Raw genomic sequence first — 230,686 nt, forward strand, 5'->3', positions numbered from 1 at the left:
GTTAAAAAAAGAATTGGTAAGCAGGATAACACTGTAAAAGCCTAGTGCTATGGCAGTTAGAGCTAAAATAAGTCCAATAATTAATACAGGGATATACCAAGGGTGATCTTGATTTTTGAAGGCTTGATAGATGACAACAGGACCTAAAAACATACAAATTACGGTGTATGCAAAGTATTTGAGGCTTTTGTAAAGTTGTTCTTTATTGGTTTTCATTATTAGTTATAAAATAAAGGCCTCTTTTAAAGAGGCCTTTTACAAATATTTTATGCGTTAATTATGCTATTTAATGTATTACTTGGACGCATTGCATTGCCGGCAAGAGTATCATCCGGTTGATAATAACCACCAATATTTACAGGTTGACCTTGAACTTGGTTAAGCTCATTAACAATAGCTGTTTCGTTATCTTTAAGTGCTTTGTAAGTTTTGGTAAACTCTTCTTTTAGCATAGTGTCTTTATCTTGGTTGGCTAATGCTTCTGCCCAATAAAGCGCTAAATAAAAATGACTACCACGGTTATCTAATTCTCCCACTTTTCTTAGTGGAGATTTTTTATTTTCTAGTAGTTTTTCGGTCGCTTGATCTAATGTTTCTGCTAATATTAGTGCTTTTGGATTGTTAAATTTAGAACCGTAATGCTCTAAAGAAACGGCAAGCGCTAAAAACTCTCCGAGAGAATCCCATCGTAGATGGTTTTCTTCTACAAATTGTTGTACGTGTTTAGGAGCTGAACCTCCGGCACCGGTTTCGAATAAACCACCACCATTCATTAGTGGTACAATTGAGAGCATTTTTGCACTAGTTCCTAACTCTAAAATAGGGAACAAGTCTGTTAAGTAATCTCTCAAAACATTACCGGTAACTGATATTGTGTCTTTACCATCTTTTATACGCTCTAAAGTATATTGCGTTGCTTCTACCGGTGATAAAATTTTAATTTCTAAACCGCTGGTATCGTGATTTGGTAAGTACGTATATACTTTTTTAATTAGTTCTGCGTCATGAGCTCTATTTTTATCTAACCAGAACACAGCAGGAGTATTTGTTGCTCTTGCTCTTGTTACTGCTAGTTTAATCCAATCTTGAATTGGGGCGTCTTTAACTTGACACATACGCCAAATATCTCCTTCCTCTACAGTATGCTCTATTAGAACAGTATTGTTTTGATCTACAACTCTAACAACGCCTGATTTTTGTATCTCGAAGGTTTTATCGTGAGAACCATATTCTTCTGCTTTTTGCGCCATTAGCCCCACGTTTGGAACTGTTCCCATTGTTCTTGGGTCAAAAGCACCGTACTTTTTGCAAAAATCTATGGTTGTTTGGTATATGCCTGCATAACTGCTATCCGGAATTACAGCTTTTGTGTCTTGTGGGTTACCTTTTGCGTTCCACATTTGCCCGGAGTTTCTAATCATTGCAGGCATAGAAGCATCTATAATAACATCGCTCGGTACGTGAAGGTTAGTTATTCCTTTATCAGAATTAACCATTGCTAAATCTGGTCCTTCATTGAAGGCTTGCTCTATATCTGCCTCAATTTCTTTACGCTTATCTTCAGGCAGCTCGCTTAATTTACTTAATAGATTACCAAGACCATTGTTTACATCAACACCAATTTCATTTAAAACATCACCATGTTTTTCGAAAACATTGCTGAAAAATACTTTTACAGCATGACCAAAAATAATAGGATCTGAAACTTTCATCATGGTTGCTTTCATGTGTAAAGAAAACAACACTCCTTTTTCTTTTGCATCTTTTACTTGCTCTTGTAAGAAGGCTAATAAAGCTTTTTTACGCATTACGGTAGCATCTATAATTTCGCCTTCTTGAATGGCAAAGAAATCTTTTAAGGTTGAAGTAGCGCCATTACTATCTACATGCTCAATTTTTACTTGGGTAGCTTGGTTTATTGTTAGAGATTTTTCGTTAGATCTGAAGTCGCCTTCACTCATAGACGCTACATGTGATTTAGAGTCTGGAGACCATTGCCCCATGCTATGCGGATTTTTTTTCGCATAATTTTTAACAGCTTTCGGCGCTCTCCTGTCTGAATTTCCTTCTCTTAAAACAGGGTTAACAGCACTACCTTTAATTTTATCGTATCTGGCTTTAATTTCTTTTTCTTTTTCTGTTATAGGCTCATCTGGATAATCCGGTAAGTTATAGCCTTTATCTTGTAATTCTTTAATTGCTGCCTTTAATTGAGGGATAGACGCGCTAATATTTGGAAGCTTTATAATGTTTGCTTCGGGTTTTTTAGCCAATTCACCTAATTCAGATAACGCATCCGGAATTTGTTGTTCTGAGGTTAAGTAGTCAGGGAAGTTAGCAATTATTCTTCCGGCTAGTGAGATATCTTTAGTTTCTAAAGCTATTCCTGAAGAAGCTGTAAATTTTTTTATGATTGGTAAAAGTGAATATGTTGCTAAGGCAGGAGCCTCATCTGTTTTAGTATAAATGATTTTAGGGTTAGTTGTCATTGTATGTGTTTTAGTTAATTGAAATTAGGCCTATTTACAAGATTCGCAAATATACATTAATATGCCTTTTTTAACAACGCTTATTTTACAGGGAAGATAAAAAAACAAAAGCCATATCAATGTAATTTCTTACTTTGACATGGCTTTCTTTGAAATAGTTTCCCGTGGCCTATTTAGTGTTGCCACTAACTTCGGTAATGTAGACCGCTCTACAGTACCTTTTCGGCTCAAGTTTCACTATTTCAATCGAACACTTTTCATTAAAAAAGAACAAAAGTTCTTTAAAACTACTTGGTGTTCTAAATTGTTTTTCTTGATGCCCTTAAAAGTAATCACTCGTTACTCACAAATAACTACTTTGTTGAGCATTGTTTCTAGTTGGTTGCTATCCCTTTCAGGAGAAACAACTTTTCGAAACTTTCAGTATGCTACGGTGAAACCTACTTGCGCATGTAACACTTTTGCATACGTCATGGTTTTTTAGTTTTTAATGCATACACATTTAAACTGCAAAACCTCGAAAAACAATTATTTTATAAAGAACGTTGCTTCATTCGAATTCGTAATACTAATAATAATTAGTTGATTACTTATTCTTTACCAAATGTAATATTTGATTTTTAATTTCCAAATAAAATAACTCTCTAAAAATCAACAAGATATCAACTTGTGTTATTAACAATTGTTAATAACGATATTTTAAATAGAGAAAAGAACATTACATAAAAAAAGCCTTCAATAAGAAGGCTTTTTTGTAGGTTAGTGTTTGGTATTTATGACCTAACTTCTTTAATTCTTGCTTTTTTACCGGTAAGACCTCTAAAGTAATAAATTCTAGAGCGTCTAACTTTACCACGCTTGTTAACTTCTATTTTTTGTAATGCAGGCATGTTAATTGGGAAGATACGCTCTACACCAACAGTACCTGACATTTTGCGAATGGTAAAAGTTTCGGTAGCACCACTACCTCTTCTTTGAATTACAGTTCCTCTAAAGAACTGAGTACGAGTTTTTTCGCCTTCTTTAATTTCGTAGTAAACAGTAATAGTGTCTCCAGCAGAGAATTCTGGAAAATCTTTTTTAGTTACAAATTCGTCTTGAACAAATTTTACTAAGTCCATTTTAATTTATGTTTAAAAATTGATTTAGAACAACATTCACGTCTCTCGCCAGAGGTTGGACTAAATTGACTGCAAAAATAATCAATTAATACGAATAAGCAACAGTTTTTATTTTTTATTTAAAAGGTCCGGTCTGCGCTCTTGTGTGCGTTTTAAGGCTTGTTCTTCTCGCCATTTTTCTATTTTAGGAAAGTTTCCGCTTAATAATATTTCGGGTACTTTTAATCCCTTATAATCTGCCGGACGTGTATACACGGGTGGAGCTAATAAATTGTCTTGAAAAGAATCGGTTAGGGCAGAAGTTTCATCATTTAAAACCCCTGGAATTAATCTAATTATAGCATCGCATAAAACAGCAGCACCAAGCTCTCCTCCGGATAATACATAATCTCCTATAGAAATTTCTTTAGTAATTAAGTGATCTCTCACTCTTTGATCAACTCCTTTATAGTGGCCACATAAAATAATTAGGTTTTGTTTTAATGATAGTGTATTGGCCATGGTTTGATTTAAGGTTTCGCCATCTGGAGTCATATAAATCACTTCGTCGTATTCTCTTTCTGCTTTTAGTGCTGTAATACATTTATCTATTGGCTCTATCATTAAAACCATTCCGGCGCCACCACCAAATTGGTAATCATCTACTGTTTTATAGTTATTTGTAGTATAGTCTCTTAGGTTATGTAACTTAACTTCTACTAAGCCTTTTTGTTGAGCTCTTTTTAAAATAGAAGCTTCAAAAGGACTTTTAATGAGTTCCGGAAGTACCGTTATTATATCTATACGCATACAATGGTTTTTTGCAAAGATATTGCTTTTGTTATATGCCAACAATCAATTTTATTGAGGCGCTTTCCAGAAATAATGAAGCATGGCACTGTCTTTTTCCCAGCCTAATTTTTCGTAAAGCTCTTGGGCAAAATTATCTGATGCAGTTTCTAAAGCAAGACCTTTATAGTTTTTATCTATACAATATTGTTTAGCATGATTTAATAGTGCTTTTGCTATACCGAGGTTTCTGTGTGATGCAACCACAAACAAATCATTTAAAATGTAAAAAGGCTGTAATGAAACCGATGAAAATGTTGGGTATAATTGTGTAAATGCTACAGCTTTATTTTGATAATAAGCTATAAAAATTACACTCTCATTATGATTAAGTCTATTTAACAAGAATTTGAGCTCTAATTTAGGAGCTGCTTCTTGTTTGTAAAAAACTCTGTAAGCGCTAAAGAGTGGGGCTAAATCTTTTAAATCTTCTATGGTTGCTTGTTTTATGTGTAGCATAATAAATAAAAAAACTCCCCAATTTTAAGGGAGTTTGTATGTTAACTTTTTTTTCCGGCTTTTTGTTTATTTATTTCGTCTTGTAGTTGTCTTCTAACTTTTTGTTCACGCTCTAAAGCTCTTCGTCTGTGTTCTTCGTATTCTGCTTCAAGTTCTGCTAAGCTGTTTCTGGCTTCTTGCGTAATAATATTGCTATTCCTGAATTTGTAAATAAAGAATAACAACAATATGGTTAATATAGCAATAATGCTCCACATTAACGATTTATATGCAGCTTTACTCCATAACGAACCAAAGAACGATATACTGTCTTTTTCTTCGGTTACGGTATTTAAATTATCGGTTGTTGTTTTAAGTTGAGCTTGTAATGAAGCAATTTCTTTTTTTTGATTATTTATTGTGGCTTGTAAAGATTTGTTATTGGCATAAGCAGCATTCAAACTATCTATAACATTGTTTCTAAGTTTAATTAACCAGGTGCGCTTAACTACTTCGTACTCTTGGTAATTTCCTGATTTTTTAAAAACATATTCAAACTGATTTTCTATAGAGCCTTCATCTAAAGAAAGCTTAGGCTCTTCTTGCGCGTGTAATACAGCCACAAACAGGAAGGCTAAACCTGTAATAATTAATCTTACTTTTCTCATCATCTCTTTTATATAGTGTTGTTAGTGATAATATTATGCTAACGATACGACTTTTGCCATATTGTTACCAAAGATACTTTTTTTATAAAAAAAGCTCCAACATTGTGGAGCTTTCTAAAATTAAGTTGTTGTATTTTAATAATATGTGTAGCGTCTAACTTTTGCAATATATTTTGCTAATCTGATTACTTGGTGAGAGTAACCGTATTCATTATCATACCAAATGTATAATACTACGCTTTTACCGTCTCCGGATACTATGGTAGCTTTACTATCATAGATTGCAGGGGCCGATGTACCTACAATATCTGATGATACAAGCTCATTGCTTAACGAATATTTAATTTGTTCAACTAAATCGCCTTCAAGTGCATATTTTTTCACTATTTCGTTAATCTCTTCTTTGCTTGTTTGTTTGCCTACTTCTAAGTTAAGCACCACTAAAGATCCGTTAGGAACAGGAACTCTAATTGCGTTAGAAGTTAGTTTGCCCGTTAAAGAAGGTAAGGCTTTAGCAACGGCACTACCTGCACCGGTTTCTGTAATTACCATGTTTAAAGCTGCAGCTCTACCTCTACGGTACTTTTTGTGCATGTTATCTACCAAATTCTGGTCGTTAGTGTAAGCATGAATAGTTTCTAAATGCCCTTTAACAACACCTAAAGTATCTTCTACTACTTTTAAAATTGGTGTGATAGCATTGGTAGTACAAGAAGCTGCAGAGAAAATATTTACTGTATCAGGATCGTAGTCTTTATGGTTTACACCATGAACAATGTTTGGGACACCTTTTCCGGGCGCTGTTAATAATACTTTAGCTACTCCTTTAGCTTTTAAATGGCGTCCTAATCCTTCTTCGTCTCTAAATGCTCCGGTATTATCTATAACTAAAGCATCATTAATACCATATTGTGTATAATCTATTTCTTCCGGTGCATTTGCCGTAATCATATGAACGGTTGTACCATTTATAATTAGGGCTTGGTTGTTAAAATCTGAAGCTACTGTACCGTGAAAATCACCATGAACAGAGTCGTTTCTGAGTAACGAAGCTCTTTTTTCTAAAATTTCCGGAGTAATAGTCCCTCTTGTTACAATTGCACGTAGGCGTAATTGACTGCCTTTTCCGGTTTTTGCCATTAACTCGCGTGCCAGTAGTCTACCAATTCTACCAAAACCGTATAAAACAACATCTTTTGGCTGAATTTCGTTGCTATTGTTAGCATCAGAAAGTTTGTCTATTACAAAATCAGTAGCAGAATCGTACTTATTATCTTCTAAATGGTATTCGTACGTAAGTTTACCAATATCTAATTTAGAAGGGGGTAAGTCTATGTTTTTTATAGCTTGAGCAATCTCTACTGAATCAAAAATAGAAATTGGCTTTTGTACAAACTCACCTGCATATTCGTGCAGGTTTATAATTTCGCTTACGTTTCTGTCTATAAGTTGATTTCTAAAAAGAACAAGCTCTATGGCTTTGTCGTACCACAGGTCATTAACTATTTTAATGAACTCAATAGAGGCTTTTCGTCTGTCTGCCTGAAAAGCTAACTCTTTCTCGTAAATTTCGTTAGAAAGCATTAGTATGAAAGTTTAAGTTGTGTTTTTATTTTGCCGCAAAAGTATAATTTTCAAACGTTTTCGTAAAGAAAAAAGTAAAAAATAAAGCCCTCTTAAGCAAGAGGGCTTTTCCGGTATTTAAGAGTAAGGTTGATTACTGAAAAATATAACGTTCTATTTCTCCTGAAGGGCTTACAACTATGAGCTTATACATGTTTTCTTTAGTTTGTAAAAACGCCTCAACATCATTTATGTTTGTTATTTTATAGTCGTTTATTTGAATTACCAAATAACCCTCTGTAATGCCCATTCTACTAAATTGTGGGTTACGGTTACCTGTAACTTTAACGCCCTCTTTTATTTTGTATTTAGCTTTATCAGCATTAGTTAAGTTTTTTAGCTGTAAACCGTACAGACTGGTAAAAGTTAGTACTTTTTTAGATAAAGTAACAGGTACAGTTTTGTATTTACCATTTCTTAAAATAGTTACCTGAACCACGTCGTTAGGACGTTTAGATTTTAGGTAACCCGCCATATCAGAAAATTTATTGATGGTTACATTGTCTATTTTCTTAATAATATCACCTTCTTTTAAACCTGCTTTTTCAGCACCAGAATTTTCTTCTACAGCGCCAATATAAAATCCTTGGGTTTCTTTTATTTTAAGAGCTTCTGCAACAACAGAGTTTAGACCATTACCGCTAACACCAAGCATCCCTTCTTGCACATCGCCATACTCCATTATGTCTTCTACAACTTTTCTGGCTATATTGCTTGGTACAGCAAAAGAGTACCCAATGTAAGAACCGGTTTGCGAAGTTATTGCAGTATTTATGCCAATTAGCTCGCCTCTAACATTAACAAGTGCACCGCCACTATTACCGGGGTTTACAGCAGCATCTGTTTGGATGAACGATTGGTTAATTCTATCGTTAGGATTTAAATCTCTTGATTTTGCGCTAACTATACCGGCAGTAACAGTAGATGTTAAATTAAACGGGTTACCTACAGCTAATACCCATTCTCCAATTTTAGTATTATCAGAATCTCCAAAAGTTATAAACGGAAAATCTTCGTTGGCATCTACTTTAAGAAGGGCTATATCTGTTTCGGGGTCTGTACCAACTAAACTTGCTTTAAACGTTTTATTATCGTTGGTTGTTATTTCTATTTCAGAAGCATTTTCAATTACATGGTTATTAGTAATAATATATCCGTCGGGAGAAATTATTACACCAGAACCAGTACCAATTCTGGCTTGTGGTCTTGTTCTACCATAGAAAAAATCCATAATAGTAACCGGAGCAGAAGCAATAGACACGTTTTTAACATGCACAACAGCATTAACAGTAGCCTCTGCTGCAGCTACAAAGTCAACATTTTCTGTAGCAGTTATATTGTTGTTTATAGGGTATGAAGTTGTTGTTTTTACAAAATTTGGTTGGTTGCTGGCTGCAACCACAGTTACAGGTTTTTCAAAAAACAATTTATAAGTACCTAAAGTTAGTGCTCCAGCTAAAACGGCTAATATTAAAAGGCTCCCAAATCTTTTCATAACAGTTGTTTTTGCTTTTGTGAAATTAACACCTAAAATTAGTCCATTATTGTGTTATATACATAACTTTAACGCCTGTTTAACATCGCATAATGCTAAGCATAATAGTATATTTGCACATATTAATTTTACAATGACCATTACCTTTTATAAATATCAAGGAACCGGTAACGACTTTATTATAATAGATAACAGGCAGTTAGTGTTTCCCAAAAATAATACCAAATTAATTGCAGACCTTTGTGACAGAAAATTTGGCATAGGAGCAGATGGTTTAATTTTATTGGAAAATGACGATTCGGCAGATTTTAAAATGATTTATTTTAACTCAGATGGTAATCAGAGTACCATGTGTGGTAATGGGGGTAGATGTATTGTTGCATTCGCAAAAAAATTAGGAATTATACAATCTAAAACACGTTTTACAGCCATAGATGGTATTCACGATGCTACAATAGATTTTAAAGATAATGTAGCCTTAAAAATGCAAGATGTTACAGAGGTTAAAACAATGAGCCCTACAGAAGTGTTTTTAGATACCGGATCGCCTCATCATATAGTTGTGTGTAAATCTTTAAACGATTTAGATGTTGTAAAACAAGGCGCTAATATTAGGTATAATGTTTATGGGGCAGCCGGATGCAATGTTAATTTTGTAGCGCAACAATCAGAAAACGTTTTTAAGGTTAGAACTTATGAGAGAGGAGTAGAAAACGAAACGCTTTCTTGTGGCACCGGAGTTACGGCTGTTGCCATAGCTATGCACCATTTAAATTATACAGATAAAAACAAAGTTCTGTTAACAACCTTAGGAGGAGATTTATCTGTTAGCTTTGTTGCAAACAACAAACAGTATAAAGAGGTTTTTTTAACTGGCCCGGCAACATTTGTGTTTAAAGGAGAGGTATCATGGTAACGCTTAAAGGAGAAATAATTTATTTAAGAGCTTTAGAGCCTAAAGATTTAGATTTTCTATACGAATTAGAGAACGATGAAAATATTTGGGAAATAAGCGAAACCGTAACTCCATACTCCAAGTTAGTTTTAAAAAACTATTTAAAAAACAGCCGACAAGATATTTACCAAGTAAAACAGCTTAGATTAGCAATTTGCAATAAGCAACATACAATAGTTGGGTTAATAGATTTGTTTGATTTTAATCCAACACACAAAAGAGCAGGGGTAGGTATTATAATTAAAGAAGAATCTAGTAGAAGTAAAGGTTATGGAACAGAAGCACTTAAATTACTAATAAATTATGCCTTTACCCATTTGCAATTACATCAAATATATGCCAATATTATGGCGCATAATACGCCTAGTATAAAGCTTTTTACAAAATTAGGTTTTAAAGAAGTTGGTGTAAAAAAAGAGTGGAGATTTGTAAACGGAACGTATAAAGACGAAATATTATATCAATTAATTAATCATGTACATTCGTAAAATTGTTATTGCTATACTTTTAATTGGGTTGGTAGTTGGTGCTGTAATTACATATTCTATTTACACAGCTATATTTTCGCCAAACACAGCTTTTAATAATGATAAAGCTTATGTGTATGTTAAAACAGGCAGTACTTTTAATAATGTAAAAGAAAACATTACTCCGCTTTTAAAAGATGTAGAAAGTTTTGAGCTTGTTGCCCAAAAAAAGGGATATGTTAACAATGTAAAGGCAGGTAGATTTGAGATTGTAAAAGGCATGAATAATAATGAGATTATAAATGCCTTACGTAGTAAAAATGTGCCTATCAGGATTTCGTTTAACAACCAAGAAACATTGCCCAAACTTGCAGCAAGAATAGCAAATCAAATAGAAGCAGATAGTGCCTCGTTAATGCAAACCTTTTTAGACTCCGCTTTCTTATCTGCCAATAAATTTACACCTAAAACTGCCCTGGCAATGTATGTGCCGAACACATACGAGTTTTTTTGGAATACCTCTGCCGAAGAGTTTAGAGATAGAATGCTAAAAGAATATAACAGGTTTTGGAATAAAAAAAGAATGGAAAAAGCTGCTGCAATTGGCTTAACACCATTACAAGTTATAACCTTAGCATCTATAGTGCATGAAGAAACTGTAAAAATAGATGAGCGACCCCGAGTAGCAGGAGTTTACTTGAACCGATTAAAAAGAGGAATGTTATTACAAGCAGATCCTACGGTTATATATGCATTAAAAGAGCAATTAAAAAATCACGATACAATTATAAAAAGAGTTTTATACAAAGATTTAGAGATTAACTCACCATACAATACCTATAAGTTTTCCGGATTGCCACCCGGTCCTATTGCAATGCCGGATATCTCTGCTATAGATGCTGTGTTAAACCCAGAAAAGCATAATTATTTGTATTTTGTTGCTGATGTAGAGCGACCGGGATATCATAAATTTGCTAAAACTTTGCGTGAACATAACATTAATAAGCAGGCTTACATACGCTGGATTAATCGCCAAAAAATTACTCGATAGCCTTAAAATACTATGGTTTTAACCCTTTTAACAGTAGTTTAACTCCTTAATTTTCAGAATTAAAAAAAAATCGTAAATTTGCAGGCTCAAATTTTAAGCTGCCTTTTTAAGGCGTAAGTCTTAAAGAAATTACATTATATGAGAAGAAGCATAATTATTTTATGCCCCCTAATCATTCTAGTACTATTACTGAGTTTAGGTTTTACCTCAACAAAAAAAACCGCAAACGTTCCTGAAAATCTTGTTGTAACAGAACCGGTAGTATTTACTGTTCCTGAAACTGATTCTATAGAAGACTCAGGTTTTGTAATTACTCCGTTTACCGGAAAAACCTTTGTTGGTTTTAAAGAGGCTTTAGGGTTTAAAGAATCTCAAGGAGATTATTTTGTAATAAACCAACTAGGTTACTTAGGTAAATACCAATTTGGGGCTTCTACTTTAGAGATGATAGGAGTGTATAACGTTAAAAAGTTTTTAAACTCTCCAAAGCTTCAAGAGAAAGCCTTTATAGCTAATACTGCCAGAAATAAGTGGATTTTACGTAAATACATTAAGCAGTATGTTGGTAAAAAAATAAACGGAATAAAAATTACAGAGTCTGGGATCTTAGCAGCAGCACATTTAGCTGGAGCCGGTAACGTAAAAAAATATTTGCGTTCCGGAGGTGCTTATAACTTTGAAGATGGTAATGGGGCTACTATTCAGTATTATATGAAGAAATTTTCAGGATACGATACCTCAAATATTAAACCAGACAGAAAAGCTAAAATTTAAGGACACATAAATTAGATTATTAGTTCAACAAAAAACCTCAAGAATTACTCTTGAGGTTTTTTTATTGTGCTTGTATAATAAATATTGTTGGGATTTTATGCAGATTAACAGTTGTTTTCTTCCAACCGGCAATAGGTTTAGTTTTTATAAATTCGTCTGGTGTTGTAATGTTGGCCGCTACACAAAGTTGTGTTTTGGGGTTAAGTGTAGCTAATAAATCGGCCAGTAATTTATCATTTCTGTAAGGGGTTTCAATAAATAATTGTGCTTGGTTGAGTTCTCTTGACCTTTTCTCGAGTGCTTTAATCTCTTTTCTTCGCTCGCTTTTATCAATAGGTAAATACCCGTTAAAAGCAAATTGTTGTCCGTTTAATCCGCTTGCCATAAGTGCTAATACAATAGAAGACGGACCAACCATTGGTACAACTTTTATGTTTTTTTGATGTGCAAGCTTAACCACATCGGCTCCGGGATCTGCAATACCGGGACAACCGGCTTCAGAGAGTAATCCTACATCATGCCCTTTAAGAATCGGCTCTATAAGTGATTGGATTTCTAACTCGCTGGTATATTTGTTAAGTGTTTCTATAATTAGATTTTTTTGAGGTTTGTTAGGAGTGATCTTTTTTATAAACCTCCGAGCCGTTTTCTCGTTCTCTACTATGTAATAATTAATGTGTTCTATTGCTTTTTTAATAGAGATGGGTAAAACCTCTAAAGGGGCAGTGTCTCCTAATGTGGTAGGAATTAAATATAAAGTTCCTGGCTTGTGCATACTTCTTTATAAAGAGCAGTAAAGCTACAAAAAAGTAAGGTTATGAAATTATTAGATTTAAGAAAAGCTTTTTTCTGTTAGGTTTTTGGCTATTTCATCGCAGGCTTTGTCTAATAATGAATACACATTTTCAAAACCTTGCTCGCCTCCATAATAAGGATCTGGAACTTCTAAATTTTTACCCGGAAAAACTTCTTCAAGTATAAGCTTTACCTTTTTTTTATGCTCAGGAGATTTAGCTAGTGCAATAACATTTTGGTAATTGCTTTTATCCATCACATAGATGTAGTCAAAGGTATCAAAATCAGTAACAGAAAACTTTCTTGCGCGCTGTTTAGTTAAGTCTATTCCATATTTTTTGGCAACTTTTATTGAGCGCTCATCCGGCAATTCGCCTACATGATAAGCAGCAGTACCGGCAGAGTCTACGGTAATAGTGTTATTATCTACCTTGCTTTCAAGTATGCCTTGCGCCAAGGGCGATCGGCATATGTTTCCTAAACACACCATTAATACTTTGGTCTGCATGCTTACTGTGAAAGTTTTTTATTTAAGTCTTCTATATATTTTCTAAACTGCTTATCGGTTTCTGCCAAATTATCAACTGTTTTACAAGCGTGTAGTACAGTTGCGTGATCTCTTTTACCTATTTGAGAACCTATACTTGCCAAAGAGGCCTTGGTATATTTTTTTGCAAAAAACATAGCTAGTTGTCTAGCTTGTACAATATGGCGCTTTCTGGTTTTAGATTGCAAAGTGGCTACATCCATCTCAAAATAATCTGAAACTACTTTTTGAATGTAGTCTATAGAAACCTCTTTTTTAGTACTCTTAACAAATTTCTCTACAATTTGCTTAGCTAAGTCTAATGTTACTTCTTTTTTATTGAATGAAGACTGAGCAATGAGTGAAATTATTGCACCTTCAAGCTCTCTAACATTACTTTTTATGTTTTTGGCTACATACTCAACAATATCATCAGGCATTTCTACACCATCTCTGTAGAGTTTGTTTTTTAAGATAGAGACGCGAGTTTCATAGTCTGGTTGTTGTAATTCTGCAGATAGTCCCCATTTAAATCTAGAGAGTAAGCGCTGCTCTATATCTTGCATATCAACAGGAGCTTTATCTGATGTCAGCACTACCTGTTTTCCGTTTTGATGCAAGTGATTAAAAATGTGGAAGAAAACATCTTGTGTACCAGATTTACCCGATAAAAACTGAACGTCATCTATAATAAGCACATCAATCAGCTGATAAAAATGAATAAAATCATTTCGGGTGTTCTTCTTAACAGAGTCTATGTATTGTTGTGTGAATTTTTCTGCCGAAATGTATAAAACGGTTTTCTCCGGGTATTTGGCCTTAATTTCTATGCCTATAGCATGTGCTAAATGTGTTTTTCCTAAACCAACGCCACCAAAAATTAATAAAGGATTAAACGATGTGCCTCCAGGCTTGTTAGCAACTGCTAATCCGGCAGAACGAGCCAAACGGTTAGAATCTCCTTCTAAAAAATTATCAAAATTGTAATTAGGGTTTAGTTGAGACTCTATTTTAATATTTCTAATTCCGGGAATTATAAACGGATTTTTTAATTCGGGATTTTTAGATTTTACAGGGACATCTAATTCTTGTGGTTCTACATTTATTTTGTTTGAGCTCGGTATTTTTTCTGTATATGGTTGCTTGTTGCCAAAAGTGTTTTCCATTTTAATTACATACACCAACTTGGCATTTTCGCCTAACTCTTTTGTTAAAGCAACTTTAAGTAACTTAATGTAGTGTTCTTCTAACCATTCGTAAAAAAATTTACTCGGGACTTGAATGCTTAGCGCTTTATCAGCCAGTTTAACGGGTTTAATAGGTTCAAACCATGTTTTGAATGCTTGAGGTTGGATGTTGTCTTTAATAAAATGCAGACAATTATCCCATACTGATTGCGCAGTTTTCTCCATTCCGTATAAGTTCTTTTTTAGTTATTGTTGGTTAGTAAGCGAGGATAATTGGGGTTATTTCGCTATTGATTTCGGTTGAACAAATATGTGAACAAAAAATTAAAAAAAAAAATGATTTAGGGGTTGAATATTTAGTTTTTTTTTTGCAAGTTGAAAAACAATTTGTTTACAATTAGTTAACAATTTTTTTAAATACTGCATGAGCCTAAAAACTGCCCAAACTACAGTTAGAGTTCGTTACGGTGAAACAGACCAAATGGGGGTTGTGTACCATGGAAACTACGTGCAATACCTGGAGATTGCAAGGGTTGAATGGTTACGAAATTTAGGTGTTTCTTACAAAGAAATGGAAACGAGCGGTATAATGCTTCCTGTAATTTCTTTGCATCTAAATTATAAAAAATCAGCGTATTATGACGACCTTTTAACGATTAAAACTTACTTAGTTAAAAAGCCGGGCGTAAAAATAGAGTTTGAGTACGAAATTTATAACGAACAAGGTGAGCTTTTATCTACAGCACATACAGTGTTGGCTTTCATGGATATAGCAACTAAAAAACCGATTTATTGCCCTGATTATATTTTAGAAAAATTGACTGCAGAAAAGTTTTAAGATGCAATTTTTTTTAATTTAACTTCATACAGGTTTTTTAAGCTGTTTTCAAATTGTTGTGCTTTTTGCTTTCTTATGCCTATTACTATTTTACAATTTAATTCTAACGATTGCGATATAATTTGAGCATTGTTTTCGTTAACAACGCGCATAACAGCACTCATATGTTTATAATCAAACTCAAGCTCATATTGCTGTTTTATGGTTTTAGTTATAACAGTAGCAGCTTCTAAGGCCATTTTTGCTGTAGTTTTATAAGCAGTTATAAGGCCACCAACACCAAGTTTTACTCCGCCAAAATACCTAACAACTACTACTAACACTTGGGTTACATTAAAGGCCTGTATTTGTCCGTATATAGGCATACCGGCACTATTATTTGGTTCACCATCATCATTTGCTCTGTAGTGTTTTTGTTCTGTTCCTAACTGCCATGCATAACACCAATGCCTTGCTGTATGATGTTGTTTTTTAATGCTCTCAAGTACATCTTTTATTTGCTGCTCACTACTAACCGGAAAAGCATATCCATAAAATTTACTGCCTTTTTCTTTAAACAATACTTCTTTGCTTGGTTCTTTAAGGGTTTGGTATGTGTCAGATTTACTACTCATTAAGCTGTTTTAAATATTCAGGTAACTGTATAACGTCTTCTTTAAGAGGGTTTATGTTCCATGTTTTTAACCCTAAACTCTTGGCTGCTTCTGTATTTTCTGTTGTATCATCTATAAAAAGAGTTTGAGCAGCATCAAGTTTATTTGTTGACAACACAAAATTATATACCTCTTGGTTTGGTTTTCTTAATCCAATTTCATGTGATAGGTAAAACTGCTCAAAACAATTTTTAAAACGGTTGTAACGCTCTTTACCAATGGTTTGTATTACATATTGTATGTGCAGATGATTGGTGTTGCTTAATAAAAACAATCGGTATTTTTTTAATTGACACAACTGTTCTAAAAATGCTAAACGGTACTCCGGAAAATCTAAAATAATGGCATTCCAAATAGCTATTAGTTGTTTAGAACTACAGCTTGGCAAAAGTTTTTTATAAAAAGCAATAAAGCTGTCGGTACTTATATCTCCGGTTTCGTAGGTCTCATTAATTTGTATCATGTTTGGGGTAACTTCTTTAATGCCCAGCGCTTGTAATTTGGACAAAGTAGCTTGTTTATTTAAATTGATAAATACATCACCAAAGTCAAAAATAATATTGTTAATCATTATTCTTAAAGTAGTTTAAAGTATCCGAGCCAATCATTTTTGATTTATAAGGCGTGAAGTTAAATATAGGAGCTTTAACTCCGGAACCAAAACTTGTTTTACCTGTAAAAATACGCGCCTCGTCCCATAAATTTTCGGTTATAAAGGTTTGAAGCGTTTTACTACCACCTTCAACAATAACACTTTGTATTTGGTGCTTATAAAGAACATTACAAATTTTATGCGCTAAGTTTTCAGTAAAATCAATTTGTTCAATCAAAACATTAGCAGGATATGAATTTACCGGTTTACTATTTTTACCGGTAATCACTATAACTTTACTCTGGCTATTAAAAATGGTATAGGTTGTATCTATTTTTAAATGCTGATCTAAAACAACACGAATAGGAGAGTTTCCACTCCATTGTCTTGTAGTTAATTTTGGGTTATCTTCTAAAACAGTTTTAGTACCTACTAAAATTGCGTGCTCTTGACTACGCCATAGGTGCACAAGTTGCCTAGAATATGTATTGGTAATCCAAACAGGCGCTTTTTGGTTTCTATCACTGCTTTTAGGAGCTAAATAACTATCAATTGTTTGCGCCCATTTTAAAATTATAAACGGCCTTTTTTTGGTATGATATGTTAAAAAACGTTTGTGTAACTCTCTGCATTCATCTTCTAAAACGCCAATGGTTACATTGCAGCCTCCTTCAATTAATTTTTTCACGCCTTTTCCGGCTACAAGAGTGTTGCTATCTAAAACACCAATTACAACATTTGGTATTTTATGTTTTACAATTAAATCAGCACAAGGAGGGGTTTTGCCATAATGAGCACAAGGTTCTAGAGTTACATAAAGGGTAGCTTCTTGTAAGAGCTTTTTATCACTTACTTGCTGTATAGCATTAACTTCTGCATGGGCACCACCATATTTGCTTGTGTAACCTTCTCCAATTACCGTATTATTGTGTACAATAACGCAACCCACATTAGGGTTTGGGTAAGTATTACCTAAGCCTTTTTTAGCAAGCTCTATGCATCTTTTTATGTATTTTTTGTGTGTACTCAAATACTTTTTATTATGTTCGTTTGCATTCACAAAAATAGCATTTAAAACACAACATGAGCACGGTAGTTATAAGGGAAATTAAATTAGAAGACAATTTAGTTGTTGCACAAATAATTAAAAAAGTGCTTGAAGATTTTGGAGTGCCAAAAGAAGGATCTGCGTATGCAGATGCATCGTTAAATAATATGTTTGAGGCTTATAACAATCCAAAATCTGTTTATTACGTGGTAGAAATTAATAACCGTATTGTAGGCGGTGCAGGGATTGCTCCATTAGATAATTTTGATGGTAATGTTTGCGAGTTGCAGAAAATGTATTTTTTAGAAGAGGTAAGAGGTAAAGGTATTGGAAGCAAAATGATTAAGCATTGTTTACAAGCAGCAAAAGAGCTTGGTTTTGGTAAATGCTATTTAGAAACAATGCCTTATATGAAAGCAGCTCAAAGCTTGTACCAAAAAAATGGGTTTAGTTATTTAAACAATCCTCTTGGAGATACCGGTCATCATGCCTGCACAGTCTGGATGATTAAAGATTTAACCTAATTATGACTTTAAAAGAAATACAAACGCTTTATTACAATACACTTAAAAAACGCTATGAAGAAGATGAGCGCAAAGCTATATTTTATAGGGTTATAGAACATTATTTAGGGTTACAATCATTTATGGTGGCGCTTCAACCAAATTATACAGTAACTAAAGCAGAAATCAATCAACTTTTAGAAGTACTTCACAGATTAGAGCAGGGAGAGCCGGTACAATATATTTTGGGGCATACAGAGTTTTATGGTCTTAGGTATAAAGTTAATAATCATGTTTTGATTCCGAGGCCGGAAACCGAAGAGCTAGTATCTTGGATTATTTCAGATCATAAAAACAACTCATCAATAACATTATTAGATATTGGCACCGGAAGCGGATGCATTGCAACATCGTTAGCACATAATTTAAAAAACAGTAAAGTTGTTGCGCTAGACGTTTCTGAAGAAGCTTTAAAAGTTGCTCAAGAAAATGCTAACAACAATCGGCAAAAAGTATGTTTTGTAACATCCAATATTTTAGATTATAATACGGCAGCACAAAAAATTTCAGACGCCTGTAATGTTGCCCAATTTAATGTGATAGTTTCTAACCCGCCTTATGTAACAAAAAGCGAACAAAAACAGATAAAAAAGAACGTTTTAGCCTATGAACCTCATTTGGCTTTGTTTGTAGAAGATACTAATCCGCTACTATTTTATGAGGCCATAGCACAGTTTGCTGTTAATAAATTATCTAAAGCCGGAGCGCTATATTTGGAAATCAATCAGTATCTTGGCATAGAAACCCAACTATTGCTTGAAAAATTTGACTTTAAAACCGAATTAAGAAAAGACCTGGCAGGCAATATGCGCATGATAAAAGCTACATTACATGAATAGTCTGGTTGTATTTTGCGGAAGTAACGAAGGGAATGATCAAACGGTTATTAATGAAGCCTATGCATTAGGGAAAACACTTGCCCAACAAAACATCACATTAATTTATGGCGGTGCCAAAGTTGGCATAATGGAAAAATTAGCGTCGGGCTGTTTAGAGTATGGCGGTAAAGTAATAGGCGTTATCCCCGAGTTTTTAAAGCAAAAAGAAGTAGCGCATTTCGGACTTTCAGAATTACATATAACCCAAACCATGCATGAACGTAAAATTAAAATGAACGATTTATGCGAAGGAATAATGGCATTACCTGGCGGTTATGGTACGCTCGAAGAGCTTTTCGAGATGATTACTTGGGCACAACTGGGACTACACAGTAAACCCATTGGAATTCTCAATACCAATGGTTTTTTTAATTATTTGCTAGCATTTTTAGAGCATATGGTTAAAAAAGGATTTCTTAAAATAGAGAATTATAATTTACTTTTGGTAGATGATGATTCTGATAGGTTGTTGCAAAAAATGAAGCAATTTAAACCTACATCAACACCAAAATGGATTAACAAAAATCAAGTTTAGTTTATGAATAATGTCTTAGAGAAAATTACCAAGCTCCGCAAAGAGCTTGAAGAGCATAACTATAGATATTATGTATTAGACCAACCCATAATTTCTGATTACGAGTTTGATGTAAAACTTAAAGAACTTCAAGAATTAGAAGCTCGGTATCCCGAGTATTTTGATCCGAGTTCTCCAACGGTAAGAGTTGGTGGAGCGGTAACTAAAAACTTCGAGACTGTTACCCACCAGTACAGAATGTATTCTTTAGATAATTCATATTCTAAAGAAGATTTACAAGATTGGGAAAAACGAATTCTTAAAATACTAGGCACTACCAATGTAGAATTTGTTTGCGAGTTAAAATACGATGGGGCATCAATAAGTTTAACTTACGAGAATGGTAAACTAGTAAAAGCAGTAACAAGAGGAGACGGTTTTCAGGGTGATGATGTTACTACAAATGTAAAAACCATAAAATCTGTTCCGCTACAATTAAAAGGAGATTACCCGGAAGTATTTCATATTAGAGGAGAGATTGTATTACCTATAGATGGTTTTACTAAAATGAATCAAGAGCGTATTGCTGCCGGAGAAGAGCCATACATGAATCCAAGAAACACAGCATCCGGAAGTTTAAAATTACAAGATAGTGCAGAGGTGGCTAAACGCCCGTTAGAATGTTTTTTATACAGTCTTGTGGGTGATAACTTACCTATTAAAACACAATTTGAAGGTTTAATTAAAGCAAGAGAATGGGGCTTTAAAGTGCCAAAAGAAGCTAAACTCTGTAAAACTACCGATGAGGTAATGGCTTTTGTTGAGTATTGGGAAAAAGAGCGCCATAATTTACCTTACGAAATAGACGGGGTGGTTGTAAAAGTAAATAACATTGCGCAACAAGAAGAGCTAGGTTATACGGCAAAAGCACCTAGATGGGCATTAGCTTATAAATTTAAAGCAGAACAGGTTGCAACCAAGCTAAACAGTATATCGTACCAAGTTGGCAGAACAGGTGCTATAACTCCCGTGGCTAATTTAGAGCCGGTACTTTTAGCAGGAACAACCGTTAAAAGAGCATCTTTGCACAATGCAGATCAGATAGAGAAATTAGATATTAGAATTAATGATGTTGTTTTTGTAGAAAAAGGTGGAGATATAATCCCAAAAATTGTTGGAGTAGATTTTAGTAAAAGGCAGGCCAATTCACAGCCAACAGTATATATAAATGAGTGTCCGGAGTGTGGTTCGGTTTTAATTAGAAAAGAAGGAGAGGCTCAACATTATTGTCCAAATACTTACGGATGTCCGCCACAAATTACGGGTAGAATACAACATTTTATTTCTAGAAAAGCAATGGATATAGATGGTTTGGGAGCAGAGACAGTAGAGCTTTTATTTAAAGAAGGATTAATACAAAACTATGCCGATTTATATGAGCTTAAAAAAGAACAAATAATTCCGTTAGAACGAATGGCAGAAAAATCGGCAGATAATTTAATTAACGGAATTGAAGCATCTAAAAAAGTCCCTTTTGAGCGCGTTCTATTTGCTTTAGGAATTAGATATGTAGGGGAAACCGTAGCTAAAAAATTAGCTAGAGAATACCAATCTATTGATGCATTAAAACAAGCTTCTTTTGAGGATTTAATTATGGTTGATGAGATTGGGGAGAAAATAGCTGAGAGTGTTGTAGAGTTTTTTGCTAATCCAACCAATATAGAAGTTATAGATCGTTTAAAAGACTATGGGCTGCAAATGCAACTCTCTAAAGAAGAGCTTGAAAATAAAACTGATACGCTTAAAGGATTAACTTTTGTGGTTTCCGGAGTTTTTGAGAAAGTATCGAGAAACGAACTCAAGAAACTAATAGAAGATAATGGCGGTAAAGTGGCATCTTCTATTTCATCTAAAACAAACTATGTGGTAGCCGGAGACAACATGGGGCCGAGCAAAAAAGAGAAAGCTCAAAAGCTTGGTGTTCCGATTATTACAGAAGACGATTTTTTAGCTATGTTAGATTAATAAATAGCTTATATAAAAAAGCCCGAAGTGGTTAAAGCTATTTCGGGCGTTTTTTAATGAATGATTATACTATAATACTTTTTCCGGTTGCATTAACTTCTGTATCGTCTAAGTAGAAATCTATTCTACCCAGATTAATTCCGTAAGCACCTACTTGGTTAACAAGCATGTTTTGTTCTTTACGGTTTTTAAACACCGTTGGCTTTTTTAGGAAAGTATGTGTGTGACCGCCAATAATTAAATCAATATTTTCGGTGTTAGAAGCTAACATTAAATCAGACGGAATTTGCTCATCTCTGTAGTGGTACCCTAAATGCGACAGGCAAATAATTAAATGGCAGCGCTCATCTTCTTTTAAAATTCTGCTCATATCCTGAGCAACTTCAACAGGATGAATCCATTTGGTTTCTTTATATAATCTTTTAGGAACTAACCCATCTAACTCTATACCAATACCAAATACACCAATTTTAACACCATCTATAGTAAAAATTTTATATGGTTTTACATGGCCATCCATAACGGTGTTGGTAAAATCGTAATTTGCTGAAAGTAAATCAAATTTTGCATTTGGGAGTTGCGCATAAAGCCCATCAATTCCGTTATCAAAATCATGATTTCCAATGGTGGCAGCATCGTATTGCATCATGCTCATTAATTTAAATTCCAGCTCACCACCGTAATAATTAAAATAAGGTGTTCCTTGAAAAATATCGCCGGCATCAAATAAAAGCGTATTGGGGTTTTCTTTTCTAATGCTTTCTATTAAGGCAGCTCGCCTTGCAGCACCACCTTGATTGGGGTTTCTGGAGTGATCTTTTGGAAATGGGTCTATATGGCTGTGCACATCGTTTGTGTGTAAAATTGTAATGTGCTTTTTGCTTGATAATGCGCAAGACTGTAAGCCTGTTAATCCGGCTAAAGAAACAAAAGTGCCGGTTGCAGCTGTATGTTTTATAAAATTTCTTCTATTCATGGGTTAGTTTAATAAATCGGTTATCAACTTTAGCCTTTAATGTATCTACTTCTTTAAAGTAGTCTATCATGGCATTTCTAACTAAATAATCTAACTCGTAAACTTCTTCTGCAGGTTTAAAAAAATGCATGTTGCTACCGCCATTAAATAAATAATCTGACGTTGCTACATAATAACTGTTGCCTTCTTGCAATGGTTTATTGTTAATGGTAACTTTTTTAACAGTATTGTCGTTGTTTAAAACCAGCTGCATTCCTGCAATAGGGTGAGCTCTTTGCGATTTTACTAAATAGGCAATAAGCTCTCTAATTTGATTATACGATAGTTTGGCAACAACAATTCTATTCTCAAAAGGCATTACTTGATAGGCTGTTCTGGCAGTAATGTTTCCTTTAGAAATAATTGCTCTAATGCCACCATGGTTTAATAACGCCATGTCTATATTTTTACCGGTACGCTTTGTAAAAACTTTGTTGCCATAAGTTAAAACTATGTCGGCCATTAGGTTACCAATAGATGAGTTTAATATACCATCGTTTTTTGTTAAATCGTAAGGAGCGTAAGCTATTATACTGTCTAATTGTTTGTTTATGTGTTCTCTGTATGGTTTAACAAAAGACTCTATTTCTTCTTTAGCAGCAAATGTGCTATCTATGTTAATTTGCTTACCTTCTATTTTATGGGTAGATAAATTAGCTTCTTTACAAGAAACCGAGAAGAAAAACAGTGTTATAATTGTAACAAAAAGTTTTATTTTCATTTGTAAAGTTTGTTAAATAACAAATTAAATTTTCAATCAATACGCTAACTTTGCATAAAATGTAAAATAAATGATTTTAAAGCGAATTAAAGAGCGCTCAGCACGTAAAGTTCTTAACAAATTACTTAAACAACATACACCAGAAGTTAAAAAAGCAGATTCTAAAGAGAGTTTAACTATTGGTTGTATTGTAGATGTTGAGGTAATGCCAGATGTTACTAATATGTACCAATTGGCAAAGGCATTTAATTTAAGAGATAATCAAATAAAAATAATAGGATACCAAGATAAATTAGATAGCGTATCACCTTTTGCAGTACCAATGTTTTCTGAAGCAGATTTAGGGTGGAACGGAACTATAAAAAGTGGTTACGTAACCGAGTTTTTAAATCAAGAATTTGATGTTTTAATTAATTATTATACCTCTCAAAAATTGCCATTACTATTGCTTACTGCTAAAACAAAAGCGCAATTAAAAGTTGGGTTTCCGGTAATTAATCAAGAACTGAACAATTTAATAATAAATGTAGCACCTACTAATTTTGAGGCATTTGTAACCGAATTAAAAAAATATACAACCATACTAAAAGCACTATAATGAAACAATTAATAGGAACCGGTGTAGCATTGGTTACACCCTTTAAGCAAGACTATTCTGTAGATGTTCAAGCCCTTGAGCGCATAGTTAATTATGTAATAGACGGGGGAGTAGATTATCTAGTTGTTTTAGGTACTACTGCAGAAACAGCAACATTGTCTAAAGATGAAAAAGAACTGGTAAAAGAAACCGTTACTAAGGCAAATGCAGGTAGAGTACCAATGGTTTTAGGAATTGGCGGAAACAATACACAAGAAATTGTACAGCAAATAAAACAAACAGATTTAAGCAATTATGATGCTGTATTATCGGTTTCACCTTATTACAATAAACCCACACAAGAAGGAATTTACCAGCATTTTAAAGCAGTTGCAGAGGCAACTTCAAAACCAATTATACTATATAACGTTCCGGGAAGAACAGCGTCTAATATGTTGCCTGAAACAGTTTTGCGATTAGCAAAAGATTGCAAAAATATAGTTGCAATTAAAGAAGCCTCAGGAGATATTGTACAGGCAATGAAAATTATAAAAAACAAGCCGGACGATTTTTTAGTTATTTCGGGAGACGATATGATTACGCTTCCAATGGTATTAGCAGGAGGAGCAGGAGTAATATCTGTAATAGGAGAGGGATTACCTAAAGAGTTTTCTAAAATGGTTCGTTTAGGGCTTGAGGGGAACGCAAAAGAAGCCTATAAGATACATTATAAAGTTCAGGAAAGCATAGATTTAATTTTTGAAGAAGGTAATCCGGCAGGTATAAAAGCAATGTTTCAACAACTAGGGCTGTGTAATGATACTGTAAGACTACCATTGGTCCCTGCAACCAACGAATTAAAAAATAAAATCAAACATTTTTTAGATACTATACGTTAAATTTAACTAAAACAAGTTTGGTATAGCATGTTATGTGGTATATTACACCGCATAAAAAATGTTTTTGTAATACTTATAAATTAGCTAATTTTGCCCGATGTTTATAAAAATGAGAAACTATTTAAGCATAGCACTTGTAACGTTGGTTTTAACCACTTCGTGTAGCGAGTATCAAAAAGCGCTTAAAAGCGAAGAAACCAGTGCAAAATATGCCTTAGCCGAAAAGCTTTACAAAGAAGGTGATTACAGAAGAGCTATTAGGCTTTTTGATCAAATTGTTCCCGAATTTGTTGGTAAGCCTCAAGGAGAGCGTGTAATATTTTTCTATGCAGACACCTATTATAATTTAAAAGATTACTATTTGGCTGCCTACCAATTTGAACGATTTGCAAAATCATACCCAAAAAGTGATAAAGCGCAAGAGGCTGCATTTTTAGGTGCCAAGTGTTACTATCATGTTTCGCCAAAATATTCTATAGATCAAACAGATACGCATAAGGCCATAGAGAAATTGCAGATTTTTATAAACACGTATCCTAACTCAGAGTATGTAGCAGAAGCCAATACAATGGTAAAGGAGCTTACTACTAAGTTAGAGAAAAAAGAATTTGAAATTGGCAAGCTTTATTTTAACTTGTCAGACTATAAAGCTGCTATAGCTTCTTTAAACAACTTTATATCAGATCATCCGGGATCTGTATTCAGAGAAGAAGCTATGTATTACAGGTTCTCGGCAGCTTATGAGCTTGGTGTAAACAGTGTACTAAGCAAAATGGAAGAGCGTTTACGTAGTGCAGAAGATTATTACAAAGCATTTAAACGTTACTTTCCAAACTCTAAATACATGAAAGAGGTAGACCAAATGGCTATCACTGTACAAGAAGAATTAAAGAAATTTTCTAAATAGTTAACTATTTTACAATGAGTGATTTAAAAAAAACTAATGCGCCGGTTACAACAGTAACTATTAACAGAAATGAGTTTGATGCGCCTACAAACAACATTTATGAGGCTATAGCAATTACTGCTAAAAGAGCGGTGCAAATTAATGCAGAACTTAAAAAAGAACTTATAGAAAAGCTCGAAGAGTTTGCTACGTATAACGATAGCTTAGAAGAAATTTTCGAAAACAAAGAGCAAATAGAAGTTTCTAAGTTCTACGAGAAATTACCTAAACCACATGCTATTGCTGTACAAGAGTGGTTAGAAGGAAAAATTTACTGGCGTAATACAGAAAAAGATAAAGAAGAACAAGACAAACTATAATGTCTATTCTTAGCGGCAAAAATATTCTCTTAGGCGTTACCGGAGGTATAGCCGCATACAAAAGCACTTACTTAGTGCGATTGTTTATAAAAGCTGGCGCTCAGGTTAAAGTTATTATGACCGAGAGCGCCAAAGATTTTGTAACGCCTTTAACACTTTCTACACTTTCTAAAAATCCGGTGTTATCTTCTTTTACACACGAAGAAGATGAAAACGCCCTGTGGAACAACCATGTTGAGCTTGGTTTGTGGGCAGATTATATGGTTATTGCTCCCGCTACAGCCAACACCCTTTCTAAAATGGCTAATGGTGTTTGCGATAACTTATTATTGGCTACATATCTTTCGGCTAAATGCCCGGTTTATTTTGCTCCGGCAATGGATTTAGATATGTACAAACACCAAAGCACCTTAAGAAGTTTTGATATTTTAAAAACGTTCGGAAACATTATGATTCCGGCTGCTTCCGGTGAGCTAGCAAGTGGTTTAGTTGGTGAAGGCAGAATGGCAGAACCAGAAGATATTGTTGCTTTTATAGAAGCCGATATTTTAAAAAAACTTCCACTTAAAAATAAAAAAGTACTTATAACAGCAGGCCCTACTTATGAGCCCATAGACCCAGTTAGGTTTATTGGTAATCACGCATCAGGCTTAATGGGTTTTGAACTTGCAAAAGAGGCTTTACAGTTAGGAGCCGAGGTTGTACTTATTACCGGCCCTACACATTTATCAACTCCAAACGGAAACATTACAAGAATAAATGTGCAGACTGCAGCCCAAATGCATAAACAAGCACTAGAGCATTTTAGCACTACAGATATTGCTATTTGTGCAGCAGCTGTAGCAGATTATAAGCCAAAAAATGTTGCAGAACAAAAACTTAAGAAAACCAGCAATGAATTAACAATTGCGCTAGAAAAAACGGTTGATGTTCTTGCCGATTTAGGAAAACACAAAAAACAACAGTTTTTAGTTGGTTTTGCTTTAGAGACAGAAAACGAGCTGGAAAATGCTAAAGCAAAGATCACCAAGAAAAATTTAGATGCCATTGTACTTAACTCGTTATCTGATGAAGGAGCAGGTTTTAAGACTTCTACAAATAAAATTACCTTTATAGATAAGAATTTTAAAGTAAAACCGTTTCAATTAAAAACAAAAGCAGCAGTTGCTAAAGATATTTTTAATGAGATTCTCTCGTACATTTAAAAAAGCGGTTTTTTCACTGTTTTTACTAACAGTAGGTAATGGCTTTGCACAAGAGCTAAACTGCTTGGTTAGTGTAAACTCAGACTTGGTAGACCAAACCAATCAGCAAGTATTTAAAACATTAGAGCGTTCACTTAATGATTATGTAAACAAAACTAAGTGGACAAACAAGGTTTTTGCTCCACACGAACGCATTAACTGTAGCATGTTAATTACGGTTAACAGTTATGAGTCTAACAAGTTTTCGGCTACAATCCAAATACAATCTAACAGGCCGGTTTATAATTCAGACTATCAAACTCCTGTTTTTAACTACAACGATCGGCAATTTGATTTTACCTATATAGAGTTTCAACCACTATATTTTAATCCAAACGTTTTTGAGTCTAACTTAGTAGCTGTTGTTACCTATTATGTATATGTTATTTTAGGGTTAGATGCAGATACTTTTGAGCTAGAAGGAGGCACACCTTATTTTAAGAAAGCACAAGAGATTGTTAATCTTGCTCAAGGTAGTGGCTATGCCGGTTGGCAACAAACAGACGGTAACAGAACCCGTTGGGAGCTAATAGATAATTTGCTTTCTAATACGTTTAGAGAATACAGAATTGCGTTATATAACTACCACCGTAAAGGACTAGATTTAATGGTAGATAACAATATGGCTGCCAAGCAAACCATTGCAGGTTGTATGCGACTTTTTGATGCTTTAATTAAACGTAGGCCCAATGCTTTTTTAATTCAAACTTTTTTTGATGCTAAAGCAGAAGAAATTAAAGAGGTTTTTTCTGGTGGACCAAAAATGAGCATTGTAAATTTAATAGACCTACTTAACAGAGTAGCACCTTTTTATGCCGGTACTTGGAAAGAAATAAAATATTAACACCGGTTTTTTAGCACATAAATACTACCTATATTTGATGCGATTGTTTAAACCATACAACCGTGCTAACATCGTTATCAATAAAAAATTACGCGCTCATAAACAATCTTCAAGTAGATTTTAATAATGGCCTTACTATTATTACCGGAGAAACCGGTGCCGGGAAGTCTATTTTGTTAGGTGGTTTGTCGCTTGTTTTAGGAAAACGAGCCGATTTAAGCGTACTTAAAAATCAAGATAGCAAATGTGTTATAGAGGCAGAATTTAATATAGAAAAATACAACCTTAAGTCTTTTTTTAAAGAAGAAGATTTAGATTACGAAGCCATAACTATTATTAGAAGGGAGATTGCCCCCAGCGGTAAATCGAGAGCATTTGTAAACGATACACCTGTTACGTTAGATGTGGTTTCCAGGTTAGGTGGTAAACTCATAGATATTCATTCGCAGCACCAAACCTTAAAATTAACAGAAACAGCTTTCCAATTTGAAGTATTAGATGCTGTTGCCAATAATAAGCAAACTTTAGAGAACTACAGGCAAGTACTTAGCCAATATAATAGTACCAAGAAAGAGTTAGAAGAGCTTTTAAACTATCAAAAAGAAGCCGCAAAAGAACTCGACTACAACTCATTTTTATTACAAGAATTACAACAGGCTAACTTGCAAGAAGGCATGTTAGAAGCGCTAGAAGCTACATTCGAGAAGTTAAACAATGTAGAAGAAATTAAAGAGAAGTTAGCAGAAGCTTACCAAATTTTAGATGCAGAACCTGTTGGTATTTTACATACTATTAGAGCATTGCAGCTCACATTACAGAAGTTAGCATTGTTAAATACAGAGTTTACTGCATTGCACGAAAGAGTGCAGTCTGTTACTATAGAGCTTGAAGATATTTTTTCTGAAATTAAAGATGCCGAAGAAGCCACAGAAGCCGATCCGCATCAATTAGAAGAAGTTAATAACAAATTACAGCTGTTGTATAGTCTTCAAAAAAAGCATAACGCACTTACCGTATCAGAATTAATTAAAATACAAGAAGACTTAGCACAAAAAGTTGCTGTAACCGAAAATTTAGACGAGACAATTCAAGAAAAAAATAAAGTGCTAACTAACTTAGAAAATCAATTAAAGTCCTTAACTAATCAATTAACAAAAAACAGAAAGAAAGCCATACCTGAGTTAGAAGAGTATTTAAAAAAATCGTTAGCTCCGTTAGGAATGCCCAATGCTTCGTTTAAACTAAACCTTACCGAAGCTGCACAGTATAATACTTACGGCAAAAATGAGTTAACATTTTTATTTTCAGCAAATAAAGGGTTGCCTCATGGGCCTTTAAAAAAGGTAGCCTCAGGTGGAGAATTATCACGTATAATGCTTTGTATTAAAGCGCTTTTAGCTAAGCACATACAATTACCTACCATTATGTTTGATGAGATAGATACAGGTGTATCTGGAGAGATTGCAAATAAAATGGGAGAAATTATGCAGCAAATGGGAGAATATATGCAGGTATTTGCAATTACACATTTACCACAAATTGCAGCTAAAGGACATCATCATTTTAAAGTATTCAAACAAGATGATAATGCCGTTACAGAAACCCAAATGAAACCGCTTTCTCATAATGAGCGTATAGTAGAGATTGCACAAATGTTAGATGGTAAAAATGCAAGTGATGCAGCATTAGCACATGCAAAAGGATTGTTAACAGCTTCGTAAAAAAACGTTACGGGTGCTTTCTTGTTAAATAAATTGATATTTTTGACAAAAATTACACAATACTAACATAAACTTTTAAGAATGGCATACAATCTATTAAAAGGGAAAAGAGGAATTATTTTTGGCGCCTTAGACGAAAATTCTATTGCTTGGAAAACTGCCGAGCGCGTTTTTGAAGAAGGCGGAACCTTTGTGCTAACCAATGCGCCTATTGCAATGAGAATGGGTAAAATTAAAGAGTTAGCCGAAAAAACTAATGCAGAAATTATTCCTGCTGATGCCACAAACCTGGAAGATTTAGAGAATCTTGTAAATAAAGCAGTAGAAGTACTTGGAGGAAAACTAGACTTTGTACTTCACTCAATCGGTATGTCTGTAAACGTTAGAAAAGGACGTGCTTACACCGATCAGAACTATGATTTTACTGCAAAAGGATGGGATGTTTCGGCATTGTCATTTCATAAGGTATGTCAAACACTACACAAGTTAGACGCTATGAATGAGTGGGGTAGCATTGTAGCGCTTACCTACATGGCTGCACAAAGAACATTCCCTGACTATAATGATATGGCAGATAACAAGGCCTATTTAGAGTCTGTTGCCAGAAGTTTTGGTTACTTCTTTGGCAAAGAGAAAAAGGTAAGAGTTAACACAATTTCTCAGTCGCCAACTCCAACTACAGCCGGACAAGGTGTTAAAGGTTTTGATGGCTTTATTGCCTATGCAGAAATGATGTCTCCGTTAGGTAATGCAACAGCACAAGATTGTGCTGATTACACTGTATCGTTGTTTTCAGACCTAACACGCAAAGTAACCATGCAAAACTTATTTCATGATGGAGGCTTCTCTAACACCGGAGTTAGTAATGAAGTGATGGAAAAATTCATGAAAGAGTAAGTAAAATATATAACTTATTTAAGCCACCGTCTTGGTGGCTTTTTTTATTTTTGAGAACATTATTTAAGCTATGCAGTTATCGTATTCTTTTGTAATCCCAGTTTTTAATAGACCGGATGAAATTGATGAGCTTTTACAAAGTTTAACACTACAAGACTACACATCAGATTTTGAGGTGGTTATTGTAGAAGATGGCTCTACATTGCCTTCAGACACTGTTGTTAGTAAGTATAAAAACAAGTTAAACATTACGTATTTATCTAAAGAAAATACCGGTCCCGGAGATTCCAGAAACTACGGGATGAAACATGCAAAAGGCAACTACTTTATAATTTTAGATTCTGATTGTATTCTGCCAAAACATTATTTAACGGCTGTAAACAATTCGTTAACAAAAGAATATGTTGATTGTTTTGGAGGTCCGGATACCGACCACCCTTCGTTTACTAAAGTTCAAAAAGCAATAAATTATGTGATGACCTCTTTTTTAACCACCGGAGGTATAAGAGGAGGGAAGCATGCTTTAAATAAATTTCAGCCAAGAAGTTTTAACATGGGAATCTCTAAAAAAGCTTTCCAAGCAACAGGAGGTTTTGGTACAATACATCCCGGCGAAGACCCGGATTTAACTATTAGAATCTGGAAAGCCGGTTTTAAAACCAAGCTTATACCGAACGCATACGTGCATCATAAACGCAGAATTAACTGGTCTAAATTCTACAAACAAGTAAATAAATTTGGTTTAGCAAGACCAATTTTAAACTCTTGGCATCCGGAAACTGCAAAACTAACTTATTGGCTACCTTCTGTGTTTATCTTAGGCTTTACAGTGTCTTTAATAGCAGCATTATTTTCTTTTTACATTCCTTTTATGGTGTACGGCAGCTACATTTTAGTATTATTCATGCATGCTTTGTTTACTACAAAAAGCTTAACAATAGCAGTATTAAGCATATTTGCAATGTTTATTATGTTTTTTGGATACGGATGGGGATTTTTAAAAGCAACAGTGTTAGTTGGTTTGTTAAATAAAAATCCTAAACAAGCTTTACCGAATATGTTTTTTTAATATCTTTTAAGTACTATGAAACAGTTGGTTTACAAAAAACATAAAATAAACATGTTTTTATTTTTCTTAGCGTGTGCAGCTGTTTTATGGTTTTTGGTAAAACTGTCTGAGACGTATACCAGCACAGTTGATTTTAAAGTGGTTTATAAAGATGTTCCTGCCGATAAAATTTTACACGAACTACCTGCAGAAACTATAAATGTTAGAATTAAAGCAACCGGATTTAGATTGCTTTATCACTATATTTTTGGGCATAAAGTAACAATTAGCTTAACCAATGTAAAAGAAGAAAACAACACCTATTATTTAGATAAGGTTACATTACTTTCTATTTTAGAAAAACAATTATCTAAAAATACTGTAGAGAACATATATCCGGATACGCTTTACTTTAATTTAGAAACCAAACAAGAAAAGCAAGTACCGGTAAAAACTAATTTAGAACTCTCTCTAGCAGAAAATCATAAAATATTTAACGATATAGAGGTTACTCCTAAAACAGTAACTATAAACGGACCTAACTCTGTGTTAGATACAATAGATGCTTTGTACACACAGCTTTACAAAGTAGAAAATGTTAGAGAAGATATTAATATTTTGCTACCCATTATAGTGCCAAACATAGAACATATAAGCGTTTCGCCAAAGCAAGTTACTGTTAAAGCTTCAATTAAGTTGTTTTCAGAGAAAACCATTACCGTGCCTGTACAAGTTGTAAATGCTCCGGATAGTATTTTAGTAAAAACCTATCCTTCAGAGGTTAAAGTGCTTTGCAAAGCTCCTTTAAAAGAGTTAAAAGAACTATCTCCTGCAGATTTTACATTGGTTGCAGATTATTCAGACTCTATTGCAAAAACCAGCAACTATATACCTTTACGATTGTTAAAAAAGCCTAAAACCGTAAGCGATATTAAGCTGTTACAAGAACAAGTACAATATATTGTAAAACGATTATGATAGTAGGATTAACAGGGGGCATAGGTAGCGGAAAATCTACAGTGGCTACTATGTTTAAAGATTTAGGTGTTCCTATTTACGTTGCCGACGATGAGGCAAAAAAACTCATGCAGCATTCAGAAGCAATACGTAAAGATATTATAGGGTTATTAGGCAATGCTGCATACCACAATAGTGTTCCCAACAGAGAGTTCATAGCATCCAAGGTTTTTAAAAATCCAAAATTGCTTCAACAATTAAATAATATTATTCATCCGGCTGTTAGGGTACACTTTTTGCAGTGGTATAAAGAGCAGAAAGCGCCCTATGTTATAAAAGAAGCAGCTATTTTATTTGAGAGTGGTGGATATAAAAATTGTGATATTATAATTTTGGTAACAGCACCGGTAGATGTAAGAATTAGTAGGGTATTGCAACGTGACAAAACAACAGAAGAAGAGGTGTTAAATAGAATTAATAATCAATGGCCTGACGATAAAAAAATTCCATTAGCAGATTTTATAATCAATAACATTTCTTTAAAAAAAACTAAAGAACAGGTTGAAACAATTCATAAAAAAATTCTTATTAAATCTGCTAACCGCTCTAAATTTTAACATTTTTGTTAAGGTTAGGTTAAATGCTTAACAGACTCCATATTAATCCTTTAATTTTGAGGAAATGAACCAACGATTATTTGTTGTACTGGTTGTTTTAATGAGTTTGTCTCTTGTAGGAATTATTTTCGTACAAGGATATTGGATTAAAACATCTATTGATGACAAAGAAGAGCAATTTACTTACAATGTTAACCAGGCTTTACAGGCTGTTGCAGAAAAAGTAAAAAAGAGAGAGATAAACGATTATTTTGACAGGCTTATTCTGTACCAAGATAGTTTAGGGCCTGCTAAAAACAGACAATACAACGAAATCTTTTTTAAAGATTATAATGATAATAAGGATGAGATTTTTATTTACCGACATGGTATTTTAGAAGAAAACTTTGAAATCTCATCTACGTTCTTTGAAAATGCAAACTTAGATACAGATACAGCAAGCGTTACTAAATTAACCAGTAAGCGTACTACAGAAATTTTAAAACGCGATTTAGAAAACAATAAGTTTACGCCGGTAAAAAAAATAGAAGCCATTAATGCTATAAGTGATATAGAGCAGTTAGCTTTTGAAGATGCATTTACACAAATGGCTAAGAGAATACCGGTACACAAACGTGTTTCTACATCAGAGTTAGACTTATTGTTGCAACGAGAGCTGCAAGACAGAGGGATAGATGCCGATTTTGAGTATGGTATTTACAGCAAAGGGCTGCCAACCAAAGTTAGAACCAGAAACTTTGGGTTTACCAAAGGTACGCGCTATCACGCGCCCATACTTACAGATATAGAGGGTAAAAGTGATTACGAGTTGTTGGTTACTTTCCCAAACAAAAAACGGTTTTTAATATCGTCTATTTTAGGGATGGCTCTCTTGTCGGCTATTTTTACGTTAATTATTATAGTGGCATACTCAAGTGCGCTTTATCAACTTATAAAGCAAAAGCAAATATCAGAGATTAAGTCAGATTTTATTAATAACATGACACATGAGTTTAAAACGCCCATAGCTACCATTAATTTAGCGTTAGACTCATTAAAAAATCCAAAGCTCTTTGAAGACAAAGATAAAGTAAAGCGCTACTTGCAAATGATACGCGATGAAAATAAACGTATGCATGCTCAAGTAGAAAATGTGCTCAGAATTTCTAAACTAGAAAAAAACCAATTAGATATTAGTAAAGATAGGGTAGAAATTCACGACCTAATAAACGATGCAATAACACATGTCTCTTTACTGGTAGAGAATAGAGGAGGATATATAAAAACCCATTTTGAAGCCGATAGAGATGAGGTGCTTGCAAACAATTTTCATTTTACTAACGTAATGGTTAATATATTAGATAACGCAATTAAATACTCTCCTGATGCTCCTAAAATTGATGTGTTCACAGAAAATGTGAAAGAATCAATTATAGTAAAAGTACAAGACCAAGGGGCAGGAATGAGTAAAGCTGTAGCTAAGCGCGTTTTCGAGAAATTTTATAGAGAACACACCGGAAATATACATAATGTAAAAGGTCATGGTTTAGGATTGGCATATGTAAAAATGATTGTAGAAGACCACCATGGCGAAGTATATGTAGAAAGCGAAAAAGATAAAGGGAGTACCTTTTTTATAAAGTTACCTTTAATATAAATACAGATTATGGAAACAGTAAATAAAAAAATTTTATTGGTAGAAGACGATCCGAATTTTGGGATTGTTTTAAAAGACTACCTGGCCATGAACGATTTTGATGTGGTTTTGGCAAAAAACGGAATGGAAGGCTACGAAAAGTTTAAGAAGGATAATTTTGATTTGTGTATTCTAGATGTAATGATGCCTTATAAAGATGGATTTACATTGGCTAAAGAAATACGTGAAAAAGATGAAAACATACCAATCATCTTTTTAACAGCCAAAACCATGAAAGAAGATGTGTTAAAAGGGTATAAGGTAGGAGCAGACGATTACCTTAACAAACCTTTTGACTCTGAGGTGTTACTCATGAAAATTAAGGCTATAATGCAACGCAAGGCTACAAATTCTGTTGCAGATAGTAAACAGTTTGAGTTTCAAATAGGAAATTTCTTTTTAAACTCAAAACTTCGTTTTTTAACTTATAAAGACGAAGAGCCAATAAAATTATCACCCAAAGAAAACGAATTATTACGTTTATTAGCGCTTCATGAAAATGATTTAATGCCTAGAGAACTTGCACTTACTAAAATTTGGAGAGACGATAATTACTTTACATCTAGAAGTATGGATGTTTATATTGCCAAGCTTAGAAAATACCTTAAAAAAGATGAAGACGTTGAGATTTTAAACATTCATGGAGAAGGTTTTAGGCTTGTTGTAAAAAGTAAGGCAGAACAAAAATAAGAGGCAAGCAAAAAAATCCGGCTGTTTTTAGTCGGATTTTTTTGTTTTGGCATGTTCAATTTTTTGTATAACCTCGTTAAGGTTATATTTCCAGTTTATCCAAATTACATCTTCTTTTTTACGTAACCATGTAAGCTGTCTTTTTGCAAATCTTCGAGTGTTTTTTTTAATTTCTTCAATAGCTTCTTCTAGAGAACAGTTTTCATTAAAATAACTAAACAACTCTTGGTAACCAACGGTTTGTAATGCGTTTACATCTTTATGTTCATACAACTTTTTAGCTTCATCAAGTAAGCCGGTAGCAATCATTTTATCTACCCTTTTATTGATTCTGTTGTAAATAAGTTCTCGCTCTGCAGTTAGAGCAACAGAAATAGCGGTAAATGGCCTTGGAGGTTTAGGTTTATTTAAAAACGATGAAAACGGAGCACCTGAGGCTCTATATACCTCTATGGCTCGCATTAGCCGTTGCGGATTATTACGATCTACTTTCTGATAGTATTCGGGATCTATTTTTTTTAGTTCTGTTTGCAAAAAGGGTAAGCCGTTAGTTTTAAACTCTGTATTAAGTGTTTGCCTAATATGTTCAGGAACCTCAGGAAAACTGTCTAAACCTTGTGTAACAGCATCTACATATAGTCCGCTTCCACCTACTAAAACAGCTACGTTATTTTTTAAAAATAGTTGCTGTAAAATTGTAATTGCTTCCTTTTCAAAATCACCTACAGTATATTGCTCATGGATACTTTTATGCTGAATACAATGATGTTTTACAGCTTTTAGCTCATTTTTGGAAGGAACAGCTGTACCAATACTCATTTCTTTATAAAACTGTCTGGAATCTGCAGAAATTATCTCGGTATTATAATATTGCGCAAGTTTAATGGCTAGCTCTGTTTTTCCGATAGCAGTAGGTCCTTGTACTGTAATTAAAATGGGTTTAGCCATGTTTAATAATCACTTAAATTTTGACCACATTTTCTACAATAAGCAGCATCAGACCTATAGATTTCTGTACTGCAGTTGGGGCAAGCTCTACCATCTAATCCATCTTTTGATTGTTTTTTAGCAGATGTGTATTCGGCAGAAACTATACCTGTAGGTACAGCAATTACACCATAACCAATAATCATAATAACAGTCGCTATAAATTGGCCAAGAGGAGTTTGAGGAGAGATGTCTCCGTATCCAACGGTAGTTAAGGTAACTATTGTCCAATATACACTATGAGGTATGCTGTTAAAGCCATTTTCAGGACCTTCTATCAAATACATTACAGTGCCTAATAAAACCGACACGATTATTATAAAAAAAACAAATACAAAAATTTTATTTCTGCTGGCCCGTAGTGCGCGTACAAGGTTGTTAGACTCTCCTACAAATCTAACTAGTTTTAATATCCTAAAAACTCTTAAAAGACGTAATGCTCTGAAAGCTGCTAAATATTGAGAACCTACTAAGAAAAAGGATAGATATTTGGGTATTGTTGAGAGTAAATCTACTATACCAAAAAAACTAAAAATATACTTAGTAGGCTTTTTTATACATATTATTCTAAGTATATATTCTATTGTAAAAAGAATGGTAACAACCCACTCAGAAAGGTTTAAAAAATCATGATACTGTGCGTCTAAAGTTGGCACACTTTCTATCATTACAATAATTATACTGTAAACAATAACAATAAGTAAAATAATATCAAACCACCTACCTGCTGGCGTATGTGTACCGTAAATTATTTCGTGTAGCTTAGCCCTCCAGCTTTTGTGATGTTCTTGAGAACTCATAGGTTTAATAGTATTAATTTTTAAAGTTACATTATTTTAAACGGTAATGATATTTATTAATTAGTTTTTTAATTTTTACTAAACCTTTAATTTGTTTGTAATGGTGTTTAAAAAGTTACAATTTTCGGATTCTTTTTTCTTCTTAAGTATGATTGTATGATGTGTTGTGTGTCTCGATTGTTTTTCATGGGAGTAATGACTGAGCGTAACACATCAATATTATTAATTTGATAATTTAGGTTATAATACCCAAACCCTTTGTACTGTCCGTTTTCAATTAAAACAACACTCTTTTCATCAATACTTCTACCTTTATCAATTATAAGCATATGCTGGTTTGGGTAGCTGCATTGTTGTAACACTTCTGTTACTCTTTTGTTGTATTCTTCAGGGGGTTCTTCTAAATTACAAGCACCATTACAGCAATCTATATGGTACTGAAAGCAGTAACTATTACTTTGGTATAAACCATTTACTTTTTGACATAGTTTATACTTTTCTGTAATAGTAAATAACATTTTTTTTCCCTCTTCAAAATTAGAAAAAGTAGTAACCGTTTTTTTACGCCCATCTGCCTTATCTAACTTTAATGCTATATAGCCTTCTTGGGTTTTTTCTGTATATAAAGCATACTGAAAAAAGGTTCTACGTTGAGCTCTGTTGTAAATAGGTTTGTTGATTTTAATTTCTTCAGACTCTTTCAGTAAAGCAATTAGCTCACTACCGGTCTCTTCGTATGTTACGGCAACTACTTCGCGCTGAATTTTTTTAGATTTTCTTGAGGTTGATGTAAAATGTTGATTTACTCTCTTTTTAATGTTTTTGCTTTTACCGATGTAAATAATAGTTCCGTCTTCTCGATGCATATAATATACTCCTACTGCATTGGGAAGTTGCTCTACAATGTCTTGAAGCCTTGGGTTTAGCTGACCAACGTTTTCTGCTTTAACAGCTTTTGTAATGATAGATTTAGACGTGTCTTTGGTGAGTAATAATTTAAATAGTTTTACTGTAGCAAGGGCATCGCCGTTTGCTCTGTGTCTATCACTTACAGGAATACCTAAAGAACGGACCAATTTACCTAAACTATACGAAGGTTGGTTAGGAATTAGTTTTTTTGATAGTTCTATAGTGCATAACGTTTTGCGTTTAAATGTAAAGCCTAGGCGCCTAAATTCTGTTCGTAAAATTCTATAATCAAATTGTGCATTGTGTGCTACAAGTATACAACCGTCGGTAATTTCTACAATACGCTTGGCAACTTCGTAAAATTTTGGTGCATTACGAAGCATGTTATTGTTTATACCGGTAAGGTTTGCAACAAAGGGCTGAATGGCTCTTTCAGGATTTATTAGGCTTATAAATTTGTCGGTTATCTGATGGCCATCAAACTTATATATGGCAATTTCTGTAATGCCCTCTTCGTTGTATTGGCCACCAGTGGTTTCTATGTCTAAAATTGCGTACAAACTCTATTATACAGATTTTTTAAGGAATGATTAGGTTATAAATTTTAAAAATTAAGTTAAGAAAATCAAGTTAAAATAAGTAACCGCTTATTATTTATTATAATTTCTAGCTCCAAATATACTACTACCTATTCTAACCATATTACTACCACATTGCAACGCAATTTTATAGTCTGAGCTCATACCCATAGATAAAATTGAAGGTGCTAATTTTTGACTGGGATTGTATTGCTGTAGTTTTTTAAATAGAGTTTGCAACAATGTAAACTCTTGCGTTATTTGCCGGGTGTTATCTGTAAAAGTTGCCATTCCCATTAATCCTTTAACTCTAATATTGTTAAGGCTGGCAAACTCATCACTTTCTATTAAAGAAAATAATTCGCTTTCATTCATTCCAAACTTAGTGTCTTCTTGAGCAATATGAATTTGAAGCAAACAGTCTATAACCCTGTTGTTTTTTTGTGCTTGTTTATTAATTTCCTTGAGCAGTTTAAGGCTATCAACACCATGAATTAAAGATACAAACGGAGCCATGTATTTAACTTTATTACGTTGTACGTGCCCTATCATGTGCCAATTTATATCTTTTGGAAGCTGCTCCCATTTTTGCGTCATTTCTTGAATTTTATTTTCGCCAAAATCTCTATGACCGGCATTGTACGCTTCCATGATTTCATTGATAGTTTTGGTTTTGCTAACAGCAACTAAAGTAACGTGCTCCGGAAGAGATTTTTTTATGTTGATTAAGTTTTCTGCAATGCTCATAACTAATCAATGTAATTTTTAGAATTCGTAAATGGTTAAACCGCTTCTAAGTTTTGGCTCTATATACGTGCTTTTAGGAGGCATAACTAAACCGGCATCTGCAATGGCTTTCATTTCTGATATGGTTACCGGAACTAAACCAAAACCTACTGCAAATTTACCTTGGTCTATTAAATCTTTCATTTTAATAATATTATGCTCCCCGTAGCAGTAATCTATGCGTTTGTTGTTACGAAGATTTTTAATTCCTAAAATAGGATCTAAAATAGTTTTATATAAAATTTGAGTGTCTAGCTTACTTAGTGCATCTGTAAATTTATATACTGTTTTTCTAAGATATAGCGAGTAAAACTCACCATCTAAATACATACTAAAATGGTGTTTTTTGGTGGGCTTATATAATTCTTGACCTCTGTTTTCTATTCTAAACCACTTATCTAATTTTATTAAAAAAGTTTCTTTACTTAAACCATTCAAATCGGTTATTAATCTGTTAAACTCATGAATTTTTAAATTAGACTCCGGTATTAAGTAGCTCATAAAAAAATTGTAGGGCTCTTTACCGGTGTGGTTTTTGTTTTCTTTTGCTAATTCTTTTGCAAGCAGGTAAGAAGATGCAGAACGATGATGCCCATCTGCTATATAAAGTTCGTTTATTGATGCGAATGCGTTACAAATAGCCTTAATTTTATCAGAATCTGTAATGCGCCAAACATAATGTGTAACCTTATCTTCTGTGGTAAACTCGTAGAGTGGTTGTGTAAGTGTGGTTTTTTTAACAATATCGTTTATAGTGGGATTGTCTTTGTAGGTAAGTAAAACCGGCTCTGCATTAAATCCTACGGTTTTTAAATACTCTTTAAATAGCAGCTCTCTATACTCTATAGTATCTTCGTGCTTTTTTATAACATTATTTTTATAATCTTCAGTACTTGCTCCTGCAAAAATACCGCAAAACACTCGCCCTCTTTTTTTTAGCTTATATATATAAAGTGAAGGTGTTGTGTCTTTTAAAAAAACAGCATCTTCTTTAAATTCTAAGTATCGGTTTTTAACGAGCTCAAAACGCTCAGAACCGGTAACTTGTTTTTGAAATTTATATCCGGGGTTTATAATATGTAAAAAAGAGTAGGGGTTAAAGCTAAGTTGTGCTTTACGCTCTTTTTTACTGTAATCTTCGTAACTTCTTGAGGCAACAAGAGTTACTTTATCTTTGGTAGGCCTAACTGCTTTAAATGGAATAATTTTAGCCATTGTTATATATATCGGGCACAATTTATTGTGCCCGATAATTTTATTTTAAAAACTGAGAAGATACTTTTTCTGCTTTATTACTTTCGGAATAATCATAAAACCCTTCTCCAGATTTTACCCCTAATTTGCCGGCAGTAACCATATTAACTAAAAGCGGACAAGGAGCGTATTTTGGGTTTTTAAAGCCATCATATAATACGTTTAAAATAGATAGGCATACGTCTAATCCAATGAAATCGGCTAATTGAAGCGGACCCATTGGGTGTGCCATACCTAATTTCATAACCGTATCAATCTCTTGAACTCCGGCAACCCCATTATAAAGTGTTTCTATAGCCTCATTAATCATTGGCATTAAAATTCGGTTAGAAACAAACCCTGGGTAATCATTTACCTCTACCGGAATTTTATTTAATTTTTTTGATAGCTCCATAATGGTTTCTGTAACTTCATCAGAGGTATTATAGCCTCTAATTACTTCAACTAATTTCATTATAGGAACCGGATTCATAAAATGCATGCCTATAACCATTTCGGGCCTTTTAGTTACCGATGCTATTTTGGTTATAGAGATAGAAGAGGTGTTACTTGCCAGAATAGTATCTTCCGGGCAAAGCTCATCTAATTCTCTAAATATATTAAGCTTCAAATCTACATTTTCTGTAGCAGCCTCTACTACTAAACTTGCGTATTCAACACCTTCTTTTAATGAGGTATAGGTTGTAATGTTATTTAGAGTAGCGGCTTTGTCTTCTTCAGAAATTTTTTCTCTGGCAACCATTCTGTCTAAGTTTTTACTTATAGTTGCCATTCCTTTTTGTAATGCTTTTTCAGAGATATCTATTAATTGAACTTTGTAACCAAATTGAGCAAATGTGTGTGCTATTCCATTGCCCATTGTTCCTGCTCCAATTACAGCTATATTTTTCATAAATATTAATTTTTATTAAAACAATTTATTATTTGTGTGGCTACTTCTAAGGCACGTGTGCCATCGGCTAAAGGAACCACTGGTGTTGTATTAGTTTGTATGGCTTCTGCAAATGTTTCTAACTCTTCTAAAATTGCATTGTTTGGTTCTATTTTAGGGTTTTCAAAATATATTTGCTTTTTAACACCTTCGGCATTTTGTAAGATTAAAGCAAAATCGTCTGGTTGTTTTGGGGCGTCTTTCATTTTAACAACTTCAACTTTTTTCTCTAGAAAATCTACAGAGATATAAGCATCTCGCTGAAAAAACCTTGATTTTCGCATGTTTTTCAACGAAATTCTGCTGGCAGTTAAATTAGCTACACACCCGTTTTCAAACTCTATTCTGGCATTTGCAATATCTGGCGAGTTGCTTATTACCGATACTCCACTTGCAGTTATATTTTTTACTTCAGATTGTACAACGCTTAAAATAATATCAATATCATGAATCATTAAATCTAATACCACCGGAACATCTGTACCTCTCGGATTAAACTCAGCCAGCCTATGTGCCTCAATAAACATTGGGTTGTTAATTTTGTCTTTTACCGCTTTAAATGCCGGATTAAAACGCTCTACATGGCCCACTTGACCGCGTACTCCGTATTCTTTTGCTAAATTTCTTATTTCTTGAGCTTCTGCAACGGTATTGGCTATTGGCTTTTCAACAAAAATGTGTTTTCCTTTTTGTATGGCTTTTTTTGCGCAATCAAAATGCGAAAGGGTAGGAGTAACAATATCTACAACATCTACAGCATCTATTAACTCATCTACACTATTAAAAGCAGTATAGCCAAATTCTTGCGCTACTTTTTGTGAGTTTTCTTTATTAGGATCATAAAATCCAACTAAATTGTATTTGTTAGATTGATTTAGTAATCGGAGGTGTATTTTACCCAGGTGCCCTGCACCCAGCACGCCTATTTTAAGCATAAAATTTAGTTTTGAACAAAAATACTATTCTTGGTTGATTTTTCATGACAAAAATCCGTTTTAACTTTGTAGCATATTACTTAAAAAGGGTTTTGTAAACGTTATACATTAACTACCTTTAAACCAATAACATTTAAAATATAAGTAGCTTGAAAGATACTTTAAAACATCAGGGAATGCGCAATAAACTTGTGCAAACGGTTGCTGCTAAAGGTATTACCGATGAGCGCGTATTAGCAGCTATTAAAAAAATTCCGAGGCATTTGTTTATGGATAGCAGTTTTGAAGACCACGCATATCAGGACAAAGCGTTTCCTATTGCGGCCGATCAAACAATATCGCAACCCTTTACAGTAGCTTTTCAAACTCAATTATTAGAAATTAAAAAAGGCGATAAAATTTTAGAAATTGGCACCGGGAGCGGTTATCAAGCTGCAGTTTTGTTAGAGTTAGGTGCTAAAGTTTACTCTATAGAACGACAAAATGAGTTGTTTAAAAAAACCAAACTGTTCTTACAGAAATTAGGCTACAGACCAAAAAAATTAGTTTTTGGCGATGGCTATAAAGGATTGCCCGAAGAGGCTCCTTTTGATGGTATTATTGTTACTGCAGGAGCTCCTTTTGTTCCTAAAGCACTGTTGGCGCAATTAAAAATTGGTGGAAAATTAGTTATTCCGGTTGGTAAGCATCAACAAATAATGACACGCTATGTTAGAACCGGAGAAAAAAAGTTTGAGAAAAAAGAATACGGAGAGTTTAGGTTTGTACCAATGTTAGAAGATAAAAACTAATTATACGATTTTTTAATCCTGTCTAAATCTCGCTTAACATCACGTTTTTTAATAGTTTCACGTTTATCGTATAGTTTTTTACCTTTTGCAAGTGCAATTTCTAGCTTTGCAAAGCCCCTTTCATTTATAAATAATCTAAGCGGAACAATGGTGATTCCGGTATTTTTAACTTCTTTATGTAGTTTTTTTAACTCTCTTTTATTTAAAAGTAACTTTCGTTCTGCTCTGGGTTTGTGGTTGTAATGCGAGCCGTGCGAATATTCGTCTATATACATATTTATTACAAAAAGCTCTCCACGCTCATTAAACTCACAAAAGCTCTCTGCAATAGAAGCTTTACTTTGCCTAATAGATTTTATTTCGGTGCCTGTAAGCACAATCCCGGCAATATAAGTATCTAAAATCTCGTACTCAAAACGAGCTCTTTTGTTTTTTATATTTATGTTTTTCTGACTCATTGTTTTAATTAGCCCAGCAAAAGTAACAACAAATTATCAAATGTCAATTTTATGTTTTAATTACGACTCTTTGTGATAAGAAGTTTTAATTTTATGCCACTTTAAAAAAAAGAATATATGAAACGAGTATTTGTGTTTGCGATTTTTTTTGTTGCAATAAGCTGTAAAGAACCAAAAAAAGAAGCTCAACAAAAAACATTATTAACAGCTCAAGAAATAATAGATAAAACTATAGAAACAGCAGGAGGAGAGCGCTATTTACACAATAAAATTCAATTTGCATTTAGAGGAAAGCAATACGAGTCTGAACGAAACAAATGGCAATTTTCATATAAGAGAATTACAGCAGATTCTTTAGGCAATAAGACGGTTGATGAGCTTACAAACAAAGGGTTTAATCGTACTTTAAATGATGTTGCAGTGCAATTACCGGACTCATTACAAACTAAGTATGGAAATTCTGTTAACTCTGTTCATTATTTTGCGTATTTGCCATACGGATTAAATGATAAAGCAGTTAATAAACGCTTATTGGGCACTACAACCATTAAAAATGAGCCATATTATAAAATAGAAGTATCGTTTAATGAAGAAGGAGGAGGAGAAGATTTTGAAGATGTTTATGTGTATTGGATTCACAAAGAAAATTTTACAGCCGATTATTTAGCTTATAAATTTCATGTGAATGGAGGCGGACTCAGATTTAGAGAAGCTTTTAACCCAAGAGTGGTAAACGGAATTAGGTTTGTAGATTATAATAATTATAAACCTAAAGAAAAAAATGTGACGGTTTATGAGTTAGATTCTTTATTTGAAGCCGGAGCGTTAGAACTTTTATCTAAAATACTATTAGAAAACGTTCAGGTATCGTTAAAAAATACTAACTAATCTATTTTTAAAACTAAGTCGGTTACAGTATTATTTTTTATGGTAACAATGTAAAGATTTGCATTGTTGTGGTCATCTATTTGCTCGTATTTTTCTTTACCAATTAATTTGTTAACCATAGCAGGAGTGGTATTACTATGACCAACAATAAGCACTTTTTTGCCTTTAGTAGATGCCTTAAAATCATCTATATTAAGTGTTCTCGGATTATATAAAACAACTTCTAACCCTTGTTTTATAGCGGTTGGCTTAGCGGTTTGTTTGGTTCTGTTGTAGTTGGTAGAATACACGGCATCTAACTTAATAGTAGAGAGCACTTCGGCCCATTTTAAAGCTCTAGCCATACCGTCTTGGGTTAAGTTCGGATTTTTTTCGTTGGGGTTAGAGCGATCTTTTTCTGCATGCCTAATTAAAAAATATACGGTAGTATTTTCATCTTCTTGTGCAGTTAACGGAATAAAAGTAAGGGCTGCTAACAAGAAGGTAAGTAAATATTTCATGACAATTTAATTTTGTGCTATAGTGTATAACGTTGGTATAAGAGTTTTAATATAATTGCTATACAACAATTTCTAATGCTAATTCAACCATATCTTTAAAACTAGATTCTCTTTCTTTAGCGCTGGTGTTTAAATTTGGGTTTACCAAACTGTCTGAAATTGTTAAAATAGATAAAGCATTTACATTAAATTTTGCAGCAAGAGTGTATAAAGCAGCCGTTTCCATTTCTACACAAAGCACACCGTATTTTGCCCATTTTTTGTAATAATCTTTATTATCTTGATAAAAAACATCACTTGTAAGCACATTTCCTGCTTTAATAGGTATATTTTTTTGTTGAGCAACCTGCAAGGCTTTAGCAAAAAGCTCAAAACTTGCTGTTGGAGCATATTGTTCTCCACTAAAAGCCTGAAAATTAATGCTACTATTAGTAGATGCAGCCATGGCTAAAACGGTATCTCTAATACCAATATGCTCTTGGTAAGAGCCGGCCGTACCTACGCGTATTAAGTTTTTTACTCCATACTGGTTTATAAGCTCGTTCACATAAATACTAATTGAGGGAACTCCCATTCCTGTGCCTTGTACAGAAACTTTTTTACCATTATAATACCCCGTGTAGCCATACATTGCCCTTATAGTATTATAACAAGTCACATCTTCTAAAAATGTCTCAGCAATCCATTTAGCTCTAAGTGGATCTCCGGGCAATAATATAGATTCGGCAATATCTCCGGGTTTAGCTTCAATATGTAAACTCATAATTTTTTTTTTGCACAGCAAAGCCAAATCTATGCATTTTTAATTAAGTTTTAAAAATTGTTTAGCATCTCCGTTAATACTAGAGAGCACCAAAGCAGTAACAGCACGTTTATTAAGTTTAAAAACTATTCTGTATTGTTCCGGAGAAGCAGTATCAAAAACGGTACGGCTTAAAGGAATTAATTCTATTGATATAGAAGAATTATTATTTTTTAAAAACAGCTTATTATTGCTTAGCACTACCGAAAAAGCATCACCATAGTTGCCAGCATATTTTTTTAAAGGTAAAGGCTTTTTATTCTCATTTTTTTTAGCATTGAGAGCTTGTAAAACCCAATATTCTCTAGAGGCTAATAAATTATTGTTTACAGTAGTGTCTTTTTTTAAGGTAATGTAATGGTTTAAAGCTTTTTGGTACTGTTTTTTCACGGCAAAAGCATCTGCTAAATACAATTTAAGTTTGTAGTTATTTTTATAGTAATTGCGGGCATTTTTTATAAAAGAAATAGCTTTTTCAGGTTCTTTATTGGTTATTAATAAAAGAGCTGTTTGTTCTACAATGTTTTTAAAATTATGTTTGGTTTCGGTGTTTTTTAGCAGCTCTTTTAACACAGTTTGAGCTTTATCTGCCGGTTCATTTAAGTAAGCTTTTTGAAGTTTAATTTTGGCTTGATGTAAGCTATCAGAAAAATGCGTGTAATCTATCCAGTTAACTGCTTTTAAATCTTTGTTTTTAAAGAATAAAGATAAAACCTCTTTAGTTATAGATAAGCCGTTCTCGCTATTACAAAAATAAACTAACCCTTCTTGTGTTTTAGGCATCACATACATAAAAGCTTTAAAAGTACCATTGTCTCCCCAATGCCAGAAGTTAGTACTGTTTTGTTGATGTTCAAGCCCAACTCCTAACCCCCAAGTTATATATGGAGCAGTAGCAAAAGATGTTTCAGGGGTTTGTGCAGAACCAAATGGAGTAAGCATAAGCTGATGCGATTGTTTAGAGAGCCCTGTACCATTTAAAACAGCTTTTAAGAAAGTGGCGTAATCTTTTGCATTTGTAAGCAAACTTGCTGCAGCATTGGGTTTATTGGGTTTCCAAGAAGTAAAAGGTTGCTCTAACTCAGAATGCCCATCTGCTATTAAATTTTCAAACTCACTTTTCCATACAAAACTTGTTGAATTCATTTTTAGTGGTGAAAAAACAAGTTCTTGCGCCAGTTTTTCAAAAGGAGTTTTAGTTATATTTTCTAAAACTTTAGCCAAATAAACATAACCTTCTCCGGAATACCTCCAACCCAAGCCCGGTTTAAAATGCATAGTTAAAAATTTACTTCCCCAATTAGGTAAACCGGATGTATGACTTAAAATATGTTTTGCTGTTATTAAATTGCCAAACTCTGTACTATCTAATCTATTGTAAGGCAAATAACTTTGTAAAGGCTTATTAATGTTCAATACCCCTTTATCTGCAAGTTTTAGTGCTATATAAGCTGTAATTGGTTTGCTAAGTGAAGCTGCCTGAAATATTGTGCTATGTGTTACAGTATCTATTTTAGATTTACTAGTAGCACCAATGGCAACAGAATAATCGTCTTTTTCGTTAAAATAAGAAAGTTGTATGCCTGGTATATGAGCTTGTTTTAGTAATAGCGCTAGGGTGTCTTTTTTTGTTTGACAGTTAGCAGAAAAAAAAGTTAAAAAGAATAGAATTAATATAATACATCGCATGTGGTATGCTTTTAACAAAAAAGACGTGAAATAAGCCTGTGTGTTACAATTAGTGCTCCAGAGCTTCACTTATTATTTTAACCCCGCTAGAGGTGCCAATTCTACTAACACCTAAAGCAATATACTCTAAAGCAGTTGCATATGATTTTATGCCACCCGAAGCTTTAATTTGAATATTATTTTTTACAACGTTTTTCATCAGTTTTACATCGTCTAATGTAGCTCCATGTGTACCAAATCCGGTTGATGTTTTAACAAAATCTGCTCCAGAATCAACTACTAATTTGCAAGCGTCTTCTTTTTCTTTATCTGTAAGATAACAAGTTTCTATTATAACTTTTAAAATGCGTTTACCAACTACGTCTTTTACAAAAGCTAATTCTTGTAAAGCCTTGTTATACTCTCCGGCTTTGAGCCACCCTAAATTTATTACCACATCAAATTCTTGCGCACCATCTTTTAAAGCCTGCTCTGCTTCGAGAACTTTTGCTTTTCCGCTCATAGCTCCTAAAGGAAAACCTATTACGGTACAGACCTTAACATTAGAATCAGCTACAATATCTGCTGCTTGTTTTACGTAACATCCGTTAACGCAAACACTAAAAAAAGAATGTGCGAGTGCTTCTTCGCATAGTGTGTTAATGTCTGAAGGCAGAGCAGTAGGGCTTAGTAGGGTATGATCTATGTAAGAATTTATTTTCATGATAAAACATTAATTTTCAATAGGTTTTAGTTCTTCAAAATGCATTTCATCGAAAAATTAAAAAAAATGCACAAAGTGTTGTTCGTCGATGAGATGCTAATTTTATCGGATATTCAACACTGTTAATGTATTTTATCGATAAAAAATTTCAGTTTGTCGATTTTGACAGTTTCAAAATATTCTTTAGTTTTCGGTAAAATTACAATTAAATAACAAATAAATGTGCCTATGATATAAGTTTACTTTCTACACTTTTTTTCGGTTTTTTTAAACAAAGTGGGATTTTAAAACCCCATAATGTTTAACCCCCAAATCACATACTATGAAACGCCTACTAACAACAATACAGTTGTTTTGCTGTTGTTGTGCATCAATATGGAACACGCAATCGCAAAACCTACACGCACCAGAACTATCATTTACCTACGCCTGCGCAAAGGATGGACATAACCTTTTTGAAGCAATTGTTGCTTTCGACGAGCAACCCTTTAACACTAACAACACATTTTATATTGAATTATCTGATGCGCAGGGTAGTTTTGATGCTCCTACCGTTTTAAAAACCGTTACCGATCAAAATTTTTCATTTGGTTTTGAAACTTCTTTTCAATTACCAACAACTGTTAGAGGCGACAATTACAAAATAAGAGTGCGTGCAACTTCTCCTGCGATGGTTAGTCCAAGCAGCCAATCATTTAACGCATATTACATTCCGAGTGTTCAGTTAGTTTTAAATAATTATCAAGATGTTGCTGTTTGTGGGGGTAATAGCGCAACTATAAGCTTAAACCATGACATTGCAGATGAGTATATTTGGTATAAAGACGGACAGTATTATGCCAATGGTGGTGCAACATTAGAGGTTACAGAATCCGGTGAATATTATGTAGAACCTTACTTTGGTGATTGCACCGGAACACTATATTCTAACATTGTAATTGTTAGTTTTGGCGAAGATTTAGAGGCCCGTATAACCGGAGATAGTATGATAGAAGCTTGCCCCGGCGTTTATCACACTTTTTCGGCAAATACCACAAATGAAGCCTACACTTATAAATGGTATAAAAATGGTGAACATTTAAGTAACTTACCTCCTTATATGCCTCATTTACGTGTAAACGTTTCTGAGGACAGCTATGGCGATTATCAACTAAAAATCATTAATGAAGGCGGATGCGAAGCTGCTTCTAATACGGTAACCCTTACACGCCCCGAAAATGGGTTTACTGTAGAAGCTGTTTCTGCAACCGAAACACTTTTGTTTAATGACGATTTTACCACGCTAAGTATTTCAACCAATGCCCCAAACCCTACCATAGCGTGGTATAAAAATGGTGAAATCATTCAAGAAAATGGTAACACCTCATTGCACGTAAATGAGCCCGGTACCTACTGGGCTCAAGTTACGGCGCAAGGCTCTTGTGCTGGTTCTGTAAAATCACCTGAGTTTTCTGTTTTTGTGCCTCAGGCTTTAAGTGTTGAAATTACTGCAGACCAACTATATAACCCATGCGAAAGCAGTACAGCCGAACTTGAGATTGCATCTTTTTCTGCTGTTGTTAATAGCAGTACAATTGAAATACCTGCATCTGAGTGGCAAAAGTTTACATTTAGTTGGATTAAAAACAACGAATCTTTATCGGTAAATAGAACCAGTTTACCAATTAGTTCTTACCATGATAATGGTACATATACACTTGCAGTAAATTATAACAACACAGTTTATGAATCCAATTCAAAAGAAATAAGATTAAGAATACCAACTCCAGAGCTTCAAGCTAGTAAAAATGTAGTTTGTGATGGTGAGCAATCTACACTAACAGCTACTACTATAGAAAATGCAGTTTATAATTGGTATAAAAATGATGTGCTTATAGAAAGCACTTTAGAAGCCAATTATGTTGTATCTGAACCAGGAGAGTATTATACTGAAATTCAGCTTAATGGTTGTTCGCAACAATCAGAAATTATTACAATAAGCCCGCTTTCAGATGATGTAGTTTCATTATCTCATAGCGGTATAGTATATATATCTCCAGAAGGGTCAGAGACTGTAACTGCATCTGGAGCAGATAGGTATATTTGGACAGACAGTACTGGGATAACGCTATCTACAACCGATAGTTTACAAGTATCTGAAGAAGGCACGTACACATTAACGGCCTATGTTGGTGGTTGTAAGGTTATTAAAACCATTACAGTAGCAATATCTGAATCTTTTGTGGTGCCAAACATTATAACACCCAATCAAGATAATATAAATGATAAGTGGGTTTTACCGGCAAAAATTGTTAACGATCCTGATATTGAGGTTGTTATATGCGATACGTATGGAAGGCCTATTTTAAAGACTAAACAATACCAAAACAATTGGCCTGAACCTACCACAATAACTAATACTAAATCTACGATATACTATTACTTTATAAATAAAAACGGAAAAGCATTAAAGAAAGGATCTATAACAGTTGTTGGACTTTGATGTAGAAAATTAATGATATGATAAAGCATTACGTTGGCTTTATTTTGTTACTGATGCTAGCGCCCAAGCTTCAAGCACAAAATGAAACCAGCAGTAACCCGTTGGTAGATTGGCGACAGCACAACGTAATAAAATACAACAGACATATTTTTAATCCTACTTTCTCTCTTGTTAGACAGGAGGGAAGAGATTTGAGTATTTGGAGTAGAATACAATGGATTGGCATTGAAGATTCTCCAAAAACATATCTAATAAATTATTCTGGAAAAGTAGCCGAAAAAACAGGAGCTGGTTTAGCACTTTTTCAGCAAAATTTAGGATTGTATACAGATTCAGGGTTGTTAGTAAACTATGCTAAGGGCATACAATTGTCTAGGTTTACTTGGTTAACATTTGGTTTAAATACAACAGTTTTTAGGCGAGGTTTAGATAAAAACGCTTTTGTTACACCACAACCTGATCCGTTTTTACTAGACACACAAGATGATTTTATTTTAGTGTTTATGCCAGGGATTAACTTAACTATAAGTAATATAGACATAGGCTTTACAGCCGAGAATTTATATGATTATAATTTAACCGAGTCTAATTCTGTAACAACATTTTCTGAAAAAATATTTTCCGGCCATATAGGTTATACACATTCTTTTACACAAAAAAACACTTTTATGACAGATGGTAGTGTTAGAAGCTTAGTATACGCAAAACATTTGCCGGAACAAGATTTACAATACGGAGCATCGGTGCTAATAGACGCTCCCAAACACGGATGGATACAAGTAGGTTATAATAGCGTGTATGGTATATCTGGCGGTATAGGAGCAAAAATAGGTAACAGTTTTGGGGTTGGTTTTCTTGTAGAAACCGGAACTCAGCAGTCTAACAGAGCTTTTGGGGCAACCTATGAGGTGACTGCCACTATAGAGCTTGGCAAATCGTACAATGATAAGCCAATTACTTTTAAAGAAGGTCCGGTTTCAACCACAAAAAAGAAAGAGAAAGTTGCAGATGAAATTAGTAAAACCAACACTAAAGTTACCAAACCGGAAAGTACTGTTAAACAACCGGAGCAAATAGCAACACCCAGCGATAAACAAAAATCAACATCTAAACAAACTAATGCTACAAAACAACTAGAACAAGCAGCAATTGCAAAAGATACCAGTACAATACAAGAAACTAATTTAACAGATAAATCTATACAAACTATGAGCATTGAGTCTTTAGATTCTTTAGGGATTGATAAAGACTCTGATCAAGAATTGTTAAAAGATCTATTTAATGAAAAAGCACCAAATAAACGCTACCAAGTAGAAGATAGAATAGAAGGTGTAGAATACGGTTTTTATTTGGTAGTTAATGTATTCTCTCAGAAAAAGTATTTTGATTTGTTTATGAAGTTCTTAACCCAGAGGGGATTGTCTCCAAAGTATTTTTATAATAATGAAAACAAATATTATTATGTGTATCTAAAAAAGTACGATAAATTATCTGAGATAGAAAACGCAAGACGTACAAGATACAATGGGCGCTACTTTGGCGAGACATGGATCCTCTGGGTAAAAAACAACTAACTCGTTTGTGGTTAGCGTTAGGTTTTCAATAATCTGCATTGTTACGAGCAATGCAGTTTTTTTAATATTTAAGCTCGTTAATTATAATGGTGTCAACCATATTCATCATATCTTTTAAGTACTTACTGTTATTCATAATATACGAAGTGAAAACAGCGCCTTTTATCATACTAAAAATTCGTTTTGCATAGGCAGTACTGTCTACCATTGGTTTTATTTCTCCTTTACTTTTACCTTGGTCTATTATGTTTTTTATACTGTTCTGGATTCTTAAAATAGCACTTCTAACATTATTTAAAAGCTCTTCGTTTACATGGTTTGCATCTATTGCAGTATTTAAAATGGGACAACCTCCAAATTCGTGAATAGCATCATCATAGTGCCTGTAAAAGGCAGAGATAATAAACAATTTTTCTATGGCAGACTCAGTATTATCTACGCGCTCCTGTACTTTTTCTAAAAGCTTTTTTAAATTGTATTTAAATGCCTGTATAGCGAGGTCTTCTTTACTTTTAAAATTACCATATATAGCACCTTTAGTAAGCCCAGTAGCTTTTGTAATATCGCTCATGCTGGTGCCTGCATATCCAAATTTATTAAACATGGGGGCAACGGTTTCTATTATAAATTGGGTGGTGCGTTCTGCTTTGGTTGGCATATATAAGTTGTTTTAGCTAATATAATAAAAATACTGATAGGTATATTTTGTTTATTCAAAATAAAAAAAGCGCCTTTTGTGGCGCTTTTTTAAGGCTATATCTTTTAGTTAAGATTGTTTGTCTACCAAATCGGATTGGTTTCTAAATACTAACTCATCATTAAAAGCATCAATTAAAATAATACTATCATTGGTAACATTACCACTTAATATTTCTTTAGAAAGCTTGTTTAGCACATCGCGTTGTATTACACGTTTTACAGGTCTTGCCCCATATTGCGGATCAAATCCTTTTTGTGCTAAATATGCAATTGCATCTTCAGTAGCATCTAAAGTTATACCTTGCTTGCTAACCATTTTAATAACATTCTTTAGTTGTAATCTTACAATGTCTTTAATGTTTTTCTCGGTTAGCGGAGTAAACATCACTATATCGTCTATACGGTTTAAAAACTCCGGACGAATAGTTTTTTTAAGCAATCCAAGCACCTCTGCTTTAGCAGCTTCTGCTGCAGCATGCATATCTGGGTTGTTTTCGTAGGTTTCTTGAATAATGTGGCTACCCATATTGCTTGTCATTATAATAATGGTATTTTTAAAATCTGCCACTCTACCTTTATTATCGGTCAGTCTACCTTCATCTAACACCTGTAACAGAATGTTAAAGGTGTCTGGGTGTGCCTTTTCTATTTCGTCTAATAACACAACAGAGTAGGGTCTACGTCTTACAGCTTCTGTTAGCTGCCCTCCTTCATCATAACCAACATATCCCGGAGGCGCACCAACCAGACGGCTAACAGCATGACGCTCTTGGTATTCGCTCATGTCTATTCGGGTCATGGCGTTTTCATCATCAAATAAATACTCTGCAAGCGCTTTTGCTAATTCTGTTTTACCAACACCGGTTGTACCCAAAAACAGGAACGAACCAATTGGGCGTTTTGCATCTTGTAAGCCAGCACGGCTTCTTCTGATTGCATCAGAAACAGCCTGAATAGCTTCATCTTGGCCAACTACTCTTTTATGAAGTTCTTCTTCTAGTTTAAGTAGTTTCTCGCGCTCACTCTGCAGCATTTTTGTTACAGGAATACCGGTCCATTTTGCAACAACTTCTGCTATATCTTCGGTTGTTACTTCTTCTTTTATTAACGAGTTTTCTTGTTGCTCTTCTAACTGTTTTTGTAAGTTATTAAGCTTTTCTTGTGCTTCTTTTATTTTACCATATCTAAGCTCTGCAACTTTACCATAGTTACCTTCACGTTCTGCACGCTCGGCTTCTAATTTATATTGCTCTATGGCTTCTTTTGTAGTTTGTATTTTGTCTATTATCTCTTTCTCACTTTGCCATTTAGCAAAAATTTCGTTTCGTTCTTCTTTTAAATTTGCTAAGTCTGCATTAAGAGCTTTTAGTTTTACTTCGTCTTTTTCGCGCTTAATAGCCTCAATTTCTATTTCTAACTGCATTATTTTTCTATCTAATGCATCTAACTCTTCTGGCTTAGAGTTAATTTCCATTCTAAGTTTAGAAGCAGCTTCATCCATTAAATCTATAGCTTTGTCTGGTAAAAACCTGTCTGTAATATAACGCTGTGAAAGCTCTACAGCAGCAATTATAGCTTCATCTTTAATACGCACCTTATGGTGAGTTTCGTATTTTTCTTTAATACCCCTTAAAATAGAAATTGCACTTTCTGTATCTGGCTCATCGACCATTATTTTTTGAAAACGACGCTCTAAAGCTTTATCTTTTTCAAAATATTTTTGATACTCATCTAACGTTGTTGCGCCAATAGCTCTAAGTTCTCCTCTTGCTAAGGCAGGTTTTAGAATGTTTGCTGCATCCATAGCTCCTTGTCCACCACCGGCGCCAACAAGCGTATGAATTTCATCAATAAATAAAACAATATTACCGTCTGATGAAGTTACCTCTTTTATAACTGCTTTTAAACGTTCTTCGAACTCTCCTTTGTACTTTGCTCCGGCAATTAGCGCACCCATATCTAAAGAAAAAATTTGTTTATCTTTTAAGTTCTCGGGTACGTCTCCTTGAACAATCCTGTGTGCTAAACCTTCTGCTATTGCAGTTTTACCCACGCCGGGCTCACCAACTAGCATCGGGTTATTTTTGGTTCTGCGTGAAAGAATTTGAAGCACACGTCTTATCTCTTCGTCACGCCCAATAATTGGGTCTAACTTTCCGCTATTGGCTCTTTCATTTAGGTTTATTGCGTATTTATTAAGGGCATTATACGTTTCTTCTGCACTTGCAGAAGTTACATTGCTTCCTTTTCTGAGTTCGCTTATAGCAGCTTTTAGTTTTTTTTCGGTTACACCTTGATCTTTTAAAATTTGAGCAATTTTACTTTTAGATTTAAAGATTGCTAAAATTAAATGCTCAATAGAAACAAACTCATCATTCATTTTTTTAGCAACAATACTAGCTTCATTTAAAGTAGCAGCAGCATCTCTAGACAACATTATATCTGCACCGCTTACTTTAGGAAAACTTTGTAAAGTGCTATCTAACAATTGCTTAAGTAATGTAACATTAACTTGAAGCTTTTTTAATAGAAAAGGCAAAACATTTTCGTCTACTTCGAAAATGCTTTTAACAATGTGCTCGTTTTCTATTTGTTGATGGCCATATTCTTGTGCAATACGTTGTGCACCTTGTATGGCTTCTTGCGATTTTATAGTGAAATTATTAAAATTCATATCGTATTTTTATTTTTTAATATTAGTATTTATTGTTAGTCAATAGTTATTCCAAGTTGTAATAACTGACTATTTGACTTGTTTTTTGTTGTTTTTAGAGACATTTTGACGGATTATTTTTGTAAATATTAAATAGCTTTCTATGGGATTTTTAGCTAAACTTTTTTTATCATCAGGAAAAGAAACAAAACAAAAATCTTTGTTAACTAATTGAAATACAGTATATAATGAAAATCAGATTAAACAAATAATTAAAGAGTCTTACACTCAACCTCAATTGTTGTTTAAACACTCTACACGTTGTGGAATTAGTAGAATGGCGCTAACTAATTTTGAGCGAGATTTTAATTGGGACAACCAAGAAATTAAAATGCACTTTCTAGATGTTTTGCTCTACAGAGATTTGTCTAATGCAGTTGCAGAGATTTTGAGTGTAAAACATGAAAGTCCTCAAGTTATACTTGTTAAAGATGGAAAAGCGGTTTACAATGCTTCTCACGGAAGCATTAGTGCTAAAGCAATAGAGGAATATTTATAAAAAAACTCGCCCGGAGGCGAGTTTTTAATTAAAATCGTTGTTTTCTAAGTATTGCTTTAAGTTTTTGTTTTAAATCTTCTGCTGCATTAAAAATCATTTCTTCATGGGTAGGAAAAGGAACTTGCTTTATTTTTATTAACGAAAGCATAGCATCGTCTAAAGCTCTTTTATCGCCATCGTAAGTTGCAAAAACATGGTTAAACTCAAAACCACTGGCTAAAGGATATGAGTTTATGGGTTGGTTGTTTTGCAAATCGGTAAATGTTACCTGCCCAACAACATCAACTGCTTTATATTGATTAAACTCGTAAAAAGTGCATCTAATAGTTTTAAACTTATCTACCATAATGTAGTTGCCTAAACTATCTTTTAGTTTGTTGCCGTTTTCATCTAAAGCAGGAGTTTCGCCATCTTTTATTTGCTTTTCTTTAATTATTTGTCGCTCTTTTATTTGCTCCGGCGAAATATTAATAGCAGTGAAAGCTACATCCATGCTATAATCATAAGAGACATCTTGAAGCGGATTTACATGGTATTCTGTCCAAAAATCATTAATACCAAAGCTGTTAAAACTTAGTAAATCGGCTTCTAAAGCTTCAGGGATAACCATATTAGAGTCATTGTACATACTTACAATGACATAATTTGTGCCTTTATTATGAGCAATGTTTAACTTGGTTTCTACATCTTTATAATTAGGGTTTATTTTTTGTAAGTATGCAAAATCATCGTATGCTTTCCTGAAATCTAACTTTGTGACCCCGTTTTCTAATAATTCTGAAGCTTTGTTGTATAAATATTCTGATGTTTTGTTTTTATAGTTTATTATTTGATTGGTATAATCCTTAAAAGTAAACTTAGCATTTCTGTTTTTATTTACAATATATAATGGTAACAAAGGTTTAATGCGCTCTTGCCTGTTTCTTAAGCCTAAATACGTTTCGTAAATAGCCTCAAAATTCTCTGGGTTACCATCTTTTTCTAAAAACTTTATATGGTTTAGATCTCTTGAAACAGCCTTAATAAAGGCTTCTTCGAGCATAACAATATACTCTTGGTTGCCTTTTTTTGTTTTGTTATCTCTAAGCTTGTTTAAAGCAATATTTATGGCACCATCGTAGTTACCTGAGTTGATGGCTTTTTGTGTTTTTTTAGCAGTGTTACAAGCTCCTAGAGCAATTGTAATGCAAATAAGTAGTATAAATTTTTTCATGGCAGTTAAGTTTGATTTGTTTATGATTAGGGCCTTTCAAGGATAATGCCAAACATGTAAACCCGCATTATATACGGGTTTACTGATTTATAATAACGATAAAACTAATTATTTGTTTTTAGTAGCAGTGAATGGAGGCAATATTTTAGTGCTAACTTCTCCAAAACCTATTCTAATATTTTCATTTTTGCAGTACCCTCTCATGGTAACAGTATCTCCATCATTTATAAACTTACGTTCGGTACCATCTTTCATTTTTATAGGTTTTTCGCCTCTCCAGGTTAGTTCTAACATAGAGCCGTACGAATCTGGAGTAGGACCGGATATTGTACCACTTGCCATCATGTCTCCGCTATTAATTTTACAACCGTTCACTGTATGGTGTGCCAATTGTTGAGACATGTTCCAGTACATGTATTTAAAATTAGATTTTGTTACGGTTACAGGTTCTCCCCCTTCCGGAGTAATAGCTACCTCTAAGTTAATATCAAAGCTTTTTTTGCCGGTACTTCTTAAATAGGGTAGTGGCTCCGGATCTTGTTTAGGCGATGCTACTCTAAAAGGCTCTAAAGCATCTAAAGTTACTATCCACGGAGAGATTGATGATGCAAAGTTTTTGCCTAAAAAAGGACCAAGAGGCACATATTCCCATTTTTGTATATCGCGTGCACTCCAGTCATTAAATAATACCATACCAAAAATATATTCTTCTGCTTCATCTACCGGGATAGGTTCTCCGAGAACGTTTGCATCAGTGGTTATAAAAGCCATTTCCAGTTCAAAATCTAATAATTTCGACGGACCAAAAACAGGCTTATCGGCTCCGGCAGGCATGGTTTGTCCAACCGGTCTGTGAATAGGAATTCCCGAAGGAATTATGGTAGAGCTCCTACCGTGATAACCAACCGGTATATGCAACCAGTTAGGTAGTAGTGCATTTTCCGGATCTCTAAACATTTTACCTACGTTGGTAGCATGCTCTTTACTTGAGTAGAAATCTGTGTAATCGCCAACTTGCACCGGCAATTGCATTTCTATCTCATCTAGAGAAAATAATACAATTTTTTTGTGTTCTTCGTTATCTCTTAATTTTGGATTATTTATATCGAATATTTCAGAAATTCTGTTTCTAACGAGCCTCCAGGTTTTCTTTCCGTCAGATATGAAATCGTTTAACGTGTCTTGAAGAAAAATATCGTCTGTAAGAGGTATTCCTTCAAAATATCCAAGCTGATGCAAAGCACCTAAATCTATAGCTGTATCTCCAATTCTGGTTCCAATTGTAATAATATCGTCTCTGGTTAAAAAAACACCAAAAGGAATATTCTGAATTGGGAAATCTGAATTTTCGGGAACCGGAATCCAAGATTTTTTATTAGGGTCGTTTGTTTTATGTGGCATAGTAAACTAAAGTTGGTTTAGTGTGTTAAAAAAAGTTTTGTCAAATATATTATTTTCCGCTTATTTGAGCATCGGAATTACTATTTTTGATGATTATTTAACGAATAGAGAATTATGCAACGCGACGAACAGATTTTTGAGCTCATAGAAGCCGAAAGAGAACGCCAAATAGAAGGCTTAGAACTTATTGCTTCAGAAAATTTTGTGAGTGAACAAGTAATGCAGGCAGCCGGCTCTGTATTAACCAATAAATATGCAGAAGGATATCCCGGCAAGCGTTATTACGGAGGATGTGAAATTGTAGACGAAGTAGAAAATTTAGCCATAGAACGAGCCAAAGCACTTTTTGGAGCAGAATGGGTTAATGTTCAACCTCATAGTGGTTCGCAAGCAAATACAGCTGTTTTTGCAGCTTGCTTAAAACCTGGCGATACTATTTTAGGATTTGATTTATCGCATGGTGGGCACCTTACTCATGGCTCACCGGTAAATTTTTCAGGGAAATTGTATAATCCGGTATTTTATGGTGTAGATAACGATACTGGCTATATAGATTACGAGCATGTTGCTAAAATGGCCGATGAGCATAAACCTAAACTTATAATTGCAGGAGCGTCTGCTTATTCTAGGGATATAGATTTTAAACGATTTAGAGAAATTGCAGATTCTGTTGGGGCTATTTTAATGGCCGATATATCTCATCCGGCTGGACTAATAGCGAAAGGAATATTAAATGACCCGCTACCGCACTGTCATGTTGTAACTACAACAACACATAAAACATTAAGAGGACCACGTGGAGGAATGATTATGATAGGGAAAGATTTTGAAAATCCGTTCGGAATTACGTTAAAAAATGGGTCGCTCAGAAAAATGTCATCTTTATTAGATAGTGCTGTTTTTCCCGGCAATCAAGGTGGTCCGTTAGAGCATATTATTGCTGCTAAAGCAGTTGCCTTTGGTGAAGCATTATCTGATAACTTTTTACACTATATAATTCAGGTACAAAAAAATGCTAAAGCAATGGCAGAAGCCTTTGTAGATAGGGGTTATAATATTATTTCTGGTGGTACAGACAACCATATGATGCTTATAGATTTAAGAAATAAAAATATTACAGGAAAGCAAGCAGAAGAAGCATTAGGAAAAGCAGAGATAACTGTTAATAAAAATATGGTTCCGTTTGATGATAAAAGCCCATTTGTTACCAGCGGAATTAGAGTAGGTACTCCTGCCATTACAACCAGAGGTTTAAAAGAAAAAGATATGGAAGCAGTAGTAGCTTATATAGATGAAGTGATTACCAATCATGATAATGAAAAGGTGTTAGAAGGAGTTGCTAATAAAGTGTATGAAATGATGGCAAACAGACCTTTGTTTGTTTGGTAATATTAAAATATGCTTACTATAAAATCCTCAAGTTTTTGGCTTGGGGATTTTTTTATGCCTTTTTGTTTAAAACTCGAAAAATCTTATTTTTATTGATGATAAGTTTTACTAGAAAAGTAATATGGATTTTTACGATAAATTATTGTTAAAGAAAGCAGATAAAAAGCTTGGGTACAGGGAGTTAGGCAAGATAATTGGAATGAAAGAGCAAGCTATACATAAGGCTGTGCACAGAAAATCATTATCTGAACTACAAAAAAGAGAGTTGTCTGAAGTATTGGGCTTAGAAAAAGAAAATCAAGATATTAACAATAACATAAATACCACAAAAAAAAGTAGTTCATTATCAGACGAAGAGTTAATAACTGAGCTAAAATTAAGACAACAAAGACTTTCAAAAAACCCGCTATATAAATTATATATAGAGAATGAAATATTAAAAATGTTATTATCTATAGAAAAAGTAAAAAATAAAAAAAATAATTTAGTAGCCCTATTAAGCGAATATTTTAAGTAGTTTTTTATGGTTTGTGGGTAATTAACAAAACAGCATTTAATAATTTAAAAATCTTCATCTTTGTGCTGGTAAGCTCCAATATCTGGAGCTGAAGTTCTGTTGTTACCCAAAATATCTTCAGGAACTTGTTGAGCTGCTTCTAAAAGCGCTTTGTTTATTGCTGCAGAACTATTACCAATAATAAAATTATTTTCTTGAGGGTTTTTAAAACCTGGTAATTCATTAAAAATATTATTACTGTAGTTTGAAAGGGTGAAATCTAATAAACTATTATTTGTATCCCCGTTTTGTTCAAACTTAATTAAGTTATTGGTAAAGCTAAAATTAAAAGATTGCTCCGGGATAGCATCTAAATAAAATTCTTGAGAATTGTTGCCGTATATAATACAATTTGTAAAAGCAGCATTAAGATCACCTGTTATAACGCTATTGTCGCTTAGTGTTAAATAGTTTGTTACTAATAAGGCGGGCGTGTCTCTAAAACCATTTTGCCAGTAATTTGCTATGGTACAATGTGTAAACTCATAGTTACCTCCGGCACTACAATAAACATTTACTTGTCCGCTATTTCCAATTACTGTATTTTGGGCTGTAATTGTGGCTGCTTTACTCCAAATACCTGCAATTGCACTATTGTAAATTTGCGAATTGGTAATCGTAAGATTTTGCATATTGCTAACTACACTGCTTTCAACTAACAAACCTACTGTTGCGTTTTTTATTGTTGTGTAGTTAATAGTATTGTTTTTACTTTCTGGAGAGAGCCAAATGGTTCCCCACTGACCGGGAATAGAGGTAAAACCGGGCTCTAATCTATCTCCTTCAAAAATAACTTCGTTTTCAAGGGTATTTAAATCTGTACTTAAAGCACCATTAACCTGTAAAGATGCATCTTTACCAACCAATATGCCCGAGTTTTCATGAAAATGAATTCTTGCACCGGCTTCAATAGTTAATGTTTTACCTTCCGGTACTGCAGCATAACCGTAAATTACATAGGGCTTAGAATTTGTAAAAGTAAGCTCGCTATCTGTTAAATAAAAGCCGTTAATAACTTCTGATTGGCTTCCGGCAGTTAAAGTGATGGTTTCTGTTGTGCCATCCGAAAATTTTTCCGGATATAAAAAAACAGCATCTTTTACTAATGTAATTAGTGGTATTGTTTGCTGTAATGATGTATGATTAAATTGTAGTGCATCGGTATATAAAAATTGAGTTTCAGTAGAGGTTAGTTGAGCTATATCTATGGTAGTTTCAATAAAAATATACAAACTGTCTTTAGCTAATAATTCTACATTGGAGAACGATTTGCCGGTTAGGCCATCTACATTAAGCCTGTAATAAGATTGCTCTCCATTTTGGAGTGTAATAGATGGTATATAAATATCTTTAGACGTGTTGTTGTATACTTTTAGTGTATAAGTGCTTGAGCCAATATTTGTAAAAACGGTATCTAAATACACAGTATCTTTAGAGAAGGAGAGAGGCTGAGTACTTACTGTAAATGTAAGCTCGTTATTGCATGATGCAAGCATTAAAAAGAAACCACTTAACACAAAAAAAAGCAGCTGTTTAACCATAGCATAAATGTATGTAAAATTTTAAGGTTGTGTTATTTATTAATGAAACAAAGTGATTATTTCTTCAGGGATTCGCGCCGGCTTTTTTGTGTTTTTGTTAAGTAAACACCATATGGTTTTAGCAGTAACAAGTATTACTTTTGTTTTTGTATTATACATATTCACTACTCTTACAGAGGTAACCCCTTTACTTTCTTGCACGTAGGTTTCAATTAAAACTTCATCATTTAAAAATGCTTGGTTTTTGTAGTTAATATTATGATTTAACACTACCCAGAAATATTGTTCTTGTAAATTAGGTGTAGCAAGTTGTTGCCAGTGTTCTTTAGCAACATCTTGAACCCATTGCACAGATTGAACATTATTAACGTGATTAAGTTCATCTAAATGCGTTTGGGTTACCAATATTATTTTTTGGTGTTTTTTCATTGTTTAGGGACTATAGTTACTTCAAAAAGTTTATCCCAGTTTTTGCCGGTTACAAAAAAGGTATTGGTTTTACTATTGTAAGCTACACCATTTAAAACATCTAAATTGTCATGTTGCGTAACTTTATTTCTTAACCCGGAAAAATTAACAACACCCTCTATAGCACCAGTTTTGGCATCTATAATCATCATGCTTTCTTTCTGATACACGTTGGCATAAATTTTACCATTAACGTATTCTAACTCATTAGCTCTGTTAAAAACAGAAGAGTTGGTAACCGTTTGTATGTAATCTTCTTCTTGAAGTGTTTCAGGATTTAAAATCCAAATTTTCTCTGTTCCATCACTTTTGTAAAGTACCTTTCCATCATTACATAAACCCCAACCCTCTTTACTTTTATTATAGTTAAAAGTGTCTATTTGTTTAAAGGTGCTCACATCGTAAATAAAGCCTATTTTTTTGAGCCAGGTAAGCTGATAAATTTTGTTGTTTAAAATAGTTATTCCTTCACCAAAGTAAGCCCTGTCTAAATCTATTTTCTTAAGCACTTTCCCGGTTTTATAATCTACTTTTCGTAAGCTAGAGAAACCATTCCTACCGGTACTTTCGTAAAGTGTGTCGTTGTAAAACTCAAGCCCTTGGGTATAAGCATTCATATCATGCGGATACTCGTTAACAATTATATAGGTGTAAATAACAGGAGCTTTGTTGGCTAAAACCGTAATTTTTTTTGTGGTAACTTCAGATGTTCTGTTGTGATAAACAGTAGCTTTTAAAACCTGATGTCCAAGCTTAACGCCTTCTAATTGTATTTGATTGTTTTTGTATGATAAAGATTTGTTGTTAATAGAAAAAACAACAGAATCTATAACTACACTTTTAGAGTTTTGTATGCTTACTGAAACAGTTTCTCCGTATTTAAATTTACTCTTTTTATTAGCTGTAACAATAGAAAACTTAGAAACAGAACTTTTTTTTGTTCCGTTGCAAGCACCTAAAAGAATCAATAAAAAACTGAATATTAGGATGTTATTTTTTATCATGCTTTAAGTAATTAGGTTTACCAAGGTATTTAATAAATTTAAGATAGTAAAACAATTGCAAAAAGTTAAAAATATGGTATCTTTGCACCCGGCAAGTCCTACACGACCAGCTCCTGCAGAATCCCCCAGGGCGGGAACGCAGCAAGGGTATGTGGTTGTAGCGGTGCGATGTAGGTAGCTTGCCTTTTTTTATGCCTTCTTTTTACCTAAATTTCTGCACTTTTTTATGTTTATTTGTATCAACTCGCAATCAAAAATAGTATGCAAAAAGTTGTTTTAGTGACCGGAGGTTCGTCAGGCATTGGTAAAACTATATGCGAATACCTTTCAAGTAAAAATTTTATAGTTTACGGAACAAGCAGAGACCCAAGGAAGGTACAAGGAAAAGTATCTTTTAATTTATTGGAATTAGATGTTACTAAGCCGGAAACTATAGAGAAAGCTGTTGCTAAAGTAGTAGCAGAGCAAGGCAGAGTAGATGTTTTGGTTAATAATGCAGGAGTGGGTATTACCGGCCCGATAGAAGAAACCCCGATAGAAGAAGTAGAGAAAGCTTTTAAAACTAATTTATACGGGCCAATAAACTTAATTAAAGCGGTTTTACCTGTAATGCGTAAGCAGAACAACGGACTTATAATTAATATTTCATCAATAGCCGGGTACATGGGATTGCCGTACCGAGGAATTTATTCTGCCACAAAAGGGGCTTTAGAGTTGGTAACAGAAGCGTTGAGTATAGAAACTAAAGATTTTAATGTTAAAGTAACCAATGTTGCTCCGGGAGATTTTGCCACTAATATAGCTGCAGGCAGGTATCATACTCCGGTTTATGAGCACTCTGCTTATAAAAAACCGTATGCAAACACGTTAAAACTTATAGATGCAGATGTTACTAAAGGAGCAAATCCAATTTTAGTAGCCAAAAAAGTGCATAAAATAATCAATACGACCAACCCCAAATTGCACTACAAAGTAGGGGCTTTTATGGAAAAGTTTTCTGTTGTATTAAAAGCTATTTTACCTGATAAAGTTTACGAAAAGCTCTTAATAAATCATTATAAATTGTAGTTTTGCTGCAAATTTTAAACACAACTAAATTATAAGTACCAAACAATGAAATTTTTTATAGACACAGCCAATTTAGAGCAAATAAAAGAGGCTCAATCCTTAGGTGTTTTAGATGGTGTAACCACAAACCCATCACTAATGGCAAAAGAGGGCATTACCGGCAAAAACAATATTTTAAAGCACTATGTAGATATTTGCAATATTGTAGATGGTGATGTTTCTGCAGAGGTTATCGCTACAGATTTCGAAGGAATTATTAAAGAAGGTGAAGAACTGGCGGATTTGCACGAGCAAATTGTTGTTAAAGTTCCTATGATTAAAGATGGCGTAAAGGCAATTAAATACTTTAGCGATAAAGGAATTAAAACTAATTGCACGTTGGTTTTTTCTGTAGGTCAGGCATTACTTGCTGCCAAGGCAGGAGCAACTTATGTATCTCCTTTTATTGGTAGATTAGATGATATTTCTACAGACGGACTTAATTTAATTGCAGATATTCGTCAGGTTTACGACAATTATGCTTTTGATACTCAAATTTTAGCTGCTTCTGTTAGGCATACAATGCACGTGATTGAGTGTGCAAGAATTGGTGCTGATGTAATGACCGGACCTTTATCGTCTATAATGGGCTTATTAAAGCATCCGTTAACAGATATAGGTTTAGAGAAGTTTTTAGCCGATTATAAAAAAGGAAACAACTAAAATTTCTATAAACAGAAATCAAAAAATCCGCAAGAATTATTAACTCTTGCGGATTTTTTATTTAGGCAAAATTATGTAGGTTACTCTCTTACTCATCTTCGTCTTCGTCATCTTCTTTTACAGTAGAAGCTAACCCGTCGTATTTTTTAGTAATAGTGAACTCAATATCCATAGCAACGCCTTGCTCAGCCATACCTTCTAAAAAGAAAGCTTTGTAGTAGTTAAAGTTGTTTTCTGCTACTAATAGCTGCTTTAAGTTTTTAAATTGGTTAATATGCTCAGGGATATCGCCAGAGAAATTGTTATCAAAAACATTTAACACCGTAAGCTTGCTTAACTGTGTAAGTTCTTCAGGCAGACTTCCGGTAAGCTTGTTGCTGCTTAAGTGTAATTCTTTTAAGTTTTTAAGTTCAGTAATAGTAGCCGGAAGCTCACCTTCTAAGTTATTAGCGTTAAACGATAATACACGTAATTGTTTAAGGTTACCAATTTCTGCAGGAATAGTACCTTGTAATTGGTTAAAAGAAAGTTCTAATCTTCTTAAATGAGTTAAGTTACCAATAGAAGCCGGTAAAGACCCTTGTAAGTTGTTAAACATTAATTTAATGCTAACTACTTTGTTTTGATGAACAGTAACCCCATGCCACTTAGCAACATCTTCGTCAAGATTCCAAGAATTTCTCCACTGGTCACCATTGGTAGCTTTATATAAATCTATAAGAGCTTGCTTTTCTTGCTCAGAAACTTGAGCCGAAAGGGAGAAAGTAAGAAAGAAAGCGACGAAAATGTAGGTTAACTTGTTCATAACTAAAGGTTTTTACTCGATTTGGTATACCAAAGGTGCGAATAAAAGGGATAAAGGGCAAATTTTTTCGACGAAATGCACGTTGAATTGTAACTTAACATCGATGAACTGGACACTAAAAAAGTGTATTTAATCGATGGTATGAGAAAAACAAAGGCGTAAGAGTGATTGTAAGTAAAATATTTAAAACGTAGTCTAAAAACTAAAAAATCATGAAATTTTATCTAAAACTACTTTTTGGGGTTAAGTTTTTCTGGTAAATATTTAGAATGAAAATCGGCAAAGGCATCTACAATTGTTCCGTTTTCATCTAAAATAATAGCCTGGTTTAGCTTATGGAAAACCAGTGCTTTCCTAATAGAATCTACACCTCTTAAGTGATAATCCGGGTTTTGATTAAATTCTTTAAGTGTTTGCACCCATCTGTCGTGAGCATCGGTAAAGTTAATTCCAACAAAACGATACTCCGGAAATTGTTTTTGCATTTTAGCAGCCTTTTTAAACATTTTTTTCATATGATTTTTTTGGCTTACAGACCAGAAATAGTACACCGTTTTGTTGTTATGAATATTGTTTATTGTAGTTGTTTGGCTATCTGCAGTAAACAAAGGTAAATCCGGAAGCCTTTTTCCGGGTTGTAAATTTTGTATGTCTTTGTAAAGAACATAAACCTCTTTGTTATGCCTTTTATCTTTAGAAAGCGTTTTAAAGGTATTTATAAAACGTTTGTTGTTTTCTGGCTCATGATCATCAAACAAGTAGCTATATGCTGCATTTCTAAACAAAATATAACGTAAGGTTTGATTTGTAACAAGACTATCTATTAAATGTAGCTTGTGTTCATGAAAATGTAGTGAACGCAACTTTTTTGGAACATCGCGCTTACAACGCTTTTTGCAATCTGTATACGATAGGTTGTTAAAATATAGTATAGAGTATTTAAAGTAAGGCGTAAAATAACTTAGGTTTTCGTTATTTAAAGAGATGTTTTCTCTGTGAGCAAAAAAATCTTCCGGAATAGTATTATAGTCAAAGTCTTTTACCCATTTTTTGTGCATGTAAGGATATGTTTCTCTGTGGTAATAAGAAACATAATCTATGCTGGCTCTTGCAATTTCTTCGGCTTTATTACTTAATTCTACCATACCTAAGAGCTCGTTAAGCTGCTCTTGTTTCATGGCTTTTAAAGAATCTATTTTTAGGCTAAATATATTGGGCTCTAATTTATAATAGTCGTAAACCAAGCGTTCTTCATCTTCATTAACCAAGAACATTTCAATTAAAAAATTATTAATCTCAGCACCTCTTCCGGAGAAAATTAAAGACTCATCAAATTCAAGAGTATTTAAGCGCATCAGAAGGCTGTCTCCTTTTTCTAAATAAACATATTGCTCTTCTGGTTTATGCGTAAAATAGTAAAGCCCTTCTTCCGGGTTATCTAAAACAATTAAAAACCTGTTATTTTCATCGAGTTTAGCAGAATCAACAACGGTTTCTTCTTTGTAAAGTACAACATAGTTATCATTAGGGTTAATAATTTCCCCTCCAAAATATGTTTTAGAAGTATCTGAGGATTTTGTCTGGCAACCAATAAAAAGTAAAGCAAAAACTATTAAAATATGCTTCATATAATCTTGTTAAAAATAAAAAACACCAAAGCGTTTTTAACAAAACTAACAAAGCCCCATGTTTTATAGTGTTAATAGGGCGTTAAAAATAGTTTTTAAAACGTTAAGTGAGTGCTGCTAATTAGCGGTTAATTTGTTACTTTTGCGCACAATTATAAAGATTTAATTTTAAAAAGCATGCTATCAGTTTCTAATTTATCGGTACAATTTGGTAAAAGAGTATTGTTTGATGAGGTAAATGTTACCTTTACGCAAGGTAATTGCTATGGTATTATTGGAGCCAACGGTGCCGGAAAATCTACATTTTTAAAGGTTTTAGCCGGAGAGATAGAGCCTACATCTGGTCATGTTCATTTAGAGCCCGGCAAACGCATGTCGGTTTTAGAGCAAGATCACTTTAAATATGATGATTACACTGTATTAGAAACTGTTATTATGGGGAATAAACCCCTGTATAAAATTAAGCAAGAGATAGATGCGTTATATGCAGATTACACTGATGAAAATGCTGAGAAAATAGGAGAGCTGCAGGTTAAATTTGAAGAAATGAATGGTTGGAATGCTGAGAGTGATGCAGCAGCTTTACTTTCTAATTTAGGTATTGCTGAAGATTTGCATTACACGCAAATGGCAGATTTAGATGGTAAGCTTAAAGTAAGAGTTCTATTAGCACAAGCGTTATTTGGAAATCCTGATGTGCTTATAATGGATGAGCCTACTAACGATCTTGACTTTGATACAATTGCGTGGCTTGAAAACTTTTTGGCCAATTATGAAAATACGGTAATTGTAGTTTCGCACGACCGTCACTTTTTAGATGCTGTTTGTACGCATATATCTGACATAGATTTTGGTAAAATAACGCATTACACCGGTAACTATACTTTCTGGTATGAGAGCAGCCAGCTTGCAGCAAGACAGCGAGCTCAACAAAATAAAAAGGCCGAAGAAAAAGCTAAAGAACTCCAAGAGTTTATTCAGCGTTTTAGTGCAAATGTTGCAAAATCTAAACAGGCAACCTCAAGAAAGAAAATGCTAGAAAAGCTTAAGGTAGAAGACATTAAGCCATCTAGCCGTCGTTATCCTGCTATTATTTTTGAGCAAGAACGCGAAGCGGGCGATCAAATATTAAACATAGATAACTTGTCGGCTTCTTTAGAAGGTGAAGTTTTATTTAAAAACGTAAATTTAAACTTAGCAAAAGGAGATAAGGTTGCAGTTTTATCTAGAGACTCCAGAGCAACTACTGCATTTTACGAAATTATTAATGGCAACCAAAAGCCAGATACCGGAAACTACCAGTGGGGTGTTACAACCATACAATCATATTTACCGGTAGATAATTCTGCATTTTTTGAAAGTGACCTTTCTTTAGTTGATTGGCTTCGTCAATGGGCAAAAACAGACGAAGAGCGTGAAGAAGTTTATATACGTGGATTTTTAGGAAAAATGCTTTTTAGTGGAGAAGAGGCACTAAAAAAATGCAACGTGCTTTCTGGAGGTGAAAAAGTACGTTGTATGCTAAGTAGAATGATGATGCTTAGAGCCAATGTGTTAATGTTAGATGAACCTACAAACCACTTAGACTTAGAGAGTATTACTGCTTTTAACAACTCTCTTAAAAACTTTAAAGGTACGGTGCTATTTACAACACACGATCATGAATTTGCTCAGACTGTTGCAAACAGAATTGTAGAGCTAACACCTAACGGATTAATAGACAGGTATTTGACTTTTGATGATTACATGAGCGATCCGGCTATTAAAGAGTTACGTAACAAGATGTACGCTGTAACAGTTTAGTTAATTTTTAGAGAAACGGCTGTTCCATACTACATTGTTAAAGTTTTTACCAAAAGCGGCTCCGTAAAAAACAAATAGACTTATTATCATCTTAAACTTAAATAAGAATAAGATGATATAATTGCTAAATTCTACAGATTTAGTAAACAATTTCATTGGAAAAACATAGGTAAGTAGTGCACTGAGTAAAAGGGTAAAAACCAACAAGTGTACAGGAGTTTTTACGGGTAATACGAGCCACTTTCTAAACCAATGCAAATCATTACCCCATTTGTCTATAAAGTAATAATAATCATTACCTAACGAGGCAAACAAAACAGGATCGTCCGGATCTTCTAATTGTAGCATTTTTGCAGGTGCTACAATTTTATAATTGGTTATCTTGGTGTGGTGTAGTTGCTCTAACGCTTTAATTTTTAATTGTGTTTTTTGGGGAATTGGAGCTTTAAAGTAACGCGCATCTAAAAACCTGAGCCTAAAATCTATACATATTTTTTTAATATCGTTTATATGATAAATGTTTTCAGGGGCTAATTTATTTATATCTAAATTATTGTCTAGAGTTAGGGTGGTTTTTGGACTTTGCATAGCTATACCACAAGAACTTAATACAGTTGCTAAGCTATACAAACCGCCTCTTTTTTTATTTAGCTGATGTTTAATATTTGTAGCTTGATTCCACATTTTGCCTATTTAAATAATACCCTTTATAAAATTAATAAATTACTATTTAATTAACTATAATAAAAAAGCTGCCCAATGGCAGCTTTTTTATGTATTGTATGTAAATAAAGGTTATCGTAAGGTAGCATTAAACTCTGCCGTAAAGTTATCTACAAGCTTTTTCATTATTTTATCAACCTGCTTATCTGTTAAGGTTTTCTTTTCATCTAAAAAAGTAAAACTAACGGCATAACTTTTTTTACCCTCCGGCAAGTTTTCTCCTTGGTAAACATCAAATAGGTTAACATTAGTTAGGAGTTTCTTTTCGGTTTTAAATGCCAGATTATAAATAGTTTCAAATGTTACAGAATCATCAACAAGTAAAGCCAAATCTCTTCTAACTTCAGGAAATTTAGGCAACTCTTTAAATGAAATAGTATTTAAGTTTTTATATGCTAAAACAGCATCCCAATTAATATCAGCATAAAGCACTTGCTGTTTAATATCGAATGGCTTTAGTAAAGCTTTTTTAACCACTCCAAACGAAGCAAAAACGGTATTATTAAATGTTAGCGATATACCTTCAGAAAACATATCATTAGATAACGGTACCGTTTTAAAATTACTAATACCTAAACGCTCAAAAATTGCAGTTAAAATACCTTTAACATAAAAGAAATCGCTTGTTTTAGGCTTATTTAACCAATTTTCTTCGGCTTTATTTCCGGTTACAAAAAGCGCAAGATGTTTACTTTCTTGGTAAGCATTATCACTTGTTTGATAGGTTTTGCCAAATTCGTATAATTTTAAATTACTACGCTTTCTGTTAATATTATGTGCAATAGCTTCTAAACCATTAAAAAGCATTGTTTGGCGCATAACCGCTAAATCATTACTTAACGGATTAAGTACTGCAACGGTATTGCTGCTGTTTATGGTTTGTGTAAGCTCTGTGTATGATGATGTAGTTAAACTATTGCTCATGATTTCAAAAAATCCTTGAGCTGTAAGTTGGTTTCCAATAATATTTTGAAGTTTGTAATCTTCTACAGCAGATGTTTGTGCAATAGAGGCATTGAGTTTACTGGTTACTTGAATTTTATTATAACCATACACGCGTAAAATTTCTTCAATAACATCAGCTTCGCGTTGTACATCTACACGGTATGACGGTATTGTTAGTCCGATACCACTTTCTGTAACGTTGTTAATTTTAATTTCCAGCGAGGTTAAAATAGATTTTATGGTTTCTCTCGGAATTTCTTGCCCGATAAGTTTGTTAACCTTATCGAAGGTTAAAAACACCTGAAAATCATCAAACTTTTTTGGATAAACGTCTATTAACTCGCTGGTAATTTTACCTCCGGCTACCTCTTTTATTAGCAAGGCTGCACGCTGTAATGCGTATTCTACTTTGGTAATATCTATACCTCTTTCAAATCTAAATGATGCGTCTGTACTTAATCCGTGTCGTTTAGCTGTTTTCCTAACAGAAACCGGATCAAAATAGGCGCTTTCTAAGAAAATAGCTGTTGTGTTTTCTGTAACCCCAGAGTTTACACCACCAAATACACCGGCAATACAAAGTGGTTTTTCTTGGTCACAAATCATTAAATCTTCTTCATGGAGTGTTCTTTCTACCTCATCTAATGTTGTAAACTTAGTGCCGGCCGGTAATGTTTTTACAACTATTTTATTGCCACTAATTTTATGGGCATCAAAAGCGTGTAAAGGCTGCCCAAGCTCGTGCATTACATAATTTGTAATATCTACCACATTATTTTTTGGGGTTAGCCCAATAGCTTTTAACCTGTTTTGAAGCCAAGCTGGAGAAGGAGCTACTTTAACACCAGATATAGTTAAACCACAATATCTGGGGGCTAAATTATTGTTAACAACATCTACATCTATACGTAACGTGCGCTCATCAACTAAAAAGTTGCTAACAGAAGGAGTTATAAGCTCTAAGTTTATTTCTTGCTGTAAAAGTCCGGCTCTTAAATCTCTTGCCACACCAAAGTGGCTCATAGCATCTGCTCTGTTAGGAGTAAGTCCTATTTCAAAAACCGTATCGTTTTCTATTTTAAATACTTCAGAGCATGGAGTACCAGGAATCAAGCTGTCGTCTAACACCATTATTCCGTCATGACTTTCGCCCAAACCAAGTTCGTCTTCGGCACATATCATACCATGACTTTCTTCACCTCTAATTTTCCCTTTTTTAATTTTAAACGATTTACCCTCTGCATCGTATAAAGTAGTTCCAATAGTGGCTACAGGCACTTTTTGTCCTTTTGCAACATTTGGAGCTCCACAAACTATTTGTACAACAGTACCATTGCCAATATCTACCTTAGTAAGCTTTAATTTATCGGCATTTGGGTGTTGCTCGCATTCTAAAACATGTCCAACTACTACACCTTCTAAACCACCTTTAACCGATTGGAATGATTCTATTCCTTCTACCTCTAAACCTAAGTCTGTTAATAATGCAGCTGTTTTTTGTGCCTCCCAATCTAACTTTAAAAACTGTTTAAGCCAGTTGTATGATATTTTCATAAAAAGATGAAATTTTTACAAGGTGCAAAGATAGCGTAAAGCTACATGCTTACAAATATTAGTAGTATTAATGTTTATTTTATTAAGGCAAGAAAGCGCTATTATTAGCTTGTTTTATGTTTTTTATGATTAATATGCTGAATATCAGCTGTTATTTAACATAAAGGAGCATAAAATTAACACAGCTGTAACACCACCTCTTTTTATTTGCCATTACCTTGTAAAAGTACTAACAATCTAATTCAGAATATTATGAGACATTTTTTCTCTAAAGCCGTAATGGGCTTATGTGTAGGTTCTTTTTTTATAGGAACCTTTATTATGAGCGCTCAATTAAACTTGCCAAGAGGTAGCCAAATGGCTAAAGTATCACAGCGAGTAGGTATAACAGACATTACCATTGTTTATTCTAGACCTAAAGTTAATAACAGAGAAATATGGGGTAAGCTTGTACCCTACGGAATGAATAATTTAGGCTTTGGTACAGCTAAAGAATCTCCATGGCGTGCCGGAGCTAACGAAAACACAACAATTACATTTAGTCATGATGTAACTTTAGGAGGTAAGAAGGTAAAAGCCGGAACTTATGGTTTACATTTATTAGTTCATGATTCAGAAAAGGCAACATTAATTTTATCTGAAGACGCAAAATCATGGGGGAGTTACTTTTATAACCCTGAGCAAGATGTAGCTCGGGTAGCTATTAAAACAAAAGCAATACCACACAAAGAAATGCTTACATTTGAATTTACTGATGTAACACCCACAACTGCAACTGCTGCTTTAGAGTGGGAAAAAATGGCATTTCCTTTTACAGTAGAAGTTCCTGTAACCAATATTGTTTTACAAGATATTAGAGCCAAATTGAAGGATTCTCCGGGCTTTACAAGGCAAAACTGGGAACAAGCAGCACAATACTCTCTAGCTAACGGAGGAGATTTAGATGAGGCATTAGCTTGGGTTGATGCAGCTATTGCCGGGCAGTTTTTTAGCCAAAAAACATTTGCCAACTTACAACTAAAAGCCCAAATTATGAATGCAATGAATAAGCCCGAAGCAGCAGAGGCTATTATGACAGAGGCGGTAGATATTGCTACAGTTTTTGAGGCGCACCAATACGGAAGACAGCTAATTGCATCGGGTAAAAAAGAAAAAGCAATGCAAGTTTTTAAAGACAATGCCAACAAGTATAAAAACACATGGCCGGTAGATTACGGATTGGCAAGAGGATACTCGGCTAAAGGAGACTATAAAAAAGCTTTAAAACATTTAAAAATAGCTCACAAAAGAGCACCAGATAAGCTAAATCAAGATGCTATAGTGGCTAACTTAGCCAAATTAGAAAAAGGAATTGATATAAATTAAATGACAACGCCCGATTTTTTTCGGGCTTTTTTTTAGCTAATATAGTTCCACATGTTTTTGTGTTTGGTTAGCTGCTGGTAAGCTTTTTTAATGGTTAAATTCTCAGCACTTTTAAGTAAAGGATCTGTTTTTAAGATTCTAATAGCATGATGTCTTGCTAATTGTAAAATTTTATTGTCTTTAACAATATCGGCTATTTTTAAATTTAAAATACCGCTTTGTTGTGTTCCCATCAAATCGCCTGGACCTCTAAGTTTTAAATCTACTTCGGCAATTTCAAAACCATCATTAGTTTTAACCATGGTTTCTAAGCGTGTTTTTGCTTCGTTGGTGAGTTTATGGCTGGTCATTAAAATACAATAGCTTTGTTCTGCTCCTCTACCAACACGACCTCTTAATTGGTGTAGTTGTGAGAGCCCAAATCGTTCTGCACTTTCAATTACCATTACACTGGCGTTAGGCACATTAACACCAACTTCTATTACAGTTGTGGCGACCATAATTTGTGTCTCTCCTCTGGCAAATCGTTCCATTTCATAATCTTTATCTGCAGCTTTCATTTTGCCATGTACAATAGAAATTTGATACTGTGGTTTAGGGAACTCTCTTTCTATACTTTCATAGCCATCCATTAAATCTTTATAATCTAATGCAGATGATTCCTGAATTAATGGGTAAACAACGTAAACTTGTCTTCCTTTAGCAATTTCGTCTTTTAAAAACTTAAATACTTTAAGCCTATTGGTGTCGTACCTATGCACCGTTTTTACAGGTTTTCTACCGGGAGGCAGCTCATCTATTACAGACACATCTAAATCTCCGTATAAGCTCATGGCTAAGGTTCTGGGAATAGGGGTGGCAGTCATAACCAGCACGTGCGGAGGGATGGTGTTTTTTTTCCACAATTTTGCTCGTTGGGCTACGCCAAATCTGTGTTGCTCATCAATAATTGCGAGTCCGAGATTTTTAAACTGTACAGTATCTTCAATTAAAGCGTGAGTGCCTATTAAAATATGCAACTCACCACTTAATAATTGTTCGTGTATTATTTTACGTTCTGATGTAGGGGTAGAGCCTGTAAGTAATGCTACATTTATTGGCAGTTTAGTTATTAGCTCTTTAATACTATTGTAATGTTGTGTGGCTAAAATTTCGGTAGGAGCCATTATACATGCTTGAAAATTATTATCTAAAGCAAGCAACATACTCATTAATGCTACAATAGTTTTCCCACTACCAACATCACCCTGTAAGAGTCTGTTCATTTGAGCTTTACTACCAACATCTTTTCTGATTTCTTTTAAAACTCTTTTTTGTGCATTGGTTAGTTTAAAAGGCAAATGGTTATTGTAAAACTCGTTAAAAAGGGCGCCCACTTTTTCAAAAGGTAACCCTTTAATTTTCTTTTTCCTGATGATGTTTTTAGAAACAAGCTGAAGCTGTATGTAAAAGAGTTCTTCAAATTTTAATCTAAATTGTGCTTTTGCCAACAATTCTGCACTTTCCGGAAAGTGAATATTAAAAACGGCTTTCTTTTTAGAAATAAGCTGAAGCTCTTTTATTAGTGATGGCGATAAGGTCTCAGAGAAATTTGCTTTGGTTTCTAAAAATAATTGCTGTATTAGCTTACTAATAACCCTATTTGTAATATTATTACTTGATAGTTTTTCTGTAGAGGGGTAAACAGGTTGCATGGCTGTTCTGAGGCTTTTTTTATGCTCTTCTAACAGCTCCATTTCGGGGTGTGGCATAGAAAAAGTAGCTCCGTACAAATTGCATTTTCCAAAAATAACGTAAGGCTGGTTTAATTTAAGGTTTTCTTTAATCCATTTATGCCCTCTAAACCAAACCAACTCCATTTGCCCGGTTTCATCTACAAAAGTAGCAACCAAACGTTTGCCTCTTTTTTGTTCTACTGTTTTAATATGTATGATTTTGCCAATAATTTGTACATCGGCATTGTTAGGCTGTAACTGATTTATTTTATAGTAACGGGTTTTATCTATATACCGGTTCGGGAATAAGTTTAATAAGTCTTGATAGGTTTCTATGCCCAACTCTGAACGAAGTAATTTAGCTCGGTTAGGACCAACACCTTTTAGGTATTCTATTGGTGTTTGTAAAATAGCATCGTTCATAACAGCGAATATAAGTTACCTTAGTAAATCTTACAAAGTAAATTAAGTTACTAAATATTGTATTTTAGAAGTTAAAAAGGGAAGGGATGGTTAAAAATGAACAAGAAAAAGTAGTGCAAAACCACTTTATATTGTTAAAAGAAGAAACGGAGTTTAATAAAGAAACCATAAACAGCGGAATACTTTTTCTGGAACAAAACTTAAAAAAGGTTGATTCTTTAATAAGTTTACTTGAGCAAGAAACAAATGCAGATAAAGTAAATAGTTTAGTTTTTAACTTGCTTAAGGGTACGGTGCAAGATAATAATGTATATTTCTCTAAACGATTTAAAAATATAATTAACACCTATCGTTATTCTGTAAATAACAGGCTTAAAAAGTATAAAGACTGCAGCTATATAATGGATGAGTACTTATCTCTTTTACAATAAATTAAGCATGAGCAGGCTACGTTTTTTTACACTACTTTTTTGTTTGCTTTTTAATAGCATTGTTGCGCAACAATCTGATATTGTAGATTTTAAATCAATCACTTCTCATTTAACAATTAATCCTTATCAAGAAAAAGTTTCAGGAAAAGTAACGGTAAGTTTTTATATGCTAAAGGCATCAGATTCTGTTTTTTTAGATGCCAAAGCAATGAAAGTAAAACCTTTAAATGAAAAAGATTCGCAAATTTTAATATCAGCAACAAACTCTAAAATATGGTTTGTACACGCTTTTAAACCAAATAAGGAGTATTCTGTCTCTTTTTTTTACGAAGCGTACCCCAAAAAAGCTATGTATTTTATAGGTTGGAATGAACCCTCATACGTACAACAAGTTTTTACACAAGGGCAAGGAAAATATACAAGCAATTGGTTGCCCAGTATTGATAATATGAACGATAAAATAATATTTAATACCAGTATTACATTTAAAAAAGGGTTTGAAGTAATTTCTAATGGACAGTTAAGTAATGCATCAACTACAGATAGTACAAAAACATGGCACTATACCATGAAACATCCAATGAGCAGTTATTTAGTTGCCTTAGCTATTGGCAAGTATAAAAAAAAGGTAAAAAAAACTAAATCAGGAGTGCCTATTTTGCTTTATTATTATCCAAAAGATTCATTAAAAGCAGATTATACTTATAAATACACTACACAAATTTTTGATTTTTTAGAGCAAGAAACAGGAATTGCTTACCCTTGGAGTAATTATAAACAAATACCGGTAAAAGATTTTTTATATGCCGGAATGGAAAACACAACAGCTACTATTTTTTCTGATAGCTATATGGTAGATTCTATTGGTTTTAACGATAAAAGCTACTTAAATGTAAATGCACACGAATTAGCCCACCAATGGTTTGGCAATTTAATTACAGAGGTAAGTGCAGAGCATCATTGGCTTCATGAAGGCTTTGCAACCTATTATGCATTACTTGCAGAGCGAGAGATTTTTGGCGAAGATTATTACTATACTACATTGTTGCAATATGCTAACAACCTTTTAGATTTTGAGCAGCAACAAGCACCAGAAAGTCTTTTAAACCCAAAGGCAAGTAGTTTAACATTTTATCAAAAAGGAGCTTTAGCTTTTCATGTATTGCGTGAGTTAGTAGGAGATGAGGGTTTTAAAAAAGCAGTAAGTTCTTTTTTAAAGGAGTATGCTTTCAAAAATGTTACAGTTGCTAACTTTTTACAGCATGTACAGAAAGTAACACACGTTAATTTACAAGCATTTAGAACAAGTTGGTTACAGCAAACTAAACTGCCTAAAGAAGAACTGTTTAAAAGTTTACAAAAGAATAAAGTTGTAGCTAATATTTTATTGCTAAATAAAATAGGAGTTACTGATTTTTGGAATAATTTAAATCAACTTGCAAAAAAAGAGTTGTTTAGTAATGAGAGCTATGTACCACTATTGCAAACTATTGCAGCAAGATTAGATAGTTTGCCAAAACAAATTCAAACACAAATCATTAAAAAGGGGCTAGAAAGCAACACGTTAAAAACCAGGCAAACTATAGCAGTAGCAGCAAACACATTTTTTAAAGAACACAAACCTTTAATAGAGGCGCTTTTAACCGATGCAAGTTATGTAACACAAGAAAACGCTCTTTTTAATTTATGGTATTTTTTTCCTGAAGATAGAGTTATATACTTAAACCAAACACAACACACTATTGGCCTTCCTAATAAAAATGTACGTTTATTGTGGCTAACATTGGCATTAATAACACCAGATTATAACACAGATAAAAAGCAAACATATTTTAAAGAACTCTCTGAGTATACCTCAAGTTATTATCATTTTGAAGTAAGAGAGCTTGCCTTTAATTATCTTTACAAGTTAAACGCGTTTACAGATACTAATCTAAAAGATTTGTTACAGGCTTGTGAACATTGGGTTTGGCAATTTTCTAAATCGTCAAAACAAATGTTAACTACGCTTTTACAAGATGAAGAATATTTGAACAGATATAAAAATATTTTTTCCGAACTTAGTGTATCTCAACAAAACATCTTAAAGCAATACTTTAACTAATTATGCGGGCATTAGTAATTTCTGGGGGTGGCAGCAAAGGCGCTTTTGCAGGTGGCGTTGCACAGTACTTAATAGAAAACCTTAACAGAGATTACGACTTGTTTTTAGGAACCTCTACAGGAAGCTTATTAATTTCTCACTTAGCATTACAAAAAATCAACAAAATAAAAGAGGTTTACACTTCTGTAAATCAGCACAGTATATTTAGTAATTGTCCGTTTGTAATTAAAAAAAAATATGGAGTAGAAAACATTGGTATTAATCATTTAAACGTACTAAAAAACTTTTTAAGAGGAAGCAAAACGTTTGGAGAGAGCCATAACCTAAAATTATTAATTAAAAAAACATTTACCGAGCAAGAATTCTTCACATTAAAAGATAGCCCTAAAGAAATTGTTGTTACCGTATCTAATTTAAGTTTAAATCAAATAGAATATAAATCATTAAAAGATTATACGTACGAGGAGTTTATAGATTGGATATGGATTTCTTGCAATTACATACCTTTTATGACCTTAGTTAGAAAAAATGGATGCGAATATGCAGACGGAGGGTTAGGCACTATGGTACCTATAGAAGAAGCTATTAAACGTGGTGCAACAGAGGTAGATGCCATTATTTTACAAACAGAGGTTACCCACATAAACAGAATGCCTTCTAAAAATGCATTTTCGTTACTAACTAACATGTTTAATTTTATGTTAGACAGGATTGAGCATCAAAACATTAGAATTGGAAAATTTGTTGCTACACATCATAATGCAATTATTAATTTTTACTACACACCTACGGTACTTACAACAAATTCGCTTATCTTTAATAAAGAGAAAATGACCCAGTGGTGGGAAACAGGTTTCGCCTACGCTCAAAACAAAAGCGAAGAACTCAATGAAATTAATGTAGAAAATTAACATCTACACTCTTAAAACTAACGCTATGAAGGCACTGGTAATTAGTGGTGGAGGCAGCAAAGGTGCCTTTGCCGGAGGTGTTGCTCAATACTTAATAGAGCATCAAAAAAGAGACTATCAATTGTATTTAGGCACGTCTACGGGAAGCTTATTAATACCTCATTTAGCCAACAACCAAATAAAAAAAGTGTATAATATTTACACTACTGTAAGTCAGCGAAAAATATTTAGCAACAATCCATTTATTGTAAGAAGAAAGGGAGATAGAGAATATGTTGCCATGAATCATTTAAATGTTATTTGGCAGCTTATAAAAGGAAAAAGAACTTTTGGAGAAAGCAAAAACCTCAGAAAAAACATAAATAAACAATTCACTAAAGAAGAATTTGAGAGCATTAAACAAAAAAATAAAGAAGTAATAGTAACGGTATCTAATCTATCTAAAAATAGGGTAGAGTATAAATCAATAAATGATTTTACACATGATGAATTTTGCGATTGGATATGGATTTCTTGCAATTATGTGCCTTTTATGTCTTTAGCTAAAGTAAACGGTTATGAATATGCAGATGGAGGATTAGGATGTGTTGTGCCTATAAGAGAGGCTATAAGGCTCGGCGCAACAGAGGTAGATGCCATTATTTTAGAAGCAGAAAACATGGAGTATGATAAGGTTTTGGGAAGAAACCCATTTTCTTTAATGGTTAATTTATTTGGTTTTTTGCTAGACCAAGTAGAGCGTCATGATATTATTGCCGGAAAATTAGCTGCAATAAACAAAAATGTAAAGCTAAACCTATTTTATACACCAACTAAACTAACCGAAAACTCATTAGTATTTAATAAAAAACAAATGGCTAGCTGGTGGGAGCAGGGCTATGAATATGCTGCCAAAAAAATAGCAGCCGATAATGCGGCTGCTAAAAAAATAAATAAAGCAGTATAAGTTTTACCACAACTCGCTAACTTCTTTTTTTACAAAAGAAAGTGCAGCTGCAGAAGGAGCTTGTTTATCTAACATATCATTTAAAATAGTTTCTCTAAGTTTATCGGCAGAATCTACTTTATTGCTCATAGCAGCTTTACGAATAAGCTGAATACTTGCATTTTTTGCAGCTTTAATAATATTCCAACACTCATCACTCATATAAATTTGTTGTGATACGTTGTGTTCAAACTCATTTTCTATAGTTTTAATTAGTAGAGTCTCGTACTGTACCACATCTGATGAGGTTGGGCTAACGCGTATTAATAAATTAGAAGGCACTATGCGCTCTAAAAAAAGCGCCATTCTTTCGTAAGCCTGTAACCTAATTGGCATGGCATGTTTTTGAGCATCTTTTTGTAATAAAAAACGTCTTCTACCATCTTCGTTTTTGGTATGTAATCTAAAAAAGTAATAAGCAATCATACCGGCTACAACAGCCGGTAATAAAAAAAGAAAATACTCAAGTACGCGATCTCCGGTCATGGTTAATGTTTTTGTTAGTTAGTTTAAGTTGTATTGCATTAATGCCAGAACTCTAATTTTATTGTATTGAATGTTAATTAAATTTTTAAGTACCTAAATAATCAAAAACAATTTGTGTAAAAGTTTTTACCCCCAATAACAACCCACTTTCATCAATATAAAAATCAGGAGTATGGTGTGGTGCAGATTCTTCAACAGGAACATTTAACGGTTTTCCTCCTAAAAAGAAATAAAATCCCGGGACTTGTTGCTGAAAAAACGAAAAATCTTCGGCACCGGTAATAGCATCAGTTAAAATAACATTTTCTTCGCCTGCAACTTTTTGCAAAGTTGGAACAATAGCAGCTGTTAAATCAGGGTCGTTATAGGTTATGGGGTAACCTTTAGCAATTTTAATGGTTGCTTGGGCTCTGTAGGCTTTAGCAATGGCAGGAACCATTTCTTTCATACGTTTATTTATAAACGCTTGCATGTTGTAATCTAACGTTCTAAGTGTACCAACTATATGAGCTTCTTCCGGTATAATGTTGCTTCTAACACCACTACTAATTTTCCCGATAGAAAGTACGGCTGCCTCTTTGGTAAGTTGAGCCTCTCTGCTAATAATAGTTTGCAGTCCGTCTATAATTTTAACAGCAGCCATAATAGGATCAATGCTGGTCCAGGGGGTTGAGCCATGACTTTGTTTGCCTTTTACATGAATTTCAAAACTTTGTGAGGCAGCCATAATACCCCCGGGTTTGTATAAAATTTTTCCAACATCGGTTTGTGCAGAAATGTGTAAACCAAAAATAGCATCTACATCAGGGTTTTTTAATACCCCTTCTTTAACCATTAGCTCTGCACCGCCCTCTTCTCCGGGAGGAGCTCCTTCTTCGGCCGGTTGAAAGATAAATTTTACGGTTCCGGCAAAATCATTATTTTTTGCTAACACCTCTGCAACCCCCATTAATATTGCTATATGAGTATCGTGCCCACAGGCATGCATAACACCGGTTTCTACACCTCTAAAAGTGGTTTTTACGGTAGATTTAAAAGGCACATTGGTACGTTCAGTAACCGGTAGCGCATCTATATCTGCTCTTAAAGCAATTACTTTTCCCGGTTTTTTTCCTTTTAAAATTCCTACTACTCCGGTTTTAGCCACTCCTGTTGTAACTTCAATCCCTAAACTTTGTAAGTGTTCTGCAATTTTTTTGGCAGTATTAAACTCTCTGTTTGAGAGCTCAGGATTTTCGTGAAAATAACGTCGCCATGTTATAACCTTATCTTCTATGGCAGCAATATCTTTATCAATATTGTTTTGTGATACAGCCAGAAAGCTTGTAAACAAAGCAAAAATTCCAATTAATTTTTTTGAATGTAACATAGTAAACATAATTTTAGCTAAATATATTTATAATTGCATCAAAAAGCATGTATGGCTTGTTATAATTATTCACAACTTGTTTTTAAATTACGCCTTATATCAGCTAAATTTACCCTTTGTAAAAACCCTTAAAAATACAGTTGTTTGGAAACGTTTTTAGATGAACTGAATGAAGCTCAAAGAGCCCCCGTATTGCATAAAGACGGACCGTTAATGGTTATTGCCGGGGCAGGTTCTGGTAAAACAAGAGTGCTTACATATAGGATTGCCCATTTAATGCAACAAGGTGTAGATCCGTTTAATATTCTTGCATTAACTTTTACCAATAAGGCTGCTCGCGAAATGAAAAACAGAATTGCCCAGATTGTTGGCAGTAATGAAGCTAAGAATCTTTGGATGGGTACTTTTCACTCTGTTTTTGCAAAAATATTACGAATTGAAGCCGATAAATTAGGTTACCCAAGCAATTTTACTATTTACGATACGCAAGATTCACAAAGTTTAATTAGAGCCATAATTAAAGAAAAAGGGTTAGACAAAGACGTTTATAAATACAAACAAATTCAAAACAGGATATCATCTTTTAAAAATAGCCTTATTACCGTAAAAGCATATTATAATAATCCTGAGCTGGTTGAGGCAGATGAAATAGCAAAGCGGCCACGAATGGGAGAAATTTACGAGGAATACGTAAACAGATGCTTTAAGGCCGGTGCTATGGATTTTGATGACTTGCTTTTAAAAACCAATGAGCTTTTAAACGTATATCCTGATGTTTTAAAAAAATACCAGCAACGGTTTAAGTATATTTTAGTAGACGAGTATCAAGACACCAATCACTCGCAGTATTTAATAGTAAAAGCACTATCAGATTTTCATCAAAATATATGCGTGGTTGGTGATGATGCCCAAAGTATTTATGCGTTTAGAGGGGCTAACATTAACAACATATTAAATTTTCAGCGAGATTACGAAAACGTAGCCGTTTACAGGTTAGAACAAAACTACAGGTCTACCAAAAACATTGTTAATGCAGCCAACTCGGTTATAGAAAAAAATAAAAACCGATTAGAGAAAGTTGTTTGGACAGCCAACGAAGATGGCAATAAAATAAAAGTTCATAAACTCCTTACCGATGCAGAAGAGGGGAGATTTGTAGCAAGCTCTATTTTTGAAAACAAAATGCAGCATCAATTAAACAATAATGATTTTGCTGTATTATATAGAACAAATGCACAATCTAGAGCAATAGAAGACGCCCTAAGAAAACGCGATATTCCGTATAGAATTTACGGTGGTATATCATTCTATCAACGTAAAGAAATTAAAGATGTTTTGGCGTATTTACGATTAGTTTTAAACCCCAAAGACGAAGAATCGCTAAAACGAATTATAAACTTCCCGGCAAGAGGAATTGGGGCTACTACAATAGATAAGCTCACGGTGGCGGCAAACCACTACAAGCGCTCTGTTTTTGAAATAATGGAGCATTTAGATAAAATAGACTTAAAAATAAATGCCGGCACAAAAAGAAAGCTTGAAGACTTTGTAACCATGATTAAAAGTTTTCAAGTTTTAAACCAAAATGCAGACGCTTTTACCATTGCAGAGCACGTAGCCAAAAAAACCGGACTTTTATTAGAGTTTAAAAAAGATGGCACTCCCGAAGGAATTGCCAAAATGGAAAATATAGAAGAGTTATTAAACGGTATAAAAGATTTTGTTGAAGGACAAAAAGAATTGGCAGATAGCACCGGATCTTTAGCAGAATTTTTAGAAGACGTTGCCTTAGCTACAGATTTTGATAATGATACCGGAGATGATGATAGAGTGGCATTAATGACTATCCATTTAGCAAAGGGGTTAGAGTTTCCGTACGTTTATATTGTAGGGTTAGAAGAAGATTTATTTCCGTCTGCATTAAGTTTAAATACCAGAACTGAGTTAGAAGAAGAGCGAAGACTTTTTTACGTAGCCTTAACCAGAGCAGAAAAACAAGCTTATTTAACCTACACAGAAAGTCGTTACAGATGGGGAAAACTTATAGATGCAGAACCAAGTAGGTTTATAGAAGAGATAGATGATAAATATTTAGAGCTAAACGTTCCAATTAGCTCATACAGGTACAAACCTTTAGTAGATACCGATATTTTTGGTGATGTTGATAAAAGTAAACTTCGTTTAAAGAAACCAACAAATAGCGAGCCTCCTCGCATAAAAAAACCAACATCAGAGCAGCTTAGAAAACTTAGAAAATTAAAACCCGGATTAGATACTCCAAGTAGTACAAATGATGCAGTAAAACTTGAAGTTGGCAATAAAGTTTCGCATACCAGATTTGGAAGGGGAGAGGTGCTTAAAATTGAGGGGGTTGGAAGCGATAAAAAAGCCGAAATTAAGTTTGAAAACGGTGAGGTTAAAAGACTGCTACTACGTTTTGCAAAACTAGAAGTAATCAACTAATTTTAAACAAGTATTACAAAACAAGAAAACAAAGTGGCAGAGTTAATTAAAATATACGAAGAAAACCCAAATCCAAGAGAAATAGCCAAGGTTGTAAAAGTACTAAAGCAAGGAGGTTTGGTAATTTATCCAACAGACACGGTTTATGGTTTAGGGTGCGACATCACTAATACAAAAGCTTTAGAGCGTATAGCCAGAATAAAAGGTGTGAAGTTAGAGAAAGCTAATTTCTCTTTTATTTGTGCAGATTTAAGCAATTTATCAGACTACGTTAAACAAATAGATACAGCTACTTTTAAAATTCTAAAAAGAGGTTTGCCCGGGCCATACACTTTTATTTTACCCGGAGGAAACAACTTACCAAAAGAGTTTAAAAAGAAAAAAACAGTTGGTATAAGAGTTCCCGACAATAATATAGCGCGTACTCTGGTACAAGAGTTGGGCAACCCAATTGTATCTACATCTATTTACGATGAAGATGAGGTTATAGAATATACTACAGACCCGGAGCTAATTTATGAGAAATGGAGTAATATTGTAGATGTTGTAATTGATGGAGGGTACGGAGGTAATGTGGCCTCTACAGTAATAGATTTATCAGAATTTGAGCCTAAAGTAATTAGAGAAGGAAAAGGAGATATTGATATTATTTTATAAATAAACTAAAACAAAAAAGCCACGCTATTGCGTGGCTTTTTATATTTTAAGCGTAGCTTAATTAATATTAGGATCTTTCATGCCTTCTTCTATCATACTATAGAACTGGTCTAACTTAGGTAAAACAACAATTCTTGTTCTACGGTTTTTAGCTCTATTCTCTTTACTAGTGTTGTCTGCAACAGGAACATACTCGCTACGTCCGGCAGCAGTCATACGAGCTGGCGATACACCAAAATCATTTTGTAAAATTCTAACAACAGAGGTAGCTCTTAAAACACTTAAATCCCAGTTGTCTTTTATACATGAAGTGCTAATTGGCACATTATCTGTATGACCTTCTACCATAAACTCAAAATCAGGCTTGTTTTTAACCACAGTAGCTACTTTACCTAACACTTGTTTAGCTCTATCGGTAACTTTATGGCTTCCGCTAGCAAATAAAAGTTTATCTGAGATAGATACATAAACCACACCTTTTTCTACATTAATTTCAATGTCTTCATCATCTAAGTTACCCAAAGCTCCTTTTAAGCTCTGAACTAAAGCTAAGTTAACAGAGTCTCTTCTGGTAACAGCATCACGAAGCTTTCTAATGGTTAAATCTTTCTCTTTTAAGCTCTCAAGAGATTTTTCTAAGTTTTCTGCACCTTTTTTAGTAAGATCGGTAAAGTTCCCGATTTGTTTAATTAACTCACCATTGGTAGCATTTAATGAAGCTACTTGGCTTTCTAAAGATTGATTTTTTGCAGTTAAAGCTGCTTTTTCTTCTAAACAGCTATTTAATTTTACAGTTGCTGAGTTAAGTAAATCTTGGGTTTCTTTATGTTTAGCCTCTAATTCGGCATACTTTTTTTGAGAAACACACGAACCCAGCAATAAAACAGTTCCTAGACTTAATAAGGCAATTTTTTTCATAATCAATATTCAATGTTTAGGTTATTTTTTAACAATTCAAATTTATACAAAAAGCTAATTAGAGTATATGCATTTTAGTTAATGTTTTATTAAATGCATAAAGCTTTTTTTATTACTTACGAAATATTCGTACACAATGGATTTTATAAAGTAATATTTCTTAAAAGTTATAGGTTTTTTTCGTTTTTTCAGGTTGTTTTTGAGGTTTTTATAAAATAATACGTGTGATTTTAAAATTGCCCACATATGCGCAAACTTTAGTTGTATTACAAATCTGAGAGCCGCAACACCGTCTAAAACAAGCCTTGTAAAAAGTACAGTAAGCAACTTATTTTTTGGAAGATTTTTTGTTAAGCAATACAAAGAGTTTCTAAAATTTAAGTAAGTTTTCTGAGGGCTTGTGTTGTTTAACGTTCCACCTCCTAAATGATATACAGTGCTGTTACCAACATACCAAACCTCAAAACCTTCTTGTTGAGCTCTCCAACATAAATCTATTTCCTCAAAATGGGCAAAAAAGTCTTCATCAAAACCTCTTAAAGCAGTAAACACATCTTTTCTAACAAAAAGGCAAGCGCCACTAGCCCAAAAAATACGGCAAGTATTGTTGTATTGCCCGGTGTCTTTTTCTAATGTATCAAAAATACGTCCTCTACAAAACGGAAAACCATACTTATCTATAAAACCACCTCCGGCACCTGCATACTCAAAGGTATCTTTTTGTTTATACGAGCATATTTTGGGTTGCACAATACTAGCATTTTGGTTTTCGGAGAAAAGAGTAATTATTGGCTTAAGCCAGTTTTTTGTTACTTCTACATCAGAGTTTAACAAACAAAACACATCGGCATTAACGTGTTGTAAAGCATCGTTATAACCCTTAGCATAACCTCCGTTAGTTTTATTTTTTATGATAGTTATTTGCGGATATGTTTTTTCTATAAAAGCAATAGAATCATCTGTTGATGCATTATCGGCCACATACAAATCGGCTTCTTCAGAATACGCTACAACAGATGGTAAAAACTGTTCTAAAAGTTTTTTTCCGTTCCAATTAAGTATAACTATGGCTAATTTCATTAGTGATTAGGTTGTTGTAAGTATTGCGGAATGCTTTTTAAGAATAAGTATTGTTGTTTTTGATATTGTAGCTGACAATAATAGTGATGTAGCCCATTTGTAACCATTAAATATTGTGCTTTTAGGGTTAAATTATACCGAGCAATTTGGTCAAAACTATCTTGAGTTATTGTAACAGATGGGCGTTTACATTCTACCAACAAAAAAATACTTCCGTTAGGATTGTACACAACAACATCGTATCGTTTTAGTTGGTTATTTACACGCAACATTTTTTCTACATTAATAAGACTTTTTGGATATTTTTTTTCTTGAAGTAAAAATTTAATAACATGCTGTCTAACCCATTCTTCGGGTTGTAAAACCACAAATTTTTTACGAATTTCATCAAAAATATAGTGTTTATTTTCGCTATTTTTGATGCGAAACGTGTATGGCTTAAAGTTTAGCTGTTGCATGTTTTCAAAATTAACAAATTACACCAAACAAACCTCAAAACTTTTACTATAAGCACTACATGGAGCAAGCAAAACAACTAATTTCTGATATTACAAACAACAATATAAAGCCTGTTTATTTTTTAGCCGGAGAAGAACCTTACTATATAGATAAGATTACAGATTTTATTGCCGAAAATGTTTTACCGGAACACGAAAGAGAATTTAATCAGTTAGTGCTTTATGGGCATGATGTATCGGTAGCCGAAATTATAAATCAGGCCAAACGCTTTCCGATGATGGCAGAGCGCCAAGTGGTAATTGTAAAAGAAGCGCAAGCCTTAGTTAAAACAATAGAGCAGTTAGCTCCGTATGTTAACAACCCTCAGCCTACTACTGTTTTAGTTATTTGCTACAAGTATAAAAAAATTGATGGGCGTAAGGCACTATACAAAGCAGTAAAAGAGAAAGGAGTTTATTTTGAAAGTAAAAAGCTTTACGATAACCAAATCCCGGATTGGATTAAACGCTATGTGGCTAATAAAAAATACCGTATTAGTGATAAATCGTGTATGATGCTTGCCGAGTTTTTAGGAAATGACCTTGGGAAAATAGAAAATGAGCTACAGAAATTAATGATGATTATTCCTCCCGAAGTAGAAATCACTCCAGAACTTATTGAAAAAAATATTGGTATAAGTAAAGACTTTAACAATTTTGAGCTTCAGAAAGCCATTGCGCAACGAGACTTTGCTAAAGCCACCAGAATTATTAATTATTTTGCACAAAACCCTAAAGACAACCCACTTGTTTTAACTGTTAGTGCGTTATATAGTTTTTTTACAAACTTATTACGTTACCACGGTTTACATGACCATTCTAAAAAAACGGTGAGTGCAGCTTTAAAAATAAGCCCGTGGTTTGTTATAGAATATCAAATTGCAGCTAAAAACTATCCTATGAGAAGGGTTAGCGAAATTTTAAGTTATTTAAGAGAAACAGATACAAAAGGAAAAGGGGTAGGCGCAAGCGCAACCCCTTCGGGAGAATTATTAAAAGAGTTAATAGTTAAAATTTTTAACTAACTATTTTTTACTTAAGTAATTATCTAAACTGTATTTGCCAGATCCAAGCAATAAAATTGCTGTAAATCCGATTGCGTAAAGTAACGGAAATTCTTTTCTGCCAAAAGGATCGTCTGCATGAATTACAAAAGCAGCAACAAGCATAGTTATAATTGTAGGGATTGCTGCCCAACGTGTTTTAAAGCCTATTAAAACTAAAACAGGAGCAACAAATTCTCCTATAACAGCTAAAATTAAAGAGATAGTAGGAGAGAGGCCAAAAACCTCTGGGAACTCAATGTTTCCGGCTAATAATTTTTGTAACTTCGGAATACCATGTGTTAGCATTAACCCTGCAAAACCAACGCGCAGTAATACTAATCCTAAATGAGTTTGGGAAGATTTCATATTGTTTTTTTTATGATTTAAGCTACCAAACTACAAAAAAATAATAGAAATTTAAGCAAAAGGCAATTTACTTAAATCTACATTTCCGCCAGATATAATTACTCCGATGCTCTTGTTTGCAAAGTGTTTTGATTGTTTTTTAATAGCTGCTAAAGCTACTGCGCTTGAAGGTTCTATAACAATTTTCATGCGTTCGTATATAAATCGCATGGCAGCTATAATTTCATCTTCAGAGACACAAATAATAGAAGAAACATATTGTTTAATAATAGGAAAGTTGTTAGAACCTAACTGAGTTTTAAGCCCATCGGCTATTGTATTAGTGTTTTTATTAGCAACAATTTTTCCTTTTTTTAAAGATAGGTAAGCATCGTTTACATTTTCGGGTTCTGCTCCGAGAACTATAGAATTAGGTTCAAAAAAATGAGCAGCTAAAGCAGTGCCGGCCAACAAACCACCACCACCAACGGGAGCTATTATAATATCAAGAGATTTAACAGCTGTTAAAAGCTCTAAAGCTGCTGTACTTTGACCTAAAATTACATTAGTGTCATTAGACGGATGAATAAAAGTAGCCCCGGTTTTGTGAACAATCTCTTGGGCAGTTTGTTCTCTATCGGTTAACGTTGGTTTACACAAGGTTACCTGTCCGCCGTATTGTTTAACAGCTTCAATTTTTACGCTTGGAGCATTTTCCGGCATTACTATATATGCAGGAACACCAATACTTTTAGCAGCTAAGGATAAAGCTTGTGCAAAATTTCCGGACGAATGTGTAACAACGCCTTTTTGCTGTGCTTTTTGCGATAAATTTAAAATGGCATTGGTTGCGCCTCTAATCTTAAAAGAGCCTGCCCGCTGAAAATTTTCACATTTAAAAAAAAGTTGAGCACCAACCCATTTATTCACCAAGTTAGAGGTTAAAACCGGAGTTGTATGAACATACGGTTTTATGGTATTGTAAACCTCTTTTAGTGTTGCTTTAGATACGTTGGTGCTCAAATACTATTATTTTAGTTTTGGATATTTAGCCGGATTAGCCTCATGCATAATATCGTAAATTTTCTCAAAAATATCTTCTGCATTGGGCTTAGAAAAATAGTCGCCATCTGTAGCATAAGCCGGTCTGTGAGCTTTAGCCGATAAAGTTTGTGGAGCGCTATCTAAATATTTATAAGCGCCTTGTTTTTCTATAATTTCTTGTAATAAATATGCTGACGCTCCACCCGGCACATCTTCATCTACAACTAACAATCTATTAGTTTTCTGAACACTTTTAACCACATCGTGATTAATATCAAAAGGTAATAAGCTTTGTGCATCTATAAGCTCTACATCTATATCTACTTGCATTAACTCTTTAGCTACTTGCTCTACAATTCTGAAAGTAGAACCGTATGATACCACAGTAATATCTTTACCTTCTTTAACGGTTTCTACAACACCAATTGGAGTTCTAAATTCTCCTAAGTTATTAGGCAATTTCTCTTTTAAGCGATATCCGTTTAAGCTTTCTATAATAAGGGCAGGTTCATCGCTAAGCATTAATGTATTGTAAAACCCGGCTGCTTTGGTCATGTTTCTTGGGGTTAGTACATACATTCCTCTAAGCAAATGAATTATACCACCCATTTGTGATCCGGAATGCCAAATACCTTCTAAACGATGCCCACGCGTTCTAACAATTACCGGGGCTTTTTGTTTACCAACAGTTCTGTAAAGCAAGGTTGCTAAATCATCACTCATTATTTGTAGTGCATAGAGAAGGTAATCTAAATACTGAATTTCGGCAATTGGTCGTAAACCTCTCATGGCAAGACCAATACCTTGGCCAAGTATAGTTGCCTCTCTAATACCGGTATCTGCAACCCTAATTTCTCCGTATTTTTCTTGTAACCCTTCAAGTCCTTGGTTTACATCTCCAATATTACCACTATCTTCTCCAAAAACAAGTGCTTGAGGATATTTACTAAATAAAACATCAAAATTATCACGTAAAACAATTCTGCCATCAACCTCTTCCGGATTAGATTCGTAGGTTGGCTCTACAGCAGTAATTGTTGTTGCATTGTTGGGTTGCTCACTATATAAATGCGAACTAAACTTAGGTTGATTATTTTTATAATAAGTGTCTATCCAGTTTATAAGGGCTTGCTTTTGTGCAGAGTTTTCACCTACTACGTATCTAAGCGCCTTTCTGGCAGTAGCAATAACATCTCTTTTAATAGGCTCTTTTATAGCAGCAAGTTCATCTTTTAACTTGTTAATAAACACACTATTAGTGCTATTTTGTGCCAAAGCATCTAATACTGTTACAAGCTCATTTTTATCAGATATAATAGGTTGTATAAACTCGCTCCAAGCTTCTTTTTTAGCTTCTCTGACTTCCTTTTTTATTTGTTTTTCTAAGTCGGTAAGTTCTTGGTCTGTTGCAATACCGTTAGCTATAATCCATTCGCGCATTTTAACATTGCAATCAAACTCTTTTTCCCAAGCCAAACGCTCCGGAGATTTGTAACGTTCATGCGAACCGGAAGTAGAGTGCCCTTGAGGTTGAGTTAATTCTTTAACGTGAATTAAAACCGGCACATGCTCGGTACGAGCAAGCTCACCTGCTTGTAAATACACTTCATTAAGTGCAGGATAATCCCATCCGTTTACTTCAAAAATTTCAAAACCTGCATTATTTTCATCACGCTGAAACCCTTTTAAGATTTCAGAAATATTTTCTTTGGTGGTTTGATATTTTGCAGGAACAGAGATACCATACATATCATCCCAAACACTAATAACCATTGGCACTTGAAGTACACCTGCTGCATTAAAAGTTTCAAAAAATAACCCTTCACTTGTACTTGCATTACCAATAGTTCCCCAAGCTACTTCGTTACCGTTAACCGAAAAACCGGTACTGTCTATTTCTTTTACATTTCTGTACACTTTAGAGGCTTGTGCCAAGCCCAATAATCTTGGCATTTGTCCTGCAGTAGGAGAGATATCTGCACTACTGTTTTTTTGTGCAGTTAAATCTTTCCAACTACCATCTTCGTTTAAGCTGTGTGTCATAAAATGACCACCCATTTGCCTTCCGGCACTCATTGGTTCTGCCTCTATGGATGTGTTTGCGTATAATCCTGCAAAAAATTGTTTTGGAGTAAGTTGGCCAATAGCCATCATAAAGGTTTGGTCACGATAGTAACCACTTCTAAAATCACCATTTTTAAAAGCTCTTGCCCAAGCTAATTGCGGTACTTCTTTACCATCACCAAAAATTCCGAATTTAGCTTTTCCGGTTAATACTTCTCTTCTTCCTAACAAGCTACATTCTCTGCTGGTAACCGCAATTTTATAATCGGTTAATACCTGTTCTTGAAAATCTTCAAACGAAATATCACTCTGTAATTTAGGTGTTTTCTGCATGGAAAAGGGAGTTTAGTGAACGCTCACAAAAATAGCTAAAAGAATTAATTTTAGCAATTTTAGAAATCTTAAAAAATTGAATATTTTTCAATCAAATAGAGTTTTTATTGATGATTATTTAAAATAATGTAAAATTTAACATTTTTGTTGGTAAATCATCAATTTAAAACATGCTTAAAACCATTTTCTAGTAAATAAACCAAGTAAAGCTCTGGGCTGTAGGGTTACAACAAATCTTATGCGTTGGTCGTAATTAGGTTGGGCTATTTCCCAGCCATTGTTAGAGTAAAGCGGGAAGTATAGTTCAAAATAATCGGTTACCAGATTTAAGCGTATTCCAGAATCGTAAACAAATTTTCCCGGGACATTTTTATTTTTTACAAACCCAACATCACCATAAAACTCAACCCATTTCCAAATATTAATACTGGCATTGGCTGTTGCAATCCAATCATTAGAAAAAGCAGGTTCTAGCTTAGACTTAAAACCTCCCTCAGCAATAATTAACTGTTGACTGAAAATTCCTGAAGCTTCAGAACGTCCTAAATAATCATAATCAAATAAATAATCGGTAGGTCTATCTAAAGCAAAACTAAAGAAATCACCATCATCCGTACCTGTATTATTCTTTATAAATTTTCCTATAAAGAACCTTAAATTTAATTGTGTATTATTTTCATAAAGTCTTCTAAACTCTGCATTAAAAGCAATTTTAGTGAATTTATCTGCAACTTGTAAATCGGTAAACCACGAGTAAAAATTTATTATATCATTATTGTAGTGGTTAAACCTTACGTTAAACACTCTGTAATCAGGATCGGTTTCTATATTTGGGTCTAAATCTCTAAATACATTTACATACCTTAGCATTAACATTTTACGCTCGTTAGAACGTAAATCTTCGTTTCTGAATCTAAACGAAATATGAGGTGTAAGTGTAGAGTAGCGCAAATCTGGCGCGTAGTGAAAACTAGAACCCAAAATACCGGTATCTATGCGATATAGACTTTGATTTTGAAAATATTTACGATAGTTTAAAATACCAGATCCTACGAGGGTTTTTTCTTTGGTTGCGTATGATGGACGAAGGTCAAAAATAAATGGGCGCTCTAATAATGTTTTATTATACAATCGCATGCCCGGAGTTACACCATCATAAAAGTTGTAGGTTAAAATAGGAACATAAAAAACTTGATTGTAATAAGGGTTCTCAGCATCTTTAAAGAATTGAAATTTTAGTTTTTTATTACTTGAGAAAAATCCGCCCAAGGTTTTCCAGTTATCTCGTTGATTAAATTCAGGAATAACTCTATCGTAATTTAACACTAAACGCTCTGCATTTTTTTTGGGGATTGTAACAGTTTTATAATCTACTACGCTATCTATCCAGGTTTTAAAAACAACAGAATCGTTAGCAATAGCATATAATGAAATAGGGGCGTGCGTACCTGTTTTGTTTTTTATGGTAACAATAGCAGAGTCTTTGGTTTTAACAATCTTGTCTATTTTAAAATCTATTCGTTTGTTTGTGCCTACGTATTCTGTAAAAAACCAGTCTATTTTTTTATTAGAATACTTTTGCAAGCTATTTTTAAAGCTTTCCGGAGAGGTAGTTGCAAGTTTATTGTTTTGGTAAAATTCTTTAATAGCATTTAAAACGGTTTGCTTACTAGTGTAATGATCTAAGTAAAGTAAGCCTAACCCTGCTTTATATTTATTGGCTATTTTTTGATTAAACTTTAAAAGAGAATCTTTAGGAGTGCTTAATGCCTGATCTATATTTTGACGCGCCATTAGCATGTGCAATAGTGCGTACTGATCGTTAAAGCTCATTTGTGCTAAATGAAAACTTCTAACCCCCCAGATTTTAGAAAACTTACCCAACAGCTTTACATCCGGATAAAAAGTATCTACATACAAAATCATTAAATACGTTTGAAGCGCATCTGTAAGCCAAGATTCTTCTCTTGGGTTAACGTGTATAGTATTTTGTAGAAATTGATTTAAGGTTGTTTTAAGCACCATAAGCTCGTAATGAAACTCTTCTGAGTAGGGTCTTAAAAAAGAAGGAAGCTGATTAATACCATACAATGGGTTTCTGTTATAAAGATTGGTGCTAACCAATAGCTTTTGGTGAGGGTACTCTCCTAAATACTTTGTTATAAAATTACCAATACGCTCTATAGATATACCTTTCTGAATTTCGGATATTTTGGTTTGGTTTAAATTGGTAACTAATGTTAAATTCTCTGTTTTGTAGGTATAAAAATCAGAATCTGCTTTTAAAATTATATTGCTTGATAGTCTTTTATCTCCCTCAAGCGTTACTTTTTTAGTTGTTGATAGAGCGGTTTCTTCTTTACTATTAAAATCAGTTACAAGTGTAAGCTTCTTTGGGTAGTTAAACTCTATGCTATAATCTGTTAGTGGCTGGTATAAATCGTTTAAGTTTTTGTTGTTGTAAAGCAACCACTCTCCATTATAAACGGCCGGAATTAAATGCCAATACAGTAAATTATAATCGCCATTGTCATAATAGCCGTATCCGGTAAATTTTGCATCGGGCAGCTTAATGGTATATGATAATGATATTGTTTGAGATTGGTTAGGATAAATAGGGTGTTTTAACTGAATTTTTATGGCATCATACTTATTTAACCGCTCCCAATGTAAAAATCTGTAAGTATCATCAGAAACTGTTATAATGTTTGTACCACCGCGTTCGTGTTTTTTTGCTAAATGCAACGATTTGTTAAACTCTTCTGCAAACCGTTTTGCCAGTGCTGTTTTTTTACTGGAATAAGAATGTTGCCAATCGTGTAAGTATAATTGATTAAGCGTGTCTGAAGTATTATTGTAATAAGTTATTTTTTGTTGAATTGATAACGTTTTAGTGCTATCGTGTAAGGTTGCAACAATATGTTGTTTGTGCTGGGCTTTACCGTAATAGCAGCCCAGCACAGTAATAATTGTTAAAATTAGTTTAGATACACGTATGTTTAATTTTGTAGCAAGTGCAATCAATACAACAAATCTTTTTCTTGTAGATTTCTAATTTAAAAATGTTTTATTAGAAGTTTGGACTTAAATTGAACTTTTTGTAGAAAGAGTTCAAAATCTCAATAACTTCATCTTCTGTATCTACAACATGAAAAAGATCTAAATCACTTGCGCTAATATTTTTAGCCTTATCTAAAAGTGTTTTTTTAATCCAATCTATTAAACCAGACCAAAACTCAGATCCAACTAAAATAATCGGGAATTTATCTATTTTCTTAGTTTGTATAAGCGTAATTGCTTCAAAAAGTTCATCGAGTGTACCAAAACCACCCGGCATAACAACAAACCCTTGAGAGTATTTTACAAACATTACTTTTCTAACAAAAAAGTAATCAAAATTCAGGTTTTTATCGTCATCAATATAAGGGTTATCATGTTGCTCAAATGGTAGCTCTATATTTAATCCTACCGATGTGCCTCCACCAAGGTAAGCTCCTTTATTACCCGCTTCCATAATACCCGGGCCACCTCCTGTAATTACACCATATCCTGCTTCTACAATTTTGTTAGCTATTTTTTCTGTGAGCTTATAGTATTTGTCTTCGGGTTTAGTTCTTGCCGATCCGAAAATAGAAACGCAAGGACCAATTTGACTCATTTTTTCGAAGCCGTTTACAAATTCGCCCATTATTTTAAAAATAGCCCACGAGTCATTCGTTTTAATCTCGTTCCAACCTCTATGGTGTTTTTCTTTCCTCATATGATTTTAATTTTTTTAAAATTCAAAACATGCTAAAGTAATTCTTTTTTTAAAAATTTAGCAGTGTAGCTTTTGGTATCTTTTGCAACTTCTTCCGGAGTTCCTACTGCAACAATTTGTCCGCCTCCTTTACCTCCTTCGTATCCAATATCTATAATGTAATCTCCCATTTTAATCACGTCCATGTTGTGTTCTATAATTAAAACGGTGTTGCCTTTATCTACAAGTTGGTTAAGTACCTCCATTAAAACTCTAATATCTTCAAAATGTAGTCCGGTGGTTGGTTCATCTAAAATATAAAAGGTATTCCCGGTATCTTTTTTTGAAAGTTCTGTTGCCAATTTAATACGCTGAGCTTCACCACCTGATAGTGTTGTAGAGGGCTGCCCCAGGGTTATATACCCAAGCCCAACATCTTGAATGGTTTTTAGTTTTCTGTAAATTTTAGGAATATGCTCAAAGAAATCTACAGCTTCATTTATGGTCATTGCCAGTACATCGGCAATAGATTTACCTTTGTATCTGATCTCTAGAGTTTCTCTGTTAAAGCGTTTTCCCTGGCAGGTTTCGCATTCTACATAAACGTCCGGTAAAAAGTTCATTTCTATAACTTTTACACCGCCACCTTCACACGTTTCGCATCGACCTCCTTTTACATTAAAGCTAAATCTGCCGGGTTTGTAGCCTCTTATCATAGCTTCGGGAGTTTTGGTAAATAAACTTCTTATTTCGCTAAAAACTCCCGTATATGTAGCCGGGTTTGAACGCGGTGTTCTACCAATTGGCGATTGGTTTATATCTATAACCTTATCTATATGTTCTAAACCTTCAATGCTTTTGTAAGGCATTGGTTTTTTTACGGCATTAAAAAAGTGCTTATTTAAAATAGGGTAGAGGGTTTCGTTTATTAAAGTTGATTTTCCGCTACCCGAAACACCGGTTACAATAATCATTTTACCCAATGGGAAAGAAACATCTACATTTTTAAGATTATTACCGGTACACCCTTTTAAAACTAATGCTTTGCCGTTACCTTCACGACGTTTTGTTGGTACTGCAATTTCTTTTGCACCGTTTAAATAAGCTGCAGTAAGAGTACTTTGTTGCATTATTTGTTTTGGTGTCCCCTGCGAAATTATTTTACCACCGTGCCTGCCGGCCATTGGCCCAATGTCTATAACATGATCGGCGCTTAAAATCATGTCTTTATCGTGCTCTACAACAATTACAGAGTTTCCTATATCTCTAAGTGATTGTAGTGACTTTATAAGACGCTCGTTGTCTCTTTGATGCAATCCAATACTTGGCTCATCTAAAATATAAAGTACTCCCACTAACTGAGAGCCAATTTGCGTAGCCAACCTAATACGTTGGGCTTCGCCACCTGAGAGCGATTTAGAGCTTCGGTTTAACGATAAATAATCTAAACCAACATCAAGTAAAAATTGAAGTCTGTTGTTGATTTCTTTTAAAATTTCTTCGGCAATTTTAAACTGCTTTTCGTTTAGTTTTTTGGGTAAATCTTTAAAAAACTTAGCCAAATCAACAATATCCATCATAGCTAATTCGGCTATGTTTTTATTGTTTATTTTAAAGTAAAGCGATTCTTTTTTTAACCTTGAGCCGTTACACTCCGGACAAACAATTTTGTCCATATACTCTTTTGCCCAACGCTTTATTGAGGTAGATTCACTGTTTTCAAATTGACTTTTTAAGAAATTAACAATCCCTTCGTATTCAATTTTGTATTCTCTGGTTATACCTAAAGTTTTGGAGGCCACAGAAAATTTTTCGTTGCCACCGTAAAGAATAATATCTAATGCCTCTTTAGGTACTTTTTTAATTGGGTCTGTTAATTTAAAATTATAGCGCTCTGCTATAACTTCTATCTGTTTAAAGGCCCAAGAGCGCTTATACTCACCAAGTGGAGCAATAGCACCGCCCTTTATTGTTATGTTATTATTTGGGATTATTTTAGCTTCGTTTACCTGATATATGGTTCCTAATCCGTTACACGAAGGGCACATGCCCTTTGGGGAGTTAAATGAAAAAGTGTTGGGTTCAGGGTTTGGATACGATATTCCGGTAGACGGGCACATTAAATTTCTGCTAAAGTAACGAGGTTTGTTGCTGTCTTGCTCAAGCACCATAATTACATCGTTACCGTGGTACATTGCTGTTTGTAGTGTTTCTGCTAATCTTTTTTGAAACGTTTCTGAGTCTGAAACTACAAGTCTGTCTACAACAATCTCTATATCGTGCGTTTTGTACCTGTCTAACTTCATTCCACGGGTAATGTCGGTTATTTCGCCATCTACTCTAACTTTTACATACCCTTGTTTTGCAATTTGCTCAAACAATTCTCTATAATGTCCTTTTCTAGACTGTACAACCGGAGCAAGAATATTTATTTTTTTGCCGTTAAACTGTTCTATAATTAGATTTTTTATTTGCTCATCGCTATAACTAACCATTTTTTCACCGGTGTTATAGCTGTAGGCTTCTCCGGCACGTGCAAAAAGAAGTCGTAAAAAATCGTATATCTCTGTAATGGTTCCTACGGTTGATCGGGGAGATTTAGAAGTTGTTTTTTGCTCTATGGCAATAACAGGAGATAAACCGTCTATTTTATCTACATCAGGACGCTCTAAACCACCTAAAAACTGTCTGGCATAGGCCGAGAAAGTTTCAATGTAACGTCGTTGTCCTTCGGCATAAATAGTATCAAAGGCTAAAGACGATTTTCCACTTCCTGAGAGTCCGGTTATTACTACTAACTTTTCTCTTGGAATGCTTACATCTATGTTTTTTAGATTATGAACTCGAGCACCGTTAACTTCTATATTTTCTTCGAATACAGCCATAATATCAGCAAAATTGCAAAGGTACGATTTTAATAAAAAAGATTAGACCATTAAACCTTATAAGAATAGTGCAATTACAGCTATTAATTAAAAGTTTAATTGTGGGTTTTAAAGTTAGTGATAGGAATAGATAGCGGTCCTAATTGATGGTTTAGTGAAAACATTGCACCACTTTTTGTAGTAATCCAACCAGACCAGGTTGCTTTAAGACCACCTATAGGTAAAATATCTACCCACATTCTGTAAGCATAGGGTTTTTTGTTGGCATCTAAAAGCCAAAGGTAACTATCTCCCGGTGTAGTACCACCTTTTGTGTAGGTTACAAGCAAGCCTTTTTCTCCGTTTTCTAAAGTAACCAGACTTCGTTTAGTGCCAGAATCAAAAACTTTGTACGGAGCTACCAACCAAAAAGAATCATTATTAAAATAATCTTGTGCTTTTTGTATTAGTTTTTTCTTTTTTGAGGCTTCCTTTACAAGTTCATTGTTTATATAAACACTACTTTTTTGCGGAGCAATTAAATTGAGCTCTACTTTTTTGTCTTTCCAGAAAACAGTAACAATACCTTTGTTTTTTTGCCATTGGTAATGGTGTCTGTTTTTAAATGTCCATTCTAAATAATTAATTTCTTTGTAAGCCTTGTAATTAAGCGTGTTTAGCATTTGTATTGCAACAGAATCTGCTTTTGCACTAGGAGAATAATCAGGTAAAGAAATGTTATATTTTAAATATAAAAAGCTAAAAAACAACAAACTGGGGAGTGTGAAAAATATAACAACTCCAACAATAATTTTTATGATCTTTCTAATTTTCATAAACAAGTTTTCTTATTTGTTTTGCTAAAATAGTTGCTGCTTCAGGGTTTTCTCTAAACCAAAGCTCAGGTTCTATTAGTTCTAATTCTGAAACTACTAAATTATTATTGTTATCTAACATGATATCTACTCTGGCATATACAGGCATTTCTATACAGGCATTTACAGCTTGTAATGCCAAATCAATTTCGTTTTTTGTTGGAGTATATGGATGAACGGTTCCGCCAAAATCATCTTGAACTCTAAAGTCGCCTGGTTTTGCCTTTTTTAATATTGCGTGTGTAACTGTTTGGTTAAAAACCATTAACGATATTTCTCCTTTATTGGTTACATTTTTTAGGTATGGCTGAAGCATCATAGCTTCATTTGAAACTAATGTTTCAAAAATATGCTCATGTTCTGAAATGTTTTCTTGATTAATTTTATAAGTATGTCTTGCTGCTCCAGAAACACAAGGTTTTAATATTACTTCTTGCCACCTTTTTTTATTGCATAATGCCTGTAAAGTGGTTGCTGCACCTTTCTCTATAAAAAGGGTAGGAGGTATGGGCACGCCTTTATTATGCAAATGTTGCAGGTAATGCTTATCTAAATTCCATTTAATTAACCGCTCTGAATTTATAAGTTTTGTTTGCTTACTAACATTTTCTAACCAAGCAGAAAACTCAGTAAACCTATCAAAATAATCCCAAGTTGTTCTAAAAAGAGCAAAACGTGTATTACTCCAATCAAAATCAGAATCATCCCAAGCAATACGCGTTACCTGTAACCCTTCTTTTTTAAGAGCATTAACAACAAGGGTATCTTCGGTAATTACATTTTGTACATAAGTACTTGTAATTTCCGGATTTACATAGCGCCTATCTGTAAGCACTACTACATCAAAAAAAGGTTTTTTCATATTGTTTAAAATCCAACTGCAGTATCGTCTCCTCTTTTATCTGCCCCGCCTTCTAAAGTACCGTCAGGATACACCAAAATAGCATCAACTTTACCAATTACAGGGGTTCTATCTTCGTTAATATTATACCCTTTTTCTTTTAAACTGTTTAAAAGGTTTTTAGAGAATGCATTGGGCTCAAATGTTATTACATCTGGTAGCCATTGGTGGTGAAACCTCGGAGCATTAACAGCTTCTTGCATGCTCATATTAAATTCATACACATTTAGAATTGTTTGTAAAACCGATGTGATAATGGTCGAACCACCGGGTGTACCAACTACCATAAATAATTTTCCGTCTTTTTCTACAATAGTTGGCGTCATAGAGCTAAGCATTCTTTTTTCTGGAGCAATACTGTTGGCTTCTGCACCAATTAGCCCAAACATATTGGGTTCTCCGGGCTTGGCACTAAAGTCATCCATTTCATTATTAAAAAAGAATCCGAGTTCATCTGAATACAATTTAGAGCCGTATGCTCCATTTATGGTTGTTGTAGCAGATACAGCATTCCCGTATTGATCTATTATTGAATAATGAGTTGTTTCTGAACTTTCTGAAATGGTTATGCTACCATGACTAATTTCTGATGAAGGGGTGGCTTTATTAAAACTAAACGAAGCCATTCTGTTTTTAAGGTAATCTTCATCTAACAGGGTTTGCAGAGGAATTTCAACAAAATCAGGATCTCCTAAAAAGTAGTTTCTATCTGCATATGCTCTTCGTTCTGCTTCGGTTATTAACTGTATACTTTTTAAGCTATTGTGCCCGTAATCTGAAATAGGATAGGGCTCAATCATTTTCATAATTTGAGCTAATGTAACACCACCACTACTTGGGGGGCTCATAGAAATTATTGTAAGGTCTTTATAGTTAAAAATAATAGGTTCACGCCATTTAGCTTCGTATCTAGCCAAATCTTCTTGGGTAATATAACCGCCTTTTTCTTGTATAAAAGTTGCTATTTTATGTGCAGTTTCACCCTTATAAAATTCGTCTCGGCCGTTTTGCATTATGCGTTCTAATGTATTGGCTAGAGCTAAATATTTAATGGTGTCTCCGGCTTTATAAGGATAAGCTAAAAGTGTGCTATCTCCGCTTACTTGTTTAATTAAAGGCCTATAGTTTTCTAATCTGGCTTCTTGTTTTTTAGTTACAACCACGCCTTTTTTAGCTAGTTCTATTACTGGTTTTATGAGCTCATTAAAAGGTAGCGATCCAAACTTTTCATGCACAGCAAACACACCGGCAACTGTACCCGGTACACCAACAGCAGTGGCTCCGAGTGTGCTTTTGCCCGGTACTACATTCCCCAGGCTATCTAAATACATGTCTTTATGCGCTGCAAGAGGAGCTTTTTCTCTATAATCTAAACCTCCTGTTGTACCATCTGCCATTCTGTAAACCATAAACCCACCGCCACCAAGATTGCCGGCATATGGGTAAGCCACAGCCAAAGCAAGCTCTGTAGCTACCATGGCATCAAAAGCGTTTCCGCCTTTTTTTAAAATTTCTACTCCAATTTTAGAAGCCTCTTCTCTTGCAGAGACTACCATTGCTTGTTTTGTAGTAAGCCCGGTAGGAGTTCTTTTGGGTTGAGTTTTACAAGCTATGATAAAAAGGGCAATAAAAACCGAAAAGAATAATTTTCTAATCATACAGATATTGATTTGTATTTATGGTTAGCATATGTTATAAGCTCATCAAAAAAAGCAGTAAATTCTTTTTCAAAATCATCATAATGTTCTTGGAGGTCTAAAATAGCAAAATTCATTTTAGACTTATTTTTGGTTCTTCTATTCATGCCATTTAGCACTTTGGCAATTCCTTTTAGTTTTCTGTAATTATACAGCCAATTATCTGCAATCATGTACGGCAGCATGCGTTGCGTTGCTTCGGGTAAAATAGAAAAGTGTTGCTCTAATAAATCGTAAAAATCATCAACATAATCTTTTAAAGGAATAGAGGCATAGTTTTCCCAATTTTTAGCTAAAAAATGGTCGTAAAAAATATCTACAATAACTCCGCTATAATGACCGTAATTTTCTTGAAGCCTATATTTACTTTGCCTAAAAACAGGATGACTATCAGTAAAAGTATCTATAGCTCTGTGCAGTAAGATGCCTTTTTGAATGTCTTTAGGGTAATGATCATATTTATTTCCCCTGATGGCATCGGCAATAAAATTACCTATTTTAACCAAGGGTTCTTCGTTAGATAAATATATGTGTGCTAAAAAATTCATGAGCTCGAATTTACAAATTCAAACTCAAGAAAAAAGGATTGAGATTGTATATTTGCACAAATTCAGAAAATACATCTACCATGACTTTAATAAAATCTATTTCCGGTATTCGAGGCACTATTGGAGGCAACGTTGGCGATAATTTAACCCCTATAGATGCTGTTACTTTTGCTGCAGCCTATGGCACTTGGGTTAAAGAACAACGCCAGAAAGACAACTACAGAGTAGTGGTTGGTAGAGACGCCAGAATATCTGGAAAAATGATTCAAGACTTGGTAATGCAAACACTCGTTGGGATGGGCATTCATGTTGTAGATTTGGGATTGTCTACAACTCCAACAGTAGAAGTTGCTGTACCCATGGAGCATGCAGATGGCGGAATTATTTTAACGGCAAGCCATAACCCAAAACAGTGGAATGCGCTTAAACTTTTAAATGCAAAAGGAGAGTTTTTAAATGCGAAAGAAGGAGAACGAATTTTAGAAATTGCTAAAAACGAAGACTTTGCATTTGCCGAAGTTGATAATTTGGGCAAAATAACTAAAAATGATGCTTATATAGATTTACACATTGATGAGATTTTAAAACTGCCTTTAGTTAATACTGAGGCCATTAAGAGTGCTAATTTTAAGGTGGTGGTTGATGGTGTAAATTCTACCGGAGGTATAGCTATACCATTACTTTTAGATCGTTTAGGGGTACATACCGTTAAGTTGTATTGTGAGCCAAACGGGCATTTTCCGCACAATCCTGAACCTTTAAAGGAGCATTTAACAGATTTGTCTGATAAAGTAGTAGATGAAAAAGCAGATTTAGGAATTGTTGTAGATCCGGATGTAGATAGATTAGCTTTTATTGATGAGAAAGGCGAGATGTTTGGTGAAGAATATACATTGGTTGCTTGCGCAGATTATGTGTTAAGCAAAACACCCGGAAATACGGTTTCTAACATGTCTTCTACTCGTGCGCTAAGTGATGTTACCAAGCAATACGGAGGCACATATAAAGCTTCTGCCGTGGGAGAGGTAAATGTTGTTGCCTTAATGAAACAAACAAACGCAATAATAGGAGGAGAAGGTAATGGCGGAATTATTTATCCGGAGTTGCATTACGGCCGAGATGCTTTAGTGGGAGTTGCATTATTTTTAAGCTTATTGGCAGAGAAAAAAGTTACTGTAAGCGAATTAAAGTCGGGGTATCCGGCGTATTTTATGAGTAAAAATAAAATTGCACTAACACCAGATTTAGATGTAGATGCCATTTTAAAAGCTATAGAGAAAAATTACGCAAACCATAAAGTATCTACTATAGATGGCGTGAAAATTGATTTTCCTGAAAGTTGGGTACACCTTAGAAAATCTAACACAGAACCAATTATTAGAATTTATACAGAAGCCAAATCACAACAAGAAGCAGATAACTTAGCTGCAACCATAATACAAGAAATTAAGGCAATAGCTAATCTTTAGGAGCTTTGTCTTTGTGTTTAAAGCGCTTGTGTGTCCATAAATAATATTCTGGCTTAGCTTTTATTTGTGCTTCTAAAAGCTCAGTAAAGGTATCGGTTATTTTATAGTCGGGTAATGCTTTTGGGTTATCTGTAATTACAGTAAATGTAGTTTGGTAATATCCACGCTTAATCTTCTGAATATCCATAAAAACCACCGGATAATCTAATTCTTTAGATAGCTTTTCTGCACCTAAAAAAACAGGAACTTTAACGCCCATAAATGTTCTCCAGTAGCGAGCTCTTTGAAGTTGAGGTGATTGGTCGCTTGCCAAACCATATAAAGCCAGAACATTGTCTTCTTTATGTTTTCTAATGGTTTTTGTTGCATCTTTTTTAGCAATTAAATAAGCTCCGTGTCGGGTTCTGATTTTTTTCACCAACCTATCAAAATACTTGTTAGCAATTGGCATATATACGCCATACCCTTTATGATTTATATGGTAGCCTAAAGACATCATCCATTCGTAACTTGCATAATGCCCACAAACTAAAATTACGTTACGTTTTTGTTTTTCGAAATTTTTTATAACCTCTAAGTTGGTAAAAGAAAAACGTTTAATCATTTCTGTTTTAGAGATAGTTAAAGATTTAATCATCTCTAAAAACAAATCACACATGTGCTTGTAGAACTTTTTTTCTATTTGCTTAATTTCTGATAGCGATTTCTCCGGAAAGGCTAATTGTAAGTTTCCTCTAACAACTTTTTTTCGGTATCCAATTATGTAATATAACAAGATGTAAATAGCATCTGATAATGCATAAAGCAATCTAAACGGTAAAATAGAAACCAGCCATAATAGCGGATATACAAGTATAAAAACCAATAACTGCATGAAGCAAATTTTTGGGCAAATATAGCTATATTTGATGCACACCTAAACAAACCCTAAATGAATTTAAGTATAGCCACGCTGGTTTTAATTATTGCTAATGCAGTAATTTCTTTTAAAGGTTTTAACGATTTTACTTTTTTTGAACGCTATAAGTTTCAGATAGGAGCTATTAAAAGAGGCGAACGATTTAGAATTTTCACTTCGGGGTTTTTACACGTAGATATTACACATTTATTGTTTAACATGATTACACTGTACTTTTTTGCTACAGTAGTAATTGCCTTTTTTGGTACAACTAAATTCTTGTTAATTTACTTTGTAAGTCTTATAGTTGGTAGTCTTTTTGCTTTGTTTTTTCATAAAGACGAATATCATTACAGTGCAGTAGGAGCAAGTGGCGCTGTAACCGGAATAATTTATGCTGCAATTTTACTTAGACCCGATATGAGTCTGTATTTTTTCTTCATCCCAATTCCTATTCCGGCCTATATTTTTGGTATTGGTTATTTGCTGTATTCTATTTACGGCATGAAAAGCAGAATAGGTAATATTGGTCATACGGCTCATTTTGGTGGTGCTGTTGGCGGGTATTTGTGTACACTACTGTTTATGCCCAGTCTTTTAGTAAACCATACATTAATGGTGGTCTTGTTAGCTATACCGATTATAATTTTGTTTGTTTTAGAAAAAATGGGCAAAATATCTTAAAATGGCATAACCCTTGTTTAGGGTAATTAAAATTAATCACATGAAAAAATTAGTTATAGTACTCTTTTGCATTAGTTTAGGTATTAATGCCCAGCAAAAAGAATTTTTATCTACCGTTTCTGTAACCGGAGAAAGCACATTGTTTGTAACCCCGGATTATGCTTTAATACGAGTAAGTGTAGAGCATAACGGTAACGACCCACAGTCTGTTAAAGCTAATAATGATGCAGTTATAAATACGGTATTTAAGATTATTAAAAAGCATAAAATAAAAGATAAAGATGTTTTTTCTGAACGTGTTAATTTGAATAAGAGATTTGATTACCAGAAAAAAAAGTATCATTATACGGCTTCCCAATCACTAAAAATCACGTTACGAGATTTAAGTAAATATGAAACATTAATGCAAGGATTATTAAATTCGGGTATTAACAGAATAGATGGAGTACAGTTTAAAGCATCTAATTTAGAAGAAGTAAAAAGCCAAGCTCGTATTAAGGCTATCCTCAACGCAAAAGAAAAAGCAGTAGCATATGCGCAAGCTTTAGGGCAACAAACAGGTAAAGCTATTACAATAAGCGAGAGTGGTTATAGTGCACCAATGCCTGTGCGTTCTTATGAAGTTAAAGCTATGGCTATGGATGCTGCAGAAGAAATACAAACAATTGCAGCCGGCGATATAGAAATTAAAGCTCGAGTTTATGTAGTATTTGAGCTGAAGTAGCAAAAAAAAAGAAAAAGAAAAAAGCCCTCAAAACTGAGGGCTTTTTGATGCTATTTCTTGATTATTAATTTAATAATTCGGCTATTTTCTCTTCAAGTGCATCACCACGGAGATCTTTTGCTACAATAACACCTTCTTCATTTAAAATAAATGTAGCAGGTATAGCATTAACATTATACATTCGGGCAACAGGCTCGTTCCAGTGTTTTAGGTTAGATACATGATGCCAAGGTAAGCCGTCATCTGCAATTGCTTTTTCCCAGTCTTCTTTCTTTTTATCTAAAGAAACACCAATAATTTCTAATCCTTTTTCGTGATATTTATTGTAAACTTTAACAACATTAGGATTTTCTGCTCTACAAGGTTTGCACCAAGCAGCCCAAAAATCAATTATTGTAACCTTTCCTTTAACATCATTTAAAGCAATGGTTTTACCTTCTGGGTTTGGTGCAGAAAAATTAGGAGCTTTACTACCAACTTCAACTTTTAAGGCATCGGTTAATAATTTGGCTACTTCTTTCCCTTCTTCTGAGTTTTTTAACGCTTCCGGTAAATTATCGTATAACTCTTTTACTTTGTTAGTGCTATGTGCTTTGTTTAAAAGGTATCTATGTATAAGCATCAATGTTACATAGCTATCAGGGTTGTTTTCGGCAAAATTTAGCTCGTAGTTTTTTCCTTCTTCTTGAATTTCAAAAAACTCGTCTCTTAATGAGCTCATAGTAGTAGTATCATTCTCTCGCTGTGCTTTAAATAAATCTTCTCTGAGCGATACCAACTTTTTGTTTATAGCTTTTGTTCCTTCTAAGAATTTGGTAAACGAATCATTAGAGGGTGTTCCTGAAATTTTAGATGCATTCAGGCTATCCTTGTAAAGCTCTAAAGTAATGTTTCCTTCTTCAAGTATTACAGGAACGTTTCCTTTAACGCCATCAATAAATATAAAATGCATTTGAGGCTCTGTACTTTCTCCCGTAAAAGTAAATGAACCATCTTGTACTTGAGTGGTATCTACTTCTTGAATTGGAGCACTAAATGATACTTTTTTTAAGTATACGTTTGTACCATTATTTACGCCATCTATTTTGGCAGTAACAATGTATTGGTTTTCTTTTGGTTTGTTACATGCAGTTGCTAGAAGTAAAATTGCAACGCATACGTTTAAAATTTTTTTCATGGTATATATTAAATCTTTAGTACACAAATGTAATAAACTCGGGCTAATAAAAAAGCCTCACAAAAGCGTGAGGCTTTTTTATTTTATTATTGATGTTTAGAATTGATATCTAAGCCCAAGAGCTATATCAAAATCTACATCATTGTTAAAATTGCTTAATCCTAATTCTGGTCTAAAATCTAACGAAATAAGCAACGGTATATCAAAATTATATTCAATACCAATATCTCCGGCTAATAGCGCAAACACACCATCATCATCATCGCCCGGAAAATCATTATCCCAACTCCAGTTACCAATACCGGCACCGGCACCAACATACCAATTAAAATTACCATCTAATGGCATAACCCATTGATGTAAACCTACTAGTTTGTATGCACTGTAATTTTTACCGTCTCTCCATCCTAAATCAAATTCCAATCTTGTATCTGAAGTCAAAGCGGTTTGGTACGATATTTCTGCACCAAAACCATCGCTATCTCCTAATCTAAGCCCTAATGCATTTTTAGAGATTTCTTGTGCGTTACTAAAACTAATAACACCAAGAATAAACAAAAATCCTATAAAATACTTTTTCATAAATCTCAATTTTTAAAGTTCTTTGTTATAATTTACTACCAAATGTACTGGTTAAGATGTTAATAAATTGTTAAATGATTGCTAAAGAAGATTTTTTAGAGCTTCAAAACACCCTTAAAGGTTCAATTTTTACAGATAGTTTACACAGAGCAATTTATGCTACAGATGCATCTGTTTACAGAAAAAAACCTTTGGCTGTTGCATATCCTAAAGATAAAACCGATTTAAAAGTTTTAATAGACTTTGCAACTAAACATAAAATAGGACTTATACCCAGAGCAGCCGGAACATCTTTAGCCGGACAATGTGTTGGTGATGGTATAGTGGTTGATGTCTCTAAACACTTTACTAAAATCTTGGATATAGATACTAAAAATAAAACGGTAACGGTACAACCCGGTGTAATAAGAGACGAACTTAATTTAGTTTTAAAACCATACGGCTTGTTTTTTGGTCCGAATACATCAACTTCTAACAGATGTATGATAGGAGGGATGGTTGGCAATAATTCTAGCGGAACTACCTCTATAAAATATGGTGTTACCCGAGATAAAGTAATTAGTTTAGAGGCTATTTTAAGTGATGGGAGTGAGGTTACTTTCTCTGAACTTTCTGCCGAGCAATTCTTGCAGAAAACTAAATTACAAACATTAGAAGGCAATATATACAACCATATTCATAAAACGTTACAGAATAAAACGGCACAAGAAGAAATTTTACGGGAGTTTCCAAAACCCTCTATTCACAGACGTAATACAGGCTACGCTTTAGATGAGCTTATAGCCATGGAGCCCTTTTTACATAAAAAGGCATTTAACATGAGCAAGTTATTGTGTGGTAGCGAGGGTACACTAGCTTTTATAACGGCTATAAAATTGCAACTAAATACGCTCCCGCCAGAGAATAGTGTTATGATTGCAGCACATTTTAAAAGTATAAATGATTGCTGTAAAGCTGTTATCCCTGTTATGAAACACAACTTATACAGTTGTGAAATGATGGATAAGGTTATACTAGATTGCACAAAAAACAACAGAGCTCAAGCTAAAAACAGGTTTTTTATTGAAGGTGATCCTAAAGCTATACTACTACTTGAGCTTAGAGCTGACGATAAAAAAACGTTAGAACAAAACAAAATAGCATTATTGCAAACACTAACTAAAGAAACAAATAGTTATGCACAACCCTGTTTATATGAAGATGATATTACAAAAGCTTTAGAATTACGAAAAGCCGGTTTAGGACTGTTAGGGAATATGGTTGGCGATAAAAAAGCGGTAGCTTGTATAGAAGATACGGCAGTTGCTTTAGAAGATTTGGCCAATTATATAGACGAGTTTTCTAAACTTATGCAAAACTACAAGCAACAAGCAGTTTATTATGCACATGCGGGAGCGGGAGAGCTTCATTTAAGGCCTGTTTTAAATTTAAAAAAGAAAGAAGATGTTACGCTTTTTAAAAAAATAACGTTTGATGTAGCTAAATTGGTCAAAAAATACAACGGATCTATGAGTGGCGAGCATGGTGATGGTATAGTTAGGTCTGGATGTATTGAGTATATGATTGGACCGAACAACTATAAACTAGTTACATCTATAAAACAAGTTTTTGATCCTAATTACATTTTTAATCCCGGTAAAATTGTAAACTTTTATCCTATTGATGAAAACTTGCGTTACCAACCAGACAGGAAAGAGCCTATAATAAATACTTTTCTTGATTTCTCTGATACTCAAGGTGTTCTTAGAGCTGTAGAACAATGCAACGGTAGTGGAGATTGCAGAAAAACACATAAAAGCAACGGCACTATGTGCCCAAGTTACCATGCTACTAAAAATGAAAAAGATACTACAAGAGCTCGTGCAAATGCACTGCGTGAATTTTTAACGCATCCTACTTCTAATAACGCGTTTAAAAGTAAAGAGCTTAAAGAAGTGCTGGATTTGTGTTTAAGCTGTAAAGCATGTGCAAGTGAATGCCCCAGTAATATAGACATGGCCACATTAAAGGCAGAAATGCAGTATCAGTATTACCAATCTAAAAGAAGGCCTATTAGAGACGTTCTCTTTGCTTACAACACCCAAGTAAACAAAATAGCCTCGCTAATCCCGGGGCTTACCAATACTATTTATCGAACAAAATTTACCGCTTCAATCTTAAAAAAAATAATGCAAATTGCTCCGGAGCGTTCACTTCCCGAAGTGAGCAATTTTAATTTTAAGGCTCACTTACGTAAAGAACAAAACAAAGTGCATCAACCAACCAATATTATTTTATTTATAGATGAGTTTACACACTATTTAGATACTAAAGTGGGAGCAGATGCTATTACACTATTATGCCGTTTGGGGTATAATGTAGAGTTGTATTTTGGAGAAAGCGGACGTACTTTTATTTCGAAAGGTTTTTTAAAACAGGCAAAGAAAATTGCAGATAAAAATTGCAAAGCGCTTTACAACAAAATTAATTCTCAAACAGTTTTTGTTGGCATAGAACCCTCTGCCATACTTAGCTTTAGAGATGAATATTTAAGATTGGTAACACATAAAGATAAAGCACAACAAATAGCAAATAATACATTTTTAATTGAAGAGTTTTTAGACAATCAAATTGCAATTGGGAACATTTCTTCAGAGCAGTTTACAGATAATTATAAAATCATTAAAATTCATAACCACTGTCACCAAAAAGCTTTAAGTAATCAAAAAGTAACTTTTAATGTTTTAAACCTTCCTAAAAATTATAATGTCACATTAATAAATTCTGGTTGTTGTGGTATGGCAGGTTCTTTTGGGTACGAAAAAGAGCATTACAACATAAGCATGAAAATTGGTGGTTTACGTCTTTTTAAGAGTGTTGCAAATGCTGCATCTAATGTAGAGATAGCGGCTAACGGAACAAGTTGCAGGCATCAAATTTTTGATGGCACTAAAAAGCTAGCAAAGCATCCTATTACTATTTTAAAAGAAGCTCTAAAATAGTTTAGTCTTTACTTAAAATAGTAGTTGCAGCAAGCAATTCTTTGTAATTCATGCTCTTTAAATCTTCATCTGGATAGAAAGAGAGTAGAGTTCTGTCATTATCATTAGCATAAGAAAAAAGTTTCCATTTTTTGTTTTTGTATTCTAAAGCCGATAAATTTTCTACCCAATCACCTGAGTTTAAATAGATACAAGTACCTTTTTTAGTGTTTTTTTTTGTTATTGTAGGTTTATGTATGTGTCCGCATATCACATAATCAATCCTTTTTTCTATAGCCAATTCAGAGGCAGTGTTTTCAAAATCGTTTATATACTTAACAGCTTTTTTTACACTATTCTTTATTTTTTTTGAAAGAGAATATTTTTCTTTTCCTAATTTGGTTAAACACCAGTTTATAAAACGATTAAATATTATTAAGTAGTCATAGCCCCAACCACCTAATTTGGCAATCCATTTAGAGTGTTGTATAGACGAATCAAATACATCACCATGAAAAAACCACGCTTTTTTGTCGTCTAAATTCAAAACTACCTTGTTCACTATGTTTATTTTACCAAGTTTAATTCCGACAAATTTTCTAAGCATTTCATCATGGTTCCCGGTAATGTAATATACTTTAGTGCCTTTAGTAGCCATTTCTATAATCTTCTTTATCACCTTTAAGTGAGATTTAGGAAAATAACGTTTTCTAAATTGCCATATATCTATAATATCACCATTTAGTATTAATGTTCTAGGGTTTATGCTGTTTAAGTATGCATAAAGTTCTTCGGCATGACAGCCATAAGTTCCTAAATGTACATCAGAAATTACTACAACATCTATTTTTCTTTTTTTCAACACTTTAAGCTTTGTTTTTTGCAAAGTAACAACCCGTTTATTACCAAAACTTTACTTGTAAATTAAAGGATGTTGAGCAAAAGGTTAATTTTACATTAAGTGAGCGCTAATTTTTTGTTACTATATAAAAACTTACATTTGCTAAAACATCTTTTATGGCAGGAAACACCTTTGGAACACTGTTTAAAGTAACAACATTCGGAGAGTCCCACGGACCCGCGATTGGAGGGGTTATAGACGGCTGTCCGGCTGGAATACCCCTAAACTTATATGCAATACAAGAAGAGCTTAATAGAAGAAAACCAGGACAATCTGCTATAGTGACACAGCGTAAAGAACCGGATACTGTTGAGTTTTTATCGGGACTTTTTGAAGGTAAAACTACTGGAGCTCCCATAGGGTTTATTATAAAAAACACTAATCAAAAATCTAAAGACTACTCGCATATAAAAGATCAATACAGACCAAGCCATGCAGATTATGTGTACGATAAAAAATACGGGATTAGAGATTACAGAGGCGGTGGCAGGAGTTCTGCCAGAGAAACAGCGTGTAGGGTAGTTGCGGGAGCTATTGCAAAACAATTGTTAAGTACAGTAAAAATAAATGCCTTTGTGTCGTCGGTTGGTGATATATTTTTAGAAAAACCGTATCAAGAATTAGATTTTAGTAAAACAGAGACAAATCCGGTTAGATGTCCTGACTCAGAAACTGCTGCTAAAATGGAAACTTTAATAAAACAAATTCGTAAAGATGGTGATACGGTTGGTGGTACAGTTACTTGCGTAATCCAAAATGTTCCGATAGGATTAGGAGAGCCTGTTTTTAATAAACTGCACGCACAATTAGGTAAAGCCATGCTGTCTATTAATGCGGTTAAGGGATTTGAGTACGGGAGTGGTTTTTGTGGCTCAAGGATGAGAGGTAGTGAGCACAACGATTTATTTAATACAGATGGCACTACAAAAACTAATTTAAGTGGTGGTATTCAAGGAGGTATAAGTAATGGCATGGATATTTATTTTAGAGTTGCTTTTAAGCCTGTTGCAACCATTATGCAAGATCAAGAAACAATAGACAAGCAAGGTAATAAAGTAACTATGCAAGGAAAAGGCAGACACGATCCTTGTGTTGTGCCAAGAGCGGTGCCGATTGTAGAAGCAATGGCAGCCTTAGTTTTAGCAGATTTTTATTTATTACAAAAAGTATATAGTAAATAAAAGTTTTAGTTGTAGTCGTTAGTTTCACATTTTTTTTTACCCCATAAAATCATTACTTTTTGGCAAAAATTTATCAAATACCAACTGCAATTGGTATTTGTTTTATTTTAAAGTACTATTTATCAAAAACAAAATCAACTAAATAACCTAAACGAATGAGAAAAATTGCATTACATTGGCAAATTTTAATAGGAATGTTAATTGGAGTTATCTTCGGATTTATAATGTCCGGGTTTGACGGAGGAAAAGAGTTTATTGTAGATTGGATTTCACCTTTCGGGACCATCTTTGTAAAACTATTAAAATTAATAGCCATCCCACTAATTTTAGCTTCGTTAATTAAAGGTATTTCAGATTTAAAAGACATATCTAAGTTTAGAGACATAGGGCTCAGAACCATAATTGTATATGTCTTTACCACTGTAATTGCAATTACTATTGGTTTATTATTGGTAAATGTTACAAAACCCGGAGATGGAGTGTCTGATGATACTATTGCAAAACTCACTCAAACCTATGCTAATGATAGTAATGTACAATCTAAAATAGTGGAGGCATCTAAACAAAAAGAAAGCGGGCCGCTACAATTTCTTGTAGATATGGTACCAGACAATGCAATTTCTGCTATGAGTGATAACGCTTTAATGCTTCAGGTTATATTCTTTACTATTTTCTTCGGAATTTCTATGCTTTTAATAGGAGAGAAGAATGCCAAACCACTAAAAGATTTCTTCGATTCCCTTAATGAGATTGTGCTTAAAATGGTAGATTTAATAATGCTTACAGCGCCTGTAGCAGTATTTGCTTTATTAGCTAATGTAGTAGTAACATCTGGTGATCCAGACTTGTTGTACGCATTATTAAAGTATGCGGGAGTGGTAGTGTTAGGTTTATTTTTAATGATTGTATTTTACAGTTTAGTAGTAACTTTTTACACGAAAAAAAACCCTTTTTGGTTTTTAAAAGAGATTAGCCCTGCCCAACTATTAGCATTTTCTACCAGTTCTAGTGCTGCAACCTTACCGGTTACTATGGAGCGTGTAGAAGAGCATATTGGTGTGGATAAAGAGGTTTCTAGTTTTGTGTTACCAGTAGGAGCAACTATTAACATGGATGGAACCAGTTTATATCAAGCAGTTGCTGCAGTTTTTATATCGCAAGCCCTTGGGCATGATTTAGATTTAACTGCTCAACTAATGATAGTTCTTACAGCATTATTAGCTTCTATCGGATCTGCTGCTGTACCGGGAGCCGGAATGGTAATGTTAGTAATTGTGTTAGAAGCAGTTGGTTTTCCTGCAGATAAATTAGCTATTGGATTAGCATTAATTTTTGCTGTAGATAGGCCGTTAGATATGTGCAGAACGGTAGTTAATGTAACCGGAGACGCAACAGTATCTATGGTTGTGGGTAAATCGGTTGGAAAATTAGGAGAACCACACCCAAAAGAATGGGATGATCATTACGACGAAGTAAAATAGTTTGTAATTTTAATAACTAACCAAAATATTAAGTATGAATATTTGCTTTTTAATGTATCCTTGGGAGCAAGTAGATCCAGATAACGATACTACATTAGCGTTAATTCATGAATGTTGTAAACGTGGTCATGGCGTAGCTACGTGTACCCCATATAACTTAACCATAAGAAACAGTGTAGCGCATGCTTTTTGTAGTGTTATAAACAGGGCAGAAAAGGTGCCCAGTTCCTTAAAATCTTTTTATAATAAAGCAACTTTTAGAGAAGAGATGCTTCCGTTGGCGGGTTTTGATGTAATTTTTATGCGAGCCAACCCACCGTTAGATCCAATTATGCTTAACTTTTTAGATTCTGTTAAGCACGATGTTTTTATTGTAAACTCGGTAGAAGGGCTTCGAGAAGCTAACAACAAACTATATACGGCTGCATTTGTTGATCCTAACAATGATATTATTCCGGTAACGCATGTCTCTAAAAACAAAGACTATTTAATCAGGCAAATTAGAGAGTCTAAAACAGATAAAATGATTTTAAAACCACTTAACGGATATGGTGGTTCAGGGGTTATATTAATAGAAAAGTCGGCAATGTCAAGTATAAACTCTTTACTTGATTTTTATATATCGAATGCCGATGGCACATCAAACTATGTGATTTTACAAGAATATATAGAAGGTGCGGAAGAAGGAGACGTTAGAATACTTATATTAAATGGTAAACCCATAGGTGCTATGAAGCGTGTTCCCGCAAAAGATGATCATCGGTCTAATGTTTCTGCCGGAGGTACCGTTCAAAAACATACGCTTACCAAAAAAGAAAAAGAATTATGCAAAGCCATTGGACCAAAATTGGTTAAAGACGGTTTGTATTTTGTAGGGATTGATGTGATAGGAGGTAAGCTAATTGAAGTAAATGTTATGAGTCCGGGCGGAATAACCTACATGAATAAAGTTTATAAAACACGTTTACAAGAAAAAGTAATAGATTTTCTTGAAAGCCATGTTCAACAACGAGTTAGTGCTTTTGATAGGTTAACCAGATTACGTAAGACGGTAGAAGATGCATAAGCTTAGCATAGAAGAAATTATTAAAAACATAACGCAACAAAAAACGTTTGAAGCTGTAGCAGCAGATTATTCATTTACTATAAAAATTGATGCTTACGTGTACTATGTTTGCGGAGCTATACACGACGGACATCAATTTAGAAAAGAGCTTTGGAGTAATTGCTTGCACACAGAATACGAGCGTTGGTACGAAGAAGACCCTTGCACCAAACAAATGGTACAAGCTCATCCTATTGTAATTGCCGGTTGCGACTCTCGATTTGAATACGATTTAAATAGACCACCGGAATCTGCAATTTATTCAGATGCTTGGGGTAAACAGTTGTGGAAAAAGCCCTTATCAAAACCAGAATTAGATTTAAGCCTAACTAAGCATGCCAATTTTTACAAGGTTATACATGCTTTAATAAAACAACTTGAAAGTATTCATGGCGCAGTAGTTGTTTACGATATGCATAGCTATAACTGGAAAAGATGGGATAGAGAAGTGCCTACATGGAACTTAGGAACGGTTAACATAAACACAAAAAAGTTTGCTGATGAAATTGAACGCTGGTGCAATTATTTAGCGTCTATTAAGCTACCCAGCAATATTGTAAACACAGCAAAAATTAACGATACTTTTCATGGTAATGGTTATTTTTTAAAATACATAACCAACCATTTTAATAACACTTTAGTGTTGGCAACAGAGATAGCTAAAGTATATTGTGATGAAGAGAACTACATTATTTATCCTGAAGTTGTTAAGGCTGTAGAAAGCCAGTTAAAAGAGCTGTTACCAAAACATGCCGAAGAATTTAAGAAAGCATTTTGTTCATGATACAATCGCAAGACCTCATAAAAACCTATCAATATTTATTTGAAGTAGATGCTAATCTAGATAACCTAGTTAAAAAAATAGAGCTACTTAGTTATATTAATCCTATAAATGTAGAAAAAGAAAAACAACGTTTTTTTGCATCAAGATATTTATACAATCCGGATTTTAAGTATCCAAAACTAAAATTCAATCCATTTACGCTACAAAGGCTATTTTTTTCGCAACAATTAGAAAAAGTAGAAGACGAACAAATTGCATCACTATATGAAGATGTTATTTACTATTATGCCAATGTAATACAGTGTATAAATACTATTGGTCAAGGAAAAGAATTTTATTACAATAGCCTTAGGGCCTACGGCACACCTAATGAGCGCGATGTTGAAAACGCTAAATTTATTTTACATTTTGTAGATGATGAAACAGAGCATAATTCTAACAAAATTTTCACTGCAGAAGAAGCAAAAAACTATTTTGAAGCATTTTCTGCACAATACAACTTTCCGTTACATATAAAGCTTGCTACGCATATTACTGCCGAAGCAATGGTTAGTAACAGCACTCAAACGCTTCTAATAAAAAAGAATGCTACTTTTAATGAAAACCAACTAAAAACGTTGGCTAATCACGAAATTGGCGTTCACTTAGTAACTACATTTAATGGTATAAACCATCCACTAAAAATATTTTCTAACGGTTTTCCTAAGAATGTAGAAACTCAAGAAGGACTGGCAGTTTTTAGTGAGTATATGAGTGGTACCTTAACCCTAAAAAGGCTCAAGGAATTAGCCTATAGAGTTATAGCAGTGAACAGTCTGTTAAAAGGATATAGTTTTTCTGATACTTTTGATTTAATTCATAACCAGTATAAACTTAATAAGGATGATGCCTTTAAAATTACCTTGCGAGTGAACAGAGGAGGAGGTTTTACCAAAGATCATTTGTATTTAAGCGGACTTAAAAAAATATACAATTATTACACCAACAATGAAGATTTAAAAGTTTTACTTACCGGAAAAGTAAACATGAAATACACGCCAATTATTAAAAAAATGCAACAATTAGGTTTAGCAAATAAAGGCGATTATTACACTAAAAGTTTTTTACAAAACGAAAACACAAATAATAGAATAGATTTTATTCTTCAGAATTTAAAGTGATTAAACAGTAGGTTACAAAAATTTTTCTTGAAGCTCCGGAGTCGGAATCATACAGGTATCTTTTTTGCCAAACCAACTGTATCTGCTTTTAGCAATGCGGTCATAAAACCAGTCTCTAACAGGTGTAGGAAGAATATGTTTAAAAATAGTGAGCACTTGCCAACCACCTTTTATGGTATTAACTACCTCAAAAAAAGCATCAGATTTAATATAGTAAGCAATCCCGGGGTCTATAACAATTATAGAGTCAATTTTTTCTGTATCTATACCTCTTTCTTGGGTTAACTTTTTGCCAATATCACTTTGCAGGGGGGCAAATCTAAAAACATCGTTTCTATCTCTTTTAATTATAAATTTAACGGTGTTGTTGCAAAGATTGCAAACCCCATCAAACAAAATTATTTTTTTATTTTTTTGAATTACAACCATTACTTTTTAGCTTCTACAAGTTCTAGTTGGTCTAAACTAACATTAGTGGTAAACAAACCATAGTTTACTATAGCTTTATTTTTTTCTATGGCATCTATGCTACCAATTGCTTTACCGTCTAACATTCTTACACGGTCACCTACTTTTAAAGCAACTTTTGGTTTCTGTTTTTTTTGCTTCTCGTCTTCTTTTTTCTTTTGCTTTTTTTGTTGCCTAATGGCAACAATTTTTTGCTCTAACTCTTTGCTAACCGCCTCTTTTTTAGCTCTGTCTGCCTTTTTTTGTGCTTTAGTTTTTTGTTTTCGTTTACTGTTTTCTGTTTCTACAATTCTTAAAAACTCGGCTATTAATGCTCTTTTTTTCTTGTGAATAAAATAGTCTTCTGCTATTTTATCTATTTTATTTCCTAAACTTATCATTCGTTGGTTGTAGTCAAACAACTCTTGATAGCTTTCCAGTTTGGCTTTAATTTTCTGATTTAATTTTTCTAAGCGAGCATTTTCTTCTCTGAGTTTTGCTTCTTCTTCTTGTAACGAAGAAGATGTTTTTTCCATAGCTCTACGTTGCTTTTGAAGCTTGGCTATAGTTGCATCAAACCTAACTTTACCACGTTCAATTTTTTTCTTAGCTCTATTAATTAAACTGTATGGAATACCATTTTTTTGAGCAACCTCAAAAGTAAAAGAACTTCCAGCTTCTCCTAACACAAGCTTAAAAACGGGTTGTAGCGTTCTACCGTCAAACTGCATATTTGCATTGGTGGCATAAGGCAACTCATTAGCTAACATTTTAAGGTTGGCATAATGTGTAGTAATAACACCAAAAGCCTCTCTGTTATAAAACTCTTCTAAAAAGGTTTCTGCCAAAGCGCCACCCAATTCAGGATCACTTCCGGTACCAAATTCATCAATTAAAAAAAGGCTATTACTATTTACTTTTTTAAGAAAGTAATTCATTTGTTTTAGGCGATAGCTATAAGTGCTCAGGTGGTTTTCAATAGATTGGTTATCGCCAATGTCTGTCATTATCCTATCAAACAAACACATCTCACTACGCTCATGCACAGGTACCAACATACCACTTTGTAGCATTACTTGTAGCAGCCCAATTGTTTTTAATGTTATACTCTTACCACCGGCATTAGGACCAGATATAACAATTATTCTGTTATTTTGATGCAGTTCTATTGTTTGCGGATAGGTTTTTTCGTTACGTTCTTTGTTAGCTAAATAGAGTAAAGGGTGGTATGCATCTTTTAAAAAGAGTTTTTTTTCTTGGCTAATTGTAGGCAACACACCGTTTATGCTTAGTGCATACTTTGCTTTTGCAGCAATTACATCTAAAGCAGTTAAAAACTCCTGATAAACTTCAAGTAAAGCTTTAAATGGCCTTATTTTATGTGTTAGTTCTTGTAATATCTTTATAATCTCTTCTTTCTCTTCGTATTCAAGATTGTTAAGTGTTCTTGAAAGTTGTAACGTAGTTTCTGGCTCTATATAAACAATGCTCCCGGTTTTAGAACTGCCTAATACAGTACCTTTAACTTTGCGTCTGTACATGGCTTTCACTGCCAAAACACGCTTGTTCTCTACAACAGTTTCTCTAATATCATCTAAGTAATCTGCTTGTTGATATTTTTGAAGTGCTACAACAAAACTCTGATTAATTTTAGCTTTAACCTCGGTTATTTCTTTTCTGATTTCTGCAAGCTTATCAGATGCGGTGTCTTTAATCTCACCAAACCTATCTATTATAGCATCTACCAAAGAGATAATTTCTTTAGTATATGTAACAGCTTCTGATTGCGCAAAAAGAGTAGGGTAGTAATCTTTGTATTTTTTAAAAAACAGCAAAATTTGGTTTACTGTAGCCGAAATAGCAGTTATATCTTTAAAACTTTCGGGTTCTAAATAACTGTTTTCTATACCTAACAGCTTAATTTCTTGATCTATTGGTTCAAAAAAATGATTGGGTATTTTGTTTTCGTTATCAAAAGACGAAACATACTCGTTAGTAACTTTTAATGCTTTTAAAAGCTCGTCTTTTTTTGTAAACGGAACAATTTGTAATGTTTTTTCAGTTCCCTTTACGGTACTACAATAGCTTGCGGTTTGCTGTAAAACTGTTTTAAATTCTAAATCTTGTAAAGTTTTTTCGAGAATTCGTTGCATACTATTGTAATTGGTGCACAAAGGTACATATTTGATACTTTTTAAATAACGTTAAATAATGCTTTAAAAATACTTTATTTAAACTTTACGAAATTGCGCCTTTATACTATTTTTACAATATGGATGTAGCCATAGAACCCAGCTGGAAAACAGTTTTACAAGAAGAGTTTAGCAAACCATATTTTAAAAATCTGGTTGCGTTTGTAAAGCAAGAATACAAGCAGTATACCTGTTATCCTAAGGGAAGCAGAATTTTTTCGGCTTTTGATTATTGTCCGTTTCATGATGTTAAAGTAGTAATTATTGGTCAAGATCCATATCACGGCCCCGGACAAGCTAATGGGCTTTGTTTTTCGGTTAATGATGGAGTGCCGCATCCGCCATCACTGGTAAATATTTTTAAAGAAATTAAAACCGATTTAGGAGTTGCGTATCCTAAATCGGGAAATTTAGAACGATGGGCAAATCAAGGTGTACTTTTATTAAATGCAACACTTACGGTTAGAGCTCATCAGGCAGGGAGCCACCAAAATAAAGGGTGGGAGCAATTTACAGATGCTGCTATACAAGCACTATCTAATAAAAGAGAAAAAATTGTGTTTATGTTATGGGGTGGTTATGCAAAACGTAAGGGTAAAATAATAGACACAAACAAGCATTTTGTTTTAACATCAGGACACCCATCACCATTAAGTGCCAATAGGGGCTTATGGTTTGGCAACAAGCATTTTAGCACTTGTAATAAAATTTTAGAAGAAAACGGATTGCCCTCTATAAATTGGTAACAAGTTTAGAATAAGCTGCTTCTTTATCAATAATATTTACAGCTAATAATTCTTTTTGAATGGCTTTTATGGTAGTTTCAGATATATTTTCTTGAGACCAATCTGTAATTGCTAACCAAGCCCTAATATCGTTTAACGCTAAATGGTATCTGTTGGCTAAGGTTTTATCTATACTGGGTATATCTTTAAAATCAGCAGTAACCGTATTTATAATTTTAAGAACTTGTTTTAATGTTGTTTTGTTGTTTGTTAAAAAGTTTTCGTTAGCAGCAATAACAAAGCAAGGCCAGGGTGTTGGGCAATCTCCTAAGCGTTTAAAAATACCTTTATCTACAAGAGGCTTTGTTGTAAAGTGTTCCCACATAAAATAATCTGCTTCGCCATTTGTAAGAGCATTAACCGCACCGTCTAAAGTATTTACAATTTTAAAAGATAACGATTTTGTGTTCCACCCGTAATTTTTAGCTTGTAAGTAGGTAACCAAGTGGCTGCCACTACCAAATCTGCTAATAGCAGCAGTTTTATTTTCTAAATCGGTGATGGTATTATAATTTGAGTTTCCTGCAACATGAACTCCCCAAAGTAATGGTGAACTAACATAGATTTGAACAATTTTACAGGGATTACCATTAATTATATCTTTAATAATACCACCTGTTAAAATGATTGCCAAATCTGTGCTGTTTTCTCTAAGCATTTCGCGCATTTTACCGGTACCTTCGGGAACATCAATCCATGTAACATCTAAACCAACTTCTGCAAACAAACCGTCTTCTATAGCTAAATGCCAAGGAAAGTTAAAGTGTTCAGGTACTCCGGCAATGCGAATAGTTTTCATTGAGCGTTACGATATAATTTTCTCTAGGGTATATTGTATGAGTTTGTCGACAGCTTCTTTTGGCTTTCTAGAAAAAGTGCCTTTTGGTCTGTTAGCCAAAATACAATTCATAGAAACAGCTCTATGGCCCAATAATTTAGCCATACCATAAATTCCGGCAGTTTCCATTTCTAGATTTGTAATTCGTTTGTTGTTAAAGCTAAAAGAAGCTAATTTCTCGTTTAAGAATGCATCTTGCACAGGAAGCCTTAACTTTCTGCTTTGCGGGCCGTAAAAACCAACATTTGTGGCTGTAACACCCAGATGAGTTTTGTTAGAATATAGTTTTTGAGCTAAATCATTATCGCAAGAAACAATATAGGGAGCAGATTTTTTATGATACCAATCGGTGTGTTTTACAAGCGCTTCCTGCATACTGTGTTCTTGTATAGCCTCGCTTTCATAAAAATGCAAAAGACTGTCAAAACCAATACCGTATTCGCTAATTAAAAAATCATCTACATCTACATCTTCTTGAATAGATCCTGAGGTTCCAATTCTTATTATATCTAACGAGGTAAGAGTATCTTTAACTTCTCTGGTTTTAAAATCTATGTTTACCAAGGCATCTAGCTCGTTAAATACAATATCTATGTTGTCTGTACCAATACCGGTAGAAATTACGGTTATTTCTTTACCTTGTAAGGTTCCTGTGTGGGTTACAAACTCTCGTTTTTCTTTTTTAAACCTGATAGTGTCAAAATACTTAGAAACTTTTTTAACTCTTTCAGGATCTCCTACTGTTATTATGGTTGTGGCAATATCTTCCGGTAATAAATTTAAATGATAAATACTACCATCTGCATTTAAAATAAGTTCAGAATGTGCAATCGGCATTTTGTACTATAACTTTAATAGTTTATGATCTAACTCGTTGTATAAAAAGGCATATTTAGGAGCTCCGCCTAAATAAAGAGAATCATCTTTAATTGTAGCATAAAAATTCTCTTTTTTATTTAGTACTGCTTTCCCTTTTTTACTGAGTTTAACGGGGTAATATGAGGTGAATAATTGTTTTAAGTCTGTAAGCATTCTATAAAACTGTAAATCTCCAAAACCATACATGTCTTGGTCTCTTAACATGTTTCCAATAAGTTGCTCTTTAGTTTTAAATGAGTTATTGGCTGCTTTTTCAAGAATTTTATTCTCTAAATAGTTTAGTCCGTTTTTTATGGTCGGAAATCTTTTTATATGAGCTTCAAGAGCATCGGGCAAATACTCAAATTGCGAAGAATTAAATTTTGTAAATGTTTCTAAACGCATAGGATTATCACTACAATACAGCTGCCAAATGTAATCGGCATATTCAATATCATCTAAAGTTAATTGTACTTTATTGTTGTATAATGACATGAGCTGATCTTTAGAGAGCTCATTTAACCCATACATTTTATTAGTGTCATCTTCTTTACCACTACAAACCAAGTAAATATCGGCTCCTTTTCTCTGTTTATGAAGCCAACTAATAACAGCTATCATGTTAATTTGGCAAAACAAATCATACTCAAACCACAAAACAATTTCGCTTTGCTGTTTTTGGTTGCAAAGATTTCTGTACTCTTTAAGGGTAAAGTTTATAAACTTGTTCTTGGTAACTTTGTACTTTCTGTTTAGGTATTCAAAACGTGTTTTCCAGAACGATTCGCTTCCAACATCTACACTGGTTTTACCTTCGCAAAGCATTTCGCGCCAAGTAATAATTTCTCCTTTAATTGGTAGTTGTTGTAAGGTAAGCGTAAACGCATCACCGTTGGTGATATGCAAAGTTTTACTCATAATTTTTAGTAGTTGGTTGGGTAAAGTTATGCCATAGGCAAATGTGGTTAGGTTTTATCCTCCTACACGTTTTACATTATAAGCTTGCTCTTGCAAGATAGTAATTATTTTTTCTCTGTAGTTACCTTGTATAATAATCTCACCATTTTTAACAGATCCACCAACTCCGCATTTGGTTTTTAAAAGTTTTGCCAGCTCCTTTAAATCGGTCTCAGAACCAACAAAACCTTTAATTACAGTAACAATTTTTCCTGCTCTTCCTTTGGTGCTAAAGTGAGCTTCTAGGTGTTGTTGAACAGGAGGAAGGGTTTGTTGCTCTACGGTATCATTTTCAAATTCAAAATCGTCATTTGTAGAATACACAAACCCTCCCAATGCTTCAAAACTATTTAGTTTCTTTTTCGTCACGAATTAATCTTTTATTAATCCTAACTCTACCAGACGTTCATGTAAGAACTCACCGGCTGTAATATCTTCGTAAAGTTTTGGATTATTTTCGTCTATGCAGTTTTCTAAGCAGTTAAGTGGCATATGGCTTACCGGATGCATAAAAAACGGAATAGAATATCTTGAAGTTCCCCAAAGCTCTCTAGGTGGATTTATTACACGGTGAATAGTAGATTTTAACCTATTGTTAGTATGTCGTGACAACATATCACCAACATTAATCATTAATTCATCTGGTTCTGCAATAGCGTCTATCCATTCTCCTTTATGGTTTTGCACTTGCAACCCTCTACCTTGCGCTCCCATTAGTAATGTAATTAAGTTAATATCACCATGTGCAGCTGCTCTAACAGCATTTTTTGGTTCTTCTGTAATAGGAGGGTAGTGAATTGGGCGTAATATAGAGTTACCATTTTTAATGTACTTATCAAAATAGTACTCATCTAACCCTAAACGCAATGCCAATGCTCTTAAAACATATTTAGCGGTTCTTTCTAGCTGTTTGTAAGCTTCTTTACCAACTTCGTTAAATTCGGGAAGTTCTTCTACATAAACATTTGGAGGATACTCTGCTTCAAGAACCGGATCGTCTTCTACATACTGACCAAAATGCCAAAACTCTTTTAAATCTCCCTCGGTTCTGCCTTTAGCGTGCTCTTTACCAAAAGATGTATAGCCTCTTTGACCGCCAATACCTTCAATTTCGTATTTCTTTTTTACTTCTAATGGTAAATCAAAGAACTTTTTTACTTGGTCATAAAGCTTATCAACTAACTCATCACTTAAAAAGTGTCCTTTTAGTGCAACAAAGCCAATGTTTTCATATGCTTCACCAATTTCTTTGATGAATTTTTGCTTTCTTGCCGGATCTTCCGATAAAAAATCTCGTAAATCTACGCTTGGTATCTTGTTCATAATGCTTTAAAATTTAGTACAAATGTAACGAAAAATGCTTTTTAACAGGCTGTTTAAGCAGAATAAAATATTATAAAGCTAATGCTGGCAAGGTTATATTTTTTTCTACTTTTACCCCGAAAATATTATTTGTTATGCCAAACACATCTGTAACCCAAGACGCCATGATGTTTCATAGAAATAATCTTACTGACTCTCAATTGCTTTCGCTATACGAAGCTATGTTACTGCCCAGAAGAATAGAAGAGAAAATGCTTGTTTTATTACGTCAGGGTAAAATTTCTAAATGGTTTAGTGGGATAGGGCAAGAGGCCATTTCTGTTGGGGTAACTAAAGCATTGCAAGACGATGAATATATTTTACCAATGCACAGAAATTTGGGGGTTTTTACTACCAGAAACATCCCTTTAAACAGATTGTTTTCGCAATGGCAAGGTAAAGCTAATGGCTTTACTAAGGGTAGAGATAGAAGTTTTCATTTTGGCACACAAGAATATAAAATAATTGGAATGATTTCTCATTTAGGACCACAATTAGGTGTGGCCGATGGGATAGCATTAGCGCATAAACTACGTAAAGAACAAAAAGTAACGGCCGTATTTACCGGCGAAGGTGCAACAAGCGAAGGCGATTTTCATGAAGCTCTTAACATTGCAGCTGTTTGGGATTTACCGGTGTTGTTTTGTATAGAAAATAATGGTTACGGACTTTCTACACCTACAAAAGAACAGTACCGTTGTGAGCATTTAGCCGATAAAGGTAAAGGCTACGGAATGGATTCTTATATAATTGATGGCAATAACATTTTAGAAGTTTACCACATAGTTAATGAGCTGGCGCAAAGCTTACGCGAAAATCCAAGGCCTGTTTTACTGGAGTTTAAAACTTTTAGAATGCGTGGGCACGAAGAAGCAAGCGGAACCAAGTATGTGCCAAAAGAATTAATGGATGCTTGGGCTGCTAAAGATCCATTAGAGAATTATAAAAATTATTTAGTAGAAGAGGGCGTTTTAACCAATACAGTTGAAGAATCGTTAGAGAAAAAAATAAAAGCCAAAATAGAAGAAAATTTAAAACTTGCATTTAATGAAAGTACTATCTCATTTAATGAAAGTAATGAGTTAAATGATGTTTATAAAAATTTTGAATATCAAGAAGTTAAACCAAATTTAGAAAAGCAAAACATTCGATTTGTTGATGCAATTTCGCAAGGGTTAAAACAATCTATGCAAAAGCACTCCAATTTGGTTATCATGGGGCAAGATATTGCAGAATACGGAGGAGTTTTTAAAATAACCGAAGGCTTTATAAACGAGTTTGGTAAAGAAAGAGTGCGTAATACGCCTATTTGTGAATCGGCTATTGTTTCTACAGCCATGGGATTATCTATAAACAACATGAAAGCTGTAGTAGAAATGCAATTTGCTGATTTTGTATCCACCGGATTTAACCCGATAGTAAACTACTTGGCAAAAGTACATTACAGATGGAATGAAAAAGCCGATGTGGTTGTTAGAATGCCTTGTGGAGCAGGAGTAGGGGCTGGTCCGTTTCACAGTCAAACTAATGAGGCTTGGTTTACCAAAACCCCCGGATTAAAAGTTGTTTATCCGGCATTCCCGTTTGATGCTAAAGGTTTGTTAGCAACAGCAATTAATGATCCTAATCCGGTAATGTTTTTTGAACACAAAGCACTTTACAGAAGCGTATATCAAGATGTTCCAACAGAATATTACACATTGCCTTTTGGTAAAGCAGCGCAAGTTTATGAAGGTAAAGATATTAGCATAATTACGTATGGAGCAGGAGTTCATTGGGCATTAGAGCTTGTACAACAGCACCCTGAAATTAGCGCAGATATAATAGATTTAAGAACATTACAACCTTTAGATACCGAGGCTATTTACAACACCGTAAAAAAAACCGGCAAAGTGTTGTTATTGCAAGAAGATACAATGTTTGGAGGCATAGCTAGCGATATTGCGGCTTTAATTACAGAAAATTGTTTTGAATATTTAGATGCACCTATAAAAAGAGTAGCAAGCTTAGATACCCCTGTACCATTTGCTAAAGATTTAGAAGATAATTTTTTAGCTAAAAGCAGATTATTACAAGCAACCAAAGAGCTTATTGCGTATTAGCTGTTATAGCAGACGAATAAGGCACTTTAACGTAAATATCTAGCTTGTTTTCATAACGTTTTTGGCTTAGCTGCATACCAAAATCTGCAAGATTTATAGAGGTAACACCAAAAACAGTATCATTTTTGTGGGTTATGGTAAAAGCCACCTTTTTTTGCTGATTTTTTATTGATAATTGCCCCAACAGAACATAGCTGTCTTCAACCTTTACAACTTTTTCGCTTTTAAATATAATTTTAGGAAACTTTTTTGCATGTAGGAATTTTTTAGAAGTAAATCTTAGATTACGAGCAATATTACCGGTATTAAGTGTTTTAGATTCAACTTCGGCTTTAACATTAGATAAATGTAAATTTTCCGGATCAAATAGACTATACGTAGTTAAACCACCAATAGTACCTGTAATATTTTTAGAAGGTAAATGAAAGTATATTTCAGATTCTACGCTTTGTTTGGATAAATATGACGGAGAAAAAGAAAAAATGCCAAAGAGAATAAGTATTATGGCAATTAAGAGTATTTGTTTGCCATATTTCATGTTTTAAGAATTGAGAAGTGCTAATATACTAAAAATTAGCAACTTAACGAAGTTATTAATCTTTTAATCGATAAAATAGAGGGATAAAAACATTTTATTTGACATAATGTAAATTATAAGACAATAAATTTAGCGGAAACTTATTGTGATTAAATTAATACTAATATTATTGGTGTATTATAAAACGCTTGCTTGGAATGTCTATAGTAACTTGTGTTTCTTTAAAAAGCCCACTACCAATCAAACCTTCATATATCAATCCTTCTCTAAATGATGCAGTTACATTTTGTCTACTTATAAAGTTGCCAAAAGCAACCTTGTCTAAATTAAAAATCGAGTCGGTTCTTTTCTCTTGAGATAATACTGTTTTATAAGCTTGAGTTTTGGCAATATTTCTATTCAGTTGAAGTTGGCTGATAAAATACGGATTGACCAAAAATGTTTTATAACCACTGCCGGTATCAAATTCTGCATGAATGGTTACTTTGTCATTAATAACAATTGGTATGAAAACATCTAGTGAAACATTTCCTTTTATACTAAGAGACATGGGAAGAACTATATGGTTTTTGGCCAATTCATCAACTTCGTTATTAGATAACATAATTAGTTTTTTGTTAGTGAAATCAATGGTAAAAGGTTTATCCTCAAAAAATTTTAGTGAAATTAGACCTTCGATTCCGTAATTATCGAGCGGTGGGTACACACCAATTAAAGGACCATTTATTTTATGGGCGCCAATGGCAATGGATGGAATTTTGTAAACCTGACCATCCAAGCGATCGCCATCATGCCTAAAACCAGTAAAATAACCTGATTCTTCGGCACTTTTCTTTACTTTATCAAAGGTTTTGCTAGATAAAACAATTGCGCCTGCTCCAGTATCCAACATAAAAATGGATAGGATATTCTTGAGAAATGACACAAGTAGCCTGTAAGCACAGTAAAATAGTTGTAATAAAGGTGTTAAGTTTCATGGTTGTTAATTTTTAATTATTGTTAGTAACGACATTGAAAGGACTGCTTTATTGCCCTTTGTCAATATTTTTCAAGTATTGGTTGTTTTCTGTTTTCAGCGCTGCTTCATAAAGCTGGTCTCTCCCTTTTTTTAATCCTTCAAGTGAATGCTTTACCAAAATATCAGGTGTTATTCCAATTGATTGCATTTCTTCACCGTTCTGTCTGACAGCATAGCTAGTAGTAAGCCAAATTTTAGTGCCAGCTAGCGTGGTGAACCAATTGATACCTCCAGATGCCCCGGCAGTGTTGCCGTCTCCAATTAAGGTTGCTCCAGCATACTTGAGATAACTGGCAAATGTTTCACCCCTACTCATAGTGGCACTACTAACCAACACTGTTATTTTAGCCTTAATGTGCGGTTGTTTAGGGATGGTTAATGCAGATTGCCAAATGTGAAATTTTTGATCCTGATTGGGATACATGTTAAGCGGACTGCTAATTATCAAGCCTTTTCCCAATCCTTGACCTACCTGTAGGTGGTCAAAAATAGCCTTTAAGGAATTTGGGTAAACCCTTAAATCAATTATTAAATGCTCTGCTTGTAATAACTCATCTAATTTATCGTAAAGATCTTTTGAAGATACAAAGGATGGATTGATGTAGATGGTTCCCGGTTTTGGGTATTCAAAAGGCTCATGCCCAAACGGATTTCTAAAATGCTGAAAGTAGTCCTTTTGTGAAATCGTGTTTACTTCTATTGTTACTACTTCATTATCTCTCTTAAGCTTCACCACTGCTTTAGGCGCATTAACCAAAGCCCCAATGGTATTCACAGCATTCCACAAGTTTAATTGAGGAGATGCAACCTCATTTTTAATTTTACTATCTATAAGAACAGAAGCTTCTTTACCATTTATTTCTAATACTTCATCACCGCTTTTTATTTTAGGGTCGAAACTTCTCAGTACATACACCTTTCCCTGTGAGTAAATCCTGTAGAAAGGCAGCCAACTTTGTACTGCTTTTGTTTTATTCCCATTTTTGTCTTGAGTTTGTGGTCTGGTGACATTGGCATGCCCATCTTGAAACAAAGAAACATAATGTTTAATAACCTTGAGGGAACTCGTTTTTTTGTCTTTAGAATTGAAAATATCGTTTAAACCAATTTTAAGTTGATCTGAAGACTGAAACTTGAACTTTTCTTCCGACCTTTTCCTGTAAGGATATAAATGATGAAAAGCATTCCAGGCTAAAATGAAGTCAGCATACCAAATATCTTCTTCCTGGTAGTGTAGTTTTTTTTCAGAGTAGTATTGTTCTAACATGCTTGAAAATTCTTCAATTTGGGCTTTTTGAGCCAAGTGTTTTGCTTCTTGATTGCTTAACACTATTGGCATGGTAATCCAAAGATTATCTGTAAGCTTGTAAGAAAAAGTCTCTGAAGGATCTGGATGTTTTTCAAGAATAATCTCTGTGCTTAATTTTGAAGGACGAAAATTCTCTGGATAGAAGTATTTATTAAAGTTTAAATAGTCAATAAACTCAAATTTAATATCATCTTTTAGAAAAGGGCTATTTACCTGTATTGTTTTGGTAGAATCAAACTCAGTAGTTACTAAAATTTTAAGATCATTTCCTTCTGATTTTACACCCAAGTTCTCCCCTATTGAAAAAGAACTATGTTGCCAAAAAGTAATGCTATCACCTTGAGAAATTGATTTTAGCTTAAGATCTCTCTTTTCATAGTTGCTAAACATGGTATATGGTGCAATTGATGCGAATAAATCTGATAATTTACCCTTCAATTCTTCATCTGTTTTAAGGTTTCGCACTTGTTGAACACCATACATTAAAAAAGCATTCCAGTTAAAATTTTCAGTCTGAATATTAGGGTAAAAAAAACGAATATATCCGTAGGACTTAGCGAATACTGTTAGGTTTTTAACCTCCCTGCTAGCGTTCTTTGGCATTTTAGGTTGTGCTTGCAGGTTAAAGGTCTCAACAAACGAACCCAACAATATAACAACAAATAGTATATTATAAATTAGTTTATTCATTAGTGTTGAATTTGCTTTATTGGCAAATAGAAAAGGCATAACTATTCTTGATACTTTTTGAGTATTAACTCAAAAGCTCTGGATAAAGTAATTGAGCCATCATAATATGCATTTAGCACTTTTTTAAATTGCTCATCGGTATAAAAATCAAGAAAAACCTGTTTTTGCTCCATTATTAGCTGGTGCTCTACTCCTACTGTTTTCAAGTGTTTTTTAACAGATAGACCGCATAAATAAAACATAGCCGCATGCCATAACTGCTTAGGATATGCAATGTCCTGAGTCTTAGCGGTCTTAAATAATTTCTTTCTAAATGGTGAATTGCGTAAGAACAAGAGATGTGAACCTTCATGGAACACAAATTCAATAAATACCGATGTTTGCATTAAGGGATCAATAGTTGAAACAACTATGTTGTCGTTAGCCGGAGAATAAGCACTTGCCCAATTTCCATAAGTTGTTATATCTACCCTCACTAATTTAGACCACTTGATTCCCGACACATGCTCCAAATCATGTATCACTTTTGATTCAATGCTTTTTATAAAATGAAGATGCTTTGCTAATATGAATGTGTTGTGTTTTTTATGTATAGGCCATAGTTTTTCGGTGTATAGCTTATTTATTTTATTGAGTATACTTGTAAACTTCTTAGAAAATGTTGTATCGGTAATAAATTCGTTTTCTTTTTGTTTTTGAAGCCATTTAAGAACACGACCAGAATGCAATAATTCCTGGCCTATAACTTCCTTTCTATAAAACTTTATACAGTCTTCAAGTGTTTTTTGTTCTTCTTGGGACAAATTGCCCAGAACATTTTGCTCGCCAATATCAAGGAAATTTAGACCGTCTTCACTTAATTTTGTGTGTTGTTGATGACTTGCTCTTTCGAATAGAAAATGATGTAAATTGACCCATTTATTATTATGAAAGCTAAATTGATTGGTTTGTGCAATTGTATCTGTTACAGACTGTGCTTGTAGACAAATGTTTACACCCAAAAGTATTGTAATAAATGTGATTGTTTTTGTTTTCATTGTTTTTGTTTTAGGCAAACCTAACGGTCATGTGTATAATTAGTTGCGGATGATTTCTGGCAATTAATTATACGCGTTGTTAGTTGCTACCATTTTTACTTTTATTAGTTTGAATTTATGAAGTAACCAGAAGCCTACTAAAATTCGCATTATAGGCTGGTAGATTATACTAAAGTAATACACAAATTCACCTAAATTTTTCGATTGCAAAAATTCATTTACAAAAGCAGTCAAATTTCCGAAGCCCCAGATAACTAGCAGATATGAAAGAATGCGATCAAATTTAGAACCATTAACAAGACTAATCCCATAACAGATATTTCCCAGAGCAAAGGCCACTATAAATAAGCCGAAAAGAGCGTAACCAATCAATCCTGCATGATCCATATTAATTTGTATTATCTCTTGAACTGCAATATCATTTGTTTCTAGATATGATCTGCGTAGATTGTTCAAGTAGAAGAAAACAAACATTTGGCGAAAGATCTCAGTAAATGAAAATACCGAAAAGAATATAAATCCTAAGATTGTAAATCCGGGACTCTTCTTAATTTGAATTAATAGGAAACCTAACATTGCAATCAACACTAACAGGCAATGAGCAATTATCCAGAACCTATTTGCAATGTATTTTGAATTCTCAAATAATTTAATGCGCGCTTCAAAACTTAGCTCACCTAAGTCAAATAGATTAGAATGAATTCCTAGTGTGGTAATTACAGATAAAAAACAGCAAATAGTCGCTATTAATATGAATCTTTTGTATTGGGTATTTTGAATCATGGTTTGTTTTTTTAATTCGCCATTTAGTTGCAGCTAACAGAACATAAGATCTTATTTATGTAAATTCCGTTTTCTCTTAGACTCATAGGGTTTTATTTCATCAAGTAAAATGGCTTCATGCATAATTTCATTTACTGTTTTAAACGGTATGTCTTTTATATTCTTAAATATAACACTAAATACTTGTTTGCGCCCCTTATTATCTAAGAGTCCTTGCTCATTAGAAAGCTCATTTCCTCTAACGAAAGCAAACTCTATTTTACCTTCCTTTGTTGGATTCAAGTAACATATCCAGGATTTTTGATAGTAAAAAGGTATATTAAATCTAATTTTTGCTGTTAGGTTTAGTTCTTTGGTTAACCAATTATGCAGAAACAACATTACTTTTTGTTGATCTCCTTCGAGTTGATATATAAAGGTTTCTACTTCATTCATTTTCTTCTAATTCAAGAAAATATTTAATTAGAAAAGAACTATGAGAAATGTTGTTCCCAATACATTATTCTTTGGTCAATTTCGTCTATCGTCGGACGAGAAAAAATTCCGTATGCGCATATTATTAATAACGCAATAATGACAATTAGTAATATTGTCTTCAAATTTGATTTTTTCATATTCTTTAATTTAAATTTTTGTTTTCTTTGTGGCTTATTGTTAAACTTTATTAAAGGTTTTAATTATAATGGCGTAAATCACTTCCGCTATTTTCGATTTATGAAGCCCCTTGTTATCTGCATCTTTATGGCATGCCATACATTCTGACACAATGAATAGAAACACGCCAACTCCATAAATCATACTATTCTTTTTCACCATTCAATAATGTTATTAAATTAGAATAATGTATAACCTACATAAAACTGTAACGTATTGTTTTTGATACTACCGTCGTCTGAATTGGAAATGTCATTAATACCAAGGGTGTATCGTCCGCCAATGTGTAACGAAGAGATAATCTTATACTCTAACCCAAAAACTGCTGATAACTGAAACGATTTGTATTCAGAATCCAGAATTTCACCATCATCAATATCAATGTCTAATTCGTCCTTAATGAGAAATCCGAATTGTGGGCCAACATGAATGGATAAATTTGCTTCAAAGGGTTGATAAGCAATCAGGGTTGGCACATTAATATATGTTACCATTTGCTTGAACTTTATTTTGAAGGGTTCTGGTTCTTCAAAAGACAAATTGATTTTTGAACCTTCTCTGGAGTAAAGTACTTCAGGCTGAAAACTGAAGTTTTCTGAAAAAGGAATGTTACTAAAAATGCCAAAATGAAACGATGTGGTAGCTGAAGAGTTTACTTTAAATTGATCGGTTGCTTTATAATCAATACTTTGATTTGAAACATTCAATCCCCCTTTAATACCAAATGTTATGGCCTCCTCTACTTCCTTGTTTTTAGTTTGTGCAAAAGCTGTTACATAAACAGTTAATATAAAGAATGACAAGATACATTTTGTTTTCATAGGTGTTTTTTTATTACGTTGATATAATTTGTGGTTTATTATGAAGTTTTCTTAAGGTTAAATCATGTTGGTTGGGTTTTATTCTTTATTTAGTATGATATCAACATCTTGGTTATCTGCGTCATCAATAAATAGCCCGTTGAAATTTGGAACATCTTTCAAGAAAGGGTTTATTGAATCTGTCTTTCCAAGAAATATCCTACTATTTTTATCAAAAACTTTAAGTCCATACACACCAGATTCATCTACTGAAAGGCTTACTCTGTCAATACCATGCTTATCATCAAGACCTAGATTTACCCGGTTTTTACCATTAATATTTATAACACCGTAACCTGTTCTTTCTGTTCCATTTTCATCATTAATGATTAGCCCTGTTAAAGGACCTATTCTCTGACCAAAGCTTAAATCTGGCACGGGATTACCTAAAGCAATTCTATCAAATCCTAAACTATCTAAAATTAAAATGCCATAATTGTCATTGCTGTACTCCTTATACCATTCCATGAACTCAGGCTCATAATTTTTTCCCCAATTTTCCCAAACTTTGAGAGAATCAGTTCTTATTCGATTTTTTGCATTGGGTACAGGTGCTCCTATTAAAATTCTTTCATTGCCATTGTCATCTTGTATTACAATTCCCTTGGCATATATGATTTCATTTTTATTTGTTTTTATTTGCTTGAAAAAGCTAATTGTTAAGGCTATTGCCATAATTACCAGTACAGTTGTCTGAATCTTCACAGTGCGTTCAAGTGAATTAATCCTTTTTTCCATGTTTTTTGATTTTGTTTAGTTGTACTGTTTCTTTTTGGTTTTGCATCATTGTGTTTTTAGAACAGTTAACTTGTACATTAAAAACCTTTATCAGTAAAAAGAACACCACTATGCAAAGCGACAGCGTAAAAATCCAGTGATATACCTGTACTTGTTCTAATAGTTTTAGTCTTCTTTTCATTTTTAAAAGTTTTGAAGAATTTTATCTCCCAGGCAAACATAAATTGAGATTTCTAAAAAAAATGTGATATTTATTGGCCGATAGTCTCGTATCATTTTTTTGAGACTTTTTTATATTTCTATATTTATATCCAATTAAGTAAAGCTTTTTAATGAATCCTGATTTTCATCCTATTGTTAATGGCACTTATTTATTGTTAGCTATACAATTACTGCTTTTAGCCGGATTGCAGTTTTTTTATAGTGACAAGAAGCAATATGCATTGGCATTTATTTGCATGATTATGTCAATGTGGTTTTTTAGAAGGTTTTTCTGGGATATTTGGCATGAAAATCCCATGCTCATTATTTTAATAGGTGGTTATAAGGAAGTGTTTTTAGGACCATTGTTGTTTTTTTATTTAAGAATGAAATGGAAAAAAATAAGAACGAGAACCATCTTGATACATCTGGCCTTACCTATAGTTTTATATTTGAGATATATCATTTCACGAATATTTTTTCCAGAATTTTATGAAAGTACGAAGCTTATTGCCTCATGGAGCTTACTTGTATATTTAATGTTGTCTTATTGGTTTTATATTGTGCTTGGTAGCTATGAGTTGCGGAACAGATTACAACCGGCTTTAGTTACAAAAGCTTACAAAAGAGTTCGTTTCTTTTTTTATTTCTTTTTCGCTTATCACCTAATTGCTATAACATGTTCATTTTTATCGCAAATAGCAGTTAAAATTTACCCGGATTCTGAATTTTGGATGTATTTAAATGGAACTATAATTTATAATTTTCATTGGTATTTACAAACACCTTATTTGATTATTGTTAGTATTTTCTTAATCATATATTCGCTCAGCGAAACACCTTATTTTAAAAAGCTGTTTACTGCTAAAAATATTCTCAAAGAACCTATTTCGTATAAAGCAATAGGACCAATTTCTGAGCGGATATCAGAAAAATTTCACAAAGAGAAGATTTTTACAAATACAGATTTAACTCTTGAACGCTCTCTCATTGAGCTTAATATTTCTAAAAAAGAGTTAAGCATTTATTTGGCTCACAACAACTATGTTAATTTTTCAGAGTTCATAAATACGCTAAGGGTCAATGAATTTAAGCGTTTGATACATGATCATAAAAACACTAAATATGATCTTGTGAGTATTGCTTATATGGCAGGATTCAAATCAAAAGCAACCTTTTATAGAGTTTTTAAACAAATTGAAGGTGTTACACCTAATCAATTCATTAAATCTAAATAGATTAAAAAATTTGTACCTTCTGTTTATTATCTCTAAAAGAAGAATAATACCTCAACGTAATTAATCTTTTAAAGACTTCATATCTATAACAAATCGGTACTTAACATCACTTTTTAGCATGCGTTCATAGGCATGATTTATATCTTGCATGTTAATTATTTCTATATCCGATGTGATATTGTGCCTACCACAAAAATCTAGCAACTCTTGAGTTTCGGCAATACCTCCAATTAATGATCCGGCTACAGCCTTACGTCCCATAATTAACGGTACGGTAACCAACATTGGATCTAACGGACCTAAATAGCCTACTACAACCAATGTACCGTCTGTTGCTAAAGTTGATATATACGGATTTATATCGTGCTCATAAGGAACGGTATCTATAATAACATTAAAACGCCCCATGGCATTTTCCATTTGTTGCGCATCGGTAGATAGTATAATTTCATCAGCACCTAACGCTTTTGCATCGTTAATTTTATTGGCAGATCGGGTAAATAACGTAACATGAGCTCCTAATGCGTGTGCTAATTTTAAAGCCATGTGCCCCAAGCCTCCTAAACCCACTACAGCTACTTTACTATTGCTGTCAACATTCCAATGTCGTAAAGGAGACCACGTTGTAATCCCGGCGCAAAGCACAGGAGCAACAGCAGCTAAATCTAAATTTTCAGGTACACGTAACACAAAATCTTCATCAACAACAATAGTTTCAGAGTAGCCTCCGTGTGTATTAGTATTTAAATACGTATCAAAACCTCCGTACGTACCAACCCATTCCGGACAATACTGCTCTAAGTTATTTTTACAATTGTTGCAAGACCTGCAAGAGTCAACTAAACATCCCACGGCTACTAAATCTCCTGGTTTATATTTGTTTACTTCTTCTCCTATTTGCAGAACTTTACCAACTATTTCATGCCCCGGAACTACCGGATATTGAGTCATGCCCCAATCATTTCTGGCAAAATGCAAATCAGAATGGCATACTCCACAATACAAAATATCTATTTCTACATCCTTGGCAGTAACAAACCTTCTATTAATGGTAAGCTGTTTTAAATCGGCATTGGCAGACTCTGTTCCATAGGCCTTAATTTCTTTTGTTTTCATGGTAAGACGATTTTTTTAAAGGTACAAAATCTAATCCAAGAATAATTTTTTAATCTTGATAATCAGGCTGTTAAATTATTTATCATAAAAAAGCACATCATAAACATTTGTTAAAATCTCAAAATTAATAGTGTTACTATTATATTTGCAATCAAAATTTGTGAAAATGAAAAAACTGCTTGCAAATTTAAAGATTGCGGTTCCTTCAGAAATTTATATTAAAGACCCTGAGTCTTCTGCTTTGGGTAAAAAAATTATTAAGCATAGCATAGAACTTATAGACCAGCTTGGGTTTGATAATTTTACCTTTAAAAAGTTAGGAATTGCCATAGGCTCTAACGAGAGTTCTATATACAGGTATTTTGAGAGTAAGCACAAGCTCCTACTCTACTTGTCTTCTTGGTATTGGGCTTGGATAGAGTATCAGGTTGTTTTTGAAACTCACAACCTTTCTAATCCAACACAGAAATTAAAAAAAGCTATACAAATAATTACAAGAACTGTAAAAGAAGATTCTGATTTTTCGCATATAAACGAAGTAAAGCTTAATAGAATAATAATTAATGAAAATTCTAAGTCTTTTTTAACCAAAGAAGTAGATCAAGAAAACAAAAACGGTTATTTTATTATATATAAAGGTTTAGTTAAACGATTAAGCCAAATGATTGCAGAAATAAATACCAATTATGAATATCCATTAAGTTTAGCTAGTACAATTATTGAGGGTAGTTTACATCAGCATTTTCTAAAAGATCATTTTAAAACCATTACTAATTGTAACGAGCAAGTTACACCTACACACTTTTTTACAAATTTGGCTTTACAAGCTATTAAACAATAATATATGGCTTCTAAAACAATGACTCCTTGGCAACGTTTTATCGGATTAGTAACCTTAGAACGGAAGGATATTATTCAAGTTTTTTATTACGCTATTTTCTCGGGTATTGTCTCTCTTTCATTGCCTTTGGGGATTCAGGCAATAGTAAACTTAATTCAAGGTGCAGAAGTTTCATCTGGATGGGTTGTTTTAGTAATATTAGTCACTGTAGGGGTAGGTTTTTCTGGAGCACTACAGTTAATGCAGCTTAGAATAATAGAATCTTTACAGCAACGTATATTTACGCGTTCTTCTTTTGAGCTTAGTTATAGGTTTCCAAAAATAAAGATGCATGAGCTCAGAAATTATTATCCACCTGAGCTTGCTAATAGATTTTTTGACACTCTTATTGTACAGAAAGCTTTAGCTAAAATTTTAGTTGATGTGCCTGCAGCACTTTTACAAATAATATTTGCGTTAATACTGTTATCTTTTTACCACCCGTTTTTTATAGTGTTTGGTTTTTTACTCCTCACTTTAATTTACGTAGTATTTAAGTTTACTGTGGAAAAAGGGTTATTAACAAGTTTAGAAGAATCAAGAAATAAGTATAAAGTAGCCCACTGGATTCAAGAAATAGCAAGAGCTGTTGTTAGTTTTAAACTTTCTGGTAAAACTTCATTAGCACTTACTAAAAACGATTATTTAGTATCTAATTATTTAAAAGCTAGAGAAAGTCATTTTAAAATTTTAATGCTTCAGTTTTTACAAATGATTGGTTTTAAGATAATTGTTACAGCAGGCTTACTTTTTATTGGAGGTGCATTAGTACTCAATCAAGAAATGAATATAGGGCAATTTGTAGCTGCAGAAATTATTATACTTTTAGTAATTGCTTCTGTAGAGAAATTAATTCTTTCTTTAGAATCTTTTTATGATGTATTGACATCAATAGAAAAAATTGGCGAAGTTGTAGATAAAGATTTAGAAACCCAAGAAGGAGAAAAACCAACAATAAGTGAAGGTTTTAATGTTATTTTAGATAAAATATCATTTCAAGTACCCAACCGTTTTCAGCCAATATTAGATAATATTTCTTTAAAAATAAATAAGGATAGTAGAATTTTAATACAAGGTGAGAGTGGTTCGGGGAAATCAAGCTTATTGCGATTAATTGCTGGAGTAATTGAACCTACATCAGGAGCTGTACTCGTAGATAATATAGCCCTTTCCGGGATTCATTTAAACTATTACCGAACTCATTTAGGACTATCTTTAGCTGATGAGACTCCTTTTGAAGGATCTATTCGAGAAAACATCACTTTTGGAGATGAATCTATTACAGATGAAGAGATTCTCTGGGCATTTAATAAGGTTGGGTTACTCCCCTTTTTAAAACAACAACCAAAAGGGCTCAGCACATTATTATTTCCGGAAGGCAAGCAAATTTCATTCAGTATTGCTAAAAAATTAGTTTTAGCCCGTGCTATTGTAAAAAAACCTAAAATTTTATTATTAGAAGACGCTTTGAGTCAATTTAATGAAAAAGAGGCACAAAAAATTATAGATTTTTTAGTAAGCCCGCAAAACCCTTGGGCCCTGATAGTAGTAAGTTCAAATCCATATTGGAAACAAAAGAGTAAAACAATTATAACCCTAAAAAATGGGGCTATAGAATAATATTAAAGAATCATGTTAAATATATCTCATAATACAATTGGGAAGAACGTTTCTTTGCACAAATATGAGTCTGGAAAGCTTGTTTTAAACAAAAGTTACTACAAGCAACTTAACAGATTTCTACTGGTGTTTTCAGGCATAATTATTATTATACTTTTTTTGCCATGGACACAAAACATTGCTGGAAGAGGCCAGGTAACTACACTCCTACCCAGTCAAAGACCCCAAACCATACAATCTCCTATACCCGGTAAAATAGAAGAATGGTATGTACAAGAAGGAGATTTTGTAAAAAAAGGAGATACTATTATTAGAATTTCTGAAATTAAAAGTGATTATTTTGATGCAAATTTGGTTGAGCGTACACAAAGTCAGCTTCAAGCTAAAGCCCAATCGGTTAATGCTTATAAAGAAAAAGTAAACGCACTACAGCGCCAAATAGTTGCTTTAAATAAAGAACAAAAACTAAAGTTAGAGCAAGCTCAGAATAAACTTGCGCAAGCAAAGTTTAAGGTTGTTAGTGATAGCATAGACTTAGAAGCTGCAAAAACAAATGCTACCATTTTTGAGCGTCAGTACAACCGTACAGTTACACTACAGGAAGAAGGAATAAAATCTGTGAAAGATGTAGAAAATATGCGCTTAAAATACCAAGAAGCACAAGCAAAACTTATTGCTCAAGAAAACAAGTTGTTGGCTTCTAAAAACGATGTTATAAATGCAAGGGTAGAACTTTCAAGATTAGAAGCTGAATACGCCGATAAGATTGCTAAAGCACAAAGTGATATGTACACGGCGCAATCAAACCAATTTGATGCTTCTGCTCAAGTTACCAAACTAGAAAATACCTACACCAATTATAAAGTTAGAAGTAATTTGTACTACATAACAGCCCCTCAAGATGGTTACATAAATAAAGCTATAAAATCCGGTATTGGAGAGACCTTTAAAGAAGGTGATAAATTAGTTGGTATTATGCCGGCAAAATATCAACTGGCCGTAGAAACCTACATTGCTCCTATTGATTTGCCTTTAATTCATATCGGCGAAAAAGTTAGAGTACAGTTTGATGGCTGGCCGGCAATTGTATTTAGCGGATGGCCCAACGTATCGTATGGTACTTACGGAGCAAAAATTGTTGCCATAGAGAATTTTATTAGTGATAACGGTAAGTATAGAGTTTTGTTAGCTCCCGATCCGGATGATCATCCTTGGCCTGAGGCTATTAGAGTTGGTTCTGGAGCAAGAACTATAGCATTACTTAACGATGTGCCTATTTGGTACGAGCTCTGGCGAAAACTAAATGGTTTCCCGCCTGAGTATTATGTTCCTAAAAATAACCAAACACAAAAAAAGTAAGTTATGCGTTCTTTTATACTCGCATTCGTATTACTTATTCCAGCTTTAAGTTTTGCCCAAGAAACTAATTTAAACGTGCTGCCATTTGCAGAATATATGGGGTATGTAAAAGCATATCATCCGTTAGTAAAGCAAGCAAATTTACAGTTGTCTGAAGGGCAAGCAAAGCTCATGAAAGCCAGAGGTGCGTTTGATCCTAAGCTTGAAGTAGATTATGCTCGTAAAAAATTTAAAGACACCGAGTATTTTGATAAGCTGAATGCTACTTTTAAAATTCCTACATGGTATGGTGTAGAATTAAAAGCCAATTTTGAAGAAAATGAAGGTGCTTTTTTAAACCCCGAGGCAAATTTACCAGAAGAGGGTCTTTACAGTGTGGGGGTTTCTGTAGCGCTTGCAAAAGGACTGCTTATAAACCAAAGAATGGCAGTTTTAAAACAAGCAAAACTATTTACAAAACAAATGCAAGCAGAGCAGCAACTTGCAGTTAACAATACATTATACCAAGCTGCTTTAGCATATTTTAAGTGGTTAAGACACTACAACGAAAAACAGGTTTACACAACATTTTTACAAAATGCACAAATACGTTTTAATGCAGTAAAAAAAAGCTTTGAAAACGGAGACAAACCGGCTGTAGATACTTTAGAAGCCTACATAGCTGTAAGCAACAGAAAGCTTGATTTAGAAAAAGCTACAATAACATATACAAAAGCAACCCTGGCGGTCTCTAACTATCTATGGTTAGAAAATAATGTTCCGGTAGAGTTAGCACCGAATGTTATACCGGAAAACGTATCTGAAAATCAAATTAATAATACATTACAGGTGTCTGAAATAGCTGTAGATACTTTTTCTGTAGATGAGCACCCGAAAATTAGAACACTAGATTTTAAGTATAAAAACTTAACCATAGAGAAACGGTTAATGTTAAACAACCTTTTACCGGAAGTTAATTTAGAATACAATTTTCTTAGCGAAACCCCAGAAGCTGTTAGAAGTTTCAGTACATCGGCATACAAAAGCGGATTGAGCATTAGATTTCCAATATTTTTACGTAAAGAACGCGCCAACTTAAAATTAGCAAACTTAAAACTCAGAGATACAGAATTTGCCATTGCTTTTACAAAAACAACACTACAAAACAAGCTCAATGCTGTATCACAAGAGTTAAGCTCTCTAAAACGTCAAAATCAACTTGTAAATACTATTGTATTAGATTATGAGCAATTATTAAAAGCCGAAGAAAGAAAGTTCTCTATAGGTGAAAGCTCATTGTTTTTAGTTAATTCTAGAGAAGTAAAATTAATAGAAGCCAAACTAAAAGCTTTACAAGTACAAAACATGTTGTTTGACACTAAAGCCAAACTGTTTAATACAATGGCTACCCAAATAAATCCGTAACTGAACTTTTGTCATCCGTAACAATGACACAAATTCATTGTGAAAACTGCAAAAATTTCATTGATTTCTTAATAAAAATTTAAAAAGGGTTGTCTTTTTTTAAAGATGATGTTTTGGTATTTAATTTGCCTAATTATGATTGTAACATTGTTATTTGAATTAATGTCTAACTAAAAATTTTTTTAACTATGAGCACATTAGCAACTGTTAAAAAAAATGGAGGTTTGACAAATTCTAATTCAAATGCTTTAGATTTTCCTTCATGGTCATCATTAATTGATGAATGGTTTTCAAGAGAGATTCCGTCATTACTTACGGCTAACTTTAATACAGGAATGACACTTCCAAAAGTTAACATTAAAGAAACAGCCGATGCTTACTTTGTAGAAATGGCAGTACCCGGATTAAAAAAGTCTGATTTTAAGATAGATTTAGACAACCATGTATTGTCTATTGCTACAGAGGTTAAAGAAGAAAATGAAGAAGATAATGTAACTTATACTAGAAGAGAATTCGGGTATGCTTCATTTAAGCGTTCATTTACATTACCTGAAACAGTAGATGACAATGCAATTTCTGCCAACTACAAAGATGGTATTTTAAGTATTCATTTACCTAAAAAAGAAGAAGCAAGACAAAAACCACCAAAAACTATTAAAATTTCATAAGAAAAAAGGGGCTGAATTTTCAGCCCCTTTTATTGTTAAGAAGGTTCAAGAACTTGGTCTATTCGTTCTTTTAAGTCTTGTAAATGATATTTACTCATTGTGTGAGATGTCCTTCCAATTGCAGAATTTACAGCTCTTTGTAAGTTTTTAAGTTCTGCCCTTACTACAGCTCTAATATCAGATTGGCTTACATTTACTTTAGTGATAGAAGCAAACCTAAACGGACTGGCCTTTTGGTTTTCGGTCATTAAATAGGCCATTCTATCAATATAAGCTCTTTGTAAGTTTCTTCTATAGGTATCTATTTTTTTACCGGCCGGTAATTCGCTAAAAATACCAGTTCTTAAATCACGCATCATAGAAACTAAACTATAAGCCTCATTTCCGTTAAGAGTTTCGTTCTCAATAATTCTGGCCATTCTGCCAAAATTTAAAAGATTATTTAAGGTTCTAACTTGTATGGTTCTTAATCGTTCTACACTCCCATCATATTCTATTTTAGAAAAAATATCGGTGTCTATTAACCACTCCGGAGTAGCAAATAATTGCTTCTGTATAAATTTCATGCAATTTTTTTGGTGTTGCTTATTTACATGTGTGTAAACAGCGCCTTCTTGATCGTACGTTTTATAGTGCTCGTAAATACCACCAATATTGTTGCTAACATGCCCCATATATCTGTTGTACTGTGAAAGAACCTGACCGTAGAGCGTTTTTAAATCTGCATAATTTTTACCGTCTTCTTTGGTCCATTCTATTAAATTTGGTACAATACGCTTTAAGTTAGCTATACCATATTCACTGGCTTTAATAGCATTATCACCTAAGTCTTCTGTCTGCGAACTTGGGTCTATAACACCAAATTGTTGTCTTCCAAATCGGTACATTGGGTCGTTTGCATGTGCTAAAATCCAAGAGTCAAGTATAGGTTTTTCTTCTTCTGCAGATTTGTCTAAAATTGGTCTATATCCCCATTTTACAGCATGAATATCGTAAACGCCAATATTAGGCATTAATGCAACACCTTTATCTTCCGGCTGTGCTACGTAATTAAACCTGGCATAATCCATAATAGATGGTGCAGTACCGTATTTTTGGGTAAAACTGGCTGATCGTAAAGAATCTACCGGGTACGCAACACTGCTTCCCATGTTATGTGGTAATCCAATGGTATGCCCAACTTCGTGTGCAGAAACAAATCTAATAAGTCTGCCCATTACTTCATCTTTAAAAGCTACACCTCTTGCCTCTGGATTTATAGCTGCTGTTTGAACAAAAAACCAGTTTCTAAGTAAGGTCATTACATTATGATACCAGTTAATATCTGATTCTAAAATTTCGCCACTTCTGGGATCACTTACGTGCGGACCGTTTGCATTAGGAATGGGAGATGCTAAATAACGTACCACTGAGTACCTAACATCTTCGGGAGACCACTCTGGGTCTTCTTCAACAGAAGGAGGATCTTTAGCTATTATAGCATTTTTAAATCCGGCAGCTTCAAAAGCAACTTGCCAATCTTCTATTCCTTGCTTAATGTACTTACGCCATTTTTCGGGTGTTGCTCTATCAATGTAATATACAATTGGTTTTTTAGGCTCAACCAATTCACCTCGCTTAAATTTCTCTAAATCTTCATCTTTAACTTCTAATCGCCATCTATCTAAATAACGTACAGTTTTGCTTTCTTGGGCATCTAAACCATAGTCTATTTGTCCGCGAGCAAACCAACCTACACGTTCATCAAAATACCTACGTTTCATGGGTTCTTTCGGAAGTAAAATCATAGAGTTATTCATTTCTATACTAATACTACCTACACTTGCATTGCTTGGTGGTTTTCTAGAACGGTATGTTTTAACATGTCTGGACTCTATGTTTAGCGGATAACTTTTTAGTGTTTCTATAAAAGATCGGCTTTTATCTAAGGTGGTTACTTTATATTGTTCTCTTCTAAATTGAGGCAAGCCAAGCGGAAGCACATCGTCTTCAAACAACTTATTAATTGCTATAACTGTTGTAGATGAATCTTTACCAATGGTTGCAATCGGGAAAGTAAATAAAACAGGCTCAAAATTAGAGTTTACTACTGCTTCATGCACCGGAAGTGAATCTGCTGCTACAACTTGGTGCGAAACCACTCTAAGCAATACTTTTTTAGGTTTTCTTTCCCATCGTAATACTTGTGTGTTGGTTTTACCACCACCAAATCCAATATTAGTGGCTGTTTTGGCAATTCGGGTAACCATTAGCATTTCTCTATCAAACAGAGAATCCGGAATTTCATAATAAAATTTACCATCAACATCATGAACAGTAAATAAACCTTTATCAGACTTGGCTCCGGCAGTAATTACTTTACTGTAAGGCTTAATTCCGTTTTTTGGTTTTTCGGGCTTTTTAGCTACTTGGGTGGGTTGATTTTTCTTTTTTTTCTTACCAAAGAGTTGCGCGTTGGTAGTTGTTGTGGCTCCTATAATGCAGGCAACTAACAGCAAGGAGCGAAGTAATTTAAATGTCATTAGTTTGTAATTAAGCTATCAAAGTACCAAATTTTACCTAAAAACTACTGTTAAAGGTTTCACAAATTAACAAGTAAAGATTTTTTACTTAAAGTAATACTTTAAACAATAAACACGCAACAGTTTGCTATGCCTTTAATAACGCTAACTTAGATAATATTAACTATAAGCTGTTTAAAACTTAACGTACTAGAATTTTATCTAAGCTTTTGTTTATTAATAGCTTTCTAACTACATTGTAGGGTATTAACCAAACTAACTTTATATTATGACTACAACAAACAAACCGCCAGCTATTTACTGGATTATTAGTGTTTTAGCCCTTTTATGGAATATTTTAGGGGTAATGGCTTATTTGGGTCAGGCTTATATGACCGATGAGTTAAAAGCCGAGTATTCAGCAGAACAACTGGCGTTAATAGAAAGTACTCCGGCTTGGGTTACAGCTGCTTTTGCTTTTGCCGTATTTGGAGGCTTTTTAGGCTGTGTAGCCTTGTTGTTACGCAAAAAATGGGCTAAGCAATTGTTTCTTATTTCATTATTAGGTGTATTAGCCCAAAATGCATATTCGTTTTTTATGACAAATGCTTCAGAAGTGTTTGGCACAACTCAAGGTGTTGTAATGCCTTTAATGGTTATAATTATTGCCGTATTTTTATATTGGTATGCTAAGCAGGCTGCTGCTAAAAACTGGATATCTTAATATAATTAAATACTTAAAAACAGCCTGAGATAATCAGGCTGTCTTAATTTACTTCAAATTAAAAAATGAAACCACTACTCTATTTCGTATTAATAGCTTTGGTTACAGTTTCGTGTAACAACAAAAAACAACAAACAAGCTCAGAACCACTTTCAGAAAAAGATTCTTTGGCACTTATAGCAAAAGCTAAAGAAATTCATGATAGGGTAATAACCATAGATACCCATTGTGATATTAATGTTAAAAATTTCACAGATTCTATAAACTATACACAAGATTTAGACACCCAAGTTACATTGCCCAAAATGGAAGCCGGTGGACTGGATGTTGCCTGGTTTATAGTTTATACGGGTCAAGATTCTTTAACACCTGCCGGTTATGAAAAGGCATATAAAAATGCCATGGCTAAATTTAAAGCAATCCATAAGCTTTGTAAAGAAATTGCCCCTGACAGAATTGAACTTGCGTACACTTCAGACGATGTTAAAAGAATAGCAGCTACCGGAAAAAAAGTTGCTATGATTGGCGTTGAAAATGCTTATCCTATTGGGACAGATTTATCTAATATTAAAAAGTTTTATGATTTAGGAGCACGCTATATGTCACTCTCACATAATGGGCATAGCCAATTTTGTGATTCTAACACCGGCGAAGCCAATAATGATTGGTTACATAATGGTTTAAGTGAATTGGGCAAGCAAGCTATAGCCGAAATGAATAAATTAGGCATGTTAATAGATGTATCTCATCCTTCAGAAGAAGCTATGAAACAAATGGTAGCGCTTACCAAAGCGCCATTAATAGCTTCGCATTCTTCTGCTCGAGCCCTTTGTGACCATAGTAGAAATTTAACCGACGAACAACTTCTGCTTATAAAAGAGAACGGAGGAGTTGTGCAAACAGTAGCTTTTGCGAGTTATTTAAACACTCAAAAAACACAACAATTAGATAGTGTTAAGCAACAAATTGGTAAAGCTATAATGGATTCTTTAGGATTACCCTGGAAAACACGTAGCGAGATAATGAAAATGCCTATCGATGAAAGAGCAGCATATTTTGAACACTACATGAAGATGATGAAAATCAGAAAAGAAAAAATGAAAACCATGAAAAAACTCCCGCCCGAGGTTAATGTGAGTGATTTTGTAGATCATATAGATTACATGGTAAACTTAATAGGAATAGATCACGTAGGAATAAGTTCTGATTTTGACGGTGGTGGCGGTATAGAAGGCTGGAGTGATGCATCAGAAACATTTAATGTAACCTTAGAGCTTGTCAAAAGAGGCTATACAGAAGAAGAAATTAGAAAGCTTTGGGGCGAAAATTTATTGCGTGTTTTAGACAAAGCACAAGAAGTGGCACTGCAATTACAAAAAGAAAAGGAATAAACATTAACAGAACAACTATAACTAACAATAACTAACTTAAAACTCTAAAATTATGAATTCAACAGTAAGTATGATTGTAAGAATTGTGTTTGGTTTAGCACTATTATTTTTTGGATCAAACAAAATTTTTGGCTTTATAGAACCCCCTGATCCACCTGCAGAAGCATTAGGATATTGGGAAGCATTAACTGCTACTAAAACAATGACTTTAGTTGCTGTAGTAGAAATTTTAGCAGGCCTGTCATTATTACTTAATAAGTATGCAGCATTAATGATGGTTATTTTAATGAGCGTATCAGTTAATGCAGTTTTATACCATTTAACCCTAGATTCTTCAGGCACTGTAATGGGAGTAGCTTTACTTGTATTAAATATTGTGATGCTTTATGTTTATAAAGACCGCTATAAAGACCTCTTAAGAGCCTAGAGGAAAGCGCCCAAAGGGCGCTTTTTTAATACACTATTAACACCAATCTAATAAACTAGTTTACTACCTTTGCGCTCAAAATATTAATGGCAAAAGATACCATGGAACAATATTTTAATTGGTTTTATTTGTTTTTAACCGATAAAGGTGTGCCAACATCTACAGCACTAGCCTTCAATCTTTTGTTTAACTTTATTATTGTTCTTACTTTATTAGTTTTATTAGATTTTTTACTAAGAAAAATCATAGTAAAAGCATTCAGTCTTTTTTCTGATAAAACTAAAACTACTTATGATGATTTTTTAGTAAAAAGTAACTTCCCAAAGTATATAGCTCATATTGTACCTTTTGTAATATTTAGAGAGTTAATACCCTATTTACTAAACGATTTTAGTAAGTGGAAAACCATTGTTTTAGAAATAACCGATGTTTACTTAGTAATTTTAGTGGTTTGGGTGTTTAGAAGCATTGTAAAAACCACCAAAAACTACCTAAAAGAAAACCCGGCGTTTAAAGATAAACCACTAGATAGCTACGCTCAAGTAGTTATTATGTTCTTTTGGTTTTTGGGCGCTATTTTTATATTCTCTGAAATTACAGGTCAAGATATTTTAAAATTTATAACTACACTCGGTGCTGCATCGGCAATAATACTGTTAGTTTTTAAAGATAGTATTTTAGGGTTTGTAACCAGTATTCAGGTTTCTGTAAATGATATGGTAAGAATTGGAGACTGGATTACCCAAGAAAAATATGGAGCTGATGGTACTGTAATAGAGATTAACTTAACTACTGTTAAGGTTCAGAACTTTGATAACACCATTACCACTATTCCAACCTATTCTTTAATTTCAGATTCGTTTAAAAACTGGCGCGGAATGGAAGAAAGTGCCGGCAGACGTATTAAACGAACCTTATTAATTAAACAAAATAGTGTTAGGTTTTTAACGAAAGAAGATTTAGAGCGTTTTTCTAAAATAAAAATGCTGGCAGATTATATAGTACACCGTCAAAAAGATATAGACGAGTACAACCAAAAACACGGATTTAACAAAGAGGTTATTGTTAATGGCAGAAACCAAACTAATTTAGGCGTGTTCAGAAAATATTGTGATTTATACCTGCACTCCCACCCTGCCATTAATAAAGATATGATTATAATGGCTAGACATTTAGCACCAACGCCAGAGGGAATTCCGTTAGAAATTTATGCCTTTTCTTCAGATAAACGTTGGGTAAATTATGAGCATATTATGGCCGATATTTTTGAGCACCTTATTGCTGCAGTACCTTATTTTGATTTAGAACTGTACGAACATCCAACAACAGCCGATTTACAGAAGTTTTTATTAAGTAATAGCTAAGAGCGCTTTTTTAAACGCTCACTCACAAACTCAACTTTAGTTTTGCCATGAGGAGTTGGGCGGCCGTTTTCATCTAAATTCACCATAATTATATTATCTACCGTAATTATGGTTTCTCGTGTCATTTTATTTCTTACTTCGGCTTTTAAAACCAGAGAAGTCGTACCAAATTTAACGGCCTCAATACCAATCTCTACAATATCTCCTTGCTTGGCAGAACTCATAAAATTTATTTCAGACATGTATTTTGTAACAACACGTTGGTTTTCTAACTGAATATTGGTGTATAAAGCAGCCTCCTCGTCTATCCAAGCTAATAATCTTCCTCCAAATAAAGTTCCGTTAGGATTTAAGTCTTCAGGTTTTACCCATTTTCTGGTATGAAAGCGCATATTTTTGGTTTTTATTTAACATAACAAGAGTTTAAATGTAATAATTATGTTAATGTTTTTCTAAACTTTTCAAAAACAACCGATTTAGTTTAAAGTAAGCCTGTATTTTTATTAAAGCTTAATCAATAAAGTTATTATGGAAAGGGTATTAATTTATTTTGTAATGTTAATTACTACCATAATTTTTTATCTGTAAAGAAGGGTAGTAATTTTTTAATATTAATCTCATGAAAAAGCAGTTTTGCTTACTTTTAAGCATTGTACTTGCAGTTTCTTGTATGCAATCTCAAGACAGTTCTTCTAACAATATAGTTGGGGGACCTTGCGAAGGTTGTGAAGCTGTTTTAGAGTATAAATCTAAACCTACATTAGCTTCTGATACACTCCCTGAATTTAACCAAGCCACAACTAAAATTAAAATAAAAGGGATTGTATATGCTGCAGATGGGGTTACTCCTGCAAAAAACATTATAATTTATGCCTATCATACCAATGAAAAAGGAATCTATCCAACTACTACAAGCTCTAAAGGATGGGAACGCAGGCACGGTTATTTAAGAACTTGGTTAAAAACTAATAATAAAGGTGAATATAGTTTTTATACTTGCAAACCTGCATCGTATCCAAACTCTACTGTACCACAACATATTCATATGGTTGTAAAAGAACCTAATATAAACGAATATTATATAGACGATATAATGTTCACAGACGATCCTAATTTACCAAAAGGAGTTGCCAACAGAAAAAAACCAAGAGGAGGCACCGGACTGGTTACACCACAAAATAAAAACGGTATTCTAATCGCTACCAGAAATATTTATTTAGGTAAAAATATACCTAATTACCCATTAAAATAATGTTTCTTGTTCAGGTAAACTTGGCAGTGTTAGCCTTGTTTGCAATTTTTCGTTTAGTCTTTTGATAAAATGAGCCGACAAGTATGGCGAAGCTTTCTCTAAATTTTGATGCACAAAAAAATGAATGTTCTCCAACCCTTCATCAACCCAGTTAGCTAAACGTTCAACCCAATCGTCTAACCTACTATAATCACTTTCAATATTAGCACCTACGTATCTAACAAAAGCTTCGTTATTAGTTAAACGCATATGGAGCATATCTCTTCTTCCGGCAGTATCTACCAATATATGCGCAACATTATTTGCGCTTAATAAATGGTGAAGCTCATCGGCTACTTTTTTGTCAGTAAACCAGTCTGTATGCCTAAATTCTACAGCTAACGAAAAAGGTTTTGGCCAGTTTTCTATAAAATGTTGTACCCTGTTAAAATCTTTAGGGCTAAAGTTATTGTGCATTTGTAAAAAAATAGTTCCTAATTTATCACCTAAATTAGAAGCATTATCTAAATAATGATTAAGCACATCTGTAACTTCATTTAAACGTTTCCAATGGCTAATCTCTTGGTTTAGCTTAGGAAAGAATTTAAACCCATCAGGAACTTTATCACGCCATTTAGAAAACTGCTCTGCAGGGAAAATCCTGTAAAATGTTGCGTTTAGTTCTATACTATTAAACTGTGAGGCATAATACGCTAATTCATCTTTTGTTCCTCTTGGATAAAACTTTTTTAAATCTTGCCTATTCCATTTAGCACATCCTACATAAACAGATAGTGGGCTGCCGGTTTTAGTTTTATTTAAAATAGTTTTCGTATCAGGATGATCTTCAGGTAATGAAAAATCAATCAATTCAGGATTATCAACTTTACCAAACTTCATAAATTAAAGTTAAAACATTAAAAATTAGATATTTAACACGGATGCCTCACACAATTTTTGTAAATTCCTAAAATAATAATAAAAAAGTGTAACACAAACCTGCTATAACAGACATATTACTTATAACTTTTATTTATTTAATTACATCATGAAGACTATTAAAATTCTATTAACTGCATTTGTTGCAGTTTTTTCATTGTCGGTATCAGCTCAAACGGCCGATGAGATTATTGCTAATTATTTTGAGAATACTGGAGGTATTGATAACTGGAAAAAAATTGAAGGCTTAAAAATGTCGGCAAAAGTTAACCAAGGCGGAATGGAAATTCCTATAGAAATATACCAGTTTAAAGACGGTAAGCAAATGACCGTTATATCTTTTCAAGGCAAGACATTTAAGCAAGGTGTTTTTGATGGAGAAACACTTTGGAGCACAAATTTTATGAATATGAAAGCCGAAAAGAGTGACCAAGAAACTACCGACAATTTTAAATTAGAAATTAACGATTTTCCAGATCCTTTTATAGATTATAAAGAAAAAGGATATACTGTAGAGTTAATGGGTACTGAAGAAGTAGACGGTACCGAGACATTTAAAATTAAATTAGTTAGAGAACCTATTACGGTTGATGGTAATCAAGAAGACAATATATCTTACTACTTTTTTGATACAGAAAACTTTGTGCCAATTGCTGTAGAAAGCGTTATTAGACAAGGGCAGGCTAAAGGAATGACATCTGTTGTAACTTACTCTGATTACAGAGATATAGGCGGTATTTATTTTCCTCATACCCTTACTCAAGGAATTAAAGGACAGCCCGGTCAGCCCATAACAATGGATTCTATAGAATTAAATCCGGAAGTAGACCCAAGTGAGTTTAAGTTTCCGGAAGAAGCTACCACTAAAGAGGGCGAAAAAAACTAAACCAAAAAAACCTCACAATTAGCAAAATTGTGAGTTTTTTAATTTTATAATCAATCAAATACTTATGAGAAAACTTATTTTTTATGTGCTAAGCGCCACATTATTTCCTTTAGGTGCTTTTGCGCAAGATAATAATAGTACTATACCTATAGGTAACTATTTTGGAGATTTAAGAGCTCGCCATATTGGTCCTGCACTAATGAGTGGAAGAATTAACGATATGGAAACCCACCCTACAAACCCACGCATTATTTATGCCGGAAGTGCCGGAGGAGGCGTTTGGAAATCTAATGATGCCGGTGCTACGTTTAACCCTATTTTTGATAAACACTGCCAATCTATCGGTGCAGTAGCTGTAGATCCTTCAGATCCTGATAATGTAGTGTATGTTGGTACTGGCGAAACTTGGACTAGGAACAGTGTATCGTACGGAGACGGATTGTATAAATCCAATGATGGTGGTGCAACCTGGACTAAAATTGGTTTTGAAAACTCAGAACGCATTGCCAATATTATAGTAAACCCAAACAACCCACAAGAAATTTATGTGGGAGTTTTAGGAGCGCTTTGGTCTGATAGCGAAGAACGAGGTGTATATAAAACTACAGATGGCGGGAAAACCTGGCAAAGAATATTGTATGATAACCCTAAAACCGGTTGTGCAGATTTAGCCATGGACCCTACTAATCCTAATGTTTTATACGCATCTATGTGGGAGTTTAGGCGAACGGCTTGGTCTTTTGCATCGGGTGGTGACAGTAGCGCATTATACAAATCTGAGGATGGTGGTGCTACTTGGAATAAAATTCATAATGGTTTTCCGGAGGGTGATTTAGGTAGGTTGGCTATTGCTGTTGCTCCATCAAACCCAAATGTTTTATATACTGTGATTGAAGCAGAACAAGATGAAAGAAAAGGACTTTACAGAAGTGATGATGCCGGGAAATCTTGGAAACAATTAAACAACGATTTTGGTATTACCGTAAGACCATTTTACTTTTCTAGGATAGTTGTAGATCCTAAAAACCCCGATGTTGTTGTTAAAGGAGGACTTAGCGGATCTATATCTAGAGATGGAGGTAAAACCTTCAGAAATTTAGGTAATATGCACAGTGATATTCACGATATTGTTTTTGCAATTAACAATTCAGACCACATGTATGTTGGTACAGATGGAGGCGTTTACAGGTCGTGGAATGGCGGTACTACAATGGAAATTGTAGAAAACATGCCACTTTCTCAGTTTTATCATGTAAGTGTAGATAACGAAGAACCTTATAATGTTTATGGAGGATTACAAGATAATGGTTCTTGGTATGGTCCTTCTGCATCAAATGGAGGTATTAATGCTGCCGATTGGAATTCTATAGGAGGTGGTGACGGATTTAGAGTGTATCGTCATCCTACAAAAAACATAATCTATTCAGAAATGCAAGGAGCAGATAACGTTTGGCGATATGATGTTGAGAATAAATTAGTTAAAACCGTTCAACCATTACCACAAAAAGGATATGAAAAACTTAGGTTTAATTGGAATGCTCCTATGGCAATTAGCAAACACCAGCCTAACCGTTTTTATATGGGAAGCCAATATGTTCACAAATCTGAAGATATGGGAGATACTTGGGAGATAATTTCACCTGATTTAACCACCAATGATCCGGCAAAACAACAACAAGAAGATTCCGGAGGCTTATCTATGGATAATTCAGGTGCAGAAAACCATACCACCATTTTTACAATTGCAGAGTCTCCTTTAAACGAAAATATTATTTGGGTAGGTACAGACGATGGAAATGTTCAGGTTACCCAAGATGGTGGAAAAACTTGGACAAACACTGTGAGCAATATACCAGATTTACCGGCTAATACTTGGGTTTATCATATAGAGGCAAGCATGCATGATAAAGGTACTGCTTATGCGGTTTTTGATGGGCATACCAGTGGAGACATGAACCCATATGTATATAAAACAACCGATTTTGGCGCAACATGGTCTAACCTTACAAAAGATAACATAAAGGGTTCTACCAGAAACATACAAGAAGATTATGTAAACCCAGATTTATTGTTTTTAGGAACCGAATTCGGGTTATACATAACGGCAGATGGTGGAGAAAGCTGGAGCCAATTTACCAATAATATGCCTCCTGTTGCAGTACATTTTATTGCATTACAAGAGCGCACAAACGATTTGGTTATGGGTACCCATGGTAGAGGAGTTATTATAATAGATGATATCTCTCCTCTACGTGAAATAAACAAAGAGGCAATCTCAAATAAACTACACTTTTTTAACACTCAACCGGCAGTACTATCAGACGAAAGTGGTTTTGCAGGGAGTTTTGGTGCTGAAACACAGTTTGTTGGAGAAAACCCTTCGCGCGGACCAAAAGTAAAATACCTTCTTCCAAAAAGGCATACGTTTGGAAAAATGACATTAGAAATTAAAGATGCTAATGGTAAAACATTAACAACAATTCCTCCTGGAAAATCAAAAGGGATTAATATTGTTAACTGGAATGGTACAATTAAGCAACCAAAAGTAGCAAAAGGTAAAACGTTTAGTTTTGGTGCTTTTACGGCTCCGAGAGTACCGGCAGGCTTATATACTGCAGTTATTACTAAAGGGAAAGACACTTTTGAGCATACTTTTGAATTAGTTTACGATAAAAGAACCGGTTTAACAGATGATGAGCGCAAGTTTAAGCATGATACTACGATGAAAATGTACAATATGACGCAAGAGCTAGCTTATATTGTTTATCAAATAGACGAGCTTATTGAAAATGAAGCAACAAATAAAAAAGTAAAAAAGTCTTTAGAAGAGCTTAAAGAAACGTTAGTTATTACCACAGGAGACAACTATGTGGGATCTGCAGAACCTCAATTACGAGAAAAAATGGCAAACCTATATAGTAAAATTGCTAATAGTTATGATAAACCTTCGGCTAACGAGTTAGAAAATTTACGCTTAATAGAAGATAGGTTTAACAATGCTAAAAAAGCTTTTGAAAAGCTTAAAAAGAAAGCTAAGGCAGATGATTTATCTTTAAAAACATTTGATGAGTTTATAAACGAATAATTAAAAATTAATACATAAGAAAAGTCGGTTTTTTAAGCCGGCTTTTTTTGTTGATAACCTCGTTAAAAAGTAAAAAACTGTCATTTAAAGCCAAGTAGGTTTATTACTAACTTTAAAACAAACCTTACTGTTATGAATGGCAATAGATCTCAAAACCTATTAAAAATTAGGCCAGATGTTTTAAAAACTTCACTAAACAGTAACATGAGTTTAGATGAACGTTTTCAAAACAGTACCCTCCGCCCTGTTATCAAACTTCAAAATTATTTGTTGGTTGAAGCATTTAAAAATTATGTAAGAAAACATAAAGGAACCTTTTATACACTTACGTTAGAAAAAAAATTGCAGTACATAGAGAATGCAATTCAGCGTGATATTAAGTTTAGAAATTCTTTAAAGGGGATGATTATTGGACAGTTTACTGTTGAAGAATATTTGCAATATACAGATAACTCATCTTCATTAAACAAACGAATGATGAACATGGTTATAGATCGTTTAAAAGACCAAGTTCAACTTTTAGAAAAAGAGGCTGTAGCGTAGTGTTTAAGTTTAAAAGCGCTCTGTAGAGCGCTTTTTTATTTTAATGTAGATACCCCGTTTAAATCGGTAGTAAGCACCTCACTCATATAATCAAAATAAGGCCTTACCGCTATAAAAGCTCTATTTACGGTATCTAAAAAATTATTAGATAATACTTCTTTATCTGTAAACTCTTTGGTGAAAATAAATTGTTTTTTCTTTATTAAATCTATTGCCGGGTGCTCTTTGCTAAAACCTTTAGGCGCAGTTTTAACTTCGTCACCTACCAAATCTCCCCAAATTGTTTTAAATGAAGGGTTGTTAATAATAGCTCTTAAAGGAGCGTCATCTATTTCAAGCTCTTTTCTAATTCTGTATAAATCGTCTTTATTGGGCTCCCAAAATCCGGTAGCTATAAATGTTCCGCCGGGAGTAATGTGCAAATAATAGCCGCCTCTTAATTCTGGTCTTTTTCGACTAAAAGCGCCACCAAAATGTGTTTTATAGGGTTCTTTATTTTTAGAAAAACGAACGTCTCTGTAAATTCTAAAAATTTTCATTCCCTCTATATTGTCATGTTCAGAAAGTTTTTGATAAAGTGTATTATAAAACTCTTTTACATGAGCTTCTATTTGCTTAAACTCTTTTTTGTTTTCGTTAAACCAATCTCGATTATTGTTTTCTTTTAATTTTTTTAAAAAAGTAAATACATCAGGTGCTAATTGCATAATAATTTATTTAAGGTGTAATTAAAACCACTTTTTTCGCTTAAAAAAAATAAGTAGTGCAATAAATATTAAAATACTAACACCCCAAAACACGTAATAACCATAAGGAGATTCTAGCTCCGGAATGTGCTTAAAATTCATACCATATACTCCTGCTAAAAAACTAAGCGGAATAAAAATAGTGGCAATTATGGTGAGCACTTTCATAACCTCGTTCATTTTATTACTCATGTTGGTCATGTATGCTTCCATAAGGTTCATAGTCATTTCTCGGTAAAGTTCAATATTTTCATGCAGCTGAATGCTATGATCTTGTGCATCTCTTAAAAACAGCTTGGTATCTTGAGCAATTAATGGATGCGATGAGCTTATAAGCCTATTAATTAGTTCTTTAGTTGGTAAAATGGTTTTTCTGATGTTGAGCACTAGTTTTTTTAAAGTTTGAATTTTGTTAGCTGTTATTTGTGAAGGATGATTATAAACTTCGTTTTCTAGTGCTTCTATTTGCTGGCTTATATCTTCTAAAATCACAAAATATTCATCAATAATTGCATCAATAAGCGCAAAAAACAAATAATCTGCTTTACGAGAGCGAATTCTACCGAATTTATTTTCAAGACGGTTTCTGATTCCATTAAACACATCATCGTTTACCTCCTGAAAAACTAAAACGGTATTTTCCAGCAAAACCAAAGCTACATGCTCAGATACTATTTCTTGATCATCTTTTAAATACATCATTTTAAATACAGCAAACAAACAATTATCGTATTCATCTATTTTAGGACGTTGATTTGTGTTTACTGCATCTTCTAACAACAATGGGTTTAGGTTAAAATGATGGCCAATGTTTTCTATTTCTTTTACATTGCTTAACCCGCAAATGTTAATCCAAGATACAGTACCGGAATCTTTATAAACTAAAGCTTCTTTAACATTGGCAAGTTGTTTAAATGAGATTTCGTTTTCTGTATAATCTATAACTGTGAGTGCGTATGCATTGTCGTCTCTATTACCCATGTAGGTAATAGTTCCGGGCGCTTTACCTATTTTACGCTTAAACTTTAGTTTTTTTGGCGCTTTTTCTTGAGTTTTTTTAGACATACTTTAAAAGTAAACAATGTAATTTATTTTTTATGTCTTAGATTTAAAATATTAACAACATCATTAAGAGTTACACCTTTGGCTTTTAGTAATATTAATAAGTGAAATAGTAAATCGGCGCTTTCATTTAAAAACGCTTTTAAATTATTGTCTTTAGCTTCAATTACTGTTTCAATAGCTTCTTCTCCTACTTTTTGAGCTATTTTATTGATACCTTTTTTATAAAGAGTTGCAACATATGAGTCTTCTAAATTTTTCTGTTGAACTCTATTTTCTATAATGGTTTCTAAATGAGATAAAAACCCGTACGATGCTTTGTTTTCTGTACCCCAACAAGTATCGCTTCCTTTATGGCATGTTGGCCCGTTTGGAATAACCTTAACTAAAAGCGTGTCGTTATCACAATCTGGTGTTATGCTAACTAGTTTTAAGGTGTTACCACTCTCCTCTCCTTTTGTCCAGAGACGCTGTTTACTTCTGCTAAAGAATGTAACGTAATTGGTTGTAATGGTTTTTTTAAAGGCAGCTTCATTCATATAGCCTAACATTAGTACAACATTAGTTGTTGCATCTTGAATGATAGCCGGAATTAATCCGTTGTTTTTAGAAAAATCTATTTTCATAATTACAATTTATAGTCTAACCGGAATAGATTGTTGCTTTAAGTATTGTTTTAATTTTTTTATAGCTATTTCTTTGTAATGAAATACACTGGCAGCTAATGCTGCATCTGCATTACCTACTGTAAATGCATCTGCAAAGTGTTGCATTTTTCCGGCACCACCGGAAGCAATTACCGGAATATTAACGGTATTAGACAATTTATTTAATGTGGTGTTAGCAAATCCGTTTTTTGTTCCGTCGTGATTCATTGAGGTAAATAAAATTTCGCCGGCGCCGGAATTTTCTACCTCTTTTGCCCAATTAAAAAGTGTATATTTTGTGGGCTTTTTCCCTCCGGAAACATATACAACCCACTCACTATTAACTAATTTAGCATCTATTGCAACTACAACACATTGAGAGCCAAATTGTTTAGCAATTTCATATATAAGATTAGGGTTTGCAACTGCTGCTGAGTTAACAGAAATCTTATCGGCACCATTGTTTAATAAAACAGCTACATCTTTAACAGAGCTAATGCCTCCACCAACGGTAAAAGGAATATTAATTTGCTTAGCAACATTACGTGCTAATTCTGCAAGGGTTTTACGTTTTTCTTGTGTAGCTGAAATGTCAAGAAAAACAAGCTCGTCTGCATGGTTTTCAGCATAAATTTGGGCAAGCTCTACTGGGTCTCCCGCATCTTGTAAATTTTCAAAGTTTATGCCTTTAACCGTTCGGTTATCTTTAACATCTAAGCAAGGTATAATTCGTTTTGTTAGCATTATTGTTGTAAAATAAAGTCTTGTAATTGTTTTAGCGTAATAGAATTTTCATAGATGGCTTTACCAATAATTGCCCCATTACAACCAACTTCTTTGAGTTTGTACAAATCATTAACTGTTGTGATTCCACCGGAAGCAATTACGTTTGCCTCAGAAAATTTATCGATTAAGGTTTTATAGAGTGCTATATTCGGACCGGAAAGCATCCCGTCTTTAGCTATATCTGTAGTTATTACATATTTAACTCCTTTAGAAAAATAATCTTTTAAAAAGGATATTAGTTCTTTATTACTTTCTTCTTGCCAGCCGTTAATAGCAATTTTATTTTTATGTACATCTGCCCCCAGAATAATTTTGTCGGCTCCATAAGTTGAAATCCATTGCAAAAAAATATCAGGTTGTTTAACAGCAATACTACCTCCGGTTATTTGCTGTGCACCACACTCAAAAGCAATTCTTATATCGTTATTTGATTGAATACCTCCTCCAAAATCTATTTTTAATTTTGTGTTTGAAGCTATTTTTTCGAGTGTATTATAATTAACAATCCTTTTTTGTTTTGCACCATCTAAATCAACTAAATGAAGATATTGTATACCATTATCTTCAAACTGTTTGGCAACCTCTAACGGATTTTCATTATATATTTTTTGTGTTGCAAAATCACCTTTGGTAAGTCTAACACATTTGCCGTTAATAAGGTCTATAGCAGGAATAATTCGCATTGTTTACAGGTTTAAAAAATTACGTAAAAGTTGTTCGCCTACTTTGCCACTTTTTTCAGGATGAAATTGAACACCATAAAAATTATTCTTATTCAGCGCTGCACTATACAGTACATTATATTTAGTACTTGCAATTGTGTGCTGACAGGGCTCTGCGAAGTAGTTATGTACAAAATACATATAATTGTTATTAGCAATTTTTTTAAAAAGATTCTCTTTACTTTTAAAAGTAATTGTATTCCAACCCATGTGAGGCGACTTTACCTCCGGACTGAATTTTTTAACGTTTGTATTAAAAATTTTTAATCCCTCGGTATTGCTTTCTTCTGTATGGTTGCACATAAGTTGCATGCCTAAACAAATTCCTAAAACAGGTTGAGTTAAAGTTGGGATTACAACATCTAACTCGGTTTCTTTAAGTTTTTTTAAAGCATAATCTGCATGCCCAACCCCTGGAAAAATAACAAAATTTGACTGTAATATTTCTTCAGGATTAGCAGTAACCACAGGGGTTACACCTAATCTGTTTAAAGCAAACTCCAGGCTTTTAATATTACCAGCTCCGTAATTTATAATTGCTACACTCATTACAATAAGCCTTTGGTTGTTGGTAGAATTAATTTGTTGGGGTCTTGCTTTACAGCCATTTTTATAGCCTTAGCAAATGCTTTAAAAATGGCTTCTATTTTGTGGTGCTCGTTTGTGCCTTCTGCTTTAATGTTAATGTTTGCTTTAGCAGCATCTGAAAACGATTTAAAAAAATGCATAAACATTTCGGTTGGCATTTTACCAATCATTTCTCGTTTAAAATCTGCTTCCCAAACTAACCAATTTCTACCTCCAAAATCTATTGCAACTTGGGCTAGACAATCGTCCATGGGCAAGCAAAAACCATATCGTTCTATTCCTTTTTTACTTCCTAAAGCAGCAGATATTGCTTCGCCAAGAGCTATAGCAGTATCTTCTATTGTGTGGTGTTCATCAACATGTAAATCTCCAATAACTTTTATGGTTAAATCAATTTGTCCGTGTTTGGCAATTTGCGCTAACATGTGGTCAAAAAAGCCAATTCCGGTATCAATTTTGCTATTTCCGTTACCATCTAAATTTACCGAAATTGTAATATTGGTTTCATTAGTTTTTCTGGTGATGGTTGCTGTTCTGTTCTTGTATTTTAAAAAGTTATATATAGCCTTCCAACTTTGTGTTTCTAAAGCTATACAGGAACTTAATTCTTGCTTTGAGGCCGAAATTTCTTGTGTGCCTAATGCTGTATTATTATTTACGAATATTGCTTTAGCCCCTAAATTTTTAGCTAATTCAACATCGGTAAGCCTGTCTCCTATTACATACGATTCTTGTAAATTATATGCTCCATCAAAGTATTTGGTTAGCATACCTGTGTTTGGCTTTCTGGTAGGTTTGTTCTCGTGGGGAAAACTATTGTCTATACATATGTCAGAAAAAATAACATCTTCGTTTTTAAAAGTTGTGATTATAAAATTTTGCACTGGCCAAAATGTATTTTCCGGGAAAGAAACTGTTCCTAAACCATCTTGATTGGTAACCATTACCAGCTCAAAATCTAATTCTCTGGCAATTTTACCTAAGTAGGTAATACTTCCCGGATAAAATTCTAATTTCTGAAAACTGTCTATTTGCTCATCTTTAGGCTCTTTAATTAAAGTGCCGTCTCTGTCTATAAATAATATCTTTTTAGCCATTATTGTAATTTTTTTAATGTTGTGAGTAAGCGTTTATTTTCTTCAGGAGTTCCAACTGTTATTCTTAAACAATTATCACAATTTACCTCATTACTTCTGTCTCTAACAACAATGTTTTGTTGTAGAAGTTGCTGGTATCTTTTTTTAGCATTATCTACTTTAACTAACAAAAAATTAGCTTGAGACGGATATACTTTTTCTATGAAAGAAATTGTATTTAATGCCTTGCCAAGCCAAGACCTTTCTGTTTTAATAATCTTGATTTGTTGTGTGATAGCTGTACTATTTTGAAGCTGTTTTAGTGCAAAATTTTGAGTTAGCGTATTAATATTATACGGAGGTTTAATTTTATTTAAAACAGCTATAATTTGGTTTGACGCATAACAAACTCCTAGCCTTATACCTGCCATGCCATGGGCTTTAGATAACGTTTGTATTACAACTAGATTTGGGTATTTATTAATAAAACCGATAAGGCTTTCATTTTCAGAAAAGTCTATATAAGCCTCATCAATAACAACAATACCATTAAAATTTGAAATTAGATTAAGAATGGTATCTGTTTTAAAACTATTACCGGTAGGATTGTTGGGAGAGCACAGAAACAGTATTTTAGAGTTTTGTGAGTTATCTAAAATTGCTTTTACATTGGGTTCAAAATTATTTGTAAGTGGTATTTTAGTAACAAACACACTATTAATATTTGCTAACACACCATACATTCCATACGTTGGGGGTAGTATAATTATTTTATCTTTATTGGGCTCACAAAAAGCTCTAATAAGCAAGTCTAAAACTTCATCACTACCATTTCCTAACAATATATTTTCTGTACTTACACCTTTAGTTTTTGCTAAGTAACTTTTAAGTTTTGTTTGTTGAGGGTCCGGATACCTGTTTACGCCATTGTTAAACGGGTTTTCGTTAGCATCTACAAAAATTAAATTGCTTTGTTTGCCCGATTTATATTCGTCTCTGGCTGATGAATAAGGCTCTAAAAGCGCTATGTTTTTTCGTATGAGATTTGTTATGTTAACCATTTTTAAAAGTTTTTAATCTAATAGAAACTGCTCTTTTGTGAGCTTCTAAACCTTCTGCTGTTGCCATTGTAGTAATAGTTTCAGCTAAAGATTTTAATCCGTTTTTTGTTAATTTTTGAAAAGTAATGCTCTTTAAAAAGCTTTGTAGAGTAACACCTGAGTATGCTTTGCTAAAACCATTAGTTGGCAATGTATGGTTTGTTCCTGATGCGTAATCTCCTGCACTTTCCGGACTAAAATTGCCAATAAATACAGAACCGGCATTATTTACATTGTCAACAAAAAAAGAAGTGTTTTTTGTTGCAATTATTAGGTGCTCCGGCCCGTAGAAATTTATTATTTGTAGTGCTTTGTTATTATCTTCTACACAAATAAACTTTGCGTTTTTTAAGGCTTCGTTAATTATAGGCTTTCTTGGCAAAAATTCAATCTGACTTTTAATTTCTATTATTACTTTATTAATAAAAGCCTTGTCTGTACTTAATAAAACCACTTGACTGTCGGTACCGTGCTCTGCTTGGCTTAACAAATCGGCTGCTACAAACGATGCCTTTGCAGAACTATCTGCCACAACCATTACTTCGCTTGGTCCTGCAGGCATATCAATGGCTACATTGTATTTTGTAGCTATCTGTTTTGCTACAGTAACAAATTGGTTTCCGGGGCCAAATATTTTGTAAACTTTGGGGATAGATTCTGTACCAAAGGTTAAAGCACCAATTGCCTGAATACCACCAATTTTGTAAATAGATTTGATTCCGCATAAATCTGCAGCATACAAAATAGCCGGATTTATCGTACCTTCTTTATTTGGTGGTGTACAAAGTACAATTTCTTTACATCCGGCAATTTTAGCCGGTACAGCAAGCATGATTACCGACGAGAATAAAGGTGCAGAACCTCCGGGAATGTATAAACCAACACGCTCTATGGCTCTGTATTCTTGCCAGCAAGTTACACCGGGCATAGTGGTTACCTTTATTTTATCTGGTTTTTGTGCTTTATGAAACCTCTCAATATTTTGCTTTGCTTGTTTAATAGCTTTTTTAAGGCTTCCGGGAACCTGCTTTTTAGCAATTTCTACCTCTTCTTGAGTAACTTTAAAGTTATTTAAGTTTACTCCATCAAAAAACAATGTATATTTTTTTACGGCTTCATCTCCTTTAGTTTTAATCTCACTAAATACCTGATTAACAGTGCTCTCTATATTTTTAAAATTTTGTGTAGGACGTTGTAATAGGGTTTCCCACGTTTCTATTGGCGGATTATTTATAATTTTCATTTTTAACGATTAATTTTAATGTTACACAACCATTTTCTCTATGGGACAAACTAAAATACCTTGTGCACCGGCAGCTTTGAGCTCATCTATTACTTCCCAAAACTGATCTTTACTAATTACAGAGTGTACAGAACTCCATCCTTTTTCTGCTAATGGCAGTACAGTAGGGCTTTTCATTCCTGGAATAACTTTAATTATATCCTGAAGCTTTTCATTAGGTGCATTTAGCAGTACATATCTAGATTGTCTGCCATTTAAAACAGACTTAATTCTGAATAATAGTTTAGTAAGAATTGAACTTGCCTCTTCGGAGATATTTGGTGAAACAGCAAGTACAGCTTCTGAAGTAAAAAGCACTTCTACCTCTTTTAAATTATTTTTAAATAACGTACTGCCACTAGATACTATGTCGCAAATTGCATCAGCCAACCCTATGTTAGGGGCTATTTCTACAGAGCCATTAATTAAGTGTATGCTTGCCTCTATGTTATTTTTTTGTAAAAATTGTTTAACTGTGTTAGGATAGGATGTTGCAATGCGTTTTCCCTGTAAATAGTTAACCCCTTTGTATGTTACGTTTTTTGGGACTGCTATAGAAACTTTGCATTTAGAGAACCCTAACTTTTGAGCAATTGTAATTTTGTTACCTTTTTCTATTAATAAATTTTCTCCGATGATAGCAACATCTACAACGCCACTTTTAAGGTATTTTGGGATGTCTCCGTTACGCAAGTAAAACACTTCTAACGGAAAATTCCCTGATAGTGCTTTTAATTGGTCTTTACCGTTATCTATGGCAATACCACAATCTTTAAGTAGTTTAAGTGAATCATCATGTAAACGTCCCGATTTCTGGATAGCTATTTTTAATTTACTCATTATTAATTTTTGTTTTTTGATGTTTGAGTAAATCAAGAATCGGGATAAATACAACAAGAAGTAAAAAACCCGCTTGATTTACTCAAACGGGTTTTGATTATATTTTAAAATATCAAATACATCTTCACCTCGCTTGAGTGCAAGTATGAAAATGATGATGATGTATTTGATTAAAAATCATGTTTTTGTGTTTTGCGTTTACAAATATAACGCATTGATTAATTAAAAAACAAATTTATTATATAAATGCTTACTGGTTTCCTAAAATTATTGGTAACCCATCTTTACCGGAGCCAATAACTACAACTTTACTATTAGGAGATTCGGCTAATTTAATAGTTGCTTCTATTCCTTTGTCTTGCAAAATTTTATCTGTTAAAGATGCGCTTAAAATTCGGTTAGCATCTGCTTTACCTTGGGCCTCTATACGTTGTCTTTCTGCTTCTTTTTTAGCTTTTTCTAAACGAAATTCATACTCTAACGCTTCTTGCTCTTGTTTTAATTTGCGTTCTATAGCCTCTTTTATAGTTGGTGGTAAAGTAACGTCTCTAACCAGTACCTCATTAAGCTGAATATATTGATCGTCTACAATACGCTTTGTTTCTTCAAATATTTCTGCCTGAATAGCATCACGCTTTGTAGAGTATAATTGCTCTGGAGTGTAACGCCCAACTACGCTTCTGGCAGCACTTCTAATAGCCGGAAGCAGTACACGTTCTTTATATTGCTCACTTTTCTCTTTGTGTAATTTACCAAGCTCATTGTATTTTGGCTGGTACCAAGCAGAAGCATCAAGTTTAATATCTAATCCGTTAGAAGAAAGCACATTCATTTGTTCAAAAATTTCTTGTTGCCTTACTTCGTATATGTAAACTTTGTTCCAAGGGGCTACTAAATGAAACCCTTCTCCTAAAGGAGGCTCATCTGTTACTACACCACCACCGAATGTTCTGTATAGCACACCTGCTTCACCAGAACCAACTGTAATGGCAGATTTTGCAATCAAAATGATTAAAACTATTAGAATAAAAATTCCGGGGGCTAAAAATTTAGGTAATCGTTCCATGAATGTTATAATTATTTAGTTAAATAAGTCCGTGATATTTTCTTAAAAACCACTCTACAGCGAGTGTTATAGCGATAAAATATAGTAAATACTCCCACTGTATTAAAGATACTGTTTTTTTTGTGCTTTTTAGTACCGGAGTAAATTGTGGTTGTGCTGTTAAATGTTGTAGTAAACTATCTATTGAATTCGGATAAAAAACGTTGCCGGATGTATTTGCAGCCAATGCAAGTAATTTAGTATTGTTTGCATTTAAAAACTGTTGTTCTACTTTAAAATCTAACACAGAAAAAGTACCTGAAGCCGATACATTTTTAGCTGCATTCGTAACGGTAAAGTTATATGTGCCCGGGTTTAAACCCGATACATCTACCTTATACGAATTGTTTTGAAGTAAAAGTGGGTATTGTGTGCTCTTTTTTGTTTCTGAATTTATAAGTGTTATTTGAAGTTTAGCGTTTTTATCAAAAACATAATTTGCATCAAAGTACGAGGCAGAAATTGTTATTGGAGCGTTTTCGTAGTAAAAAGGCTCATAATTAAGACTTAACCTGCTTTTTTGTTGTGTAGATGAAGCGTATTGAATGAGTTTTCCAAAAAAGACATCAAAATCTTCAAAAGAATTAGTTTCTAAAAAAGTTTGCATACGCCATTTCCAGACATGCTCCCCAAATAGAGCTATGTTTTTTGTGCTTTCATCTCCAAAAAGAGTTAATAGAGGTTCTTGTAAAGTCACATTTTTTACCTTTTTAAAAAATATTGGCTGTATCTGACTGTAAAACTCAATACTTCCCATAGAATCTTCTAGAGGAGGATAACCTTGAGCCGTAAAATCATTCAATATAAAGGCAGAAAAAAGGTTGTTTATAGAGGGCTCGTATTCTTCGGTTTGAAACGTAGTTTTTTTTGTAAAATAATCTTGAATAGTATTTAAAAATTGCCAGTTTGTTTGAGAGCCGGTTATAACAAAGTAGTTTTTATTTAAGGTTTTTAACTCATTAAAAACTGTGTTAAAACGCGCCGTAGGCTGGTATAAAATTACTAATTGATAGTTGCTAAGAGACTCTGATATTTCAGCAGTTTTTTTAATAGTTACTTCACGTTGCTTGTTGCTTTCTATTGCTTTTTTTAAGGCAGATAAATCCGGATGAATAATGTCGCTAACTATTAGAATATTAGATTTCTCGTTAATTACTTCTACAGCAAACTGTTTGGTATTATTTATAGTGTTTTTTTCATTAGGCAGCGCTTGCAAATTAACAGTGTAGGTTTTAACTCCAACACTTTTAGCATCTAAAAAAGTTTTAACTACAGAAGTGTTTTCTTGCTCGTTAAATGAAAGTTGCTTAGAGAATAACGTGGTATTGCCTTGAGAAACGGTAAGTTTTGTAGTAACCGGATTTTTGCCGGTATAATTAATAAAAATTTCTACGGGAAACTTATTATCTAAAAAAGCATATTTATTAACGTTAAGCTGGTTAATAGCAAGATCTAAATACGGCAAAGTGTCGCCTATAACAACCGGATACACAGGTAAGTTTTTAGAAAGTGATATGTATTGATAATCTGCTCCAAAAGTCTGGTTTCCGTCTGTTAGTAAAATTATTGGCGAAGGTGTTTTAGCATAAATATTATCTAAGCTTTTTAAGGTTTTTGTAATATTTGTTTGCGGTTGTGTGAATGTAAGGCTATCTAAACTCTCTAGGTTTGTACCAAAGCCATACGTAGTTATTGTAAATGTTTTATTAAGCTCTTGATTGTTTTTTATTTTAGATACAATAGCATTTACTAAGGTATGGTTGTTAGCATACTTTATAGAAGAAGAATTGTCTGCAACAATTAAAAGATTTGGTTTTTGAGTATATGTGCTTACTTGCTCTATAGTTGGGTTTATAAGTAAAATTAAAACAGCAAAAACGCTAAAAAAACGAAGCAAGGTAAAAAGCACGCCTAATTTTGGCGTGCTTTTAATATGCTTTTTATATTGGTAAACAGCTATAATAAGCGATAAGATAGCTGCTAAAACAATAAAAAGTATTGTTTGAATAGACAAAATTATTTTGGTTTAATTAATACATATAAATTTAGCGCTTACGTAAGCATACCGCCATCTACATGTAAAGTTTGTCCTGTAATATAATCGCTCATATCGCTTGCCAAAAACACACAGGCATTAGCAATATCCTCTGGAGTACCACCACGTTTTAGTGGTATTGCAGCACGCCATCCTTTAACAGTCTCTTCGTCTAATTTAGCGGTCATCTCAGTTTCAATAAATCCTGGTGCAATAACATTACAACGAATATTTCTTGATCCTAACTCTAAAGCAACCGATTTAGAAAAACCAATAATACCCGCTTTAGATGCTGCATAGTTAGTTTGCCCAGCATTACCCTTTACGCCAACAACAGAGCTCATATTAATTATAGATCCTTTGCGTTGCTTTAGCATTGTGCGTTGCACAGCTTTTGTCATGTTAAAAACAGACTTTAGGTTTACCTCAATAACCTTATCAAAATCTTCTTCAGTCATTCGCATTAAAAGGTTATCTTTAGTAATTCCGGCGTTATTTACTAAAACATCTATACTACCAAATTCTTTTAATACATTGTCTGCAAGTTCTTGAGCTTGTTGAAAGCTTGCTGCATCACTTTTATAAGCTTTTGCTTTAACTCCTAACCCACTAAGCTCATCTTCTAATGCTTTAGCAGCTTCTTCAGAAGAGCTGTATGTAAATGCTACATTAGCACCATGTTGAGCAAAAACCTGAGCAATACCTTTACCAATTCCTCTACTTGCTCCAGTTATTATGGCTGTTTTTCCTAGTAATAATTTCATAATAAACTACGTTGATTTTTTTGTTGATTAGCTAAAACCAAAGATAAACTATTTGTTGAACCCTTAAAACAAATTTAAAGGTTGTAAAAGTTATAGTTTTATTAAAATTAAAAAAGCCTGCTTTGAATTAGCAGGCTTATTATATTGTTATTATAATTATTAGGCCAATACTTCGGCTACTTTTTTGCCAATTTCTGCAGGAGAATCTACTACGTGAATACCACATTCTCTCATTATTCTTTTCTTAGCTTCTGCAGTATCATCGGCACCTCCTACAATAGCTCCTGCGTGTCCCATAGTACGTCCTTTAGGAGCTGTCTCTCCGGCAATAAACCCAACTACTGGTTTTTTATTTCCGTTTTCTTTAATCCATTTTGCAGCATCGGCTTCTAACTGACCTCCAATTTCACCAATCATAACAATACACTCCGTTTCATCATCATTCATTAAAAGCTCTACCGCCTCTTTAGTTGTAGTACCAATAATTGGATCTCCACCAATACCAATGGCTGTAGTAATTCCTAAACCTTGTCTTACTACCTGATCTGCAGCTTCGTAAGTAAGTGTACCGGATTTAGATACAATACCCACAGATCCTTTTTTAAATACAAAGCCCGGCATAATACCTACTTTAGCTTCGCCTGGTGTAATAACACCCGGACAGTTAGGACCAATTAAACGAGTGTCTTTATCTTTAATGTAGTTGTAAGCTTTAATCATATCGGCAACCGGAATGCCTTCAGTAATTGTAATAATTACTTTAATACCGGCATCGGCAGCTTCCATAATTGCATCGGCAGCAAATGCCGGTGGAACAAAAATTATAGAAGTATCTGCTCCAACTTTTTCTACAGCATCTTTTACTGTGTTAAAAACAGGTTTGCCAAGGTGCTCTTGCCCTCCTTTTCCAGGGGTTACACCACCTACTACATTGGTTCCGTATTCTATCATTTGCTGGGCATGAAAAGTACCTTCGCTACCCGTAAAACCTTGAACTATAACTTTAGAATCTTTATTGACAAGTACACTCATGAGTTTGTGTTTATTTTAGTTGTGCAAAAATAGCAGTTGTTTTTTATTATAAAAACAGAATTTGCTTATGATTGTTTTAATTTTTTAATGATGTTAGGAATTTGCCTTATTCCGGCGAGTTCTTTATATTTTTTTCTGGCTTCTTCTGCAGGATAACCAAAATAGGTTGTATTGCCTTCTAACGACTTGCTAATGCCGGATTGTGCTAAAATAACAGCCTTAGCGCCAATTGTAATACCACTGGTCATTCCAACTTGTCCCCAAATAGTAACTTGGTTTTCTATTACTACACATCCTGCAATACCGGTTTGTGAGGCTATTAAGCAACGTTCGCCTATTACGGTATCGTGACCTACATGAACTTGATTATCTATTTTGGTTCCTTTTTTTATAGTAGTATCTCCTGTTACACCTCTATCTATAGTACATAAAGCACCTAAATCTACATTATCTTCTATAATTACTCTTCCGCCGGATAGTAATTTATCAAATCCTTCCGGTCTGTTTTTGTAGTAAAAGGCATCTGCTCCTAAAACTGTTCCTGCGTGTATGGTTACATTATTACCAATTATACAATTATCATATATACATACATTGGGATGAATAATGCAATTATTACCAATCACCACATTATTACCAATAAAACAGCCGGGTTGTATAATTGTATTCTTACCAATTTTAGCAGTTGGCGCTATGGTAGCAGTGGCAGGCGTAAAAGGATTAAAATGTTGCGTAAGTTTATTAAAGTCTCTAAAAGGATCGTCAGAGATTAATAACGCCTTACCCTCAGGACAATCAACTTCTTTATTAATTAAAACAACAGTAGCAGCAGACTGTAACGCTTTATCGTAGTATTTTGGATGATCAACAAAAACGATATCTCCGGGTTCAACAACATGAATCTCGTTCATACCTAATACCGGAAAATTGTCATCGCCCACATAACTGCAACCTAATAAATCAGCAATTTGTTTTAGCGTTTGTTGCTGTGTAAATTTCATTTATAGAGTGTTGTTTTGTAATTATTTAAAAGAAAAGAGTTAAAGTTATTCTTTAACTCTTTCTTGATAAGTTCCTTTTTCTGTTTCTACTTTAATTTTATCACCTTCATTAATAAATAAAGGTACATTTATAACAGCCCCGGTTTCTACAGTTGCCGGTTTTGTAGCATTTGTAGCAGTATTACCTTTTACTCCGGGCTCTGTATGAGTAACTTCTAAAATCACACTTGCAGGCATTTCTAAAGAAAGTGGCATGCTGTCTTCTGTGTTAAATAAAATTTTAACGATTTCACCTTCTTTAAGCAACTCCGGAGTATCTATAGCGTCTTTTTGAAGTGTAATCTGGTTATAATCGTCTGTATTCATAAAATGATACGTGTCACCTTCTGCATATAAAAACTGATATGAGCGCTTTTCAACACGAACGTCATCAATTTTATGTCCGGCAGCAAAAGTGTTATCAATTACTTTACCTGTTGTTACACTTTTTAGTTTAGTTCTAACAAAAGCAGGACCTTTACCGGGTTTTACATGCAAAAACTCAATAATCTTGTAAATGTCATTGTTGTACCTAATGCACAATCCTTTTCTGATATCTGATGTTGTTGCCATATGATTTTAATTTGTACTAAAATACCCTTTCATTATACCACGTTGTGAAGCTCTAATAAATTGCAATATCTCATCGCGTTCGGGAGTTGCCTCCATTTCGGCTTCAATAATCTCTATTGCTTGACTATTATTATAATTTTTTTGATACAGAATTCTGTAAATATTTTGAATTTCTCTGATTTTTTCTGTGTCGAAACCTCTTCTGCGCAATCCTACAGAGTTAATACCTACATAAGAAAGCGGCTCACGAGCTGCTTTAACATAAGGAGGAACATCTTTTCTAACCAAAGAACCACCGGTAACAAAAGCATGGTTACCAATAGAGCAAAACTGGTGCACGGCAGTCATACCGGCTAATACAACGTAATCACCAACTGTAATATGCCCTGCTAAGGTACTGTTATTAGAAAAAATGCAGTTGTTTCCAACAATACAATCATGGGCTATATGGCTGTATGCCATAATTAAGCAATTGTTACCAATTACAGTTTTATGGCGATCTGATGTACCTTTATTAATTGTTACGCATTCTCTGATGGTAACATTATCTCCTATTTGAGCTATGGTATCTTCTCCTTGATATTTTAAATCTTGTGGAGGCGCAGAAATTACTGCACCAGGAAAAATGTTACAATTTTTTCCTATGCGGGCACCTTCCATAATGGTTACGTTAGATCCTATCCAGGTTCCTTCACCAATAACTACATTGTTATGGATGGTTGTAAAGGGTTCTATTACTACGTTTTTTGCAATTTTTGCACCGGGGTGCACATATGCTAATGGTTGATTCATACTTTATTTTGAGTCTTTAACTTTTACTATTTGGGCCATTAATTCTGCTTCGGTTGCCAATTTCCCGTTGGCGTAAGCATATGCCTGCATATGACAAATACCTCTTCTGATTGGAGACAGTAATTCTAATTTAAAAATTAGAGTGTCTCCAGGATGTACTTGTTGTTTAAACTTAACATTATCTATTTTCATAAAGAATGTGAGGTAGTTTTCCGGATCAGGAACGGTGCTAAGCACTAAAATACCTCCTGTTTGAGCCATAGCTTCTACCTGTAAAACTCCAGGCATTACTGGAGCTCCGGGAAAATGGCCAACAAAAAATGGCTCGTTCATGGTTACGTTTTTAACACCAACCACATGCGAGTCTGATAGTTCTAAAATTTTATCTACCAACAAGAAAGGAGGTCTGTGTGGTAACCGCTTCATTATCTCGGTTACATCCATTAATGGAGGCTTGTTTAAATCAAAAACAGGAACTTTATTACGGCGCTCGTTTTTAATTATTTTAGAAAGTTTTTTAGCAAACTGTGTATTTACGTAGTGCCCCGGTTTGTTGGCAATTACTTTACCTCTTATGCGAGTTCCTATTAATGCTAAATCTCCAATGACATCAAGTAATTTATGTCTGGCGGCTTCATTAGGATAATGCAGGGTAAGGTTGTCTAAAATTCCGTTTGGTTTAACGGCAATAGAGTCTTTTTTAAAGGCAACTTTAAGTTTCTTCATAGTTTCCGGAGAAAGCTCTTTATCTACATAAACAATAGCATTGTTTAGATCACCACCCTTAATCAGACCATGCTCTAAAAGCATTTCTAACTCATGTAAAAAACTAAATGTGCGAGCATTTGCTATTTCTGTTTTAAAATCAGAAAGCCTTTTAAGTGTGGCGTTTTGGGTACCTAATACTTTTGTGCCAAAGTCTACCATTGTGGTAACCTGGTACTCCTCTGCTGGTATTACAGTGATTTCACTACCGGTTGCCTCGTCTGTATAAGATATTACCTCTTTTACAATATATTCTTCTCTGTCTGCATCTTGTTCTACTATACCGACTTTATCTAAAGCTTCAACAAAATCTTTGGCAGAACCATCCATAATAGGAGGTTCGGAAGCATCTAACTCTATTAAAACATTATCTATTTCTAAACCTACTAAAGCAGCTAAAACATGTTCTGAGGTTTGAATTTTAACACCTTTCTTTTCTAAATTGGTGCCTCTTTGAGTATTAACCACATAATTAGCATCTGCTTCTATAATTGGCTGTCCTTCTAAATCTACTCGTTTAAAGGCATAGCCATGGTTTACAGGTGCAGGCTTAAAGGTCATTGTTACTTCTTGACCGGTATGCAAACCTACCCCTTTAAGTGTAACGTCTTTAGCTATAGTGCGTTGTTTAGCAACAGTGTTACTCATTATTATTATCTATTTTTTTTTCAATCTTATTAATCTTATCGGCTAAAGCAGGTAAGTTTTTAAAATGTACATATGATTTGTTATAATCTCCATACCCAAATGCCGGTGTGCCTTGTAAAACTTCATCGTCTTTTATGTTTCTGGCAATACCGGATTGTGCTTGTACTTTTACACGATCTCCAATGGTAATATGCCCAACAATACCTACTTGCCCTCCTATCATGCAGTTTTTACCTATTTTGGTAGAACCGGCAATACCGGTTTGAGCAGCTATAACAGTATTTTCACCAATTTCTACGTTATGAGCAATTTGTATTTGGTTGTCTAACTTAACGCCTTTCCTAATAATAGTAGAGCCTAAAGTAGCTCTATCAATAGTTGTACCGGCGCCAACATCAACATAATCTTCTAGAATTACATTTCCGGTTTGAGGCACTTTGCTGTATTCTCCGTTTTCATTTGGAGCAAAACCAAAGCCGTCTGCTCCTATTACTGCTCCACTATGAATTACACAATGGTTGCCAATTATACAATCTGAATAAATTTTAGCACCGGCAAAGATTACTACATCATCTCCTATGGTAACATTATCGCCAATGTAAACATTAGGATAAATTTTAACATTATTACCAATGCTAACATTTTCGCCTAAATACGTAAACGCGCCTATGTAGCAATTTTCTCCGTAAGCAGCTGTTTCTGCTTTAAAAATAGGTTGCTCTACGCCTACTTTGTTGTTTTTTACTTGATTATAATACTCAAGAAGTTTTGAAAACGATTTGTAGGCATCTTCTACCTTAATTAATGTTGTAGAAATTTCACTCTCGGCCTCAAAATCTTTGTTAACAATGGTAACAGAGGCTTTTGTTTGATAGATGTAGGGCTTATATTTTGGGTTGGCTAAAAAGGTTAAAGATCCCTCTTCTCCTTCTTCGATTTTTGCTAGTTTATATACTTCAACCTCCGGGTTTCCAACAACATCGCCCTCTAATATTCCTGCTATTTGACTTGCTGTAAATTTCATTCTCGCAAAAGTAACAAAAAACTGTTAATTATTTGTTTTTAGGAAAGCACAAGTAATATTTTTCTACCGGTTTTGCTAACGCCTTAAGATTAAGTTGATCTGATGCTTTTGCAACATCTATAATCTTTCCGGTATTGGTAAGTAGATTAATATTTTGATGCTCTATGTTATACGCCTGATTTTCGATTTTACCCGTAAAAACAAAATAAGACGCTTCATCAAGGCTTATGTTATTTTTTAATGCAAAATCAGTTTTTAGCTCGGCTGTTTTTTTTGCTTTAAACGGTTTCTTTTTAAACTTAATTTTTAATAATTCTCTGTTTAAAATCATTCCGGACAAGTTGCGCAAAACAAAATCGTCGTGAAATTGCCATTCTTTTAGTGCCGAAATAATATCGTAGTCATCTAACTGTGCAAATAAATTTAATACGTTGTCATCAAAATTATTAAGCGTTATTTTATTATTTAGAAAAAAAGAAAAAGCTGAGCTTGCAGGCAAGCTAATACCTTTATCTACAAGTTCTTTAGCTCTTTTTAAAATTCTTATTAAAAGTTGTTCTGCTACCAGGCCCGTTTTGTGTAAATATACTTGCCAGTACATCAAGCGCCTTGCAATTAAAAACTTTTCTACAGAGTAAATTCCTTTTTCTTCAACTACAAGTTCATCATTAACCACATTAAGCATTGTTATAAGGCGCTCAGAATTTATATTCCCTTCTGATACACCTGTGTAAAAAGTATCGCGCTTTAAATAATCTATCCGGTCCATATCTAATTGCCCCGAAACTAATTGATGCATAAATGTTCTGGGGTATTTTCCGGTAAAAATATCTATGGCTAACGAGAGTTTTCTATTAAATTGCTTATTGAGCTCTCGCATGAAAAATAATGATATTGTTTCGTGATGAACACCTTCTACTATACTGTTTTCCATGGCATGAGAAAATGGTCCGTGACCAATATCGTGAAGCAAAATAGCGCAATACAATGCATTTTCTTCATCTTCATTTATAGCCACACCTTTATAGCGTAACACCTGCACAGCTTTCTTCATTAAGTGCATGCAACCTAAAGCGTGGTGAAATCTGGTATGATGCGCTCCGGGATATACCAAATAAGATAATCCCATTTGAGATATTCTTCGTAAACGTTGAAAATACTTATGAGAAATTAGATCAAAAATATCTTCGTTAGGAATACTAATAAATCCGTAAATTGGGTCATTAAAAATTTTAAGTTTGTTAACCTTTTTCAAATCTGTCTAATTTTAACAGAGCAAATATACTTATATGAATGATATTAAGATACTTTGGGTAGATGACGAAATAGATTTATTAAAGCCTCATATATTATTTTTAGAGCAAAAAAATTATAAAGTTACAACCTGTAATAGCGGACAAGAAGCATTAACCGAGATAGAAAAAACAAATTTTGATATTGTTTTTCTAGATGAAAACATGCCGGGTTTAAGTGGTTTAGAAACCTTAAGCGAAATTAAAATAAAGCAACCGTCGCTACCTGTTGTAATGATTACAAAAAGCGAAGAAGAATATATAATGGATGAAGCAATAGGCTCTAAAATTGCCGATTATTTAATAAAACCTGTAAACCCAAATCAAATTTTCCTTTCGCTTAAAAAAAACTTAGACCATTCTCGTTTGGTTTCCGAGAAAACTACTTCTAACTACCAACAAGAGTTTAGAAAAATTGCTATGGATTTAGCAATGGTAAACACCTACCAAGATTGGGTAGAGCTTTACAAAAAGCTAATGTATTGGGAGTTAGAGTTGGAAGAAATACAAGACACCGGATTAATAGAAATTTTAGAATCACAAAAAGTAGAAGCAAACATTCAGTTTGGTAAGTTTATAGAAAAAAACTACGAAAAGTGGTTTAAAGAAACCGAGGGGCCGGTACTTTCTCATAATTTATTTAAAGAATACATAGTGCCAGAATTATCTTCAAAACAACCGGTTTTGTTGGTGGTTATAGATAATTTAAGATACGACCAATGGTTGGCCTTTGAAAGCATTGTATCTAACTACTTTAAAAAAATCAAAGAAGAGGCCTACTTTAGTATTTTGCCAACGGCTACACAATATGCCAGAAATGCAATTTTCTCTGGGTTAACACCTGCAGATATGGAAAAACTGCATCCGGATCTTTGGAAAAATGACACCGATGAAGGCGGTAAGAATTTATTTGAAGATAAGTTTTTAAAGGAGCAAATAAGAAGATTAGGATTAGATATTAATTGGCAATACCATAAAATATCCAGTCTTAAGGCAGGCAAAAAATTAGCCGAAAATTTTAGAGCTCAAAAAGTTTATGATTTAGTTACTGTAGTGTACAATTTTGTAGATATGCTTTCTCATGCCAAAACAGAAATGGAAGTGGTTAAGGAGCTGGCTTCTAACGACAAAGCATATAGATCGCTCACACAAAGTTGGTTTAAAAACTCTCCTTTATTAGAAATAATTCAACAAGCACAAGCGCTTGGGTTTAAGTTAATACTTACCACAGACCATGGTACAATTAATGTTAAAAACCCATCTAAAGTAATTGGAGACAGAGAAACAAGCTTAAATTTAAGATATAAAACAGGAAAGAGTTTGTCTTTTGAAGATAAAGAAGTTATACACATACAACAACCAAAAAGTATAGGGTTGCCTACAATTAATATGAGCAGCACTTATATTTTTGCAAAAAGCGACTATTTTTTTGCTTACCCAAACAATTACAACCATTATGTAAGCTATTATAGAAACACCTACCAGCACGGAGGAGTTTCTTTAGAAGAAATGATTATACCGTTTGTGGTATTAGAACCTAAATAGTATAGTATGGAACTTACGTACACAGAGAAAGAGCTACCTAATATTGCTCAACAAATAATAGAATATGCAAAGCCTAAATCTAAAACTGTTCTTTTTAAGGGAGAAATGGGCGCCGGTAAAACAACCCTTATTAAACATTTAGTGAAGCAATTAGGCGTAGAAGACGAAGTTTCAAGTCCGACATTTAGCCTGGTTAATGAGTATACAAATGGTGTAGAAACCGTGTATCATTTTGATTTTTACAGAATAGATTCAGAAGAAGAAGCCTACGACATAGGCTTTGAAGAGTATTTAATCGAAAAAAATTGGTGTTTTATCGAGTGGCCGGAAAAAATACACAATCTTATTCCGGTTGATGCGTTACAAATATGCATTAAAACAATAGATGCAGACAGAAGAAGCCTGCAAATTAGCAGTTTTTAGTAGTGTTCTGAAAGAAAAATAATGCGTTGAAAAGGTTGGTAAATAGGAGAGTTTTCGATAAAATGCTATAATATCCGATCAATATACAACAAAAAAACATTTTTCTTGTAAGTTTTTTTTTAGTAAGTTTGGTATAGAGAACAACTTTATTACAAACTTTTAAAAGAGAACACTATTATGAAAACAAGAAAATTTTTTTCAGCAGTAGCTGCTGTTGCACTATTGTCGGCTCTATTTGTTTCATGCAGCCCCAACAGCTTAGCAGATGAAGACACGCTTTACGAAAACGAACAAGGTATTAGGAAAGACAAAATCGTTGTACCTCCTAAAGGGTAGTATAATTGCCTTGAGCATAGCTATCACACCTTATTTATTTTATTTATACGAAAGTTTCCCTGAGGGTAAAACCTGGGAAACTTTTTTGTTTACTTACTCTAGTGACTATTATCAAAACATTTATACTGTTGCCTGGTTAGTAACGGGTAAATTAATACCTCTGTTATTGTTGCTGATATGGTTTTTCACTTGCAAACACTGGTGGTATCATGTTATATTAATACCTACGGCAATGTATTTGTTTCAATTAATAAACATTTTTAATGATGACATTAGGTTTGTTGATGAGGTAGAAATTTATTGGCTTATCCCCATTATGATGCTTGTAATACCATTTGTGTACTTAATTAGATTAAAACTTTTTGATAAATATGTTAATGGTATTGATTTAAAACAAATAGATAAAGAAATTAAAGAATACGAAACCAAAGCTTTTTTACGTAAATACTACAACCCAGAAGATACCGATATTGATAAATTTTCTGCTTAAAATTTTGGTTTCTTTCTGTATCTTTACTAAATGAATCAGCCAAATTCACCGTTCAGCAAGCAACAACTTATACCGCAAGAAGAAACCTTAGAGGTTCTCAAACAAAAAGGAGAACTTTTTATTGGTATTCCTAAAGAAATTTTACATCAAGAAAAACGTGTTTGTTTAACACCTGATGCCGTTCATGCTTTAGTTGCACACGGGCATAGGGTTTTAATTGAATCTGGTGCCGGAAAAGGAGCTAATTTTTCTGATAAAGAATATACCGAAGCTGGCGGAGAAGTTACTCACGACACCAAAAAAGTATTTTCGTGTCCTATAATTCTAAAGGTTGAACCCCCTACTTTAGAGGAGTTAGAATATGTTAATCCTCAAACAACCATTATATCTGCGCTTCAAATTAAAACACAAACCAAAAAATACTTTGAAGCCATGGCTAAAAAAAGATTAACGGCTTTGGCTTTTGAGTTTATTAGAGATGACGACGGTACGTATCCGGCAGTACGATCATTAAGCGAAATTGCAGGCACTGCTTCTGTGCTAATTGCTGCAGAATTACTTACGCATTCAAAAACCGGTAATGGCCTCATGTTCGGAAATATTAGCGGGGTACCTCCTATTGAGGTGGTTGTTATCGGTGCAGGAACTGTTGGAGAGTTTGCTGCCAGAGCAGCAATGGGGCTAGGCGCCAACGTTAAAGTTTTTGATAACTCTATTACAAGGTTGCGTAGCATTCAAACAAACCTTGGCAGAACATTATATACTTCTACCCTACAACCTAAAAATGTATTAAAAGCGTTGCGTAGATGCGATGTAGCCATTGGGGCAGTAAGAGGTAAAAACAGAGCACCAATCGTTGTCTCTGAGTCTATGGTACAGAACATGAAAAAAGGTGCTGTAATTATAGATGTTAGTATAGACATGGGAGGGTGTTTTGAAACAAGCGAAGTAACATCTCATAAAGATCCTACATTCACCAAACATGGAGTAATTCACTACTGTGTACCCAATATTCCTTCTCGTTATTCAAGAACAGCATCTATTTCTATAAGTAATATTTGCACTCCTATTTTACTAAAAATTGGGGAAGATGGCGGAATAGAAAATTCGCTTCGTTTTGATCGTGGTTTACGTAATGGTTTGTATTTTTACCACGGAATTTTAACAAATAAATCGGTTGCAGACTGGTTTGATCTTTCGTATAGCGATATTAATTTTCTTATTTTTTAAATGAACACAAATTTTTTACGACGTCTTGGTTTTTATCTGGGTGGTTTTGCTATTGGGCTAGTTATTTTGTCTTTTTTTCTTAGCGGAAAGAAAGCTTCTTGCAGCTATTTCCCAAATGCCCGCGTAATTAAAAATATCACTACTAAACCTTTAGATATCAGCCCCGACATTATAAACAAATTTAAAAACAAAAATATTGCGATAGATAGCGTGTTAATATCTACTATATTAAAACAAGGAGAAGTAGATTTTTCTAAAAGCGATGTAAAAAGAGACTCTTGTAAAGTTTATGTGATTAATTCTGTTTTAGAAAATAAACCGGTACTTATCACTGTAGAAAACTGTACAGAGAGGGCTATTGTTAAAACCCTCTCTATAGAATAATTATAAGTTTCTTCGTTTTTTTTCTGTTTTTAACAATGATAGTTCGCGGGTGGTTTGTCCGGCAACAGAGGTATTCTCTTCTGCCCTTCTAATTAAGTAAGGCATTACATCACGTACGGGACCAAACGGCACATATTTAGCTACATTAAAACCATGTTTTGCAAGGTTAAAGCTTATATGGTCACTCATTCCGTATAATTGCCCAAACCAAACCCTGTGATCGTTTTTTGCTATTCCTTTTTGTTGAATATGTTCCATTATTAAATAAGAGCTATACTCATTATGTGTACCTGCAAAAAGCCAAATGTCTTCTAAGTTTTCAAAAATATAGTTTACGGCATCATTAAAATTGGTATCGGTAGCTTCTTTAGATTCGCAAATTGGTGTTGGATACCCATTTTCTTCGGCTCGCTCATTTTCTTTTTCCATATAAGCACCCCTAACCAGCTTTACCCCAATTTTAAACCCTTCTTTTTTGGCTTGCTGGTGCATTTTTTTTAAATACTCTAACCTATCCCACCTGTACATTTGTAACGTGTTATAAACTATAGCACGCTCTTTATTGTACTTTTTCATCATTTCTGTAACTAATTCATCGGCAGCATCTTGCATCCAGCTTTCTTCAGCATCTATTAATAATCCAACATTTAAATCGTGTGCTTTTTTGCAAGCCTTATCAAACCTTTCTATAACTCTTTGCCATTCTTCTTGCTCCTTTTTAGTTAGCTTCTCTCCTGCTCCAACTTTTACATACAAATTAAATCTACCAAAGCCTGTGGGCTTAAAAACTGCAAATGGGATGGCTTCTTTTTCTTTTACAAAGTCTAAGATTTCTAGAGTTTTCTGTAATGCAAAATCAAATTGTTCTTCGGTTTCTTTTCCTTCAACAGAGTAATCTAACACAGAACTCACACCCTTTTCAAACATTTTATCTATAACCGGCATGCAATCTTTTTCAGTAACGCCTCCACAAAAATGATCAAAAACAGTAATTTTTATAAGTTTTTCTACCGGAAGATGCGTTTTTATAGCAAAGTTTGTAACAGCTGTACCAATTTTCACTAAAGGTTCGCTAGCAATAAGTTTAAATAAAAAATAGGCTCTTTCCAGTTCGGCATCAGATTTTAAGGCAAATGCAGTCTCTGTATTGTCAAAAATTTTTTCCATGTACCAATGCATTAATTACAACGGCAAATATACTTCTGGTTTTTAATTTTATTATTTAAATCTCACTAATTTTGTTGCTTTGTTAAGATTATGAAATCAATACAGGCAGAAAATTACTCAGTTTCATTTGGAGATAAAGCGTATAACGAGCTTTTGCAATTAATTGAAGCCGAACAATACTCTAAAATAATTATCCTGGTAGATGGTAATACGCACGAATTTTGCTTGCCAACATTTTTGGCAAAATCTAAATTACCACAATCGCTATTAGAAGTAATAGAAATTGAGCCGGGGGAACACCATAAAAACATAGATACTTGCACAGGTGTTTGGGGTGCTTTAACCGATTTAAATTTAGACAGAAATACACTGCTTATTAATTTAGGAGGTGGTGTTGTTACAGATATGGGCGGTTTTATTGCAGCCACCTATAAAAGAGGAATAAAATTTATTAATGTACCTACTACACTACTTAGTATGGTAGATGCATCGGTTGGAGGTAAAACAGGAATTGATTTAGGGGTTGTAAAAAACCAAATCGGATTATTTGTTAATCCGGAGTTGGTGATTATTGATGTTGATTTTCTTACCACGCTCCCTGCAAATCAAATGAGAAGCGGATTTGCCGAAATGATTAAACATGCGCTTATACAAGATAAATCTTATTGGCAACAACTTTTAGATTTAAACAAGTTAACTACAAATAATTTAGAGGAATTAGTATACACCTCGGTTGCTATAAAAAACAACATTGTTTTAAAAGACCCTAAAGAAGCCGGTTTGCGTAAAGTTTTAAATTTTGGGCATACCTTAGGTCATGCTATAGAATCTGTTTTTTTATCACATACAAAACCATTATTACATGGTGAAGCTATTGCAATAGGGATGATTTTAGAGGCATATTTATCGCATAAAAAGCTTGGTCTTAGCGAGCATCATTTAGAAACTTTAACTAATTACATTTTAACTTATTTTGAGAAAATAGAATTCTCTAACCAGCAAATAGACAAAGTGTTATCGTATTTAAAATTCGATAAGAAAAACACTAAAAACAATATAAACTTTGTACTTTTAAAAAATATTGGCGAGCCGGTTATAGACCAAAATGTTCCCTCAGCTTTGCTAAAAGAAAGTTTTGAGTATTATTTAGCTAAAAATAGTTAGGTAAGTGTTTGGTAAATAAAATTTTTTATACACTTTTGCACCCGCATTGGCTGAACGAATGATATTTGTTTATAATGCCGGGCATAAGAAAAAATGGAAGGTTGTTTCTTATGCAGTTCTAAGATTGAATAACCGGCTTTTAAAGCTAACTTCCAACACTTATAACAACACTAATGTAGCATCATTTTTGTTGATGCTGTGCATTCTTTTTCAGCTTTTGCGTATTTAGTTTTTATTGCTTTTAAACACTTTTGTTAAACAAATTTATTAACACTAAAAAGCAATAATGAAAACTAAATATATAGATTTAATAGACCAAACTTTTTATTTTCCGCAAGAAGAATTTAAGCTAAACAAAGACAATACTTTACAGTTTCATGATATTGATCTCATGAAATTGGTAGAACAATACGGCTCACCACTTAAGTTTACCTATTTACCAAAAATATCTGAAAATATAAATAGGGCAAAGCTGTGGTTTAAAAATGCCATGCAAAAAAATAATTATAGCGCCAGCTACAACTATTGTTACTGTACAAAAAGCTCTCATTTTGAGTATGTACTTAACGAGGCGCTAAAAAATGATATTCATATAGAAACGTCTTCTGCTTTTGATATTGATATTGTAAATACGCTGTTAAAAAAAGGAAAATTAACCAAAAACAACTATGTATTATGTAATGGTTTTAAGCGCGATAAATACATAGAAAACATTGCAGCATTAATTAACTCAGGCCATAATAAGTGTATTCCAATAATAGATAATTTTGAAGAGCTTAACCTTTTAAGCGATGCAATTAACACCAAGTTTAATATTGGAATTAGAATTGCCTCTGAAGAAGAACCTAAATTTGAGTTCTACACAAGCCGTTTAGGTATTGGCTATAAAAACATTGTTCCTTTTTATAATAAAGAAATTAAAGACAATAGCAAGGTATCACTTAAAATGCTTCACTTTTTTATTAATACAGGCATTCGTGATACCGCTTATTACTGGAATGAGCTTACCAAATGCCTTAAGGTTTATGTACAGTTAAAAAAAGTTTGCCCTACACTAGACAGTTTAAATATTGGTGGAGGATTTCCAATAAAAAACTCATTAGCTTTTGATTATGATTATGAGTATATGATTGATGAGATTGTAAACCAAATTAAAATTACTTGCGATGAAGCTAATGTGCCTGTACCCCATATATTTACAGAATTTGGAAGCTTTACCGTAGGTGAAAGTGGTGGTGCAATCTATCAAGTTTTATATCAAAAACAACAGAACGATAGAGAAAAATGGAACATGATTAACTCATCGTTTATTACCACATTACCGGATAGCTGGGCTATTAACAAGCGTTTTATTATTTTACCATTAAACCGTTGGAACGATGAGTACGAGCGTGTTTTACTGGGTGGTTTAACTTGCGATAGCGATGATTACTATAATAGCGAACAACACGTAAACGCAATTTATTTGCCTAAATTCAATAAAAATAAACCGCTTTATATAGGCTTTTTTAATACAGGAGCATACCAAGAAACCATAGGGGGTTATGGAGGTTTGCAACACTGCTTGATCCCTGCACCAAAACATATTCTTATTACAAAGAATGATAATGGTGAAATAGAAACTTCTGTTTTTGCAGAACAACAAACAGCTAACGACTTTTTAAAAATATTAGGATACAATGACTAAAAAAACGTACGCGGGAATACCAGAAAAATACGCCCGCTTAGATGATGCTACAGTGGTTTTAATACCAGTACCATACGATGGCACGAGCACATGGCAAAAAGGTGCAGATAAAGGACCTGAAGCGTTTTTACATGCTTCAGAAAACATGGAGCTTTATGACATAGAAACTAAATCTGAACCTTACAAAAAAGGAGTTTATTTAGCTCCTGCTATTTCAGAAAACAGCAGCCCTGAAAAAATGGTAGAAGCTGTGCATAAAATCACTAAAAACTATATTAAACAAGGAAAATTTGTTACGCTTTTTGGTGGAGAACATTCAATTTCTATAGGTTCCATTAGAGCATTTAATGAGTGTTTTGATAATTTAACGGTAGTACAACTGGATGCCCATGCAGATTTACGTCCGGAATACGAAGGCAGTCAATGCAATCATGCATGTGCTGTTTACGAAGCAAGCAAAACAACCAACTTAATTCAAGTAGGAATTAGAAGTATGGATGTTTCTGAACTTGAACACATGGATGAAACTCAAGTATATTTTGCTCACGATATGGTGAATGACGATGATTGGATGGAAGATTCTCTGCATCAAATGACAGAGAATGTATTTATTACAATAGATTTAGATGCTTTTGATCCGTCCATACTTCCTGCAACCGGAACACCAGAGCCTGGAGGTTTACTTTGGTACGAGACACTTTCATATTTAAAGCTTATCTTTAAAAAGAAAAACGTTGTAGGTTTTGATATTGTAGAGCTTTGCCCGAATGAAAAAGAAAAATCATCAGATTTTCTGGCAGCTAAACTTTATTACAAAATGCTAGCTTACAAGTTTAAATACGCTAATCAAAAAAAATACGACGATGACGAAAACGACTAAAGGTCCAATTTCAAACTTTATTAAAAAATACTACTTACACTTTAATGCGGCTTCTTTAGTAGATGCAGCAAAGGCGTATGAAGATCAGCTTAATAATGATGCAAAAATGATGGTAACTCTTGCCGGCGCTATGAGTACTGCAGAGCTTGGTAAAATTTTTGCCGAAATGATTAGACAAGATAAAGTACACATTATTTCTTGTACCGGAGCGAATTTAGAAGAAGATGTAATGAATTTGGTGGCGCACAACCATTACAAGAGAATTCCAAATTACAGAGACTTGACTCCACAAGAAGAATGGGATTTATTAGAGAAAGGTCTTAACAGAGTTACAGACACTTGTATTCCGGAAGAAGAAGCCTTTAGACGTATTCAAAAACACATCTTTAAAATCTGGAAAGATGCTGAAAATAATGGAGAGCGTTATTTTCCGCATGAGTTTTTATATAAACTCTTATTGTCAGGAGTTCTAGAAGAATATTACGAGATAGATATTAAAGACTCATGGATGTATGCTGCAGCACAAAAGAACTTACCAATTGTAGTGCCAGGTTGGGAAGACAGCACATTAGGAAATATTTTTGCATCATACGTAATTAAAGGAGAGCTTAAAGCAAGTACCATGAAAAGTGGTATTGAGTACATGACATATTTAGCAGATTGGTATAAAAACAATTGCGATAACGGAATTGGGTTCTTTCAAATTGGTGGTGGTATTGCAGGAGATTTTCCTATTTGCGTAGTGCCAATGCTTTACCAAGATTTAGAAATGACCGATGTGCCGTTTTGGAGCTATTTCTGCCAGATTTCAGATTCAACAACAAGTTATGGCTCATATTCTGGGGCTGTACCAAACGAAAAAATTACGTGGGGTAAATTAGATATAGATACACCAAAATTTATAATAGAATCTGATGCAACCATAGTTGCCCCATTAATATTTGCCTATGTTTTAGATATGTAACATAAATTGTTTAACATTTTTTTATAAATTCGTTTAAACCAACTTAATAGCCTCAACAACAATGAAACGTGTAATTGTAGATTATAAGAAGCTAACAAATGAGATTTTGTCGCTCTTAGTTGAAAAGTATCCTGATGGATATGGTGATGATGATATCATAAAATTTAAAAACGCAAACAACGAAACAGTTGAAGCTGTAGAAGTGCGTGCAGAAGATACCATTTACCTGGTAAAAGTTAGCACACGTTTAGCCAATACTATGGAGAATTTTGATGAAGATGATGACGATTTTGGAAATGATGATTCTTTAGGCGTAGATAATATAGAAATTCCTGAAGATTCTACAGACGATTAATCATCAGATAGTAAAATAATTAACCAAAAGAGCCTTGAAAAAAAGGCTCTTTTTTTATAAATATCGTTCTACAATAACGCGCTGGTGGTGTAATTGATGCCCGCAAATAACAAACCCAAGCGCTCTTACAGACATGTTTGTGCCATTTGCACTACCCATTGCAATTAAATCTTCGTCAGAAAAAGTTTCAAATAGTGCAATAGTGCTATTTCTAACAGCTGTAAACTCTTTTAAAATACTCGATTTAGAACGCAAATTAGCATTAGATACCGGCACGTATTTATTTTCATCAAACCCCGGTAAATTAGTTTTATCTCTTCTGGCAAACCTTAGTGCTCTGTACTGAAACACGCGCTCTGCATCAATTATATGAACCAAAACCTGAGCTACAGTCCACTTTTTAGTAGCATAGGCATAAAGCATCTTTTCGTCCGGAACGGTAGTTAAGAAAGTGCTGAATTTTGCCAAGGTATTTTGCAATTCGGGTAACAATTCAACATCTCCCAGTTGAGAAATGTACGGATGGTAATACGGATGATACTCGTTATCTAACAAATGCGATGATTTCATAATTAAGCTGAATTTCTACTTGCATTAATATTACCAAATAATGAACGTGTAACCATTTTCTCGTAAACCCTAATTAATTTAGCGTTTTGTTTTTTGTTTTTATTTAACTCTTGAATGGTTAGCAACGCATGCTGCTGAATGGTTAATAAAGGTAATACAATTTTTTCTCTTACGGCAATAGAAGCTTTCATTGCTTTGGCATCTTCCATTAGCTCTTTGTAGCCGGAAACAGTTAGTAATAACCTTTTGGTTTTTAAATGCTCGTTATAAATTAATTGCCAAAAGGCTCCATATTCTTTGTCTTCTTTCATGTAAGCAGTTAACTCAAAAAAGGATTTTGTTAAACTCATCATACTATTTTGTACCAATGTTCTAAAAAAAAGTGATCGCTGGTAAAGCTGTTTAACTTCTTTTAGTTTGCCTTGCTTTTCAAAATGTTCTATAGCAGTTCCTAAACCATAAAAACCGGGCACGTTTTGTTTTAGCTGACTCCAACTACCAACAAAAGGAATGGCACGTAAATCAGAAAAAATTAATTTATCTGATGTTCCTCTTTTGCTTGGTCTACTTCCAATATTTGCTTTTGCGTAATATTTAAGTGTGCTTCTGTTCTCTAAATACGATAAAAACTTGGGATGGTTTTTAAAGTCTGTGTATGCTTGATAGCTTATGTTAGCTAAACTATTTAACACCTCTCTATCTTTTTCTGTAAGTCTGTTTATTTCATTACTATACAAACAACTTGTTAAACCAGAACTTAAAAGTTGTTCTATATTGAACTTACAGGAGTTTACCGTACCAAAATTAGAGCTTATAGTTTGCCCTTGTATAGTTAATTGTAATTGTTTGTTTTCTATTGTTGGTCCTAAAGAGGCATAAAATTGATGTGTTTTTCCTCCTCCACGAGCTGGAGGTCCTCCTCTACCATCAAAAAAAACAACTTCTATATTATTATCTCTAGCTACTTTAGTTAAAGCTTCTTTTGCTTGGTAAATACTCCAGTTTGCCATTAAATATCCACCGTCTTTTGTCCCGTCAGAAAAGCCAAGCATTATATATTGCTTGTTGTTTCTGCTTTGTAAATGCTTTTTGTAGGTTTTATTGGTGTATAGATTTTTCATTACCATATGGGCCTGTTGCAAATCGGTTACCGTTTCAAAAAGTGGTACTATATCTACTTTTGGCGTTGTCCAGTTACAGCATCTAAGTAATGTGTATACTTGCATTACATCTAACACACTACCGCAATTGCTTATAATATACCTGTTACAGCCTGCTTCACCGTTTTGTTTTTGAATATCTTTTAAAGCATAAATTGAAGCTATCGCTCTTTTTAATTCATTTTCAGGGAGTTTATTTTCGTTTAAGCTATCTGTTACATTTTCTAAAACAGAAATTTTATCTTGCTCGGATAATTTTAAAAAATCAGGTGGAATACTATTATTATTAGTTTCTTTATAAAGCGCTAATAGATCTGAAATTGCTTGAGAATGCTTCCTTGAGTCTTGCCTTATATCTAATCCGGCAAAAAAGAATCCAAATAAATTTATTTTATTAATCAAATCTGTTAATTCTTCAACAAACAACGATTGATGTTCTTTTTTAACAGTTGATTTAATGCTTTCAATCTCGCCTAAAAACTCATTAACTGTCAAACTGTTATTTGTAGAGTCTGTGTATGCCATTGCATAAACTTGCTGCTCAAGACGTGTAATTTTATCGTGAACTTTTTTAAAAGTTATTCTTCTTTTTAAGAGTTTTAAATCTTTGTGATAGCAACGCATTATAGCTTTATGCAGTTTGTTTGCAACATCTCTGGTAATTTGGGCTGTAACAAAAGGGTTTCCGTCTCTGTCTCCACCCGGCCAAAAACCTAAGGTTACAGGGGCATTTTTAAAAGAATCTGTTTGTGTAATGTTTTCTTGAATGTAGTTAACTACTTGAGATATTGTTGTGTAAAAAACGTGTTCTAAATACCAGATTAAACTAACTGCTTCATCAAAAGGAGTTGGCTTTTGCTTTTTAAAGAATGGAGTTTTACCAAGCTGTGCCAACAATCTTTTAATTTGTGTAAGATTACTTTCTTGAACGGCTTTTGCCAGATCGGTAATAATCCCTAGAACTGTACCCGGATAGAATTGTGTTGGATGCGCTGTTAAAACTATTTTTATACTAAAATCATTTAACACCTTTTTTAATTTGGGTAAGACGTTATTTGCCTGAGCTTCTTCTTTTAAGTTTCTCAGAGACCCTCTACCCTCCATATTATTTACTATTGCAAACGACGCGTCTTCTATAGCATCAAACAATACTACTTGGCGCTCTATGTACTGTATAAACCTAAAAAGCATACTTATTTTATCTTCTTCAGATATGCTTTTGTCTGCATATTTTGTGAAAAAAGACGCAACTATCTCATTGGGTTTTTGTTGGTTGGCAAATCCTTTTTCGCATAAATCAGAAAAAAGAGGCAATAAAGTGCCGGTTTGCACAATATCATCGTACGGAAGGGTTATAAAAATACTGTTGTAAATTTGATAACGAGACAACACATGCTCGTTAAATCGTTTAATTTTTGGTGGAGTGTACATAATTAAATAAAAAAAAGCCCGTCAATGTAAACACTGACAGGCTTATATGTTTTTGAAACAGTGTAAATTACATTTCTTTAAAAATAGAATGCATTAAACGTTTTTTATCGTTAATACTTTCTTCAAGAGAGATCATGGTTTCTGTTCTAGAAACCCCCTCAATATCGTCTATCTTAAAAATTATATCTTTTGCGTGCTTAGTATCTTTTGCTCTTATTTTACAGAATATATTAAATTTTCCGGTTGTAATATGAGCTACTGTAATGTTAGGTATTTCTTTTAAACGTTCAAGCACAAATTTTGTTTGGTGTGTTTTTTCTAAAAATATACCCACATATGCTATAAAAGAATAACCTAACTTAACGTAATCTAAAGTTAGTGAAGATCCTTTAATAATTCCTGCATCTTCCATTTTTTTTACTCTCACATGCACCGTCCCGGCAGATATATGAAGTTTTTTAGCAATATCTGTAAAAGGAGTTCTGGTGTTGTCTATTAACATATCCAGAATCTGGTGGTCTACTTCGTCTAATTTAAATTTGGCCATGATACTATTACTACAGTTAACTTAATTTTGAAGCTGCAAAAAAATGAAAAATTAATAATATAATAAAGTTTTTACGTTAAAATTTTAATCAGAAATGCAATTTTATTAAGATTTCTCTAAACTTTTAACAATAGCAGATAATTTTGGATGCTTACTGATGAGTTTGACGTGTTCTGAATTAGAAGCATTAAAAGTTACATGACCAAAGTAATCTGATAGATTGCCGGATTTTTCTAAATAAGGTTCAAAACAAACCTCATTATTTTTTAAAACTTCTTTAAATAGAATCCCGGCATCTACACCATTTACATTGCGCACCAGCACATCAAAAAACATCTTATTGTTTTCAGGAATAGCAAGGTAATCTTCTACCTTAAATTTTTTATATGTTGAATTAATTATGTGCTGTAATGCAAAAACGAGTGCAAAGAAAATAAATTCTCTTGTTTTTTCTCTATAATAATCGTTATAAAAATGACCGGCCTCAAATAAAAGTGTAGGTGTTCCTAATAATTGAAAAGTATCACCAACACAGTTATCGTTAAATGCATCATCATACCTGCCTATTTGCCCCGGAATACATTGCTGTAAGCTATTATTTATTGCTGCAATAAGCTGCATAGAAACTTCACGAGTATTATTTATGCTTCGCTCTGCATCTGTTGCCGGTGCTAAAAATGATAATGTAGCAGGCTTATTGCTTAAACCAACATTAAAAATTGTACGTTGGTCGTGAAGGTTAAAGCAAAAATCCGGATTAAATTCTGAATATATTTCTCGTAAAATTTTACTCTCCGGCTGACTTAAGTTTTTAGCATCCCTATTTAAGTCTACATTGTTAGCATTTTCTCTTGTGTAGGCAATAGCTCCATCCGGATTTAAAACGGGGATAATTTTAACTGTACATTGTTGTAAAATATTAGAAGCTAAAATATCCTTAGAGATTAAGAACAATAGTAAATCGGCAACAGCCTTAGTTGTGGTAGATTCATTCCCGTGCATTTGAGACCACATTAAAATTTTAATAGGTCCTTTTCCTAATGTATAAATATAAATATCATGACCTAATACAGAATTGCCTTTTGCAGCTATAAACGTGTTTAAAGATTGCAGACTATCTGCTACGGCAGATGGAGTAATATATCTACCGGTAAGACTCTTGCTTTTATAATTATTATGTAATGAAAAGATGTGGCTCATATAATAGTATACAAAAGTAAATCCTAATTTGTTTACATATGTAAGCAAATATAAAATATATAAATCACCCAAACGCAAATGTTTATACTAGTAAACAAAATCAAAACAATCGCATAGATTATACTTATATAATATATTTAAAATCAATATCATCAATAATTTATGACATCTAATTTAAAGTTATAGTTTAAACTTTTTGGCGTCGCCTAATGTTTTTTAGTGACGTTAATTTAAATAAAGTTTACAATAGTAAACAGTAAATATTTTACATTTGTAATATGATTAATGCAGAACAATTTGCTTATCGGTTACAATTAATTATGCAGTACTATTCTTTGTCTGCTTCTGCTTTTGCAGATAAAATTGGAGTACAGCGTTCTAGTGTTTCGCATATTCTCTCAGGACGAAACAAACCGAGTTTAGATTTTGTAATGAAAGTTGTAGAAAATTTTGAAGAAGTAAATTTGTATTGGTTGTTAAATGGTAAGGGATCCTTCCCTTCTGTTGATTCTGAAAGTAATATTTATGAAACAAAACAAACAAATACTAGCATAGAGCAAACGGCTAAAGAAATTACTAAGGTGATTATTTTCTATACGGACGGAACTTTTGAGGTTTTTGACAAAAAAATTTAGTTACTTTGCAAATAAAAACAGTGAAAAAAACCTTATTATACCTTTGTTTAACATCTTTTTTAACTGTAAGCTGTTACCAACAAGAAAAAAACTGCTCTAAATTTAAAACCGGTACATTTACATTTACCGCAACAGTAAACGGTATAGAACAAACGACTACTTTTTTTAGAAATGATACGTTAGAAATAGATTATTTTCAAGGCAAAACAGACTCTTCTTTAATTAAATGGGTTAATGATTGTGAGTACATTTTAAAAAAAAATAATCCCAAAAATATGGCCGAGAAAAAGGCTATTCATATTAAAATTTTAACTACAAAAAATAATGAATATACTTTTGAATATGGTATTGTTGGTAGCTCTAAAAAACAACGTGGAATCGCTAAAAAAATAAAATAATATGTTCGAAATATTAACTTCAGCTGATGCATGGGTAGCATTGCTTACGCTCACTTTTTTAGAAATCGTGTTAGGGATAGACAACATTGTATTTATATCTATTGCAGCTAATAAACTCCCAAAAAAACAACAGCGAAAAGCAACAAATATAGGTCTTTTGCTTGCTATGGTTCAACGTGTATTGTTATTATTTGCAGTATCGTTTTTAGTATCGCTTAAAAAGCCTTTTTATTTTATCAACACCTCTTGGCTTACCATAGATGTTAGCTGGCAAGCTATAATTTTATTTGCCGGGGGCTTATTTTTAATTTACAAGAGTACTTCAGAAATTCATGAAAAAGTAGAACTTCCCGATCATGATAAAGATGCGTTAGAGAAGAGAAATATCTCTACGCTTTCTAATGCAATTGTGCAGATTATAATAATAGATTTTATTTTCTCTATAGACTCTATTTTAACGGCTGTGGGAATGACAAATAACATCTCTCCCAACCCTAATGATGCACTAGTTTTAATGGTTATTGCCGTTGTTATTTCTATTATTATAATGATGGTATTTGCAAACCCAATCAGAGAGTTTATAAGCAAGCATCCTTCAGTACAATTATTAGGCTTATCGTTTTTAATTTTAATTGGTTTTATGCTTATTACAGAAGGTGCACATATGTCTCATACTCAAATTTTCGGACAAAGTATTGGCTCTATTCCTAAAGGATATTTATACTTTGCAATTGCTTTTTCTCTTTTAGTGGAATTTTTAAATATGAGAATGCGAAGAAAAAGCGAAACCACATAATAAATCTCATTATTCAACAAAAAAGCGCCTTTTTAGGCGCTTTTTTTAATCTAAGGGTAATGTTATTTGGCTTTCACCGTCTTTATTTTTTTGGGTACCGCTTTTATCATTGCTTTTAACTTCCTCTTCTTCTACTACCTCAATGTCTTCTGCGGGCTTGTTTTCTACTTCTTCGTAAGGCAACGGTTCTAGCAAGTCTATATTTTTTACTTTATCCGGTGTGAGCTGGTTGCCTTGGGCTTTAATTCCTTTCACACTAATAAATTCTTCTAAATTAACAACCATATTGGGTTTGGCACTTTTTCCTCTGGGTTTAGCAAAACTCACTTCTACTTGAGGACGCCAATCTGTAGAAATAATTTCTAAATATGATTTTGGATGTTCTGATATAATAATTTCTTCTTTATTTTCATTTTCAACTAAAAAACGCTTTACATAAAAACGTTCTTTTTCGCCATCAAAATAAATAGCAGATATAGGCTTTTTTCTGTTCCATTTTTCAAGCACAATCATATCATCATCAAAATGCGTAGTAAGCTCCGGGATTATTGTTTTTACCAAACCGGATTGCGTAATAACTAGCAATCTATCTTCTCCTTTAAACTCGCCTAAAAGCTCTCCTCTGCCATCAACATTTAGGCGTCTAACTACATCATCGTACCATATTTTTCGGGGTTTTAAGGTAGAGACTCCTTTTTCTTTTAAATCAATTCTCTTAACAGCGTATTTGGTTACAATATTACCTTTAGCGTTACGCCCTTTAATTAGAACATCGGCAAAATCTAAATCCCATTTTAGTTTTTTTATGCTTCCTACTTGTCTAAGATTTACGGTTACTACTTCGGCTTCACCATTCGGGTTAGCTGAAAAGTAAAGTACTTGAGATTGTTTTTTACCTTGAGTTAAATCGTACTCTTTGTCTCGTGTAACACCACTTACATAAAAACGCTTTATATAGCTTGCACCACCTTTACCGTCTTTATAAATCATATTGTAAATGGTGCGCTTATCTCCTTTTTTAAATACAGCTACGTGAATAATGTTTTTACCTACAAATGTTTTACTGTCTACTTTAGTAACCATCATTTTACCGTCGCGGGTAAAAACAATTATATCATCTATATCACTGCAATCACAAACGTATTCGTCTTTTCGGAGCGAAGTTCCTATAAAACCTTCTTCTCTGTTAACGTAAAGCTTTGTATTTCTAATTACAACTTTAGTAGCTTCAATATCATCAAATACTCTAATTTCGGTTTTACGCTCTTTACCTTTTCCGTAGGTCTTTTTTAGATGCGTAAAATAGTCTATAGCGTATTCAATAAGGTTATTTAAGTTATGCTTTACCTCTTTTATTTTATCTTCAAGAGATTCAATAAATTGTTTTGCCTTGTCTATATCAAACTTAGAAATCCGTTTTATTCTAATCTCCGTTAGTTTAACAATATCTTCTTCTGTTACCGCTCTCTTGAGGTGTTTTGTATGTGGTTTTAATCCTTTATCTATAGCTTTAAGTACGCCTTCCCAAGTGTCTTGTTCTTCAATGTCCCTATAAATTCTATTTTCTATAAAAATACGCTCTAATGATGCAAAATGCCACTGTTCTTCTAACTCTTGTAATTGAATTTCGAGCTCAGATTTTAATAACTGAACAGTATTGTCTGTTGAGCGGCGAAGAATTTCTGATACGCCTAAAAAATGAGGTTTGTTATCTTGAATCACACAACCTAACGGAGATATTGATGTCTCGCAAGCCGTGAATGCATAAAGTGCATCAATGGTTTTGTCCGGAGAAATTCCGGAAGGTAAATGCACCAAAATTTCTACCTGCGCAGCAGTATTATCCTCAATACGTTTAATTTTAATCTTGCCTTTGTCATTAGCTTTTAAAATAGAATCTATTAAAGACGATGTGTTAGTGCCATACGGAATCTCTGTAATAACCAGCGTGTTTTTGTCTAACTGTGAGATTTTGGCTCTAATTCTAATTCTACCACCTCGTTCCCCATCATTGTAGTTAGTAACATCCATTATTCCGGCTGTAGGAAAGTCTGGATATAGCGTAAACTTTTTGCCTTTTAAATGCTTGATAGAGGCGTCTATTAACTCATTAAAATTGTGTGGAAGTATTTTGGTTGATAAACCTACTGCAATTCCTTCTGCTCCTTGTGCTAACAGTAATGGAAATTTAACCGGTAAATGTACAGGTTCTTTCTTTCGGCCGTCATACGATAATTGCCACTTGGTTATTTTTGGGCTATAAACAACTTCTAAAGCAAATTTAGATAGCCTGGCTTCTATATATCTTGATGCTGCAGCACCATCTCCGGTTAAAATATTTCCCCAGTTACCTTGCGTATCAATTAACAAGTCTTTTTGCCCTAATTGCACCATGGCGTCTGCAATACTGGCATCACCGTGGGGATGGTACTGCATGGTGTGCCCTACAACATTTGCTACTTTATTGTAGCGCCCGTCGTCTAGTTCTTTTAATGCGTGCATTATACGACGCTGAACAGGCTTAAAACCGTCTTCCATGGCAGGTACGGCACGCTCTAAAATTACATACGAAGCATAGTCTAAAAACCAATCTTTGTACATTCCCGTTACACGGGTTATAGAGTTTTGGTTGTTATCTTCTGATTGATTATTGGCTAGAAAAGAATCTTGATTTTCTTCCATGTAAATAAAACACAATTAACTGGTTTATAGCTCTTCTTCCTCTATTACGTCAAGTTCTACTTTAAGATTATCTATAATGAATTCTTGTCTGTCTGGAGTGTTTTTGCCCATGTAAAAACGCAATAAATTATCTATAGACATAGCCTTGTCTAACATAACCGGCTCTAAACGAATATCATCTCCTATAAAATGTTTAAATTCATCAGGAGATATTTCACCCAATCCTTTAAAGCGGGTAATTTCAGGTTTACCGGTAAGTTTTTCTATTGCTTCTCGTTTTTCTGCCTCACTATAGCAGTAAATGGTTTGTTTTTTGTTACGAACTCTAAACAATGGGGTTTGTAAAATGTATAAATGACCTTCTTTTATTAACTCCGGATAAAATTGCAGGAAAAACGTTATTAATAAGAGTCTTATATGCATACCATCTACATCGGCATCGGTAGCAATTACAATGTTATTGTACCGAAGATTTTCCATAGACTCTTCTATATTTAAAGCTGCCTGAAGCAAATTAAACTCTTCATTTTCATAAACAATCTTTTTACTCATACCGTAAGAGTTTAACGGCTTACCTCGTAAACTAAAAACAGCTTGCGTATTTACATCACGAGATTTAGTAATAGAACCCGATGCAGAATCTCCCTCTGTAATAAAAAGGGTGGTTTCTAAACGTCTTTCGTTTTTTAAATCGTTTAAATGTATTCTACAATCACGTAGTTTTTTATTGTGTAAACTAGCTTTTTTAGCACGTTCACGCGCTAACTTTCTTATTCCGGAAAGCTCTTTACGCTCTTTCTCTGCTTGTAATATTTTTTTCTGAATTGCTTCGGCTACTTCAGGGTTTTTATGAAGAAAATTGTCAAGGTTAGTCCCAACAAAATCGTTTACATAGGTTCTAACGGTAGGTAAGCCTCCTCCCATCTCTGTAGAGCCGAGTTTTGTTTTGGTTTGCGACTCAAAAACCGGCTCCATAACCTTAATAGAGATAGCCGCAATGATAGATTTTCTAATATCTGAAGCATCATAGTTTTTACCGTAAAAATCTCTAATTGTTTTTACGATTGCTTCTCTGAAGGCACTTAAGTGTGTTCCTCCTTGTGTGGTGTTTTGGCCATTTACAAAAGAATGATACTCTTCGCTATACTGTGTTTTGCTGTGTGTTATTGCAACCTCTATGTCGTCTCCTTTTAAATGAATAATAGGATACAACATATCGTCTGCATTGGTAGAATCTTCTAAAAGATCTTTAAGTCCGTTTTCTGAATAATATTTCTGACCGTTAAAAACTATGGTAAGCCCCGGATTAAGGTACACATAGTTTTTAATCATACGTTCTATATACTCGGTTCTAAATCGAAAGTTTTTAAATATAGTTTCGTCCGGAACAAAACTTACTTTTGTACCCTTTCGTTTTGATGAAGATTCTACGGGCGACTCATTAGTGAGTTCTCCTTTACTAAACTCTGCAACCTTTGTTTGATTGTCTCTATTAGATTCTACTCTAAAATAAGAAGAAAGGGCGTTAACAGCCTTAGTACCTACTCCGTTTAACCCAACTGACTTTTTAAAAGCTCTGGTATCATATTTACCTCCGGTATTCATTTTAGAAACTACATCTACAACTTTACCAAGAGGTATTCCTCTTCCATAATCTCTAACGGTAACCTGATTGTCTTTTATAGAAATCTCGATGGTTTTACCGGCGCCCATCACAAACTCATCGATAGAGTTGTCTAACACCTCTTTAAGTAGAATGTAAATACCATCATCTGCAGTAGAACCATCGCCCAGCTTACCAATATACATACCGGGACGCATTCTAATATGCTCTTTCCAATCTAACGAGCGTATATTGTCTTCGGTATATTGAGCTGTTTGTGCCATAAACGGAGATTTAGGATATGTTGCTAATATAACAACTCAATCTTATAAATAAAACCCGGCAGGTTTAAAAGTAATTAACAAACCGGCTTATTTATTTACAATCAGCAAGTTTTGAAGCCATTATTCATCTATTTTAAGCAAAAAAATGTAAAAACAGCCTAAACATTAAACCTAAAATGCATAATGTCTCCGTCTTGTACAACATACTCTTTTCCTTCTACACGCATTTTTCCAGCTTCTTTAACTTTAGCTTCGCTACCGTATTTAATATAATCATCATACGATATTACTTCGGCTCTAATAAACCCTTTTTCAAAATCAGAATGTATTACTCCGGCAGCTTGTGGTGCAGTAGCTCCGACATCTATCGTCCAGGCTCTAACTTCTTTCTCTCCGGCAGTAAAATAGGTTTGTTGATTAAGCAGTTTGTATGCAGCTCTAATTAATTTAGATACCCCGGCTTCTTCTAAACCTAAATCTTCTAAAAACAGTTGTCTTTCTTCGTAGCTTTCTAATTCGGCTATATCGGCTTCTGTAGCTACCGCAAGCACAATTAGCTCGGCGTTTTCATTTTTTACCGCCTCTTTAACACGCTCAACATGAGCATTTCCTGTTTTTGCAGAAGCCTCATCAACATTACAAACGTATAAAATAGGTTTTGCCGTAAGTAATTGTAAGTTTTTTACAAATTCAAACTCTTCTTCAGATACTTCTACTGCTCTAGCAGATATACCTTGCTCTAAGGCAGCTTTATACTTATCTAAAACGGCTTTTTCTTTTTGCGCTTCTTTATCACCTGTTTTGGCAGCTCTATTAACTTTATCCAGGCGCTTTTCTACAGTTTCTAAATCTTTTAACTGTAGCTCTATGTCTATAGTCTCTTTATCTCTAATCGGGTCTACGCTACCATCTACATGCACAATGTTATCATTATCAAAACAACGCAATACATGTATAATAGCATGACATTCTCTAATGTTTCCTAAAAATTGGTTTCCTAGTCCTTCTCCTTTGCTTGCTCCTCTAACTAATCCTGCAATATCTACAATCTCTACAGTAGCCGGCACTACCCTTTCTGGCTTAACTAAAGATTCTAATTTTTCTAAGCGTTCATCGGGTACATTTACAACTCCTAAATTGGGTTCTATGGTACAAAACGGGAAGTTTGCACTTTGTGCTTTTGCATTAGATAGGCAGTTAAACAAGGTAGATTTTCCTACGTTTGGCAATCCTACAATTCCGGCTTTCATAAGGTTTATTTTAAAATCGGCGCAAATATAGCATTTATAATTAGTTGTTTTGTAAGGATTAAAATGTTAAAAAAAACAAAATTTTTAATACTTTTAGCTCCTATTAACCAATCAAAAATGCTTATGAAATCTATTTACAGTTGTTTTTTAGCGTTTCTTTTTTCTATCTCGATAGCTGTTGCACAGCAAACAGTATCGGGTAAAGTAACAGACGATAATGGAGTGCCTTTAGCAGGTGTAAACATTGTAGAAAAAGGAACAACAAATGGTACAACAACTGATTTTGACGGTAATTATCAAATATCAGTTGCATCTGATGCCACATTGATTTTTAGCTACGTTGGTTTTACCACGAAAGAGATTGCTGTTTCCGGGCAATCAGTTATTAATGTATTATTATCTGAAGGTGTTGCTTTAGACGAAGTACAGTTAGTAGGTTCTCGTAGTCCTAAACGTACTGCTACAGATACCGCTGTACCTGTAGATGTTATAGACGTATCTGAAGTTGCCACACAAAGTGGAAGGATTGAAGTAAATGAGCTGCTACAATATGCAGCACCCTCTTTTAACGCAAATAAGCAGTCTGGTGCAGACGGTGCAGATCATATAGATCCTGCAACTTTGCGAGGTTTAGGTCCGGATCAAACCTTAGTTTTAATTAATGGTAAAAGACGTCACCAGTCTTCTTTAATTAATATTTTTGGAACACGCGGAAGAGGTAATACCGGAACTGATTTAAATGCCATTCCATCTGCAGCTATAAAACGAATAGAAATATTACGTGACGGTGCTGCTGCCCAGTACGGTTCTGATGCTATTGCAGGTGTTATAAACATTGTTTTAAAAGACAAAACGGACGAAGTTACCGGTTTTGTTAGTTATGGGGCTTACAGTACGAATGCAAATGTAGATACCAGCGATTTTACCGATGGTAACTACGGAGTATGGAATACTGATGGTTTTAGATTAGATACCGATAAAGACGGAAACCAAATAGGAGACGATCAGAACTTTGATGGAGGCTCATTTAAAGCCGGTTTTAACTATGGAGTTGGAATTGGCGAAAACGGTTTTATTAACATAACAGCAGAGTATGTAAGCAAAAATAAAACCTTACGTCCGGCATTCGACTTCAGAAAAGGCTTTGGTGAAGCAGCTATAGACGGATTTAATTTTATGGTTAACGCTTCTGTGCCAATTTCTGAAAACGCAGAGTTTTATGCCTTTGGAGGAAGAAATTACAGAGATACCGATGCTTATGCATTTACCAGAAATGGTGGGGCTCGTGTAATTCCTGAAATTTATCCGGATGGCTTTACTCCTCGAATTACATCAAACATTATTGACAATTCTGTTGCAGCCGGATTTAGATCTGAATTGGCTAGCGGTTGGAAAGTAGATTTGAGTAATACCTACGGAAAAAACAATTTTCACTACTACATTAAAGGAACACTTAACGCATCATTACAAGAAAGCTCTCCAACTGATTTTGATGCCGGTGGCCATAGTTTAAGTCAGAATACCATAAACTTAGATTTCTCTAAGTACTACGATGATGTTTTATATGGTATGAACTTGGCTTTTGGTGCAGAGTACAGAACAGAGAACTTTGTAATTTTTGCCGGCGAAGAAGGCTCTTGGGGAACTTACGATGTTAACGGACTATTAATAACAGATCCTGCAAATCAAACACAGCCCACAGATCCAGATTCGGGAGATCCAAGACCGGGAGGTTCTCAAGGATTCCCCGGGTATGCCCCTGCTAATGAGGTAGACAGAAGCCGTTCTAACTTCTCATTATATGCAGATGGTGAATTTGATTTGTCTGAAGCTTTCTTATTAAGTGCAGCAGCTCGTTTTGAGAACTATAGTGATTTTGGTAGCACTCTTAATGGTAAATTGGCAATGCGTCTTAAAGCATCAGATAATTTTAATCTTAGAGGTTCTGTGAGTACCGGATTTAGAGCACCATCTTTAGCTCAAATTTATTACAATTTACGCTTTACAAACTTTATTGGTGGGCAGCCTTTAGACCAACTGTTATCACCAAATAACAGCCCTGTAACAGCATCATTCGGTATTGGTCCGTTAAAAGAAGAAAAAGCAGTGAATGCCGGGTTAGGATTTACCGCAACCTTTGGCAATTTTACTGCAACTGTTGATGGATATTTTATTGATGTTAAAGACAGAATTGTACTTACCGGTAATTTTGATGCTCCACAGATTCCTAATGTTGCTGCTGCACAATTCTTTGCTAACGGTGCAGATACGCAAACAACCGGTTTAGATGTGGTTTTATCTTGGAGAAAGAATTTTGCAGATAATAGTAGTGTTTCTGCTACATTTACTGGTAATGTGAACGACATGAAGATTAAAGAAGTTAAAAACGGAAATTTAGATGAGCAAACCTTTTTTGGTGAGCGCGATAAGGCCTTTTTATTAGCTTCTGCTCCTGATAGTAAGTTCACGCTTAATGTAAATTATAACAAAAATTGGTTTGATGCCGGTTTAGCATTAACTCGCTTTAGTGAAATAGAGTTATTAGATTTTCAAATGTTCGAAGATCCGGCAGATTATGGAGGATTTGATAGTCTAGTAACAGCAGCTACAGATACCTATTCTCCAAAAATTGTTACCGATGTTGTGTTTGGTTTTAGACTTTGCGAAGGGTTAAAACTAAACGTAGGAGCAAATAACTTGTTTAACGTATATCCGGATCAGCAAGACGATTGGACTGAGAGTGGTGGTTACTGGGATTCTGTACAGATGGGATTCGGTGGTGCTTACTACTACAGCAGATTATCGTTTAACTTTTAGTAAATAACCAACCCGTAATACTAACCAACCAAAACCAAAAACCCGAGCTATTTGCTCGGGTTTTTTATTAAAAGCAAAGATAAATTTTTACTCATCTGGGTGCATAAAACGCTGTTTAGCCAGCAATTCTTCTTCGGTTTCAACATTATCTTCATCAGGTACACAGCAATCAACCGGACAAACTGCAGCACATTGAGGCTCTTCGTGAAAACCTTTACATTCTGTACATTTATCAGGAACTATGTAATAAATTTCATCAGATATAGGTGTTTGTGCGTCGTCTGCATTAACAGTTTTGCCGTTAGGTAACACAATATCTCCAGACAATTGAGTGCCATCTGCATAGCGCCAATCGTCTGCACCTTCATAAATTGCAGTATTTGGGCACTCAGGTTCGCAGGCACCACAATTAATACATTCGTCTGTTATAATAATAGCCATAACATTCTTTTTAGTTTGCGTAACTTTGCAGCTGCAAAAATAACGCCATTTAATATACTGAACAAATATAATGACAGCACTAAAATCTAGAATACAAGCTTTTGTTAAATTAGGAAGTTTTTTACAACAATTTGCAACAACCAAACCAACAAAAGATAATTCTGTACCTCATAACGATACTTTTTTTGATTTGTTTTCTAATCAATTAAAACTTGCAGAAATTTCTAACGGTTGGTTTACTCCAGATAATTTAGCCTTTGCATGCAAGCAATGGGCTAACACACTCACAGAAGATGCTTTAACTAAGTGGCTTACCTCCTACACTATTAAAGATACAAGTTCTAAAACTGTAGCTGTAGTTATGGCGGGTAATATTCCGTTGGTGGGATTTCACGATTTTTTAAGCGTGCTTATAACCGGGCACAAAGTGTTGGTTAAACTTTCATCAAACGACAAACACTTACTACCAATATTAGCAAAGTATTTAGAAACTGTTTCTCCGGATTTTAAAGGACGAATTCATTTCACGAGTGAAAAACTTTCTGATTTTGATGCTGTTATTGCAACCGGAAGTGATAATACAGCAAGGTATTTTGAATATTATTTTAAAAACAAACCTGCCATAATTAGAAAGAACAGAAATTCTGTTGCAGTATTACAAGGCAATGAAACCCAAGAGCAATTAGAAGCTTTAGGCGAAGATATTTTTAGATATTTTGGATTGGGGTGTCGTAGTGTATCTAAATTATTTGTACCTGTAAATTATGATTTTGATAAGTTTTTTAAAGGAATTTATAAATATCATTCAATAATCAATTACAAAAAATACGAGAACAATTACGATTACAACAAGGCTGTATATTTAATGAGTCAATTTAAAATTCTAGAGAATGGCTTTTTTATGTTAAAAGAAGACAACCAATATGCCTCTCCTATTGCAACTGCATTTTATGAAAAGTACACAGATTTAAATACACTAAAGCAGAAACTTACTGAAGATACTAATAAAATACAGTGTATTGTTGCCAACAATTTTATAGAAACCGAAGTCCCTTTTGGTAAAACGCAACAGCCAAGCTTAACAGATTATGCAGACGGTATAGATACAGTAGATTTTTTAATAAATCTATAATAAATATTGTGTAGTAATGTCTCAAAATAATTTCAAAATTAGCACCTTTGTAAAGCAATAAGCAACCACAAAACGTAATTAACGTTACTATGAAAAAACATAACTTTAGTGCCGGTCCGTGTATTTTACCTCAAGAAGTATTTAAACAGGCTGCAGAAGCGGTTTTAAACTTTAATAATTCTAACTTATCGTTGTTAGAAATTTCACATCGAAGTAAAGATTTTGTAGATGTAATGGAGCAAGCCAGATCGCTTGCCTTAGAGCATTTAAACTTACAAGGCAAAGGCTACAAGGCGCTTTTTTTGCAAGGTGGTGCAAGCACTCAGTTTTTAATGGTTGCATATAATTTGTTAAATAAAAAAGCTGCTTACTTAAACACCGGTACATGGGCAGATAAAGCCATTAAAGAGGCTAAATTTTTTGGCGAAGTTATAGAGGTGGGCTCGTCTAAAAAAGACAACTACAATCATATACCCAAAAATTACACCATTCCTAATGATGTAGATTATTTTCATTGTACCAGTAACAATACAATTTACGGTACACAAATAAAAGAGTTCCCTAATACAAGTGTACCAATGGTGTGCGATATGAGTTCTGATATTTTCTCAAGGCAATTAGACTTCTCTAAGTTTGATTTAATTTATGCCGGGGCTCAAAAAAATATGGGGCCTGCAGGAGCTACACTTGTTATTGTAAAAGAAGACATATTAGGGAAAGTAGAACGTAAAATACCATCTATGATGGATTATAAAGTTCACATTAGCAAAAGTAGTATGTTTAACACTCCTGCTGTTTTTCCGGTATATGTTTCTATGCTAACCTTGCAGTGGTTAAAAAACATGGGAGGTATTGCTGCTATAGAAGAGTTAAACGAACGTAAAGCAAAACTTTTATACTCAGAAATAGATATAAATCCATTATTTGAAGGGTTTGCCAAAAAAGAAGATCGTTCGTACATGAACGTAACTTTTAATTTAGTTAATGACGACCTTAAAGAAACTTTTGATGCTCTTTGTAAAGAAGCGGGTATTAATGGTTTAAACGGACATCGATCTGTTGGTGGATACAGAGCTTCTTTATACAACGCATTACCATTAGAAAGCGTTGAGGTATTAGTTGATGTAATGAGCGAATTAGAACGTAAAGCCTAACATAAAAGTAATTTTAAAAGAATGAAAGTATTAGCAAACGACGGAATTTCTACGAGTGGTGTTAAAGCATTAGAAGAAGCGGGATTTGAAGTAATAACTACAAAAGTTGCTCAAGAGCAGCTTATAAACTTTATAAACAACAACAATATTGATGTTCTTTTGGTTAGATCTGCTACCAAAGTAAATAAAGATGTTATAGATGGTTGTCCTTCTTTAAAAATAATTGGAAGAGGTGGTGTAGGAATGGACAATATCGATGTTGAGTACGCAAAGAAAAGAGGAATTCATGTAATAAATACCCCTGCCGCCTCTTCAGAATCTGTAGCCGAGCTAGTTTTTGCACATTTGTTTGGCGGAGCAAGATTTTTGTATGATGCAAACAGAAATATGCCATTAGAAGGTGATACTAATTTTAGTAAGTTAAAAAAAGCATATGCTAACGGATTAGAATTACGTGGTAAAACCCTTGGTATTATTGGACTTGGAAGAATTGGGCAAGCTACTGCAAGAATAGCGCTTGGTGTTGGAATGAAGATCATGGCTTATGACCCATACATAGAAAAGGCTACTATAGATTTACCATTTTACGATGGTAGATCGATATCATTTACAATAGAGACAGTATCTAAAGAAGAAGTCTTAAAAGAAGCCGATTTTATTACGCTTCATGTACCCGCACAACAAGATTACATTATTGGTAAAGCAGAAATAGCGCTAATGAAAAATGGTGTTGGAATTGTAAATGCTGCTCGAGGTGGTGTTGTAGATGAAGTTGCCTTAATAGATGCTTTAGATAATGGTAAAATAGCATTTGCAGGGTTAGATGTGTTTGAAAATGAGCCAAAACCTGCTATCAAAGTTTTAATGCACCAAGGAGTATCGTTAACTCCACATATAGGAGCTTCTACCCGAGAAGCCCAAGACAGAATCGGTTTAGAGTTAGCAGAACAAATAAAACAATTGTTACTCACCGAGAAAAAATAACTCTTCAAAGACAAAAACAAGAAAAAAGTTAAATAAGAAAACTGCAGTCCTAAGATTGCAGTTTTTTTTATGTATTTTACTACCTATTAAATATAATTATTATGTCTGGTATTTTAGATTTATTAAATGGCGATATGGGTAAAGCAATTATTCAAGGGGTATCGCAACAAACAAAAGCATCAGAAAAACAAACATCTGATGTGCTTTTAATGGCATTGCCTGTACTCACTCAAGCAATGAAACGAAACTCTACATCATCTAAAGGAGCTCAAGGGCTTTACAATGCTTTAAATGATAAACACGATGGAAGTATTTTAGATGGCCTGTCAGATTTATTTTCAGGAGGTGTAAATGATCATGTTATGCAAGATGGAGCAAAAATTCTAAATCATGTATTAGGTAATAAACAAACCAATGTAACCAATGCTTTGAGCAAGCAATCTGGCTTAGATTCAGATACAATCGCTCAAATTTTACAAGTTGCAGCTCCAATTCTAATGGGTATTCTTGGAAAGAAATCTAGAACCCAACAAGTAAGTGGCCCAAGCGGTCTTGAAAGTATGCTTGGGGGGCTTCTTAGCACTAATAGCGCAAAACAAGAGCAATCTTTTCTAGAAGCTATTTTAGATGCCGATAACGATGGCAGTGTTGTAGATGACGTAGCTGGAATGTTACTAGGTAATAATAAGAAAAAAGGAGGTTTAGGAAGCTTATTGGGTGGTTTTTTAGGAAAGAGTTAGTTTTAAAGTTTCAAAGTACCCTCTTATATAAACAGGCTTTTTGCCTGTTTATTTTTTGTTAAAGCTATTGTTGTGTTTTTTACATTTTGTAACTTTATGAATATGAGAAATATAGCACATATAGTTCTGTTGTTTATATTTGTTTTGGCTTGTAGTACTCAAAAAGTGGCGTTAAGCCCAGAAGAAAGAGAATTATTTAATGCTAAACAACCCGATACGGTTGCTATTAAAAGCGAAAAAACTGAGTATGAAATTATAATTATTGAACCCGGTTTTAATGCTTGGTTAGAAAGTATAGCAAGGCCAAGAGGATACTACAGTCAGGAGTTTCTGGAAAATAGAAACGCTATATATGTTGCCGAATGGAACAGAAGAGTATTAAACCCGTTTACCTACAATCCAAATCTTTACGAAATGCAAATAAATTATGATCCTTCAATAGATTATGGCTATGAGGTAAACTACAAGTTGTACTATTATTTTATTTATTTTCAGCGCAAATACAATCAACGGTTAGCAGGGTTTGTCCCCAGAATATAAATATGTACTTTTGCACCCCTAAAGTAACACTATGAATAAGCTTAAAGAACGTTGGGGAATAGTATCTAATACGCAATTAATAATAATTTTTATTGTATTTGGAATTACTGGTTCGGTTTCTGCTAAAATTGCCGGTCCGGCTATGGATATTATGGGTTGGTATCAAGAAACTATGAACCCTTGGATTTATTGGCCTGTTAGAATTTTGTTAATTTTTCCCATTTATCAAGTTTTATTAATTTTCTTTGGGTGGTTATTTGGTCAGTTTACTTTTTTCTGGAATTTCGAAAAGAAAATGTTATCCAGAATGGGGTTATCTTTCTTGTTTAATAACAAGTAATGAGCTTATTGTTACAGCACATATACCGCTTTTGTTTATCACTTATACTAAGTGCCAGCATTCTTTTTCCTAATATTTACGAAGGAATTCATGTTTTTTCTGAACACGAACATGAGGTTTGTATAGATGCCAGTTCAACGCACTTACACAACAAAGATGTTTCTTGCGATTTATTAAAACATAAACCAAGTAATCAGTTTGTTTTTGAGTTTGATTCTCATGATTTTAAAATCATTCAAACTCCTGCATTAAAAACGCCTTTACTTGTTAATTTAGTTAGTTCATCACATTATTTAAAAGAGAGTCCCAGAGGTCCGCCTGCCTATTCTTAATTCTCGTTTTAAATAAAATCTTCAATTACTAACTAAATTTTTATCAAACATGAAAAAAATTCAAGTTATAATGCTTTTAATAAGCATTGTAAGTTTTAATATTATTTATAGCCAACAAACACTATCTGGCGTTGTAAAAGATGCAACAATAAATCAGCCTATATTTGGTGCTACAGTATATTTTCCGGAATTAGAAAAAGGGGCTACAACCAATATAGACGGTAACTTTACAGTAGAGAATTTACCCAATGGTGTTTTTAAATTAATTGTTTCGTATTTAGGCTACGAAACCTATTCTACAACCGTAAATACTCAAACAGATACAACATTAACAATTTTACTTACCCCCTCTCCTATAGAAATTAAAGAGGTAGTAGTATCTACACCATTTCATAAGTTGCAGTCAGAAAATGTTATGAAAGTAGAACGCGCAAGTGTTGAAAGCCTTAAAAGTAAGGGTGGTATAACACTTGCGGATGGTATTAATAACATACCGGGGGTCAGTACCATTACTACCGGAACAGGCATTGCTAAACCTGTAATTAGAGGTTTAAGTGCAAACAGAGTTTTGGTTTATACACAAGGAGTTAGATTAGAAAACCAGCAATACGGGCAAGAACACGGTTTAGGGCTCTCTGACGCCGGTGTAGAAAGCGTAGAAGTTATAAAAGGTCCTGCTTCATTACTCTACGGCAGTGATGCTCTTGGAGGAGTTTTATACCTCTCTCCAGAGAAATTTGCGAACGCGAACACCTATGAGGCAGATGTAAGTGCAAAATATTTTTCTAACACTCAAGGATTTAATTCTAGTGCAGGATATAAATCTTCATCGGATGCTTTTAAGTTTTTATTTAGAGGAAGTGTTTCTGAACATTCTGACTATAAAACAGCCAATGAAAGAGTGACTAATACGCGTTATAAAGAGCAGGACTTTAAAGCCGGTATTGGTTATCAATCCACAAAATTTAAAACAGACTTTAGATATAACACAAACCTATCTAAAATAGGAATACCTGAAGAAATTGCAGATCAAACTACCAGTAGAAAAATTACCTCTCCGTACCAAGATTTAGCTAATCACGTGCTAAGTTCTAAAACAATGCTCTTTTTTAACAACTCTAGCTTAGAAGTTAATTTAGGATTTGTTTATAATGATAGAAAAGAGTTTGAAGAACATCACCATGGTCATGATCGCGATGATGAAGATCACCATGACGATGAACACGAAGATGAAGAGCATGAAGACGAGGACGAAGAGCATCATGATGATGAACATCATGATGAAGAGCATGAGGAACACGAAGAAGGGGAAGCTGCTTTACACATGAAGTTAAAAACATTTAACTACGATGTAAAATATAAACTCCCTAAAATTGGTAAAACAGAAACTATTGTTGGTGTTCAAGGAATGAACCAAACCAATACAAATTATGGTGAAGAAATTTTAATCCCGGATGCTACAACAAATGATTTTGGAGCATTTATAACTTCGCACATACATTTTTCTACTTTAGATCTTCAATTGGGAGTGCGTTTTGATAATAGACAGATTGATGTTGAAAATAGTTTTAGTAAAAACTATAACAGTTTTAACGGTGCCCTTGGTGTAAAAACAAATATTAGCAAGAATGTTGTTACTCGTTTAAATTTGGCAACAGGGTTTAGAGCTCCAAACCTATCAGAACTAACTTCAGATGGTGTGCACCATGGTACTAACAGGTATGAAATTGGTAATTCTGATTTAAACACAGAACAAAACTTTCAGGCAGATTTAAATATTGAATTTGCTAATAAACATGTAGAGTTTTACGTGAATGGTTTTTATAATAATGTTAAAAATTATATTTATTTAGAGCCTACAGGGACAGAAATAAATGAAGCCCCGGTGTTTAATTATGTTCAAGATGATGTCTATTTGTATGGTGGTGAAATAGGACTTCATATTCATCCCCACCCTTTAGATTGGTTACATTTAGAAAGTAGTTTTGAGACCGTTACCGGTAAATTACAAAACGATGAGTATTTGCCGTTAATACCAGCTAATAGCTTTACAAATACGTTACGCATAGAATACAGCACATCGAATATTAAACAAGGATATGCTTTTGTAAGTGTTCAATCGGTTTTTGATCAAAATAATGTTAGTGAGTTTGAAACCACTACACCTGGGTATAGTTTATTAAGTGCAGGTATTGGAGGTACAATTAAATTATTCAGTAAAGATGTAACCCTAACTGTTGCAGGTAATAATCTTACCAATAAAACGTATATAAATCATTTATCACGTTTAAAACCAGACGGCATAGCCAATATGGGAAGAAACATATCTTTTGGCTTATCAACGAATTTATAATAAAAAAAAGCGCTCAAAAAGAGCGCTTTTTTTATTCTTTAATTTCTATAACCGACGATTTTTTTCTGTTTAAAACAAATGTGTAAAACCACATTAATGTAAATGTTGGTATTACATCTAGACCAGGTAAAAGCTCCTCTACAAATGTAACTACTCCAGCTACTTGTCCGGGTGTTCCTTTGTAAAGGCGTGTCATAATCCAACCAGACAAAGGTGCCCAAATAACATCTGTAAAAGCTCCTATTCCCGGTATTGTAAATGAAAGCATCCCAATAGCATCAAGCAGAATACTTAAGGCTAATAATTTATACTTATTATTTTTCTTATTCATACTTAAGAGTAAACAAATAAAATGCCAAACACTATGATAAATCTGTGCTAATAAGCTTTAAAAACTCATTTCTGGTTTCAATTCGTTCAAATGCGCCTCTAAAACCAGAGGTTGTTGTAACAGAGTTTTGTTTTTGCACTCCTCTCATCATCATACACATATGTGCAGCTTCTATAACCACAGCAACACCTTGTGGTTGCAACGTGTTGTTTATACAATCTAAAATTTGCTCTGTTAAACGTTCTTGTACCTGCAACCTTCTTGCATAAACATCTACAACCTTGGGTAGTTTACTTAAACCAACAATTTTTCCGTTGGGTATATAGGCAATATGAGCTTTACCAAAAAACGGGAGCATATGGTGTTCACACAATGAGTACAACTCTATGTTTTTTACAATAACCATCTCATTATACGACTCATTAAACATGGCGCTTTTTAAAATAGCTTCTGCATCTTGGCTATACCCTTGTGTTAAAAACTGCATAGCTTTAGCTGCTCTTTCAGGTGTTTTTAGCAAGCCGTCTCTAGAGGTGTCTTCACCTAGCTCATTAATTATAGTTTTAAACAGTTGCGTGATTTGTTGAGTTTTTTTGCTTGGGTACTCTTCAAAGTTTTTGTATTGGGCCATAATTTTAGGTATTGGCAATTGCTTAAAAATAATAAAATTTCTGTGAGTATAAACAGTATTGGTAGGTGGTACTCTTTTTTAACTTTTACTTAATACTATCTACCAAAATATAAAAGTAGGTTTGTAGCTTAAAACCAATTAAAATCAAACTCAACTAATCAATTGTCATGCGAAAGCGTTACTTAATTGTTTATTATTTACTTTTTACTTTCTGCATTACCTTATATTCTCAAGAAAAAAAATCTGTTACAATTAATAAAACAAATACTCCTCCTAAAATTGATGGTATTTTAGATGATGATGTTTGGAAAAATACACAAGAAATAAAAGATTTCATTCAGTTTACGCCCACAATGGGATTGCCCGAAAAAGAGCATCAAAAAACCATTGTTAAAATGGCTTACGATGATAAAGCAATTTACGTTGCAGCATATTTATATGACAACCCTGATAATATAGTTAGACAGTTTACCAGTAGAGATAATTTTGGTGTTGCAGACTTTTTTGGTGTAGTTTTTAATCCAAATAACGATGCTTTAAATGATATTCAGTTTTTTGTAATGAGCTCCGGCACTCAAGCAGATGCTGTGGCGTCCCCCGAAAACGGGGAAGATTTTGGCTGGAATGCCGTTTGGGACAGTCAAATTAAATTGGTAGATGATGGTTGGGTGGTAGAGATGAAAATACCCTACGCTGCTCTTAGATTTCCAAAGCAAGAAGAACATATTTGGGGGATTCAGTTTCACAGGCATTTTAGAGCTACAAGAGAGCAATACTCATGGAATCCCATAGATAGAACCAAGGGAAATATTGGTTTATATCATGGTGAACTTAGAGGTATTAAAAACATAGACCCTCCCGTAAGGTTAAGCTTCTACCCTTTTACCAGTACTGTTTTGCGTTCTTTTGATGGCGAAACATCTGAAGATTTTAGTGTAGGATTAGATGTGAAATATGGTATTAGCGAAAATTTTACGCTAGATGCAACACTAATTCCCGATTTTAGTCAGGCAGGTTTTGATGATGTTATTCTAAATTTAGGTCCGTTTGAGCAACAATTCTCAGAACAGCGTCAGTTTTTTAAAGAAGGTGTAGACTTATTTAACAAAGGAAATTTATTTTACTCCAGAAGAATTGGCAACACTCCGGTTAACTACAGCGAGGTAGAAAATCAACTTCAAGACAATGAGATTGTTACAGACAACCCGGATAAAGTTAAAATGCTAAATGCAGTAAAAGTATCCGGCAGAACAAAAGGAGGTCTTGGTATTGGTGTTTTTAATGCCATAACCGAGAAAACACAAGCCACCATTAAAGACACCCTAAGTGGTACCACCAGAAAATATACTACAGAGCCACTGGCTAACTACAATATTTTGGTGTTAGACCAACAGTTTAACAAAAATTCATCTGTTGGTATTTTAAATACAAATGTTACCCGAAATGGCAATTTTAGGGATGCTAATGTAACTGCATTACTTTTTAATTTGGCAAACAAAGCAAATTCATACTCTTTAATAGGCGAAGCAAAATTAAGTGCTATTAACGAAGCAGAGGGGTTTATAAATGGCTTCAGTTCTCGCCTATCGTTTAGAAAAATTAGCGGTCAATATCGTTTTGGGCTTACACACCGATTGGCTGATAAAAAATATGACATAAATGATATGGGTATTTTGTTTAGAAATAATTACAATAATTTCTCAGCCAATTTTTCATATAGAATATTTGAACCAACACAGCGCCTAAATAATTTTAGAATTAACTTTTGGGCAAACTATAGACAGCTTTTTAAACCAAATACATATACCGGTAATAATATAGGACTGAATGTATTTGCACAAACCAAAAAATTAAATGCATTTGGAGGTAATTTAAATGCAGCTATTGGTAAACAATACGATTATTTTGAGCCCAGAACAGAAGGTAGATTTTTTGTGTTTGAGAATTTTGTAAATGCAAACACCTGGGTATCTACTAATTACGATAAAACTTTTGCTATAGATGCTAATATTGGTGGTGCAACATTATTTGAAAAAGGCAGAGACTATTTAAACTATTGGTTTGGAATTGGTCCTAGAATACGTTTTAACAATAAGTTTATAACCAGTTACAACTTTAATTACAGAAAAGAAAACGGAGACAGAGGCTACGTAACCACAAACGATACCGATATTATTTTTGGAGAACGAGACCAAAAAACTATAGAAAATACCCTTTCAGGAAACTATAATTTTAATCCGTTTCATACCATTAGTTTAAGTTTCAGAAACTATTGGGCTACAGTAACGTACAAAGAAGATTTATTTGTTTTGCAAGAAAACGGAACACTTAAAACAGATAGCAGATATACTACTAATACTGTTGAAGATCCTAATATTAATTTTAGTGTTTGGAATTTAGATTTACGATATTCTTGGCAATTTGCTCCCGGAAGTCAACTATCTGTTTTATACAGAAATCAATTGTTTAACTCTAACACTCAATCTACCAAAACCTATTTTTCTACACTTAAAGAACTTTTTAATCAATCTTTTGAGCATACCTTATCTGTTAGGATAGTGTATTTTATTGATTACAATCAAATTAAAAGCATCTTTGAAAGAAAATCTTGATATTGTTATGCTAATTAGCTACTTTCACAGCTCATTTTAAGCGTATGATTACAGCAAATAACCTTCATAAATACTACGGTAATTTACACGTTTTAAAAGGTGTTAGCTTACAGATTAATAAAAGTGAGATAGTATCTGTAGTTGGTCCGTCTGGTGCCGGAAAAACTACATTACTTCAAATTCTAGGCACGTTAGATGTTCCATCAAAAAACAACGATACTTCATTAATAATAAACAATACAAATATTACCCAACTGTCTGACAAGCAACTTGCTAAATTTAGAAATGAGCATATAGGTTTTATTTTCCAATTTCATCAACTTTTACCTGAATTTACTGCTTTAGAAAATGTTTGTATTCCGGCATTTATAAAAGGAACACCTAAAAAAGAAGCCGAAAAAAATGCCCTACAACTTTTAGATTTTTTGGGGTTATCACACAGACACAACCATAAACCATCTGAATTGTCCGGTGGAGAACAACAACGCGTAGCTGTTGCAAGAGCCTTAATTAATAAGCCTTCGGTTGTTTTAGCCGATGAACCCAGCGGAAACTTAGATTCTGAAAGTGCAGAAACATTACATAACCTCTTTTTTAGTTTACGTGATGAGTTTAAGCAAACTTTTGTTATAGTAACGCACAATGTAGAACTTGCAAATATGGCAGACAGAAAGCTAACAATGATAGATGGCCGTATTGTATGATTACACTTTTTCGGCAATAACCTCAAACATTAACGGACAACAAATTGTAGCATTTTCATCTGCTTTTAAAATATCTAATTCTTTAAGAGCTTGCTGTGCTTCTTGTTGTTGCAGGTAATTCATTTGAGCAAGTTTATTAAAATATATTCTGTAAAAAGTTTCCGGCCATTGCCATGTAAAAGTTTTTGGTGTGGCAATTTTGCTCATAGGCCTTACGCTTAGTACTTTAAAACCTATTTTGTGGAGCATATTAGGCAAATAACGACCTACATCTATTTCTCCTTCTTGATCTTTAAAACTTTTTAAAGCAGCATTTATAGCTTTTGTAAGTGCTGGTAATTTAGGTTCTGTTTGGTGTGTAGACCAATCATAATATTCGTGTAAAACTATTTTTCCGCTTTTTTTTAAAGCTGTTTTTAAATTTTGCAAAACTTCTTCTGGGTTATTTACCCACGCTAAAGCCCATCTGGAGTAAACACCATCTAAGGTATTTTCAGGAAGCTTTAAAACTTTAATATCCGAATGAATTGTTGTTATATTTAACCCATACTTTTTTGCAATATCATTTAGAAAATTCAAGTATTGTTCAGACTTATCAACTCCTATCACTTTTCCCGTATTTCCAACAATATAAGCCAGCTCTTTTGCACAATAACCCGGTCCGCAACCTAAATCTAAAATTGTATGACCGGCTGTAAAGCCAGCTGCTTTCCATCCTTTATGTGCTTCAGAAGACCAAACCTGGTGTTGTATCCCTAATCTGTGTAACTCGTCTTGTTCTGTTCCTAAAATATATGCGTTTTGCTCTGCCATTACAATAAGTGTTACGTTTAAATTAAGTATTTAATATCTTAGCTTTACTAATTGCAAAATACCATTTTTTTTTGAAGCTAATAGAGTTAAAAGAGTTTTTAGACACTAAGGTAGAAGCTTATAATAACCCAAAATTTATTGCATCAGACCCTATTCAGGTACCGCATCAATTCACAAAAAAGGAAGATATAGAAATTGCAGCTTTTTTAACTGCAACTATTGCTTGGGGTAACAGAAAAAGTATAATAAAAAACGCCCATAAAATGATGCAGTTAATGCAGTTAGAGCCTTTTGAGTTTGTAATGCATCATACCCCAAACCAATTAAAAGATTTAGAAAGTTTTGTTCATAGAACTTTTAACGGACAAGATTTTGTTCAGTATGTAAAAAGCCTGCATCATATTTATAAAACTTATGGAGGTTTGGAGCGTGTTTTTACAAAATTTGCCGAGCCAAACTCATTACAAAACGCAATAGCAAAATGCAAAGAACTCTTTTTTGAGATAGACCATTTACCCAGATCTAAAAAACATTTTTCAGACCCAAGTAAAAATTCTGCAGCTAAAAGAATAAATATGTTTTTAAGATGGATGGTTAGGAAAGATAATTCCGGAGTAGATTTCGGAATATGGCAAAGCCTCTCTCCTGCCCAACTATCTTGTCCGTTAGATGTGCATTCGGGGAATGTTGCTCGAAAATTAGGATTGTTAACCAGAAAACAAAACGATGCTAAAGCTGTAGCAGAATTAGATGCTAACTTAAGAAAATTAGATGCACAAGATCCTGTTAAATACGATTTTGCCTTATTTGGATTGGGCGTTTTTGAAAAGTTTTAAAACAATTCGTTATTTTTAAAGCACTAAATAATTTTATATGCAAATTAAATTAACTTCTACTCTTTTTGCAGCATTTTTTATTGTCGCTATCAGTATTGCTCAAGAAAGAGTTTTGCCTGCAGATACTACTGTGGTTAGCAATCATCAAGTAACCATAAACGGTAAAAGAATTCAATATAAAGCAACAACAGGAACGCAACCCGTTTGGGATGAAAACGGCAAACCTATTGCCTCTTTATTTTACACCTACTATAAGCGTACCGATGTAAATAATACTGCTCAACGACCTTTGGTAATGTCTTTTAATGGTGGTCCGGGCTCTGCTTCTGTTTGGATGCATTTAGCATACACCGGCCCAAGAATATTAAAAATTGATGACGAAGGATATCCGGTACAACCATATGGCGTTAAAGAAAATCCGTATTCTATTTTAGATGTAGCAGACATAGTGTATATAAACCCTGTTAATACCGGATATTCTAGAACTATTCCTCCAAGTGGGAAAGAAGTAGATAGAAGTAAGTTTTTTGGAATTAATGCAGATATAGCCTATTTAGCCGATTGGCTTAACACATTTGTAACCCGCCATAACAGATGGCAATCTCCAAAATTTTTAATAGGCGAAAGCTATGGAGGCACAAGGGTTTCAGGGCTTGCTTTAGAGTTGCAAAACAGACAGTGGATGTATTTAAATGGAGTAATATTAGTATCTCCGGCAGATTATAAAGTACTTAGAGTTGGCGGTCCGGTATCGTCTGCTATAAATTTACCCTACTTTACGGCAGCTGCATGGTATCAAAAAGCGCTGCATCCAACCCTGCAACAAAAAGATTTATTAGAAATTTTACCCGAAGTAGAAGAATATGCTATAAATACGCTTATTCCTGCATTAGCAAAAGGAGGGTTTATTTCTGCCGATGAAAAAGAAGCAGTAGCAGAGAAAATGGCTTATTACTCAGGCTTATCAAAAAAAGTAATTTTACAACATAATTTAGATGTTCCTACCCGATTTTTCTGGAAAGAACTCTTACGTGATAAAGGATATACAATTGGTAGGTTAGATTCAAGATATTTAGGTATTGATAGAATAGATGCCGGTACAAGTCCGGATTACAGCGCAGAGTTAACTTCGTGGCTACATTCTTTTACCCCGGCAATTAATTATTACATTAGAGAACACTTAAATTTTAAAACAGATATAAAATACAACATGTTTGGCCCTGTGCATCCGTGGGATAACAGTAATGATAATACCAGAGATAATTTACGTCAAGCAATGGCACAAAACCCTTATTTAAAAGTATTATTCCAGTCTGGATATTATGATGGTGCTACTACATATTTTAATGCTAAATACACCATGTGGCAAATAGATCCTAGCGGAAAATTAAAAGATAGATTGAGTTTTAAAGGATACCGAAGCGGACATATGATGTATTTACGAAAAGAAGATTTAGAGGCAGCCAATAATCATTTAAGAGAATTTATTTTAAATGCGTTGCCTAATGGTAAGTCGGCTAAATACTAATAGTAAAAAGCTGTTATCAAAACCTTAAATTTCTTGTAATAGTAAGCAAAACACGTATCTTTGGCTAAAGCATATAAAACAGCTTATGCAGTTTAATAATCCTCAAATTCTTTGGGCTCTTTTACTATTACTTATTCCTGTAATTGTACATCTTTTTCAGCTTAGAAGATTTAAAAAAACACCTTTTACCAATGTAAAGCTACTGCAAAGTATTAGCATTCAAACAAGAAAGAGCAACCAACTAAAAAAATGGTTAATACTTTGCACACGACTTTTGGCGCTGGCTGCTATTATTTTAGCGTTTGCACAACCTTATATTGGCTCAAAATCTAATAATACCTCTAAAAACTATATTTTTTATGTAGATAACTCTTTTAGTATGCAGGCTAAAGGAGACCGAGGTGTTTTGCTTGAAAGAGCCATACAAGATCTTATTTCTACCCTACCTAAAAATCAACCTGTTACTGTATTTACGAATGATTCTGAATTTGTAAATCAGGATTTAGAAACTATTAAAAACAAACTTTTAAAAATCAATTATACCTACAAGCAATTAACATTAAACGAAATTACTCTAAAAGCTAAACAATTATCAAATAATACTGAAAACAGCAATTTGGTTGTAATATCAGATTTTCAATCAAGCATAATAGATAATATAGAGTCCTTAGACTCTTTACCGGTAAACACACAATGGGTTGCTTTATCTCCTAAACAAAACATAAATTTTAGCATTGATAGTATTTTATTAGATAGCACAGACCCAATTACATGGCATATACAACTATTTGTTTCTGCCAATAAAAAAACTACAGCAGTTATTCCTGTTTCTTTGTATAATAGTGATGTTTTAATGGCAAAATCTGCTGTTACTTTCTCGAATAACAACAAAGGGCAAACCACATTTTCTATACCTGCAAAAGCTATTATTAAAGGGAAATTTTTAATTGAAGATGATGCGCTGCAATATGATAACTCGTTGTTTTTTGCATTAAACTCTCCGGAGCAAATTAATGTGTTGAGTATTAATGAAGCTGACGATACTTTTTTAAGAAAAATTTATGCAGATAAGCAGTTTAACTACTCTTCTTATAACTATAACAACGTTGATTATAACGTTTTAACAAACCAGCAAGTAATCATTTTAAACGAATTAAAAACCATCCCGCAAGCTTTATCTAATATATTGTATACTGTTTTCTCTGAAGGATGCAATTTAGTTATTATCCCAAATCCTGAGGCAGATGTTAAAGTTTACAACACCTTACTGAGACAATTAAATATGCCCTTACTGAAAAATAAAATAGAGGCAGAAAATAATATAACTACCATTAGTTTTAATCACCCCTTATACAAAGGTGTTTTCGAGAAAACAGTTAAAAACTTTCAATACCCAAATGTTTTATCATATTGGGCACTTACTAGTAACCGCGAGTCTACACCACTTATTTTTCAAAATAATCGCCCGTTTTTAGCAGTTAAAAATAATTGCTTTTTATTTACGGCTTCGCTGCAAAATAAGTATAGCAATTTTACTCAATCGGCTCTGGTAGTCCCAACATTTTACAATATTGCCAGTTTAAATTTAATGGTTAATAAACTATACTTTACTATGGGAGCAGATAGTAAAGCCAATATTAAAGTAAAACTTAATAAAGATAATGTAATCATCTTAAAAACAGACAGCTATAGCTTTATCCCACAACAGCAAATAAATGCAAATAGTGTTACTTTATTTTTAGAAGAGCACCCTGAAAATGCTGCTGTTTATACTGTAAAAAACAACGAAAACAACATTCAGTATTTAGCGTTAAACTACGCTCGTGATGAAAGTAAGTTATCATACGCAAACATTAGCCAAATACAAGCCGGCAATGTATTTAATACCATCCCTGATTTTTTTGAAGCTGTAAAAAAAGAAAATAGTGTAAACGAGCTTTGGAAATGGTTTGTTATTTTTGCATTGGTATTTTTATTAATAGAAGTACTTTTATTAAAATTTTTTAAATGAATCTTCTCTTAAAATCTGCTACTGTAGTTCAACAAAACAGTCCTTTTCATAAACAAGTAGTAGACATTCTGATTGTAGATGGTCTTATTAAAAACATAGCTAAAAATATTGAGCCGGATACTAATACCAAAGTAATAGCCTTAGAGAACCTTCACGTTTCCGGTGGCTGGATAGATACTAGTGTAAGTTTTGGAGAACCCGGTTTCGAAGAGCGTGAAACAATTAAAAATGGTTTAAAAACTGCTGCTAAAAGTGGATTTACGCAAATAGTTTTAAACGCCAACACTAATCCTGTAATAGATACTAGTTCTGATATCACTTTTGTTAAAGAAAAAGCAAAAGGGGCTGCAACTTCTTTGCTGCCTACCGGAGCACTAACTGTTAAAAGTGAGGGTAAAGATTTGGCCGAACTTTTTGATATGACAAATGCCGGTGCTGTAGCTTTTTCTGATTACCAAAAACCTATAGAGAACGCCAACTTGCTCAAAATAGCATTATTATACACACAAAGTTTTAACGGATTGGTATGTTCTTTCCCGTTAGAAAAAAACACAGCAGGTAAAGGAATTGTTAATGAAGATAAAGTTACTACACTACTAGGATTAAAAGGTATTCCAACAATTTCTGAAGAGCTTCAAATAGCTCGAGATTTACAAATATTAGAATATACAGGAGGTAAACTGCATATCCCAACAATAAGCACTTCAAAAAGTGTAGCTCTTATAAAAGAAGCAAAACAAAAAGGACTGGATGTAACATGTAGTGTAGCAATACATAATTTGTATTTTACCAGCGATGCTTTGAATAGTTTTAACACAAACTTTAAGGTTTTACCACCTTTACGTACCGAGCAAGATTGTAAAGCATTGCAAAAAGCCGTAAAAGATGGTACAATAGATTTTGTAACATCAGATCACAACCCGATAGATATAGAAAATAAACGCGTAGAATTTGATTATGCCTTATACGGCTCTGTTGGGTTAGAAAGTTGTTTTGGTGCTTTAAATAAACTATTTGGTACAGAAAAAACAATAGAAATTCTCACTAAAGGAGCAGATAGATTTAATGGTGAAGAACCTGAGCTAAAAGTAGGAGCTAATGCTAATCTAACATTGTTTAATCCAGATAAAACCAATGTCTTCACAGAAAGTAATGTGTTTTCTACCTCTAAAAACGCTATGTTCTTAAACCAAGAACTTAAAGGCATTGTTTACGGAGTAATAAACAATAATATATTAGAACTTAATTAAAAGTTACTATGAGTGATAAAAATAACATAAATGCTATTATTGCTTACTTGACTATTTTTGGCGCTATAGTTGCAATTATTTTTAATGCTGAAAAAAACAATGCTTTTGCAAGAAAGCATATACGACAAGCATTTGGGCTTCATCTATGCTTTTTCCTTATAGGCTATTTTGTTTCTATGTTTAACTCTTGGCCGGCTACATTAGGTTTTTGGATTTTCTTTTTTACCCTCTGGCTTTACGGTTTTATAGGTGCAATAAGCAAAAAAGAGCATCTTGTACCGTTTTTGGGTAACTATTTTCAGCAATGGTTTACTTTTATAAAATAAAATGGACACAAAAACATTACCACTACATCATTTAATCAGAAAACCGAAAAAAGACATCTCTAATGCCCCTGCTCTATTTATGTTACATGGGTACGGAAGTAATGAAGAGGATTTATTTTCTTTTGCAAACGAGCTACCGGATGAGTTGTTTATAATTTCACTACGAGCCCCACTTACATTAATGCCTTTTGGGTATGCGTGGTATGCTATACATTTTGATGCTCAAGACGGTAAATGGAGCGATGATGAACAAGCAAAGCAAGCTAGAGATGTAATTGCACAATGCATAGATAATGCTATTGACCAATATCCGATAGATAAAAATAATGTTACACTTTTAGGCTTTAGCCAAGGTACTATTTTAAGCTTAGCAGTAGCATTAACATATCCTGAAAAAGTTAAAAATGTTATAGGGTTAAGCGGATATTTAAACTCTGCTATTATACCTGAAAATTTGTCTGAAAAAGATTATTCGCATTTAAATATGTTTATTTCTCATGGTAGCGTAGATCAGGTAATTCCGGTAGATTGGGCCAGAAAAACAGCCCCATTTTTAAAACAACTTGATATTATGCACGAATATAAAGAATATCCGGTTGGACATGGTGTAGCGCCACAAAACTTCTATGACCTTAACGAATGGCTAAAAAAGCATTTATAGCTTATAATTAATATAGATTATGCTTTTTTAATATTTCAATAAACCCCTCTTTCTGAAGGGGTTTTTCTATAAATTCTAATACCAAAGTATTTGCATTAGCCTTTTCTTTATCTCTGGTATCTATAGATGAGCTCAACATTAATATTGCAGGCTTAAAATTAGCCTTGAGCGTAAGTTCAGATAGCTCTTCTAAAAACTCAAAACCATCCATAACCGGCATTTTAATATCTAATAATATTAGTAGTTTTTGTTTGTTGTTATGAGTTTCTTGTAACCAATGTAGGGCTTCTTTGCCATTTGTTACAACAACAGGAGTTATACCGGTTAAATTAACCAGTAATTTTTTTGTGATAAGCTGGTCTATTGGGTTATCTTCAACTATTAATATTACCATTGTAATACGGTATCGTAAGTGTTATGGTGGTTCCTTTTTGGTAGGTAGAGTCTATACCAATTTCTCCTTTCATGTTTTCTACAGTATCTTTTACTATATATAACCCTAACCCTACTCCAGTTTGAGAGTGATTTCCGGAATAAAACATGCTAAACACCTTTTCTAGATGTTCTTGTTTAATTCCTATACCATTATCTTTCACCGTAATAATAATAACCTCTTTTTGTTTTTTAGAGGTAATGGTAACAATTGGTTTTTCTTTTGTTTCATCGCTGTGTTCTATAGCATTTGCTATTAAGTTACTAAGTACAATTCTGAGCCTTACTTTATCGGCTTTAAAAGCATTTAATTCTAATTCTTTTACAAACTCAATTTGTTGTGCTTTTTTACTAAAGCGCAAATCGTTTAAAATCTCATCTAACAACTCATTAAAATTAACCGGGACAATTTTAGATTCTAAACGTTTATTTTTGGAATATGAAAGTACTTTTTTAATATAATCGTCTTGACGCTGTAAACTTTCTTCTATCATTTTTAAATATTCCGGTAATTCATCCGGATTTAAATCGTGCTTCATTAAATCTACCAGCCCCATTATTGATGTAATTGGAGCTCGTAAATCATGAGAAACACTGTAAACAAATTTATCTAACTCTAAGTTAGCTAGTTGTAAATCGTTATAACTTTTCTTTAGGTTTTCTTCTGATTTATTTAGTTTGTTTATAATGAAAATAAAGTATAAGCCACCACCAAAAACAATAATTAAAACAAACAGACCATTAGCTATAAATAGCGTTTTCTCTACGCTTCTGCTAATTTGGCTAAGCTCATCAGAAAATAAATACTGAATTACAGTAAGTTCTTTATTGATTTCAAGAATATCTGTAGCATAAGCATCTGCACTATTTTTGGATAATTGATTATTTTTTATTCTAATTCTAACCTTTTCGCCTAATTTTTCTAAGGCTGTTAGCAAGGGGTTACCTCTTTCTACTAATTCCGTTAAATCGTTATAGAATGCTTGGCCTTTAAAATTTTTATAAAACCAAACATAATTATCAAGGTCTTCTACCCTATGATGCCCTTTTATTAAGGCTTGCTTTAACTGATGTTCGTCTGCACCAGATAGCAACTTTACTCTAAACTCTCTAGTTCCTATAGCGTAGTCTAAGTTTTTTTTATAGAGCTCCCAGGTAGATTCTTCATTATCATACAAATAAGCTAATAAATAAATAGCTGAATTTTTTTGGGCTTTAGCAAAAGTAGATTCGGCGTTAATATAAGTTCTAACACCAGATGTAGTTTTAATAGTGTAATAATTAAAAATAACAACCAGTAAACTGCCCAAAGATACGAGCAGAATAGACAAACTATTTCTTTTTATAAAATGTAAGCTTGGGGGCATACTTTTTAATTATTGTGTAATAATACTAAATTAATTAGTTAATATCACTTTTAGCATAGAGCAAATAATCTAATACTGTAAAATTTATTCCTAAATCGTCTTTTAATTCGTATTTTATAAATAATTCTCCCCAATGTTTTCCATCAGAGAAATCTGCAATAATCCACTTGTGGTTTAACACTTTAATTTTATTAAGCTTCATTGGGTTACCTGTCATGCCATCAAACGGAACTAACGGATTATTCCCCTTTGTCTCGTTGGTTTCTAAAAGCTTATCTGTTATATAGCCGGTTGGGTTATCTAAATTTAAATGATCAAAATATGAGAGAGCATCATCATTATTATCTAAATCAAAATACTGTAAATCTAAGTTATTCATAAGCAAGGTTTCGGTAGAGTCTTGCAGTTTTGCTACTTCTTTTTCTAGTTTTTTTATAGTGCGATCTTGTTCTTTAAAATAATTGCTGCTACTTACATACTGAAATAGTGCAAATAATACTGCAAAAAAGAACAAATACATGAATATTTTTTGTTTCATAAACTATAAAGTAATTTGAAGATTATCGTATGCTAAAAAAACGTTTTTTGGTAAATTTTGTTGTACTTCTTCATGAAAACCCATTAAATGACTAATATGGGTTAAATATGCCTTTTTGGGTTTTATTTTTTTAATGAAATCTAAGGCTTCTTGTAGGTTAAAATGAGAATGATGCGGCTCTTTTCTTAAGGCGTTTACAACCAGTACTTCTAAATCTTTTAGTTTAGCACATTCATTGTCTTCAACAGTTTTTGCATCAGTTATATAAGCAAAATTATCTATCCTGTAACCAAATACCTGAAGCCTGTTGTGCATTACATTTATTGGGGTTACCAGTTTATTGTGTAGCTTAAAGGGCACATTATTTATAACCTCATTTACTTTTACTGCAGGCGCTCCCGGATATCTATCTTCATCAGCAAATATATAATCAAACCTACGCTCAAGACCTTTAATAACTCTTTTATGGGCATATATTGGGATGTCTCCTTGCCTAAAGAAAAAGGGTCTAATATCATCTAGTCCTGCAGTGTGGTCTGCATGTTCATGCGTAAATAAAATACCGTCTAAACGCGTAACATTGTGTGTTAGCATTTGTTGCCTAAAATCCGGACCACAATCTATAACATAAGTAAAATCATCCCATTGTATCATGGCAGATACTCTAAGCCTTTTATCTTTTTTATCTGCGCTTAAACAAACAGGATGATTACTGCCAATTACAGGAATTCCTTGTGATGTACCTGTGCCTAAAAACGTAACTTTCAAAACAGCTAATTTTTGTCAAATTTATCATTTATTTGGGCATTAGGTCAACTAATCTTTTTAACTTTGCTCTAAAATAAAATAATTCAACTATGTCAATTGTTTTAAAGGGAGATAAGGAGTTTGAAAATATACCCTCTCTCAAAGCAAAAGCACTGAGAATTAATTTAAACGAAGACATTTACGGTACCTTTGCAGAAATTGGTGCAGGACAAGAAACTGTACGTCATTTTTTTAGAGCCGGTGGTGCATCTGGAACTATTGCAAAAGCTATGAGTGCTTACGATAAAGCCTTTAGTGATGCAATTTATGGAGCTGAAGATGATGGAAGGTACGTAACCGAAGCTCGCTTAAAGAAAATGCTCTCGCACGAGATGCAGCTTATGGAAGAACGTATCTCTAGAGAAAAACACCCCAACAAACTATTTTTTGCCTACGCAAACACCGTTGCTACTATAGATTTTGCAAAAAAGTACAAAGGGCACGGTTGGGTTGGAATTAGATTTCAGGTAGACCCTAAAGAAGACTACAACGAGATTATATTACATATTCGTTTTAAACAAAACGAAGCACGATTACAACAAGAAACACTTGGTATTGTTGGTGTAAACTTAATTTACGGTGCGTTTTATAAGCATCATAAGCCTAAAAATTTATTACGTTATTTATACGATCACATAGATAAAGACACCATAGAGATTGATATGGTGAATTTCTCCGGACCTAGATTTAAAGATGTAGACAACAGATTAATGAGTTTACAACTTGTTAGAAACGGCATGACAGATGCCGTAATGTTCGGTCCGGATGGTAACAATATTCTTCCTGCTGCACTACTTTATAAGAAAAATATTTTAGCCCTACGCGGAAGTTTCAGACCGGTTACCAAGGTTAACATGGATATGTATCAGCGCTCATACGAAATATTTATAAGAGAAAACCGCGTAGAGGAAGAAAACACTCAAGTAATTTTCGAAATCACGCTCTCTAACCTTAAAGCCGAAGGAGAAATAGATGAGCAAGACTTTATGGATAGAGCCAAACTGCTTTGCTCTCTGGGGCAAACAGTAATGATCTCTAACTTTAAAGAATATTACCGCTTGGTTGAATATTTCTCTAACTATTCTAAAAACCGTATGGGATTAACCATGGGGGTAAACAATTTAGTTGAAATATTTGATGAGAAATATTATCGTCATTTAAGTGGTGGAATTCTCGAAGCCTTCGGTAAACTCTTCTTTAAAGATTTAAAAGTTTACTTATACCCAATTAAAGATCCTGAAACAGGACAATTAATAACCAGCAACAACCTAAAAGTACATCCAAGAATGAAAGAGCTTTACAAGTTCTTTAAATATAATGGTAAGGTTGTAGATATTTTTGATTTTGATCAAAGCGTACTTCATATTTTCTCTAGAGAAGTGCTTAAAAAAATTGCTAATGGTGATGATGACTGGGAAGATATGCTACCAAAAGGTGTTGCCGAAATAATCAAAGAAAAACAACTTTTTGGCTATTCGCCATCAAAAGAAAAAGTAACCGAATAAAAAGAAAAAGCCCCTCAAAAGTGAGGGGTTTTTTGTTATGCTTCTTCTAGTATTTGAGCTGCATGATCTTTAGTTTTTACCTTTTCAATTACGCGTTCTACAACACCCTCTTCATTAATTATAAAGGTCATTCTATGAATACCGTCAAAAGTTCTTCCCATAAACTTTTTAGGTCCCCAAACACCAAAAGCATTAATAACATCTTTATTCTCATCGGCTAACAACGGAAACGGAAAACTATATTTTTGTTTAAAGTTTGCCTGTTTTTTTTGGCTGTCTGCACTTACGCCAAGTAATTCATATCCTTTTTCTTTTAATTCGGTATAATGATCTCTTAAATTACATGCTTCTGCTGTACATCCGGGAGTATTTGCTTTTGGGTAGAAGAAAACAACTAACTTTTTCCCTTTGTAGTCAGACAAAGAAATAGTGTTACCCTGATCGTCTTTTACACTAAAATTCGGAACTTTATCACCTACTTTTAATGGTTGTATCATAATTTTGTTTTTTTATTTTAAATCCTCTCAAAATTAAGCATTAAATGACTAAAGCCGAAAAAGTAACATTTGTAATTAATACTTTAGAAGAATTATATCCTAAGGTTCCAATCCCACTAAGCCATAAAGACCCATACACACTTTTAATAGCTGTTTTATTATCTGCGCAAAGCACAGATGCAAGGGTTAACCAAATAACACCTATTTTATTTGATAAAGCAGATAATCCGTATAAAATGGTTAAGCTTTCTCAAGAAGAAATTAAAGAAATTATAAAACCCGTAGGATTGTCTCCGATGAAATCTAAAGGAATTTATGAGCTTTCTAAAATATTAATTGAAAAGTATAATGGAGAAGTTCCTGCGGATTTTGATGCTTTAGAAGCGTTACCAGCTGTTGGTCATAAAACTGCAAGTGTAGTTATGGCACAAGCTTTTGGTATTCCGGCATTCCCGGTAGATACTCATATTCACAGATTAATGTACAGATGGGGTTTAAGTAATGGTAAAAATGTAACTCAAACCGAAAAAGACGCCAAAAGGCTGTTTCCTAAAGAAAAATGGAACAAATTACATTTACAAATAATTTATTACGGTAGAGAATATTCTCCTGCAAGAGGATGGGATTTAGAAAAAGACATTATAACCAAAACGATCGGGAGAAAAAGTGTGATTAACGAATATTATAAACAAAAAAAAGCCCGTTAAAAACGGACCTTTATTTTAGTTCAAAATAGTTTCAAACTGTAGTTTATTATACTTAATAACACTTAGAGCTTTTGAATAATCCAGTAGAAAACGTATTGTTTCTTTTTTAGGGAAAGCAACAAAAGTCTTCGACGAATCGTAAGAGTAAAATTTAGCCATAATCTTGCCTTTTTAAATTTAGTTATTGCTATAACGGCAAGGTTATGGCTTTTATTGTACAGAATATTAATTTGTTAGCACAATATTGTGCTTTTCTATAATTTTACGTAAGTTAATTAATGCGTAACGCATTCTTCCTAAAGCAGTATTTATGCTTACTCCGGTAGCTTCAGAGATTTCTTTAAAACTCATTTCTCTGTACATACGCATAATTAAAACTTCACGTTGATCGCTCGGTAATTCATCGATTAATTTTCTAACATCGTTTTCTACCTGATTTTTAATGATTTGTTTTTCGGCGTTTAAACCAGAATCACTAATAACAGAGAATATATTAAAGTCGTCATTCCCTTCAAATTTAGGCATACGAGAATTTTTTCTAAAATGGTCTATAACCAAGTTGTGAGCAATACGCATAACCCACGGAAGAAATTTACCTTCTTCGCTATACGAGCCTTTTTTAAGGGTTTTAATAACTTTAATAAATGTGTCTTGAAAAATGTCATCAGCAATATCTCTATCTAATACTTTAGAAAAGATAAAACTGAAAATGCGCTGATTGTGTCTGTTGATTAAAACTTCAAGGGCAGATTCATCTCCCTGGATGTAGTTTTTAACAAGAACTGAGTCGTCTAAAAATTGATTCATACCACTACTTTTTTTAGGTTAATATGGGTACGTTTCCAATTAAGGAAATCGTACAGATTTGGGCTTAATTAAAAAAGTAGTTGTATGCTATAGGCGTAGATTTTTTGCTTAATAGTCTTCAAATATAATAAATCTCATTTCAAAAATCCAAAAAAAATTTACACTTTTTTAACATTATCAATTAGTTAGCCCTTGTTTTTAA

Annotated in this window: 214 protein-coding genes, 1 other RNA gene and 1 pseudogene (1 of these 216 running past the window's edge); 99 read left to right on the plus strand and 117 right to left on the minus strand. The window is 33.7% G+C overall.

What is annotated here, in order from left to right; genetic code table 11:
- From ACZ5CF_RS07605 to ACZ5CF_RS07640, 8 genes are all read right to left on the minus strand, one after another.
- Positions 1-216, minus strand: the 5' portion of a protein-coding gene (locus ACZ5CF_RS07605) for a DUF6095 family protein (protein ID WP_464578628.1). 9 nt of this gene lie to the left of the window's left edge; the window shows 216 of its 225 coding nt (coding positions 1-216); it begins with the start codon at positions 214-216; its stop codon lies off the left edge, out of view.
- A 50-nt stretch (positions 217-266) separates the two neighbouring features.
- Complete coding sequence (locus tag ACZ5CF_RS07610) at positions 267-2,489, minus strand: NADP-dependent isocitrate dehydrogenase (RefSeq protein WP_464578630.1); 2,223 nt, start codon at positions 2,487-2,489, stop codon at positions 267-269.
- A gap of 773 nt (positions 2,490-3,262) precedes the next feature.
- A complete protein-coding gene (gene rplS, locus ACZ5CF_RS07615; RefSeq protein ID WP_464578632.1) occupies positions 3,263-3,610 on the minus strand; it encodes a 50S ribosomal protein L19 in 348 nt (115 codons plus the stop codon).
- Between the two features lie 108 nt (positions 3,611-3,718).
- Positions 3,719-4,399: a tRNA (guanosine(37)-N1)-methyltransferase TrmD gene (gene trmD / locus ACZ5CF_RS07620; protein WP_464578633.1), complete on the minus strand. Its 681-nt coding sequence runs from the start codon at positions 4,397-4,399 to the stop codon at positions 3,719-3,721.
- A 51-nt stretch (positions 4,400-4,450) separates the two neighbouring features.
- The gene (locus ACZ5CF_RS07625) at positions 4,451-4,897 is read right to left on the minus strand and encodes a GNAT family N-acetyltransferase (RefSeq protein ID WP_464578634.1); all 447 of its coding nucleotides are present in this window, start codon (positions 4,895-4,897) and stop codon (positions 4,451-4,453) included.
- 41 nt (positions 4,898-4,938) lie between these two features.
- Positions 4,939-5,547 carry a tRNA (guanine-N1)-methyltransferase gene (locus ACZ5CF_RS07630; protein ID WP_464578635.1) on the minus strand — a complete coding sequence of 203 codons (609 nt, stop codon included), beginning with the start codon at positions 5,545-5,547 and terminating at the stop codon, positions 4,939-4,941.
- A gap of 132 nt (positions 5,548-5,679) precedes the next feature.
- Entirely contained in the window at positions 5,680-7,128 is a 1,449-nt protein-coding gene (locus ACZ5CF_RS07635) for a glyceraldehyde-3-phosphate dehydrogenase (RefSeq protein WP_464578637.1), read from the minus strand.
- 133 nt (positions 7,129-7,261) lie between these two features.
- Positions 7,262-8,662: a trypsin-like peptidase domain-containing protein gene (locus ACZ5CF_RS07640; protein ID WP_464578639.1), complete on the minus strand. Its 1,401-nt coding sequence runs from the start codon at positions 8,660-8,662 to the stop codon at positions 7,262-7,264.
- Between the two features lie 133 nt (positions 8,663-8,795).
- On the opposite strand from ACZ5CF_RS07640, the gene dapF reads away from it, so the two are divergent.
- The 4 genes from dapF (at position 8,796) to ACZ5CF_RS07660 (ending at position 11,909) form a co-directional block, all read left to right on the plus strand.
- The gene (gene dapF, locus ACZ5CF_RS07645) at positions 8,796-9,578 is read left to right on the plus strand and encodes a diaminopimelate epimerase (RefSeq protein WP_464578640.1); all 783 of its coding nucleotides are present in this window, start codon (positions 8,796-8,798) and stop codon (positions 9,576-9,578) included.
- Positions 9,572-10,105 (plus strand): GNAT family N-acetyltransferase, encoded by a 534-nt coding sequence (locus ACZ5CF_RS07650; protein WP_464578641.1) that lies wholly within the window; start codon positions 9,572-9,574, stop codon positions 10,103-10,105. The genes dapF and ACZ5CF_RS07650 overlap by 7 nt, the downstream gene beginning before the upstream one ends.
- Positions 10,092-11,135 (plus strand): endolytic transglycosylase MltG, encoded by a 1,044-nt coding sequence (gene mltG, locus ACZ5CF_RS07655; RefSeq protein ID WP_464578643.1) that lies wholly within the window; start codon positions 10,092-10,094, stop codon positions 11,133-11,135. Before ACZ5CF_RS07650 ends, mltG begins: the two co-directional genes overlap by 14 nt.
- A 138-nt stretch (positions 11,136-11,273) precedes the next feature.
- Entirely contained in the window at positions 11,274-11,909 is a 636-nt protein-coding gene (locus tag ACZ5CF_RS07660; protein WP_464578644.1) for a peptidoglycan-binding protein LysM, read from the plus strand.
- 61 nt (positions 11,910-11,970) lie between these two features.
- Here the strand turns inward: ACZ5CF_RS07660 and ACZ5CF_RS07665 are convergent, their stop codons facing one another.
- Genes ACZ5CF_RS07665 through dnaA form a run of 3 tightly spaced genes read right to left on the minus strand, consistent with a single transcriptional unit; the run spans position 11,971 to position 14,642 of the window.
- The gene (locus ACZ5CF_RS07665) at positions 11,971-12,684 is read right to left on the minus strand and encodes an SAM-dependent methyltransferase (RefSeq protein WP_464578645.1); all 714 of its coding nucleotides are present in this window, start codon (positions 12,682-12,684) and stop codon (positions 11,971-11,973) included.
- 57 nt (positions 12,685-12,741) lie between these two features.
- Entirely contained in the window at positions 12,742-13,212 is a 471-nt protein-coding gene (locus ACZ5CF_RS07670) for a low molecular weight protein-tyrosine-phosphatase (protein ID WP_464578647.1), read from the minus strand.
- 2 nt (positions 13,213-13,214) lie between these two features.
- The gene (gene dnaA / locus ACZ5CF_RS07675) at positions 13,215-14,642 is read right to left on the minus strand and encodes a chromosomal replication initiator protein DnaA (protein WP_464578648.1); all 1,428 of its coding nucleotides are present in this window, start codon (positions 14,640-14,642) and stop codon (positions 13,215-13,217) included.
- A gap of 199 nt (positions 14,643-14,841) precedes the next feature.
- On the opposite strand from dnaA, the gene ACZ5CF_RS07680 reads away from it, so the two are divergent.
- Positions 14,842-15,255, plus strand: coding sequence for an acyl-CoA thioesterase (locus ACZ5CF_RS07680; protein ID WP_464578649.1), 414 nt, complete (start codon positions 14,842-14,844; stop codon positions 15,253-15,255).
- Here the strand turns inward: ACZ5CF_RS07680 and ACZ5CF_RS07685 are convergent.
- Genes ACZ5CF_RS07685 through ribD form a run of 3 tightly spaced genes read right to left on the minus strand, consistent with a single transcriptional unit; the run spans position 15,252 to position 17,560 of the window.
- On the minus strand, positions 15,252-15,869 hold the full coding sequence (locus ACZ5CF_RS07685; protein WP_464578650.1) for an IMPACT family protein: 618 nt from the start codon (positions 15,867-15,869) through the stop codon (positions 15,252-15,254). The two genes, ACZ5CF_RS07680 and ACZ5CF_RS07685, sit on opposite strands and share 4 nt — an antisense overlap.
- Entirely contained in the window at positions 15,862-16,479 is a 618-nt protein-coding gene (locus tag ACZ5CF_RS07690) for an HAD family hydrolase (protein WP_464578651.1), read from the minus strand. Before ACZ5CF_RS07690 ends, ACZ5CF_RS07685 begins: the two co-directional genes overlap by 8 nt.
- The gene (ribD, locus tag ACZ5CF_RS07695; RefSeq protein WP_464578652.1) at positions 16,472-17,560 is read right to left on the minus strand and encodes a bifunctional diaminohydroxyphosphoribosylaminopyrimidine deaminase/5-amino-6-(5-phosphoribosylamino)uracil reductase RibD; all 1,089 of its coding nucleotides are present in this window, start codon (positions 17,558-17,560) and stop codon (positions 16,472-16,474) included. Before ribD ends, ACZ5CF_RS07690 begins: the two co-directional genes overlap by 8 nt.
- Before the next feature lie 23 nt (positions 17,561-17,583).
- Here ribD and ACZ5CF_RS07700 point away from each other — a divergent pair, with 23 nt between their 5' ends.
- The 4 genes from ACZ5CF_RS07700 to ligA are packed head-to-tail and all read left to right on the plus strand — an operon-like array spanning position 17,584 to position 21,528.
- On the plus strand, positions 17,584-18,072 hold the full coding sequence (locus ACZ5CF_RS07700; protein ID WP_464578654.1) for a GNAT family N-acetyltransferase: 489 nt from the start codon (positions 17,584-17,586) through the stop codon (positions 18,070-18,072).
- 2 nt (positions 18,073-18,074) lie between these two features.
- The gene (gene prmC / locus ACZ5CF_RS07705; RefSeq protein ID WP_464578655.1) at positions 18,075-18,950 is read left to right on the plus strand and encodes a peptide chain release factor N(5)-glutamine methyltransferase; all 876 of its coding nucleotides are present in this window, start codon (positions 18,075-18,077) and stop codon (positions 18,948-18,950) included.
- A complete protein-coding gene (locus tag ACZ5CF_RS07710; RefSeq protein ID WP_464578656.1) occupies positions 18,943-19,524 on the plus strand; it encodes an LOG family protein in 582 nt (193 codons plus the stop codon). Before prmC ends, ACZ5CF_RS07710 begins: the two co-directional genes overlap by 8 nt.
- Before the next feature lie 3 nt (positions 19,525-19,527).
- Positions 19,528-21,528 carry an NAD-dependent DNA ligase LigA gene (gene ligA / locus ACZ5CF_RS07715; protein ID WP_464578657.1) on the plus strand — a complete coding sequence of 667 codons (2,001 nt, stop codon included), beginning with the start codon at positions 19,528-19,530 and terminating at the stop codon, positions 21,526-21,528.
- A 64-nt stretch (positions 21,529-21,592) separates the two neighbouring features.
- Here ligA and ACZ5CF_RS07720 read toward each other — a convergent pair whose 3' ends face one another.
- Together ACZ5CF_RS07720 and ACZ5CF_RS07725 are read right to left on the minus strand one after the other, a co-directional pair.
- On the minus strand, positions 21,593-22,504 hold the full coding sequence (locus ACZ5CF_RS07720) for a metallophosphoesterase (protein WP_464578659.1): 912 nt from the start codon (positions 22,502-22,504) through the stop codon (positions 21,593-21,595).
- Positions 22,497-23,264: a 5'-nucleotidase C-terminal domain-containing protein gene (locus ACZ5CF_RS07725; RefSeq protein WP_464578660.1), complete on the minus strand. Its 768-nt coding sequence runs from the start codon at positions 23,262-23,264 to the stop codon at positions 22,497-22,499. Before ACZ5CF_RS07725 ends, ACZ5CF_RS07720 begins: the two co-directional genes overlap by 8 nt.
- Positions 23,265-23,334: 70 nt before the next feature.
- Here ACZ5CF_RS07725 and ACZ5CF_RS07730 point away from each other — a divergent pair, with 70 nt between their 5' ends.
- The 13 genes from ACZ5CF_RS07730 to ACZ5CF_RS07790 all read left to right on the plus strand — a co-directional run bounded on the left by ACZ5CF_RS07730 (position 23,335) and on the right by ACZ5CF_RS07790 (position 35,699).
- Positions 23,335-23,862 carry a DUF6913 domain-containing protein gene (locus ACZ5CF_RS07730; protein ID WP_464578661.1) on the plus strand — a complete coding sequence of 176 codons (528 nt, stop codon included), beginning with the start codon at positions 23,335-23,337 and terminating at the stop codon, positions 23,860-23,862.
- Positions 23,862-24,740, plus strand: coding sequence for a 4-hydroxy-tetrahydrodipicolinate synthase (gene dapA, locus ACZ5CF_RS07735; RefSeq protein WP_464578662.1), 879 nt, complete (start codon positions 23,862-23,864; stop codon positions 24,738-24,740). Before ACZ5CF_RS07730 ends, dapA begins: the two co-directional genes overlap by 1 nt.
- A 109-nt stretch (positions 24,741-24,849) precedes the next feature.
- Positions 24,850-25,647: an outer membrane protein assembly factor BamD gene (locus ACZ5CF_RS07740; RefSeq protein WP_464578664.1), complete on the plus strand. Its 798-nt coding sequence runs from the start codon at positions 24,850-24,852 to the stop codon at positions 25,645-25,647.
- A gap of 14 nt (positions 25,648-25,661) precedes the next feature.
- Positions 25,662-26,006: a DNA-directed RNA polymerase subunit omega gene (locus ACZ5CF_RS07745; protein ID WP_464578665.1), complete on the plus strand. Its 345-nt coding sequence runs from the start codon at positions 25,662-25,664 to the stop codon at positions 26,004-26,006.
- Positions 26,006-27,211: a bifunctional phosphopantothenoylcysteine decarboxylase/phosphopantothenate--cysteine ligase CoaBC gene (gene coaBC, locus ACZ5CF_RS07750; protein WP_464578666.1), complete on the plus strand. Its 1,206-nt coding sequence runs from the start codon at positions 26,006-26,008 to the stop codon at positions 27,209-27,211. The genes ACZ5CF_RS07745 and coaBC overlap by 1 nt, the downstream gene beginning before the upstream one ends.
- On the plus strand, positions 27,189-28,094 hold the full coding sequence (gene porD / locus ACZ5CF_RS07755) for a type IX secretion system protein PorD (RefSeq protein WP_464578667.1): 906 nt from the start codon (positions 27,189-27,191) through the stop codon (positions 28,092-28,094). Before coaBC ends, porD begins: the two co-directional genes overlap by 23 nt.
- Before the next feature lie 62 nt (positions 28,095-28,156).
- Positions 28,157-29,815 (plus strand): DNA repair protein RecN, encoded by a 1,659-nt coding sequence (gene recN / locus ACZ5CF_RS07760; protein WP_464578668.1) that lies wholly within the window; start codon positions 28,157-28,159, stop codon positions 29,813-29,815.
- 81 nt (positions 29,816-29,896) lie between these two features.
- Positions 29,897-30,712: an enoyl-ACP reductase FabI gene (locus ACZ5CF_RS07765; protein ID WP_464578669.1), complete on the plus strand. Its 816-nt coding sequence runs from the start codon at positions 29,897-29,899 to the stop codon at positions 30,710-30,712.
- A gap of 70 nt (positions 30,713-30,782) precedes the next feature.
- Positions 30,783-31,781: a glycosyltransferase family 2 protein gene (locus ACZ5CF_RS07770; RefSeq protein ID WP_464578671.1), complete on the plus strand. Its 999-nt coding sequence runs from the start codon at positions 30,783-30,785 to the stop codon at positions 31,779-31,781.
- Between the two features lie 15 nt (positions 31,782-31,796).
- Positions 31,797-32,738: a CdaR family protein gene (locus ACZ5CF_RS07775; protein WP_464578672.1), complete on the plus strand. Its 942-nt coding sequence runs from the start codon at positions 31,797-31,799 to the stop codon at positions 32,736-32,738.
- Complete coding sequence (coaE, locus tag ACZ5CF_RS07780; protein ID WP_464578673.1) at positions 32,735-33,334, plus strand: dephospho-CoA kinase; 600 nt, start codon at positions 32,735-32,737, stop codon at positions 33,332-33,334. The genes ACZ5CF_RS07775 and coaE overlap by 4 nt, the downstream gene beginning before the upstream one ends.
- Before the next feature lie 64 nt (positions 33,335-33,398).
- Positions 33,399-34,970, plus strand: coding sequence for a sensor histidine kinase (locus ACZ5CF_RS07785; RefSeq protein WP_464578674.1), 1,572 nt, complete (start codon positions 33,399-33,401; stop codon positions 34,968-34,970).
- A 9-nt stretch (positions 34,971-34,979) separates the two neighbouring features.
- Entirely contained in the window at positions 34,980-35,699 is a 720-nt protein-coding gene (locus ACZ5CF_RS07790; RefSeq protein WP_464578676.1) for a response regulator transcription factor, read from the plus strand.
- Positions 35,700-35,726: 27 nt separating this feature from the next.
- On the opposite strand, the gene miaA is transcribed toward ACZ5CF_RS07790, so the two are convergent.
- The 7 genes from miaA to ACZ5CF_RS07825 all read right to left on the minus strand — a co-directional run bounded on the left by miaA (position 35,727) and on the right by ACZ5CF_RS07825 (position 42,879).
- Positions 35,727-36,647, minus strand: a complete 921-nt coding sequence (gene miaA / locus ACZ5CF_RS07795; RefSeq protein WP_464578677.1) for a tRNA (adenosine(37)-N6)-dimethylallyltransferase MiaA — start codon at positions 36,645-36,647, stop codon at positions 35,727-35,729.
- A gap of 2 nt (positions 36,648-36,649) precedes the next feature.
- The gene (locus ACZ5CF_RS07800; protein WP_464578678.1) at positions 36,650-37,486 is read right to left on the minus strand and encodes an ion transporter; all 837 of its coding nucleotides are present in this window, start codon (positions 37,484-37,486) and stop codon (positions 36,650-36,652) included.
- 107 nt (positions 37,487-37,593) lie between these two features.
- Positions 37,594-38,955 carry an exonuclease domain-containing protein gene (locus ACZ5CF_RS07805; protein WP_464578679.1) on the minus strand — a complete coding sequence of 454 codons (1,362 nt, stop codon included), beginning with the start codon at positions 38,953-38,955 and terminating at the stop codon, positions 37,594-37,596.
- Between the two features lie 90 nt (positions 38,956-39,045).
- A complete protein-coding gene (locus ACZ5CF_RS07810; protein WP_464578680.1) occupies positions 39,046-39,720 on the minus strand; it encodes a YggS family pyridoxal phosphate-dependent enzyme in 675 nt (224 codons plus the stop codon).
- Between the two features lie 18 nt (positions 39,721-39,738).
- Positions 39,739-40,974, minus strand: coding sequence for a DUF1015 domain-containing protein (locus tag ACZ5CF_RS07815; RefSeq protein ID WP_464578681.1), 1,236 nt, complete (start codon positions 40,972-40,974; stop codon positions 39,739-39,741).
- 40 nt (positions 40,975-41,014) lie between these two features.
- Positions 41,015-41,905, minus strand: a complete 891-nt coding sequence (locus ACZ5CF_RS07820; protein ID WP_464578682.1) for a 3-hydroxyacyl-CoA dehydrogenase family protein — start codon at positions 41,903-41,905, stop codon at positions 41,015-41,017.
- A gap of 5 nt (positions 41,906-41,910) precedes the next feature.
- Positions 41,911-42,879, minus strand: coding sequence for a Gfo/Idh/MocA family protein (locus tag ACZ5CF_RS07825; RefSeq protein WP_464578683.1), 969 nt, complete (start codon positions 42,877-42,879; stop codon positions 41,911-41,913).
- 149 nt (positions 42,880-43,028) lie between these two features.
- On the opposite strand from ACZ5CF_RS07825, the gene ACZ5CF_RS07830 reads away from it, so the two are divergent.
- The gene (locus ACZ5CF_RS07830) at positions 43,029-43,670 is read left to right on the plus strand and encodes a protein-L-isoaspartate(D-aspartate) O-methyltransferase (protein ID WP_464578684.1); all 642 of its coding nucleotides are present in this window, start codon (positions 43,029-43,031) and stop codon (positions 43,668-43,670) included.
- On the opposite strand, the gene smpB is transcribed toward ACZ5CF_RS07830, so the two are convergent.
- Positions 43,667-44,128: an SsrA-binding protein SmpB gene (smpB, locus tag ACZ5CF_RS07835; protein WP_464578685.1), complete on the minus strand. Its 462-nt coding sequence runs from the start codon at positions 44,126-44,128 to the stop codon at positions 43,667-43,669. The genes ACZ5CF_RS07830 and smpB overlap by 4 nt on opposite strands.
- A 117-nt stretch (positions 44,129-44,245) precedes the next feature.
- Between smpB and ACZ5CF_RS07840 the strand changes: the two genes are divergently transcribed.
- A complete protein-coding gene (locus ACZ5CF_RS07840; RefSeq protein WP_464578686.1) occupies positions 44,246-45,016 on the plus strand; it encodes a DUF6503 family protein in 771 nt (256 codons plus the stop codon).
- Here ACZ5CF_RS07840 and ACZ5CF_RS07845 read toward each other — a convergent pair.
- From ACZ5CF_RS07845 to deoC, 4 genes are read right to left on the minus strand one after another with little or no spacing between them, the layout of a single operon-like run.
- On the minus strand, positions 45,013-45,516 hold the full coding sequence (locus ACZ5CF_RS07845) for a SixA phosphatase family protein (protein ID WP_464578687.1): 504 nt from the start codon (positions 45,514-45,516) through the stop codon (positions 45,013-45,015). The genes ACZ5CF_RS07840 and ACZ5CF_RS07845 overlap by 4 nt on opposite strands.
- A 58-nt stretch (positions 45,517-45,574) precedes the next feature.
- Positions 45,575-46,279: a purine-nucleoside phosphorylase gene (gene deoD / locus ACZ5CF_RS07850; protein ID WP_464578688.1), complete on the minus strand. Its 705-nt coding sequence runs from the start codon at positions 46,277-46,279 to the stop codon at positions 45,575-45,577.
- A gap of 39 nt (positions 46,280-46,318) precedes the next feature.
- Positions 46,319-48,007: a serine hydrolase gene (locus ACZ5CF_RS07855; RefSeq protein ID WP_464578690.1), complete on the minus strand. Its 1,689-nt coding sequence runs from the start codon at positions 48,005-48,007 to the stop codon at positions 46,319-46,321.
- Positions 48,008-48,056: 49 nt separating this feature from the next.
- Positions 48,057-48,710, minus strand: a complete 654-nt coding sequence (gene deoC, locus ACZ5CF_RS07860; RefSeq protein ID WP_464578691.1) for a deoxyribose-phosphate aldolase — start codon at positions 48,708-48,710, stop codon at positions 48,057-48,059.
- A gap of 322 nt (positions 48,711-49,032) precedes the next feature.
- On the opposite strand from deoC, the gene ACZ5CF_RS07865 reads away from it, so the two are divergent.
- Positions 49,033-51,192 carry a T9SS type B sorting domain-containing protein gene (locus tag ACZ5CF_RS07865; protein ID WP_464578693.1) on the plus strand — a complete coding sequence of 720 codons (2,160 nt, stop codon included), beginning with the start codon at positions 49,033-49,035 and terminating at the stop codon, positions 51,190-51,192.
- 17 nt (positions 51,193-51,209) lie between these two features.
- Entirely contained in the window at positions 51,210-52,766 is a 1,557-nt protein-coding gene (locus ACZ5CF_RS07870) for a PorP/SprF family type IX secretion system membrane protein (RefSeq protein WP_464578694.1), read from the plus strand.
- Positions 52,767-52,827: 61 nt separating this feature from the next.
- Here ACZ5CF_RS07870 and ACZ5CF_RS07875 read toward each other — a convergent pair whose 3' ends face one another.
- Both ACZ5CF_RS07875 and clpB read right to left on the minus strand, forming a co-directional pair.
- On the minus strand, positions 52,828-53,424 hold the full coding sequence (locus tag ACZ5CF_RS07875) for a TetR/AcrR family transcriptional regulator (protein ID WP_464578695.1): 597 nt from the start codon (positions 53,422-53,424) through the stop codon (positions 52,828-52,830).
- 108 nt (positions 53,425-53,532) lie between these two features.
- Positions 53,533-56,139: an ATP-dependent chaperone ClpB gene (gene clpB, locus ACZ5CF_RS07880; RefSeq protein WP_464578697.1), complete on the minus strand. Its 2,607-nt coding sequence runs from the start codon at positions 56,137-56,139 to the stop codon at positions 53,533-53,535.
- A 232-nt stretch (positions 56,140-56,371) separates the two neighbouring features.
- Here clpB and ytxJ point away from each other — a divergent pair.
- Positions 56,372-56,677: pseudogene (gene ytxJ / locus ACZ5CF_RS07885) on the plus strand (bacillithiol system redox-active protein YtxJ); the annotation flags it as partial.
- A gap of 28 nt (positions 56,678-56,705) precedes the next feature.
- On the opposite strand, the gene ACZ5CF_RS07890 reads toward ytxJ, so the two are convergent.
- Positions 56,706-57,890 (minus strand): hypothetical protein, encoded by a 1,185-nt coding sequence (locus ACZ5CF_RS07890; protein WP_464578699.1) that lies wholly within the window; start codon positions 57,888-57,890, stop codon positions 56,706-56,708.
- Between the two features lie 108 nt (positions 57,891-57,998).
- Positions 57,999-59,291, minus strand: coding sequence for a fumarylacetoacetase (fahA, locus tag ACZ5CF_RS07895; RefSeq protein WP_464578700.1), 1,293 nt, complete (start codon positions 59,289-59,291; stop codon positions 57,999-58,001).
- 114 nt (positions 59,292-59,405) lie between these two features.
- On the opposite strand from fahA, the gene glyA reads away from it, so the two are divergent.
- Together glyA and ACZ5CF_RS07905 are read left to right on the plus strand one after the other, a co-directional pair.
- The gene (gene glyA, locus ACZ5CF_RS07900; RefSeq protein WP_464578701.1) at positions 59,406-60,680 is read left to right on the plus strand and encodes a serine hydroxymethyltransferase; all 1,275 of its coding nucleotides are present in this window, start codon (positions 59,406-59,408) and stop codon (positions 60,678-60,680) included.
- A gap of 121 nt (positions 60,681-60,801) precedes the next feature.
- Complete coding sequence (locus tag ACZ5CF_RS07905; protein WP_464578703.1) at positions 60,802-61,197, plus strand: hypothetical protein; 396 nt, start codon at positions 60,802-60,804, stop codon at positions 61,195-61,197.
- Positions 61,198-61,241: 44 nt separating this feature from the next.
- Here ACZ5CF_RS07905 and ACZ5CF_RS07910 read toward each other — a convergent pair whose 3' ends face one another.
- The 3 genes from ACZ5CF_RS07910 to ACZ5CF_RS07920 are packed head-to-tail and all read right to left on the minus strand — an operon-like array spanning position 61,242 to position 64,249.
- On the minus strand, positions 61,242-62,777 hold the full coding sequence (locus ACZ5CF_RS07910) for a right-handed parallel beta-helix repeat-containing protein (protein ID WP_464578704.1): 1,536 nt from the start codon (positions 62,775-62,777) through the stop codon (positions 61,242-61,244).
- Positions 62,778-62,816: 39 nt separating this feature from the next.
- The gene (locus ACZ5CF_RS07915; protein WP_464578706.1) at positions 62,817-63,206 is read right to left on the minus strand and encodes an acyl-CoA thioesterase; all 390 of its coding nucleotides are present in this window, start codon (positions 63,204-63,206) and stop codon (positions 62,817-62,819) included.
- Positions 63,203-64,249, minus strand: coding sequence for a glutaminyl-peptide cyclotransferase (locus tag ACZ5CF_RS07920; RefSeq protein ID WP_464578707.1), 1,047 nt, complete (start codon positions 64,247-64,249; stop codon positions 63,203-63,205). Before ACZ5CF_RS07920 ends, ACZ5CF_RS07915 begins: the two co-directional genes overlap by 4 nt.
- Before the next feature lie 89 nt (positions 64,250-64,338).
- Between ACZ5CF_RS07920 and ffs the strand changes: the two genes are divergently transcribed.
- The 3 genes from ffs (at position 64,339) to fsa (ending at position 66,019) form a co-directional block, all read left to right on the plus strand.
- Positions 64,339-64,437, plus strand: an RNA gene (gene ffs, locus ACZ5CF_RS07925) — signal recognition particle sRNA small type.
- A gap of 73 nt (positions 64,438-64,510) precedes the next feature.
- Positions 64,511-65,317 (plus strand): SDR family oxidoreductase, encoded by an 807-nt coding sequence (locus ACZ5CF_RS07930; protein ID WP_464578708.1) that lies wholly within the window; start codon positions 64,511-64,513, stop codon positions 65,315-65,317.
- A 45-nt stretch (positions 65,318-65,362) separates the two neighbouring features.
- Positions 65,363-66,019 (plus strand): fructose-6-phosphate aldolase, encoded by a 657-nt coding sequence (gene fsa / locus ACZ5CF_RS07935; RefSeq protein WP_464578709.1) that lies wholly within the window; start codon positions 65,363-65,365, stop codon positions 66,017-66,019.
- Positions 66,020-66,107: 88 nt separating this feature from the next.
- Here fsa and ACZ5CF_RS07940 read toward each other — a convergent pair whose 3' ends face one another.
- Both ACZ5CF_RS07940 and ACZ5CF_RS07945 read right to left on the minus strand, forming a co-directional pair.
- Entirely contained in the window at positions 66,108-66,824 is a 717-nt protein-coding gene (locus tag ACZ5CF_RS07940) for a leucine-rich repeat domain-containing protein (protein WP_464578710.1), read from the minus strand.
- 230 nt (positions 66,825-67,054) lie between these two features.
- The gene (locus ACZ5CF_RS07945; protein WP_464578711.1) at positions 67,055-68,452 is read right to left on the minus strand and encodes a transaldolase; all 1,398 of its coding nucleotides are present in this window, start codon (positions 68,450-68,452) and stop codon (positions 67,055-67,057) included.
- A gap of 177 nt (positions 68,453-68,629) precedes the next feature.
- On the opposite strand from ACZ5CF_RS07945, the gene ACZ5CF_RS07950 reads away from it, so the two are divergent.
- The gene (locus ACZ5CF_RS07950; RefSeq protein WP_464578713.1) at positions 68,630-70,255 is read left to right on the plus strand and encodes an ABC-F family ATP-binding cassette domain-containing protein; all 1,626 of its coding nucleotides are present in this window, start codon (positions 68,630-68,632) and stop codon (positions 70,253-70,255) included.
- Here ACZ5CF_RS07950 and ACZ5CF_RS07955 read toward each other — a convergent pair whose 3' ends face one another.
- Both ACZ5CF_RS07955 and pheT read right to left on the minus strand, forming a co-directional pair.
- Positions 70,256-70,939 carry a hypothetical protein gene (locus ACZ5CF_RS07955; RefSeq protein ID WP_464578714.1) on the minus strand — a complete coding sequence of 228 codons (684 nt, stop codon included), beginning with the start codon at positions 70,937-70,939 and terminating at the stop codon, positions 70,256-70,258.
- Positions 70,940-71,050: 111 nt separating this feature from the next.
- Positions 71,051-73,477: a phenylalanine--tRNA ligase subunit beta gene (gene pheT / locus ACZ5CF_RS07960; RefSeq protein ID WP_464578715.1), complete on the minus strand. Its 2,427-nt coding sequence runs from the start codon at positions 73,475-73,477 to the stop codon at positions 71,051-71,053.
- 252 nt (positions 73,478-73,729) lie between these two features.
- Here pheT and ACZ5CF_RS07965 point away from each other — a divergent pair, with 252 nt between their 5' ends.
- Positions 73,730-74,842 (plus strand): DUF2911 domain-containing protein, encoded by a 1,113-nt coding sequence (locus ACZ5CF_RS07965; RefSeq protein WP_464578717.1) that lies wholly within the window; start codon positions 73,730-73,732, stop codon positions 74,840-74,842.
- A 32-nt stretch (positions 74,843-74,874) separates the two neighbouring features.
- On the opposite strand, the gene recG is transcribed toward ACZ5CF_RS07965, so the two are convergent.
- Entirely contained in the window at positions 74,875-76,980 is a 2,106-nt protein-coding gene (recG, locus tag ACZ5CF_RS07970; RefSeq protein WP_464578719.1) for an ATP-dependent DNA helicase RecG, read from the minus strand.
- Positions 76,981-77,066: 86 nt separating this feature from the next.
- On the opposite strand from recG, the gene ACZ5CF_RS07975 reads away from it, so the two are divergent.
- The 4 genes from ACZ5CF_RS07975 to ACZ5CF_RS07990 are packed head-to-tail and all read left to right on the plus strand — an operon-like array spanning position 77,067 to position 81,372.
- Positions 77,067-77,411 carry a hypothetical protein gene (locus ACZ5CF_RS07975; RefSeq protein ID WP_464578720.1) on the plus strand — a complete coding sequence of 115 codons (345 nt, stop codon included), beginning with the start codon at positions 77,067-77,069 and terminating at the stop codon, positions 77,409-77,411.
- 7 nt (positions 77,412-77,418) lie between these two features.
- Positions 77,419-79,515 (plus strand): M1 family metallopeptidase, encoded by a 2,097-nt coding sequence (locus ACZ5CF_RS07980; RefSeq protein WP_464578721.1) that lies wholly within the window; start codon positions 77,419-77,421, stop codon positions 79,513-79,515.
- A gap of 2 nt (positions 79,516-79,517) precedes the next feature.
- Positions 79,518-80,426 carry a patatin-like phospholipase family protein gene (locus tag ACZ5CF_RS07985; protein WP_464578722.1) on the plus strand — a complete coding sequence of 303 codons (909 nt, stop codon included), beginning with the start codon at positions 79,518-79,520 and terminating at the stop codon, positions 80,424-80,426.
- A gap of 25 nt (positions 80,427-80,451) precedes the next feature.
- Complete coding sequence (locus ACZ5CF_RS07990) at positions 80,452-81,372, plus strand: patatin-like phospholipase family protein (RefSeq protein WP_464578723.1); 921 nt, start codon at positions 80,452-80,454, stop codon at positions 81,370-81,372.
- A gap of 3 nt (positions 81,373-81,375) precedes the next feature.
- Here the strand turns inward: ACZ5CF_RS07990 and ACZ5CF_RS07995 are convergent, their stop codons facing one another.
- Positions 81,376-81,897 carry a DUF7935 family protein gene (locus tag ACZ5CF_RS07995; RefSeq protein WP_464578724.1) on the minus strand — a complete coding sequence of 174 codons (522 nt, stop codon included), beginning with the start codon at positions 81,895-81,897 and terminating at the stop codon, positions 81,376-81,378.
- Positions 81,898-81,982: 85 nt separating this feature from the next.
- Positions 81,983-83,266: an amidohydrolase gene (locus tag ACZ5CF_RS08000; RefSeq protein WP_464578725.1), complete on the minus strand. Its 1,284-nt coding sequence runs from the start codon at positions 83,264-83,266 to the stop codon at positions 81,983-81,985.
- Positions 83,267-83,410: 144 nt separating this feature from the next.
- Between ACZ5CF_RS08000 and ACZ5CF_RS08005 the strand changes: the two genes are divergently transcribed.
- Positions 83,411-85,729: an ATP-dependent helicase gene (locus ACZ5CF_RS08005; protein ID WP_464578727.1), complete on the plus strand. Its 2,319-nt coding sequence runs from the start codon at positions 83,411-83,413 to the stop codon at positions 85,727-85,729.
- Positions 85,730-85,762: 33 nt separating this feature from the next.
- Positions 85,763-86,386, plus strand: a complete 624-nt coding sequence (locus ACZ5CF_RS08010) for an L-threonylcarbamoyladenylate synthase (RefSeq protein ID WP_464578728.1) — start codon at positions 85,763-85,765, stop codon at positions 86,384-86,386.
- A 57-nt stretch (positions 86,387-86,443) separates the two neighbouring features.
- Here the strand turns inward: ACZ5CF_RS08010 and ACZ5CF_RS08015 are convergent, their stop codons facing one another.
- The 3 genes from ACZ5CF_RS08015 to ACZ5CF_RS08025 form a co-directional block, all read right to left on the minus strand.
- Entirely contained in the window at positions 86,444-87,304 is an 861-nt protein-coding gene (locus ACZ5CF_RS08015; protein WP_464578729.1) for an OmpA/MotB family protein, read from the minus strand.
- A 78-nt stretch (positions 87,305-87,382) separates the two neighbouring features.
- Positions 87,383-88,384, minus strand: a complete 1,002-nt coding sequence (locus ACZ5CF_RS08020) for a glycosyltransferase family 2 protein (protein WP_464578731.1) — start codon at positions 88,382-88,384, stop codon at positions 87,383-87,385.
- A complete protein-coding gene (locus ACZ5CF_RS08025; RefSeq protein ID WP_464578733.1) occupies positions 88,384-88,842 on the minus strand; it encodes a type I restriction enzyme HsdR N-terminal domain-containing protein in 459 nt (152 codons plus the stop codon). The genes ACZ5CF_RS08020 and ACZ5CF_RS08025 overlap by 1 nt, the downstream gene beginning before the upstream one ends.
- 59 nt (positions 88,843-88,901) lie before the next feature.
- Here ACZ5CF_RS08025 and holA point away from each other — a divergent pair, with 59 nt between their 5' ends.
- Positions 88,902-89,906 (plus strand): DNA polymerase III subunit delta, encoded by a 1,005-nt coding sequence (holA, locus tag ACZ5CF_RS08030; protein ID WP_464578734.1) that lies wholly within the window; start codon positions 88,902-88,904, stop codon positions 89,904-89,906.
- On the opposite strand, the gene ACZ5CF_RS08035 is transcribed toward holA, so the two are convergent.
- The 10 genes from ACZ5CF_RS08035 to ACZ5CF_RS08080 all read right to left on the minus strand — a co-directional run bounded on the left by ACZ5CF_RS08035 (position 89,907) and on the right by ACZ5CF_RS08080 (position 104,337).
- Positions 89,907-90,293: a DoxX family protein gene (locus ACZ5CF_RS08035; protein WP_464578735.1), complete on the minus strand. Its 387-nt coding sequence runs from the start codon at positions 90,291-90,293 to the stop codon at positions 89,907-89,909.
- 51 nt (positions 90,294-90,344) lie between these two features.
- Entirely contained in the window at positions 90,345-91,295 is a 951-nt protein-coding gene (locus tag ACZ5CF_RS08040; protein ID WP_464578737.1) for a pyridoxal-phosphate dependent enzyme, read from the minus strand.
- 6 nt (positions 91,296-91,301) lie between these two features.
- Positions 91,302-93,713, minus strand: a complete 2,412-nt coding sequence (locus tag ACZ5CF_RS08045) for an alpha-ketoacid dehydrogenase subunit alpha/beta (protein WP_464578738.1) — start codon at positions 93,711-93,713, stop codon at positions 91,302-91,304.
- 174 nt (positions 93,714-93,887) lie between these two features.
- Positions 93,888-96,737, minus strand: a complete 2,850-nt coding sequence (locus ACZ5CF_RS08050; RefSeq protein WP_464578740.1) for a gluzincin family metallopeptidase — start codon at positions 96,735-96,737, stop codon at positions 93,888-93,890.
- A 46-nt stretch (positions 96,738-96,783) separates the two neighbouring features.
- Positions 96,784-97,473: an LOG family protein gene (locus ACZ5CF_RS08055; protein ID WP_464578742.1), complete on the minus strand. Its 690-nt coding sequence runs from the start codon at positions 97,471-97,473 to the stop codon at positions 96,784-96,786.
- Positions 97,474-97,505: 32 nt separating this feature from the next.
- Positions 97,506-100,337, minus strand: a complete 2,832-nt coding sequence (gene uvrA, locus ACZ5CF_RS08060; protein WP_464578743.1) for an excinuclease ABC subunit UvrA — start codon at positions 100,335-100,337, stop codon at positions 97,506-97,508.
- Between the two features lie 95 nt (positions 100,338-100,432).
- Positions 100,433-101,152 (minus strand): hypothetical protein, encoded by a 720-nt coding sequence (locus ACZ5CF_RS08065; protein WP_464578744.1) that lies wholly within the window; start codon positions 101,150-101,152, stop codon positions 100,433-100,435.
- Positions 101,142-102,053 (minus strand): ATP-grasp domain-containing protein, encoded by a 912-nt coding sequence (locus ACZ5CF_RS08070; protein WP_464578745.1) that lies wholly within the window; start codon positions 102,051-102,053, stop codon positions 101,142-101,144. Before ACZ5CF_RS08070 ends, ACZ5CF_RS08065 begins: the two co-directional genes overlap by 11 nt.
- Before the next feature lie 5 nt (positions 102,054-102,058).
- Positions 102,059-103,750: a gamma-glutamyltransferase gene (gene ggt / locus ACZ5CF_RS08075; RefSeq protein ID WP_464578747.1), complete on the minus strand. Its 1,692-nt coding sequence runs from the start codon at positions 103,748-103,750 to the stop codon at positions 102,059-102,061.
- Entirely contained in the window at positions 103,747-104,337 is a 591-nt protein-coding gene (locus tag ACZ5CF_RS08080; protein WP_464578748.1) for an acyl carrier protein phosphodiesterase, read from the minus strand. Before ACZ5CF_RS08080 ends, ggt begins: the two co-directional genes overlap by 4 nt.
- 80 nt (positions 104,338-104,417) lie before the next feature.
- Here ACZ5CF_RS08080 and glmM point away from each other — a divergent pair, with 80 nt between their 5' ends.
- Positions 104,418-105,806: a phosphoglucosamine mutase gene (gene glmM / locus ACZ5CF_RS08085; RefSeq protein WP_464578750.1), complete on the plus strand. Its 1,389-nt coding sequence runs from the start codon at positions 104,418-104,420 to the stop codon at positions 105,804-105,806.
- Here the strand turns inward: glmM and ACZ5CF_RS08090 are convergent.
- Complete coding sequence (locus ACZ5CF_RS08090) at positions 105,796-106,680, minus strand: lysophospholipid acyltransferase family protein (protein WP_464578751.1); 885 nt, start codon at positions 106,678-106,680, stop codon at positions 105,796-105,798. The two genes, glmM and ACZ5CF_RS08090, sit on opposite strands and share 11 nt — an antisense overlap.
- A gap of 57 nt (positions 106,681-106,737) precedes the next feature.
- Here ACZ5CF_RS08090 and ACZ5CF_RS08095 point away from each other — a divergent pair, with 57 nt between their 5' ends.
- Both ACZ5CF_RS08095 and ACZ5CF_RS08100 read left to right on the plus strand, forming a co-directional pair.
- Positions 106,738-107,388, plus strand: coding sequence for a rhomboid family intramembrane serine protease (locus ACZ5CF_RS08095; RefSeq protein WP_464578752.1), 651 nt, complete (start codon positions 106,738-106,740; stop codon positions 107,386-107,388).
- A gap of 40 nt (positions 107,389-107,428) precedes the next feature.
- On the plus strand, positions 107,429-108,112 hold the full coding sequence (locus ACZ5CF_RS08100) for an SIMPL domain-containing protein (RefSeq protein ID WP_464578753.1): 684 nt from the start codon (positions 107,429-107,431) through the stop codon (positions 108,110-108,112).
- Between the two features lie 64 nt (positions 108,113-108,176).
- Here the strand turns inward: ACZ5CF_RS08100 and ACZ5CF_RS08105 are convergent, their stop codons facing one another.
- Positions 108,177-109,289 carry a redoxin domain-containing protein gene (locus ACZ5CF_RS08105; RefSeq protein ID WP_464578754.1) on the minus strand — a complete coding sequence of 371 codons (1,113 nt, stop codon included), beginning with the start codon at positions 109,287-109,289 and terminating at the stop codon, positions 108,177-108,179.
- A gap of 96 nt (positions 109,290-109,385) precedes the next feature.
- Complete coding sequence (locus ACZ5CF_RS08110) at positions 109,386-109,871, minus strand: hypothetical protein (RefSeq protein ID WP_464578756.1); 486 nt, start codon at positions 109,869-109,871, stop codon at positions 109,386-109,388.
- 74 nt (positions 109,872-109,945) lie between these two features.
- On the opposite strand from ACZ5CF_RS08110, the gene ACZ5CF_RS08115 reads away from it, so the two are divergent.
- A complete protein-coding gene (locus ACZ5CF_RS08115) occupies positions 109,946-112,852 on the plus strand; it encodes an FAD-binding and (Fe-S)-binding domain-containing protein (protein WP_464578757.1) in 2,907 nt (968 codons plus the stop codon).
- 1 nt (position 112,853) lies between these two features.
- Here the strand turns inward: ACZ5CF_RS08115 and ACZ5CF_RS08120 are convergent, their stop codons facing one another.
- On the minus strand, positions 112,854-113,693 hold the full coding sequence (locus ACZ5CF_RS08120) for a UDP-2,3-diacylglucosamine diphosphatase (protein WP_464578760.1): 840 nt from the start codon (positions 113,691-113,693) through the stop codon (positions 112,854-112,856).
- 155 nt (positions 113,694-113,848) lie between these two features.
- Here ACZ5CF_RS08120 and aroC point away from each other — a divergent pair, with 155 nt between their 5' ends.
- The 5 genes from aroC (at position 113,849) to ACZ5CF_RS08145 (ending at position 119,443) form a co-directional block, all read left to right on the plus strand.
- Complete coding sequence (aroC, locus tag ACZ5CF_RS08125; protein ID WP_464578761.1) at positions 113,849-114,913, plus strand: chorismate synthase; 1,065 nt, start codon at positions 113,849-113,851, stop codon at positions 114,911-114,913.
- 155 nt (positions 114,914-115,068) lie between these two features.
- Positions 115,069-116,394 (plus strand): dicarboxylate/amino acid:cation symporter, encoded by a 1,326-nt coding sequence (locus ACZ5CF_RS08130; protein ID WP_464578762.1) that lies wholly within the window; start codon positions 115,069-115,071, stop codon positions 116,392-116,394.
- A gap of 34 nt (positions 116,395-116,428) precedes the next feature.
- Positions 116,429-117,460 (plus strand): glutathione synthase, encoded by a 1,032-nt coding sequence (gene gshB, locus ACZ5CF_RS08135; RefSeq protein ID WP_464578764.1) that lies wholly within the window; start codon positions 116,429-116,431, stop codon positions 117,458-117,460.
- Positions 117,453-118,283: an N-formylglutamate amidohydrolase gene (locus ACZ5CF_RS08140; protein WP_464578765.1), complete on the plus strand. Its 831-nt coding sequence runs from the start codon at positions 117,453-117,455 to the stop codon at positions 118,281-118,283. The genes gshB and ACZ5CF_RS08140 overlap by 8 nt, the downstream gene beginning before the upstream one ends.
- The gene (locus ACZ5CF_RS08145) at positions 118,280-119,443 is read left to right on the plus strand and encodes a flavohemoglobin expression-modulating QEGLA motif protein (RefSeq protein WP_464578766.1); all 1,164 of its coding nucleotides are present in this window, start codon (positions 118,280-118,282) and stop codon (positions 119,441-119,443) included. The genes ACZ5CF_RS08140 and ACZ5CF_RS08145 overlap by 4 nt, the downstream gene beginning before the upstream one ends.
- A 12-nt stretch (positions 119,444-119,455) precedes the next feature.
- On the opposite strand, the gene ACZ5CF_RS08150 is transcribed toward ACZ5CF_RS08145, so the two are convergent.
- Complete coding sequence (locus tag ACZ5CF_RS08150) at positions 119,456-119,872, minus strand: thiol-disulfide oxidoreductase DCC family protein (RefSeq protein ID WP_464578767.1); 417 nt, start codon at positions 119,870-119,872, stop codon at positions 119,456-119,458.
- Entirely contained in the window at positions 119,872-122,043 is a 2,172-nt protein-coding gene (locus tag ACZ5CF_RS08155; protein ID WP_464578769.1) for an endonuclease MutS2, read from the minus strand. Before ACZ5CF_RS08155 ends, ACZ5CF_RS08150 begins: the two co-directional genes overlap by 1 nt.
- 119 nt (positions 122,044-122,162) lie before the next feature.
- Between ACZ5CF_RS08155 and ung the strand changes: the two genes are divergently transcribed.
- Complete coding sequence (ung, locus tag ACZ5CF_RS08160; RefSeq protein WP_464578770.1) at positions 122,163-122,828, plus strand: uracil-DNA glycosylase; 666 nt, start codon at positions 122,163-122,165, stop codon at positions 122,826-122,828.
- Here the strand turns inward: ung and ACZ5CF_RS08165 are convergent.
- From ACZ5CF_RS08165 to ACZ5CF_RS08185, 5 genes are read right to left on the minus strand one after another with little or no spacing between them, the layout of a single operon-like run.
- On the minus strand, positions 122,815-123,666 hold the full coding sequence (locus tag ACZ5CF_RS08165) for a substrate-binding domain-containing protein (protein ID WP_464578771.1): 852 nt from the start codon (positions 123,664-123,666) through the stop codon (positions 122,815-122,817). The genes ung and ACZ5CF_RS08165 overlap by 14 nt on opposite strands.
- A gap of 6 nt (positions 123,667-123,672) precedes the next feature.
- Positions 123,673-124,542, minus strand: coding sequence for a nucleoside phosphorylase (locus ACZ5CF_RS08170; RefSeq protein ID WP_464578772.1), 870 nt, complete (start codon positions 124,540-124,542; stop codon positions 123,673-123,675).
- Between the two features lie 6 nt (positions 124,543-124,548).
- Complete coding sequence (locus ACZ5CF_RS08175; protein ID WP_464578774.1) at positions 124,549-125,481, minus strand: DUF1835 domain-containing protein; 933 nt, start codon at positions 125,479-125,481, stop codon at positions 124,549-124,551.
- Positions 125,482-125,535: 54 nt separating this feature from the next.
- On the minus strand, positions 125,536-125,889 hold the full coding sequence (locus tag ACZ5CF_RS08180; RefSeq protein WP_464578776.1) for a translation initiation factor: 354 nt from the start codon (positions 125,887-125,889) through the stop codon (positions 125,536-125,538).
- Positions 125,890-125,892: 3 nt separating this feature from the next.
- Complete coding sequence (locus ACZ5CF_RS08185) at positions 125,893-126,843, minus strand: isopenicillin N synthase family dioxygenase (protein ID WP_464578777.1); 951 nt, start codon at positions 126,841-126,843, stop codon at positions 125,893-125,895.
- A 164-nt stretch (positions 126,844-127,007) separates the two neighbouring features.
- On the opposite strand from ACZ5CF_RS08185, the gene ACZ5CF_RS08190 reads away from it, so the two are divergent.
- On the plus strand, positions 127,008-128,984 hold the full coding sequence (locus ACZ5CF_RS08190) for an alpha-ketoacid dehydrogenase subunit alpha/beta (protein WP_464580845.1): 1,977 nt from the start codon (positions 127,008-127,010) through the stop codon (positions 128,982-128,984).
- Here the strand turns inward: ACZ5CF_RS08190 and ACZ5CF_RS08195 are convergent.
- The 9 genes from ACZ5CF_RS08195 to ACZ5CF_RS08235 all read right to left on the minus strand — a co-directional run bounded on the left by ACZ5CF_RS08195 (position 128,971) and on the right by ACZ5CF_RS08235 (position 136,792).
- The gene (locus ACZ5CF_RS08195; protein WP_464578778.1) at positions 128,971-129,522 is read right to left on the minus strand and encodes a YceI family protein; all 552 of its coding nucleotides are present in this window, start codon (positions 129,520-129,522) and stop codon (positions 128,971-128,973) included. The two genes, ACZ5CF_RS08190 and ACZ5CF_RS08195, sit on opposite strands and share 14 nt — an antisense overlap.
- Before the next feature lie 166 nt (positions 129,523-129,688).
- Positions 129,689-130,414 (minus strand): pepsin/retropepsin-like aspartic protease family protein, encoded by a 726-nt coding sequence (locus tag ACZ5CF_RS08200; RefSeq protein ID WP_464578780.1) that lies wholly within the window; start codon positions 130,412-130,414, stop codon positions 129,689-129,691.
- Between the two features lie 133 nt (positions 130,415-130,547).
- Positions 130,548-132,539 (minus strand): S41 family peptidase, encoded by a 1,992-nt coding sequence (locus ACZ5CF_RS08205; RefSeq protein WP_464578782.1) that lies wholly within the window; start codon positions 132,537-132,539, stop codon positions 130,548-130,550.
- Positions 132,540-132,580: 41 nt separating this feature from the next.
- Complete coding sequence (locus tag ACZ5CF_RS08210; RefSeq protein WP_464578783.1) at positions 132,581-133,576, minus strand: hypothetical protein; 996 nt, start codon at positions 133,574-133,576, stop codon at positions 132,581-132,583.
- A 63-nt stretch (positions 133,577-133,639) separates the two neighbouring features.
- Entirely contained in the window at positions 133,640-134,359 is a 720-nt protein-coding gene (locus ACZ5CF_RS08215; protein WP_464578785.1) for a hypothetical protein, read from the minus strand.
- A 51-nt stretch (positions 134,360-134,410) separates the two neighbouring features.
- Complete coding sequence (locus tag ACZ5CF_RS08220) at positions 134,411-134,794, minus strand: DUF1801 domain-containing protein (protein WP_464578786.1); 384 nt, start codon at positions 134,792-134,794, stop codon at positions 134,411-134,413.
- A gap of 398 nt (positions 134,795-135,192) precedes the next feature.
- A complete protein-coding gene (locus ACZ5CF_RS08225; RefSeq protein ID WP_464578787.1) occupies positions 135,193-135,816 on the minus strand; it encodes a porin family protein in 624 nt (207 codons plus the stop codon).
- A gap of 96 nt (positions 135,817-135,912) precedes the next feature.
- Positions 135,913-136,611, minus strand: a complete 699-nt coding sequence (locus ACZ5CF_RS08230) for a hypothetical protein (RefSeq protein WP_464578789.1) — start codon at positions 136,609-136,611, stop codon at positions 135,913-135,915.
- Positions 136,595-136,792, minus strand: a complete 198-nt coding sequence (locus tag ACZ5CF_RS08235; RefSeq protein ID WP_464578790.1) for a hypothetical protein — start codon at positions 136,790-136,792, stop codon at positions 136,595-136,597. The genes ACZ5CF_RS08230 and ACZ5CF_RS08235 overlap by 17 nt, the downstream gene beginning before the upstream one ends.
- Before the next feature lie 151 nt (positions 136,793-136,943).
- On the opposite strand from ACZ5CF_RS08235, the gene ACZ5CF_RS08240 reads away from it, so the two are divergent.
- Entirely contained in the window at positions 136,944-138,050 is a 1,107-nt protein-coding gene (locus ACZ5CF_RS08240) for a helix-turn-helix domain-containing protein (protein ID WP_464578791.1), read from the plus strand.
- Positions 138,051-138,110: 60 nt separating this feature from the next.
- On the opposite strand, the gene ACZ5CF_RS08245 is transcribed toward ACZ5CF_RS08240, so the two are convergent.
- The gene (locus ACZ5CF_RS08245) at positions 138,111-139,166 is read right to left on the minus strand and encodes an NAD(P)-dependent alcohol dehydrogenase (protein ID WP_464578792.1); all 1,056 of its coding nucleotides are present in this window, start codon (positions 139,164-139,166) and stop codon (positions 138,111-138,113) included.
- Between the two features lie 166 nt (positions 139,167-139,332).
- On the opposite strand from ACZ5CF_RS08245, the gene ACZ5CF_RS08250 reads away from it, so the two are divergent.
- The 5 genes from ACZ5CF_RS08250 to ACZ5CF_RS08270 all read left to right on the plus strand — a co-directional run bounded on the left by ACZ5CF_RS08250 (position 139,333) and on the right by ACZ5CF_RS08270 (position 145,097).
- A complete protein-coding gene (locus tag ACZ5CF_RS08250; RefSeq protein WP_464578793.1) occupies positions 139,333-140,007 on the plus strand; it encodes a TetR/AcrR family transcriptional regulator in 675 nt (224 codons plus the stop codon).
- Positions 140,008-140,010: 3 nt separating this feature from the next.
- Positions 140,011-141,666, plus strand: coding sequence for a peptidase domain-containing ABC transporter (locus ACZ5CF_RS08255; protein ID WP_464578794.1), 1,656 nt, complete (start codon positions 140,011-140,013; stop codon positions 141,664-141,666).
- A 12-nt stretch (positions 141,667-141,678) separates the two neighbouring features.
- The gene (locus tag ACZ5CF_RS08260) at positions 141,679-143,025 is read left to right on the plus strand and encodes an HlyD family secretion protein (RefSeq protein WP_464578795.1); all 1,347 of its coding nucleotides are present in this window, start codon (positions 141,679-141,681) and stop codon (positions 143,023-143,025) included.
- A gap of 3 nt (positions 143,026-143,028) precedes the next feature.
- Positions 143,029-144,429 carry a TolC family protein gene (locus ACZ5CF_RS08265; RefSeq protein WP_464578796.1) on the plus strand — a complete coding sequence of 467 codons (1,401 nt, stop codon included), beginning with the start codon at positions 143,029-143,031 and terminating at the stop codon, positions 144,427-144,429.
- Positions 144,430-144,617: 188 nt separating this feature from the next.
- The gene (locus tag ACZ5CF_RS08270; RefSeq protein ID WP_464578798.1) at positions 144,618-145,097 is read left to right on the plus strand and encodes an Hsp20/alpha crystallin family protein; all 480 of its coding nucleotides are present in this window, start codon (positions 144,618-144,620) and stop codon (positions 145,095-145,097) included.
- 35 nt (positions 145,098-145,132) lie between these two features.
- Here the strand turns inward: ACZ5CF_RS08270 and ACZ5CF_RS08275 are convergent, their stop codons facing one another.
- Positions 145,133-147,619, minus strand: a complete 2,487-nt coding sequence (locus ACZ5CF_RS08275; protein ID WP_464578799.1) for a zinc-dependent metalloprotease — start codon at positions 147,617-147,619, stop codon at positions 145,133-145,135.
- A gap of 268 nt (positions 147,620-147,887) precedes the next feature.
- Between ACZ5CF_RS08275 and ACZ5CF_RS08280 the strand changes: the two genes are divergently transcribed.
- The 4 genes from ACZ5CF_RS08280 to ACZ5CF_RS08295 all read left to right on the plus strand — a co-directional run bounded on the left by ACZ5CF_RS08280 (position 147,888) and on the right by ACZ5CF_RS08295 (position 151,504).
- Positions 147,888-148,322 (plus strand): hypothetical protein, encoded by a 435-nt coding sequence (locus ACZ5CF_RS08280; RefSeq protein WP_464578800.1) that lies wholly within the window; start codon positions 147,888-147,890, stop codon positions 148,320-148,322.
- 65 nt (positions 148,323-148,387) lie between these two features.
- Positions 148,388-149,713 (plus strand): dipeptidase, encoded by a 1,326-nt coding sequence (locus ACZ5CF_RS08285; RefSeq protein ID WP_464578801.1) that lies wholly within the window; start codon positions 148,388-148,390, stop codon positions 149,711-149,713.
- A gap of 52 nt (positions 149,714-149,765) precedes the next feature.
- A complete protein-coding gene (locus ACZ5CF_RS08290) occupies positions 149,766-150,140 on the plus strand; it encodes a DoxX family membrane protein (protein ID WP_464578802.1) in 375 nt (124 codons plus the stop codon).
- 86 nt (positions 150,141-150,226) lie between these two features.
- Positions 150,227-151,504, plus strand: a complete 1,278-nt coding sequence (locus ACZ5CF_RS08295) for a mechanosensitive ion channel family protein (protein WP_464578804.1) — start codon at positions 150,227-150,229, stop codon at positions 151,502-151,504.
- On the opposite strand, the gene ACZ5CF_RS08300 is transcribed toward ACZ5CF_RS08295, so the two are convergent.
- Positions 151,501-151,896: an acyl-CoA thioesterase gene (locus ACZ5CF_RS08300; RefSeq protein WP_464578805.1), complete on the minus strand. Its 396-nt coding sequence runs from the start codon at positions 151,894-151,896 to the stop codon at positions 151,501-151,503. The two genes, ACZ5CF_RS08295 and ACZ5CF_RS08300, sit on opposite strands and share 4 nt — an antisense overlap.
- A gap of 227 nt (positions 151,897-152,123) precedes the next feature.
- Between ACZ5CF_RS08300 and ACZ5CF_RS08305 the strand changes: the two genes are divergently transcribed.
- Positions 152,124-152,756, plus strand: a complete 633-nt coding sequence (locus tag ACZ5CF_RS08305; protein WP_464578807.1) for a dioxygenase family protein — start codon at positions 152,124-152,126, stop codon at positions 152,754-152,756.
- Here the strand turns inward: ACZ5CF_RS08305 and ACZ5CF_RS08310 are convergent.
- Positions 152,748-153,635: a DUF72 domain-containing protein gene (locus ACZ5CF_RS08310; protein WP_464578808.1), complete on the minus strand. Its 888-nt coding sequence runs from the start codon at positions 153,633-153,635 to the stop codon at positions 152,748-152,750. The genes ACZ5CF_RS08305 and ACZ5CF_RS08310 overlap by 9 nt on opposite strands.
- A gap of 148 nt (positions 153,636-153,783) precedes the next feature.
- On the opposite strand from ACZ5CF_RS08310, the gene ACZ5CF_RS08315 reads away from it, so the two are divergent.
- The 3 genes from ACZ5CF_RS08315 (at position 153,784) to ACZ5CF_RS08325 (ending at position 158,188) form a co-directional block, all read left to right on the plus strand.
- Entirely contained in the window at positions 153,784-154,560 is a 777-nt protein-coding gene (locus ACZ5CF_RS08315; RefSeq protein WP_464578809.1) for an outer membrane lipoprotein-sorting protein, read from the plus strand.
- Positions 154,561-154,624: 64 nt separating this feature from the next.
- Positions 154,625-157,645, plus strand: coding sequence for a WD40/YVTN/BNR-like repeat-containing protein (locus ACZ5CF_RS08320; protein WP_464578811.1), 3,021 nt, complete (start codon positions 154,625-154,627; stop codon positions 157,643-157,645).
- Between the two features lie 132 nt (positions 157,646-157,777).
- A complete protein-coding gene (locus tag ACZ5CF_RS08325; protein ID WP_464578813.1) occupies positions 157,778-158,188 on the plus strand; it encodes a glyoxalase in 411 nt (136 codons plus the stop codon).
- A gap of 35 nt (positions 158,189-158,223) precedes the next feature.
- Here the strand turns inward: ACZ5CF_RS08325 and ACZ5CF_RS08330 are convergent, their stop codons facing one another.
- The 20 genes from ACZ5CF_RS08330 to ACZ5CF_RS08425 all read right to left on the minus strand — a co-directional run bounded on the left by ACZ5CF_RS08330 (position 158,224) and on the right by ACZ5CF_RS08425 (position 178,070).
- Positions 158,224-158,895, minus strand: coding sequence for a DUF2461 domain-containing protein (locus tag ACZ5CF_RS08330; protein ID WP_464578814.1), 672 nt, complete (start codon positions 158,893-158,895; stop codon positions 158,224-158,226).
- 21 nt (positions 158,896-158,916) lie between these two features.
- Positions 158,917-159,999, minus strand: coding sequence for a magnesium/cobalt transporter CorA (corA, locus tag ACZ5CF_RS08335; protein ID WP_464578815.1), 1,083 nt, complete (start codon positions 159,997-159,999; stop codon positions 158,917-158,919).
- 23 nt (positions 160,000-160,022) lie between these two features.
- A complete protein-coding gene (gene hisIE, locus ACZ5CF_RS08340; RefSeq protein ID WP_464578817.1) occupies positions 160,023-160,622 on the minus strand; it encodes a bifunctional phosphoribosyl-AMP cyclohydrolase/phosphoribosyl-ATP diphosphatase HisIE in 600 nt (199 codons plus the stop codon).
- A 9-nt stretch (positions 160,623-160,631) separates the two neighbouring features.
- A complete protein-coding gene (gene hisF, locus ACZ5CF_RS08345) occupies positions 160,632-161,387 on the minus strand; it encodes an imidazole glycerol phosphate synthase subunit HisF (RefSeq protein WP_464578818.1) in 756 nt (251 codons plus the stop codon).
- Positions 161,387-162,112, minus strand: a complete 726-nt coding sequence (gene hisA, locus ACZ5CF_RS08350; RefSeq protein WP_464578819.1) for a 1-(5-phosphoribosyl)-5-[(5-phosphoribosylamino)methylideneamino]imidazole-4-carboxamide isomerase — start codon at positions 162,110-162,112, stop codon at positions 161,387-161,389. Before hisA ends, hisF begins: the two co-directional genes overlap by 1 nt.
- Positions 162,113-162,115: 3 nt before the next feature.
- Complete coding sequence (gene hisH, locus ACZ5CF_RS08355) at positions 162,116-162,700, minus strand: imidazole glycerol phosphate synthase subunit HisH (RefSeq protein ID WP_464578820.1); 585 nt, start codon at positions 162,698-162,700, stop codon at positions 162,116-162,118.
- Positions 162,700-163,836, minus strand: coding sequence for a bifunctional histidinol-phosphatase/imidazoleglycerol-phosphate dehydratase HisB (gene hisB / locus ACZ5CF_RS08360; RefSeq protein ID WP_464578821.1), 1,137 nt, complete (start codon positions 163,834-163,836; stop codon positions 162,700-162,702). The genes hisH and hisB overlap by 1 nt, the downstream gene beginning before the upstream one ends.
- Positions 163,836-164,876, minus strand: a complete 1,041-nt coding sequence (hisC, locus tag ACZ5CF_RS08365; RefSeq protein WP_464578823.1) for a histidinol-phosphate transaminase — start codon at positions 164,874-164,876, stop codon at positions 163,836-163,838. Before hisC ends, hisB begins: the two co-directional genes overlap by 1 nt.
- Positions 164,869-166,158, minus strand: coding sequence for a histidinol dehydrogenase (gene hisD, locus ACZ5CF_RS08370; RefSeq protein ID WP_464578825.1), 1,290 nt, complete (start codon positions 166,156-166,158; stop codon positions 164,869-164,871). The genes hisC and hisD overlap by 8 nt, the downstream gene beginning before the upstream one ends.
- A gap of 21 nt (positions 166,159-166,179) precedes the next feature.
- On the minus strand, positions 166,180-167,037 hold the full coding sequence (hisG, locus tag ACZ5CF_RS08375; RefSeq protein ID WP_464578826.1) for an ATP phosphoribosyltransferase: 858 nt from the start codon (positions 167,035-167,037) through the stop codon (positions 166,180-166,182).
- A 250-nt stretch (positions 167,038-167,287) separates the two neighbouring features.
- Positions 167,288-168,103: a prohibitin family protein gene (locus ACZ5CF_RS08380; RefSeq protein WP_464578827.1), complete on the minus strand. Its 816-nt coding sequence runs from the start codon at positions 168,101-168,103 to the stop codon at positions 167,288-167,290.
- Positions 168,104-168,122: 19 nt separating this feature from the next.
- A complete protein-coding gene (locus ACZ5CF_RS08385) occupies positions 168,123-170,156 on the minus strand; it encodes a VWA domain-containing protein (RefSeq protein ID WP_464578828.1) in 2,034 nt (677 codons plus the stop codon).
- 38 nt (positions 170,157-170,194) lie between these two features.
- Positions 170,195-170,941 carry a 3-oxoacyl-[acyl-carrier-protein] reductase gene (gene fabG, locus ACZ5CF_RS08390; RefSeq protein WP_464578829.1) on the minus strand — a complete coding sequence of 249 codons (747 nt, stop codon included), beginning with the start codon at positions 170,939-170,941 and terminating at the stop codon, positions 170,195-170,197.
- A gap of 159 nt (positions 170,942-171,100) precedes the next feature.
- Positions 171,101-171,973, minus strand: a complete 873-nt coding sequence (gene sucD / locus ACZ5CF_RS08395) for a succinate--CoA ligase subunit alpha (protein WP_464578830.1) — start codon at positions 171,971-171,973, stop codon at positions 171,101-171,103.
- 65 nt (positions 171,974-172,038) lie between these two features.
- Positions 172,039-172,974 (minus strand): UDP-3-O-(3-hydroxymyristoyl)glucosamine N-acyltransferase, encoded by a 936-nt coding sequence (locus tag ACZ5CF_RS08400; protein WP_464578831.1) that lies wholly within the window; start codon positions 172,972-172,974, stop codon positions 172,039-172,041.
- A gap of 45 nt (positions 172,975-173,019) precedes the next feature.
- On the minus strand, positions 173,020-173,586 hold the full coding sequence (efp, locus tag ACZ5CF_RS08405; protein WP_464578832.1) for an elongation factor P: 567 nt from the start codon (positions 173,584-173,586) through the stop codon (positions 173,020-173,022).
- Between the two features lie 6 nt (positions 173,587-173,592).
- The gene (gene lpxA, locus ACZ5CF_RS08410) at positions 173,593-174,378 is read right to left on the minus strand and encodes an acyl-ACP--UDP-N-acetylglucosamine O-acyltransferase (RefSeq protein WP_464578833.1); all 786 of its coding nucleotides are present in this window, start codon (positions 174,376-174,378) and stop codon (positions 173,593-173,595) included.
- Between the two features lie 3 nt (positions 174,379-174,381).
- Positions 174,382-175,791: a bifunctional UDP-3-O-[3-hydroxymyristoyl] N-acetylglucosamine deacetylase/3-hydroxyacyl-ACP dehydratase gene (locus ACZ5CF_RS08415; protein WP_464578834.1), complete on the minus strand. Its 1,410-nt coding sequence runs from the start codon at positions 175,789-175,791 to the stop codon at positions 174,382-174,384.
- On the minus strand, positions 175,784-176,815 hold the full coding sequence (lpxD, locus tag ACZ5CF_RS08420) for a UDP-3-O-(3-hydroxymyristoyl)glucosamine N-acyltransferase (protein ID WP_464578835.1): 1,032 nt from the start codon (positions 176,813-176,815) through the stop codon (positions 175,784-175,786). Before lpxD ends, ACZ5CF_RS08415 begins: the two co-directional genes overlap by 8 nt.
- Before the next feature lie 28 nt (positions 176,816-176,843).
- Entirely contained in the window at positions 176,844-178,070 is a 1,227-nt protein-coding gene (locus tag ACZ5CF_RS08425; protein ID WP_464578837.1) for an HD domain-containing protein, read from the minus strand.
- Positions 178,071-178,104: 34 nt separating this feature from the next.
- On the opposite strand from ACZ5CF_RS08425, the gene porX reads away from it, so the two are divergent.
- The 6 genes from porX (at position 178,105) to ACZ5CF_RS08455 (ending at position 182,515) form a co-directional block, all read left to right on the plus strand.
- Positions 178,105-179,652 carry a T9SS response regulator signal transducer PorX gene (gene porX, locus ACZ5CF_RS08430; RefSeq protein WP_464578838.1) on the plus strand — a complete coding sequence of 516 codons (1,548 nt, stop codon included), beginning with the start codon at positions 178,105-178,107 and terminating at the stop codon, positions 179,650-179,652.
- A gap of 6 nt (positions 179,653-179,658) precedes the next feature.
- Positions 179,659-180,075, plus strand: a complete 417-nt coding sequence (gene tsaE, locus ACZ5CF_RS08435) for a tRNA (adenosine(37)-N6)-threonylcarbamoyltransferase complex ATPase subunit type 1 TsaE (RefSeq protein WP_464578840.1) — start codon at positions 179,659-179,661, stop codon at positions 180,073-180,075.
- 177 nt (positions 180,076-180,252) lie between these two features.
- The gene (locus tag ACZ5CF_RS08440; RefSeq protein ID WP_464578841.1) at positions 180,253-180,411 is read left to right on the plus strand and encodes a hypothetical protein; all 159 of its coding nucleotides are present in this window, start codon (positions 180,253-180,255) and stop codon (positions 180,409-180,411) included.
- A 10-nt stretch (positions 180,412-180,421) separates the two neighbouring features.
- Positions 180,422-180,901 carry a hypothetical protein gene (locus tag ACZ5CF_RS08445; RefSeq protein WP_464578842.1) on the plus strand — a complete coding sequence of 160 codons (480 nt, stop codon included), beginning with the start codon at positions 180,422-180,424 and terminating at the stop codon, positions 180,899-180,901.
- Between the two features lie 30 nt (positions 180,902-180,931).
- On the plus strand, positions 180,932-182,131 hold the full coding sequence (locus ACZ5CF_RS08450; protein WP_464578843.1) for an alanine dehydrogenase: 1,200 nt from the start codon (positions 180,932-180,934) through the stop codon (positions 182,129-182,131).
- A complete protein-coding gene (locus ACZ5CF_RS08455; RefSeq protein ID WP_464578844.1) occupies positions 182,132-182,515 on the plus strand; it encodes a hypothetical protein in 384 nt (127 codons plus the stop codon). It abuts the gene before it with no gap.
- Here ACZ5CF_RS08455 and ACZ5CF_RS08460 read toward each other — a convergent pair whose 3' ends face one another.
- Positions 182,516-183,682, minus strand: coding sequence for a proline dehydrogenase family protein (locus ACZ5CF_RS08460; RefSeq protein ID WP_464578845.1), 1,167 nt, complete (start codon positions 183,680-183,682; stop codon positions 182,516-182,518). It lies immediately after the preceding gene.
- Between the two features lie 90 nt (positions 183,683-183,772).
- Between ACZ5CF_RS08460 and aroB the strand changes: the two genes are divergently transcribed.
- The 5 genes from aroB to ACZ5CF_RS08485 all read left to right on the plus strand — a co-directional run bounded on the left by aroB (position 183,773) and on the right by ACZ5CF_RS08485 (position 188,732).
- A complete protein-coding gene (gene aroB, locus ACZ5CF_RS08465; RefSeq protein ID WP_464578846.1) occupies positions 183,773-184,846 on the plus strand; it encodes a 3-dehydroquinate synthase in 1,074 nt (357 codons plus the stop codon).
- Positions 184,847-185,132: 286 nt separating this feature from the next.
- Positions 185,133-186,533, plus strand: coding sequence for an arginine decarboxylase (locus tag ACZ5CF_RS08470; protein WP_464578847.1), 1,401 nt, complete (start codon positions 185,133-185,135; stop codon positions 186,531-186,533).
- Positions 186,526-187,413 (plus strand): agmatinase, encoded by an 888-nt coding sequence (speB, locus tag ACZ5CF_RS08475; protein WP_464578848.1) that lies wholly within the window; start codon positions 186,526-186,528, stop codon positions 187,411-187,413. The genes ACZ5CF_RS08470 and speB overlap by 8 nt, the downstream gene beginning before the upstream one ends.
- A complete protein-coding gene (locus ACZ5CF_RS08480; protein ID WP_464578849.1) occupies positions 187,397-188,377 on the plus strand; it encodes a deoxyhypusine synthase family protein in 981 nt (326 codons plus the stop codon). Before speB ends, ACZ5CF_RS08480 begins: the two co-directional genes overlap by 17 nt.
- Positions 188,378-188,438: 61 nt before the next feature.
- On the plus strand, positions 188,439-188,732 hold the full coding sequence (locus tag ACZ5CF_RS08485; RefSeq protein WP_464578850.1) for a hypothetical protein: 294 nt from the start codon (positions 188,439-188,441) through the stop codon (positions 188,730-188,732).
- 54 nt (positions 188,733-188,786) lie between these two features.
- On the opposite strand, the gene ACZ5CF_RS08490 is transcribed toward ACZ5CF_RS08485, so the two are convergent.
- The 4 genes from ACZ5CF_RS08490 to ACZ5CF_RS08505 all read right to left on the minus strand — a co-directional run bounded on the left by ACZ5CF_RS08490 (position 188,787) and on the right by ACZ5CF_RS08505 (position 193,640).
- Complete coding sequence (locus ACZ5CF_RS08490) at positions 188,787-189,302, minus strand: DinB family protein (RefSeq protein WP_464578852.1); 516 nt, start codon at positions 189,300-189,302, stop codon at positions 188,787-188,789.
- Positions 189,303-189,304: 2 nt separating this feature from the next.
- Complete coding sequence (locus ACZ5CF_RS08495; protein WP_464578853.1) at positions 189,305-191,893, minus strand: phosphoenolpyruvate carboxylase; 2,589 nt, start codon at positions 191,891-191,893, stop codon at positions 189,305-189,307.
- Between the two features lie 67 nt (positions 191,894-191,960).
- Positions 191,961-192,440, minus strand: a complete 480-nt coding sequence (locus ACZ5CF_RS08500) for an Lrp/AsnC family transcriptional regulator (RefSeq protein ID WP_464578855.1) — start codon at positions 192,438-192,440, stop codon at positions 191,961-191,963.
- A 105-nt stretch (positions 192,441-192,545) separates the two neighbouring features.
- Positions 192,546-193,640, minus strand: coding sequence for a M14 family metallopeptidase (locus tag ACZ5CF_RS08505; protein ID WP_464578856.1), 1,095 nt, complete (start codon positions 193,638-193,640; stop codon positions 192,546-192,548).
- Positions 193,641-193,918: 278 nt separating this feature from the next.
- Here ACZ5CF_RS08505 and ACZ5CF_RS08510 point away from each other — a divergent pair, with 278 nt between their 5' ends.
- From ACZ5CF_RS08510 to ACZ5CF_RS08520, 3 genes are read left to right on the plus strand one after another with little or no spacing between them, the layout of a single operon-like run.
- Complete coding sequence (locus tag ACZ5CF_RS08510) at positions 193,919-194,275, plus strand: helix-turn-helix domain-containing protein (protein WP_464578857.1); 357 nt, start codon at positions 193,919-193,921, stop codon at positions 194,273-194,275.
- A gap of 20 nt (positions 194,276-194,295) precedes the next feature.
- Positions 194,296-194,673, plus strand: coding sequence for a DNA topoisomerase IV (locus ACZ5CF_RS08515; RefSeq protein WP_464578858.1), 378 nt, complete (start codon positions 194,296-194,298; stop codon positions 194,671-194,673).
- Between the two features lies 1 nt (position 194,674).
- On the plus strand, positions 194,675-195,469 hold the full coding sequence (locus ACZ5CF_RS08520; protein ID WP_464578860.1) for a TerC family protein: 795 nt from the start codon (positions 194,675-194,677) through the stop codon (positions 195,467-195,469).
- A 45-nt stretch (positions 195,470-195,514) separates the two neighbouring features.
- Here ACZ5CF_RS08520 and ACZ5CF_RS08525 read toward each other — a convergent pair whose 3' ends face one another.
- From ACZ5CF_RS08525 to ychF, 3 genes are all read right to left on the minus strand, one after another.
- Positions 195,515-198,151 carry a DNA gyrase/topoisomerase IV subunit A gene (locus ACZ5CF_RS08525; RefSeq protein ID WP_464578861.1) on the minus strand — a complete coding sequence of 879 codons (2,637 nt, stop codon included), beginning with the start codon at positions 198,149-198,151 and terminating at the stop codon, positions 195,515-195,517.
- Between the two features lie 24 nt (positions 198,152-198,175).
- Positions 198,176-200,038, minus strand: a complete 1,863-nt coding sequence (locus tag ACZ5CF_RS08530; RefSeq protein WP_464578862.1) for a DNA topoisomerase IV subunit B — start codon at positions 200,036-200,038, stop codon at positions 198,176-198,178.
- A 158-nt stretch (positions 200,039-200,196) separates the two neighbouring features.
- Positions 200,197-201,288, minus strand: a complete 1,092-nt coding sequence (gene ychF / locus ACZ5CF_RS08535; RefSeq protein WP_464578863.1) for a redox-regulated ATPase YchF — start codon at positions 201,286-201,288, stop codon at positions 200,197-200,199.
- A 123-nt stretch (positions 201,289-201,411) separates the two neighbouring features.
- On the opposite strand from ychF, the gene ACZ5CF_RS08540 reads away from it, so the two are divergent.
- Positions 201,412-204,105 (plus strand): TonB-dependent receptor, encoded by a 2,694-nt coding sequence (locus ACZ5CF_RS08540; protein ID WP_464578864.1) that lies wholly within the window; start codon positions 201,412-201,414, stop codon positions 204,103-204,105.
- 87 nt (positions 204,106-204,192) lie between these two features.
- On the opposite strand, the gene ACZ5CF_RS08545 is transcribed toward ACZ5CF_RS08540, so the two are convergent.
- A complete protein-coding gene (locus ACZ5CF_RS08545; protein ID WP_464578866.1) occupies positions 204,193-204,546 on the minus strand; it encodes a 4Fe-4S dicluster domain-containing protein in 354 nt (117 codons plus the stop codon).
- A gap of 70 nt (positions 204,547-204,616) precedes the next feature.
- Here ACZ5CF_RS08545 and ACZ5CF_RS08550 point away from each other — a divergent pair, with 70 nt between their 5' ends.
- The 8 genes from ACZ5CF_RS08550 to ACZ5CF_RS08585 all read left to right on the plus strand — a co-directional run bounded on the left by ACZ5CF_RS08550 (position 204,617) and on the right by ACZ5CF_RS08585 (position 212,121).
- Positions 204,617-205,678, plus strand: coding sequence for an acyl-CoA reductase (locus tag ACZ5CF_RS08550; RefSeq protein WP_464578867.1), 1,062 nt, complete (start codon positions 204,617-204,619; stop codon positions 205,676-205,678).
- A gap of 89 nt (positions 205,679-205,767) precedes the next feature.
- Positions 205,768-206,832 carry a 3-phosphoserine/phosphohydroxythreonine transaminase gene (serC, locus tag ACZ5CF_RS08555; RefSeq protein ID WP_464578868.1) on the plus strand — a complete coding sequence of 355 codons (1,065 nt, stop codon included), beginning with the start codon at positions 205,768-205,770 and terminating at the stop codon, positions 206,830-206,832.
- A gap of 21 nt (positions 206,833-206,853) precedes the next feature.
- Positions 206,854-207,816, plus strand: a complete 963-nt coding sequence (locus tag ACZ5CF_RS08560) for a D-2-hydroxyacid dehydrogenase (RefSeq protein ID WP_464578870.1) — start codon at positions 206,854-206,856, stop codon at positions 207,814-207,816.
- Between the two features lie 101 nt (positions 207,817-207,917).
- Complete coding sequence (locus tag ACZ5CF_RS08565; RefSeq protein WP_464578871.1) at positions 207,918-208,556, plus strand: DUF937 domain-containing protein; 639 nt, start codon at positions 207,918-207,920, stop codon at positions 208,554-208,556.
- Positions 208,557-208,658: 102 nt separating this feature from the next.
- A complete protein-coding gene (locus ACZ5CF_RS08570) occupies positions 208,659-209,096 on the plus strand; it encodes a DUF6146 family protein (protein WP_464578872.1) in 438 nt (145 codons plus the stop codon).
- A gap of 31 nt (positions 209,097-209,127) precedes the next feature.
- Positions 209,128-209,436 carry a DUF6787 family protein gene (locus ACZ5CF_RS08575; RefSeq protein ID WP_464578873.1) on the plus strand — a complete coding sequence of 103 codons (309 nt, stop codon included), beginning with the start codon at positions 209,128-209,130 and terminating at the stop codon, positions 209,434-209,436.
- Entirely contained in the window at positions 209,436-209,768 is a 333-nt protein-coding gene (locus ACZ5CF_RS08580; RefSeq protein ID WP_464578874.1) for a hypothetical protein, read from the plus strand. The genes ACZ5CF_RS08575 and ACZ5CF_RS08580 overlap by 1 nt, the downstream gene beginning before the upstream one ends.
- A gap of 49 nt (positions 209,769-209,817) precedes the next feature.
- On the plus strand, positions 209,818-212,121 hold the full coding sequence (locus tag ACZ5CF_RS08585; RefSeq protein ID WP_464578875.1) for a TonB-dependent receptor: 2,304 nt from the start codon (positions 209,818-209,820) through the stop codon (positions 212,119-212,121).
- A 31-nt stretch (positions 212,122-212,152) separates the two neighbouring features.
- Here the strand turns inward: ACZ5CF_RS08585 and ACZ5CF_RS08590 are convergent, their stop codons facing one another.
- Together ACZ5CF_RS08590 and folE are read right to left on the minus strand one after the other, a co-directional pair.
- A complete protein-coding gene (locus ACZ5CF_RS08590) occupies positions 212,153-212,452 on the minus strand; it encodes a hypothetical protein (RefSeq protein ID WP_464578877.1) in 300 nt (99 codons plus the stop codon).
- 31 nt (positions 212,453-212,483) lie between these two features.
- Positions 212,484-213,083: a GTP cyclohydrolase I FolE gene (gene folE, locus ACZ5CF_RS08595; protein ID WP_464578878.1), complete on the minus strand. Its 600-nt coding sequence runs from the start codon at positions 213,081-213,083 to the stop codon at positions 212,484-212,486.
- A 167-nt stretch (positions 213,084-213,250) separates the two neighbouring features.
- Here folE and ACZ5CF_RS08600 point away from each other — a divergent pair, with 167 nt between their 5' ends.
- Together ACZ5CF_RS08600 and ACZ5CF_RS08605 are read left to right on the plus strand one after the other, a co-directional pair.
- A complete protein-coding gene (locus ACZ5CF_RS08600) occupies positions 213,251-215,695 on the plus strand; it encodes a DUF5916 domain-containing protein (protein ID WP_464578879.1) in 2,445 nt (814 codons plus the stop codon).
- Between the two features lie 44 nt (positions 215,696-215,739).
- Positions 215,740-216,399 carry an ABC transporter ATP-binding protein gene (locus tag ACZ5CF_RS08605; protein WP_464578880.1) on the plus strand — a complete coding sequence of 220 codons (660 nt, stop codon included), beginning with the start codon at positions 215,740-215,742 and terminating at the stop codon, positions 216,397-216,399.
- Here ACZ5CF_RS08605 and ACZ5CF_RS08610 read toward each other — a convergent pair whose 3' ends face one another.
- Positions 216,400-217,212: a methyltransferase domain-containing protein gene (locus ACZ5CF_RS08610; RefSeq protein ID WP_464578882.1), complete on the minus strand. Its 813-nt coding sequence runs from the start codon at positions 217,210-217,212 to the stop codon at positions 216,400-216,402.
- 71 nt (positions 217,213-217,283) lie between these two features.
- On the opposite strand from ACZ5CF_RS08610, the gene ACZ5CF_RS08615 reads away from it, so the two are divergent.
- From ACZ5CF_RS08615 to ACZ5CF_RS08640, 6 genes are all read left to right on the plus strand, one after another.
- Complete coding sequence (locus ACZ5CF_RS08615) at positions 217,284-218,048, plus strand: TIGR02757 family protein (protein WP_464578883.1); 765 nt, start codon at positions 217,284-217,286, stop codon at positions 218,046-218,048.
- Positions 218,049-218,085: 37 nt separating this feature from the next.
- Positions 218,086-219,576 carry a S10 family peptidase gene (locus tag ACZ5CF_RS08620; RefSeq protein WP_464578884.1) on the plus strand — a complete coding sequence of 497 codons (1,491 nt, stop codon included), beginning with the start codon at positions 218,086-218,088 and terminating at the stop codon, positions 219,574-219,576.
- Between the two features lie 85 nt (positions 219,577-219,661).
- Positions 219,662-221,587 (plus strand): BatA domain-containing protein, encoded by a 1,926-nt coding sequence (locus tag ACZ5CF_RS08625; protein ID WP_464578885.1) that lies wholly within the window; start codon positions 219,662-219,664, stop codon positions 221,585-221,587.
- The gene (locus ACZ5CF_RS08630) at positions 221,584-222,837 is read left to right on the plus strand and encodes a dihydroorotase (protein ID WP_464578886.1); all 1,254 of its coding nucleotides are present in this window, start codon (positions 221,584-221,586) and stop codon (positions 222,835-222,837) included. Before ACZ5CF_RS08625 ends, ACZ5CF_RS08630 begins: the two co-directional genes overlap by 4 nt.
- 8 nt (positions 222,838-222,845) lie before the next feature.
- The gene (locus ACZ5CF_RS08635; RefSeq protein ID WP_464578887.1) at positions 222,846-223,163 is read left to right on the plus strand and encodes a hypothetical protein; all 318 of its coding nucleotides are present in this window, start codon (positions 222,846-222,848) and stop codon (positions 223,161-223,163) included.
- Between the two features lies 1 nt (position 223,164).
- The gene (locus ACZ5CF_RS08640) at positions 223,165-223,824 is read left to right on the plus strand and encodes an alpha/beta hydrolase (RefSeq protein WP_464578888.1); all 660 of its coding nucleotides are present in this window, start codon (positions 223,165-223,167) and stop codon (positions 223,822-223,824) included.
- 7 nt (positions 223,825-223,831) lie between these two features.
- On the opposite strand, the gene ACZ5CF_RS08645 is transcribed toward ACZ5CF_RS08640, so the two are convergent.
- The 4 genes from ACZ5CF_RS08645 to ACZ5CF_RS08660 all read right to left on the minus strand — a co-directional run bounded on the left by ACZ5CF_RS08645 (position 223,832) and on the right by ACZ5CF_RS08660 (position 226,929).
- Positions 223,832-224,218, minus strand: coding sequence for a response regulator (locus ACZ5CF_RS08645; protein ID WP_464578890.1), 387 nt, complete (start codon positions 224,216-224,218; stop codon positions 223,832-223,834).
- Positions 224,199-225,587, minus strand: a complete 1,389-nt coding sequence (locus tag ACZ5CF_RS08650) for a sensor histidine kinase (RefSeq protein ID WP_464578891.1) — start codon at positions 225,585-225,587, stop codon at positions 224,199-224,201. The genes ACZ5CF_RS08645 and ACZ5CF_RS08650 overlap by 20 nt, the downstream gene beginning before the upstream one ends.
- Positions 225,588-225,657: 70 nt before the next feature.
- Entirely contained in the window at positions 225,658-226,161 is a 504-nt protein-coding gene (locus ACZ5CF_RS08655; RefSeq protein ID WP_464578892.1) for a hydrolase, read from the minus strand.
- A gap of 3 nt (positions 226,162-226,164) precedes the next feature.
- The gene (locus tag ACZ5CF_RS08660) at positions 226,165-226,929 is read right to left on the minus strand and encodes an MBL fold metallo-hydrolase (protein ID WP_464578894.1); all 765 of its coding nucleotides are present in this window, start codon (positions 226,927-226,929) and stop codon (positions 226,165-226,167) included.
- Between the two features lie 89 nt (positions 226,930-227,018).
- On the opposite strand from ACZ5CF_RS08660, the gene ACZ5CF_RS08665 reads away from it, so the two are divergent.
- Positions 227,019-228,473 (plus strand): nucleotidyl transferase family protein, encoded by a 1,455-nt coding sequence (locus tag ACZ5CF_RS08665; RefSeq protein WP_464578896.1) that lies wholly within the window; start codon positions 227,019-227,021, stop codon positions 228,471-228,473.
- 35 nt (positions 228,474-228,508) lie between these two features.
- Here the strand turns inward: ACZ5CF_RS08665 and bcp are convergent, their stop codons facing one another.
- Positions 228,509-228,967: a thioredoxin-dependent thiol peroxidase gene (gene bcp / locus ACZ5CF_RS08670; protein ID WP_464580846.1), complete on the minus strand. Its 459-nt coding sequence runs from the start codon at positions 228,965-228,967 to the stop codon at positions 228,509-228,511.
- Between the two features lie 47 nt (positions 228,968-229,014).
- Between bcp and nth the strand changes: the two genes are divergently transcribed.
- Complete coding sequence (gene nth, locus ACZ5CF_RS08675) at positions 229,015-229,677, plus strand: endonuclease III (RefSeq protein WP_464578897.1); 663 nt, start codon at positions 229,015-229,017, stop codon at positions 229,675-229,677.
- 225 nt (positions 229,678-229,902) lie between these two features.
- Here nth and ACZ5CF_RS08680 read toward each other — a convergent pair whose 3' ends face one another.
- Entirely contained in the window at positions 229,903-230,484 is a 582-nt protein-coding gene (locus ACZ5CF_RS08680; RefSeq protein WP_464578898.1) for an RNA polymerase sigma factor, read from the minus strand.
- Positions 230,485-230,686: the final 202 nt, after the last annotated feature.

It is taken from the genome of Lutaonella thermophila (assembly GCF_055387725.1).

Excerpts from the sequence above, each read along its gene's own strand:
- ACZ5CF_RS07610 (WP_464578630.1), bottom strand. The coding sequence starts at position 2,489 with ATGACAACTAACCCTAAAATCATTTATACTAAAACAGATGAGGCTCCT.
- rplS (WP_464578632.1), bottom strand. The coding sequence starts at position 3,610 with ATGGACTTAGTAAAATTTGTTCAAGACGAATTTGTAACTAAAAAAGAT.
- trmD (WP_464578633.1), bottom strand. The coding sequence starts at position 4,399 with ATGCGTATAGATATAATAACGGTACTTCCGGAACTCATTAAAAGTCCT.
- ACZ5CF_RS07625 (WP_464578634.1), bottom strand. The coding sequence starts at position 4,897 with ATGCTACACATAAAACAAGCAACCATAGAAGATTTAAAAGATTTAGCC.
- ACZ5CF_RS07630 (WP_464578635.1), bottom strand. The coding sequence starts at position 5,547 with ATGATGAGAAAAGTAAGATTAATTATTACAGGTTTAGCCTTCCTGTTT.
- ACZ5CF_RS07635 (WP_464578637.1), bottom strand. The coding sequence starts at position 7,128 with ATGCTTTCTAACGAAATTTACGAGAAAGAGTTAGCTTTTCAGGCAGAC.
- ACZ5CF_RS07640 (WP_464578639.1), bottom strand. The coding sequence starts at position 8,662 with ATGAAAAGATTTGGGAGCCTTTTAATATTAGCCGTTTTAGCTGGAGCA.
- dapF (WP_464578640.1), top strand. The coding sequence starts at position 8,796 with ATGACCATTACCTTTTATAAATATCAAGGAACCGGTAACGACTTTATT.
- ACZ5CF_RS07650 (WP_464578641.1), top strand. The coding sequence starts at position 9,572 with ATGGTAACGCTTAAAGGAGAAATAATTTATTTAAGAGCTTTAGAGCCT.
- mltG (WP_464578643.1), top strand. The coding sequence starts at position 10,092 with ATGTACATTCGTAAAATTGTTATTGCTATACTTTTAATTGGGTTGGTA.
- ACZ5CF_RS07660 (WP_464578644.1), top strand. The coding sequence starts at position 11,274 with ATGAGAAGAAGCATAATTATTTTATGCCCCCTAATCATTCTAGTACTA.
- ACZ5CF_RS07665 (WP_464578645.1), bottom strand. The coding sequence starts at position 12,684 with ATGCACAAGCCAGGAACTTTATATTTAATTCCTACCACATTAGGAGAC.
- ACZ5CF_RS07670 (WP_464578647.1), bottom strand. The coding sequence starts at position 13,212 with ATGCAGACCAAAGTATTAATGGTGTGTTTAGGAAACATATGCCGATCG.
- dnaA (WP_464578648.1), bottom strand. The coding sequence starts at position 14,642 with ATGGAGAAAACTGCGCAATCAGTATGGGATAATTGTCTGCATTTTATT.
- ACZ5CF_RS07680 (WP_464578649.1), top strand. The coding sequence starts at position 14,842 with ATGAGCCTAAAAACTGCCCAAACTACAGTTAGAGTTCGTTACGGTGAA.
- ACZ5CF_RS07685 (WP_464578650.1), bottom strand. The coding sequence starts at position 15,869 with ATGAGTAGTAAATCTGACACATACCAAACCCTTAAAGAACCAAGCAAA.
- ACZ5CF_RS07690 (WP_464578651.1), bottom strand. The coding sequence starts at position 16,479 with ATGATTAACAATATTATTTTTGACTTTGGTGATGTATTTATCAATTTA.
- ACZ5CF_RS07700 (WP_464578654.1), top strand. The coding sequence starts at position 17,584 with ATGAGCACGGTAGTTATAAGGGAAATTAAATTAGAAGACAATTTAGTT.
- prmC (WP_464578655.1), top strand. The coding sequence starts at position 18,075 with ATGACTTTAAAAGAAATACAAACGCTTTATTACAATACACTTAAAAAA.
- ACZ5CF_RS07710 (WP_464578656.1), top strand. The coding sequence starts at position 18,943 with ATGAATAGTCTGGTTGTATTTTGCGGAAGTAACGAAGGGAATGATCAA.
- ligA (WP_464578657.1), top strand. The coding sequence starts at position 19,528 with ATGAATAATGTCTTAGAGAAAATTACCAAGCTCCGCAAAGAGCTTGAA.
- ACZ5CF_RS07720 (WP_464578659.1), bottom strand. The coding sequence starts at position 22,504 with ATGAATAGAAGAAATTTTATAAAACATACAGCTGCAACCGGCACTTTT.
- ACZ5CF_RS07725 (WP_464578660.1), bottom strand. The coding sequence starts at position 23,264 with ATGAAAATAAAACTTTTTGTTACAATTATAACACTGTTTTTCTTCTCG.
- ACZ5CF_RS07730 (WP_464578661.1), top strand. The coding sequence starts at position 23,335 with ATGATTTTAAAGCGAATTAAAGAGCGCTCAGCACGTAAAGTTCTTAAC.
- dapA (WP_464578662.1), top strand. The coding sequence starts at position 23,862 with ATGAAACAATTAATAGGAACCGGTGTAGCATTGGTTACACCCTTTAAG.
- ACZ5CF_RS07740 (WP_464578664.1), top strand. The coding sequence starts at position 24,850 with ATGAGAAACTATTTAAGCATAGCACTTGTAACGTTGGTTTTAACCACT.
- ACZ5CF_RS07745 (WP_464578665.1), top strand. The coding sequence starts at position 25,662 with ATGAGTGATTTAAAAAAAACTAATGCGCCGGTTACAACAGTAACTATT.
- coaBC (WP_464578666.1), top strand. The coding sequence starts at position 26,006 with ATGTCTATTCTTAGCGGCAAAAATATTCTCTTAGGCGTTACCGGAGGT.
- porD (WP_464578667.1), top strand. The coding sequence starts at position 27,189 with ATGAGATTCTCTCGTACATTTAAAAAAGCGGTTTTTTCACTGTTTTTA.
- ACZ5CF_RS07765 (WP_464578669.1), top strand. The coding sequence starts at position 29,897 with ATGGCATACAATCTATTAAAAGGGAAAAGAGGAATTATTTTTGGCGCC.
- ACZ5CF_RS07770 (WP_464578671.1), top strand. The coding sequence starts at position 30,783 with ATGCAGTTATCGTATTCTTTTGTAATCCCAGTTTTTAATAGACCGGAT.
- ACZ5CF_RS07775 (WP_464578672.1), top strand. The coding sequence starts at position 31,797 with ATGAAACAGTTGGTTTACAAAAAACATAAAATAAACATGTTTTTATTT.
- coaE (WP_464578673.1), top strand. The coding sequence starts at position 32,735 with ATGATAGTAGGATTAACAGGGGGCATAGGTAGCGGAAAATCTACAGTG.
- ACZ5CF_RS07785 (WP_464578674.1), top strand. The coding sequence starts at position 33,399 with ATGAACCAACGATTATTTGTTGTACTGGTTGTTTTAATGAGTTTGTCT.
- ACZ5CF_RS07790 (WP_464578676.1), top strand. The coding sequence starts at position 34,980 with ATGGAAACAGTAAATAAAAAAATTTTATTGGTAGAAGACGATCCGAAT.
- miaA (WP_464578677.1), bottom strand. The coding sequence starts at position 36,647 with ATGGCTAAACCCATTTTAATTACAGTACAAGGACCTACTGCTATCGGA.
- ACZ5CF_RS07800 (WP_464578678.1), bottom strand. The coding sequence starts at position 37,486 with ATGAGTTCTCAAGAACATCACAAAAGCTGGAGGGCTAAGCTACACGAA.
- ACZ5CF_RS07810 (WP_464578680.1), bottom strand. The coding sequence starts at position 39,720 with ATGAGCATTGCAGAAAACTTAATCAACATAAAAAAATCTCTTCCGGAG.
- ACZ5CF_RS07815 (WP_464578681.1), bottom strand. The coding sequence starts at position 40,974 with ATGGCTAAAATTATTCCATTTAAAGCAGTTAGGCCTACCAAAGATAAA.
- ACZ5CF_RS07820 (WP_464578682.1), bottom strand. The coding sequence starts at position 41,905 with ATGAAAAATATAGCTGTAATTGGAGCAGGAACAATGGGCAATGGAATA.
- ACZ5CF_RS07825 (WP_464578683.1), bottom strand. The coding sequence starts at position 42,879 with ATGCTTAAAATAGGCGTGCTGGGTGCAGGGCACCTGGGTAAAATACAC.
- smpB (WP_464578685.1), bottom strand. The coding sequence starts at position 44,128 with ATGAGTCAGAAAAACATAAATATAAAAAACAAAAGAGCTCGTTTTGAG.
- ACZ5CF_RS07840 (WP_464578686.1), top strand. The coding sequence starts at position 44,246 with ATGAAACGAGTATTTGTGTTTGCGATTTTTTTTGTTGCAATAAGCTGT.
- ACZ5CF_RS07845 (WP_464578687.1), bottom strand. The coding sequence starts at position 45,516 with ATGAAATATTTACTTACCTTCTTGTTAGCAGCCCTTACTTTTATTCCG.
- deoD (WP_464578688.1), bottom strand. The coding sequence starts at position 46,279 with ATGAGTTTACATATTGAAGCTAAACCCGGAGATATTGCCGAATCTATA.
- ACZ5CF_RS07855 (WP_464578690.1), bottom strand. The coding sequence starts at position 48,007 with ATGCGATGTATTATATTAATTCTATTCTTTTTAACTTTTTTTTCTGCT.
- deoC (WP_464578691.1), bottom strand. The coding sequence starts at position 48,710 with ATGAAAATAAATTCTTACATAGATCATACCCTACTAAGCCCTACTGCT.
- ACZ5CF_RS07865 (WP_464578693.1), top strand. The coding sequence starts at position 49,033 with ATGAAACGCCTACTAACAACAATACAGTTGTTTTGCTGTTGTTGTGCA.
- ACZ5CF_RS07870 (WP_464578694.1), top strand. The coding sequence starts at position 51,210 with ATGATAAAGCATTACGTTGGCTTTATTTTGTTACTGATGCTAGCGCCC.
- ACZ5CF_RS07875 (WP_464578695.1), bottom strand. The coding sequence starts at position 53,424 with ATGCCAACCAAAGCAGAACGCACCACCCAATTTATAATAGAAACCGTT.
- clpB (WP_464578697.1), bottom strand. The coding sequence starts at position 56,139 with ATGAATTTTAATAATTTCACTATAAAATCGCAAGAAGCCATACAAGGT.
- ACZ5CF_RS07890 (WP_464578699.1), bottom strand. The coding sequence starts at position 57,890 with ATGAAAAAATTTATACTACTTATTTGCATTACAATTGCTCTAGGAGCT.
- fahA (WP_464578700.1), bottom strand. The coding sequence starts at position 59,291 with ATGCCACATAAAACAAACGACCCTAATAAAAAATCTTGGATTCCGGTT.
- glyA (WP_464578701.1), top strand. The coding sequence starts at position 59,406 with ATGCAACGCGACGAACAGATTTTTGAGCTCATAGAAGCCGAAAGAGAA.
- ACZ5CF_RS07905 (WP_464578703.1), top strand. The coding sequence starts at position 60,802 with ATGGATTTTTACGATAAATTATTGTTAAAGAAAGCAGATAAAAAGCTT.
- ACZ5CF_RS07910 (WP_464578704.1), bottom strand. The coding sequence starts at position 62,777 with ATGGTTAAACAGCTGCTTTTTTTTGTGTTAAGTGGTTTCTTTTTAATG.
- ACZ5CF_RS07915 (WP_464578706.1), bottom strand. The coding sequence starts at position 63,206 with ATGAAAAAACACCAAAAAATAATATTGGTAACCCAAACGCATTTAGAT.
- ACZ5CF_RS07920 (WP_464578707.1), bottom strand. The coding sequence starts at position 64,249 with ATGATAAAAAATAACATCCTAATATTCAGTTTTTTATTGATTCTTTTA.
- ACZ5CF_RS07930 (WP_464578708.1), top strand. The coding sequence starts at position 64,511 with ATGCAAAAAGTTGTTTTAGTGACCGGAGGTTCGTCAGGCATTGGTAAA.
- fsa (WP_464578709.1), top strand. The coding sequence starts at position 65,363 with ATGAAATTTTTTATAGACACAGCCAATTTAGAGCAAATAAAAGAGGCT.
- ACZ5CF_RS07940 (WP_464578710.1), bottom strand. The coding sequence starts at position 66,824 with ATGAACAAGTTAACCTACATTTTCGTCGCTTTCTTTCTTACTTTCTCC.
- ACZ5CF_RS07945 (WP_464578711.1), bottom strand. The coding sequence starts at position 68,452 with ATGAAGCATATTTTAATAGTTTTTGCTTTACTTTTTATTGGTTGCCAG.
- ACZ5CF_RS07950 (WP_464578713.1), top strand. The coding sequence starts at position 68,630 with ATGCTATCAGTTTCTAATTTATCGGTACAATTTGGTAAAAGAGTATTG.
- ACZ5CF_RS07955 (WP_464578714.1), bottom strand. The coding sequence starts at position 70,939 with ATGTGGAATCAAGCTACAAATATTAAACATCAGCTAAATAAAAAAAGA.
- pheT (WP_464578715.1), bottom strand. The coding sequence starts at position 73,477 with ATGAAAATATCATACAACTGGCTTAAACAGTTTTTAAAGTTAGATTGG.
- ACZ5CF_RS07965 (WP_464578717.1), top strand. The coding sequence starts at position 73,730 with ATGAGACATTTTTTCTCTAAAGCCGTAATGGGCTTATGTGTAGGTTCT.
- recG (WP_464578719.1), bottom strand. The coding sequence starts at position 76,980 with ATGAACGATGCTATTTTACAAACACCAATAGAATACCTAAAAGGTGTT.
- ACZ5CF_RS07975 (WP_464578720.1), top strand. The coding sequence starts at position 77,067 with ATGGTTAAAAATGAACAAGAAAAAGTAGTGCAAAACCACTTTATATTG.
- ACZ5CF_RS07980 (WP_464578721.1), top strand. The coding sequence starts at position 77,419 with ATGAGCAGGCTACGTTTTTTTACACTACTTTTTTGTTTGCTTTTTAAT.
- ACZ5CF_RS07985 (WP_464578722.1), top strand. The coding sequence starts at position 79,518 with ATGCGGGCATTAGTAATTTCTGGGGGTGGCAGCAAAGGCGCTTTTGCA.
- ACZ5CF_RS07990 (WP_464578723.1), top strand. The coding sequence starts at position 80,452 with ATGAAGGCACTGGTAATTAGTGGTGGAGGCAGCAAAGGTGCCTTTGCC.
- ACZ5CF_RS07995 (WP_464578724.1), bottom strand. The coding sequence starts at position 81,897 with ATGACCGGAGATCGCGTACTTGAGTATTTTCTTTTTTTATTACCGGCT.
- ACZ5CF_RS08000 (WP_464578725.1), bottom strand. The coding sequence starts at position 83,266 with ATGTTACATTCAAAAAAATTAATTGGAATTTTTGCTTTGTTTACAAGC.
- ACZ5CF_RS08015 (WP_464578729.1), bottom strand. The coding sequence starts at position 87,304 with ATGAAAAAAATTGCCTTATTAAGTCTAGGAACTGTTTTATTGCTGGGT.
- ACZ5CF_RS08020 (WP_464578731.1), bottom strand. The coding sequence starts at position 88,384 with ATGAAATTAGCCATAGTTATACTTAATTGGAACGGAAAAAAACTTTTA.
- ACZ5CF_RS08025 (WP_464578733.1), bottom strand. The coding sequence starts at position 88,842 with ATGCAACAGCTAAACTTTAAGCCATACACGTTTCGCATCAAAAATAGC.
- holA (WP_464578734.1), top strand. The coding sequence starts at position 88,902 with ATGGAGCAAGCAAAACAACTAATTTCTGATATTACAAACAACAATATA.
- ACZ5CF_RS08035 (WP_464578735.1), bottom strand. The coding sequence starts at position 90,293 with ATGAAATCTTCCCAAACTCATTTAGGATTAGTATTACTGCGCGTTGGT.
- ACZ5CF_RS08045 (WP_464578738.1), bottom strand. The coding sequence starts at position 93,713 with ATGCAGAAAACACCTAAATTACAGAGTGATATTTCGTTTGAAGATTTT.
- ACZ5CF_RS08055 (WP_464578742.1), bottom strand. The coding sequence starts at position 97,473 with ATGAGGAAAGAAAAACACCATAGAGGTTGGAACGAGATTAAAACGAAT.
- uvrA (WP_464578743.1), bottom strand. The coding sequence starts at position 100,337 with ATGGCTGTATTCGAAGAAAATATAGAAGTTAACGGTGCTCGAGTTCAT.
- ACZ5CF_RS08065 (WP_464578744.1), bottom strand. The coding sequence starts at position 101,152 with ATGAAAATTAGAAAGATCATAAAAATTATTGTTGGAGTTGTTATATTT.
- ACZ5CF_RS08070 (WP_464578745.1), bottom strand. The coding sequence starts at position 102,053 with ATGAAAAAACCTTTTTTTGATGTAGTAGTGCTTACAGATAGGCGCTAT.
- ggt (WP_464578747.1), bottom strand. The coding sequence starts at position 103,750 with ATGATTAGAAAATTATTCTTTTCGGTTTTTATTGCCCTTTTTATCATA.
- ACZ5CF_RS08080 (WP_464578748.1), bottom strand. The coding sequence starts at position 104,337 with ATGAATTTTTTAGCACACATATATTTATCTAACGAAGAACCCTTGGTT.
- glmM (WP_464578750.1), top strand. The coding sequence starts at position 104,418 with ATGACTTTAATAAAATCTATTTCCGGTATTCGAGGCACTATTGGAGGC.
- ACZ5CF_RS08090 (WP_464578751.1), bottom strand. The coding sequence starts at position 106,680 with ATGCAGTTATTGGTTTTTATACTTGTATATCCGCTATTATGGCTGGTT.
- ACZ5CF_RS08095 (WP_464578752.1), top strand. The coding sequence starts at position 106,738 with ATGAATTTAAGTATAGCCACGCTGGTTTTAATTATTGCTAATGCAGTA.
- ACZ5CF_RS08100 (WP_464578753.1), top strand. The coding sequence starts at position 107,429 with ATGAAAAAATTAGTTATAGTACTCTTTTGCATTAGTTTAGGTATTAAT.
- ACZ5CF_RS08105 (WP_464578754.1), bottom strand. The coding sequence starts at position 109,289 with ATGAAAAAAATTTTAAACGTATGCGTTGCAATTTTACTTCTAGCAACT.
- ACZ5CF_RS08110 (WP_464578756.1), bottom strand. The coding sequence starts at position 109,871 with ATGAAAAAGTATTTTATAGGATTTTTGTTTATTCTTGGTGTTATTAGT.
- ACZ5CF_RS08115 (WP_464578757.1), top strand. The coding sequence starts at position 109,946 with ATGATTGCTAAAGAAGATTTTTTAGAGCTTCAAAACACCCTTAAAGGT.
- aroC (WP_464578761.1), top strand. The coding sequence starts at position 113,849 with ATGGCAGGAAACACCTTTGGAACACTGTTTAAAGTAACAACATTCGGA.
- ACZ5CF_RS08130 (WP_464578762.1), top strand. The coding sequence starts at position 115,069 with ATGAGAAAAATTGCATTACATTGGCAAATTTTAATAGGAATGTTAATT.
- gshB (WP_464578764.1), top strand. The coding sequence starts at position 116,429 with ATGAATATTTGCTTTTTAATGTATCCTTGGGAGCAAGTAGATCCAGAT.
- ACZ5CF_RS08140 (WP_464578765.1), top strand. The coding sequence starts at position 117,453 with ATGCATAAGCTTAGCATAGAAGAAATTATTAAAAACATAACGCAACAA.
- ACZ5CF_RS08145 (WP_464578766.1), top strand. The coding sequence starts at position 118,280 with ATGATACAATCGCAAGACCTCATAAAAACCTATCAATATTTATTTGAA.
- ACZ5CF_RS08150 (WP_464578767.1), bottom strand. The coding sequence starts at position 119,872 with ATGGTTGTAATTCAAAAAAATAAAAAAATAATTTTGTTTGATGGGGTT.
- ACZ5CF_RS08155 (WP_464578769.1), bottom strand. The coding sequence starts at position 122,043 with ATGCAACGAATTCTCGAAAAAACTTTACAAGATTTAGAATTTAAAACA.
- ung (WP_464578770.1), top strand. The coding sequence starts at position 122,163 with ATGGATGTAGCCATAGAACCCAGCTGGAAAACAGTTTTACAAGAAGAG.
- ACZ5CF_RS08165 (WP_464578771.1), bottom strand. The coding sequence starts at position 123,666 with ATGAAAACTATTCGCATTGCCGGAGTACCTGAACACTTTAACTTTCCT.
- ACZ5CF_RS08170 (WP_464578772.1), bottom strand. The coding sequence starts at position 124,542 with ATGCCGATTGCACATTCTGAACTTATTTTAAATGCAGATGGTAGTATT.
- ACZ5CF_RS08175 (WP_464578774.1), bottom strand. The coding sequence starts at position 125,481 with ATGAGTAAAACTTTGCATATCACCAACGGTGATGCGTTTACGCTTACC.
- ACZ5CF_RS08185 (WP_464578777.1), bottom strand. The coding sequence starts at position 126,843 with ATGAACAAGATACCAAGCGTAGATTTACGAGATTTTTTATCGGAAGAT.
- ACZ5CF_RS08190 (WP_464580845.1), top strand. The coding sequence starts at position 127,008 with ATGATGTTTCATAGAAATAATCTTACTGACTCTCAATTGCTTTCGCTA.
- ACZ5CF_RS08195 (WP_464578778.1), bottom strand. The coding sequence starts at position 129,522 with ATGAAATATGGCAAACAAATACTCTTAATTGCCATAATACTTATTCTC.
- ACZ5CF_RS08200 (WP_464578780.1), bottom strand. The coding sequence starts at position 130,414 with ATGTTGGATACTGGAGCAGGCGCAATTGTTTTATCTAGCAAAACCTTT.
- ACZ5CF_RS08205 (WP_464578782.1), bottom strand. The coding sequence starts at position 132,539 with ATGAATAAACTAATTTATAATATACTATTTGTTGTTATATTGTTGGGT.
- ACZ5CF_RS08210 (WP_464578783.1), bottom strand. The coding sequence starts at position 133,576 with ATGAAAACAAAAACAATCACATTTATTACAATACTTTTGGGTGTAAAC.
- ACZ5CF_RS08215 (WP_464578785.1), bottom strand. The coding sequence starts at position 134,359 with ATGATTCAAAATACCCAATACAAAAGATTCATATTAATAGCGACTATT.
- ACZ5CF_RS08220 (WP_464578786.1), bottom strand. The coding sequence starts at position 134,794 with ATGAATGAAGTAGAAACCTTTATATATCAACTCGAAGGAGATCAACAA.
- ACZ5CF_RS08230 (WP_464578789.1), bottom strand. The coding sequence starts at position 136,611 with ATGGAAAAAAGGATTAATTCACTTGAACGCACTGTGAAGATTCAGACA.
- ACZ5CF_RS08235 (WP_464578790.1), bottom strand. The coding sequence starts at position 136,792 with ATGAAAAGAAGACTAAAACTATTAGAACAAGTACAGGTATATCACTGG.
- ACZ5CF_RS08240 (WP_464578791.1), top strand. The coding sequence starts at position 136,944 with ATGAATCCTGATTTTCATCCTATTGTTAATGGCACTTATTTATTGTTA.
- ACZ5CF_RS08245 (WP_464578792.1), bottom strand. The coding sequence starts at position 139,166 with ATGAAAACAAAAGAAATTAAGGCCTATGGAACAGAGTCTGCCAATGCC.
- ACZ5CF_RS08250 (WP_464578793.1), top strand. The coding sequence starts at position 139,333 with ATGAAAAAACTGCTTGCAAATTTAAAGATTGCGGTTCCTTCAGAAATT.
- ACZ5CF_RS08255 (WP_464578794.1), top strand. The coding sequence starts at position 140,011 with ATGGCTTCTAAAACAATGACTCCTTGGCAACGTTTTATCGGATTAGTA.
- ACZ5CF_RS08260 (WP_464578795.1), top strand. The coding sequence starts at position 141,679 with ATGTTAAATATATCTCATAATACAATTGGGAAGAACGTTTCTTTGCAC.
- ACZ5CF_RS08265 (WP_464578796.1), top strand. The coding sequence starts at position 143,029 with ATGCGTTCTTTTATACTCGCATTCGTATTACTTATTCCAGCTTTAAGT.
- ACZ5CF_RS08270 (WP_464578798.1), top strand. The coding sequence starts at position 144,618 with ATGAGCACATTAGCAACTGTTAAAAAAAATGGAGGTTTGACAAATTCT.
- ACZ5CF_RS08275 (WP_464578799.1), bottom strand. The coding sequence starts at position 147,619 with ATGACATTTAAATTACTTCGCTCCTTGCTGTTAGTTGCCTGCATTATA.
- ACZ5CF_RS08280 (WP_464578800.1), top strand. The coding sequence starts at position 147,888 with ATGACTACAACAAACAAACCGCCAGCTATTTACTGGATTATTAGTGTT.
- ACZ5CF_RS08285 (WP_464578801.1), top strand. The coding sequence starts at position 148,388 with ATGAAACCACTACTCTATTTCGTATTAATAGCTTTGGTTACAGTTTCG.
- ACZ5CF_RS08290 (WP_464578802.1), top strand. The coding sequence starts at position 149,766 with ATGAATTCAACAGTAAGTATGATTGTAAGAATTGTGTTTGGTTTAGCA.
- ACZ5CF_RS08295 (WP_464578804.1), top strand. The coding sequence starts at position 150,227 with ATGGCAAAAGATACCATGGAACAATATTTTAATTGGTTTTATTTGTTT.
- ACZ5CF_RS08300 (WP_464578805.1), bottom strand. The coding sequence starts at position 151,896 with ATGCGCTTTCATACCAGAAAATGGGTAAAACCTGAAGACTTAAATCCT.
- ACZ5CF_RS08305 (WP_464578807.1), top strand. The coding sequence starts at position 152,124 with ATGAAAAAGCAGTTTTGCTTACTTTTAAGCATTGTACTTGCAGTTTCT.
- ACZ5CF_RS08310 (WP_464578808.1), bottom strand. The coding sequence starts at position 153,635 with ATGAAGTTTGGTAAAGTTGATAATCCTGAATTGATTGATTTTTCATTA.
- ACZ5CF_RS08315 (WP_464578809.1), top strand. The coding sequence starts at position 153,784 with ATGAAGACTATTAAAATTCTATTAACTGCATTTGTTGCAGTTTTTTCA.
- ACZ5CF_RS08320 (WP_464578811.1), top strand. The coding sequence starts at position 154,625 with ATGAGAAAACTTATTTTTTATGTGCTAAGCGCCACATTATTTCCTTTA.
- ACZ5CF_RS08325 (WP_464578813.1), top strand. The coding sequence starts at position 157,778 with ATGAATGGCAATAGATCTCAAAACCTATTAAAAATTAGGCCAGATGTT.
- ACZ5CF_RS08330 (WP_464578814.1), bottom strand. The coding sequence starts at position 158,895 with ATGCAATTAGCACCTGATGTATTTACTTTTTTAAAAAAATTAAAAGAA.
- corA (WP_464578815.1), bottom strand. The coding sequence starts at position 159,999 with ATGTCTAAAAAAACTCAAGAAAAAGCGCCAAAAAAACTAAAGTTTAAG.
- hisIE (WP_464578817.1), bottom strand. The coding sequence starts at position 160,622 with ATGAAAATAGATTTTTCTAAAAACAACGGATTAATTCCGGCTATCATT.
- hisF (WP_464578818.1), bottom strand. The coding sequence starts at position 161,387 with ATGCTAACAAAACGAATTATACCTTGCTTAGATGTTAAAGATAACCGA.
- hisA (WP_464578819.1), bottom strand. The coding sequence starts at position 162,112 with ATGCGAATTATTCCTGCTATAGACCTTATTAACGGCAAATGTGTTAGA.
- hisH (WP_464578820.1), bottom strand. The coding sequence starts at position 162,700 with ATGAGTGTAGCAATTATAAATTACGGAGCTGGTAATATTAAAAGCCTG.
- hisB (WP_464578821.1), bottom strand. The coding sequence starts at position 163,836 with ATGGCTAAAAAGATATTATTTATAGACAGAGACGGCACTTTAATTAAA.
- hisC (WP_464578823.1), bottom strand. The coding sequence starts at position 164,876 with ATGGTTAACATAACAAATCTCATACGAAAAAACATAGCGCTTTTAGAG.
- hisD (WP_464578825.1), bottom strand. The coding sequence starts at position 166,158 with ATGAAAATTATAAATAATCCGCCAATAGAAACGTGGGAAACCCTATTA.
- hisG (WP_464578826.1), bottom strand. The coding sequence starts at position 167,037 with ATGAGTAAATTAAAAATAGCTATCCAGAAATCGGGACGTTTACATGAT.
- ACZ5CF_RS08380 (WP_464578827.1), bottom strand. The coding sequence starts at position 168,103 with ATGGAACGATTACCTAAATTTTTAGCCCCCGGAATTTTTATTCTAATA.
- fabG (WP_464578829.1), bottom strand. The coding sequence starts at position 170,941 with ATGAAATTATTACTAGGAAAAACAGCCATAATAACTGGAGCAAGTAGA.
- sucD (WP_464578830.1), bottom strand. The coding sequence starts at position 171,973 with ATGAGTGTACTTGTCAATAAAGATTCTAAAGTTATAGTTCAAGGTTTT.
- ACZ5CF_RS08400 (WP_464578831.1), bottom strand. The coding sequence starts at position 172,974 with ATGAAATTTACACAGCAACAAACGCTAAAACAAATTGCTGATTTATTA.
- efp (WP_464578832.1), bottom strand. The coding sequence starts at position 173,586 with ATGGCAACAACATCAGATATCAGAAAAGGATTGTGCATTAGGTACAAC.
- lpxA (WP_464578833.1), bottom strand. The coding sequence starts at position 174,378 with ATGAATCAACCATTAGCATATGTGCACCCCGGTGCAAAAATTGCAAAA.
- ACZ5CF_RS08415 (WP_464578834.1), bottom strand. The coding sequence starts at position 175,791 with ATGAGTAACACTGTTGCTAAACAACGCACTATAGCTAAAGACGTTACA.
- lpxD (WP_464578835.1), bottom strand. The coding sequence starts at position 176,815 with ATGAAATTTACAGCAAGTCAAATAGCAGGAATATTAGAGGGCGATGTT.
- porX (WP_464578838.1), top strand. The coding sequence starts at position 178,105 with ATGAATGATATTAAGATACTTTGGGTAGATGACGAAATAGATTTATTA.
- tsaE (WP_464578840.1), top strand. The coding sequence starts at position 179,659 with ATGGAACTTACGTACACAGAGAAAGAGCTACCTAATATTGCTCAACAA.
- ACZ5CF_RS08440 (WP_464578841.1), top strand. The coding sequence starts at position 180,253 with ATGAAAACAAGAAAATTTTTTTCAGCAGTAGCTGCTGTTGCACTATTG.
- ACZ5CF_RS08450 (WP_464578843.1), top strand. The coding sequence starts at position 180,932 with ATGAATCAGCCAAATTCACCGTTCAGCAAGCAACAACTTATACCGCAA.
- ACZ5CF_RS08455 (WP_464578844.1), top strand. The coding sequence starts at position 182,132 with ATGAACACAAATTTTTTACGACGTCTTGGTTTTTATCTGGGTGGTTTT.
- ACZ5CF_RS08460 (WP_464578845.1), bottom strand. The coding sequence starts at position 183,682 with ATGGAAAAAATTTTTGACAATACAGAGACTGCATTTGCCTTAAAATCT.
- aroB (WP_464578846.1), top strand. The coding sequence starts at position 183,773 with ATGAAATCAATACAGGCAGAAAATTACTCAGTTTCATTTGGAGATAAA.
- ACZ5CF_RS08470 (WP_464578847.1), top strand. The coding sequence starts at position 185,133 with ATGAAAACTAAATATATAGATTTAATAGACCAAACTTTTTATTTTCCG.
- speB (WP_464578848.1), top strand. The coding sequence starts at position 186,526 with ATGACTAAAAAAACGTACGCGGGAATACCAGAAAAATACGCCCGCTTA.
- ACZ5CF_RS08480 (WP_464578849.1), top strand. The coding sequence starts at position 187,397 with ATGACGAAAACGACTAAAGGTCCAATTTCAAACTTTATTAAAAAATAC.
- ACZ5CF_RS08485 (WP_464578850.1), top strand. The coding sequence starts at position 188,439 with ATGAAACGTGTAATTGTAGATTATAAGAAGCTAACAAATGAGATTTTG.
- ACZ5CF_RS08490 (WP_464578852.1), bottom strand. The coding sequence starts at position 189,302 with ATGAAATCATCGCATTTGTTAGATAACGAGTATCATCCGTATTACCAT.
- ACZ5CF_RS08495 (WP_464578853.1), bottom strand. The coding sequence starts at position 191,893 with ATGTACACTCCACCAAAAATTAAACGATTTAACGAGCATGTGTTGTCT.
- ACZ5CF_RS08500 (WP_464578855.1), bottom strand. The coding sequence starts at position 192,440 with ATGGCCAAATTTAAATTAGACGAAGTAGACCACCAGATTCTGGATATG.
- ACZ5CF_RS08505 (WP_464578856.1), bottom strand. The coding sequence starts at position 193,640 with ATGAGCCACATCTTTTCATTACATAATAATTATAAAAGCAAGAGTCTT.
- ACZ5CF_RS08510 (WP_464578857.1), top strand. The coding sequence starts at position 193,919 with ATGATTAATGCAGAACAATTTGCTTATCGGTTACAATTAATTATGCAG.
- ACZ5CF_RS08520 (WP_464578860.1), top strand. The coding sequence starts at position 194,675 with ATGTTCGAAATATTAACTTCAGCTGATGCATGGGTAGCATTGCTTACG.
- ACZ5CF_RS08525 (WP_464578861.1), bottom strand. The coding sequence starts at position 198,151 with ATGGAAGAAAATCAAGATTCTTTTCTAGCCAATAATCAATCAGAAGAT.
- ACZ5CF_RS08530 (WP_464578862.1), bottom strand. The coding sequence starts at position 200,038 with ATGGCACAAACAGCTCAATATACCGAAGACAATATACGCTCGTTAGAT.
- ychF (WP_464578863.1), bottom strand. The coding sequence starts at position 201,288 with ATGAAAGCCGGAATTGTAGGATTGCCAAACGTAGGAAAATCTACCTTG.
- ACZ5CF_RS08540 (WP_464578864.1), top strand. The coding sequence starts at position 201,412 with ATGAAATCTATTTACAGTTGTTTTTTAGCGTTTCTTTTTTCTATCTCG.
- ACZ5CF_RS08545 (WP_464578866.1), bottom strand. The coding sequence starts at position 204,546 with ATGGCTATTATTATAACAGACGAATGTATTAATTGTGGTGCCTGCGAA.
- ACZ5CF_RS08550 (WP_464578867.1), top strand. The coding sequence starts at position 204,617 with ATGACAGCACTAAAATCTAGAATACAAGCTTTTGTTAAATTAGGAAGT.
- serC (WP_464578868.1), top strand. The coding sequence starts at position 205,768 with ATGAAAAAACATAACTTTAGTGCCGGTCCGTGTATTTTACCTCAAGAA.
- ACZ5CF_RS08560 (WP_464578870.1), top strand. The coding sequence starts at position 206,854 with ATGAAAGTATTAGCAAACGACGGAATTTCTACGAGTGGTGTTAAAGCA.
- ACZ5CF_RS08565 (WP_464578871.1), top strand. The coding sequence starts at position 207,918 with ATGTCTGGTATTTTAGATTTATTAAATGGCGATATGGGTAAAGCAATT.
- ACZ5CF_RS08570 (WP_464578872.1), top strand. The coding sequence starts at position 208,659 with ATGAGAAATATAGCACATATAGTTCTGTTGTTTATATTTGTTTTGGCT.
- ACZ5CF_RS08575 (WP_464578873.1), top strand. The coding sequence starts at position 209,128 with ATGAATAAGCTTAAAGAACGTTGGGGAATAGTATCTAATACGCAATTA.
- ACZ5CF_RS08580 (WP_464578874.1), top strand. The coding sequence starts at position 209,436 with ATGAGCTTATTGTTACAGCACATATACCGCTTTTGTTTATCACTTATA.
- ACZ5CF_RS08585 (WP_464578875.1), top strand. The coding sequence starts at position 209,818 with ATGAAAAAAATTCAAGTTATAATGCTTTTAATAAGCATTGTAAGTTTT.
- ACZ5CF_RS08590 (WP_464578877.1), bottom strand. The coding sequence starts at position 212,452 with ATGAATAAGAAAAATAATAAGTATAAATTATTAGCCTTAAGTATTCTG.
- folE (WP_464578878.1), bottom strand. The coding sequence starts at position 213,083 with ATGGCCCAATACAAAAACTTTGAAGAGTACCCAAGCAAAAAAACTCAA.
- ACZ5CF_RS08600 (WP_464578879.1), top strand. The coding sequence starts at position 213,251 with ATGCGAAAGCGTTACTTAATTGTTTATTATTTACTTTTTACTTTCTGC.
- ACZ5CF_RS08605 (WP_464578880.1), top strand. The coding sequence starts at position 215,740 with ATGATTACAGCAAATAACCTTCATAAATACTACGGTAATTTACACGTT.
- ACZ5CF_RS08610 (WP_464578882.1), bottom strand. The coding sequence starts at position 217,212 with ATGGCAGAGCAAAACGCATATATTTTAGGAACAGAACAAGACGAGTTA.
- ACZ5CF_RS08620 (WP_464578884.1), top strand. The coding sequence starts at position 218,086 with ATGCAAATTAAATTAACTTCTACTCTTTTTGCAGCATTTTTTATTGTC.
- ACZ5CF_RS08625 (WP_464578885.1), top strand. The coding sequence starts at position 219,662 with ATGCAGTTTAATAATCCTCAAATTCTTTGGGCTCTTTTACTATTACTT.
- ACZ5CF_RS08630 (WP_464578886.1), top strand. The coding sequence starts at position 221,584 with ATGAATCTTCTCTTAAAATCTGCTACTGTAGTTCAACAAAACAGTCCT.
- ACZ5CF_RS08635 (WP_464578887.1), top strand. The coding sequence starts at position 222,846 with ATGAGTGATAAAAATAACATAAATGCTATTATTGCTTACTTGACTATT.
- ACZ5CF_RS08640 (WP_464578888.1), top strand. The coding sequence starts at position 223,165 with ATGGACACAAAAACATTACCACTACATCATTTAATCAGAAAACCGAAA.
- ACZ5CF_RS08645 (WP_464578890.1), bottom strand. The coding sequence starts at position 224,218 with ATGGTAATATTAATAGTTGAAGATAACCCAATAGACCAGCTTATCACA.
- ACZ5CF_RS08655 (WP_464578892.1), bottom strand. The coding sequence starts at position 226,161 with ATGAAACAAAAAATATTCATGTATTTGTTCTTTTTTGCAGTATTATTT.
- ACZ5CF_RS08665 (WP_464578896.1), top strand. The coding sequence starts at position 227,019 with ATGTCAATTGTTTTAAAGGGAGATAAGGAGTTTGAAAATATACCCTCT.
- nth (WP_464578897.1), top strand. The coding sequence starts at position 229,015 with ATGACTAAAGCCGAAAAAGTAACATTTGTAATTAATACTTTAGAAGAA.
- ACZ5CF_RS08680 (WP_464578898.1), bottom strand. The coding sequence starts at position 230,484 with ATGAATCAATTTTTAGACGACTCAGTTCTTGTTAAAAACTACATCCAG.